At 57.9% G+C, this 230,686-nt stretch carries 198 protein-coding genes and 1 tRNA gene (1 of these 199 running past the window's edge); 90 read left to right on the top strand and 109 right to left on the bottom strand.

The features are described from left to right. From AC5S26_RS21235 to AC5S26_RS21210, 6 genes are all read left to right on the top strand, one after another. Positions 1 to 1,249 carry the 3' portion of a glycoside hydrolase gene (locus AC5S26_RS21235; RefSeq protein WP_494186943.1) on the top strand. It extends 662 nt beyond the left edge of the window, so 1,249 of the gene's 1,911 nt are visible here — the last part of the coding sequence; its start codon lies beyond the left edge, outside the window; it ends in the stop codon at positions 1,247 to 1,249. Between the two features lie 20 nt (positions 1,250 to 1,269). Continuing rightward, a complete protein-coding gene (locus AC5S26_RS21230) occupies positions 1,270 to 3,354 on the top strand; it encodes a hypothetical protein (protein ID WP_494186942.1) in 2,085 nt (694 codons plus the stop codon). Between the two features lie 198 nt (positions 3,355 to 3,552). Next, positions 3,553 to 6,855: a TonB-dependent receptor gene (locus AC5S26_RS21225; protein ID WP_494186941.1), complete on the top strand. Its 3,303-nt coding sequence runs from the start codon at positions 3,553 to 3,555 to the stop codon at positions 6,853 to 6,855. A 191-nt stretch (positions 6,856 to 7,046) separates the two neighbouring features. Further along, on the top strand, positions 7,047 to 8,738 hold the full coding sequence (locus tag AC5S26_RS21220) for an MGH1-like glycoside hydrolase domain-containing protein (protein WP_494186940.1): 1,692 nt from the start codon (positions 7,047 to 7,049) through the stop codon (positions 8,736 to 8,738). 14 nt (positions 8,739 to 8,752) lie between these two features. Next, positions 8,753 to 11,188 carry an SUMF1/EgtB/PvdO family nonheme iron enzyme gene (locus AC5S26_RS21215; RefSeq protein ID WP_494186939.1) on the top strand — a complete coding sequence of 812 codons (2,436 nt, stop codon included), beginning with the start codon at positions 8,753 to 8,755 and terminating at the stop codon, positions 11,186 to 11,188. 161 nt (positions 11,189 to 11,349) lie between these two features. Further along, positions 11,350 to 12,324: a glycoside hydrolase family 43 protein gene (locus AC5S26_RS21210; RefSeq protein WP_494186938.1), complete on the top strand. Its 975-nt coding sequence runs from the start codon at positions 11,350 to 11,352 to the stop codon at positions 12,322 to 12,324. Between the two features lie 127 nt (positions 12,325 to 12,451). On the opposite strand, the gene AC5S26_RS21205 is transcribed toward AC5S26_RS21210, so the two are convergent. Continuing rightward, entirely contained in the window at positions 12,452 to 13,156 is a 705-nt protein-coding gene (locus AC5S26_RS21205; RefSeq protein WP_494186937.1) for an alpha/beta hydrolase, read from the bottom strand. Positions 13,157 to 13,291: 135 nt separating this feature from the next. Between AC5S26_RS21205 and AC5S26_RS21200 the strand changes: the two genes are divergently transcribed. After that, positions 13,292 to 14,260, top strand: coding sequence for a LysR family transcriptional regulator (locus tag AC5S26_RS21200; protein ID WP_494186936.1), 969 nt, complete (start codon positions 13,292 to 13,294; stop codon positions 14,258 to 14,260). A 186-nt stretch (positions 14,261 to 14,446) separates the two neighbouring features. On the opposite strand, the gene AC5S26_RS21195 is transcribed toward AC5S26_RS21200, so the two are convergent. After that, the gene (locus AC5S26_RS21195) at positions 14,447 to 17,194 is read right to left on the bottom strand and encodes a hypothetical protein (protein ID WP_494186935.1); all 2,748 of its coding nucleotides are present in this window, start codon (positions 17,192 to 17,194) and stop codon (positions 14,447 to 14,449) included. A 2-nt stretch (positions 17,195 to 17,196) separates the two neighbouring features. After that, positions 17,197 to 18,792, bottom strand: coding sequence for a DUF5060 domain-containing protein (locus tag AC5S26_RS21190; protein WP_494186934.1), 1,596 nt, complete (start codon positions 18,790 to 18,792; stop codon positions 17,197 to 17,199). A gap of 224 nt (positions 18,793 to 19,016) precedes the next feature. On the opposite strand from AC5S26_RS21190, the gene AC5S26_RS21185 reads away from it, so the two are divergent. Next, complete coding sequence (locus AC5S26_RS21185; protein ID WP_494186933.1) at positions 19,017 to 19,865, top strand: IclR family transcriptional regulator; 849 nt, start codon at positions 19,017 to 19,019, stop codon at positions 19,863 to 19,865. Positions 19,866 to 19,918: 53 nt separating this feature from the next. Here the strand turns inward: AC5S26_RS21185 and AC5S26_RS21180 are convergent, their stop codons facing one another. After that, positions 19,919 to 20,926, bottom strand: coding sequence for a zinc-binding alcohol dehydrogenase family protein (locus tag AC5S26_RS21180; protein ID WP_494186932.1), 1,008 nt, complete (start codon positions 20,924 to 20,926; stop codon positions 19,919 to 19,921). Between the two features lie 141 nt (positions 20,927 to 21,067). On the opposite strand from AC5S26_RS21180, the gene AC5S26_RS21175 reads away from it, so the two are divergent. Further along, positions 21,068 to 22,474: a hypothetical protein gene (locus AC5S26_RS21175; protein WP_494186931.1), complete on the top strand. Its 1,407-nt coding sequence runs from the start codon at positions 21,068 to 21,070 to the stop codon at positions 22,472 to 22,474. A 110-nt stretch (positions 22,475 to 22,584) separates the two neighbouring features. On the opposite strand, the gene sdhB is transcribed toward AC5S26_RS21175, so the two are convergent. The 11 genes from sdhB to AC5S26_RS21120 form a co-directional block, all read right to left on the bottom strand. Continuing rightward, a complete protein-coding gene (sdhB, locus tag AC5S26_RS21170; RefSeq protein WP_494186930.1) occupies positions 22,585 to 23,346 on the bottom strand; it encodes a succinate dehydrogenase iron-sulfur subunit in 762 nt (253 codons plus the stop codon). A gap of 12 nt (positions 23,347 to 23,358) precedes the next feature. Further along, the gene (locus AC5S26_RS21165) at positions 23,359 to 24,354 is read right to left on the bottom strand and encodes an acyltransferase family protein (protein WP_494186929.1); all 996 of its coding nucleotides are present in this window, start codon (positions 24,352 to 24,354) and stop codon (positions 23,359 to 23,361) included. Positions 24,355 to 24,454: 100 nt separating this feature from the next. Further along, a complete protein-coding gene (locus AC5S26_RS21160; protein WP_494186928.1) occupies positions 24,455 to 24,667 on the bottom strand; it encodes a hypothetical protein in 213 nt (70 codons plus the stop codon). A gap of 94 nt (positions 24,668 to 24,761) precedes the next feature. Next, positions 24,762 to 26,537 carry a succinate dehydrogenase flavoprotein subunit gene (sdhA, locus tag AC5S26_RS21155; RefSeq protein WP_494186927.1) on the bottom strand — a complete coding sequence of 592 codons (1,776 nt, stop codon included), beginning with the start codon at positions 26,535 to 26,537 and terminating at the stop codon, positions 24,762 to 24,764. A gap of 66 nt (positions 26,538 to 26,603) precedes the next feature. Then, complete coding sequence (locus AC5S26_RS21150) at positions 26,604 to 27,401, bottom strand: succinate dehydrogenase/fumarate reductase transmembrane subunit (RefSeq protein ID WP_494186926.1); 798 nt, start codon at positions 27,399 to 27,401, stop codon at positions 26,604 to 26,606. 183 nt (positions 27,402 to 27,584) lie between these two features. Next, positions 27,585 to 28,202, bottom strand: coding sequence for a non-canonical purine NTP pyrophosphatase (locus tag AC5S26_RS21145; RefSeq protein ID WP_494186925.1), 618 nt, complete (start codon positions 28,200 to 28,202; stop codon positions 27,585 to 27,587). A 28-nt stretch (positions 28,203 to 28,230) separates the two neighbouring features. Further along, complete coding sequence (locus tag AC5S26_RS21140; protein WP_494186924.1) at positions 28,231 to 29,580, bottom strand: hypothetical protein; 1,350 nt, start codon at positions 29,578 to 29,580, stop codon at positions 28,231 to 28,233. Positions 29,581 to 29,756: 176 nt separating this feature from the next. Next, positions 29,757 to 30,125 (bottom strand): hypothetical protein, encoded by a 369-nt coding sequence (locus tag AC5S26_RS21135; RefSeq protein ID WP_494186923.1) that lies wholly within the window; start codon positions 30,123 to 30,125, stop codon positions 29,757 to 29,759. A gap of 67 nt (positions 30,126 to 30,192) precedes the next feature. Continuing rightward, the gene (gene fliS, locus AC5S26_RS21130; protein ID WP_494186922.1) at positions 30,193 to 30,663 is read right to left on the bottom strand and encodes a flagellar export chaperone FliS; all 471 of its coding nucleotides are present in this window, start codon (positions 30,661 to 30,663) and stop codon (positions 30,193 to 30,195) included. An 18-nt stretch (positions 30,664 to 30,681) separates the two neighbouring features. After that, positions 30,682 to 32,049: a flagellar filament capping protein FliD gene (fliD, locus tag AC5S26_RS21125; RefSeq protein ID WP_494186921.1), complete on the bottom strand. Its 1,368-nt coding sequence runs from the start codon at positions 32,047 to 32,049 to the stop codon at positions 30,682 to 30,684. 170 nt (positions 32,050 to 32,219) lie between these two features. Then, entirely contained in the window at positions 32,220 to 33,062 is an 843-nt protein-coding gene (locus tag AC5S26_RS21120) for a flagellin (protein WP_494186920.1), read from the bottom strand. Positions 33,063 to 33,306: 244 nt separating this feature from the next. On the opposite strand from AC5S26_RS21120, the gene AC5S26_RS21115 reads away from it, so the two are divergent. The 3 genes from AC5S26_RS21115 to AC5S26_RS21105 are packed head-to-tail and all read left to right on the top strand — an operon-like array spanning position 33,307 to position 35,140. After that, entirely contained in the window at positions 33,307 to 33,579 is a 273-nt protein-coding gene (locus tag AC5S26_RS21115) for a flagellar FlbD family protein (RefSeq protein WP_494186919.1), read from the top strand. A gap of 32 nt (positions 33,580 to 33,611) precedes the next feature. After that, the gene (locus tag AC5S26_RS21110) at positions 33,612 to 34,391 is read left to right on the top strand and encodes a flagellar motor protein (protein WP_494186918.1); all 780 of its coding nucleotides are present in this window, start codon (positions 33,612 to 33,614) and stop codon (positions 34,389 to 34,391) included. Beyond that, positions 34,388 to 35,140, top strand: coding sequence for a flagellar motor protein MotB (locus AC5S26_RS21105; protein WP_494186917.1), 753 nt, complete (start codon positions 34,388 to 34,390; stop codon positions 35,138 to 35,140). The genes AC5S26_RS21110 and AC5S26_RS21105 overlap by 4 nt, the downstream gene beginning before the upstream one ends. On the opposite strand, the gene AC5S26_RS21100 is transcribed toward AC5S26_RS21105, so the two are convergent. Beyond that, positions 35,106 to 35,537 (bottom strand): secondary thiamine-phosphate synthase enzyme YjbQ, encoded by a 432-nt coding sequence (locus AC5S26_RS21100; RefSeq protein ID WP_494186916.1) that lies wholly within the window; start codon positions 35,535 to 35,537, stop codon positions 35,106 to 35,108. The genes AC5S26_RS21105 and AC5S26_RS21100 overlap by 35 nt on opposite strands. Here AC5S26_RS21100 and AC5S26_RS21095 point away from each other — a divergent pair. Together AC5S26_RS21095 and recO are read left to right on the top strand one after the other, a co-directional pair. After that, positions 35,536 to 35,997, top strand: a complete 462-nt coding sequence (locus AC5S26_RS21095; protein WP_494186915.1) for a 4Fe-4S dicluster domain-containing protein — start codon at positions 35,536 to 35,538, stop codon at positions 35,995 to 35,997. The genes AC5S26_RS21100 and AC5S26_RS21095 overlap by 2 nt on opposite strands. An 80-nt stretch (positions 35,998 to 36,077) precedes the next feature. Next, a complete protein-coding gene (gene recO / locus AC5S26_RS21090; RefSeq protein ID WP_494186914.1) occupies positions 36,078 to 36,815 on the top strand; it encodes a DNA repair protein RecO in 738 nt (245 codons plus the stop codon). A 13-nt stretch (positions 36,816 to 36,828) separates the two neighbouring features. Here the strand turns inward: recO and AC5S26_RS21085 are convergent, their stop codons facing one another. The 10 genes from AC5S26_RS21085 to AC5S26_RS21040 all read right to left on the bottom strand — a co-directional run bounded on the left by AC5S26_RS21085 (position 36,829) and on the right by AC5S26_RS21040 (position 54,157). Continuing rightward, positions 36,829 to 37,110, bottom strand: coding sequence for a 4a-hydroxytetrahydrobiopterin dehydratase (locus AC5S26_RS21085; RefSeq protein ID WP_494186913.1), 282 nt, complete (start codon positions 37,108 to 37,110; stop codon positions 36,829 to 36,831). A gap of 87 nt (positions 37,111 to 37,197) precedes the next feature. Beyond that, positions 37,198 to 38,277, bottom strand: coding sequence for an HD domain-containing phosphohydrolase (locus AC5S26_RS21080; RefSeq protein WP_494186912.1), 1,080 nt, complete (start codon positions 38,275 to 38,277; stop codon positions 37,198 to 37,200). Between the two features lie 147 nt (positions 38,278 to 38,424). Next, entirely contained in the window at positions 38,425 to 39,837 is a 1,413-nt protein-coding gene (gene glmU / locus AC5S26_RS21075; RefSeq protein ID WP_494186911.1) for a bifunctional UDP-N-acetylglucosamine diphosphorylase/glucosamine-1-phosphate N-acetyltransferase GlmU, read from the bottom strand. A 238-nt stretch (positions 39,838 to 40,075) separates the two neighbouring features. Then, positions 40,076 to 40,798 (bottom strand): cohesin domain-containing protein, encoded by a 723-nt coding sequence (locus AC5S26_RS21070; RefSeq protein ID WP_494186910.1) that lies wholly within the window; start codon positions 40,796 to 40,798, stop codon positions 40,076 to 40,078. Between the two features lie 41 nt (positions 40,799 to 40,839). Beyond that, complete coding sequence (locus tag AC5S26_RS21065) at positions 40,840 to 42,294, bottom strand: dockerin type I domain-containing protein (protein ID WP_494186909.1); 1,455 nt, start codon at positions 42,292 to 42,294, stop codon at positions 40,840 to 40,842. A 228-nt stretch (positions 42,295 to 42,522) separates the two neighbouring features. Beyond that, complete coding sequence (locus AC5S26_RS21060) at positions 42,523 to 44,415, bottom strand: sulfatase-like hydrolase/transferase (protein ID WP_494186908.1); 1,893 nt, start codon at positions 44,413 to 44,415, stop codon at positions 42,523 to 42,525. A gap of 410 nt (positions 44,416 to 44,825) precedes the next feature. Then, positions 44,826 to 46,328, bottom strand: coding sequence for a M16 family metallopeptidase (locus AC5S26_RS21055; protein ID WP_494186907.1), 1,503 nt, complete (start codon positions 46,326 to 46,328; stop codon positions 44,826 to 44,828). Between the two features lie 8 nt (positions 46,329 to 46,336). After that, positions 46,337 to 47,866 carry a M16 family metallopeptidase gene (locus tag AC5S26_RS21050; RefSeq protein ID WP_494186906.1) on the bottom strand — a complete coding sequence of 510 codons (1,530 nt, stop codon included), beginning with the start codon at positions 47,864 to 47,866 and terminating at the stop codon, positions 46,337 to 46,339. A 160-nt stretch (positions 47,867 to 48,026) separates the two neighbouring features. Then, the gene (locus AC5S26_RS21045; protein WP_494186905.1) at positions 48,027 to 51,440 is read right to left on the bottom strand and encodes a TonB-dependent receptor; all 3,414 of its coding nucleotides are present in this window, start codon (positions 51,438 to 51,440) and stop codon (positions 48,027 to 48,029) included. A gap of 194 nt (positions 51,441 to 51,634) precedes the next feature. Then, positions 51,635 to 54,157: a glycoside hydrolase family 2 protein gene (locus tag AC5S26_RS21040; protein ID WP_494186904.1), complete on the bottom strand. Its 2,523-nt coding sequence runs from the start codon at positions 54,155 to 54,157 to the stop codon at positions 51,635 to 51,637. A gap of 245 nt (positions 54,158 to 54,402) precedes the next feature. Here AC5S26_RS21040 and AC5S26_RS21035 point away from each other — a divergent pair, with 245 nt between their 5' ends. Next, positions 54,403 to 55,572 carry an ROK family protein gene (locus AC5S26_RS21035; RefSeq protein WP_494186903.1) on the top strand — a complete coding sequence of 390 codons (1,170 nt, stop codon included), beginning with the start codon at positions 54,403 to 54,405 and terminating at the stop codon, positions 55,570 to 55,572. Between the two features lie 24 nt (positions 55,573 to 55,596). Then, complete coding sequence (locus AC5S26_RS21030) at positions 55,597 to 56,841, top strand: glycoside hydrolase family 88/105 protein (protein WP_494186902.1); 1,245 nt, start codon at positions 55,597 to 55,599, stop codon at positions 56,839 to 56,841. A 67-nt stretch (positions 56,842 to 56,908) separates the two neighbouring features. Here the strand turns inward: AC5S26_RS21030 and AC5S26_RS21025 are convergent, their stop codons facing one another. Together AC5S26_RS21025 and AC5S26_RS21020 are read right to left on the bottom strand one after the other, a co-directional pair. Next, the gene (locus tag AC5S26_RS21025) at positions 56,909 to 58,102 is read right to left on the bottom strand and encodes an alginate lyase family protein (RefSeq protein WP_494186901.1); all 1,194 of its coding nucleotides are present in this window, start codon (positions 58,100 to 58,102) and stop codon (positions 56,909 to 56,911) included. 63 nt (positions 58,103 to 58,165) lie between these two features. Then, entirely contained in the window at positions 58,166 to 58,384 is a 219-nt protein-coding gene (locus AC5S26_RS21020; RefSeq protein WP_494186900.1) for a DUF3311 domain-containing protein, read from the bottom strand. 69 nt (positions 58,385 to 58,453) lie between these two features. Between AC5S26_RS21020 and mazG the strand changes: the two genes are divergently transcribed. The 3 genes from mazG to menC all read left to right on the top strand — a co-directional run bounded on the left by mazG (position 58,454) and on the right by menC (position 61,300). Next, positions 58,454 to 59,281, top strand: coding sequence for a nucleoside triphosphate pyrophosphohydrolase (gene mazG / locus AC5S26_RS21015; protein WP_494186899.1), 828 nt, complete (start codon positions 58,454 to 58,456; stop codon positions 59,279 to 59,281). A 27-nt stretch (positions 59,282 to 59,308) separates the two neighbouring features. Continuing rightward, positions 59,309 to 60,106: a GNAT family N-acetyltransferase gene (locus AC5S26_RS21010; protein ID WP_494186898.1), complete on the top strand. Its 798-nt coding sequence runs from the start codon at positions 59,309 to 59,311 to the stop codon at positions 60,104 to 60,106. A gap of 63 nt (positions 60,107 to 60,169) precedes the next feature. After that, positions 60,170 to 61,300, top strand: a complete 1,131-nt coding sequence (gene menC / locus AC5S26_RS21005) for an o-succinylbenzoate synthase (protein ID WP_494186897.1) — start codon at positions 60,170 to 60,172, stop codon at positions 61,298 to 61,300. Positions 61,301 to 61,313: 13 nt separating this feature from the next. Here the strand turns inward: menC and AC5S26_RS21000 are convergent, their stop codons facing one another. Next, the gene (locus tag AC5S26_RS21000; protein ID WP_494186896.1) at positions 61,314 to 62,270 is read right to left on the bottom strand and encodes a hypothetical protein; all 957 of its coding nucleotides are present in this window, start codon (positions 62,268 to 62,270) and stop codon (positions 61,314 to 61,316) included. 185 nt (positions 62,271 to 62,455) lie between these two features. Here AC5S26_RS21000 and AC5S26_RS20995 point away from each other — a divergent pair, with 185 nt between their 5' ends. Continuing rightward, the gene (locus AC5S26_RS20995; RefSeq protein WP_494186895.1) at positions 62,456 to 62,860 is read left to right on the top strand and encodes a bactofilin family protein; all 405 of its coding nucleotides are present in this window, start codon (positions 62,456 to 62,458) and stop codon (positions 62,858 to 62,860) included. A 17-nt stretch (positions 62,861 to 62,877) separates the two neighbouring features. Next, positions 62,878 to 63,513, top strand: a complete 636-nt coding sequence (locus AC5S26_RS20990) for a methyltransferase domain-containing protein (protein ID WP_494186894.1) — start codon at positions 62,878 to 62,880, stop codon at positions 63,511 to 63,513. Positions 63,514 to 63,604: 91 nt separating this feature from the next. Here AC5S26_RS20990 and AC5S26_RS20985 read toward each other — a convergent pair whose 3' ends face one another. The 3 genes from AC5S26_RS20985 to AC5S26_RS20975 form a co-directional block, all read right to left on the bottom strand. Beyond that, positions 63,605 to 63,850 carry a hypothetical protein gene (locus AC5S26_RS20985; RefSeq protein ID WP_494186893.1) on the bottom strand — a complete coding sequence of 82 codons (246 nt, stop codon included), beginning with the start codon at positions 63,848 to 63,850 and terminating at the stop codon, positions 63,605 to 63,607. 135 nt (positions 63,851 to 63,985) lie between these two features. Continuing rightward, on the bottom strand, positions 63,986 to 66,358 hold the full coding sequence (locus AC5S26_RS20980) for an APC family permease (RefSeq protein WP_494186892.1): 2,373 nt from the start codon (positions 66,356 to 66,358) through the stop codon (positions 63,986 to 63,988). A 142-nt stretch (positions 66,359 to 66,500) separates the two neighbouring features. Next, complete coding sequence (locus AC5S26_RS20975; RefSeq protein WP_494186891.1) at positions 66,501 to 66,644, bottom strand: hypothetical protein; 144 nt, start codon at positions 66,642 to 66,644, stop codon at positions 66,501 to 66,503. A gap of 46 nt (positions 66,645 to 66,690) precedes the next feature. Between AC5S26_RS20975 and lnt the strand changes: the two genes are divergently transcribed. The 8 genes from lnt to AC5S26_RS20935 all read left to right on the top strand — a co-directional run bounded on the left by lnt (position 66,691) and on the right by AC5S26_RS20935 (position 74,510). After that, positions 66,691 to 68,331: an apolipoprotein N-acyltransferase gene (lnt, locus tag AC5S26_RS20970; protein ID WP_494186890.1), complete on the top strand. Its 1,641-nt coding sequence runs from the start codon at positions 66,691 to 66,693 to the stop codon at positions 68,329 to 68,331. Positions 68,332 to 68,335: 4 nt separating this feature from the next. Beyond that, positions 68,336 to 69,467, top strand: a protein-coding gene (prfB, locus tag AC5S26_RS20965) for a peptide chain release factor 2 (RefSeq protein ID WP_494186889.1) whose coding sequence is annotated in 2 segments (ribosomal slippage) — positions 68,336 to 68,404 and positions 68,406 to 69,467 — 1,131 coding nt in all. Because the reading frame shifts where the segments join, the coding sequence is not laid out codon by codon here. Between the two features lie 79 nt (positions 69,468 to 69,546). Then, the gene (locus AC5S26_RS20960) at positions 69,547 to 70,299 is read left to right on the top strand and encodes a class I SAM-dependent methyltransferase (RefSeq protein WP_494186888.1); all 753 of its coding nucleotides are present in this window, start codon (positions 69,547 to 69,549) and stop codon (positions 70,297 to 70,299) included. Between the two features lie 56 nt (positions 70,300 to 70,355). Beyond that, entirely contained in the window at positions 70,356 to 70,856 is a 501-nt protein-coding gene (locus AC5S26_RS20955) for a DinB family protein (protein WP_494186887.1), read from the top strand. A 30-nt stretch (positions 70,857 to 70,886) separates the two neighbouring features. After that, a complete protein-coding gene (locus AC5S26_RS20950) occupies positions 70,887 to 71,306 on the top strand; it encodes a CoA-binding protein (RefSeq protein WP_494186886.1) in 420 nt (139 codons plus the stop codon). A gap of 50 nt (positions 71,307 to 71,356) precedes the next feature. After that, positions 71,357 to 73,453 carry a protein-disulfide reductase DsbD family protein gene (locus AC5S26_RS20945; RefSeq protein ID WP_494186885.1) on the top strand — a complete coding sequence of 699 codons (2,097 nt, stop codon included), beginning with the start codon at positions 71,357 to 71,359 and terminating at the stop codon, positions 73,451 to 73,453. Then, entirely contained in the window at positions 73,450 to 73,842 is a 393-nt protein-coding gene (locus AC5S26_RS20940) for a YybH family protein (RefSeq protein ID WP_494186884.1), read from the top strand. Before AC5S26_RS20945 ends, AC5S26_RS20940 begins: the two co-directional genes overlap by 4 nt. A gap of 68 nt (positions 73,843 to 73,910) precedes the next feature. After that, positions 73,911 to 74,510: a thioredoxin family protein gene (locus AC5S26_RS20935; RefSeq protein ID WP_494186883.1), complete on the top strand. Its 600-nt coding sequence runs from the start codon at positions 73,911 to 73,913 to the stop codon at positions 74,508 to 74,510. Positions 74,511 to 74,521: 11 nt separating this feature from the next. Here AC5S26_RS20935 and AC5S26_RS20930 read toward each other — a convergent pair whose 3' ends face one another. Then, positions 74,522 to 75,859, bottom strand: a complete 1,338-nt coding sequence (locus AC5S26_RS20930; RefSeq protein ID WP_494186882.1) for a replication-associated recombination protein A — start codon at positions 75,857 to 75,859, stop codon at positions 74,522 to 74,524. Then, complete coding sequence (locus AC5S26_RS20925; RefSeq protein WP_494186881.1) at positions 75,856 to 76,734, bottom strand: TrmH family RNA methyltransferase; 879 nt, start codon at positions 76,732 to 76,734, stop codon at positions 75,856 to 75,858. The genes AC5S26_RS20930 and AC5S26_RS20925 overlap by 4 nt, the downstream gene beginning before the upstream one ends. A 112-nt stretch (positions 76,735 to 76,846) precedes the next feature. On the opposite strand from AC5S26_RS20925, the gene AC5S26_RS20920 reads away from it, so the two are divergent. Together AC5S26_RS20920 and AC5S26_RS20915 are read left to right on the top strand one after the other, a co-directional pair. Then, the gene (locus AC5S26_RS20920) at positions 76,847 to 77,491 is read left to right on the top strand and encodes an L-threonylcarbamoyladenylate synthase (protein WP_494186880.1); all 645 of its coding nucleotides are present in this window, start codon (positions 76,847 to 76,849) and stop codon (positions 77,489 to 77,491) included. 56 nt (positions 77,492 to 77,547) lie between these two features. Further along, entirely contained in the window at positions 77,548 to 78,225 is a 678-nt protein-coding gene (locus AC5S26_RS20915; RefSeq protein WP_494186879.1) for a YdcF family protein, read from the top strand. Positions 78,226 to 78,317: 92 nt separating this feature from the next. On the opposite strand, the gene AC5S26_RS20910 is transcribed toward AC5S26_RS20915, so the two are convergent. Further along, entirely contained in the window at positions 78,318 to 79,187 is an 870-nt protein-coding gene (locus AC5S26_RS20910) for a DUF92 domain-containing protein (RefSeq protein ID WP_494186878.1), read from the bottom strand. 58 nt (positions 79,188 to 79,245) lie between these two features. On the opposite strand from AC5S26_RS20910, the gene AC5S26_RS20905 reads away from it, so the two are divergent. Beyond that, the gene (locus tag AC5S26_RS20905) at positions 79,246 to 80,619 is read left to right on the top strand and encodes a YncE family protein (RefSeq protein WP_494186877.1); all 1,374 of its coding nucleotides are present in this window, start codon (positions 79,246 to 79,248) and stop codon (positions 80,617 to 80,619) included. Between the two features lie 61 nt (positions 80,620 to 80,680). Here AC5S26_RS20905 and AC5S26_RS20900 read toward each other — a convergent pair whose 3' ends face one another. Further along, complete coding sequence (locus AC5S26_RS20900; RefSeq protein WP_494186876.1) at positions 80,681 to 81,619, bottom strand: anti-sigma factor domain-containing protein; 939 nt, start codon at positions 81,617 to 81,619, stop codon at positions 80,681 to 80,683. Then, entirely contained in the window at positions 81,616 to 82,167 is a 552-nt protein-coding gene (locus tag AC5S26_RS20895) for a sigma-70 family RNA polymerase sigma factor (RefSeq protein ID WP_494186875.1), read from the bottom strand. Before AC5S26_RS20895 ends, AC5S26_RS20900 begins: the two co-directional genes overlap by 4 nt. A gap of 141 nt (positions 82,168 to 82,308) precedes the next feature. Between AC5S26_RS20895 and AC5S26_RS20890 the strand changes: the two genes are divergently transcribed. After that, a complete protein-coding gene (locus AC5S26_RS20890; RefSeq protein WP_494186874.1) occupies positions 82,309 to 83,073 on the top strand; it encodes a TlyA family RNA methyltransferase in 765 nt (254 codons plus the stop codon). 30 nt (positions 83,074 to 83,103) lie between these two features. Next, positions 83,104 to 83,964: an NAD(+)/NADH kinase gene (locus AC5S26_RS20885; protein ID WP_494186873.1), complete on the top strand. Its 861-nt coding sequence runs from the start codon at positions 83,104 to 83,106 to the stop codon at positions 83,962 to 83,964. A 4-nt stretch (positions 83,965 to 83,968) separates the two neighbouring features. Here AC5S26_RS20885 and coaA read toward each other — a convergent pair whose 3' ends face one another. The 6 genes from coaA to AC5S26_RS20855 form a co-directional block, all read right to left on the bottom strand. After that, the gene (gene coaA / locus AC5S26_RS20880; protein WP_494186872.1) at positions 83,969 to 84,889 is read right to left on the bottom strand and encodes a type I pantothenate kinase; all 921 of its coding nucleotides are present in this window, start codon (positions 84,887 to 84,889) and stop codon (positions 83,969 to 83,971) included. Positions 84,890 to 84,910: 21 nt separating this feature from the next. Beyond that, entirely contained in the window at positions 84,911 to 85,669 is a 759-nt protein-coding gene (locus AC5S26_RS20875; RefSeq protein ID WP_494186871.1) for an ABC transporter ATP-binding protein, read from the bottom strand. Then, a complete protein-coding gene (locus AC5S26_RS20870) occupies positions 85,669 to 86,778 on the bottom strand; it encodes an ABC transporter permease (RefSeq protein ID WP_494186870.1) in 1,110 nt (369 codons plus the stop codon). Before AC5S26_RS20870 ends, AC5S26_RS20875 begins: the two co-directional genes overlap by 1 nt. Further along, positions 86,775 to 88,100, bottom strand: coding sequence for an ABC transporter permease (locus tag AC5S26_RS20865; RefSeq protein ID WP_494186869.1), 1,326 nt, complete (start codon positions 88,098 to 88,100; stop codon positions 86,775 to 86,777). Before AC5S26_RS20865 ends, AC5S26_RS20870 begins: the two co-directional genes overlap by 4 nt. Positions 88,101 to 88,107: 7 nt before the next feature. Beyond that, complete coding sequence (locus AC5S26_RS20860) at positions 88,108 to 89,385, bottom strand: Fe-S-containing protein (protein WP_494186868.1); 1,278 nt, start codon at positions 89,383 to 89,385, stop codon at positions 88,108 to 88,110. 217 nt (positions 89,386 to 89,602) lie between these two features. Further along, the gene (locus AC5S26_RS20855) at positions 89,603 to 90,118 is read right to left on the bottom strand and encodes a hypothetical protein (protein ID WP_494186867.1); all 516 of its coding nucleotides are present in this window, start codon (positions 90,116 to 90,118) and stop codon (positions 89,603 to 89,605) included. 178 nt (positions 90,119 to 90,296) lie between these two features. On the opposite strand from AC5S26_RS20855, the gene queF reads away from it, so the two are divergent. Next, entirely contained in the window at positions 90,297 to 90,737 is a 441-nt protein-coding gene (queF, locus tag AC5S26_RS20850; protein WP_494186866.1) for a preQ(1) synthase, read from the top strand. 165 nt (positions 90,738 to 90,902) lie between these two features. Here queF and AC5S26_RS20845 read toward each other — a convergent pair whose 3' ends face one another. After that, the gene (locus AC5S26_RS20845; protein ID WP_494186865.1) at positions 90,903 to 91,988 is read right to left on the bottom strand and encodes a LacI family DNA-binding transcriptional regulator; all 1,086 of its coding nucleotides are present in this window, start codon (positions 91,986 to 91,988) and stop codon (positions 90,903 to 90,905) included. Positions 91,989 to 92,313: 325 nt separating this feature from the next. On the opposite strand from AC5S26_RS20845, the gene AC5S26_RS20840 reads away from it, so the two are divergent. The 3 genes from AC5S26_RS20840 (at position 92,314) to AC5S26_RS20830 (ending at position 95,718) form a co-directional block, all read left to right on the top strand. Continuing rightward, entirely contained in the window at positions 92,314 to 93,729 is a 1,416-nt protein-coding gene (locus tag AC5S26_RS20840) for a glycoside hydrolase family 28 protein (protein ID WP_494186864.1), read from the top strand. Between the two features lie 68 nt (positions 93,730 to 93,797). Continuing rightward, the gene (locus AC5S26_RS20835) at positions 93,798 to 94,574 is read left to right on the top strand and encodes an SDR family NAD(P)-dependent oxidoreductase (RefSeq protein ID WP_494186863.1); all 777 of its coding nucleotides are present in this window, start codon (positions 93,798 to 93,800) and stop codon (positions 94,572 to 94,574) included. Positions 94,575 to 94,668: 94 nt separating this feature from the next. Beyond that, positions 94,669 to 95,718, top strand: coding sequence for a hypothetical protein (locus AC5S26_RS20830; protein ID WP_494186862.1), 1,050 nt, complete (start codon positions 94,669 to 94,671; stop codon positions 95,716 to 95,718). 138 nt (positions 95,719 to 95,856) lie between these two features. On the opposite strand, the gene AC5S26_RS20825 is transcribed toward AC5S26_RS20830, so the two are convergent. The 9 genes from AC5S26_RS20825 to cdd all read right to left on the bottom strand — a co-directional run bounded on the left by AC5S26_RS20825 (position 95,857) and on the right by cdd (position 105,681). After that, entirely contained in the window at positions 95,857 to 97,188 is a 1,332-nt protein-coding gene (locus AC5S26_RS20825) for an FG-GAP repeat domain-containing protein (RefSeq protein ID WP_494186861.1), read from the bottom strand. Positions 97,189 to 97,194: 6 nt separating this feature from the next. After that, positions 97,195 to 98,322, bottom strand: a complete 1,128-nt coding sequence (locus tag AC5S26_RS20820) for a Gfo/Idh/MocA family protein (RefSeq protein WP_494186860.1) — start codon at positions 98,320 to 98,322, stop codon at positions 97,195 to 97,197. A 22-nt stretch (positions 98,323 to 98,344) separates the two neighbouring features. Next, entirely contained in the window at positions 98,345 to 99,697 is a 1,353-nt protein-coding gene (locus tag AC5S26_RS20815) for a Gfo/Idh/MocA family protein (protein ID WP_494186859.1), read from the bottom strand. A 285-nt stretch (positions 99,698 to 99,982) separates the two neighbouring features. Beyond that, the gene (locus AC5S26_RS20810; RefSeq protein WP_494186858.1) at positions 99,983 to 100,327 is read right to left on the bottom strand and encodes a hypothetical protein; all 345 of its coding nucleotides are present in this window, start codon (positions 100,325 to 100,327) and stop codon (positions 99,983 to 99,985) included. Between the two features lie 104 nt (positions 100,328 to 100,431). Further along, on the bottom strand, positions 100,432 to 101,670 hold the full coding sequence (locus tag AC5S26_RS20805; protein WP_494186857.1) for a NupC/NupG family nucleoside CNT transporter: 1,239 nt from the start codon (positions 101,668 to 101,670) through the stop codon (positions 100,432 to 100,434). An 81-nt stretch (positions 101,671 to 101,751) separates the two neighbouring features. Continuing rightward, positions 101,752 to 103,062 (bottom strand): diguanylate cyclase domain-containing protein, encoded by a 1,311-nt coding sequence (locus AC5S26_RS20800; RefSeq protein ID WP_494186856.1) that lies wholly within the window; start codon positions 103,060 to 103,062, stop codon positions 101,752 to 101,754. Positions 103,063 to 103,207: 145 nt separating this feature from the next. Then, positions 103,208 to 103,765 carry a sugar O-acetyltransferase gene (locus AC5S26_RS20795; protein ID WP_494186855.1) on the bottom strand — a complete coding sequence of 186 codons (558 nt, stop codon included), beginning with the start codon at positions 103,763 to 103,765 and terminating at the stop codon, positions 103,208 to 103,210. A gap of 78 nt (positions 103,766 to 103,843) precedes the next feature. Next, positions 103,844 to 105,220 (bottom strand): thymidine phosphorylase, encoded by a 1,377-nt coding sequence (locus tag AC5S26_RS20790; protein ID WP_494186854.1) that lies wholly within the window; start codon positions 105,218 to 105,220, stop codon positions 103,844 to 103,846. 26 nt (positions 105,221 to 105,246) lie between these two features. Next, entirely contained in the window at positions 105,247 to 105,681 is a 435-nt protein-coding gene (cdd, locus tag AC5S26_RS20785) for a cytidine deaminase (protein ID WP_494186853.1), read from the bottom strand. Between the two features lie 81 nt (positions 105,682 to 105,762). Here cdd and AC5S26_RS20780 point away from each other — a divergent pair, with 81 nt between their 5' ends. The 6 genes from AC5S26_RS20780 to AC5S26_RS20755 all read left to right on the top strand — a co-directional run bounded on the left by AC5S26_RS20780 (position 105,763) and on the right by AC5S26_RS20755 (position 115,683). After that, the gene (locus AC5S26_RS20780) at positions 105,763 to 107,913 is read left to right on the top strand and encodes a chemotaxis protein CheA (protein WP_494186852.1); all 2,151 of its coding nucleotides are present in this window, start codon (positions 105,763 to 105,765) and stop codon (positions 107,911 to 107,913) included. Beyond that, on the top strand, positions 107,910 to 108,425 hold the full coding sequence (locus AC5S26_RS20775; RefSeq protein WP_494186851.1) for a chemotaxis protein CheW: 516 nt from the start codon (positions 107,910 to 107,912) through the stop codon (positions 108,423 to 108,425). The genes AC5S26_RS20780 and AC5S26_RS20775 overlap by 4 nt, the downstream gene beginning before the upstream one ends. Then, positions 108,422 to 108,790, top strand: a complete 369-nt coding sequence (locus AC5S26_RS20770) for a response regulator (RefSeq protein ID WP_494186850.1) — start codon at positions 108,422 to 108,424, stop codon at positions 108,788 to 108,790. The genes AC5S26_RS20775 and AC5S26_RS20770 overlap by 4 nt, the downstream gene beginning before the upstream one ends. 59 nt (positions 108,791 to 108,849) lie before the next feature. Continuing rightward, positions 108,850 to 110,070 carry a chemotaxis-specific protein-glutamate methyltransferase CheB gene (cheB, locus tag AC5S26_RS20765; protein ID WP_494186849.1) on the top strand — a complete coding sequence of 407 codons (1,221 nt, stop codon included), beginning with the start codon at positions 108,850 to 108,852 and terminating at the stop codon, positions 110,068 to 110,070. After that, positions 110,057 to 110,884 carry a CheR family methyltransferase gene (locus tag AC5S26_RS20760; RefSeq protein WP_494186848.1) on the top strand — a complete coding sequence of 276 codons (828 nt, stop codon included), beginning with the start codon at positions 110,057 to 110,059 and terminating at the stop codon, positions 110,882 to 110,884. Before cheB ends, AC5S26_RS20760 begins: the two co-directional genes overlap by 14 nt. Before the next feature lie 83 nt (positions 110,885 to 110,967). Further along, complete coding sequence (locus AC5S26_RS20755; protein ID WP_494186847.1) at positions 110,968 to 115,683, top strand: DNA glycosylase AlkZ-like family protein; 4,716 nt, start codon at positions 110,968 to 110,970, stop codon at positions 115,681 to 115,683. Positions 115,684 to 115,720: 37 nt separating this feature from the next. Here the strand turns inward: AC5S26_RS20755 and AC5S26_RS20750 are convergent, their stop codons facing one another. The 4 genes from AC5S26_RS20750 to AC5S26_RS20735 are packed head-to-tail and all read right to left on the bottom strand — an operon-like array spanning position 115,721 to position 121,736. Next, positions 115,721 to 118,336: a transglycosylase domain-containing protein gene (locus AC5S26_RS20750; RefSeq protein WP_494186846.1), complete on the bottom strand. Its 2,616-nt coding sequence runs from the start codon at positions 118,334 to 118,336 to the stop codon at positions 115,721 to 115,723. A gap of 12 nt (positions 118,337 to 118,348) precedes the next feature. Continuing rightward, complete coding sequence (locus AC5S26_RS20745) at positions 118,349 to 120,157, bottom strand: proline--tRNA ligase (RefSeq protein ID WP_494186845.1); 1,809 nt, start codon at positions 120,155 to 120,157, stop codon at positions 118,349 to 118,351. A gap of 54 nt (positions 120,158 to 120,211) precedes the next feature. After that, entirely contained in the window at positions 120,212 to 120,703 is a 492-nt protein-coding gene (locus AC5S26_RS20740; RefSeq protein ID WP_494186844.1) for a GNAT family N-acetyltransferase, read from the bottom strand. A gap of 28 nt (positions 120,704 to 120,731) precedes the next feature. After that, a complete protein-coding gene (locus tag AC5S26_RS20735; protein WP_494186843.1) occupies positions 120,732 to 121,736 on the bottom strand; it encodes a KpsF/GutQ family sugar-phosphate isomerase in 1,005 nt (334 codons plus the stop codon). 98 nt (positions 121,737 to 121,834) lie between these two features. Between AC5S26_RS20735 and AC5S26_RS20730 the strand changes: the two genes are divergently transcribed. The 6 genes from AC5S26_RS20730 (at position 121,835) to AC5S26_RS20705 (ending at position 127,292) form a co-directional block, all read left to right on the top strand. Further along, a complete protein-coding gene (locus AC5S26_RS20730; RefSeq protein ID WP_494186842.1) occupies positions 121,835 to 122,524 on the top strand; it encodes a TlpA family protein disulfide reductase in 690 nt (229 codons plus the stop codon). Further along, positions 122,524 to 123,018, top strand: a complete 495-nt coding sequence (locus tag AC5S26_RS20725; RefSeq protein ID WP_494187170.1) for a protein-disulfide reductase DsbD N-terminal domain-containing protein — start codon at positions 122,524 to 122,526, stop codon at positions 123,016 to 123,018. Before AC5S26_RS20730 ends, AC5S26_RS20725 begins: the two co-directional genes overlap by 1 nt. A gap of 82 nt (positions 123,019 to 123,100) precedes the next feature. Next, positions 123,101 to 124,282, top strand: a complete 1,182-nt coding sequence (gene alaC, locus AC5S26_RS20720) for an alanine transaminase (RefSeq protein ID WP_494186841.1) — start codon at positions 123,101 to 123,103, stop codon at positions 124,280 to 124,282. 418 nt (positions 124,283 to 124,700) lie between these two features. Further along, positions 124,701 to 125,675 (top strand): glycosyltransferase family 2 protein, encoded by a 975-nt coding sequence (locus tag AC5S26_RS20715; protein ID WP_494186840.1) that lies wholly within the window; start codon positions 124,701 to 124,703, stop codon positions 125,673 to 125,675. Between the two features lie 164 nt (positions 125,676 to 125,839). Further along, positions 125,840 to 126,175 (top strand): YegP family protein, encoded by a 336-nt coding sequence (locus AC5S26_RS20710; RefSeq protein WP_494186839.1) that lies wholly within the window; start codon positions 125,840 to 125,842, stop codon positions 126,173 to 126,175. Between the two features lie 145 nt (positions 126,176 to 126,320). Then, positions 126,321 to 127,292, top strand: coding sequence for a quinone oxidoreductase family protein (locus AC5S26_RS20705; protein WP_494186838.1), 972 nt, complete (start codon positions 126,321 to 126,323; stop codon positions 127,290 to 127,292). 45 nt (positions 127,293 to 127,337) lie between these two features. Here AC5S26_RS20705 and AC5S26_RS20700 read toward each other — a convergent pair whose 3' ends face one another. Then, on the bottom strand, positions 127,338 to 128,021 hold the full coding sequence (locus AC5S26_RS20700; RefSeq protein WP_494186837.1) for a ribonuclease T2 family protein: 684 nt from the start codon (positions 128,019 to 128,021) through the stop codon (positions 127,338 to 127,340). A gap of 22 nt (positions 128,022 to 128,043) precedes the next feature. On the opposite strand from AC5S26_RS20700, the gene AC5S26_RS20695 reads away from it, so the two are divergent. Beyond that, positions 128,044 to 128,628 (top strand): cupin domain-containing protein, encoded by a 585-nt coding sequence (locus AC5S26_RS20695; RefSeq protein WP_494186836.1) that lies wholly within the window; start codon positions 128,044 to 128,046, stop codon positions 128,626 to 128,628. Positions 128,629 to 128,772: 144 nt separating this feature from the next. Continuing rightward, positions 128,773 to 130,185, top strand: a complete 1,413-nt coding sequence (locus AC5S26_RS20690) for an esterase-like activity of phytase family protein (RefSeq protein ID WP_494186835.1) — start codon at positions 128,773 to 128,775, stop codon at positions 130,183 to 130,185. A gap of 43 nt (positions 130,186 to 130,228) precedes the next feature. On the opposite strand, the gene AC5S26_RS20685 is transcribed toward AC5S26_RS20690, so the two are convergent. After that, entirely contained in the window at positions 130,229 to 131,695 is a 1,467-nt protein-coding gene (locus AC5S26_RS20685; RefSeq protein WP_494186834.1) for a serine hydrolase, read from the bottom strand. A gap of 52 nt (positions 131,696 to 131,747) precedes the next feature. Between AC5S26_RS20685 and priA the strand changes: the two genes are divergently transcribed. Further along, positions 131,748 to 134,240 (top strand): replication restart helicase PriA, encoded by a 2,493-nt coding sequence (gene priA, locus AC5S26_RS20680; RefSeq protein ID WP_494186833.1) that lies wholly within the window; start codon positions 131,748 to 131,750, stop codon positions 134,238 to 134,240. A 150-nt stretch (positions 134,241 to 134,390) separates the two neighbouring features. On the opposite strand, the gene AC5S26_RS20675 is transcribed toward priA, so the two are convergent. Further along, entirely contained in the window at positions 134,391 to 134,660 is a 270-nt protein-coding gene (locus AC5S26_RS20675; RefSeq protein ID WP_022844174.1) for an HU family DNA-binding protein, read from the bottom strand. 249 nt (positions 134,661 to 134,909) lie between these two features. Between AC5S26_RS20675 and dcd the strand changes: the two genes are divergently transcribed. The 8 genes from dcd (at position 134,910) to AC5S26_RS20635 (ending at position 142,211) form a co-directional block, all read left to right on the top strand. Further along, entirely contained in the window at positions 134,910 to 135,464 is a 555-nt protein-coding gene (gene dcd, locus AC5S26_RS20670) for a dCTP deaminase (RefSeq protein ID WP_494186832.1), read from the top strand. 90 nt (positions 135,465 to 135,554) lie between these two features. After that, positions 135,555 to 136,199 (top strand): response regulator transcription factor, encoded by a 645-nt coding sequence (locus AC5S26_RS20665; RefSeq protein ID WP_494186831.1) that lies wholly within the window; start codon positions 135,555 to 135,557, stop codon positions 136,197 to 136,199. 293 nt (positions 136,200 to 136,492) lie between these two features. Then, positions 136,493 to 137,194 carry a lipid-binding SYLF domain-containing protein gene (locus AC5S26_RS20660; protein WP_494186830.1) on the top strand — a complete coding sequence of 234 codons (702 nt, stop codon included), beginning with the start codon at positions 136,493 to 136,495 and terminating at the stop codon, positions 137,192 to 137,194. A 184-nt stretch (positions 137,195 to 137,378) separates the two neighbouring features. Next, entirely contained in the window at positions 137,379 to 137,876 is a 498-nt protein-coding gene (locus tag AC5S26_RS20655) for a TlpA family protein disulfide reductase (RefSeq protein ID WP_494186829.1), read from the top strand. Positions 137,877 to 138,273: 397 nt separating this feature from the next. Beyond that, complete coding sequence (locus AC5S26_RS20650) at positions 138,274 to 139,215, top strand: lysophospholipid acyltransferase family protein (protein ID WP_494186828.1); 942 nt, start codon at positions 138,274 to 138,276, stop codon at positions 139,213 to 139,215. Between the two features lies 1 nt (position 139,216). Further along, positions 139,217 to 140,170 (top strand): UDP-3-O-(3-hydroxymyristoyl)glucosamine N-acyltransferase, encoded by a 954-nt coding sequence (gene lpxD / locus AC5S26_RS20645; RefSeq protein WP_494186827.1) that lies wholly within the window; start codon positions 139,217 to 139,219, stop codon positions 140,168 to 140,170. Positions 140,171 to 140,183: 13 nt separating this feature from the next. Then, the gene (locus AC5S26_RS20640; protein ID WP_494186826.1) at positions 140,184 to 140,804 is read left to right on the top strand and encodes a hypothetical protein; all 621 of its coding nucleotides are present in this window, start codon (positions 140,184 to 140,186) and stop codon (positions 140,802 to 140,804) included. A 180-nt stretch (positions 140,805 to 140,984) separates the two neighbouring features. Beyond that, on the top strand, positions 140,985 to 142,211 hold the full coding sequence (locus AC5S26_RS20635; protein WP_494186825.1) for a GGDEF domain-containing protein: 1,227 nt from the start codon (positions 140,985 to 140,987) through the stop codon (positions 142,209 to 142,211). Positions 142,212 to 142,234: 23 nt separating this feature from the next. On the opposite strand, the gene bshB1 is transcribed toward AC5S26_RS20635, so the two are convergent. Together bshB1 and AC5S26_RS20625 are read right to left on the bottom strand one after the other, a co-directional pair. Beyond that, positions 142,235 to 142,945 carry a bacillithiol biosynthesis deacetylase BshB1 gene (bshB1, locus tag AC5S26_RS20630; RefSeq protein ID WP_494186824.1) on the bottom strand — a complete coding sequence of 237 codons (711 nt, stop codon included), beginning with the start codon at positions 142,943 to 142,945 and terminating at the stop codon, positions 142,235 to 142,237. Between the two features lie 85 nt (positions 142,946 to 143,030). Continuing rightward, positions 143,031 to 144,548, bottom strand: coding sequence for a hypothetical protein (locus tag AC5S26_RS20625; protein WP_494186823.1), 1,518 nt, complete (start codon positions 144,546 to 144,548; stop codon positions 143,031 to 143,033). Positions 144,549 to 144,703: 155 nt separating this feature from the next. On the opposite strand from AC5S26_RS20625, the gene AC5S26_RS20620 reads away from it, so the two are divergent. After that, positions 144,704 to 146,626 carry a bifunctional homocysteine S-methyltransferase/methylenetetrahydrofolate reductase gene (locus AC5S26_RS20620; protein ID WP_494186822.1) on the top strand — a complete coding sequence of 641 codons (1,923 nt, stop codon included), beginning with the start codon at positions 144,704 to 144,706 and terminating at the stop codon, positions 146,624 to 146,626. Continuing rightward, the gene (gene xseB / locus AC5S26_RS20615) at positions 146,627 to 146,884 is read left to right on the top strand and encodes an exodeoxyribonuclease VII small subunit (RefSeq protein WP_494186821.1); all 258 of its coding nucleotides are present in this window, start codon (positions 146,627 to 146,629) and stop codon (positions 146,882 to 146,884) included. 3 nt (positions 146,885 to 146,887) lie between these two features. Here the strand turns inward: xseB and AC5S26_RS20610 are convergent, their stop codons facing one another. From AC5S26_RS20610 to AC5S26_RS20595, 4 genes are all read right to left on the bottom strand, one after another. Further along, entirely contained in the window at positions 146,888 to 147,907 is a 1,020-nt protein-coding gene (locus AC5S26_RS20610) for a VWA domain-containing protein (protein WP_494186820.1), read from the bottom strand. A 27-nt stretch (positions 147,908 to 147,934) separates the two neighbouring features. Continuing rightward, positions 147,935 to 148,936, bottom strand: a complete 1,002-nt coding sequence (locus tag AC5S26_RS20605) for a polyprenyl synthetase family protein (protein WP_494186819.1) — start codon at positions 148,934 to 148,936, stop codon at positions 147,935 to 147,937. 183 nt (positions 148,937 to 149,119) lie between these two features. Continuing rightward, the gene (locus AC5S26_RS20600) at positions 149,120 to 149,620 is read right to left on the bottom strand and encodes a YajQ family cyclic di-GMP-binding protein (protein ID WP_494186818.1); all 501 of its coding nucleotides are present in this window, start codon (positions 149,618 to 149,620) and stop codon (positions 149,120 to 149,122) included. A gap of 38 nt (positions 149,621 to 149,658) precedes the next feature. Beyond that, positions 149,659 to 150,567, bottom strand: a complete 909-nt coding sequence (locus AC5S26_RS20595; protein ID WP_494186817.1) for a TatD family hydrolase — start codon at positions 150,565 to 150,567, stop codon at positions 149,659 to 149,661. A gap of 397 nt (positions 150,568 to 150,964) precedes the next feature. Here AC5S26_RS20595 and AC5S26_RS20590 point away from each other — a divergent pair, with 397 nt between their 5' ends. The 4 genes from AC5S26_RS20590 to AC5S26_RS20575 all read left to right on the top strand — a co-directional run bounded on the left by AC5S26_RS20590 (position 150,965) and on the right by AC5S26_RS20575 (position 157,059). Next, positions 150,965 to 151,576: a dihydrofolate reductase family protein gene (locus AC5S26_RS20590; protein WP_494186816.1), complete on the top strand. Its 612-nt coding sequence runs from the start codon at positions 150,965 to 150,967 to the stop codon at positions 151,574 to 151,576. 276 nt (positions 151,577 to 151,852) lie between these two features. Further along, a complete protein-coding gene (locus AC5S26_RS20585) occupies positions 151,853 to 154,114 on the top strand; it encodes a prolyl oligopeptidase family serine peptidase (RefSeq protein WP_494186815.1) in 2,262 nt (753 codons plus the stop codon). Positions 154,115 to 154,430: 316 nt separating this feature from the next. Beyond that, a complete protein-coding gene (locus AC5S26_RS20580) occupies positions 154,431 to 155,888 on the top strand; it encodes a DUF7125 family protein (protein WP_494186814.1) in 1,458 nt (485 codons plus the stop codon). Positions 155,889 to 155,931: 43 nt separating this feature from the next. Further along, a complete protein-coding gene (locus AC5S26_RS20575) occupies positions 155,932 to 157,059 on the top strand; it encodes a sensor histidine kinase (RefSeq protein ID WP_494186813.1) in 1,128 nt (375 codons plus the stop codon). Positions 157,060 to 157,137: 78 nt separating this feature from the next. On the opposite strand, the gene AC5S26_RS20570 is transcribed toward AC5S26_RS20575, so the two are convergent. From AC5S26_RS20570 to AC5S26_RS20545, 6 genes are all read right to left on the bottom strand, one after another. Then, complete coding sequence (locus AC5S26_RS20570) at positions 157,138 to 157,596, bottom strand: VOC family protein (protein WP_494186812.1); 459 nt, start codon at positions 157,594 to 157,596, stop codon at positions 157,138 to 157,140. 57 nt (positions 157,597 to 157,653) lie between these two features. Beyond that, positions 157,654 to 158,649 carry a 3-keto-disaccharide hydrolase gene (locus AC5S26_RS20565; RefSeq protein ID WP_494186811.1) on the bottom strand — a complete coding sequence of 332 codons (996 nt, stop codon included), beginning with the start codon at positions 158,647 to 158,649 and terminating at the stop codon, positions 157,654 to 157,656. Positions 158,650 to 158,726: 77 nt separating this feature from the next. Next, entirely contained in the window at positions 158,727 to 159,299 is a 573-nt protein-coding gene (locus tag AC5S26_RS20560; RefSeq protein ID WP_494186810.1) for a hypothetical protein, read from the bottom strand. 72 nt (positions 159,300 to 159,371) lie between these two features. Continuing rightward, a complete protein-coding gene (locus AC5S26_RS20555) occupies positions 159,372 to 159,920 on the bottom strand; it encodes a TetR/AcrR family transcriptional regulator (protein ID WP_494187169.1) in 549 nt (182 codons plus the stop codon). Between the two features lie 179 nt (positions 159,921 to 160,099). After that, positions 160,100 to 161,461, bottom strand: coding sequence for a M56 family metallopeptidase (locus AC5S26_RS20550; RefSeq protein ID WP_494186809.1), 1,362 nt, complete (start codon positions 161,459 to 161,461; stop codon positions 160,100 to 160,102). Continuing rightward, positions 161,458 to 161,853 (bottom strand): BlaI/MecI/CopY family transcriptional regulator, encoded by a 396-nt coding sequence (locus tag AC5S26_RS20545; RefSeq protein WP_494186808.1) that lies wholly within the window; start codon positions 161,851 to 161,853, stop codon positions 161,458 to 161,460. Before AC5S26_RS20545 ends, AC5S26_RS20550 begins: the two co-directional genes overlap by 4 nt. 202 nt (positions 161,854 to 162,055) lie before the next feature. Between AC5S26_RS20545 and AC5S26_RS20540 the strand changes: the two genes are divergently transcribed. Next, entirely contained in the window at positions 162,056 to 162,535 is a 480-nt protein-coding gene (locus AC5S26_RS20540) for a cupin domain-containing protein (protein ID WP_494186807.1), read from the top strand. Positions 162,536 to 162,649: 114 nt separating this feature from the next. On the opposite strand, the gene AC5S26_RS20535 is transcribed toward AC5S26_RS20540, so the two are convergent. From AC5S26_RS20535 to AC5S26_RS20520, 4 genes are all read right to left on the bottom strand, one after another. Beyond that, positions 162,650 to 163,234: a PEP-CTERM sorting domain-containing protein gene (locus tag AC5S26_RS20535; protein ID WP_494186806.1), complete on the bottom strand. Its 585-nt coding sequence runs from the start codon at positions 163,232 to 163,234 to the stop codon at positions 162,650 to 162,652. A 225-nt stretch (positions 163,235 to 163,459) separates the two neighbouring features. Continuing rightward, entirely contained in the window at positions 163,460 to 164,059 is a 600-nt protein-coding gene (locus tag AC5S26_RS20530; protein ID WP_494186805.1) for a PEP-CTERM sorting domain-containing protein, read from the bottom strand. A 28-nt stretch (positions 164,060 to 164,087) separates the two neighbouring features. Then, positions 164,088 to 164,681 (bottom strand): PEP-CTERM sorting domain-containing protein, encoded by a 594-nt coding sequence (locus AC5S26_RS20525; protein ID WP_494186804.1) that lies wholly within the window; start codon positions 164,679 to 164,681, stop codon positions 164,088 to 164,090. Between the two features lie 87 nt (positions 164,682 to 164,768). Beyond that, entirely contained in the window at positions 164,769 to 165,782 is a 1,014-nt protein-coding gene (locus AC5S26_RS20520; protein ID WP_494186803.1) for a zinc-dependent alcohol dehydrogenase family protein, read from the bottom strand. A 104-nt stretch (positions 165,783 to 165,886) separates the two neighbouring features. Between AC5S26_RS20520 and AC5S26_RS20515 the strand changes: the two genes are divergently transcribed. After that, a complete protein-coding gene (locus tag AC5S26_RS20515) occupies positions 165,887 to 166,189 on the top strand; it encodes an ArsR/SmtB family transcription factor (RefSeq protein ID WP_494186802.1) in 303 nt (100 codons plus the stop codon). Between the two features lie 161 nt (positions 166,190 to 166,350). Here AC5S26_RS20515 and metG read toward each other — a convergent pair whose 3' ends face one another. From metG to AC5S26_RS20500, 3 genes are all read right to left on the bottom strand, one after another. Further along, on the bottom strand, positions 166,351 to 168,693 hold the full coding sequence (gene metG, locus AC5S26_RS20510) for a methionine--tRNA ligase subunit beta (RefSeq protein ID WP_494187168.1): 2,343 nt from the start codon (positions 168,691 to 168,693) through the stop codon (positions 166,351 to 166,353). A gap of 114 nt (positions 168,694 to 168,807) precedes the next feature. Beyond that, positions 168,808 to 169,161, bottom strand: a complete 354-nt coding sequence (locus AC5S26_RS20505; protein ID WP_494186801.1) for a VOC family protein — start codon at positions 169,159 to 169,161, stop codon at positions 168,808 to 168,810. A gap of 196 nt (positions 169,162 to 169,357) precedes the next feature. After that, the gene (locus tag AC5S26_RS20500) at positions 169,358 to 170,119 is read right to left on the bottom strand and encodes a FadR/GntR family transcriptional regulator (protein ID WP_494186800.1); all 762 of its coding nucleotides are present in this window, start codon (positions 170,117 to 170,119) and stop codon (positions 169,358 to 169,360) included. A 316-nt stretch (positions 170,120 to 170,435) separates the two neighbouring features. Between AC5S26_RS20500 and AC5S26_RS20495 the strand changes: the two genes are divergently transcribed. The 4 genes from AC5S26_RS20495 to AC5S26_RS20480 all read left to right on the top strand — a co-directional run bounded on the left by AC5S26_RS20495 (position 170,436) and on the right by AC5S26_RS20480 (position 173,861). Then, positions 170,436 to 171,473 (top strand): hypothetical protein, encoded by a 1,038-nt coding sequence (locus AC5S26_RS20495; RefSeq protein WP_494186799.1) that lies wholly within the window; start codon positions 170,436 to 170,438, stop codon positions 171,471 to 171,473. A gap of 293 nt (positions 171,474 to 171,766) precedes the next feature. Continuing rightward, on the top strand, positions 171,767 to 172,414 hold the full coding sequence (locus AC5S26_RS20490; protein ID WP_494186798.1) for a nitroreductase family protein: 648 nt from the start codon (positions 171,767 to 171,769) through the stop codon (positions 172,412 to 172,414). Positions 172,415 to 172,416: 2 nt separating this feature from the next. Further along, positions 172,417 to 172,890 (top strand): NUDIX hydrolase, encoded by a 474-nt coding sequence (locus AC5S26_RS20485; RefSeq protein WP_494186797.1) that lies wholly within the window; start codon positions 172,417 to 172,419, stop codon positions 172,888 to 172,890. Further along, on the top strand, positions 172,887 to 173,861 hold the full coding sequence (locus AC5S26_RS20480; protein WP_494186796.1) for an alpha/beta fold hydrolase: 975 nt from the start codon (positions 172,887 to 172,889) through the stop codon (positions 173,859 to 173,861). Before AC5S26_RS20485 ends, AC5S26_RS20480 begins: the two co-directional genes overlap by 4 nt. A 125-nt stretch (positions 173,862 to 173,986) precedes the next feature. Here the strand turns inward: AC5S26_RS20480 and AC5S26_RS20475 are convergent, their stop codons facing one another. Next, on the bottom strand, positions 173,987 to 174,604 hold the full coding sequence (locus AC5S26_RS20475) for a UbiX family flavin prenyltransferase (protein ID WP_494186795.1): 618 nt from the start codon (positions 174,602 to 174,604) through the stop codon (positions 173,987 to 173,989). A 106-nt stretch (positions 174,605 to 174,710) separates the two neighbouring features. Here AC5S26_RS20475 and AC5S26_RS20470 point away from each other — a divergent pair, with 106 nt between their 5' ends. Continuing rightward, positions 174,711 to 175,727, top strand: coding sequence for a hypothetical protein (locus AC5S26_RS20470; protein ID WP_494186794.1), 1,017 nt, complete (start codon positions 174,711 to 174,713; stop codon positions 175,725 to 175,727). Positions 175,728 to 175,732: 5 nt separating this feature from the next. Here the strand turns inward: AC5S26_RS20470 and AC5S26_RS20465 are convergent, their stop codons facing one another. Then, the gene (locus AC5S26_RS20465) at positions 175,733 to 176,338 is read right to left on the bottom strand and encodes a YkgJ family cysteine cluster protein (protein ID WP_494186793.1); all 606 of its coding nucleotides are present in this window, start codon (positions 176,336 to 176,338) and stop codon (positions 175,733 to 175,735) included. A 148-nt stretch (positions 176,339 to 176,486) separates the two neighbouring features. Between AC5S26_RS20465 and AC5S26_RS20460 the strand changes: the two genes are divergently transcribed. Beyond that, complete coding sequence (locus AC5S26_RS20460) at positions 176,487 to 178,538, top strand: glycoside hydrolase family 127 protein (protein WP_494186792.1); 2,052 nt, start codon at positions 176,487 to 176,489, stop codon at positions 178,536 to 178,538. On the opposite strand, the gene purB is transcribed toward AC5S26_RS20460, so the two are convergent. From purB to AC5S26_RS20430, 6 genes are all read right to left on the bottom strand, one after another. Continuing rightward, a complete protein-coding gene (gene purB, locus AC5S26_RS20455; RefSeq protein WP_494186791.1) occupies positions 178,535 to 179,839 on the bottom strand; it encodes an adenylosuccinate lyase in 1,305 nt (434 codons plus the stop codon). The two genes, AC5S26_RS20460 and purB, sit on opposite strands and share 4 nt — an antisense overlap. A 182-nt stretch (positions 179,840 to 180,021) precedes the next feature. Then, on the bottom strand, positions 180,022 to 180,279 hold the full coding sequence (locus AC5S26_RS20450; protein ID WP_494186790.1) for a glutaredoxin family protein: 258 nt from the start codon (positions 180,277 to 180,279) through the stop codon (positions 180,022 to 180,024). A 24-nt stretch (positions 180,280 to 180,303) separates the two neighbouring features. Next, entirely contained in the window at positions 180,304 to 181,077 is a 774-nt protein-coding gene (locus AC5S26_RS20445; protein ID WP_494186789.1) for an SDR family NAD(P)-dependent oxidoreductase, read from the bottom strand. 49 nt (positions 181,078 to 181,126) lie between these two features. Further along, a complete protein-coding gene (gene tadA / locus AC5S26_RS20440; protein WP_494186788.1) occupies positions 181,127 to 181,702 on the bottom strand; it encodes a tRNA adenosine(34) deaminase TadA in 576 nt (191 codons plus the stop codon). A 24-nt stretch (positions 181,703 to 181,726) separates the two neighbouring features. Then, positions 181,727 to 183,079 (bottom strand): amidohydrolase family protein, encoded by a 1,353-nt coding sequence (locus AC5S26_RS20435; RefSeq protein ID WP_494186787.1) that lies wholly within the window; start codon positions 183,077 to 183,079, stop codon positions 181,727 to 181,729. Between the two features lie 70 nt (positions 183,080 to 183,149). Further along, the gene (locus tag AC5S26_RS20430; RefSeq protein ID WP_494186786.1) at positions 183,150 to 184,214 is read right to left on the bottom strand and encodes an agmatine deiminase family protein; all 1,065 of its coding nucleotides are present in this window, start codon (positions 184,212 to 184,214) and stop codon (positions 183,150 to 183,152) included. A gap of 530 nt (positions 184,215 to 184,744) precedes the next feature. Here AC5S26_RS20430 and AC5S26_RS20425 point away from each other — a divergent pair. After that, positions 184,745 to 186,070 carry a sugar MFS transporter gene (locus tag AC5S26_RS20425; protein WP_494186785.1) on the top strand — a complete coding sequence of 442 codons (1,326 nt, stop codon included), beginning with the start codon at positions 184,745 to 184,747 and terminating at the stop codon, positions 186,068 to 186,070. 352 nt (positions 186,071 to 186,422) lie between these two features. On the opposite strand, the gene AC5S26_RS20420 is transcribed toward AC5S26_RS20425, so the two are convergent. The 7 genes from AC5S26_RS20420 to AC5S26_RS20390 form a co-directional block, all read right to left on the bottom strand. Next, the gene (locus tag AC5S26_RS20420) at positions 186,423 to 189,815 is read right to left on the bottom strand and encodes a TonB-dependent receptor (RefSeq protein WP_494186784.1); all 3,393 of its coding nucleotides are present in this window, start codon (positions 189,813 to 189,815) and stop codon (positions 186,423 to 186,425) included. Positions 189,816 to 189,953: 138 nt separating this feature from the next. Next, entirely contained in the window at positions 189,954 to 191,477 is a 1,524-nt protein-coding gene (locus AC5S26_RS20415) for a glycosyltransferase family 39 protein (RefSeq protein WP_494186783.1), read from the bottom strand. A 248-nt stretch (positions 191,478 to 191,725) separates the two neighbouring features. Beyond that, positions 191,726 to 193,207, bottom strand: coding sequence for a serine hydrolase domain-containing protein (locus tag AC5S26_RS20410; RefSeq protein ID WP_494186782.1), 1,482 nt, complete (start codon positions 193,205 to 193,207; stop codon positions 191,726 to 191,728). A gap of 342 nt (positions 193,208 to 193,549) precedes the next feature. Then, positions 193,550 to 194,017 (bottom strand): cupin domain-containing protein, encoded by a 468-nt coding sequence (locus AC5S26_RS20405; protein WP_494186781.1) that lies wholly within the window; start codon positions 194,015 to 194,017, stop codon positions 193,550 to 193,552. A gap of 269 nt (positions 194,018 to 194,286) precedes the next feature. After that, entirely contained in the window at positions 194,287 to 194,784 is a 498-nt protein-coding gene (locus tag AC5S26_RS20400; protein ID WP_494186780.1) for a hypothetical protein, read from the bottom strand. A gap of 18 nt (positions 194,785 to 194,802) precedes the next feature. Beyond that, positions 194,803 to 195,774: a carbon-nitrogen hydrolase gene (locus AC5S26_RS20395; protein ID WP_494186779.1), complete on the bottom strand. Its 972-nt coding sequence runs from the start codon at positions 195,772 to 195,774 to the stop codon at positions 194,803 to 194,805. A 269-nt stretch (positions 195,775 to 196,043) separates the two neighbouring features. Further along, the gene (locus AC5S26_RS20390) at positions 196,044 to 197,105 is read right to left on the bottom strand and encodes an aldo/keto reductase (RefSeq protein WP_494186778.1); all 1,062 of its coding nucleotides are present in this window, start codon (positions 197,103 to 197,105) and stop codon (positions 196,044 to 196,046) included. Between the two features lie 414 nt (positions 197,106 to 197,519). On the opposite strand from AC5S26_RS20390, the gene AC5S26_RS20385 reads away from it, so the two are divergent. The 4 genes from AC5S26_RS20385 (at position 197,520) to mdh (ending at position 202,742) form a co-directional block, all read left to right on the top strand. Then, positions 197,520 to 198,947, top strand: coding sequence for a glutamine synthetase family protein (locus AC5S26_RS20385; protein WP_494186777.1), 1,428 nt, complete (start codon positions 197,520 to 197,522; stop codon positions 198,945 to 198,947). Between the two features lie 128 nt (positions 198,948 to 199,075). Next, positions 199,076 to 199,855 (top strand): SIMPL domain-containing protein, encoded by a 780-nt coding sequence (locus AC5S26_RS20380; protein WP_494186776.1) that lies wholly within the window; start codon positions 199,076 to 199,078, stop codon positions 199,853 to 199,855. Between the two features lie 275 nt (positions 199,856 to 200,130). Continuing rightward, entirely contained in the window at positions 200,131 to 201,534 is a 1,404-nt protein-coding gene (locus tag AC5S26_RS20375; protein WP_494186775.1) for an NADP-dependent isocitrate dehydrogenase, read from the top strand. A 278-nt stretch (positions 201,535 to 201,812) separates the two neighbouring features. After that, positions 201,813 to 202,742 (top strand): malate dehydrogenase, encoded by a 930-nt coding sequence (mdh, locus tag AC5S26_RS20370; RefSeq protein WP_494186774.1) that lies wholly within the window; start codon positions 201,813 to 201,815, stop codon positions 202,740 to 202,742. Positions 202,743 to 202,790: 48 nt separating this feature from the next. Here the strand turns inward: mdh and AC5S26_RS20365 are convergent, their stop codons facing one another. From AC5S26_RS20365 to AC5S26_RS20350, 4 genes are all read right to left on the bottom strand, one after another. After that, positions 202,791 to 203,096 carry an SRPBCC domain-containing protein gene (locus AC5S26_RS20365; RefSeq protein WP_494187167.1) on the bottom strand — a complete coding sequence of 102 codons (306 nt, stop codon included), beginning with the start codon at positions 203,094 to 203,096 and terminating at the stop codon, positions 202,791 to 202,793. Positions 203,097 to 203,355: 259 nt separating this feature from the next. Next, a complete protein-coding gene (locus AC5S26_RS20360) occupies positions 203,356 to 203,877 on the bottom strand; it encodes a peptidylprolyl isomerase (RefSeq protein ID WP_494186773.1) in 522 nt (173 codons plus the stop codon). Positions 203,878 to 203,944: 67 nt separating this feature from the next. Then, positions 203,945 to 204,733 (bottom strand): peptidylprolyl isomerase, encoded by a 789-nt coding sequence (locus tag AC5S26_RS20355; RefSeq protein WP_494186772.1) that lies wholly within the window; start codon positions 204,731 to 204,733, stop codon positions 203,945 to 203,947. A 61-nt stretch (positions 204,734 to 204,794) separates the two neighbouring features. Beyond that, on the bottom strand, positions 204,795 to 205,370 hold the full coding sequence (locus tag AC5S26_RS20350; protein WP_494186771.1) for a DUF1440 domain-containing protein: 576 nt from the start codon (positions 205,368 to 205,370) through the stop codon (positions 204,795 to 204,797). Between the two features lie 116 nt (positions 205,371 to 205,486). Between AC5S26_RS20350 and AC5S26_RS20345 the strand changes: the two genes are divergently transcribed. Beyond that, positions 205,487 to 205,786, top strand: coding sequence for a putative quinol monooxygenase (locus AC5S26_RS20345; RefSeq protein WP_494186770.1), 300 nt, complete (start codon positions 205,487 to 205,489; stop codon positions 205,784 to 205,786). Between the two features lie 33 nt (positions 205,787 to 205,819). On the opposite strand, the gene AC5S26_RS20340 is transcribed toward AC5S26_RS20345, so the two are convergent. After that, positions 205,820 to 207,001 carry a dipeptidase gene (locus tag AC5S26_RS20340; RefSeq protein ID WP_494186769.1) on the bottom strand — a complete coding sequence of 394 codons (1,182 nt, stop codon included), beginning with the start codon at positions 206,999 to 207,001 and terminating at the stop codon, positions 205,820 to 205,822. A 223-nt stretch (positions 207,002 to 207,224) separates the two neighbouring features. Here AC5S26_RS20340 and AC5S26_RS20335 point away from each other — a divergent pair, with 223 nt between their 5' ends. Further along, on the top strand, positions 207,225 to 207,425 hold the full coding sequence (locus tag AC5S26_RS20335) for a hypothetical protein (protein ID WP_494186768.1): 201 nt from the start codon (positions 207,225 to 207,227) through the stop codon (positions 207,423 to 207,425). 90 nt (positions 207,426 to 207,515) lie between these two features. On the opposite strand, the gene AC5S26_RS20330 is transcribed toward AC5S26_RS20335, so the two are convergent. The 3 genes from AC5S26_RS20330 to AC5S26_RS20320 form a co-directional block, all read right to left on the bottom strand. After that, on the bottom strand, positions 207,516 to 207,932 hold the full coding sequence (locus AC5S26_RS20330; protein WP_494186767.1) for a GlcG/HbpS family heme-binding protein: 417 nt from the start codon (positions 207,930 to 207,932) through the stop codon (positions 207,516 to 207,518). Positions 207,933 to 207,998: 66 nt separating this feature from the next. Continuing rightward, on the bottom strand, positions 207,999 to 208,223 hold the full coding sequence (locus tag AC5S26_RS20325) for a beta-sandwich domain-containing protein (RefSeq protein ID WP_494187166.1): 225 nt from the start codon (positions 208,221 to 208,223) through the stop codon (positions 207,999 to 208,001). A 152-nt stretch (positions 208,224 to 208,375) separates the two neighbouring features. Beyond that, the gene (locus tag AC5S26_RS20320; RefSeq protein WP_494186766.1) at positions 208,376 to 211,834 is read right to left on the bottom strand and encodes a carboxypeptidase-like regulatory domain-containing protein; all 3,459 of its coding nucleotides are present in this window, start codon (positions 211,832 to 211,834) and stop codon (positions 208,376 to 208,378) included. Between the two features lie 188 nt (positions 211,835 to 212,022). Here AC5S26_RS20320 and AC5S26_RS20315 point away from each other — a divergent pair, with 188 nt between their 5' ends. Together AC5S26_RS20315 and AC5S26_RS20310 are read left to right on the top strand one after the other, a co-directional pair. Then, entirely contained in the window at positions 212,023 to 213,060 is a 1,038-nt protein-coding gene (locus AC5S26_RS20315) for a LacI family DNA-binding transcriptional regulator (RefSeq protein WP_494186765.1), read from the top strand. Between the two features lie 76 nt (positions 213,061 to 213,136). Next, positions 213,137 to 215,455 carry a GH92 family glycosyl hydrolase gene (locus tag AC5S26_RS20310; protein ID WP_494186764.1) on the top strand — a complete coding sequence of 773 codons (2,319 nt, stop codon included), beginning with the start codon at positions 213,137 to 213,139 and terminating at the stop codon, positions 215,453 to 215,455. 51 nt (positions 215,456 to 215,506) lie between these two features. On the opposite strand, the gene AC5S26_RS20305 is transcribed toward AC5S26_RS20310, so the two are convergent. Beyond that, a complete protein-coding gene (locus AC5S26_RS20305) occupies positions 215,507 to 216,802 on the bottom strand; it encodes a beta propeller repeat protein (RefSeq protein ID WP_494186763.1) in 1,296 nt (431 codons plus the stop codon). 137 nt (positions 216,803 to 216,939) lie between these two features. Here AC5S26_RS20305 and cax point away from each other — a divergent pair, with 137 nt between their 5' ends. After that, positions 216,940 to 218,094: a calcium/proton exchanger gene (gene cax, locus AC5S26_RS20300; protein ID WP_494186762.1), complete on the top strand. Its 1,155-nt coding sequence runs from the start codon at positions 216,940 to 216,942 to the stop codon at positions 218,092 to 218,094. A 41-nt stretch (positions 218,095 to 218,135) separates the two neighbouring features. On the opposite strand, the gene AC5S26_RS20295 is transcribed toward cax, so the two are convergent. Both AC5S26_RS20295 and AC5S26_RS20290 read right to left on the bottom strand, forming a co-directional pair. Beyond that, positions 218,136 to 219,620 (bottom strand): hypothetical protein, encoded by a 1,485-nt coding sequence (locus tag AC5S26_RS20295; RefSeq protein ID WP_494186761.1) that lies wholly within the window; start codon positions 219,618 to 219,620, stop codon positions 218,136 to 218,138. After that, on the bottom strand, positions 219,617 to 219,934 hold the full coding sequence (locus AC5S26_RS20290; RefSeq protein ID WP_494186760.1) for a PadR family transcriptional regulator: 318 nt from the start codon (positions 219,932 to 219,934) through the stop codon (positions 219,617 to 219,619). Before AC5S26_RS20290 ends, AC5S26_RS20295 begins: the two co-directional genes overlap by 4 nt. A 79-nt stretch (positions 219,935 to 220,013) precedes the next feature. Here AC5S26_RS20290 and AC5S26_RS20285 point away from each other — a divergent pair, with 79 nt between their 5' ends. Both AC5S26_RS20285 and AC5S26_RS20280 read left to right on the top strand, forming a co-directional pair. Beyond that, the gene (locus AC5S26_RS20285) at positions 220,014 to 220,787 is read left to right on the top strand and encodes an ABC transporter ATP-binding protein (protein ID WP_494186759.1); all 774 of its coding nucleotides are present in this window, start codon (positions 220,014 to 220,016) and stop codon (positions 220,785 to 220,787) included. Then, the gene (locus AC5S26_RS20280) at positions 220,780 to 222,561 is read left to right on the top strand and encodes a hypothetical protein (protein WP_494186758.1); all 1,782 of its coding nucleotides are present in this window, start codon (positions 220,780 to 220,782) and stop codon (positions 222,559 to 222,561) included. Before AC5S26_RS20285 ends, AC5S26_RS20280 begins: the two co-directional genes overlap by 8 nt. 355 nt (positions 222,562 to 222,916) lie before the next feature. Here the strand turns inward: AC5S26_RS20280 and AC5S26_RS20275 are convergent, their stop codons facing one another. Beyond that, positions 222,917 to 223,060: a hypothetical protein gene (locus AC5S26_RS20275; RefSeq protein WP_494186757.1), complete on the bottom strand. Its 144-nt coding sequence runs from the start codon at positions 223,058 to 223,060 to the stop codon at positions 222,917 to 222,919. Positions 223,061 to 223,177: 117 nt separating this feature from the next. Then, positions 223,178 to 223,269 (bottom strand) — tRNA-Ser (locus AC5S26_RS20270). 58 nt (positions 223,270 to 223,327) lie between these two features. On the opposite strand from AC5S26_RS20270, the gene queG reads away from it, so the two are divergent. Genes queG through AC5S26_RS20255 form a run of 3 tightly spaced genes read left to right on the top strand, consistent with a single transcriptional unit; the run spans position 223,328 to position 227,787 of the window. Beyond that, a complete protein-coding gene (queG, locus tag AC5S26_RS20265; RefSeq protein ID WP_494186756.1) occupies positions 223,328 to 224,467 on the top strand; it encodes a tRNA epoxyqueuosine(34) reductase QueG in 1,140 nt (379 codons plus the stop codon). Then, entirely contained in the window at positions 224,439 to 225,632 is a 1,194-nt protein-coding gene (locus tag AC5S26_RS20260) for a YihY/virulence factor BrkB family protein (protein ID WP_494186755.1), read from the top strand. The genes queG and AC5S26_RS20260 overlap by 29 nt, the downstream gene beginning before the upstream one ends. Then, entirely contained in the window at positions 225,619 to 227,787 is a 2,169-nt protein-coding gene (locus tag AC5S26_RS20255; protein WP_494186754.1) for a PP2C family protein-serine/threonine phosphatase, read from the top strand. The genes AC5S26_RS20260 and AC5S26_RS20255 overlap by 14 nt, the downstream gene beginning before the upstream one ends. Positions 227,788 to 228,300: 513 nt before the next feature. Here AC5S26_RS20255 and AC5S26_RS20250 read toward each other — a convergent pair. After that, the gene (locus AC5S26_RS20250) at positions 228,301 to 229,566 is read right to left on the bottom strand and encodes a YncE family protein (RefSeq protein WP_494186753.1); all 1,266 of its coding nucleotides are present in this window, start codon (positions 229,564 to 229,566) and stop codon (positions 228,301 to 228,303) included. 427 nt (positions 229,567 to 229,993) lie between these two features. Beyond that, positions 229,994 to 230,596, bottom strand: coding sequence for a YceI family protein (locus tag AC5S26_RS20245; RefSeq protein ID WP_494186752.1), 603 nt, complete (start codon positions 230,594 to 230,596; stop codon positions 229,994 to 229,996). Positions 230,597 to 230,686: the final 90 nt, after the last annotated feature.

Here is a 230,686-nt window from a genome sequence, read left to right as displayed (position 1 = left end):
AAGCCCGAGCATACCGGCTTACGCGCAGCTGAGCGCGGAAGGAAAACAGCAGTACTGGGACCTGTTGCGGCGTTACAACCTTCTGATCGATCGAGAGTATCCGATGGGGACGCAGATGAAGCAGGATCTGTCGAACGTGGAGGATCTTCGCGAAGCCACGCCGCACTACTACGGTGACAACTTTCCGAATGGAGAGGTCTCCGACTTTGACTACAGCCGGCATATCCGCGAGCTAGGCGGAGAGGTGTTGTACGAGATGTGGGCGCTTCCCCACTGGGCTGTAGAAGCGTATACGCCGCAAGGCAAACCTATCCTCGATGCGTGGGGCAAGCCCGTGCGCACGGCAGCGAAACCCGATGCTTATGCGCATATCGTTGTTGAATTCTGCAAACGAGCCAAAGAGCGGTCGGGGGCAGCTCCTGAGATCGTCGGCATTCAGAACGAGGTTGAGCAGGCCCCCGAGATCTACGCCGCGATGACAGTCGCGCTGCGCAAGGCCCTGGATGCGGCAGGATTTCAGCAGACGAAGATCCAGATGGCGGATGCTCCTTACGTCTGGATGGCCACGGGACGCATCCACGATCTGAAGCGCTTTGCGGAAGCATGGAAGGCTACGAATTACACGGCTACGCACCAGTACGATTACCAGGAGTTTCTCGCGAATCCCGATCTTTACGATGCGCGCCTACGGGAGATGCGCGAAGCCAGCGATGGCAAGCCCTTTCTCGCAACAGAGATCTGCCTGAATGATCCGCACTTTCAGGAGGCGTCCTATCGATTGGCCCTGCAGGTGGGTCAGCTCTACCAGAAAAATCTGACCGAAGCCGATGCCGAGATGCTGCTGTATTGCTGGCTTCTGCTGGATATCGAGCAACCCACCTTTGGCGGATCGCGTTCCTTGCTGGTTCCTGATCGTGCCCGCGGCGAAGTTCCCATCGCTTCAAGCTTTCAGCTTCGCGTGCTTGGTGCCTTCAGTCGTCACGTGTTGAAGGGAATGCGTCGTGTAGAGACTCGGGCCTCCAACCCCAACCTGATGACTGCGGCCTTTACAGATGGTGAGCGCAGCAGTCTGATCGTGTTGAACCGTTCTACTTCCAGCCAGCACCTCAGGATCGATTGGACGGGGGCTCACTGGACGCAGATGGAACACACCAGCTTCTATGCGGAAAATGAGGAGCTGCAGCCGCCTTCAGAGATCGTCATCGCACCCGGAGAGATTTTGACGCTCTCAAACTTCAGCGCGAAGTAGCCAGAAAGAGATCTCGGTCAATGACGTTAAAGCGCAAGAGTGCACTCCTCTCGTTGATGCTCGCTACTGTACTGCATGTGGCGTTGGCTGCTCCGAAGCCCGCAAAGGATGCCATCGTGATCGCAGTCTCTCCCAATGGTGACGACCGCGCAGCAGGAACAACGGTAAGCCCGTTTCGATCTCTTGAGCGCGCGCAACAGGCAGTGCGCCTTTTGAATGGCGATCACGATGTCATCGTGCAACTCTCCGACGGTATCTATCGCCTGGGCCAGCCACTGCGATTCACCGAGCAGGACGGCGGACGCAACGGCCATACTGTCACATGGCAAGCTGCCGATGCAGCGCATCCGGTGTTGAGTGGAGCGGTTCGGGTGACAGGGTGGCGCTTATGGGATCGCTCTAAAAACATCTACGTGGCCGATACGCCCCCCGGCGCGGAGGCGCGGCAACTCTGGGTCAACGATCAGCTTGCTCCAATCGCGTCGACGGAGATTCAGCGCAGCGATTATCTCTTCACCCGAGAGGGCATGACTCCAAAGCCCGGTACGGCCGTCCTGAAAGAGCTCGACGAATCGAAGCATCTGGAACTGCGCGCAACCGGCTTCTTCACCGAGCGAGTCTCTCCGATTGCGAGCGTGAATCAGGGCAGGCTCATCATGCAACAACCGGCCTGGGACAACAACCTCTGGGGATACGACACGATTGAGAAGCCATTTCATCCAGAGTCATCCCATCTTTATCTCGTAAATTCGCTCGGTCTGCTGACGAAGTCTGGACAATGGTATCTCGACCCCGACCAGGGAAAGCTGTATCTGCGGCCCGCTGCCGACGTCGATCTTTCCAAGGCAGACGTTGAGCTGCCCCGGCTCACGGTTCTGCTCTCTGTCGGGAACAATCTTGATGAGCCCGTACGCGACCTGACATTCCGCCATCTTCGTTTCTCGTACACCACATGGCTGGGCCCGTCGGGGCCGGAAGGCTATGCCAGCCAGCAGAGCGGATCGTATCTGGCCGGCCATGCCCTTGCGTTTCCAGCCGATCCCATCACGGTCTGCCCCCAGGGCTGCCCCGCGTTCGAGAGCGTACGCAACGAGTGGAAGCAGATGCCCGCCTCCGTGCAGGTCAGTGCGGCAGAGCGCATCACCTTTGACGGGGACGTCTTTGCGCACCTCGGCCAGTATGCCTTGGGCATCGGCAACGATGCAGATGCCATGCTCTCGGGAACAGGTCTCGGAACCGGAGACATTACCGTGACCGCGAATGTGTTCACGGATTGTGCCGGCGGAGCCATCCTCGCCGGTGGCGTGCAACGCGATGCCCATCATCCCCACGATCCGCGCCAGATCAATCGCCAGCTGATCGTGCGCAATAATCGCATTCGCTCCGTCAGCAAGGACTTCTTCGACAACGCCGCGATCCTCAGCACCTACGTCGAAGGAGCGGTCATCCTCCACAACGACATCTCCGATGTCCCCTACGATGCCATCGACATCGGCTATGGATGGGGAATGCAGGATCCCAATGGCAATCCGAACTACCGTGTGCGGATGCACGGATACGACTGGCCGCAGAACCTGGTGTATCGAACGCCAACCACGCATCGCGATGTCGTCGTCGCCGCAAATCGCATCCATGACGCAAAAAAACTCTTTCACGACGGAGGGGCTATCTACAACCTCTCTGCCAGCCCCGGGACCCTCATCACCGAAAACTACATCTTCGACAACCACGCCCTCATCGCGCTCTATCTCGACGAAGGCTCTCGCTACATCACCGTGCGCAAGAACGTCGTGCAGGACCCCGGCGGCGAATGGCTGAACATCAACACGGTCCATGCAGCCTATCCGTTGCGCATATCTCCGGACAACACCGCCATCGACAACTGGCACGATGGAACCAGAGTCGGCGGCATGTGGACGAACTATCAAAACGACCTGATCCTCGACGACCACCTCATCACAGACGGTAACTGGCCCCCGGAAGCAAAAGAGATCATGAAGAACTCCGGCATTGAGCCAAACGCCGGTCCGGTAGTCTACGGCGCAGCAAAGCCCACGGAGGAAGAGAGCGCGAGAAAACCTGCTGCGACCGTGCCGTCGAATTGAGTTTCATGAAAATGAAAGTTAACTAGTCTTATAAAAATAATCTATTGACAATGGAAGACTGCGTCATCTAGTGTTCCGTCGTTGTGTGGTGCATCTCTTTATTCCCTATATAGGTTTTTCGGAGCCTGGTATGAGCCGCATGTGCGCCAGGTGCGCCGCGGTCGAACTCGTACATGGCTCCGCTCTCAGGAGGATGGAATGTCGTTCAAAAAACTGCTGCATGCCAGTGGTCTGGCGGGCGTGCTTCTTATTGCCGGTTTGGCGCAGGCGCAGTTCTCGGGCAGCCTGCAAGGATCGATTCAGGATCCCACCGGTGCTGCCGTGCCCGGATCTTCCCTTACGTTGACGAACACCGCGACAGGTGTCACGCAGACCGTTCAGTCCGATCCCAAAGGAGACTATCGATTTCTAAGTCTCGCTCCCGGCAACTACGTTGTCTCGGCAACCGCAAACGGATTCGGAACCACCAAGGTTCCCTTTACGCTCACGACTGCGCAGCTGATGAACGTTCCTATCACTCTGGCAGTGGCAGCCTCGCAGCAGGTTGTGGAGGTCTCCGACCGCGCACCGGTGCTGGATACCGCTGAGTCTCGCACGCAGCTGACCATCGACACGGAAGCGCTCGACTCGCTTCCACTCCCCGGCCGCAACCAGCTCGGCCTGGTCACACTTGCGCCGGGCGTAACCGGGCTCGGCGTTCAGGGAAGCGGCGGCAACGGCCAATCGACAGATAATTACGGCTCTGAAACCCAGGTTACCGCGAGCGCAAACGGACGCAGCAGCGTCGGCAACATGTACGTCGTGGACGGTCTCGACATCACCAGCAACATCACTCCGGGCGTGCTCAATCTCGTTCCCAATCCGGACACGATTCAGGAAGCCACCGTCCAGGTGAATACCTTCGATGTCGAGTACGGGCGAAGCAGCTCCATCGTCGAGGTGATGACGACGCGCTCGGGAGCCAATCGCTATCACTTTCTCGCCAGCCAGTACTACACCGCCAACTGGCTGACGGCTCGAACCCAGTTCCAGCCCAGCGAGACCTTCAAGATGCTGCCGTTTCACTCCAGCAACATCTCGGCTACCCTGAGCGGTCCTGTTCCTTTTCTCAAGAACACGTTTTTCTTTACTGGATGGGAACCGCTGCTTTCTTCCACGCAATCCAGCTCGCAGGTCACCTATGAGGACACGCAGTTCATCGCCTGGGCGAAGACAAACTGGCCGAATTCAGTTGGAGTCAAGCTGCTCGATCAGTTTCCCGCCACAAACGCAACCACCACAGGGGTCGCGCAGACAGGCGCTACGCTCTTCAAAAGCACCTGCGGTACTGCGGCAGCAGCCAATATTCCCTGTTCGCTTCCGGTTGTCGACAGCGGAGTTCTTGCCGCAACCAACTACCGCGATGCCTTGCAGTGGAACGCCCGTGTCGACAAGGTCTTCACCAAAGATCGTATCTACGGAAACTACTACCAGACCCGCCTCGATATCGGCGGCCCTTCAGTGCGTGTGGGACACGACTCTCCACAGCACTACATCGTCCGCTCTGTTCAAGGCAACGAAACTCATACCTTCAACTCCAGCACCGTTAACGAAGCTGCATTCGGCTGGCTTCGCATGGAAGGTTTGATCAATGCCACCGGGCCGTTCCATCTGCCGATCATCTCCCTTACCTCCGGATGGGGAACCCAGCTCGGAGTCGGCAAGGCCGATGAGAATTACGTGCAGCATCATGCGGTCTGGAAAGACACCGTATCCCACATCTTCGGAGCGCATAACGTTCGCGTTGGGTACGAGGGATTCTGGGGAGACAACCTGACCTTCTTCGGTCCCTGGAACTCGCAACCGGCCTACTCGTTTCAAACCGTGGCGGACTTTGTGCAGGACAAGATCTTCACCGAATCAGGAGTTTCCTTCGATCTGCTCACCGGGCAACAGGCTGGCCTGCGCGGTGGCAGCTTCCAGTTCGACGGCAACATGACCGGACTCTTCGCGCAGGATACCTGGAAGCTCAATAAGCGAATCACCCTCACCTACGGCCTTCGCTGGGACGACTTCGGCAATCCCTCACCGCAGAAGGGAACCGTCGCCTCAAACTTCTTCTACGGTCCGGGCGCAACCATTCCCGACCAGGTAGCCAATGGCTACGTAAAACAAATCTCGAACGGCTTCAACCACTCCATTATGGCGTGGAGCCCACGTGCAGGAGTTGCATGGGACCTTACAGGACAAGGCAAATGGCTGGTTCGTGGTGGCTTCGGTCTCTATCACGACTGGGTTACGCTCGGGAATGTACAGAACGAGTTCCAGAATCCTCCCGCTCCCGCCTCGGTCTCGTTCCAAAGCAATACCGATGGTCCTCAGCCCGTCTACAGCGTAGGAACCAGCGATACTTATCCCTTCGGCTTTACCTATCCCGATTTCAAGGGCTACACCCTGAACGACCACGGCGGTATTGCGGGGCTTCAGGTCAATGTCGGCGGAAACGATCCCAACCTCAAGGCCTCCAACACGCTCAACTACACCGTCACGCTTGAGCGAGGAATCACCAACGATTACTCGGTCGCGGTCGGCTACTCGGGATCGCACTCGAACAATCTCTTTACCGGTTTTGCTTCCCGTACCACCAACGCAAATTACGGAGTCGACGTAAACAATTTTCCCGGCAGCCTGATTGTGAATAAAGGAAAGTTCGTTCGCCTGAGCAACAACTTCGGATCCATCCGCTATACCGTCAACGGTCCCACGTCTTCCTACAACGCATTTATCGCGTCCTTCAAAGGACGGGTCATGCATCACGGTTTCATCAACGCCTCCTACACGCGTTCCAACTCTTACGACGATGCAGGCACCTATCCTACGGTTCAATCCAACACCCTGAACTACAAGCAGTATTGGGCTCCTTCCAACTGGGATGCACCCAACCGTCTTTCTCTGGCGGTCGCGTATGAGCTGCCAAACCTCAAGGCCGGGCCAGGATTTCTGCACTACCTGACCAACAGCTGGAAGCCCAGCGCGATCACCATTCTCCAGAGCGGATCTCCGTTTACCGTTCTACAGACAGCGTCTTATTCCGCCGGTGGCGATTACAACGCCGACGGCAACAACAGCGATCTGCCCAATATTCCCAGCTACGGATACAGCATTCCCACGGACCGCAATCACCAGCTGGGTCGAAACGCAGATGCAACGCCGAACAAGAGCGTCGCTGGTGTCTTCGGCGCGGCCAGCGACTTCACTCCTCCAGCCGATCGTCCTTCGGAAGGCAATCAGGTCATCAACGGCTACAGGAATCCCGGCTATGCCAACACCGATTTCGCATTGTTGAAGAACAATCGCATCCGGGAGTTCGCAAACCTGCAGCTGCGCCTCGAAATCTTCAACCTGTTCAATCGAGCCAGCCTCACTGGAATCTCTTCCACCCTCACCAGCTCCACCTTCGGGAAAGCAACAGGCCAGTATCCCGCCCGCTTCCTCCAACTTGGTGCACGACTTGAATTCTGATCCTCAACCCACGTCATCTCGACCGGAGGCGCGCAGCTCTATCGCGCGTCGGAGTGGAGAGATCCCTGTATTTCGCCTTGTCGCTTCCCGGAAGGGATCCCAGTTGCTCACTTCCGATTTAATTTGAAATTACTTTCGAAATATAAATTAACTTCCATTATTGTTGCGAATCACGTGGTCCATCCAATATAGTGATCTCGTTCACGGAGATCTTCACCGTCTTTACCGACACACATTTGCCCCTCTCTGCCCCAATCCGGCTCCTGCTTCCGCCTCTTCTGCTCGCGACCTCTGTCCTTGCGCAGGGCATAGAACAGCGCTCTCTCCTGCATCCCGATGACTACCGCCACTACGTGCAGACCTTCGAGACGGACGAGCAAGTCGCCACAGGAAAGCTCTACAACGGCGAGCCCGCTGCTGCTGGCCAGCTGCCGGAATCTGCGTGGTCCTGGATGGAGCGCGAGATCCCCTGGTTCGACTCCTCCGACAAATCTTTCGAGGAGATGTACTACTTCCGCTGGTGTGCGTGGAAGAAGCATCTCGTGCACACGCCCACGGGATACATCATCACCGAATGGCTGCCCAAGCCGGACTTCAAGGACGGCAGCTTCGGCGCGCTTCCCGACGCCGTGCCCTTCCATCTCGGCGAGGCTCGCTGGCTGCACGATCGCTCCATCGCCGAAGACGATGCCCGCTACTGGTATCGTCCCGACGTCGATAGCCGCAAATATTCCGACGCCATGGCGACCGCCGCTCGCGACGTCTCCCTCGCCAACGGAGACACACCCTTCGCCACCAGCCTGCTTCCCGAGATGACCCGCGTCTATCACGACTGGGAGACCACCCAGCAGGACGCGAACGGTCTCTTCTGGTCCATCGATACCCGCGACGCCATGGAGAAGAGCATCAGCGGAGACGGCTATCGCCCCACGCTGAACAGCTACATGGTCTCCGACGCCCGCGCCATCGCTGCGACAGCGCGCGCTGCTGGCAACACCACTCTCGCAGCGGAATACGATGCCAAAGCCGACAAGCTGAACCGCCTCATCGAAACCATTCTCTGGAATCCGAAAGATCAGTTCTACGAAGTCGTCTCGCCGGCGAAGGACTCCGGCATTCGCGCACAAAAGAAGTTCATCGATCCGGGCACCACCATGCAGCTCTCCGGCGTTCGCGAGCTCATCGGTTACAACCCGTGGTTCTTCAGCTCGCCCGCGCCGGATCACGACGCCGCGTGGAAGCAGCTCTTCGATCCCCAGGGCTTCGATGGCAAGTACGGAGCCACTACCGCAGAGCGACGCAACCCACGCTTCCGCTTCGCCAGCTCCGACCAGTGCACATGGAACGGCCCCGCGTGGCCCTTTGCGATGACCCAGACCCTCAACGCGCTTGCAGCCTACCAGAACACTCCCGGCCCTCACACCACAGGCCCCGAAGATTTCTACAAGCTCTTCAGCCGTTACGTTCTCGCGCAGCATATCAAGCTCGCCGACGGCCGCCTGATCGACTGGATCGACGAAGACTACGACGCCGACACCAATGAATGGATCGCCAAGCGCATGCTGATCGAAAAGAACAAGCAGATCGGCCGCGGCAACTACTACAACCACTCAGGCTTCGTAGACCCGCTCATCACGGGGCTCATCGGCCTTCGCCCTCAATCTGGCAATCGTCTCGTCGTGCATCCGCTCGTCTCCGCAAAGCAGTGGAGCTACTTCGCCATCGACGAGCTCCCATATCACGGTCATCGCCTCACCATCGCCTGGGACAGCACTGGCCAGCGCTACAAACGCGGCAAGGGAATGTGGATCGCAGTCGATGGCCGCGTCGTAGCAAAACGAAATGAGCTTGGCCCGCTCGACGCCGATCTGCTGAGCAAATAACACAGGAGGAAAGTGTGAGACATCGTAGAGGGATCTCTTTGGCGGCAGGATTGGCGCTGGCATGCGTTCTGGTACATCCCGCCCTGGCGCAGAAGGATGGTGTCCTCGCCCGCATGCCGGGCGAAGCGCCTCCCATCTCCGCGAACGGAGTTCCCGCAACCGCACACATCGCTCCCGGCGAGTTCCTCATGGGTGCCGACGCCGCTGCGCTCACACCTTCGATCACCAAGGGCTTCGGAGTCATGTCCTCCCGGCCCAAGCATGGCGACTTCGACGAAGTTCCCGCGCATCGCGTTCGCATCACCAAAGATTTTCAGATCGGCATCACCCAGGTCTCGCCCGAGGAGTTCGCAAAGTTCGATCCCTCCTATAAAGCCCTCTCCGCTACACCTGCCTATGCCGCAGGTGTCAGCTGGGATCAGGCCATGGCCTACTGCCGCTGGCTTACAAAGAAGACCGGCAAGCCCTGGCGCCTGCCCACCGAAGCCGAGTGGGAGTACGTCGCCCGCGCCGGAGGCAAGCATCTGTATGGCGCTTCAGACACCCCACTCTCCGTCGATCAGGCCAATGCCTTCGGCGTTAAAAACATGGAGCTCGGCCGTCCCGAGTGGACCCTCGACTGGTATGGTCCCTATCAACCCACCGGGCAGACGGATCCCACCGGAGCCTCCTCTGGCATGACGCGCGTCATTCGTGGTGGAGGCCTAGACTGGCGTCACACCGCGACCAAGACCTCCGCCGATCTCAATGTTCCCGCAACCTCGCCGTACTTCACGCGCCCTTCCAACCGCGCCAGCTTGCCTCCGTCGTATGCATCGCATACCGGCAACGTTGGCTTTCGCGTTGCGCAGGCTCCCATGCCGACAGGCGCACATACTCCTGCATGGCAGTACTTCTTTCAGACTGCGATCAAACAGCATTCCATTCTCGACGGCCCCGCGCTCAGCAAAGCCATCGATACGCCCGACATGAGCCGCCCGCTTTATCGCACGCATGAGCTCTTCGCCAATGTCGGCGATAAAAACATGCGCGGCATCGGCTGGAAACTCGGCTTGGCTCCCGGCCTCGGCATCAACTATCACAACTCCGCCATCCAGGTGCTTCCCAACGGTGATCTTCTCGCTGCTTACTACAACACGCCGGATCAGGAAGACGATCCCGACCAGACCGTCATGACGCTCCGTCGCCGCGCTGGTTCCAACCAATGGGACATGCCTGAGCCCTGGCCCGTCTTCGGAGACGCCGGGCTCGCCGCGCCCGTCATCTGGAACGACCCCGTCCACCAGGCCCAGCCCGGCGGCAAAACATGGTTCTTCTGGGGCTTCGCACGCCTCATCGGAGCTCCGCCTTTCGCCTGGGCCACTTCGAATGACAGCGGGGCCACCTGGTCGCCCGCTCACTTTCCCGTCTTTCCCCAGCCCATCGGGCGCTATGTCTCGCAGCCCATCAACAGCATCGTGCGTGGACCCAACGGTGCGATCTACATTCCCACCGACTCCACGGGCCGCGACCCCGATGGCAACGGCTCCATCAGTGCCGTCTGGAAGACCGCCGACGAAGGTAAGACCTGGTCCGACACCGGTGGCCGCACCGCTGGCCGTCACACCACCATCGTCTTCGCAAAGAATGGAGACCTTCTCGGCATCGGCGGCAAGAACTCCGAGATCAACGGCCACATGCCGATGGCGACCTCACGCGATGACGGCAAGATCTGGACCAAGTCCGAGACGCCCTTCGACGAGCTGATGAGCGGCGAGCGTCCCAGCGTCATTCGCCTGAAGAGCGGCCGCTTGTTCTTCGTCTCCGATTTCAATCCGACACATCAGAAGCATCTCCACAAAGACGGAAGCTACGTCGCTCTTTCGAACGACGACGCAAAGACCTGGACGATCAAGCGGCTTCCCGCGAACGTCCTGACCGTCGGTTACACCACCGCCACACAAGGGCCCGATGGCGTCATCCACGTCGTCACATCGAAGAATAAAGTCAACTACGAGATCGAGCTCAACGAGGCGTGGATTCTCGACAAGTCCGCAGGAGATACGCAAACTCGAGCCGGTGACCTCACCCACGTCCAGCCTTTCACCGAGCGTTATCCCAACGGCAAGACCAAAGCCACATGGAGCGCCGGCCGCGCCGCCGATGGCCGCGTTCTGCTTGAGGGAACCGAACACTTCTTCTATCCCAGCGGCAAGCCCATGTGGACCGTCAGCTTTCACGCCGGTGAGAAGACCGGAGAAGAACGCTATCAGCGCGAAGACGGCACACCCATCTGGGTGAAGACCTACACCGCCGACGGAACCTGGACCTGGGACAACTTCGACGCGCAAGGCAAGCGCACTGCAACCTCACACTGGCGCGGCAAGACGCTCCTGTCCAGCGATGTTCCTGATGGCCCATTCGATAAAATCCCCGGAGCCGACAAGCTTCCGCCGCCTCCAGGCGAGTAAGCCATCTCAAAGTCATCAAAGACCGCTGAAGGAACCGCATTCTGAGCGAACCTTCGACAATCGTCATTCTGAGCGAAGCGCAGCGAAGTCGAAGAATCCCTGTATTTCGCTCGCGTCGCCACAGAACTTCAGCCGACGGATACACATTGACCCTGGTGAACATGAGACGAAGCATCCTGAAATCCCTGCTCCTCTTTAGCCTCGCTGCGGCAGGCCTCCACCTTGAAGCCCAGACCAAACCGACAGACCCGTGGGTCTTCGCCTACTTCAAGGAGCCCGGCTCGCAGGGCATCTACCTCGCGCTCAGCCGCGATGGCTACACCTTCACGCCACTTAATGACGGTCAGCCCTGGCTCAAACCCAGCGAGCCCGGCGAGATCATGCGCGACGTCTTCCTCACGCGCAATTCGAATGATCACGGCTTCCGTATGGTCTGGACCTGGGGCTGGCGCGGCAACTCCATAGGAACTTCCAACTCCGAAGACCTGCTCACCTGGACGCCGCAGCGCAAGGTCGAGATCATGGGAGCCTTTCCCAACGTCCACAACACCTGGGCACCGGAGACCTACTGGGACAAGGATAAAAAACAATGGCTCATCCTCTGGTCCAGCGCCTTCGATCCCGTCGCCGGACAAACAGAAGGGGAAGGCCTTCGTCTCTGGGCCTCGCGCACGAAGGATTGGCAGAGCTTCTCGAAGCCGGAGAAGTTCTTCGACCGCGGCTTTCCCGTGATCGACGCCACGCTCTTCCACCGCAGCTTCGCAGGCAAAAAAGATGTGGTGATGGTGCTCAAGGATCAAACCCCTGACCCGCTTCGCTACAACGAGCGCTGGACCTCCGGTCCCACGGTGGAGGGTCCCTGGGGCCCACTCTCCGCTCCCATCAACGCGAGCTGGTCCGAGGGACCAAGTGTCATTCAGGCAGGCGATAAATTCATCGTCTACTACGACCACTATCGCCCGCCGAATCCCCGCTTTGAAACAGCCGAAACCACCGACTGGATTCATTGGACAAGCGCCGACGACAAGATCCACCTGCCCGCAGCCTGCAAGCACGGAAGCTTCTTTCAAGTCACCGAAGCGGAGGCGAAACGCCTCCTCTCCCGTCAAGACTCACCCGCTTCCATAACGCGATAGGTTTTAACCGGCTTCCAGATTGCCGTATACAAGGAATCAAGACCGCGCCTGAAATTCGTACGACCTTTTATAAAAAAAGACAGACCGCCTGACGACGGTCTGTCGAAGATTAGAAATCGCAGCCTAGCTAGGCTGTCGTGTTTCCTTGGATTGCTTTGGCAGCTTTACGGATCACGTCGATGACAACGTCAGGTTGAGAGAGCATGGGAACGTGGCTGCTCTCCACCTCAACCACAGTCGCTCCCATACGCTTCGAGACCCACCGCTGGAGATCGGGATGCACAGTGTGGTCTTGCTTGGTCAAGATGTACCAGCTCGGTTTTGATTTCCACGGTGTGCTCTTGATCTTTTGCTGCTGGAACAAATCAGCCACAGGCGCAATATGCGTGGCCCAGACGAGCTTCTGTTCCTCCTCCGAAAGGTCTCCCGCGAAAAACTCAGTCCCATTCGGAAGCATCCAGGCGCGCCCGTCCGCGACCTCAACGCGAGAGAAGATATCCGACGGATATTTGTCGAGTTGCTGCTGTACAGTCTCGCCGACATCCGGCGCGACCGCTCCAATGTAGACGAGGCCGGCCACGCGATCATCTACGCCCGAGGCGGTAATGGTAGCGCCGCCGTAGGAATGGCCCACGAGGAGGACAGGGCTACCGACGCGGTTGAGCGTGCGCTTTACCGTAGCCACGTCCTCTTCAAACGAGTCGAGACCATATTGGACTGCAATCACCTCATGCCCGTCCGCCTGCAACGCCGGGATGAGCTTGCTGAAGCAAGAGCCATCGGCCCAAATGCCGTGGCAGAACACGATGGTTGGTTTGCGTTGTGATGACATACTGATACTCCTGAGATTTGAATTTCGGACAACATGAGCGTTATCCGTTGGCAATAGGTTCCTCCGCATCAGGCGCTTGCACAAATACTTTGACTGCGTGATCTATGCTTATGAAGCATAGATAGCGAGGTAAAAATGGAACTTCGTCATCTCCGGTATTTCATTGCGGTCGCCGAGGAAGGCAGCCTTCTGCACGCTGCCGAGCGGCGACTCCACACTGCACAGCCTTCGCTAAGCCGCCAGATCCGCGATCTCGAAATGGAACTCGGCGTGAAGCTGCTGGAGCGAAAAGCGCGAGGCATCGAGCTCACTGCGGCTGGGCGGGTATTCCTCGATCATGCACGACTGGCGCTGATGCAGATTGAGGTAGCGTGCGAAGCTGCACGAAACACCGAGCGGCCTCACAAACCCGGTTTTGGACTGGGCTTCCTGCCGGGACAGGAAGTGATCTGGTTGTCAGCGGCTTTGAAAATCCTGCGCGAGGAGGCGGCTGATGTCGACGTTACGATCACGACGAAATCCTCGCCCGAACTCGCCAATGCCTTGATGCAGGGAGAGATCGATGTGGCTCTGCTGAGACGCGAGACGCGGACCGCTGGTCTGGACTTCAAATTTCTCGTCAAGGAGCCTCTGGTCGCGGTCCTGCCTTCTCGCCACCGCCTGGCTCGGCATAAAGCAATACGGCCGGAGGATATCTGTCGCGAGGACTTTATCAGCACAGCCCGTGCCGCGCCCGTGCTCAAGACCGTGATCGAAGAGTACGCGGCGAAGATTGGCATCAAACTGAAGCAGATCTACGATGCCGAAACTCTATCGGGTGGAATGTCGCTGGTCGCGTCTACAGGAGGCTTTACCTTATTGCCAACCTACGTACAAAATGCGCTGATTCCTTCTGTAGTCGCCCGGCCTTTGCGCGGCGAGGTTCCGACCATCGATCTCGTGATGGGATACAACAAATCGAATACCTCTCCGTTGCTCAAGAAGTTTTTGCTTCGGGCAGATGAGCTGACCCTCGTCCGGGCCGGGAAAGCGCTGTCAAGCGCAAATTCGCCTAAGTTGAACAAAGCAAGCGGACGAATCTTGCCGATTCGTTCCCGTCGTTGACTTAGAATTAAAAGAGAAAAGCCCCGGGTCCCATCCCGGGGTTTTTCTTTTAAGCCAAACTTCATGGCTCTAAACGCAATATTCCCAATACTTTGCGAGTAAACCATGCATTATCAGTATTTTGCAAACTTAGTCCGAAGCTATGTCCCAAGGAATGAAGACTTTGCGCAATTTCCGTAGGGGGGCCTAGTCCTCGAACATCCAATCCAGATTGGGTGGTTCCTTGCTGTTCGGATCGAAGCTTACATGCGGCGTCACATGCGTCGTCTCCGGGATAAAGCCGAGGACCACATAAGCTCCTTTGCCGAGATCGAGATCGTTCTCCCCCGCAGGCAGTGGCTTAGCCCACACGCTGATCGGTAGTCCCTTCGTCTGGGAGATGGCATTCGGCAGCACGATGTTCCACTGCTCGGTATCCGGCGATACATTCATCGCCTTGCGCGACTCCGACTTGAAGAAGCCCACCAGAATCTGCGCCGGCTTATCCAGCGTGAAGCGGATCGGAGTCCCCTGCCGCGTGGAGACGCGGATGCCGTGCAGCCCATCCAGCTCCGGTGCAACCGAAGTGATCGGAGCCTCCTGGTTGGAGTAGAGGCTCGCCCCCTTAGCCACAGTAAACGCCTGGCCATCGTCTGATCGCAGTTTGAAGCCGATCTCCGGCAGACGCTCCACATGATCTGCAGAGGGTTGGGAAGCGCCTCCGGCCTTCAGCTTCGTCAGCCGTCTGTCGAAGACCGCAAGCTCCTTCTGATACACCGGTAAAAGATCGCGCCAGTGGTTGGTCTGTGGACCTCCACGCACCGGGATCTGCCGCTGCGAGGTTTGCATGCCAGCTGCGTTGCGATAGGTGGTGTCTGTCAGTTGCGTCAGCGTCGCGAAGTCCTGAACGCTCTCGGCCAGCAGAGAGCGTGCTTCGGCAAGGTGACTCGCATCGTGATCGTAGCCGTAGCGCATAACCAAGGCCGCGGCCTGCACTTTAGAATTGTAGAACGCCATCAAGGCAGCGATCGCGCGCATGTCGTTCAGCACGCGCTCGTACTCGGGCTTCGCATCCGCCGCGATTCCAGGCGCTGCCGCCTCGGCCTCGCGCACGGACTCTGCGGACTTCTGCATCGCGTCGTTAGCCACACCCAGCGGATTTTCGCCATGATGCTTGCCGTGGTTGACCTCATTGGCCACCCACTCATCCAGCCTCTCGCCATCCGGAGCATCCCCTGTCCACAGCGTCTGCGCCGGGTTGAAACGAGCGGCATCGATCAGCTGCGGCATGGTCATTCCCAACGACAGCACTTGCCGGTTGCCCTCGGTAATTCCCAAGCGGCGAATCACCTCCGGCTCAGTGACGCCGGAGAGCTCATACGCCGCCAGCAGATGCGCTCCAGCCTGCATCTGTGCGGGGGTAAGGTTATGCTTCTGGTCTGCGAAAACATCGACGCTCTCGGCACCCACCACCAGCGGACTGTGCCCCGCGGAGTCCAGGTTGCCCGGAACCGCAAAGCGCCGCGCGAACTGCTCGGTCCAGTACGTCTGCTCCAGCTTTGGATCGCGCTCGGGGTTCCACGCATAACGCGCCCAGCTTGCGAACCAGATCCAATCACGATCGGTTTGCTGCAACAGCGGCTCGGTCTTATCTGCCGAGTTCGGCCAATCCCAGTAGCGCAGCGGATAGACGTGCACTCCGCCGATTCCGATCCGCACAAAACTCCGCGTCGTCTCGCGGACGAAGTCGGGGTTCCCCCAGCGAAACGGCTCGAAGTTCGACATCAGGTGCAAGTTTACAATCGTGTTGTTCGAGCCCTTCACCAGCGTCTCGAAGCGCTGTTTCACTGGCCCGCGAATATTCGTCCACGTAAACGACTCGCCGTTCCACTTCCACATCGTGTCGATGTTGGAGTAGAGCGCGGTAGCTGCAGGCATCGCCTTCTCGATGTCGGTCGCATGCGCCCGCACCACGATCGGAGGCTGAGGAACGGGATGACCCACCGCCTTCTCCTGCTCGGCAAGACCGTCGAGCACGCCCGGGATGATGGTCTTCGTCAGCCACTCCGGCCCGTAGTGCGGACCCATCGCTTCGCCCAGCGTCATGAAGATTCCGACGTTCGGATACTCGCGAATGAACTCCGAGATGCAGTACCGCGTGTACGCGCTCGAAAGCTCCGAGGGTGCCGACAGGTGAAACGGCAGGTTGTGAGCGCGGGCGAAGTTGTGCGAAAGATGAATATTGTAGAACCCCTGCAACACCCATATCCCGCGCTTATCCGCCTCTGCGGTCAGCCAGCGAAACATCTCGATGTTCTGCTCCAGCTGCGCGGATGGCAGCTCCTGGGCCTCAGGATACTTCGGCAGCTTCAGCAGGGAAGTGAATGGATGCCCGTTCCATAAAAACAGAGCATTGGTCCGCTGCTGGACCAGAGCGTCCAGATACTTCGTCCACTCCGCCTTGTCGTAGAACCAGGAAAAATCTTTCTGGGTGTATGGGTAGTCGTACTCCGCGTTTTCGTAGGTCAGCTCCGGCTTCTGTAATCCGATCACCGCTCCGCGAATCTTCAACTGCGGGTGATCGATAAAGTCCAGTTTCTCCGGCAGCGAACCTGTCGCACGAATGCGATCCGCTAGCTCCTCCGCGCCGTAGAGCACGCCAGATGGATCAGATCCTTCGACAACGATGGTGTTATCGATTCGTTTCAGTGCGAATGCTTCTTTTGCATTGGGCCATAGCTCGGGGACCTTCGCGCCAAACTTCTCCAGCAGGGGATCATGCTGGGTTGCCAGCAGAATGCGCTCGTTGCCGGAAAGCTTCGCAACTGCCACGCGCAGCCGCTCTGCCGCAAACTTCTCTCTTGGAGTTGCCCTGGTAGAGACCTCAACGCGTGGAACCGCGAAAGCGGAAATCGAGCTACACCACAAAGCTGCAACCGCCAGAGTCTTAATCATGTCTAGTCCAGAACCTCTGCTGTCGGTGCTTTGCCCGTTGGCTTTCCTGTTACATCGGAGACCTTCCGAAAAACGATCGCCTGAAACGGTCTGTTCGGAAGCTTTACTCGCGATTTTCCTGAGAAGGTTCCGGGAAGTTTCGTTTCTTTCATTTCGAAGGGGTCAATCAGAGATGCTTCAAAGTTCGAGGTATTCGGGAGCGGAAACTCATATCGAGCGGGCCGGTGATAGTCGAAGTACCAGAGGTAGAGCTCGTTTGGTGTTCCGGCGGACAGATAGTACGACCCTTCGAACTCGTTGAGTCCGATCTTGGTGTATTTCCGCACAACATCATGCAGGAAGGCGATGCGATGAGCCGATTCCCCGCGGAGACGTCCGGCATCGGACCAGCTGGATTCATGCGCATGCGGTCCGGTTTCGTCGGAGATGAAGACCTCGCCGTGCGAGGCGTAGCTTCCGCGGATGGTCGCGAGCCAGAACCTCCGCGTCATCTCTTCGGCGGACAGGTTCCCCCATCGCCGCTCGACATCACCCTCGTACTGGATCTCGTCGTAGACAATCGGCTTGTTCCAGGCCAGACGCCGCTCTGCGGACTTCTCGAAATCGTAGCTTTGCAGGCTGGCATGGGTGCACCAGGGCTTGGAGTGGTCATAGATCACGCCGGAGTGATGGATCGAGCGCAGGTGACCGTATGGATCTTCCGCCTGCACGATGCGAAAGAAGCGGTCCCAGTCCGACATCGTCTTCGCTTTCACGAGGTCATATTCGTTTGCAATAGCCCACCACACATTCCGATAGGCGGAAAGCCGCGCCACAGCATATCGCAGATAGAAGTCGTCTACCTCATTCGGCATCGCCTTATATCCCCAGGCATCGTAGGGATGAAAGAGGATGCAGTCGGCTTCGATGTCCGCAGCCTGCAGTTCCAGAATGCGCTTCTCGACCAGGTGGAAATACTCCGGGTTGAAGCGTGTGTAGTCGTTGGTGCCGCCGCGTCCCTGTGGAGATGCGTCCGTATTCGGAAACGGGAGGATCTGCGGCCCTTGTCCGATAGGCTTGGGAAGCACGCAGACGCGGCTTTTGTTGAATACACCCTTCATCCCGGCCAGCGAGTTTGCCGCGTTCTCTTCCCCGGTAAAGAGAAACGCATACGTCGTGGTTCCGAAGGGAAAATATGGAGTGCCGTCGGCGTGGACGAAATGAAAACGATGCGCTGTGGTTACAGGACCATGGTTGCTGGTGCTTGCAGGCGTACAGGTAAACCTGCCGCTATGGCCCTTCAGTTCCGCAGTCTGGCTTATTGTCGTGTAGGTCCAGATGCCGGTCGTATCCGGCATAAATCGGATACGGTAAGTTCCCTCGCCATCGTAGAAGCCCTTCACCTGAACTGAGCGGTGTTCATGCATGAACTCCGCGGTTAGCACAACTTCCTGGAAGGGGTTTCCTGAGGAGGGACCTTTCAAAACAACTTCGAAGACACCCCACTGTTCTACTCGTTCAGCGCTAGTTTGTTCGGAGGCGATTTCGGCCACGGCCCCTGGCTGCAGTGAGCCGGCTAGTGTGGCCGCGCTCATCTTCAGCATGTCTCTGCGATTCATTTTGGCCCCTTCCGGTGGGTTTCACAGGTTTGCATACTGCTTCATGAGTCAAAAATTGCAACTAAGTCGTTCTAACCAGCCATTTGCAGGGCTATCAATGACATATTTGAAAGTTATTTCAAATAAACTAAAATTATAATCTCGATGGCCATTTACAATGACGCTGACGATAAATCGATTTTTAGTGGATGTTTCATCTTTACGGAATCTTTCTGAGAGTGCGCATGAAAAAATCCAAAACGGTTTCTGCACCAGCGGCACCCAAGGTATCCGTTCGCCGGCGCCTTCCCAAGTGGGCGCTTGAAAATAATGGCGAGCCTTCCTCGAACGATGAGGTTTACTATCTTCGATCGATCGGCCGGGCGCTCGAGGTCCTGAATTGTTTTGATGGCCAGACTCCGCTGTCGCTCAAAGAGATCAGCGGACAGATGAAGCTTCCGGAATCCTCCCTGTTCCGTGTCCTCAGGACGCTGGAGCACCATGAATACCTGCAGCAACATCGCGACGGCACCTATCAGCTTGCACCACGACTGATCTTCGGGTGGCTGGTTCGCGCCGCGGAGCATGTGCGCGAGACCGCCCGTCCTGAGATGGAAAAGCTGGTCAACGCCTTTAACGAAACCGCGAGCCTCGCGTATCTCTTCGACGACCGCATCCACGTGCTCGATTGTCTGGAGACATTTCACGAGATCCGCATGACCAACAAGATCGGGCGAGTGCTCCCGCCGCACTGCTCTGCCATGGGTAAGGCGATTACGGCCTTCCAGGATCGTTCGCTGGCGGATCGCATGCTTGAGGTCTATGGCCTGATGCCGCGCACGGAGCACACCATCACCGATCGGAAGAAGCTGCTTGCGGAGTTCACTGAGATTCGCAAGACCAGCATCGCCTCGGACCGTGAAGAGTCGATTCGCGGCGGAATCTGTTTCAGCGCCCCCATCCGGATGGAAGGGGACAGAGTCGTTGCAGCCATCAGTCTTTCTACTCCGACGATCCGTATGGACGCCAAGCATGAAGCCGAGATTCAAGCCGCCCTGCTGGAATCAGCCCGGGCTATCGCGAAGCGGCTGTAGATCGGATTGCGTATAAAGAGCTATGAGAACAAGCCGCTGGGAGGACCAGCGGTTTATCTGCCGACCTGAACCATGATCTTGGTGAAGTCTGCCGGGGCGGAGGACCACTTCGCGAGGATGGCGGGTGTCTCCTCCATGCTTACGATTGCCGAGATCGCGCGCTCGACGGGAAAGTGCCCACGTTCAAGCATCGCAATCACCTCGCGGAAGTCCTGTGGCAACGCATTACGCGATCCCATGATATCCAGTTCCTTCTGCACGAAAAGCTTGGTCTCATAAGCAATTGGTTCCTTTGCGTAGCCGATGTACACCACTCGGCCTGTGAAGGCGACCTCCTCGACTGCCGCGCGAAAGGTCTCCGGCAGACCGATTGCTTCGATGACGACGTCGGGGCCACGGCCTTTGGTGACCTCGCGCAGGCGCGCTCGAAAGTCTTCGCGCGCCGAGTGAATCAGGTCGGTTGCACCGGCTGCGCGCGCGGTCTCCAGTTTTGTGTCGTCGAGGTCGACGGCAATCGTGCGGGCTCCGCGGAAGGCAGCGCCAGCGATCGCTCCGAGTCCTACGCCGCCGCATCCAAAGACCACGACCACATCTTCAGCGGTGACACGGCCGCGAGCCACTGCATGAACGCCCACGGTAAGAGGCTCAACCAGACAGAGCTCCTTCAACGAAAGCGAGGAAGGGTATACCTTCTCCTCGGGGACGGCGATCCATTCGGTCAATGCGCCATCGCGCTGCACGCCAAAGGTCTGGTTGCCTTGGCAGGCGTTGAATCTCCCTCGAAGACAGGAAGCGCAGCTTCCGCAACTTGTATAAGGCGATACTGTCACGTGCGTTCCCGGAGGAGTTGCGGAAGAGCCTTCGATTACGGTGGCGGCAATCTCGTGGCCGATGATTCGCGGATAGACCACTAACGGATTCTTACCGCGGAAGCTATTGAGATCCGTTCCGCAAAGCCCCACCATCTCCACTTTTAGCAGCAGGTCTCCAGCGGTTTTCCGCGGTTCAGGCGTCTCTACGACACGGGCCTCTCCGGCTCCGAGTAGTGATACAGCTTTCATCTCTCATCCTCTGTTTTGGAGCGTGCTGTCATAAACAAGCATTTATTTTCATTTACAGAATAGACTCTTTTTTATGGCCCTAGTGTATGCAGGCTTCAGCAGCGCGCACAAATACGATCTTCCAGTGAGAGCGAGATAGGCATGGATCGCCGCGATTTTCTGGGAGCGCTTGCCGCTTCGGTTTTGGTCTCCCGCACTGGGGCAGGCCAGATGCAGCAAGCCGCCAATCCTTCTCTCACGATCGGTGACGTCGTCACGAATCCGGTCGCGAAAGACTTTGTTGGCCTTTCGTACGAAAGCGCGCAACTGGCGAACCTGGATTTCTTTTCCGCGAAAAACGAGCAGCTCGTCGGGCTCTTTCGCGAGCTTGCCCCCCACGGCAACCTGCGTCTTGGTGGCGGCTCCAGCGAGTTCACCACATATTCTGAAGAGTCGCCTGCTGGCTCGCCTCCCTTTGAGGTCTTCGGACCGGATACTTCAAAGACTGTAAAGAATGGGACCGTGACATCTGCATTGGCTTTGCGCAACCTTCGCAGCTTTCTTGAAGCGACGAATTGGAATTGTCTTTACGGTCTCAACCTGGGGCAGGGGAGCATTGAGAATGCCGGGCGTGAGGCTGCAGCCGTACAGAAGATTCTTGGATCCCGCCTGGTCGCCTTTCAAATAGGCAATGAGCCGGACAGCTTTCGCAATCGATATCGACCTGCCAGTTATATGCCGGCTGATTACATCGCAGAGTGGACCCGGTTTCGCGAAGCGATTGTGAAGACTACTCCTCAAGCTCGTTTTGCTGGGCCGGACATCTCGAACAAGCTCGCTTACCTTACTGCCTTCGCTGACGAAGCTGCAAAGCATCCTGATGTGATTCTGCTAACGAGTCACTACTATGCCATGGGTCCAGCCGGCAATCCTCAGGCTACGCTCGAGAATCTGCTGTCCGCCGAGCCGAAGCTGACGACTCTGAAATCTCGCGATCTTCCCTTGATTGAAGCGGCGCAGAAGCAGACGCATCTTCCCTATCGCATGTCGGAGGGGAACTCGTGTTGGGATGGAGGCAAGGCCGGGGTGTCCGATACCTTCGCGTCGGCACTGTGGTGTGTCGGATACATGCTTGCCTGTATGAGCCGCGGCTGGGCCGGGGTGAATCTGCATGGAGGTGGGAATGGCTACTACACACCCATCGCCGGAGCTCCTTCGACGGGTCTCACGCGGCGGCCGGAGTTCTTCGGGATTCGATTTGCGCAGCGTTTCGTCGGCTCGAAGTTGGTAAACGCGACTCTTCGCGATGCCGATCCGCGGGTCGAAGCCTTTGTCTTTGACAGGGCTGGGAAGCGTGAGCTCGTGCTGATCAATAAGACGTCGGAGTCGGTAACCTGTTCGATGCCCGCAGGAGGCAGTGCAGTTTCTGTTCTCACTTTGCAGGCACCCGCAATCGACGCGAAGGACGGAGTGGAGATTTCGGCCTCACCTCTGCGGGCTCAGAAGGTCGCTGTAGCGCCTGCCTATACGGCAACCGTATTTCGGCTGACAGGCCATCCTCACTCTTAAGGCATCGATGGCTGGATGCGGTACTTCGAAAGAAAAAGGGAGAGCCGAAGCTCTCCCTTTCCTAACGCGCGGCTGTGTGATCGTCTCTCAGAGACAAACTTGTTGCCGGTCTAGCGGGTAAAGAGATCCTTGACCTGTTGCACAAAGACATCGCGTCCCATGTCACTGATGGCTTCGGTAAGAGGGAGCTCCTTGGGGCAGGCCTGAACGCAGTTCTGAGCGAAGCCGCACTCCTGGATTCCGCCATCGCCGGCGAGGGCGCGGAGGCGGTCCTGGGAGAGAACTGCGCCGGATGGGTCCATATTGAACAGCTTTGCCTGGGCGATGGTCGCGGCGCCGACGAAGTTGGTGACATCGTTGAACTGAGGGCAGACCTCCATGCAGCAGCAGCAGGAGATGCAATTGGAGAGCGGATAACGCTGCTCCTGCACCTGTGGGAACTGTCGTGGGCCGGCGCCGAGGTCGTAGGTTCCATCGATGGGAACCCAGGCCTTGACCTTCTTGAGGTTCTCGAACAGGACGGAACGGTCGACCGCGAGGTCGCGTACGATGGGGAACTTCGAGAGAGGCGCAAGCGTAATGGGCTGGGCCATGTCGGAGCCCATAAGCTTATCGACCAGGGCGGAGCAGGCCATGCGTGCCTTGCCGTTGATCAGCATGGCGCAGGAGCCGCAGATCTCCTCAAGACAGTTCGAATCGTAGGTGACCGGCGTGGTCGGTTTGCCGGCTACGTCGACGGGATTGAGCGCAATTTCGCCGAGAAGCGAGGTGATGTTCATCCCGGGACGATAGGGGATCTCAAACTTCTCGGTGATGGCTGCGGCCTCGGGGCTGGCTTGCCGCTTGATCTCGACTTTGATTGTGCTGGGCATGGGTCTGTTTCCTTAACTAGGGGTAACGGCGGGATAGCGAGTCTTGATCCGTCGTGAATGTGCAAGTGCCAGAGACGGTTTTTCTACAAGGAACCAGGAGAGAACCGCGCCGATGGCGACGGTCACGAGAGTAAGAGCGAGCGCGACCCAGGGGCGGGTCCGATAGAGGCCTATGGCTACGAAGATTTGGATGACGGGCCAGTGCTGCACGTAGATGCCATAGGAGAAGTCTCCCCAGCGAGTGGGTCCCTTGATGACAGGGAAGAGAAGCGATGCGCTGAGAGTAAGGGTAGCAATAGCTGCGGGGCGGAAGAGGAACCATCCGGTAGCAACATGCGCCAGGTAGAGCAGAACAGCGCCGAGGGTGAGCCAGCGGCCGTGCGCTTCAAACCACTGAACGTGGTAATGGATGAGCGCACCGATCATGAAGAAAGAGAGCTGGCCGGGAAGCTGGAGCGCAAACGTGTTGTGATCGGCCATGAGAACGCGATACACGATGGAGAGGACAAAGAGTGACCAGAGCACGGCGTCGCGATTGAGACGGCGGCATAGCCAGACGATGATGGGCACGGCGATGTAAAACATCACCTCGATCTTGATGGTCCACAGGGCTCCATTCATGCCAGTCATCGGATTCGAATCAAAGACACCTGGAATAGAGCCAGCGAGAAAGTTTGCAAAGGTGAGATTCGCCAGAAGGAAGGGGATGACGTGGAAGCTGCCGTAAAAGAAGGCGATCGCGAGGCAAAAAGCCGCAGCCAGCCAATAGCCGGGAAGAATGCGGGCAGCGCGCTTGATGAAGTAGTCCTGCAAGGAAGAGCAACGCTCGTAACTGGCGAAGATCAGAAAGCCGGAGATTGCGAAGAAGCCTTCGACAGCGAGATGTCCGCTGAAGTAACGCGGAATATTCTCAAAGACGGGTGCTCCGCTGATGGAGCCGACGTGAAAGAAGACGACGACGATAGCCAGCAGCAGGCGGATGATGTCGAAGTTGTTCTCTCGCCTCATGAAGAGCACACTCGGCGTAAGAAGAATTTGTAAGAGAGTGAGTGCTGATCAGAAGCAGAACTTTCCCACGTCCTGGAGGCGAATGGGCTGGCGACGAAATCTAGAAGATGCTGCCGGTATGTCCGGCGTGTTCCTTCTCGAGCGTCGCGAGAGAGATACCCTCTTCCTCGCAGGTAAGGTGTCTTCCGGAGGCTTCGATCTGTCTGACTCTCTTGCGAATACTTCTGTTGTAGAGAATCACGTAACTCCAGACCGCAATGAAGATTACCGGAAGAACGATGAACACGAAATAGTTCGAGATCATCTCCGTCATGACCGGTTAGATGGCGCGAGCGGGTTGGAGGGATAATCGGTACCATCGAAATTTTTCCTGCGTTCCCGTTTCGGGAGGGAGGTACGACCTCCCTTCAGGCCGTGGCGTCGTAACGACGTGGGCGCGGCGTGATGTGGCTGATGTCTACATCCTCAAACTCAAATTTAGGCGCATCGTTAACGAAGCTTGCCTTGGTGGTCTTCAGGAACTTCTCATCGTTTCGCTCGGGGAAATCAGGCTTGTAGTGGGCTCCGCGCGATTCATCACGAAGCTTGGCGCCCTGCACGATGACCCTGGCGAGCTCAAGCATGTTGTAGAGCTGCCGGGCGAAGGCGAAGCTGGTGTTGGCCCACTGGCTCTTGTCCGAGAGATTGATGTTGCGGTAGCGCTGCTGCAGCTCGACGATCTTGGCGTCGGCTTCCTCCAGCCCAGCGTTGTAGCGGATGATGGTGGCGTGCTTGGTCATGGTTTCACCAAGCTCGCGCCAGAGCTTGAACGGGTTCTCGGTGCCGGGATTGTTGAGAAGGACGTTGTTGTTCTCCTTCTGTCGCTGCAGCTCGGCTGCGTGGCCGCCGTCTCCCTCTGGAGACGCCAGTGACTTTGCGTAGTGCAAGGCCTGGGGGCCGGCGACGAAGCCCCCGTAGATGCAGGAGAGGAGGGAGTTAGCGCCAAGGCGATTGGCTCCGTGGATGGAGTAGTCTGCCTCTCCCGCAGCGAAGACACCGGGGATGTTGGTCTGCTGGTTGAAGTCCACCCATAGGCCGCCCATGGTGTAGTGCATACCGGGGAAGATCTTCATGGGAACTTTGCGAGGATCGTCTCCAACGAACTTCTCGTAGATCTCAAGGATGCCTTCCAGCTTGTTCTGGCGCTCCGGCGCGAGGTGGGAGACGTCGAGGTAGACCATCGGCTGACCGTCGATGCCCATGCCGTGCTCGTAGACGACCTTGAAGATGGCGCGGGTGGCGACGTCGCGCGGGACGAGGTTGCCGTACTTGGGGTACCACTCTTCGAGGAAGTACCAGCGATCGCTCTCGGGGATGGATTGCGCCGCGCGCTTATCGTTCTTGTCCTTGGGGACCCAGACGCGGCCACCTTCGCCGCGGGCCGATTCGGACATGAGGCGGAGCTTGTCTTCGCCGGGGATGGCGGTGGGATGGACTTGGATGAACTCGCCGTTCGCGTAATAGGCCCCCTGCTGGTAAAGGGCTGATTGAGCTGATCCGGTGCAAACGACTGAATTGGTGGACTTTCCGAAGATGGCTCCGTTGCCGCCGGTGCAGACGATGATGGCGTCGGCCGGGAAGGTGCGCAGCTCCATGGTGCGGAGATCCATGGCGGTAATTCCGCGGGCGGCACCCTTGGAGTCGAGCACAGCGGAGAGGAACTCCCAGCCTTCATATTTCTTGACCTTGCCCTCGGCCTCGTAGCGGCGAACCTGCTCGTCGAGCGCGTAGAGGAGCTGCTGCCCAGTGGTGGCGCCTGCAAACGCCGTCCGGTGAAATAATGTCCCACCGAAGCGACGGAAGTCCAACAAGCCTTCGGGAGTGCGATTGAAGGGGACTCCCATGCGGTCGAGAAGGTCGATGATGGCCGGACCCTGCTCGCACATGTGCTTGACGGGGGTCTGATTGGCGAGGAAGTCGCCACCGTAAACCGTGTCGTCGAAGTGAGCCCAGGTGCTATCGCCTTCGCCCTTGAGGTTCTTTGCGGAGTTGATGCCGCCCTGAGCGCAGACGGAGTGGGAGCGCTTGACCGGAACGATGGAGAAGAGATCCACGTTGCCGCCCGCCTCGGCGATCTTGATGACGGCTGCTAGACCTGCGAGGCCTCCGCCTACGACGATGATTCTGGGAGTTGCTGCTGCCATTCTTAGTCCCTCAGGAGCTTCGCGAGCTCCTCTTTTATCTACAGGTGCGGCGTTTCTACAGCCGAATTACTTTTGTGAGACGACGGCGACGGTATTTGGGGGCGCTGGAACCGAGGCTGTTGGAGCCGGCTCGGAGACCTCGGGCATCACATCCTCGGGCGCGTTCTTGTACTTGTCGATGCCGACGAAGGCGTACATGCTGGCGAGTCCCATAAGGCAGAGCGCGATGCCGGCGACGGCGCAGACATAACCGAGACGCTTGCGCGCTTTATCGCCGGGAGTGATACCCCACTTGGCGGCGAAGAGCCAGACGCCGTAGGCGAAGTGCCAGGTGGTGGCGATCATCGCGACGACGTAGATGGCAAGCATCCAGGGGTTCGAGAGCTCGTGCTGGACCTTGGCGAAGGCCGCGCCGGGGTGCTCGGGCAACATGACTCCGGTAAACCGCTGTCGCCAGAGGTGCTGCACTATATAGAGCAACGCGATGATGCCAGTAACGCGCTGAGTGAGATACATCCAATTACCCGCCCAGGGGTAGACATTGACGTTCGAGCGGCCACGGACGGCGATGAAGACACCGTAGAGGGCATGATAGGCGAGCGGGATGAAGATCAGTCCCCACTCGAGTACACGGACTAGGGGTAGTGAGTTGAGGAACTTTACCTGCTGGGCGTAGGCGAGCGGGCCGTTAAGGGCCTCGAAGTTCGAGACGATGTGCTCGATGAGGAAGGCGCCGATGGGCACGATGCCGGTGAGAGAGTGCAGCCTGCGCCAGAAGAAGGAGTGCCCTTCGCCAGCGCGAAGCGGTTGCACGCCGCGAAGAGGCGGAGTGGCAGGTGGGGCTGGCGGTGCGGCGGTTGCCATGGCGAAACTCCTTGAGATTCGTTGGGAGTGCTGCTGCGCGTAGATTTTCGGCAGCAGGCTGATTATTCCGCTCCGGTTAAGACAGAGTCAAGGAATCAAGGGGTTTTGGTGCGATTACCGACAGGTTTGTGCGATTAAGTAGACGGCGCGAAATTGCGAGTCTTTGGGTCCGATATCGCTTTCCTATGAGAGTTTCTGTAAAAGCTCCCGGAGCGCGCGTCCGCGATGGCTGAAAGAGAGCTTTGCGGCGGGTTCAAGCTCGGCCATCGTTTTCCCCAATTCCGGAAGGAAGAACAGAGGATCGTACCCGAAACCCAATGTCCCACGTGCGGCCTCAAGGATAGTTCCTTCCACGGTGCCGTCTCCGGTCGCGATGACTTCACCGTCGCGCGCGGCTGCGAGGACACAGCGGTAGCGCCCGCGGCGATCTGCTTCGGAGGTGCCGTTGAGCGATTCGAGAAGGACCTGGTTATTACGCTCGTCGACAGGAAGACCTTCGGCTGGAGCGAAGCCTGTATCTTCGGCGTAACGCGCGGAGCGCACACCAGGCGCGCCTCCCAGAGCATCGACTTCAAGCCCGGAGTCATCTGCCACGACAATCAGGCCTGGAGATTGAAGCGAGTAGTAGATCGCCTTGGCGCAGGCGTTGCCTGAGAAGGTCGGCTCGTCTTCGGGAGGCGCCGGGATCGTAGAGAGGCCGGGCAGAGTCTCAAGCTTGACGTTTGTGCCCGCGACCTCTGCCGCTGCAGCAGAGAAGTCGCGGAGCTTGCCTGGGTTCGAGGTGGCGACGTAGAGGTCCATTCCTCTATTCAAGCATCGACACGATTGCTTAGCGTGCGATTCTGAAGCGTACAAAGGCTGCTACCCCCCAGGGATGATCGCCGTACATGGACCGGAGGGCATCAGGAGTGGTGTAGGTGGTGAACTGCGCGCCCGGTGCGGCGGTGAGATGCCGGCTTAGCCGGAAGTCGCGATCGTAGCCGAAGCTGTAGGCCTGAACGTGTCCTATGGGATCCTCTTCAAATCCGTCAGGAAGAGAATTTCCTGGGGCGATGAGCAGCTCGCTGGTGCGGCCGGCATTCTCGATGCGAGTCCAGACGTAGTTGCGGCGCGCGAACTTGAAGAGCGATTCCGCAAGATAGCTGTTGACTTTGTGCTCGTCATGACCGCTGGTGATGGATCGAGTGCGGCCCCAAATGAGGGTGTTCGACCAGTTGCCGACAGTGAGGCCATTCGCGTCGCGGTCACCGAAGGGACGGTTGTACATGATGGATGCAGTCTGGCGGAGTTGGTCTTCGTGGGGGTAGAGCGCTTCGGGGCTGGTGATGCGAGCGATGGAGTATTGTCCAGTCAGGTTTGCTGTGGGCGATATGGTTAGCCGGGTTGAGTAGCTGTCGATGGCGAGACCGTTCGACGAGGGCTGGAACTGCCAGCGGCCTTCGGACGGTTCGCCACCGTGGAAGCCCGAGCCTTCGATACGGAACCATCGCCATGTAAGGCCCGTGGTCAGGACGTTGTAGGCGATGTGGGTGGAGTCCTCCTGGTGATGGCCCAGCGCGGCGATGGGATTTTCAGAAGCAGACATACGATGAGGGTAGGCGGAGGGGCCGATAGCGGGATCGCCAATGGGAGCAGCATAGAAGCTCAAAAGCACGCGTTCGCTGAGGCGAATGTCATAGAGCGCGGCTACTTCCATGAAGAAGTTGTGGGGATGCTGGCCGTCGATGATGGGTTTGCCGAAGGCGGTCTCACCCTGCTGGAAGAGGAGCGGGTACTGACGATCCGTGATGGTAGCTGGCTCGAGCGAGAACATCGTACGCAAAGTAAGCTGACCGGGGCCGAGACGACGCATCGCCATGGGCATGATCCAGTTGGCGGAGAAGAGCTTGTCGCCGCCACGACGGCCCTCAGGCGTCTGCGCGGCCTGTTGCTGTATATCGGTGACGAAGGCTTCGCCGTGCAGCATCCACATCCATGCTCCATGGCGTCCCATCATCATGTACATAGGCGTTGATGCCGGTTCCACGGTCGTGCCGGAAGAGAGATGATTCAGCTGAGCTTGAATGAGATTCGTAGGCTGCATCATCATGCCGGGCATCTGCGGCATGGGGGCCATACCTTGTTGCTGGTCCATCCGAGGCATTGGCATGTCGGGCATCGCGGACGGCTGTTGAGCCATTATGGCGAGGCTCGAGAACAGAAAAACGGGTGCTAAAGAACGTAGCAAACTACGTGGAATACGCGGGGTCACGACTCTATTTCTCCTGAGGGATAAGGCGAAAATGATGTCTGCTGGAAACGCATACAACTGACGCGTTTTACGGACGCAGGCAGGCCTTCAGGGAAGAGTGGAAATCAGATGCGGAGGGCAATTAGAGGCGGGTACTGCTGAGGTGCGGTTCTCACGCTCGAAGAAACATTCGCTGTCGAGCGGATCGGTGCTGGAAGTGTAAAGGCAGCGAGAGCGGGGAGACCTTGTTGCTGCGACTCGAAGGTGGAGGTGGCCGAGGCGGGTTGATGATGCACAGTGCAGCACGCGCTCGATACCTGCCCATCGGCAGGAGTGTGAGTCGGACAGCAGGCATGCATGGCTCCGCTCATGCTGTGCGTGTGCATTTCGTTCGCGCTTTGCACGGCTAACGGCGCAACGAGGCAGGCTGCGGAGCTGACGAAGAATGCCAGCAGGCAGAGAATCGCGACGAAGTTCGAGAGCGTGTGCTTCATGCTGTCTCTGTTAAGACGGATTCACGAGGAAACCGTTACCTCAACAGAATCAGTTTAGCAGCCGGCGCTATGCGGACCAACGGGAGGGTGCAGCTTCTTCGTTGAATGATGAGGTTGGAGGCGGCGCAAAGAATAATTCTTCTTTCGTGCGCAGGTCGCGGGGCAGCATACGGCCTGCGTCCGGATTGCGGGCTACGACGATCCATGCATCGCGAACATTGCGGATCGATGCGATGACTTCATGGAACTGTTCGACCGATTCGTAATGCGAGGCCTCGAGCGCCATGGTGAACATGGCAGCGTAGAAGTCGGAGAGCGCCTGCGCCGTGCTGGCGCCCAGGTCAGGACGAAGCCGTGCCTGCAGATACATCAGGATATCGAGCGCTCGGCTGACGGCGATGCGACGGCCTCGCACGTCCTGCTCTTCGATACACTGCGCTGCCCGGTAGAGGAAGCGAATGGCCCCATCATAGAGGGCAAGTATCAGTTCCATGCCGGTTGCGCCAATGAGTGCCTGCTGTTGATAGTTCGATTCCATTCGCTCTCCTCCTCTTCGTTACTGGCCGGTGTTGTAACCGGTGATTGCGCTGTAGAGCTGGTTGATGGAGTTCAATTGATCGGGAAGCGATTGCAGAATTTGGTTGGCAGTGTTCAGCTGGGCGGTTAGACGGCTTTTGTCATCGGCGATGCGGGCTTCCTGGTCGCTGATGCTCTCATTCAGCGCGTCTTCCTGGGCGGAGTTCTGCTTGAGCGCGAGAGTGATTGCGCCTTTGGTCGAGGTGCTGCTCAGGCCGTCTAGAGTCGAGGTGAAGTTCTGCCCGAAGCTGTTTGCGTTCTGAAAAAATCCCTGTATGTCGGCGAAGTTCGAATTGAGCGCATCGTCCAGCGTTCCTCCATCGATGTTCAGATGGCCGAGCTTATCCACTGAAACGCCGAACTGGGACAGGCTTTTGATGGCGCCGCTGGCTGCACCCGACAGCAGACCCTGGGTGAGCTGATTCTGAATCAGGGTGACAGTGGGGTCACCATAGAGAGGCTCCGGGTTTCCATTTGAGTCCTTGCCCTCTTGGCTCTTGATGTCGTCGGCAACTGCGTTGTAGGCACTCACAAAGCTGGCCATTGCCTGCTCGATGGAGCTGTTGTCGTTGGTGATCTGCACCTGTACAGGATTGGTACTAGAGGAGACGGAGAGAATCTGAAAGGTGACGCCGGGAATGAGGCCGGTGACTGTGTTCGATGCGCTCGTTGTGTCAAGGCCATCGACAGTGAGGCTGGCATCGAGACCATGCATGCCTACTTGAAACCCGATGGGATTTCCGGTGGCATCATCGTTCAGAGAGGAGGTGTTCATCGTAATCTCTCCGGCCGCTCCGCTGGTTCTGCTGACCAGCGAGAGACGCGATCCGGTCGTATCGGTTACGACAGAGGCGGAGACCCCCATGGAGGCTCCGTTGATCGAAGCCGCGAGCTGGGAGAGCGTCAAGCCGTTGACGTTGAGGCTCTGGGACTGCCCACTACCGATGGTGATGGTGAGAGATCCGGTCAAGGTATCGCTTGCGTTTGTGATCTTGTCGGAGTACTGCGACGAGGTTTGAGCTAGATTTTTGACGACGATGGTATGGCTTCCGGCCACGGCAAGATTGCTGGCCGAGGTGAGCGCCACGACACTGGTATCCGAGCTCGAACCCTGCTTCGAGACGAAGACGCCGCTGAAATCGGTAAGCGACTGAAGTGCCGTAGAGAGGGACGAAAGGTCCGAGCCGAACTTGCTGAGTGCGGTGTCCTGCGCCTGAAGGTTGGCAAGCTGGGTCTTCCACGGACCTTCGACGGCCTGTTCGGCTGCGAGAATCTGGGTTACCGCTGAAGCGACGTCGAAGCCCTGGCCGCTATTGATTGGACCAAAGTTGATTCCAACTGTACCCATCTCGTTCTCCTGAGGCGCAGCCTGCGATGCTGATACTTGCAACTGGAAGGCCTAATCTCTTGTTCGTGAATTAGGCAGTCCTAACAAGAAATTCTGGGTTGTGCGAATCCGCGAAGACGAACAGGGGCGGCAAACAGCTTCCGCTGTCTGCCGCTGACCTGTTCAAGGGTTTACTGGAGCAGCTTGAGAACGTCCTGCTGAACGGCGTTGGCCTGGGAAAGCGCCGCAATGCCGGTCTCGCTGAGGATCTTGTACTTGGCCATGTCGCTGGTCGCCTGGCCGTAGTTGGTGGCGCGGATGTTGTTCTCCGCCGAGGACAGGTTTACCGACTGCGTGTTTGCCACGTTCGCGGCCGCATTGAGCTGGTTGACGTTGGCGCCGAGGGTGCCGCGCTGGTATGCGACGTCCTGAACGGCGGCGGTCAGCGTTTGCAGAACAGTCCCAGGAGTAGTTGTAAGAGCAGTTCCCGTAAGGCTTTGGCCAGTGCCGGCAGAGCCGGTTCCGACAGTTGCAACGGCGAGCGCACCCACGGTCTCTGCGAACGTGCTTGCGCCCGTTGCAGTTCCATCGCTGACGAATACGTTGACGGCGGTCGCGGAAAAGACATTGTTGCCGTTGTAGTTGGTTGTCTTTCCAATGTTGTCGATCTCGGTCAGGATGTTTTGATACTCCTGATCGGCGGAGCCGACCTGGCTGGTGTTCAGGGTGCCGTTCGCCGCCTCTGTAGCCAGCGTAATGGCGCGGGTCAGCAGGTTGGTGACTTGAGCGAGAGCTCCGTCCGCGGTCTGCAGCATGCCGACGCCGGCGCTCGCGTTCTGGGCGGACTGGGTGAGAGCGGCGACGTTGGCATGGAGGCCGTCGGCCAGAGCCAGGCCGGCCGCGTCATCGGCGCCGCTGTTGATGCGCGAACCCGAGGAGAGCTGCGTGAGGGTGTTCTGCAGGCTCGCCTGGGTCTGGTTGAGGTTGTTCTGCGCGTAGATTGCTGAAATGTTGTTCAAGACACCCAAAGACATGGGGGAACGCTCCTGTTCATCACTCGATTGAGTTACCGCACTGCCCGTCCCGGGTGATCCGGATCCGAAGAGAAGCTCTGATCCAGCTGACCTTACGAAAGGCTTTGCGTTCCCCCACCTCATCGGCCCGGGGTGCGTGGACTTGAGCTGCTTCTTTCCAGGACGGGCTCGAACACGTTACGAGTGGGTTGCTCTATTGCATCTGTCTCCATTCGCCGATGAGGGAATTGAGAGGAAGTGTCCCATGATCGAACTGACTCGCCTGAACGGCAGTCGTCTCAGCATTAATTGTGACCTTATAAAGTATGCGGATTCCGCTCCCGATACGGTTCTGACGCTGGTGACGGGAGAGAAGCTGGTGGTTCTGGAGCCACGCGCCGAGGTGATGCGCAGGACGATGGATTATCGTGCCTCCGTGCTTCGCTCGGCGTGGCCGGATGCGGATATGGCACTATCCGCCAAGAGCGCCCGCGACGTGCAGGATCTTGTCTCTGACAAAGACAAATCGACGAGCTGAACCGCAGAAGGATCTCCTGGAAGAGGACGTTTATGGACATCGCCAGCATTGGTGGCATCGTAGTCGCGATTCTCGGCATTCTGGCCGGCATGATGATCGAGGGCGGAAGCATTAGCCAGATCACACAGCCTACTGCGGCCCTGATCGTGATCGGGGGAACGACGGGAGCTGTAATGCTTCAGTTTCCGTTGAAGATCTTTCTCGCCGCGATCAGGCAGATGATGAAGATCTTTGTTTCGGGAGGGGCAGACAGCGAAGAGGTACTCAAGCAACTGGTTCAGTTTGCCAACAAGGCCCGCAAGAGTGGGATCGTATCGCTCGACCAGGACCTTGAGTCGATCAAAGATCCTTTCTTTCGCCAGGCGCTGATGCTGGCGATTGATGGAACGGAGCCGACCGAGGTCCGCAAGATCATGCAGATGGAGTTGGACAACAAGTCGGAGATGGAGGAGAAGATCCCCCAGGTTTTTGAGGCGGCGGGCGGCTACTCCCCGACCGTGGGCATCATCGGTGCCGTGCTTGGCCTGATTCAGGTGATGCAGCATCTGGACAACATCACCGAGGTAGGGAGGGGAATTGCGGTCGCCTTCGTTGCAACCATTTATGGAGTTGCGCTCGCGAACCTTGTCTTTCTTCCCGCAGCAGGAAAACTGAAGATTCGCCATCGTGAGGAGCAGATGGCCAAGGAGATGGTGCTTGAAGGTGTGATCTCGATCCTGGAAGGCATGAACCCGCGCATGATGGAGACGAAGCTGCGCACCTTCCTGGCGGACGGCAAGGCGATTGAGCACACGGCGGAGGCTGCAGCGTGAGCCGAAAGAAGAAGCATGAGCATGTGAATCATGAGCGTTGGCTGGTCTCTTACGCTGACTTCATAACTCTGTTGTTTGCGTTCTTCGTAGTGTTGTTTGCCTCAAGCCAAACGGACAAGAAGAAGCAGATGGAGGTAGCCGCGGCGATGCAGACTGCGTTCACCCCGCTGGGTAGCTTCGACGCGCATGCGAAGACACCTCCACTGGAAAAGACGCCAAGCGCTTCGGCTGTGACGCGGCCTGCGGCGTTGGCAATGCCGTTTCCTCAGGCAGAGCAATTGAAACGCGAAGAAGAGATGAAGGCCCGATTGGGCCGACTGATCGAGGAGAACGGCGGAAAGCTTCCTGCCGGCAGCGTAACTATGCGGTTGGTGCCCGAGGGGCTGGTTATCTCACTCCATGAGATCGGATTCTTTGCTTCGGGCTCGGCGGAGGTTCGTCCAGATTCGGTTCCCGTACTTGCATTGCTGGCTGCTACGATTCCCGATGCTCCGCTGCGCGTGGAAGGGCACACGGATAATGTGCCGATCCATACACAGCGATTTATCTCGAACTGGGAGCTCTCCTCATCGCGGGCGAGTGCGATTGCCCGGCTGCTGTTGGAACGAGGATCCATGCATCCGGCAAATGTCTCCGCGGCAGGCTACGCGGAGTTTCACCCCGTGGCCTCCAACGCAACCGAAGAGGGACGCGGGCAGAACCGGCGAGTGGACATCATTCTTTTGCGAGACCGAGCAGCTTCACAATGACCCGCTTGGAGCGCTGCCCGTCGAACTCGGCGTAAAAGATGCGTTGCCAGGTTCCGAGATCGAGACGCCCTCCTGTAACAGGAAGCGTCGTCTCGTGGTGCAGGAGCAGGGCCTTAAGGTGCGCGTCGGCATTGTCTTCTCCCGTGCGGTGATGCTTGTAGCCGGGCCAACGCGGAGCAAGCTTTTCAAGCCATGCGCCAATATCTTCGATGAGGCCGTCTTCATGGTCGTTCACATAGATTGCAGCTGTGATGTGCATGGGCGAGACGAAACAGAGTCCGTCGTCAATACCGCTGCGGCGCACGATCTCCTCGACCTGGGGTGTGATGTGAACCATCTCGTAACGCTCGCGAGTGTTGAAGGTAAGGTATTCGGTGTGGGCTTTGGTCTGTGGCATGGATTCGGCTCCCAAAAAGAGATCTTGTTTTAAAGAGGAGAACACCTTCGAGCCGGAAGAGCGGGCAACCAATATCGGCCTAAAAGAGTCGTATTTTCACGCCCGATTCTCGTTATGGAATGAGCGGAACTTGCTGCTAAAATCGAGCAAACGCCCACAACTGACATTTTCAGACGCGGCTAAGGGAGAGATTAGAGAGATGGCTTATGTGATTGCAGAACCCTGCATCGGGACCAAGGATACGGCATGTGTGGACGCCTGCCCGGTCGATTGTATCCACCCGAAGAAGGACGAATCGGGACACGGCGATGCGGAACAGCTGTTCATCGACCCGGTCGAGTGCATCGATTGCGGCGCGTGCGTTCCCGTGTGTCCGGTCTCGGCGATCTACGCCGGTGACGATCTGCCGGAGAAATGGGCAGATTTCCAGCAGAAGAATGCCGGTCATTTCGGACGCTAGCTTGAGCGAAGTTTTCGAACGCGCAGCCTGTGGGCTGCGCGTTTTGCTTTTTCGGCGAGATGTCAGGTGGGTTGTGAGGGATGACGCAACGGCAAAGTGAAGCAATTGTGCTGCGAACCTGGCCGTTCGAAGAGGCTGATCTGCTCGTCAGCCTGCTGACGCGGGAGCAGGGTCGCATCAAGGGTGTTGCACGTCATGCGATGCGGTCGCGGCGGCGGTTTGGAGGAGCGTTGGAGCCAATGACCCACGTTCGAGCGATCTATGCCGAAAAGCCGAAACAGGAGCTGGTAAGGCTGGATTCATTCGAGATCCTATGGTCTCCCCTGGCTGAGCCGGTGGACTATGCGAGGACTGCGGCTCTGGAGTTCGTCGCGGAGGTGCTGGAGGAGGCGTTACCGGAGCAAGCTCCCGAGGATGCAGTTTTCCGGCTGACATTGGCAACGATCGCAGAGATGAAGATGGGGCGAGTCTGGATGCCGGTAACCTACTTTGCGCTGTGGATAAGTCGCCTGATGGGCTGGATGCCTTCGCTGGGTTATTGCACAGCCTGCGGGCTGGATCTACGCGGTCGAAGGGCATGGTATTCCATTGCTGCCGATGGTGTGACCTGCGAAGAGGACCGGCGTGGCGACAGCGAGCTGTTGTCGGCAGAATCCGCCATGGAGGCGCAGAGAATCTTTCGCTCGACAGTGGGGGAGCTCGTGAAAGAGGAATGGACGAAAAGACGCGCCGCCGATCTGAGGCGGTTCGCTGTGTCCTTGCTGGAAAGGCATCTCGAACGAAGAATCAAAAGCGCACGCGCCTTGGAGCGGGCGTGAGAAGTCATTCGGCTCAGCCGAATTGACGGTTGAGATAAGAGACCATCTTGGCGTCCCGGGCTGTGATTCCTCCCGCGTCGTGAGAGATCAGGCCAAGGCGGACCTTGTTATAACGAATATCGATATCCGGGTGGTGTCCGACGCTTTCGGCCAAAGCCGCGACGCGGTTGACGAAAGCCATTGCCTGTTCGAAGTTATCGAAAGCCCAGTCGCGGACAACTTTTCCGGATTCGAGCTTCCAGCTTGGATTTTCCTTCAGAACCGCATCGATCTCCGACTGGTTGAGAATCGCCATCGCCGCCTCCGTGAGCAAGGGATCTGCTCTCCGCATGCTAGAGCGTACCGGAGACTGGAGCAACTAGCCTGATTTCAAGTCAGGGGGTTAGAGAGTGGTGAGGGCGTCGAAGCCGGGCTGTTCGGATCTGTCGCGAATTTTGGTCCAGTGGTCGTCCGGAATCCTGAGGAAAACCTCCACGATCGCCGGATCGAACTGCGTTCCGGAGCAGCGAATGATCTCTTCTCGAGCGGTAGCGATCGTAGTTCCTTTGCGATAGGGGCGATCGGAAGTCATAGCGTCCAGGGTATCGGCGATGGCAAAAATGCGTGCACCGAGGGGGATATCCATGCCTTTGAGGCCGCGCGGATAACCGGTTCCATCGAAACTCTCCTGATGGGCATAGACGATCTCGGCGGCGTCGCAAAGAAAGGGGATCTTGCGCAGCATCTCGTATCCGCGTTGACAGTGTTCGCGCATGATCGTCACCTCGGACTCGTCAAGACGCCCGGGTTTGAGCAAAATGGCGTCAGGCGTCGCGATTTTGCCGATGTCGTGAAGGAATGCGCCGCGGGCGATGGTACGTAATTCGTCCGGGCCGACACCGAAGGCCCGCGCGAGCTCGATGGTATAGGCGGTCACGCGCTTGGAGTGACCTTCAGTCTCCTGATCGCGAAGGTCGAGGGCATCTCCCATCGCTCCGATGGTGATGTCGTAGCTTCGCTCCAGGTCCTGCATGATGGCGCGAAGACGGCTTGTGCGGGTAGAGATAACCTCTTCCAGATGCTGGCGATAGGCGATGTTCTGGCGGAGATGCCTGCGGTGTTCGGCGGCGCGCGCGACGACGTTTTCGAGCTGTTTCCGCTCGAACGGCTTGATGAGATAGTCGAATGCGCCTCGTCGAAATGCATTGGTGGCGACCTGGATATCGCGCACGGCGGAGAACATGATGACGGGGAGTTCCGGGTGATCGATGGAGATGCGATCGAGGAGCGCGAGGCCATCCGTGCCGGGCATCATGATGTCGGAGAGGACAAGGGAGTAGTTGGGATCCTGGCCGAGCAAATCGATGGCTTCATTGGCTCCGGAAGCCGTCACGGGAAGATAACCGCCGCGCTCAAGCAAGGTGGCGACGATGCCGCGGATTGGTTCCTCGTCATCGACGACCAGTATTTTTTCCTGCGGCATCAGTGGTGCAGCTCCCTTGTTGTCGCGCTCTTCCAGGTATCGGCTGAATCTCTACGAGCTTTATCGCGATATTTTACGACGGACCTTAAAATTTGTTATTACCACGGAAGGGGCAGACGTCTGACGACGCACGAATCGAAGAGAAGTTCAGCTGTTTGTCGCACGCTTCTTCTTCCTAACCCAGTCCGGTTTGGTGACCTGGCGGGAGCGGCCCAGAGCAAGGGCTCCGGAGGGCACGTTCTCGGTGATACAACTTCCGGCGGCGATATAGGAGCCGGACTCGAGAGTTACGGGCGCCACGAGGGTAGAGTCCGAGCCCACGAAGACGTTGTCGCCAATTATGGTCTGGTGCTTATGGACGCCATCGTAGTTGCAGGTAATCACTCCAGCTCCGACATTGACACCGGCCCCGATGACGGCGTCGCCAAGATAGTTGAGGTGATTGGCCTTCGAGCCGGCGCCGAGAGAGACCTTTTTGGTTTCGACGAAGTTTCCGACGTGCGCACCTGTGCCGATCCGGCTGTCCGGGCGGAGATGAGCGTAGGGGCCGAGAATAGCGGAGTCGGAGATGGTGGCAGAGTCCATAATGCAGCCATTGCGAACGGTGACGTTGTTGCCGATTGCCGTGTCCTGGATGACCGAGTAAGAGCGTATGCGGCAGTCGGAGCCGACCGTGGTGGCTCCGAGAAGCTGGACGTAAGGCTCAATGACGGTATCCGGGCCGACGCTTACCTCAGAGTCGATCACCGTGGTGTCGGGCCGGAAGATGGTGACTCCGGAGGCCATAAGGCGGCGAGCTGTGACCAGGCGCATGGCGGCATCGAGATGCATCATCTCGGCGATGGTATTGGCTCCGAGGACCTCATCGACGCTCTCGGCCTGGATTGCGACTACGCGCTGGCCGCCGTCGACGAGCATGGAAGCGACGTCGGTGAGGTAGAACTCGCCGTGAGGATTGCTGGTGTCGAGCAGGTCGAGCTTCTCGAACAGGGCGGTGGTGCGGAAACAGTAGATTCCGGAGTTGATCTCAGGGGTTGCGAGTTGGTCGGGCGTGAGCGATTTCTGCTCGATGATGGCGGTGACCTCCGGCCGGCCCGGCACCGCGCGCAGAACCCTGCCGTAGCCGGTGGGGTTGGATGGGACTGCGGTGAGGATGGTCATCGCCGCCTGTTCCCGAAGGTGGATCTCGTAGATCGAGTCGATGGTCTCGGGGCGGATGAGGGGCACGTCGCCGGAGAGGACCAGGAGGCTCTCTGGGAGGGGAGCGCCAGAGAGAGCGAAGAAGGCCTTGAGCATCTGCAGGGCGTGGCCGGTGCCGCGCTGCTCGGGTTGCAGGACGAACTGGACGCCGGTGGACTCGACGGTGGCGCGGACGCGATCGGCCTCGTGGCCGATGATGCAGTAGATGTGCTCTGCGGGTACGATCTGCTTCGCCGCGGCGATGACGTGGAGCAAGAGGGCTCGGCCGCCGATTTCGTGAAGAACTTTGGGGCGCTTACTCTTGAGCCGCGTGCCTTTACCGGCGGCCATGATGGCGATGGCGAATCCTGATGTGTCCATGTGAGGCTAGTTTCTCATGCAGGTCCCCCTCCCGGGTAAAAGTGTGCAAAGTATTCAAAGTACATACTTTAGCTTCGGACTTCGAGAAGAGGGGTAAAAATGTAGAAGCCCGGCGAAAAAGGCCGGGCTTCCTTTTATTTCCTTAACTTAAGGATAGCAGAGGGTGTCAAGGGGGAGGTTGTGAATATTCCGGGCGGGGTCGTCCCAGTCCCAAAACATTCTTTGTCCAAGTTACGAGCTAACGGTGCAGCGGGGAAGGCATACGGCGTCCGACGGAGAAGGCAATGAGGGTGATGAAACCTCCCAGAAAGAGAAGCTGAAAGGAAGTCGGCTCCGGAACAGGAGCTACCGTTACCGACGTTGACAGGTACTGATTGGTAGGAAAGGTCTGCTTGTCGGGAGAGGTCGTGACCGAATCGGAGATGACGATGGGGTTGAAGTTGGAGTCATAAAACTGCAGGTCGCTGTTGGCCAGGATGGCGATGCTGGTGGTGCCAGCCTGCAGCGCCTGGAAGGTGATATCGACGAGATATCCGCTTCCGGTTACTCCGGACAGGCCAACATCCGCGATGTTGGAGATGGTTCCGGCGGCGTTGTCGATCGTACCTGGTTCAAAGAAGGTGGCATTGGTTCCACCGTTGGTGAGAAAACCGCCTTCGGTTACGGACAGGGCGCTGAGGATGCTTTGCCCGGGCTGGCAACTCGTGGAGTTGCCTCCGCTGACGGAGCAGTTGAAGGCAAGGTCAAACTGAAACGAGGAGAGGTCGTCGACGTCGGAGGGGATGGTTTGCCCGTTGTGGCTGATGGTGGGTCCGGTGACATAGACGCCTACGGTAAACTGCTGGCCCGCTGTAACCGAGCCAGAGAAGGGAACTACGGATAGCACAGCGTCCGCGTGTGCGGCAGCGCCCGTAAACAGAGCGAGAGCTGCCAGGAGCAGGGAATAGCCTGTTTGCTTCATGAATAACTCCTCTTAGAGAACGAATGGGAAGTGTCTGTTGTCTACTGGCAAGTCGTACCAGCGGGAAGGTGCTGAGCGACAAATTGCAGGTCGAGGACATTGACGAGACCGTCGCCATTGAAGTCGGCGCCTGGGTTATAGCCGGCCTGATTGATGTTCTTTCCAAAGGCGGTGCGGACAGCGGTGATGTCACTGCAATCGACCGTACCGTTGCCGTTGACATCACCCGGAGTTCCGGAGATGACGAGCGGCAGCGATGTGACGTGAGAACGGTAACCATCGGCGCTGAGACCGTTAACCACCAAGGCATAGCTGCCGGGTGGGGTAGAGGAGGTGGTAGCGATGGTGAGGACGGTTGAGCCGGATCCACCTGCTACGACAGGTGAGCTGAAGTGCGCGGTTGCAGCTGCGGGAAGCCCTGTAAGGTTTGTGGCACCAGGAACCGCGGTTGAACCGGGGACGACGTTCGATCCAGCGAGGCTGACGCTGACATTCTGTGTGAAGCCGTTAAGCTGCGCGAGATTCAGGGTGTAGGAGATGCTTCCTCCCGGAGCTACTGCGGTGTTGGTGACCTCTGGTGTAAGAGAGAAGTCCGGCAAAGTAGAGTCGCTGGGGCAGTCGTCACTTCCTTTTGCAAGGCAGAAGCTGTTGAAGCGGACCTGCTCATCGCGAAGCTGCTGCGCGTTCGCCAGACTGCGGTAGATACCCCACTTCGGACGGACGACGGTGGTTCCGACGCGCCACATGTCGATGTTGTCGCTCGAATAGGAGAAGAGGGTCGTGTTGTCTCTGAGCCGGTTGATAACGATGGAATAACGACCGGGAGTGGTTGCACCCTCTTCGAGAGTGTGGCCGTAGGTGATCTTTTCGTAGGCTTCCACCCACTCGCCAATGAACGGAGCTAAAGGCGCCTGAGTGAGCGTGATGGTCTGTGCCGGAGGATTGGCGATGGTCGAGGTGATGAGCAGCAACTGTATCGAGTTTGGGTTGCCGAAACGCGGTGTGAGTGTGATGAGCGGGGCTCCGCTATCACCGTCGTATGCCTTGATCTGATGGATGTGAGTGAAGCTGTTGGACGGCTGAAAGCCCTGTGGAAGCTGAAATCTCCACCGGTGAGTTACGGTCTCTCCGAGATGGCCGACGATGTAATCCTGATAGGGAGTGGGATTGCTGCCGTGACCTTCGGTTTTGATCTCGAGGCGCTGGCGGTCGGTTGCAGAGCAGCGATCGTTATCTGGAACGACGTGCATGTTGAAGACAAAGACGTAGCTTCCGAGAGTGCTGTCGGGAGACTGGGTCAGGTGAGGGCCGAAGTTGAGGTGGCTGCAGTCGGGAGTCTCCGGGGATGCCTGGAGGAGCTTTCCGACATAGGTTTCAGGTTGAGTAATCCCGTCGGCTCTTACATGAACGGGGGTCTGAGTCTGTGCACTCAGGAAGGCCGTTCCAGAAAGAGCCATAAACGCAATGCAAAGTTTACTGGCTTGGAATTCGCGCATTTCTTATTTCCTTGTTTTGGGGATGTGTGAAGGTGCCGGATATTGCGCGACAGCCAATCTAAGGTATATGAAAGTATATTTTCAAGAGAAAAAATTAACTAAACTTTGCTGGGCCAAGATTTACAGCAATTTGTGGGCCTTTTAAATGCCTGACGGGTGACTTAAAAGAGAAGACCCGGGATGATCCCGGGCCTTCTGTGAGAGAGTGCTGCCTGTGTTTTTACGGATTTAGAAGGGACCTCCATAACCCAGCATCGTCATCAGGCCGCCGTTTTGCCAGACGCTTTCCGGAACGTTTTTGATGATGTCCCGGAAGACGAGATGCGCGATCTCCGATTTGATCTGTTCGGACCTTAACGAGTTGGGATCGAGCGGTGATCCGGGGAGAGGTTGTGCCAGCTCATTGGGAATGAGGTTCTGCACTAATTGCTCGTATCCCTGCTCTGCCCGGGGATCGTTCGGCCTGTTGTTCAGCTCCAATTCACCGAGCCTTGTTGCGTGATCGTAAAACTCTTTTTGAACGCTTGAGGGTTCGATGGTTGTGCTGGCGGGTTTCCAGTTTGAATAGATGCCCAGCTTGGTGTCATCGGTCTTCAGGCCAATGATGTTGGTGGGAGCGCTATTGAAGTTGAAGAAGTCTGGGGCAATCTCATCCGTAGAGAAGAGAACGTAGTCACGTCCGGAAGCCCAGCGCGACTTGAGCATGGAATACATGTCGTGGCGATTGCCGTAGATCTGGCCGTTGATGCCCTGCAGCCAGGTTGTGTCGCCCTTGTAGCCGAGGGTGACGAACATTCGCAGAAGATCGACCGAGGAGCATAGACCTTTGCGAATGACGTTGGTGTCGCCGGTGAAGCGCCCGCTGGGATCCATGACGATGAGTGGGATGTGCATGCACTCTTCGTACACGGTGCCTAGCTTTCCCTGGAGCAGGCCATGGGCTCCGCTGTATTCGCCATGATCTGAGGCGAAGATGACGATGGTGTTATCGATGACGCTCTGTGGAGCTTTGCTGAGTTGATCGAGAACAGCGCCGACCTGGTCGTCGAGAACCTTGGTGATCTGGGCGTAACTGTCGAGTCCTCGCTGCCAGTAATAGAAAGGAGCTCTGCCGATCCCGTAACCGGTGTCGTTGTTGCCGTAGGGCACGACACGGAAGCCGAGCTGAAGAGTATTGTCTGTCGTGCCTCCCCAGACCAACTGCTGGAAGTCACGAATGAAGGTTTGTGTGGTGGGTTTCTTCTGGGCCTTCCAGATTGCCGGTGTCTCCCAGTTGGGCGGGAGGAAGGGGAATCCAAAAGAGGGCGGAGACTTCAGCTTGTCCTGGTCCCAGGGGACTTGAGGCCCGCTGACGGAGTAATCGACGTTTTGTTTCAGACCCTGCGGGTTGAGGCGTGGGTTGGCGAAGACGTTGGTCATGGTCTGGAATTCGGTTCCGGCGGGGAAGAACTCGCGATCATGAGGATTGACGAATCCCACGGTGAGACACCAGGGAGCATCGTTTGGCTTGACCGTCTTGAGATAGTTGACGGCCTGATTCGCAGTGTAGGCGTCGTTGTGATAAGGCGGAGTTGCGCTGTCGTCGCCGTAGGTTCCCTGCAGGTTACTGCCGGTGGGATCGGGGTAGCTGTTCCATTGAAAGCCATACTGGGCGAGGTTATCCGTGTTGGTGGGAACAGAGACATGCCACTTGCCGAAGTAGGGCGTCTTGTATCCGGCCACCTGTAAGAGTTTTCCGTAAGTTGGGAAGGCGGGATTGAGTACGGGCACATTCGGGGTGTTGAGGATGGTGGTGACCATCCAGTTCTGATGGGTGTAGAGACCAGAGATGATAGTGCTGCGGGCTGGTGTGCAGGCGTCGGCAGCTGTGTAGTATCCGCCGAACTTGACACCTTTCTTCCAGATGCCCTTATAGAGGTTGGGCATGAATCGCTTGAAGTATCCTTCGGCATTATTGATTCCCTTGGGGAAGACCGAGGGCCAGCGCAGCTCGTCGACGAGGATGAAGAGGATATTGGGTTGAGGGCCCGGCTCGGCCACATTTTTGGCAAAGCCGAGTCGGCTGGCCATGCTGGCACCAGCAACGGCGGCAGTAGATTTCAAGAAGTCTCTGCGTTTCATCGTCTGTTCTCCAGGAAAATTTGATTGGCACACGAAACCACTCGGCATCTAGGAGAAGATCCGTGTGTACAACACCTGAGTTTGGGCCGCACGAATACCTGAGAGGGTTTCGGTGTGATTCAGGCGCCGACGGGAAAGCTCAAAAGGGCACGAAGGCGTCAAGACTGATTCTGGTCAGTGTCGGCGCATCGCAATGCGACGATCACCCAAAACGGGGCCTATTACGTCGGGTGTAGGAGGTCTTGTGGCCGAAGAAAGAACTGGACCCTGAGCCTGAGGGCCTGCCGCTAAAGACACGGGTCTCATCGCGGGGATATTCGGCGCAATCGTATGCCCTGCGTAGGGTGCCGTCAATTCAAACTTTCAAAAAAAGACGGCTTTGGCTACAACGTCCGAAGAAGAGAGGGCTGTTATTCCGTTCCTTTGTCCGGAGGCGGAGGGATCGTGATATCGATTGGGGTAACCGATTCACCGAGTGCGTTGAGGGGTGGCTTGATCTCGGATGGGTTGCCTACGACAACGATGCCGAGCTTGGACTGATCGACATATTTGTTGGCGACGCGGGAGATGTCAGCGGAGGTGACCTTTTCGATGCCGGTCTTGTACTTCTCGAGGAAGTCCGAAGGGTAGCCGTAAAAGGCGAGGTTGACCTGTTCTCCGAGGATCTTCTCAGGCGAGTCGTAGTGGAAGATGAAGGAGTTCAGGAGCTGGTCCTTCGCTTTCGCCAGCTCGGAGGCTGTTGGAGGGACCGTCTTGAGGCGTTCTACCTCGTCGAGCATGGCCTTTGTAGCGGCAACGGTGGATGCGCTCTTGGTGCCTGCGATGACGTAGAAGATTCCAGGATGGTCATAGGAGGCTCCGAAGCTGCCGTCGACCGAGTAAGCGAGGCCGAGTTTGGTGCGGACGTTCTGGACGACGCGCGAGCCGAAGCCCCCGGAGAAGATCTCGTTCATGACGCTGAGGGCGTAATAGTCGGGGTTGGAGCGTTCGGTCCCGAGGCCGACGATGAGGACGTTGGATTGGTTGACATCCTCTTTTTCAGCAAAACGGACACCGGGTTTGGGATCGGTGAAGGTGAACTTTTCCTGGGCCATGACCTGGCCGCGGGGGAGCGGCTCGAAGGCAGCGCGTAGCTTGCGTTCCATGTCGGCGGAGTTGAAGTCGCCGGAGACGGAGACGATCATGCCGTTGGGCGTGACTGTGCGGTCATGCCAGGCTTTCAAGTCGTCGAGGGTGACGGCGGCGACAGTAGCGTATTCGGGCTGGCGCGCGAAGGGACTCTCGGGGCCATAGACCAGCTTGACGGCCTCGCGAATGGCAATGCCGCTTGCGTCGTCGTTGCGCCGGGAGATGCCGGTATCGATCTGACGCTTGGCGAGAGCGAGCTTGTCAGCTTTAAAGGCGGGATGAAGGAGAAGGTCGATTGCCGAGGCGAAGACGGAGTCGAAGTCTCCCTTGAGGCTGGACCAGCGAAGCGAGGTGTTGGCGCTGCCGCCTGAGGTTTCGATGCGGGCAGCTTTGGATTCCAGCTGATCGTCGAGCTTGTCGCCATCCACGGTTGCGGTGCCGCTGGTGCGCCAGGCCTGGCCATATTGGGAGACGAGACTGACTTTATCGGCGGGCTCGTCCCGACTCCCTCCGCGGATGAGAATGCTGCCATTGATGAAGGGAAGCTCGTGGTCTTCCTGGAGAAAGATAACGAGACCGTTGGCGAGCTCGATGCGTTTCGGCTGCTGAGGCTTGAACTCGTGAAGCGGCGGGATGGGGATCTTCTTCCATGCCTGCGCGGGTGCGGCGGTGGAGGTGGCGGGCTTTGTCGGGGTAGCAGTCGCCTGAGCGTGTGAGTGGGACGGCAGAAGCGTGGTGGCGAGAATGGTGGCGGTGGCTGCCAGCGTCAAGCGATATTGGTTCATAGAACTCTTCACTCCCCACCTTCCTGGGTCTTTACGGGTTTCTTTGGCGCAACGAACTCGATACGCGTACTGGTGCGGTTGCTATCGACGAAGATTTTATTGGAGACGCGGCGGATGTCGGCCTTGGTGACGGCGTTGATCTTGTCGAGCTCGCGGAAGAGCTGACGCCAGTCTCCGTAGCGAATCTGGTATTCGGCGAGCTGGTGGGCGAGACCGTCATTGTCGGCCAGCCCGCGGAGAAGATCGGCTCGGGCGCGGGTCTTAAAGCGCTCGAGTTCCTCGTCGGAGACGTCTTCGGTCTTCAGGCGGTCGAGCTCCTTGTGAATGGCTGTTCGCATCTCTTCGGGCGTGTGACCGGGAAGGGGAACGGCATAGACGGCGAAGAGGCCGGGGAACTTGTAGCCGGGAAAGCCGGAGAAGCCTTCGCCTTCGGCAGCGATCTTCTGATCGCGAACGAGGGAACGATACAGCCGCGCGGTGCGACCGTTGGAAAAGATGTCGGTGATGGCGTCGTAAACGGAATCGTCAGGATCGCGGTAGTCGGGACGGTGATAGCCCTCGAGGTAGAAGGGTTGGGTGGCTTCGCGGATGACTACGGATTTTTCGGCGAACTGCGGCGGCTCGATCGTGGTCATCGGAGTTGGCTTGGGACCGGCAGGAATCTTCGAGAAGTAGCGCTCGAGGACAGGCATGACCTGGGATGTCTTGAGGTCGCCTACGACGGCAATGACCATATTGGAAGGGACGTAGTATTTCTTGTGGAAGGCTTCGGCCTCGGTGGCGGTGACCTGTGAGATCTCGCTCTCCCAGCCGACGCCGCTGCGCCCGTAAGAATGGGCCACGTAAGCGGTGGCGAGGAACTGTTCGACCATGCGGCCGATGGGACTGGAGTCGATGCGCATGCGGCGCTCTTCCTGAACGACGTCTCGCTCTTTGTAGAACTCGCGCTGGACGGGATGTCCGATGCGCTGGCTCTCAAGATAAGCCCAGAGCTCGAGGCGATTGGAGGGCATGGACCAGAAGTATTGGGTGGAGTCCTCGGCGGTGGAGGCGTTGATGCCGACGGCGCCATTTTGCTCGGCGATTTCGGAGAACTGATTGGGGATGACGTACTTCTGCGCCGCGTCCTGGGCGTCTTCGAAGGCTTTCTTGAGCTGCGCGAGCTTTGCCGCATCCTGGCCTACGCGCTTGCGGTATTCGTCATCGTAGGCGGCGTAGGCAGTTTCGACCTTTGCGAGGGCGGCTTTTTCGGCGGGATAGTTGGAGGTGCCGATCTCGGTGGAGCCCTTGAAGGCCATGTGCTCGAACATGTGCGCGAGGCCGCTTGCGCCCTGAGGATCGTCGGCGGAGCCCGCATCGACGAGGGTGTAGAAGCTGAAGACGGGCGCTTCGGGACGTTCGCAGACGATGAGAGTAAGGCCATTGGGCAGCACCTTGACGGTGGTGCGCTTCTCGAAGCTGGCGAGATCCTGCGAGCGCGCGACGCCAAGGAGAGCGAAGCCGAGGGTAAACGTTGTGAGCACACGCCGAACAGACACGCGAACTACCTCCAAACTACAGCCGAAAGTCTTACTATACCGAAGCCCTTGGGGCGGGTCTTTCGTTGGACGCAGAGAAACAGAGATGGTTCGGGGGTCCGGGTTAAAAAGAAAACTCCCGGGAGCGAGTTTCTTCGCTCCCGGGAGAGGTGGGGATGGGTTAGAAGAGGATGCGAGCGCCTACCTGAAGCTGGCGCATGGGAAACAAGGAACTGTTCGTGGTGATTGTTCCTGCCGTCGCATTGTTAAGTGAGACATTTGCGCCAGGATCGCCGCCGATTCTCAGGTTGGCAATATTCAAGACATTTGTTGCTTCGACTCTGCCTTGCAGTTGAATGCCCTCCCAGAGCTTGAAGTTGCGGAAGACGGCTGCATTGAGATTCTTAGCGCCAGGTCCTGAGTAGTTATTCCGTTTGGTGTTGCCATCCGACCCGCCAGGTCCTATTCCAAGGCAGGAGCCTGCCGAGTAGCCGCAGAATGCTGCGGTGTTGAAGTACTTCGAACCCAAGTCGTGAGTAAAGGGGGCGGTTCTGAAGGGTTGGCCCGGGACGATGCTTGAACGGTCGTTCGTCTGCCCGTCGAAGTTGTTATCCGTGCCGGTCTGAATCGTGAATGGGGTACCGCTTTGGAAGACCACAATTCCCGAGACGGTCCAGCCATTCAAGAGAGACCGCGTCAGCAATCCATGATTGGCGAAGTAATTCGGCTGCCACACGATCGAAGTCTGCGAACGATGCCGGATGTCCGTGTCGCTCCGACCGTATTCCTGCCCAAGTTGGTTGAAGTCCTGTGCGCCCGTTGTGACGGATCCACTGTTATTGACCTGGGCGCTGCTCATCGTCCTTGACCAGACGTAGAATCCTTTGACGCTTACACCATGTCCCATGCGCTTTTCGAAGTCCACCTGGAGACCGTGATAGTTAGCTGTCTGCTTCGACTGGATCTGATTTACCGTTGTCAACGTTTGTGGGTCTGTGCCGCCTTGTGGGCCAAAGGGCCGTCGCGTGTTCTGATCGCCTGATTTTGCAGTTGGCGACCAGATGGGGTAGTTAATGTCGGGAGCAAACGGCGCATTGTGGGTTAGCGTACTGACGTAGCTGACCGTCATGGCAAAGTCACGTGTGAACTGCTGCTGGACCGACAGGTTGAACTGGTAGGTGTAGGGCCACTGGTAATTCGGATCGATGCCTTCGAGTGCAGCAGAGGGAAGGAATCGGGCATTACTTGGGCTGTAGACGTAGGGGTAAGGATTACCGCTGGGGAAGCTGCGTTTGTCCGAGTAGATATCTGTCAGCGAAGTAATGTTCGAGTAGCTGTTGCGTACGGCAAAGGGCAGGAAGTTCGACATGCCGTTCCACTCATTGCCGGCTACGCTGCCGTAGAAGATACCCGCAGCACCGCGAATCGCAGTGTGACCATCGCCATAGGGATCCCATGCAAAACCAACGCGTGGGGAGACATGATGATAACGGGTCGCAACGATGCCACGCGGCAAGGTTCCTCCGTTGTAGGCGTCCCCAGGGAAGAGCAGTCCGGTCGGGGCGCTGGGGATGAAAGTGGATTTAGCTCCGGGAATGAACGTAGCCACACGGTTCTGGGGATCTGTCGGAGTCGGCTGCACGTCCCAGCGAATCCCCGCATTCAAGGTAAAGTTTGGCTTGACTTTGAAGTCGTCCTGGAGAAAGAAGCCATAGAACCACATGTTGTCGATTGCGGTTACAGGTGCATCTTGATTCATCGATCGCGGGAGACCCAGAATAAAGTCCACCAGGCCATTCTGCACGCTGGTCGGCGCTCCGCTTCCGGCGATGGCACGTGAACCGTCGAAGCTGAAGACGCCGTAGTTATTGAGCAAAGTCTGCTGGATGTCCTTATTGAGCGAGGCTTCCGCGCCGAATGATACAGCGTGCTTGCCCTTATTCCAGCTATACACGTCACGCAACGAGTAAAAGTTCGTTCCAGCCTTTGGTCCTGCAATCGACTGGCTCGCAGTGAAATAACCGCTGACAGTGATCTGAGGAAGAGAAGGTGTGCCCTGTGCCGCGAACGATGAACCTAAGTCACCCAGAGAGGTGCCAGGTGTATTCAGGCGGCCAGCCAGCATTCGCGTGTAGTTAACCCAGATTTGATTGATCTTCGTGGGGCTGATTGTCCAGGTATGGCTTACGTTCGCATTCTGCTGCCGCCAGTTATAGTTCTGTTGCGACCAGAGGATGTTGCCTCCCGGGCTCTGCTGCTGGATGCCGCTGGTATTGAAATACGCTGCTGTAATCCGCTGATTTTCCGTGAGGTTGTGGTCGATTTTGACGAGGAATTCATCCGTGTTCATCACGGAAGGAGAGTACCCAGACCAGCGGTTGAACTGACCCGTCGATTGGTTTGTGGTGTTGGGAAGGGGGATGTATTGTTTGAGGATGTTTTGAACTGTGGGGTCCAGCGGGGTGTTAATGACGTTGTTGGCGAAAGGCTTCTTCGTTACCGGGTTGCACGCGATGAACCTGCCCGCTGCCTTGTCCGCTGCTGAGATCGTCGCTCCGCATCCATAATTGGCGGGAAGATTCGAGGGTAAATCCGCGCTAAAGTCACCCGTGCGTTCCGCTGCTGTGGCAACAGTGGCGCCATTCAGGAACGAGGGTGTCGATTGACGGAGCCCGGCATAGGTTCCGAAGAAGAAGGTTTTATCGTGAAGGATTGGACCGCCTAAGGTGGCTCCAAACTGATTGCGATGGTAAGAACTCTTCGACGTTGCGTTCCAGGGTTTGGCGTTCAGGCGATCGTTGCGAAGAAATTCAAAGACCGATCCATGCACTCTATTCGTACCCGATTTGGTAACTACGTTCACCAATCCAGCGGACATACGCCCATAAAGAGCGTTGTAGTTGTTGGTTTGAACATTGAACTCCTGAAGAGCGTCGGGGTTCGGCAGGATGTTTCCTGTGTTCCGCAGACTGGTCATGTTCAGTCCGCCATCCAAGTAATAGCTCACGGAGCCGACGAAGTTGTCTGTGCCGCCATTGATATACACAACCTGCTGCGGATAGCCGAGTACATTGGCGTTTGTGTTGGACTGAACGCCAGCTGTCAGGCTGAGCAATTGATAAACGTCCCGGTTTACCAGAGGCAGATTATCCACCTCGGTGTTGTCAATTACGCGTCCAAGGCTGGACGCGCTGGATTGAACCAGGCTTGGCTGATCGGTTACGGTGACGGTCTCAGTAGCGTCGCCGAGCGAGAGGGTGATGTCGTTGGTGAGCTGATCATTCAGATTCAGCGTGATGTTGGTCTGCGAATAGGCTTTGAAGCCTTGCGCATCGACCTTGAGTTCATAGTGTCCGATGGGAAGAAACTCAAGCCGATACGTTCCATCCGCGTTGGTTGAACTCGAGCGGGTAAAGTGGGTTTCAACATTTGTCGTGGTGACACGCGCTCCAGGGATAACCGCTCCCGTGGAATCAGACACAGCGCCGAGGATGGTTGCTGTGGTCAGTTGTGCGGATGCGCTCGGGATCAGGAAAATCACCGCCGAGGCGACCAACAGCAGCTTCTGACCAAGAGAATTCAGGCGTTCGTACATGGATGAGCCTCCAAAAATGGTCCAAATCAATCGTTTGTCTTATGCCAATGCATTTGTAAGAGCTATTTTTTTGAGGGACCGGCTGAAAGATAGTTCGTGGAGTGAACAATTGTCAATGGTCTTCTCTCCCATAAAGAGAAAAGTCTTGAATCAGGGGACCAAATTGGAACTGAAGGAGCCGGGTTTCTTCCTTCTCAACCGATCAGGCAGAAGGCATCCGCGATGCCCTTGGAACTGACTCCTACGGTGGTCTGACCTGCTTTCGCGCGCCTCAGGCTGATCTCGGCGCGGCCGATGCAGAGCTCGACGACACGGGAGCCTGTCGGAGTGCCCAGGTTGTCAATCAGCACGTCGTTCCCAGCTGCGGTGAACCTTACGCGGTTGCGGGCATCGAGGCAGAGGACGCCCTGAGCGTCATACAGTTTTGCCTCGACGGTGACCTTATCTGCGTCACGCCGCGATTCCGTGAGCTTCAGGGTCGCCGGAGCTCCCCAGGTTTTGGTCTGGTAAAGGAATTCGATCTCATCGTTAGCGGTTACGGAATTTTTGTGGGCGACGACGCGGAGTTTGTTCGTGCCTTCGACAAATGGGACCATCCAGCGCAGACCCGCGGCGGGAAAGTTCTGGCTGTTGCGTTTACGGATTCCGACGGAGACGCCATTGAGGAAGAGCTCGGCGGTGTCGCAGTTGGAGTAGACCTTAACCATCTTCTGTTCTCCTGCGGCTCCCCAGCGGACCGGCCAGGAATGACCGTAGATATGCACCATTGGGAGGTCAGTCCAGTACGACTGGAAGACGTAGTAGGCCTCTTTCTTCTGCATGTCGCGGGTGATGAGTCCCTTCTGATTGACCCGGGGAACGGGATTTTCCACGCGAAGCGGTGTCGTGAAGTCTTTGAAGACCCACTGGGCGGAGCCAGTGAACCAGGGCAGGGTCTCCTGCACCTTCAGGTGCCAGTCGAAGAGGTTGCAGGCATAGGTCTCCGACCAGTCTCCGTCCTTGGAGACGCGGGCTTCGCCGCCTGCGTTGAGGTAGGCGAGACCGCGCTCGTCGGTTCCACGGCCGGTGGCGATCTGGGCGAGGGCCTTGTCGGGATTTTCGGAGTGACGGCCGGAATGGCTGTCGGCTCCCCATTCGGCGTGGAAGAGATGCTTGACGCGCTCGCGCTGGGTCTCGAGGGATTTCTGGTACTCGGGATAGGTTCCGCTGTACCAGCCTGCCCAGATGGAGGGCGAGTAGACGTCGGGAATGTCGCGGGCGAAGTCGCATCGGCGAATGGTGGTCATGCGCGAGGGATCGAGCTGGTGGGAGAGGTCGCGAAGCTCGGTCAGGTAGGCGCGGATCTTCTGCTGGTCGACCTCGGGATATTCCGTAGGCCAGTCGTTTTCATTGCCGAGTCCCCAGAGCAGGATGCTTGGGTGGTTGTAGTGCTGCGCGACCATGTTGCGCAGAGTACGGCGGCCCATCTCCTGGAAGACTTCGTTGCCGATGCCGCCGCGGCACCAGGGAATCTCTTCCCAGACGAGGATGCCGAGGTGATCGCAGAGCTCGAGGACGCGCCGCGACTGCTGGTAATGGGCGAGGCGAATGAAGTTCGCACCCATCTCTTTAATGAGGCGCATCTCCTGCTCGATGAGATCGTCGGGCATGGCTGCGGCGTAACCAGCGTGATCTTCGTGACGATGCGTTCCGCGGAGAAGGAGGCGTTCTCCGTTGAGCTTGAAGGGGCCGTGATCGACCCATTCGGTGTGGCGAATCCCAAAGGTCTCGTTCGCCGTGTACTCTCCGCTGGAAGTGGTAAACGTGATGCGGCACTGGTAGAGAGCCGGGCTGGCGGGACTCCAGAGCTGGGGGGTACGCAGGGTAAAGCTGGTCAGCGGCTTGGCTTCCGTCCATGGTGGGAGAGCCTGTTTTTTCTGGTAGACAGAGGCGCCTTTTGCGTCGCGAACGTCAATTGCCAGAGTGACGGGATCGTTGGTATTGGAAGGATTGTAGAGCGAGGCTGCGATCTCGATCTGTGCGGGAGATTCTGGTGTGTTTATGCTGGTCTTTACGTGGACGGTCTCGAGTGAGACGGCGGGAACGTAGACGAGATTGACGTGCCGGTACAGGCCTCCATAGAGCGTGAAGTCGCTAAGATCCGAGGGCATCCGGTCCAGGTCGCGCGAGTTGTCGCAGAGGATAGCAATGGGAACTCCACTCGGTTGTTTTTCCTTGCTTCCGGCATCCGCGGGAGGGGGCGAAGGAAGCTTGCGGATGGCATCGGTGATGTCGAAAACAAACTCATCGTAGCCACCGGTATGCCTGCCGACGAGGGTGTCTCCTACATAGACAGCAGTTGTTTGACCGGCTCCTTCAAAGTGGAGCAGGGTGCGACCGTTCGGGTAAGGATTTGCAAGGACAACGTGGGTGCGATACCAGCCATTGCCTCGGTACGCGGGCGTGTCAGGGTCGCAGCCGTCATAGGCATTGAAGCAATGTGGCATCGCAATCGATTGCCAGGTGGCGATCTCTTTGCTGTGCCAGACCTCCCATAGCCCCCCAAGCGGCTCGCGAACGAACTCCCATCCGGAGGAGAGGCGCACGGAGGTTGGTGATGGAACATCGGAGACACCTGCCAGGCGAGCGAGGGAGGCTCCAAGCGCGGAGTTAGAAAGAAGCGAGAGAGATGCAGCGGTAGACGCGCTGGTTTTCAGAAACTGTCGGCGGGTCGGCATGGTTAAACGTTCACTCCAGCGCATGTGTTTACATCACTTCCAAGCAGGGAGGGCCTGGACGGGAAGCATCGTTTGAAACATATAATTCAAACTATCTACAAAATGTCGCGCTGTCAGTGATATAAAGACTCGTCGCTCGAGATGTCAAGAGAAGCGAAGCGAGACGAAAAAAGAAGCAATTTGAGCTTGCGAAAATATTTACCTGCACAGTTGCAGTTCTTCGTGTTTTTAATGAGAAAGCCCAGATGCCGACACCTCCGACACATTCGTTCACCTTCACACGAAAACAGAGCGCATCGAACAAGACACCGCGCCAGATCAATCGCAATCTTGTTTTCAACCTTATCCGCACACGGCAGCCGATCTCGCGTGCTGACCTGGCCCGAGTCTCCGGCCTACAGCGAAGCACTATCTCTCTTATCGTGGAAGACCTGATTCGGGAGCGCTGGGTGCTTGAGGGATCAACGGGAAGGCTCCCTCGAGGACGTCGTCCGACGTTTCTGGAATTGAATCATCAGCGAGCCGTGATCGCGTTGGATATTCATCCTTCCCAAACAACGGTCGCGGTTACGGACCTGGGAGGAAGGATCGTCGCGCAGAATGTGGTCGCTCTGCCGAGCGATCCGAATAAAGCGATCGCTCCGATTGTTGCCGCCATACGAAAGCTGATGACCGATCATGCGGACAAGTCGTTTGATGGAATCGGCATCAGTCTCCCCGGGCGCGCAGATCCGCAGTTGAAAAAACCGATCTTCGCTCCGAATGTGAGATGGTCGATGCAGAGTATTCAGTCGAAGATCCATCGCGCGACCGGCCTGCGCGTGGAGATGGAAAATGTTGCGAATGCCTGCGCGCTCTCGGAGGTATGGTTTGGCGACAGTGATGGATTGAATGATCTGGTCGTCGTGAACGTATCGGAAGGCATCGGGACAGGCATCTTCTCCAACGGCCGTCTGCTTCGCGGAGCGAACGGGATGGCCGGTGAGTTCGGGCATGTCGAGATGGAGCATGACGGCCATCCGTGCGGGTGCGGAGGCCGTGGATGCTGGGAGACTGTCGCCTCCAACCGTGCCGGCCTGCGCTACTATCACGAGATCAGCGGTCGAAACGCATCCAGCTTTTCGGCTTTGGTAAAGATGGCGCAGACCGATGATCGCAATGCCATCAAGGCCCTGGAAAAGATGTCGGGCTTCCTTGGCCGCGGGTTACGAATGATCGCTTCAGCACTAGCTCCAAGCGAGATTATTATCGTCGGCGACATCACAAGCGCCTGGCATCTGTTTGGCCCTAAGATCGAAGCCGAGCTCAGGCAAAATGCCTTCTCCAAAGCCCCCAAGCTACGTCCCTCGTTTGAGGGGAACACCGCCCGGTTACGCAGTGCAGTCGCACTTGTGATGAACCAGGGTCTCAACTGAACTGAAAGGAAATCTGTCTCTCTTATGTCGATTGCTGAACTTCGATCGTCGCGTCCATCCTGGTTTGATTTGTCTGTCGCCCGTCGGGCCGGTGCTATTGGCCTGATTGCTTTGAGCGCGTTGGCCACCACTAGCACCTGTAGCTTCGCACAGGCTGCGCCCGCTGCTGCCAGCAAGCCCGTGCCGGATTCCAAGGCTTCAGGCGATGCTCCGGACGATCCCGGGCCACTGGCCACGGATCTCTCTTCCGAGTTGAAGCCAAAAGCAATTCAGGCTGTTGCCGAAAAGGTCGCAGCCTGGCAGGTAAAAGCCGCCGAGCCGACGTTCAACCGGCTGTGGACCTATGCGGCACTCTATGACGGGCTGCTGGCCGCGTCAAAGACCACCGGCGATCCGGCATTTCGTAACGCCGTTCTCAAGTACTCCGAGGAGGAGAAGTGGCAGCTGATCGATAACCGCTTTCCGCACGCCGACGATCAGGCCCTCGGTAAGGCTTACATGGATCTCTATCTCGGCGATCCGAAGAATGCCCGCAAGCCGGAGCGCATGGCAAACACAAAAGAGATCATGGATCGTCTGGTGGTTCGCCCCGACGATCCTGCCAAGCTGCTGTGGTGGTGGTGCGATGCGCTGTATATGGCTCCTCCGGTCTTATCGCGGATGTATCTTGCGACGGGCGATAAGAAGTACCTCGATTACATGGATCATGAGTGGTGGCTTACCTCGAAGACCCTCTACAACCAACAGGATCATCTTTACTTCCGCGACGAACGTTACCTTACGCAGAAGCAGGCCAACGGTAAAAATCTCTACTGGTCGCGTGGCAACGGGTGGGTGATGGGCGGTCTGGTGAAGGTGCTTGAGATTATGCCGAAGAACTATCCGGCACGAGCGAAGTACGTCGAGCAGTTCCGGCAGATGGCGGAAGAGGTGAAATCGATCCAGGGCAAAGATGGCCTGTGGCGCTCGGGCCTGCTCGACCCGGATGCATATGACCTGCCCGAGGTCTCGGGATCAGCGTTCTTCACGTATGCCATTGCCTATGGAATCAACGAACATATCCTCGATCGCAAGACCTATTTTCCAGTCGTCGAAAAATCGTGGAAGGGAATGCTCGAACACGTCTATGCCGATGGCCGGCTGGGGTCGATCCAACCTGTCGATGGACAGCCGGGCAAGTTCAAACCCTCATCCAGCCATGTATACGGCGTGGGAGGATTTCTGATGGCGGCTTACGAGATGAATCGTCTCGCGGGCGGCAAGCACTAGATAAGCGCTTCTTCTCGTATGTACACCGCCGCTGGAAGATCTCAGCGGCGGTGTACTTTTTAATTCACTAAGCTTGCGAGACCCAGAGCAGGGGCTGGCGGATTGGGAAGTTGCGAATCACCTCAGGCACGGCGGGGTCAGGATTCAGCCGCCTCCATACGGTGATGTAATCCGGCTTGTCGTAGGCCAGGCCGGAGAAGAGCAGGGCTGGATTACGTACCGGGAAGTCGTCCCAATGTTCGACATCATGCGCGTAGGGCCATTTCGTCTTGTCGTCGATGAAAGGGAACATGAACTCCATCATCTTCTGGAGGCCCCGTCCGTCTGGCGTAGAGAATGTCCAGAGGTTGTCCTGAGTGCTGGAGATGCTCTGGGCCAGTCCGCAGAGGACGTCCATGTTGAAGAGAGAGTAGCTATACGGCTTGGTGCGAGCTAACTCCAGGGGAAGGCTTCCATCCGGAGCGATCTGGTGGGGAACGAGGGTTGTGCGGAAGCGATCCCGACACCATTGCATGACTTCGAGGTTACCGGTGAAGCGGGCGAACTCACCGGCCTGCAGGACCCAGCAGGTTCCATGGTTGTTGTCGGCGTCGCGCTCCTCCTGGCCGTTCTTTGAGGTGCGCATCCATTCGAGGTAGTCGGTGAACCAACGGCGAATCTCGCCTCCGGATCGTAGCGCGCTGGCTTTATCCAGCAAGGTGGCAGCCCGAGCCACCTCAACCAGGTGCAGCGTGTCGATGACACCAATGCCGCGCCCTTTGTTTACGCCAAAGATAGCCTGGGCATACTGCAGGTTCGGGCTCATCTTTGTCGCGGGATTTACGAACCACGCATCCAGATGGCGCGCCGCATGATCAGAGTATTTCTTCTGCCGGCTGAGCAGCCATGCCGCAGTCAGAGCGGGAACAATGAGGCTGAGCCGCACCATCGCTTCACGATGCGCATTGAAGTTTTCGGGGTTGCTGAATCCATCGCGACGAATATAGGGGCCGCCCGGGTTCTTCGGGTCGGGCCACCAATAGTCTCCTTCGGAGTAAAAATCGTTTGGACCGCCAGGGCTGCGATCGGAGTGGGACGCCGTTACTGTTATGGGTTTTTCGGAGAGATATCGGTTGGCCGCTGCGAGAATTCGCTCGTGATCTGTTGCTCCGACCAGCGAGTAGCCTCCTTTCATAGGAGCAGACCAGAGGTTTCGGCTGGAAGCTCCGGCAATGACGCTCCCGGTTAGTACGCAGAACTCTCTTCTTGAAAGTCTCTTCATCTTCACAATCCCATGGCTTTTTAGGGGCGTAAGCAACCTCCTGCCGGGAGGTCGCGCTTCTCGCTAATCTTTCAGTGCCCGATAGATCAGCCCCAGAAGCAGCGATGTAAGGACTACCCACGCGAACTGGTACCAGTAAAAGAACGGAAAGCCCCACAATACCGGTGTACTACGCGCGTAAAGCTGCGGAAAGCAAAGCGCAAGGTAGGGTATTGCCAGAAGAATCCATAGAATAGGGCTTTTCTTTTTCCCTGAAGCGGAACTATTGCCGGAATTGTGCATGGTTATCTCTTCGTCAGGATGCTATCACGTAAGATGCGCTCGTTCAGGCGATTCGGGTAAAGTGGAGCTATGGGATCCGCTGAAGACGAAGAGATTGCACGAAACCTGCTTGAGGCTGTGCAGATTATGGCAAGGCTTCGTGGACCCGACGGGTGTCCCTGGGACAGGGAGCAGACTTTCGATACGATCAAGCGTTACACGCTCGAGGAAACCTACGAGGTTTTCGACGCAATTGAGAGGAGAGCGTGGCCGGATCTGAAAGACGAACTTGGCGATCTGCTTCTACAGGTGCTGTTCTATTCGCAGATGGCGGCTGAAACCGGCTATTTCACCATCAACGATGTCGCTGCAAATCTGAATGAAAAGCTGATTCGACGCCATCCGCACATCTTTGGCGATGTTAAGGCCGAGGATGCAGCGGCCGTGTTGAAAAACTGGGAAGAGATCAAGCGAGAGGAAAAGCGCACTTCGGGAGCTCAGGTCGAGACGTCGCTGCTGGGTGAGATTCCGCGTTCGATGCCTGCCTTGATCGAGGCGGAGAAATTAGGGTCGCGCGCTGCCAAGGTGGGATTTGACTGGCCCAATATGGAAGGCCTCTTCGCGAAGCTGGATGAGGAGATCGCGGAACTTCGCGCTGAGGTGTACTCCGAAGAACCCAGTAAAGAGGTGAACTCCATCGCCATTGAAGAAGAGTTGGGAGACCTGATGTTTACTGTCGTGAATCTTGCACGGCATCTGAAGGTCAATCCCGAGTCGGCGCTGCGCAGATCGAACGCAAAGTTTCGCCACCGCTTTACCGCAATGGAGCGTAAGGCAAAGGGAGGCGAAGGCCTCGCGGCACTCGATTCGGAGAAGCTTGATTCGCTTTGGAGAGAGGCGAAGCAATCTCAAAGATAGTTCGACGCGCTATCTCGAAATTCATGGATGGAAAGAACTGTTGGAATGATGAGCACGGGAAAACAAGACAAGATCGAGATTCGGCCACTGACCACGCTGGAACAGTTTGAGCGTTGTATCGTCCTGCAGATTGAAGTCTGGGGATACAGCGATGGGGACCTGATCCCCCGGCGCGTCTTTCTAGTGGCCCAGCGAATCGGCGGGCAGGTACTTGGAGCCTTCGACGGAGACACCATTGTCGGTTTCGCGATGTCCTTGCCGGGGTATCGCAACGGTCATGCCTACCTCCATTCCCATATGCTGGCAGTGCTTTCAAATTACCGGAACGCCGGCCTTGGCCGCAGACTCAAGCTCGCGCAGAGGGACGACGCCATCGCCCGTGGCTTCGATCTGATGGAATGGACCTTCGATCCACTCGAGATTAAGAACGCTCATCTGAATATCGCGCGGCTTGGCGCAATTTCGCGGCGTTACAGGGCGGATTTCTACGGTCCCTCATCTTCACCCTTGCAGGGCGGACTTCCTACGGATAGGCTATACGCGGAATGGTGGCTGAAATCCCCGAGAGTCACAAACATGTTGAATGGGGAGACGCCAACCATCCAGATTGTCGAACGCATCCTTGTCCCGCACGCCATCTACCAGTGGAAGCAGGATTCCCAGAACAGATCCTTGGCGCAGCAGCTGCAGACGTCGAATCGGGAGAAACTCCAGTCGGCGTTTGATCGTGGTCTCAGCGTCGTAGGTTATGAGCGAAATGTTGAAGGCGATGGAACTTTTCTGCTTGGTGCATGGAACGATAAAGCGCAGGGTGCCTGGAGCTGAACATTAGAAAAGAAAATCTTCCTGCTGCCATCTGAAAAATTTCTCGTAAGGACGGGATTCAAAATGCTAAACATCGATGCAATTCACATGCGCGAGATCAATATGCCGCTGGCTCATCCCTTTGAGACCAGCTTCGGCCTGACGACGGCACGCCGCATCCTCCTCATTGAGCTCGAGAGCGAAGGACTGACCGCATGGGGAGAGTGTGTGGCCGGCGAGCATCCCTACTTCAGCGACGAGATGATCGACACCGCCTGGATTATTACTGAGACGGAGCTTGCCCCAAGGTTGCTGGATACGGACCTGCAGGGCGGAGGAGATGTCCCAGACCTCCTGAAGCAAATACGCGGTCATCGCATGGCCAAAGCTGCGCTTGAGAATGCGGTGTGGGACCTGGAAGCGCAGAGTAAGAAGATCTCGCTCGCTCAGCTGCTGGGGGGGACCCGCGAGGTGATTCCCTGCGGCGTTTCCATCGGAATTCAGCCCTCCCTGGAAAAGCTGCTCGAAAAGGTTGAGACAGAGGTTTCGGCGGGGTATCAGCGAATCAAGCTGAAGTGCAAACCGGGCTGGGATCTCGAGATCTTCGAAGCCGTCCGCAATCGCTGGCCCGAGATCCTGTTGAGCTGCGACGCCAACTCCGCTTACCGCATGAAGGACTTCGATCACATCGCATCATGGGATAAGTTCAACCTGCTGATGATCGAGCAGCCCCTATGGTACGACGACTTCTACTTTCACTCGATGTTGCAGAAGCGGATCGAAACAGCGGTCTGCCTCGATGAATCCATCCGCAACCGCCGTGATGCGCTGGCAGCTATCGACATGGAGTCCTGTCAGATCCTCAACATCAAGGTGGGGCGCGTAGGCGGTTTCAGCGAAGCGATCGCCGTGCACAACGCTGCCGAAGAACGCGGAGTTCCAGTCTGGTGCGGAGGCATGTTGGAGACGGGCATCGGGCGCGTGCACAACATTGCGCTCTCATCGCTGCCGAACTTCTCGCTGCCAGGGGATGTGTCTGCCTCAGCACGTTACTGGGCCCAGGACATCATTGAACCCGAGGTAACCGTCAGCAAAGCCGGGGAAATCGCCGTCCCCACCGGCGTGGGATCCGGCTATGCCGTGTTGCGGGACAGAATCGACGAATTGACTGTCCGCAAGCAGACATTGCGTGCGAAGGCACGTGTAACCGCATAGGCTACGCGGCAGCCTAGTGCGTCGGCAGTGGCGTGTTTAGTAGTTGATGAATGGCATCCTGATAGCTCATTGCAGCAACAGGACGAAACTCTGAGGCATCGATATCTGCTTGGATATTCAGGGTCTTCACCATCAGGGCTCGGACCGAGATTCGCTCCATGAAGTGGGTGAAGATCCACCGTCCATTGCCGGCATCGGCTTGCTCGAGCACCAGGCGGCCTCCCGGATAGATGTGAGCCAGCATACCCCACCCGAAATTCACTCCACGGAAGACGGTTCCCTCCATTCGGACTGTCTCTTTCGTCTTTGCGTCGATCCAGGCACGACCTCGAAGACCCGTGAGCGCCTCAGCCGTCGTTGTGGGCGGATGAAACTTCGGGTTCGGCTCGTAGTCGATCACCACTTCCGTCATGCCGGGATGTTTTCCGGTCTGCGGCTGGCCTGGGACGTAGGTATAGATCATGGCGTCCGGCATTAGGCGAATCAGTTGATCGGCAACTTTTTTCCCTGATTCGCTGTCTTTGACGTGCTTCGCGAAGGCATTGGGATCCTTCAGCATGTCGTTGAGCCGCTGCCGCTCTGCCTTGTCCTGCTCTTCCGTCAGCGGCTTGCCATCGCGAAGGATCAGGCGCGCCACCGACCCGTCTCTGCTTTCGATAACGTCTCGTACCTGATCGCCTTTCGCGTTGACCATATGCATGCGATAGCGGAGAAAAGAACTTTTGTTGTGGAGCGCTTCCAGCTCTCTGGCGGCGGTGTCGACTACCCAGCTGCGCGGTGGAATGGCAAGCAGGGAGGCAGATACCGGTGGAGCGGTCGCAGAGGCTGTTTGCGCACGCGCCGGGATGGAAAGGATCGAAAAAAGAATGGGGAAGCAGAGAACGGCGGACAGGCGTCGAGCCTTCACGGAGGCAAAGAGGGACGTGCGCGAAGTGGGCTGGTTGCCTTGCGTGCAATCTTTCAACCTCACTCAACCTCATTTCCATACCCGTTGGCATGCTTGAACACAGTCTTGACTATCTTACGTATGACGTAACGATAGCTTGCAAAGTTTTCCGCTTTGCTTTCCTCGGTTTGCCTAGCAGCAGGCCGTTGGGTATAGTTCGGGCAAGGTGCAGAATGTCGGCAGCATCCACTTAGGAGAGATGAAAAGGAATGAAGCCAGCGGAAGGATCCACTGTCATCGGCAAGTCAGTCACCATTCGGGGTGAGCTGTCCGGAAATGAAGACCTCTACATGGACGGCGATATGGAGGGAACCGTTACACTGTCCGACCATGCTTTGACGATCGGTCCGAATGCCCGGGTATTGGCCGATGTCCATGCTAAAGATCTCGTGATCTTTGGGAACCTGACCGGAAATCTTCATGCGACCGGTCGCATCGAGATCCGAAGCTCAGCGGTGGTCTATGGCGACATCCTCGGTGGGCGTCTATCGATCGAAGAGAACGCGACGTTCAAGGGCAAGGTGACCCCAGGAGGGAGTGAATCCGGATCGGGCGCCCCATCCGCAATCGCAAACTCGGGGCAGGCGAATCTTCAGCTTGAACCCAAAGCTTAGCGGGAGGAAAGCGAGCAATGCGCAATCTCTTCGGCGGCGGCGAAGGCGCGGGTACGTCCCGCGGATCGGATGCAAAGGTTCCGCGGCACTCCAGCGGCTGGAAGGAACTTCAGAAGCATCTGAAGGGCCAGGAGTCGCTGCGTGTGTTGGATATCGGTCCTACGTCTTCGACGAATATCAATTACATCACCAGCCTTGGCCACAGCATTTATATGGCAAACCTTGTAGAAGAGGCAGCCAAGGCGGAGTGGATGATTCAGGGAGAAGCGGGGGAAGAGCCGCGTTATGACGTCGAGCGATTCTTTGAAACTAACCTCAACTTCTCCGGCCGTAATTTCGATGTCGTCATCTTGTGGGACACCGTGGATTTTCTACCGGAGGCGCTGGTAGAACCCGTCTTCGCCAAGTTACATGAGGTGATAGCTCCAGGTGGGCTTATGCTGGCCTTCTTCCATGCGAACAGCGATCCCGGGACGGCTTTCTGCCGATATCATCTCAGCGATACTGAAGTCGTGGAGATTCAAAAAGCGGGAAATTATCCCTTGCGGAACACCTATAGCAATCGCAAGGTCGAAAATCTGCTTCGAGACTTCAGCAGCTACAGGTTTTTCCTGGCGAAGGATAGCCTCCGCGAAGTCATTGTCACTCGATGATTCTTCTTTGGCTGCATTAAAGAGTGAAAGGCGCAATGGGCCTGAGTTCTGGCCGATTGCGCCTTTTTCCAATTTCGAAGGAAAACCAAATTTACTTTCCGGAGGTCTGCTTTCTCCGTTCCGCCCAACGCTTTTTCATGGCATCGGCAATGCGCTTGCGACCCTCAGGAGTCAGTTTGCGTTTCCGCTTGCCGCTGGCTGCCGTCCCAGCCGAACTCACCTTGGGGCGGCCTCGACCAGCACGAACGGGCTTGGGCACATCCGCAAGCAAAGCGCGTGCCTGCTGCAGCTTCTGAATCTGTGCGTCGATCTCAGCAATAATTCGAGTAACTTCCACGGAAGGTCTCCTAAGTAGGGGAGTAATGATAGCAAGCCCGCTTATTCTTTAACTCGGAACCAGATATCGAAAACCTAAGAGGTACGATACAGAAGTCAGTCGTCTCTCGCAAACGAAGCGACGCTAGCCGTCTCGTTATTTTGGCGTCGTTTCTACTTTTTCTTTATCTGGCTGAACTTCGGAGTGAGTTCGAATGGCATACCCTGGGCCTGACTTATCCATCTCTTCGTGGTAAAGATTGCCAAGTCTGCGGTGTTGCACCGATCGTTGCATGTAGCGTTGTAACTCGAGCAGAGTGCCTTCTTTGTCGCGATTGAACTCAGATGCCATGCGTGTGAGCGCATAAGTTATGATGTCGCTGTGATGCAGGTCGCGCATGCCGGGATCTCGCCTCAGATTAAGCCAGAGACGATGGACAAGCTGCACTTCATCTGGCTGAATCGTAGGGGCATGCGGACCGATGTGGAAGCTGAGCGCCTCACCATCGGGCTTAATAATGTAGAAGGTGAACTGGCGTTTCGGTTCGGGAAGCGCCTCCCACGCCTGGCCTACATGATAAGCCTGTTCCTCCGCGGTCAACTTGCTCGAAAGCCCGGAGATCACGGCTGCCGCATCCAGTGAGTTCGCGGTCCGCACCAGCGCTGCGAAGATGTCACCTGCAGGAACGACAAGGAGCGAGATATGTTTTCCGAAGCTCTCCGCAACCGATACTGCCTTCGTAAACAACATCTGCTCATGTTCACTGAATAGCTGTTCGGACGCTTCCACGTACTCTGGGCCGCCTACTCCCATCATGCGGGCCGCGAGGACGACAATGTCCTGCTCTTCGGTGTTTGTGTGGGTAAGAGCCCACTTGAGCGCGAACGGAGCAGCGGAGTCGCGCATGGTGACGATCACCGCGCCTGGACGAATATCCAGCGAAGCGCTGCCGATCGTGTCCTGATGCTCGAGCTGGAAGTGCTCCCGCATCTGGCGGCTGGTCAGATCATGACGGCGTTTATTGGTTCTCTCCGAGAGCGAGAAGATGACGAAGAAGGCCGCGGCGAAGATCACTCCGCTTACCGTGGCGACTGATTTCGTGAAGAGATTGACTACCGCTGTTGTCGAAAGAACCAGGAAGACCGAAATCAATCCGATAGGAATTTCGGTCTTGCCGATGCGAACATTCAGCGGAACCTTCCAGCCGCGTTCGCCATGGTACTTCCAGCGCAGAATCAGCATCGCGAGAGCATTGAAGGTGAAGCTCCAGATGACTCCAAATGCATAAGCTTCACCGATCACAACTACATTGCCGTGGGTCAGCGCGATGACCAGCAGCTGCATTCCCGCGACAAGATTGACGATGCGATAGCTTGTGCCGTACTTCTTCTGTGGCTTGCGGAACCATTCGGTCAGGACTCCATCTTCCGCAATCCGCATGAGCACGCCGGTCGAGCCGACGATTGCGGTGTTCACCGCCCCCCCAAGGATCAGGAAGCCGACCAGCACAACGAAGCACCGGAAGATGATACGGAGGACTTCGGGGCCGACCATATACATGGCCATTCCAGCGATAAGGTTGTCGCGATAGACGTGAACGCGAACGCCGTCGGGAATGATCATGACGGCCAGCAGCGAGCACAGGCCGGTGAAGAAGAAGCTGTAAGTTGCGATGACGAGCGCGGCACGCTTCAGGTTCTTCAGTTTGGGATGCTCGATCTCGCGATTGACCTGTGCCAGTGACTCTTCGCCGCTCATGGCGAGTACGGAATGGCCGAACGCCATCAGCACGCCAAAGAGGCCAAGTGTGGTCGCGAATTTCGTCCCCTTTAAAAAGCCCAGCGCATCAGAGCTGAAGTGGAGGTTGGACGGAACGGGAAGCGGAGGAAGCTGCGCTCCACGATGGAGAACCGTGAAGATTCCCCAGAACAAAAGAATCACCACCATGACGGTGGTGATCTTCATGATATCGAGGGCACGCTGGCTGGATTCTTCTATTCCTTTTGTGTTCTGCCACCAGAAGTACAGCGTGATCGCTGCGGCGATGACGGCTGAGGCAATATCCGGTCTCAGGTGAGGAACGGTCGCCCAGTGAAATCTGGCACCTGCGAAGGTGAACAGGTCATTCAGCAGGCCGGTGATGTAGTGTCCAGCGGATACCCCCGAAATGGGGCCCGTCAGGACGTAATCGAACATCAATGCCGAGACGCTCACCTTGGCGAAGGTGCTGCCAAGAGCTTCCTTGACGATGCGATAGACCCCACCCCGCGTAAACATGGAGCAGCTTTCCACGTACACGGAGCGCACAGCATAGGCGAAGAAGACGACAGCCAGGATCAGCCAGGGGGCGGATTTGCCAACGGCCTCTTCAGCAAGACCACCCGCGTAAAACGCCGACGAGCCTAAATCATTGAGAACAATGGCAGCCGCTCGCCAGAAAGAGATGAATGTAAGCATGACCGAGGACGCCACGACGAGGCGTACCCGATTGGATTGCGGCAGAACGACAGTATTTTTTGCTGAAGCCATTGAGTGTTAGGACGCGTTCGAGGCTCTCACTGCGTCCGGAAAACTATCGTCCGGAAGCTAGTTTAAGAGCGGCCCCGCTCATCGTCAATTGGTCGGTCCTCGTTTTCTCGCGGATTCTTCGGTAAAGGAGCTCGCTAAAGGTCTACGGCTCTTCCTCTTCGTCACTCGTGAAGATCTCCTGCAAATCGCGCAGCACCGTGAACAGGACGACAAGCATGGACCCTGCCATCCCGATAAAGAAGAGTGGCACGAGGACAGCGCTGAGCAGATGGAGCAGATGGTCCATAGCTGCTCATTATAGAACCTAGTTTCGGATGATAGACTCAACCGCGATGCGACTTATCCCCGGACGGCTTTGGGCCATGGCCGCCCTCTCCGGCGTCCTGCAGGTTGTGCCTTTTCCGGTCGCGGGGCCCGTTCCTGCCTGGCGCGCGGCATTCTGCTGGGCGGCGCTCACGCCTCTCTTGTGGGCACTCTCTCGCGACGACAGGAAGGGCGGTCACCTGACCGCATGGCAGAGCGCCGCGCTGGGATATCTGTGCGGGTTTATCTGGTATTTGGGCAATTGTTACTGGATCTACCAGACCATGTATCTCTACGGCGGGCTCGACAAGCCCATCGCCGCGGGCATCCTTATCCTCTTCTGCCTCTATCTGGGGCTTTATCACGCGCTCTTTGGCGGCCTCTTCGGTGTGATCCGATCTCGTTTCGGAGCCCAGACCGCCTTATGGCTCAGCCCTTTTGCGTGGGTTGCCGTAGAACTGGCGCGGGCTCGCATCACCGGCTTGCCATGGGATCTCCTGGGAATCTCTCAGGTCGACAATGCCGCGCTGACCAGGCTGGCGCCGATCACCGGAGCCTACGGCCTCTCCTTCGTCATCGCCCTGATCAACGCCCTGTGGCTGATACGAATTGAGATCCGCGAGCGCCGGCACACCCGCCTCATCCTGACTGCAGTCGGTGTTGTTCTTGTCGTGGGATATGTTGTGGGCGTGCGCCGGGTTGCCAGGCTGCGAAGACATCCCGCGACTGCGACGGCCACGCTGGTGCAGCAAAATCTCGAGGTAGGCGCGGCAGCTCAAGGGCCCGAGCCCCCGGCCGGGCAGTTGCTGGAGTCCTTCGCTTACCTCAGCCGTCACCCCGGAGACCGGATGTATCTCGGGATACCGGAACGGAAGGGAACTCCGATCCTTCAGTTCGTTCCAACACCAGGGCCGCGCGATTCAGACCTGATCGTCTGGCCGGAGTCCCCGGCTCCTTTCCAGCAGGACGACCCTGAGTTCCGCTCTGCCATTTCGGCGCTGGCGAAGCAGGCACACGCCCCGGTGATCGTGGGTAACGTTGCCATCGATCGCACGACCTCCAACGCACGCGGGTACTTTCTGTTTAACTCCGCTTCCTTTGTCACGCCACAGGGAGACTTTGCAGGTCGCTACGACAAGATGCACCTCGTTCCCTTTGGGGAGTATGTGCCGTTCAAAAGTCTCTTCTTCTTCGCGCAGAACCTTCTGCACGAGGCCGGCACGTTCGATGCGGGCGCAACGCGCAGCCTGTTTTCTGTGAATGGTCATCGTTACGGAACCTTCATCTGCTACGAATCGATCTTCGCCGACGAGGTTCGCCAGTTCGTCCGAGATGGAGCCGACGTGCTTATCAACATCTCCAACGATGGCTGGTACGGAGACACCAGCGCGCCCTGGCAGCATCTCAACATGGTGCGGATGCGTGCGATCGAAAATCATCGCTGGGTACTACGCGCGACCAATACTGGGGTTACCAGCTCCATCGACCCTGACGGCCATGTCGTAGCGGCTGCCCCGCGACACGTCCGGACCAGCATTCGCGTCGGTTTCGGCTACGAACATGACATCACCTTCTACGCCGCTCATGGCGACTGGTTCGCCTGGCTCTGCGCCGTCATCACAGCTGCAGCCCTCGGCCTGAGCCTTCGATCCCGCTTTGCCGTAGACTAGAACGATGCTGAGTGATCTGGAATACACGTACTCCCCGGTGCGCGAAAAGATTCGCGATCTGCGGGAGTATCTTTGACTCGCCTCGCCTTCGCCGTGAACTAGCTGTCATCGAAGAAAAAACCTCTGACCCCGCCGTCTGGGCAGATCCTGCTCGCTCGCAGCCGCTGATGCGCGAACGCAAGCGTATCGAGAACCTGCTTGCCGACGACGCCGAGCTCGCTCGCCGTTCCGACGATATCGAGGCTTACTTCGAGCTCGCTCGCGAGGGCGAAGACACCGAGGCGGATCTCGCCCGCGAGATCCCGGCGTTGGTCAACTTCGCCGACCAGCTCGAATCGAAGACCATGCTCTCCGGAGAGACCGACCCGCTCAACGCCGTCGTCGTCGTGCATCCTGGCGCAGGCGGCACCGAGTCCCAGGACTGGGCCGAGATGCTCATGCGCATGTACATCCGCTGGGGTGAGCGTCAGAGCTTCAAGGTGGAGATCAACGAAGTCCAGGACGGTGACGAGGCCGGCATCAAATCTGCGACCTTCACCATCTCCGGTGACTTCGCTTTCGGCCTGCTCTCCGGCGAGACCGGCGTGCATCGCCTCGTGCGAATCTCGCCGTACGACTCCGCCAAGCGCAGGCACACCAGCTTCGCCTCCGTATTCGTCTCGCCCGAGATCGATGACACCATCGTCATCGATATCAAGCCCGAAGATCTGCGCATCGATACCTACCGGTCTGGAGGAAAAGGCGGTCAGCACGTCAACACCACCGACTCTGCCGTACGTATCACGCACCTTCCCACTGGCCTCGTCGCCGGATGTCAGAACGAGCGCTCGCAGCACAAGAATAAGGAAAAGGCGATGAAGCTTCTTCGTTCGCGCCTCTATGAGTACGAGCTCGACAAGAAGAAGGCCGTCAGCAAGAAGCTTGAAGACTCCAAGCTCGACATTAAATTCGGCTCGCAGATCCGCAACTACGTTCTCCAGCCCTACCGCATGGCGAAAGATCTTCGCACCCGCGTAGAAGTAGGCGATGTCGACAAAGTGCTTGATGGCGACCTCGAGCCCTTTATCCGCGGTTATCTCAAAATGCGTCGCGAGGGCGGGATTCCAGCTGCAGTTGCAGCCGACGACGATCTATGACAGTAGCTGTCAACTGACATCGCGGTGCGAATCAGAAATCGCTGGTACGCACCGCAAGCCGCATGGATACTCGGTAACCATGAATGCTTCAGCTACGACCTCCGCAACGACCAGGCCCGACTACGGTATCGACGCGCCTGCGGTTCTTCGCAATCTCTTTCTCTTCGGCGGGCTCTGCCTTCTGCTGGGAGTCTTCCTTCCATCTCCTCTCAATCTTGGCCCCATCAAGCTAATCTCGGCGTCCTTCCTGTGGCCCGCAGGCTTTCTCCTCGTCCAGGCCTTCCTCTATCTCCTCTACGTCAAGGTAGGAAAGTTTCATCACCGCGACTTCATGCTGTCGCTCTACGACTGGCGCGGCGACGAACGAGTCCTGGACGTCGGTTGCGGCAAAGGTCTGCTGCTCGCTGGAGCCGCAAAACGGCTGAACGCTAATGGGCACGCCACGGGTATCGATATATGGTCGACCGTTGATCTCTCCGGGAACGCGGAGGCAGCCACCCGCCACAATCTCGATCTGGAGGGAGTTGCAGCCCGTTGCACCCTGGTCAGCCAGTCTGCCGCCGAGATGCCTTTCCCCGGCGCCTCCTTCGATCTCGTCGTCTCCAATCTCTGCCTGCACAATATCTACGATCGCCCGACTCGGCTCGCGGCACTTCATCACATCGCACGTGTCCTCAAGCCCGGAGGAGTGGCTATCCTCTCCGACATGAAACTCACCGGCGAGTATGCGCAGGAGCTCCGCAAACTAGGCTTCGAGGTAAAGAGGCGGTGGGGAGGTGTCTGGACCAGTTTTCCGCCCCTCATTGTTGTTGTCGCGCGCAAACCTCTGTGACCGGCGGGGACCGGCACGCATCCAAACTGTCAGGCGTTCAGACGTGGAGGTTGTGAATGGCAAAGGCAGCAGAGAGCGGGAATGACGAGCTTCGCAAACAGCTATTGGCTTTGCTCAACGGCGGACAGGCGCACGCCACCTTGGATGACGCCATAAAAGATTTCCCGGCTAAACATCGCGGCACAGTGCCAGAGGGTTTGCCCTACTCCGCCTGGCAGTTGCTCGAACACATTCGTATTACCCAGCGGGACATCCTCGAGTTCAGCGCGCCTCCCACAGGAGGCTATCAACCCCTTGAGTGGCCCGCAGGCTATTGGCCGAAGTCTCCGGAGCCGTCCTCTCCTCACGCATGGGACGCTTCGATCGCCGCCATTCATAAGGATCGTGAGGCCTTTGAGAAGCTGATCTCTAAACCCGATGCCGACCTCTATAAGCCATTCCGCTGGGGCGACGGACAGAATCTTTTGCGCGAAGCTCTGTTGATCGCGGATCATAATGCCTATCACATCGGGGAGCTCATTCTGCTGCGTCGTCTACTTGGCATCTGGGGCAAGTAGACTATTCCCGGCGCAAAGGACGCCGTGACCATGAACGAGCCTCAGGTAATTCGTGCGATGCTGGGTCACCCGCCCTCGGAGCCACGCACCATCGCGGTCGTGGGGCTCTCGGGAAATCCGGATAAGCCCAGCCATTACGTCCCTGCGTACATGCAGCAGCATGGATATCGCATTCTGCCCGTCAATCCATTGGTGGAATCGGTTTTGGGGGAGCGTGCCTATCCTGCGCTGGCCGACCTTCCCAGCAAGCCGGACATCGTAAATGTCTTTCGATTGCCAAAGTTTATTCCAGCAATTGTCGAGCAGATGCTCGATCTGGGCTTTAAAAATCTGTGGGTGCAGCAGGGAATCATCCATCATGAAGCGGCTGCGGCGGCGGAAGCAGGCGGAATCTGGGTCGTGATGGACCGTTGCATCATGGTCGAGCACCGCTTCGCGGGTCTCTCTTAGAAGGCCCATTGTTGTCCTCTGGTCGAACGGACAGCCTACAATAAAGAATAATGAACATCCGCCTCTATCTAGGTTCGCTCCTGCTCCTGGTTTGCGCCCTGTTTACGACGCCCCCCGCGCAGGCGCAGATTCAGGTCGTTGGTGATGGCGGTCCCGGACCGGTTAAGGCCCAGCACCTCACGGTCGAGATGGTTTCGCTGGCTCCGGCAGTCGCGCCCGGCGGAACGGTCGATGTCGGCCTTGTAATTACGCTGGAAGAAAAATGGCACGTTTACTGGATCAACGCAGGAGACTCCGGCGAGCCTCCCAAAATCAAGTGGACCCTGCCCCACGGAATCACCGCTGGGCCTATGCTGTTTCCCATCCCCAGCAGACTTCCTCTAGGTCCTTTGATGGACTTCGGTTATGAGGATGAGGTCGCCTTTCCGGTAAAACTCACTGCGGCGAAGAATCTTAAGCCTGGGCCGGTCCACCTCGATGCCAGGGTCGACTGGCTTGTCTGCCGCGAGGTCTGCATTCCAGGCAAGGCACATCTCGGCCTGAACCTGACTGTCGATCCTAAAGCGACTGCTCCCGCACAGCCTGTCGGGGCTCTGGGCGAAGCTCTGGGACTGCTTCCCAAGCCTCTCGATCCGGACATGAAGCTGACCATCACCGGTGGCAAGAATGAGTTTGTTCTCGATCTGATTACAGGTGAGCGTACAACCGATGCCGAGTTCTACCCCTTCGACCAGGAGCAGATCGCAAACGCCGGTGACCAGGATGTAGAGCCTCTGGCCAATGGGGTTCGCCTCCGGGTGCCGCGGGCTCCCGAACTTACCAAGCTCCCCGCGAAGCTTCATGGCGTCGTCAAGCTGGATGACGAGACGGCTTACGAAATCACCGCCCCCATCGTCGCAGGAGAAGTTCCCAGACGAGCTGGCAGCCGTGCGACTCCCGCAGCAGCGGGCGATCTCACGACGTTGACTGCTCTGGGGCTCGCCTTTCTCGGTGGCGTCATTCTGAACCTGATGCCCTGTGTCTTTCCCGTGCTCTTTCTCAAGGGCCTTGCACTGGTGCAGTCGTCCAACGAAGAACGTGGCCGGCTGCGAAAGCATGGGGTGGTCTATACGCTCGGCATTCTGGTCTCCTTCTGGATCATCGTTGCCGCATTGCTCGTGCTTCGGGCCGGAGGCAACGAGGCTGGATGGGGCTTCCAGCTTCAGTCTCCAGTATTTGTCGCAGCCCTCGCGGCGGGAATCTTCTTCTTTGCGCTCTCCCTCGCAGGCCAGTTTGAATTTGGTCTTTCGCTGACAAGCGTCGGCGGCGAGCTCGCGCAGAAACAGGGCTATGCGGGCAGCTTCTTTACCGGTGTTCTGGCCACCATTGTCGCGACTCCGTGCACAGCGCCTTTGATGGGAGCGGCAATCGGCTTTGCCCTGGCACAGCCACCGCTCATCACGTTTGCCATCTTTACGGCGCTCGCCCTTGGCCTCGCCGTTCCTTACCTTGTGCTCAGCTTTCAGCCTGCATGGACCAAACTCCTGCCCCGCCCTGGAGCCTGGATGGAAGTGCTGAAACAGCTCACAGCGGTCCCGCTCTTTGCGACGGTGATCTGGCTGGTCTGGGTCTATGGACATCTCTTCGGGACCCAGGGCGTCGACCGCGTGGCATGGCTGCTGCTGAGCCTCCTTATGATCGCGATAGCGGGATGGGTACTGGGCAAATGGCCTGCGCGCTGGCTCAGCTCGATTGCCGCAGTGCTGATCGTGGTCGTAGCCCTCGTTGTTGCCCTGCGTCAGCCGAAAGATACGACGCTTACCTGGCAGCCATTCTCCGAGCAAACCCTGTCCCAGGCCCGCGCGGAGGGCAAGCCGATCTTTATCGACTTCACCGCGGCATGGTGCCTCAGCTGCCAGGTGAATGAACGCCTGGTGCTCCGTTCGGACGAAGTGCAGCACGAATTCGCCAACAATAAGGTCGTCCTCATCAAGGCGGACTGGACCAAATACGACCCTGAGATCACCAAGGAGCTCGCTTCCGTGGGCCGCAGCGGCGTGCCAACCTATGTGATCTATCCGATCGGCAAGGGCGCAGCCGATGTGCTCCCAGAGCTGCTAACGAAAGACATTGTTTTGACCGCTCTCAAGAAAGATACGAGGCCATGAGCCAGACGGACGAGCAGCAGATTCGAGACGTAATCGAGACCTGGGTGAAGGCCTCGCGCGAAGGCGATCTGGCCACCGTTATGAATCTGATGACCGAAGACGTCGTCTTCCTCACACCCGGAAACCCACCCATGCGGCGGGACGACTTCGAGGCCGGATCGAAGTCGATAACCGGTAAAATGCGGATAGATGGTTACCCTGAAATTCAGGAGATTACCGTGATCGGCGACACGGCCATCTGCTGGAACAAGCTCGAGATCACCATGACACCGCTTAGCGGAGGCACATCCATGAAGCGATCCGGCAGCACCCTCTCTGTCTTTCGCCGCGGAGGGGATGGTCAGTGGCGGATCTGGCGTGATGCCAACATGTTAGGCCCCGCCGCCTAAGCCCTTTGGTTGCGCGAGGCTCGGCGGCAGTCGCACAATAATGCCAATGCATGTGTGGAGGTGACCTAATGCCCCATCGTCTTCTCTCGCTTGTCCTCGGTCTTGCGGCCCTTCCGGTTTTTGCAATCACCCCTGGATCGCAGGCTCCCGACTTCAAGGGCACCGACTCCAACGGTGTCAGCCACTCCCTCTCACAATATCGCGGCAAATATGTCGTTCTGGAATGGGCGAATCAGGGATGTCCTTACGATCAGAAGCACTATCTCAGTGGCAACATGGAGTCTCTGCAACGTCAATGGACAGATAAGGGAGTCGTCTGGCTCTCGGTGCTCTCCTCCGCGCCGGGCGAGCAGGGCAATGTGAGCCCCGCTGAGGAAAATCAATACCTCAAAAAGATGAAGGCTGCTCCTACGGCGGCCCTCCTCGATCCCGAAGGCAGGATTGGACGCCTCTACGAGGCCAAGACGACACCGCATATCTTCGTGATCGATCCCAAGGGCAAGTTGATCTACCAGGGCGCCATCGACGATAAGCCGACCACCAATCACGCCGATATCAAAACTGCGCACAACTATCTAAACGATGCACTCGACTCGGCCATGGCAGGCAAGGCTGTACCCGTGGCGACTACGCGTCCCTATGGCTGCTCTGTAAAATACAGGGATTAGAGAGACGAGCGTTATCCGCGTTTTTCTTCTTTGACGCGCGCGATTTCCTCCATGCGTTGCGCCAGCAACTTCTCGCGACCCTCGTTTGTAGGCAAGTAATAGCGATGGCCAGCGAGCGAAGGCGGAAGACACTCCATGTCAGCCACACGGCCTTCGACGTCATGGGCGTACTGATAGCCCTTCCCGTAATCGAGTTCTTTCATCAGCTTCGTCGGAGCGTTGCGTAAGTGAAGGGGCACAGGTTCCGCTGCGGTCGCTTGAATATCGCCGCGAACTGCGTTGTAGGCCGTGTAGACGGCGTTCGATTTCGGCGCCAAAGCGAGATACACCACAGCCTGCGCCAGTGCCAGCTCGCCTTCAGGATGACCGAGAAAGTGCATCGCGTCCTTGGCCGACAGACAAAGATTCAGGGCTTCCGGAGCTGCCAAGCCAATGTCTTCCACCGCCATACGGACCACGCGCCGCGCCACGTACATGGGGTCCTCGCCCGCCTCCAGCATTCTTCCCAACCAGTAAAGCGCGGCATCGGGGTCGGAGTTTCTCACGCTCTTATGCAGCGCGGAGATGATGTCGTAATGCTGCTCGCCCTTCTTGTCGTACAGCAGAACGCGCCGCTGCATCGCTTCCGCGGCGATGGCCTTCGTGAGCAGATGCTCCTTCCGGCCCTGTGCCAAACGCACCGCAACATCGAGAGCATTTAAAGCGTTTCTCGCATCTCCGCTCGAGTAAGAGGCGATCGTCGCCAGGGCTTCATCCTCTGCCGTAACGCTCGTGGATCCCAGCCCACGCTCGGGATCGGCGAGGGCGCGCCGCAGCAGTGCGACCACCTGTTCCTCCGTAAGGCCAACCAGAGTGTAGACCCGGCAGCGGGAGAGCAACGCCGCAATAATCTCGAATGAGGGATTCTCCGTCGTCGCGCCGATCAGCCGGATGGTTCCGCGCTCGACGTATGGCAGAAAGGCATCCTGCTGTGCCTTATTGAAGCGGTGAATCTCGTCAACAAAGAGGATTGTGCGCGAGCCGAGATGCGACGCCTTCTCCGCATCCGCCATGACCTGCTTGATCTCCTTGATGCCGCTGAGGACGGCGGAGAACTCGATGAATGTCGATTGGGTCCTCAGCGCAATGATCTTCGCGAGCGTAGTCTTGCCTGTCCCAGGAGGTCCCCAGAAGATCATCGACGTAGCGTCATCGTTCTCAATCGCTACGCGCAGGGGCTTGCCGGGGCCGAGCAGATGCTCCTGTCCTACATACTCTTCGAGTGTGCGCGGCCGCATTCGTTCGGCCAGCGGAGCCTGCCTGGAGGGCAGAGAAGAAGCCGCAAGCGGGGTGGTGTCGAACAGACTCATCGATTCGCTCCCGTTGGACGCCGCCGCAGGGGGCCGGGAATCCGGGGGGCTGCGACCGGCTGCTCACTCAGAATCCTCGCATTCAAACGTTGCCGTGATGCTTCGTAAAGCAGCAGGGAAGCCGCGATCGCGGCATTCAGGCTCTCAACCGGCCCAGGGCAGGGAATCGTGATTCTCTCTGCCGCCAGCTCAAGCCACTCCGGCGCAAGCCCGGCTCCTTCATTGCCGATGAGGAAGCCGTGTGGTTGCTGAAGGTCCACATCCTGTGCGGCGCGGACCCCCTCCTCCGTAGCGCTGGTCGCCGCAAACAGGCGAATACCATGCTTTGCCTGCAGCGCAGCGATCTCGTTTCGAGTGGTGGCGACAACGGGTATGCGAAAGACGCTTCCCACACTGGCTCGCAAGGCCTTCTGATTCCAGGGGCTCACCGTGCCCGGCGTCGTAAGCACACCGCTTGCGCCAAAGGCCTCGGCCGATCGAAGAATGGTTCCCATGTTTCCGGGATCCTGGAGTCCCGCGGCGACAATCAATAGAGGCAAAGCCTGCCCTTCGAGGAGATCCGATATCCGGTATACAGGCCGCTCGATCAGCGCAGCGATCCCCTGAGGGGATTGCGTCTCCACCGCACTCGCGAAGACGCTCGATGTCAGGTGTACAACCTCTACTTCGTGAGGCATTCTTGCCGGGAGATATTGCCCTTCCACAAGGAAGATGGTGCGAAGAATGACGCCGCTGCGGAGCGCCTCTTCAACAAGGTGCTCGCCTTCAATTGCAAGCAGGCCCTCCGACAGGCGTTCCTGCCCGGCGAAAGCCGCTCGCAGCTGTTTTACACGCGCGTTTGTACGACTGGAGATCGCGTTTGCCGTCGCTGCCATTCTAAAAAGTCTACGCCGTCTTCGGACCTCATCGCGAGGCTTTGCTTTGAGTCGAGCCCGGGGGTGTGCTATGTTCCGAGATGGCCGCACGCGGCATAGGAGCTCCACCATTTTGACGGCCGAGACCCTTCGCATCCATCCAGACGAGCCCGAGCCAGAGCTCGTCTCGCGGGTCGCTGCCCGCCTGCACTCCGGCCAGGTGGTTGCGTTGCCCACCGATACCTTCTATGGCCTCGCCGTCGATCCGGTGAACCTGCAAGCTGTCGATCGAATCTACGAGCTCAAGTCTCGTGCGCGGCATAAGCCGCTGTCGCTGCTCATCCATGAGGTCGCCCAGGCCTACGAACTCGCGCGCGGGCTCGACACGGCCTTCGACCGCCTCACCGAGCGCTTCTGGCCTGGTCCGCTCACCCTTGTGGTGAGAGCGGGATCGAAGCTGCCCCTGCGCGTGACTGCAAATACCGGCAATGTTGCTCTGCGCGTGCCCGAGGCGGCTATTCCGAGAGCCATCGCTGCAAGTCTTGGGCTTCCTATCACGGCAACCTCGGCGAATCTTTTCGGAATGCCCGAGTGCACCTATGCGAACGGAGTTCGCGAACAGCTTGGCGACAAGATCCCGCTCATCGTCGATGGCGGTCCCACCACGCGTTCGGTCGCGACCACGATCGTCGATCTTTCCGGCGGCGGCAAGTCGTGGATGATCCTTCGCGAGGGGGCCATCCCCACCCACGAAATCGCCCTCGCGCTTCATCACTAACACATCGGCGTTCACTGTTTCCAAGATGATGCCGTACACTCGAAGTCTCACGGGCCATGATCGTCTCCAATACCAATCTGCGCGGTAAGCGGCCGTTGATGGGCGGAGCCCTGATACGCGGCTTGTTTGCGATCTTTCTGTTGGGAGCGGCTGTCTGGTGCATCTATGTCGTGCGGCAGATCTCCTCAGTCGCCGACCAGGATGAAGCACAACAGGCCGATGCCATTGCGGTCTTCGGTGCCGCCGAATATGCCGGGCGTCCCTCGCCCACGCTACACTTCCGCCTCGACCATGCGGTCGACCTCTACCGTAAGAAGATCGCGCCCGTCGTCATTACCCTCGGTGGAGGCAGCGATAAAGATTCTGGTAATACCGAAGGCGGGGTCGGACGGGATTATCTGCTGGCTCATGGGATCCCGCTTGGCAACATCATCGCCGAGACTCGTTCCACCGATACGGAGCAGCAGGTTCACCGGCTCGCTTCGATCGCCCGGGAGTTCAACCTGCACAACATCGTCGTTGTCTCCGATGGCACTCACCTATTCCGCATTCGGGAGCTCTGCCAGGACGTTGGCCTCGACGTCTATACCTCGCCGCGCGCAACCGTAGGGCATATTGGCTGGTGGGACCTCTCGATGCGCTATCTCCATGAAATCCTCAGCTATACAGCGTGGAAGCTGCATCTCGACATAGGCTGGCTGCGGAGCGGTTTTTCCGGCGACGACGACTACTGAAGCATACCGACGATCAATTTCTCACAGATTGTGACCGGGCTATCTGTCTCGACATAAGCTCCGGAGGGAGGATTCGAGCCAGGCTTAGTCACTCACCTCAGCACACTCCCCAACCATGCGGCAAACAAGGTGGAGGTGAAGTTCACAAGATCGTTCCCCATCCAGCCTCTGCGCTCTACCGTAGCTCCCAGCAGGCTGTCGAGAAATAGCCCTCCCGCGGCGGCCATCCACGTGATTCCCTGTTCCGGCCAAAAACGATGATGCAGTGCTCCGATCGCGACGACGACTCCGGCGGCGGCAAGCCCTGCAGCGGTGCCGGCGAGGGTAACGCCTCCATCCGTTCCGGCGGCAACCACGCGCCCGGTGGTTATCAGGCGGGCGGGATGGCCTGTCGCCTGACCGATCTCGGACGAGACGGTATCCGCCGCTGCCTCCGCCAGTGCTGCGATACAGCCGTCGAATCGGCCTGTCGCGGCAAACAATCCCGCCACACCAAGGTTCGCCACGATCTGCGAGGCGCGTCGTCCGTGCCTCGACTCCGAGAGCCCACGACTCTCCTTCTTTGCCCGACCGTATCGGGTCGCCGCGAAGGTAAGTACGAAGACGGCGGCTAAAGCTGCCAGCAACGGATGATTTACCGGATCGGAGGTGTAGCGGCGCCATTCCCCGGGGGCTTGCACGAGGAGAAAGCAGACAAGGAACCCGATTGCCGAAGCAGCAGGTGTCGCCGCCCGGAGCGCCAGCACGATCGCGACAAATATAGCGCTCGAGAGCAGTGCGCTGCCTATAGGCCACAGGGGAAGAGAGAGCCTGGCTGCTGCAATCCGGGGAACCACAGCTCCCCACAGCAGCAACGCACCCACGATCCAGGTTAGAGCCTTCGATTGAGCCCTGTCCCGCGTCTCCGGGATGGCCTTTCGCCATCCCGGCATTTCCTTGTTCGTGCCAGGTTTTTGAGCCATGGTGATTTACAATCTCACCTAGAGCATAGCCAACACCAGCCACACCGCGGGAGCAGTTTTGGATTTAGCAAGAATTGAAACAAAAGGAACCCCTGAGGTTCGTATCGACCGGCGATCGAAGCGGTCTCGTATCCAGGCCATCTCCACCTTTGCCCTCGCAACGCTGTCGCTTGGAGCAATCGCAGGTTGCGGCAACACTTATCGCCCGGTTGTCACCAGTATTAATCCCGTCGGACCTCCCGCTCAGCCGCCAAGGTTTGCCGTGGTTATCTCCAGTCCGTCACCGACTCTACCCGGTATTGTCACTATCGTCGACTTTTCCGGCGATTCCGTTCTGATCACTGCCAACATCGGTGTGGCGCCTTACTTCCTGATGCTTAACGCGAGTGGTACGACAGGCTACACGCTGAACGGCGATAAAACCCTCACCAGTTTCGATATCTCCACGTCCCTGCAGACGAGGGACGTAGTTCAGACCACGCTGCTTGAGAACACCGTGCCGAACGGCATCTTGCCGAACAGCATCTTCTCGGATGTGACTGCCCTCTTCGTCACCGAACCGGGCCGGACGGCCGTTGCCCAACTCAAGGAATCGCCTCCGCCTCCATCCCTCACCCAGGAGTTTCTGGTCAATCAGGGTTATTCCCCGGTCTATATCGCCGGATTCTCTGGCTCACCCCGCGCCTACATCATCAGCCAGAATACGAATGGCGGCCCCGGACAGGTTGCCTCTATCGAGATGTCGAGCAGCACGGTAACCACTCCCATTCCGGTCGGCGTCAGCCCCGTTTACGGCGTCATGACCTCTGATGGCAAACGGGCTTTCATCATGAACAAGGGTGATGGGACCGTTTCGGTCATCAATTCGCAAGCCAACCAGGCGGATGCGGTTCCCGCCCCAGCGGTGAATCCCATTCCTGTCGGGACCTCGCCGATTTGGGCCGATCTTGCACCTACGCGCAATGAGCTTGTCGTCGCCAACGAAGGCGATGGAACTTCTAAGGGCTCGGTCAGCATCATCAATATTCCCCTCTGCTCCGCGGCGGCCCTTCCCGGAAATCCGAATTGCGACGTCAATAATCCCATCGACGCGAACGGCTTCGGCCAGGTCTTGGCCACAGTTCCCGTCGGGGTCGATCCTCAGATGGTCGCTGTCCTCCAGGATGGATCGCGAGCTTACGTGATCAATAAGGCAGACAGCACTGTCTCGGTCGTCAATCTGACCACGAACACGGTTACCGCCACTATCCCGGTTCCGGCAACGCCTCATCCTACATTCCTTGCAGTCATCAATGGCACGCCTACTGGTAAGGTCTACGTCACCTCACCGGAGTCGGACCAGATGTCGATCATCCGCACCGATACAGATATCGTCGAGACGACGGTTCCCCTGCAAGGCAAAGGCATCATGGTTCGGGCGCAGCTTCCCTGATGATTCTGTGAAGATGACAAGGATATAGATCGGCGGTCTCTCTTTCCCGGAAAGAGGACCGCTAGCTTCCCGCAAGCACAATCGGCATCGTCGGCGTCTGTGATCCGTTTCCATCTTCTACAGTCACGCCAAATGCCTTCGCATGGATCGCCCTCGGCAACGGAGGAAGAATCACGCTTCCGTTCCCCCTGGTATCCGGATGAAAGATTCCTGCTGGGATAGGATCCTGTCCATTCTCTGGAATCAGCCACAATTCGTATACTTTGTCCTGCTGAATCGGACCGAGATTATTGGCCAAGAAAATCAACGCGCTCTTGTCGGCAGCATAGATAACCCGTCCTTCAGACGGTGTGCCGTCTAAACCGGGCGAAGTTCCCGACAGTAAAATCTGCTGCGCGGTGGAATCCGTCATCGTATCCAAAAGCCGCCGCGAACTCCCTGCATCGGCCCGCAACTGGTCGGCCTGGCCAGTCTGTGCGCGGAGTCGCACCCGGAGGTCCTCGCTGCTCTGATAAAGCCTCACGCCTGCTACACCGAACCCTACCGCTGTCGCCCAACCCAGCCACAAGAACAGATTTCCGAGAATACGACTGTCGGAACGCTTCTCAAGCCGATCTTCCCGATCTTCCTGAACGCGCTCCCGAACGGACTCCGCCACGGGGCGTTGACTCCGTGTCCTGAATTCGAGCGTGGGCTCCTCGAAATGCTCAGCCCGCTCGAGGTGCTCTTTCCTTGCGAAACGCTCGACTTGTTCGATTGGGACTGCCTTCTTCTCTCGCGCCACCTGCCTCATCACGCGTTCTCGAACAGCAATGGGAGGAGACTGCATCTCGATCCCATAGGCACACGCCGCAAGATCACCCTGCATTCGCGCCAATTCCTGACGACAGAAAGCGCAGTCTCTTACATGGCCTGCTACGGCGCTGTGCGCATCGGTATCCAACAGCTGCATCGCAAACATCGCCAGATCGGATACTTCGTAATGGAGGGCCGCGCTCATATCAGAGATACCTTTCTCAGGGAGAGCAGGGTATCGCGAATTTTCAGCTTCACGATAGCCGGCGACTCCCCGATAATCTCGGCAATCTCCGCATGAGTCAGGCCGTCGAAGAATGCCATTCCGAAGGCCCTTCTTTGCTCGACGGGCAGCTTTGCCACCTCCGCTCTCGTTTTCTCCGCCAGCGCCGTACGCTCCATTTCGTTGGAAAGGTCGTATATCGAAGCCATTGAGATCTCTGCGACCGTCTCCCTGGACGGCCTCCGTCGCAGAGCATTGATGGCCCTGTTTCGCGTGACCACGGCAAGCCATGCGCCCAGGCTCCCGCGGACGTCGAGAAACTCCTCCGGTCTGCGCCAGATCTCGACGAACATCTCTTCGAGAATCTCCTCGGCGGACGAGGAATGATGTAGTACGCGAAGTGCGACAGCGTAGACGACCGCAGCGTAGCGGTCATAGAGCGACGCTATCGCAGCTTCGTCTCCACGGCGGACCTGTGTCAGCAGCGTCGCATCGTCGCGCAGTTCGTATGCCGTATGGGGTATTTCCATCACTCTAGCGCTCAAAATGCACCTGTTTTATTGAGGGGAAGTCTCTTCTTTTTCACCTTGTGCTTAGCCACTCTAACTCAGGCCAGCCACAATGTACCTTAATGAGTAGCGGCTCCTGTGCCATTTTGGGAACTTACCTCTATGAAGAATCGGCTCGATAAACTGCTCGTCGATCAAGGCCATGCGGCTTCGCGCGAACGCGCGCAGGCGCTCATTCTTGCCGGCCGCGTTCTGGTCAATGAGCAAAAAATAGACAAGCCAGGTCTTAGCGTCCCTGCGGACGCATCCATACGCCTTCTTGGCTCGGATTTAAAGTATGTCAGCCGCGGCGGCCTCAAACTCGAACATGCTCTTGCTCATTGGAATATTTCTCTTGTTGGACTCCACACCATCGATATAGGAGCCTCCACCGGAGGGTTTACCGATTGCATGCTTCAGGCTGAAGCGGCAACCGTTCTCGCTGTGGATACGGGCTATGGGCAAATCGCACAAAAACTGCGCGATGATCCCCGGGTGATTCTGCGCGAGCGCACGAACGCCCGCAAGCTGGAACCCGGTGAGCTTCTACTTCCTGAGCTTCCGACCCCAAAATTCGTCGCCATGGATGTCTCCTTTATCTCGGCGACGCTTGTGCTACCGGCCGTTCTCGGAGCATTAGGTAGCGATGCAGGCGGGTGGCAGGGAACCGCCGTTGTACTGATCAAGCCCCAGTTTGAAGCCGGCCGTCATAATGTTGGTAAAGGAGGGATTGTGCGCGATCCCGAAGCGCGTCGCCAGGCCATAGAACGCGTTTGCGATTGTGTCATCGAGCTGGGAGGGACACGGCTTGACGTCATCGACTCCCCGATTCACGGGATGGAGGGCAATCATGAGTATCTTCTTCGCGCCGTTTTTGGAGAAGAATGATTCGCCCGGCAAACCATTACACTAACAACAATGTTCAAGGCAGCCATTATTTCCAAACCGCAGAAGCCCGAGCTGGCCTCGGTTCTCGGAGAGCTTGTTGCATGGCTTGTGTCGCACGGCTACGTGCCACTCTTCGATTCACACAGCGCTGCCTATCTTGACTATGCCGTTCCCTCCATCCCGCGGGAGGAGATGCCCCAGCACCACCCTCATCTCGTCATCGTTCTAGGGGGTGACGGCACGCTGCTAGCCGCCGCACGTGCCTTCGCCCATTCGCCCACCCCTATCCTCGGAATCAACCTCGGCTCGCTTGGCTTCCTCACCGAGGTCCCGCTGTCCGATCTCTACACCTCTCTCGAGGCCTGGTGCGACAACTGCTCCAGCATCGAGGTACGCGACATGATGCACACGGAGCTCATCCGCGACGGCAAAGTCCTGAAACATTGGGATGCTCTGAACGATATTGTTGTCTCCAAGGGCGCTATCGCCAGGATGTCCGAGTTTACGGTTGAGATCGACAAACAGTTTGTCGCCACCATGCGCGCGGATGGGATCATCATCTGTACTCCAACCGGATCCACCGCCTACAATCTCGCAGCTGCAGGCCCTATCGTTATGCCCTCCGTCAGCGCGCTAGTGGTTACACCTATCTGTCCCCATCTGCTCACGATTCGTCCTATCGTGGTTCCGGGAGACGCAGAGGTCAACATTCGCGTAGAAGGCGTACCCAGCCTCAGCTATCTCACCGTCGACGGCCAGGAGGCGGTAGAGCTTCAATTGGGGGACGAGGTCCACTGCCGCCGCTCCCAGCATAGCGTCCGACTCCTCCGTCCGCGTCGGAACGGTCTGTTCAGCGTGCTTCGCAATAAGTTGAAGTGGGGAGAGCGCTGACGATCTACCTGCGGAGCCATACCGACTCAATCCGATGTTCCGAGCCTTTGTGCAGAATCAGGTCGGCCCGCTGCCGCGTCGGCTGGATATTCTCCGTCAGGTTAGGAAGGTTGATCTCGCGCCAGATCTGCTGCGCGGTCTGTACCGCTTCCTGACGTTCGAGTGTGCGATACCGGTAAAAATACGACGAAGGATTCTGAAATGCCGTGCGTTGCAGCGCCAGGAAGCGTTCTACATACCACTGCTCCAAATCGTCCTTGTCGGCATCCAGAAAGATAGAGAAATCGAAGTAATCTGACGCGATCACCGATGCTCCATGCGGCGCCTGCAATACGTTTAAGCCTTCGAAGATCAGGATATCCGGGCGCCGGATCACCTGCTCCTTGCCTGGAATCACATCGTAGCTGAGGTGCGAATAAACCGGAGCCTCGATCTCTTCCATCCCCGACTTCACCGCATGCAGAAAGCCCAGCAGCCGCGGAAGGTCATAGCTCTCAGGGAAACCCTTTCTCCGCATCAGTCCCTTCTCTTCCAACACCGCGTTGGGATAGAGAAAGCCGTCTGTCGTGATCAGGGAAACATTGGGCTGATCCTGCCATCGCGTCAGCAAAGCCTGCAGGGTGCGGGCGAAGGTGCTCTTGCCTACCGCAACGCTTCCGCTTATCGCGATTACAAACGCCGAACGATCATTCTCCCGGCCTAAGAATGCATTCTGCGCGAGAAACAGCTCCCGTCCAGCCTCGAAGCGAAGCTTCAAGAGCCGGGACAGAGGAAGGTACATTCGGCTTACCTCGGTTAGCGACAAGCGGTCGCACAGTCCCCGTAGAGCCGAGATATCCTCGTCGGTTAGAGGAAGGGGCGTATCTGCGCTCAGGGCGGTCCATTCTTGTCGGCTGAAGCGCTGGAAGGGGCTGGATAGGGTCATGAGAGGACAGATCGAAAAATCCTACTTCCGCAGCGAAATCATCGGCCCGCCGACCGGGTGACAGAAGACCTTGCCATGGCTCAGCGCAATCTTCCTCTGAGCCAGCGCCGCCATCTCCGGGTCGTGCGTAACCATCACAATTGTATGACCGTGAGCGTGGAGGTCTTGCAGAAGCTCGGCAACAATCTTCTGGTTGGCGGCGTCCAGGTTTCCGGTAGGCTCGTCCGCCAGAAGGATTGGAGGATTGTTGATCAGGGCGCGCGCGATGCAAACCCGCTGCTGCTCGCCACCGGAGAGCTCGCTTGGCAGATGCTCGGCTCTCTGGCCCAGCCCCACCCTCTCCAGGGCGGAACGGGCTTCCTTCTCGTCTGTCATCGAGTGGAAGTACTGCGCCAGCATCACGTTTTCCAACGCCGAAAGATAGGGGATCAGGTGAAACTGCTGGAAGATGAACCCGATCTTGTCTGCGCGAAACCGGTCAAGCTCCGTCGCGGACATCGTCGCCACGTCTACGCCGTCGATATGCAGCTCACCATCCGTTGGCCGGTCCAGACACCCGATGAGATTGACCAAGGTGCTCTTGCCTGAGCCCGAAGGCCCTGTAATCGCAACCCATTCCCCGGCGACGATTGAAAAGGACGCATGATCAAGTGCGCGAACCGTTCCGGCGTGACCGGCGTACTCCCGCGTCACTTTGTTCAGTGCGATGACTGCGCAGTCGGGCCGCGTCTCCAGATCGGTGGGATTCTCCATTGCCAGACTCTGTTTTACCACCTTCATCACTCGCCCTTCAGCAGAGCCGCCGGTTCCAGCCGCCGCAGGACCCGCACGGGAAAGAAGGCGGCGAAGGCAGCGATCAGGACATTCAGCAGCAACACCAGCGGAACTACGCCGAGATGAGGCAGTGTCGCGGTGTGGAAGTTCAACTGGCTGATCGCCCAGGCGGCGGCCGACCCGATCACGAACCCTGCAGCAACGCCTCCCAGCGCCAGCGCCAGCGCCTCCAGCAGAAACATTGCCATCAAGGTGGATTGCGACCCGCCCAGCGCTTTCATCAACGCAAAATCGCGTCTGCGTTCGAGCACGCTCGCCGAAAGCGTCGCCAGCACGCTTACCGCGACCGTCAATGCGATCAGCAGGACCGTGCTGTACATCAGCGCATGCGTCTTATCCACGATCCTGCTCTCGCCTTCGACAAGTTGCCGCACCGGCGCCACCTTGACTCCAGGTACGGTCTGTCGTAGTCGCGCAATCGTAGCCTCTACCTGTGTGGAGCCTCCTGGAACCTGGACTTCAATGAGGCTGGGCGGTGCGCCGGTCCACGTCCGGAATACCGCCATCGGCATATAAATGCGGCTGTCCTCATCCCCGCCGGTGTGCAGCCTGCCGACGCCGTGCAAAACAATAGGACGATCCGCGAAGGTGAGTTGAACCGTGCGCTCGTCGGCGACGAACTCCGCGGCGCGCTGACCCAGCAAGGCGGAATTCGGGTCGACCGATGAGGGCCACTGGTCCACCTTCCACCATGAGTTGAGCTTCTGCACTGCGGAAAAGTCTGTCCCGGAGACGACCACAGGCGTTCCCCGATCCGTTGTTGCTACCGCATAGCCGAACTCCGCTGCCTGGGCATCCGGCCCAGCCGAAGCACGAACCTGCTCCAGAGCATCGGCGGCCAGCCCCTTGCCGCTATCGCCAGCAGTCACGATGATATTTGCGCCGAAGCTTCGGAACTCGCGATGCAACTTCGAATCGAGATCGGCATACAGGGTTAGCAGGGCCGTTGCCACCGCAGCCGAAACTGTGAGTGCGATCAATGCGGATAGACTCCGCGACCGCCGATGTACTAATGACCGCCGCAGAATCGCGGTCATGCTCAAACGGCCGCTCATGCGTTGCCTCTCAAGACGGAGGAAGGATCGTTTGTCAGCGCCCTCCGTATGGCTGGGGTACTACCTGCGATCGCCACCACAAGCGCGAGCGTTACAACCACAGGGAAGAGGACCGGAATCAGCAGCGAGCCGATCGAAGCAGGCGCATCCCCGGCAAAGATCCGCGCTCCCAGCCATGCTGCCAGACCCGATCCTGCAAGGTAGCCGAGGCCGCCCGCGAAAACTGCCAGCAGCCCGGCCTCCGCATAGAACAGCATCGCGACGGTAGCCTTGCTCGCCCCCAGCGACCGCATCAGTCCAATCTCAGCCTGACGCTCCATGATCGCCGTTGCCATTGCCGCGCTCACTGCAAATCCGGCTGCCAGCAGCGCTGCCGCGCTGATCAGCCACATGAGCCCGCTGATGCGCTTCAAAACCGTGCCCTCGCTCTGCTCCACTCGTCGCACCTGCTCCGCGCGCGCTCCGGGAATCGCCTCACGGATCTGGTAAGAGATCGAGTTCGCATAAGGGCGGCAGTACCAGATCTCTCGCTGCTTCGGCGAAAGGGAATCCGGGTTTTTGCGTGCAAAAGCGTCCTCGGGCTTCGTGCGTGCACTCACCTCCACGCGCCGCACTGCGCCAGGTGTCCCCGCAATACGCTGAGCAGCATTCAATGGCAGCAGCAGTTGATCGTCCGACGCATCTCCCGTCGAGACAACTCCCGTGACACGCAGCGTCATCGCCTGCGAAGCATCTCCGGGATGCGCTGTTGTCCGGATCACATCCCCTGTCTTGACGCTCAGACGCTGGGCTAGTGACGCACCGATTACAGCTTCTGTCCCATCTGCGCTCGTCGCCTGCTCCAGGGGCCACGCACCCTCAATCTTCCACCATGGGTGCATTTGCACCGCTCCCGTTTTCAGTGGCGCGCCTCCATTGCTCAGAGCATGATCGAACCAAAGCCCCGTCGCAGCCACATCGACATCGCTGCCGGTTCCCGTCTTACCGAGCACATGCACCGGAAGCTCCGGGCTTACCCCCGTGATGTTGTTTGCCCAGAAGATGGCACGCAGCTTTGCCAGATCTGCTTCGTGGAGATACGCCCCGCCTGATACCGGCTTCACATCGACCCCACCAACCTTCACCTCGAGCTGATCGGCTGCCGGGTAGACGACGATGTTTGCACCGTATGCTGCCAATTCCCTGTGGATTCGGTCCCCGATGGTCGTCGCCAGCGCCAGCATTGCTGTCACCGCAGTCGTTCCCAGCAGGATCGCCAGGCCAGCCAGCGCTTTGCGCCGTCTCTGCCGGCGGAAACTCTCCATCAGAAGCCGAAAGAACATCTCTCTCCTAGCGCTCGAAGACCGGGATCAGGGTCTTGAGGTCCGCGGCGGCAATCACCACCTGCCCGCCGGTAACACTGCTCTTCAGAGGAATGGGGTTGCAGCCGCCTTCCATTCCCATCGAGGATGGATTCAGCGGCGAAGCACACATCTTGCATGTAATCCCCTGACCGCCCATGTAAAAACCTACCGGGCCGCAGATTCGGCAGGCATCGCCCACCGAGACGATATTGCCGTCGGGCTTCTTGAACAACAGGAAGCGAATCTGCACATTCCCACCCTTGCCGTCATCCAGATTCACACCGTAGCGGTGAAGCTGATCGTCGTTGATGTCCGCAGCAGGAACTGTCACCTGGCTTCCTACCAGCGTCACCGCCGAGGTCGGCGACAGGGCAGTTGAGCTCTTCGCATAGATGAATTCCGCGGTAGACAGGAAGATGAACAGGAAACTGGTCCCCACTACCGCGTTCATCCACATCTTCTCTCGTCTCTGGCTCCACGCCGCCCGCCGCCTGTCAGCTGGAGTCGCATTCTCAGTCAGTTTTATAGGGGCTCTCCGCCGATACTCCATCAAGATCATCAAGCCTGCCAGCGCCAGCATCGTCACGAAGAAGAACAGGTCGTTGCGAACGATCGGCCCAATCAGCCTCATCTCCGCCTGGCTCGAGGGCAGTACGCCGTTTTCGCTCAATTCATGCAGGCCGCTTACGATCAGCTGAAACGCGACGAAATAAAGAATCACCGTCGTGACCCGGAAGAAGCGCTGCAGATTGATCTTGACGCTTCCGCGAATGAAGAGAATGCCGAAGACAACCGCAACCGCAATTCCCAATAACGTTCCGGTAAAGCTCAGCAACTCCGTTGAGTTCAGCGTGACCGCCGAGAGAATCAATACCGTTTCTACGCCTTCGCGAAGCACCAGCAGAAACACGAAGAAGAACAGCCCTATCTTCGAGACTCCAGCGTTCTCAGTTGTATATTGGGCGATCTTGTGTTCGATATCCCCCTTCATCGTCCGCGCTGTCTTGTGCATGAACCAGATCATGCTGATTACAAAGACCGCGGCAGCCAGCATTACCCATCCCTCGAAGACGTCGCTGTTGAGCTGGGTCCGAGCCAGTACCAAGGCCCCGACCACGCTCGCCGCGATCGCAGCACCCAGCGCCCAGAAGACGGTGCGCTTCAACTCTGCCCGGCCAATCTTGGTCAGGTACGCGAAGACGATCCCGACGATCAGTGAAGCCTCGACGCCCTCGCGGAGGGTGATGATAAATGCCTGCAACATAAGGTGGTTCTCTCCCTCAAAGGCCCCACCGCGATGCACTTCGATGCGAACCCCGACCATCTACCCAAGCGATCCCAGGGACTCACTTGGGCTTATCTTCTAGTCTAAAGAGGACCAATTTGGTCGTCAATCAAGGGAGGGTTCTTTTTGGTCCCTAAAAATACGAAAAATGCATAGGGGCAAAATCAGATTGCTCTTCCAAACGCAAAATCGATCCTCAGAACGGATGAAGGGGCCTTTTCTCGATAATTTCTTCCACTTCCTTGTACCCGTCGGGGTAGGCGAAGTTATAGCGAGCAGGCAAGGCGAACACATACCGTGAGTTTCGACCCAGTTCCGAAGGCCCGATCGGGGCCGCGCTTACGACGAGGTCTTGCTTCCATTGCTGCAGCGTGAAGATCATGATCGGAATGTCCTGCCGCGGTTGTGACTTTGTCCATCGTGGGTCGCGGATCAGGATTCGTGGGCCGTATTCCTTACGTCGCGGCTCATCCTGTGTCGTGCCATCCCATCGTTGCATCAGGATGCGATAGCCTTTCCAATCCTCGGGAAGATCGAACCGGAAACCATATTGGCGATTCACATAGACAAGAGCAGCGGATCTCTCCGGATCAGCCGGCGCGCTCACCCTTGCCAATGGATGCGTGGCCTGCGCACGAACAAAGAAGGGAAGAGCGAAACTCATCATGATGCCTATACCCGCACATAGCCGTCTGTGAAACGATCTCGTCATGCTTTCCCCGTAACTCAAGCTTCCCAGGCTTTGTGCCTCATTCGTTTCTTAGATTCGAAATGAATGCGACCTTTGCCAGTTCTCTCGCGCTTAGGATATCGAACCCCCTGAAGTCAGACGCAGGTCCTCCGTTGCTAAGCGATTAAGGGCCCGTTCACAAACCCGATAAAATATCCGTATGAGCAAGAAGAACGAAGTGTTGAAGAAGAAGACAACCGGTTACACCGACGATCATGCAGCATCCGGTCTCGATACTAAATTTCCCGACATTGAAACCTGGCCGAACCAGTTCAAGGCATACGAGATCCTCATCGACGATCCCGAGTTCACCTCCGTCTGCCCTAAAACCGGCCTTCCCGATTTCGGCCGCCTCACCATCCGCTACATGCCCCGCAAACGCTGCATGGAGCTCAAGTCGCTCAAGGAGTATCTCTTTACCTACCGCAACCTCGGTATCTTCCAGGAAAACATCGTCAATCAAGTTCTTGATGACGTGGTCAAAGCCACTGATCCGGTTTGGGCCAAAGTCGTCGGCGACTTCCGACCCCGCGGAGGAATTTCCACGATTGTCGAAGCTTTCTATCCCCGCCCTGAAAACTCCAAAGGCCCACGAGGCTGATCCACGGCCACTTATGCGATCAAGCAGGAGCGGTGTAGGAGACAGTCCCCTTCGATTGATGGTTGTTCCAGGACTCAGTTCCCGAGCCTCGTGGTTTATCTTTTTTTGCGGGGCGTGCAGGATTTGACTCTCTTAAGATGGCAGAAGACAGAATCTAGAGTGTTGTTAAATCGTTCTTTGCTTCTTTGGCCGCTTCTGCAAGGTCAGATCCGACAGACTGCCCTGAGGGATGGCAGTGGACTGACGAACGATCAGGTTTGTCTGGATGTCGGACGGCACGACGGTCGGAGGAGCATCCGATGCGACGGCATCCCTTAACGCCAACACGGCACTGGCGGCGATCTCACGACCGGACATGCGGACTGTCGTCAGCGGGGGAAGTAAAAACTGTGCGAACTTGATATCGTCAAAACCGATCAACGAAAGGTCTTCGGGGATTCGAAAGCCTTTGCGTAGTGCCGCATGCATGACGCCAATCGCGGTCATGTCGTTGGAGCACAAAATGGCAGTCGGAGGTTCTTTCAGGGACAAGAGCGTTTCGGCCCCGATGGAGCCCATCTCCGTAGTGTGATTTCCGACGAAGATGTACTCAGGAGGGACGCGAAGCCCGATGCTTTTTGCCGCCTGCTGAAACGCTTCGACACGCGCAGTTGCTGAATGCAGGCGGAGAGGGCCTCGGAGAAATGCTATGCGGCGATGGCCCAGGACCGCGAGATGTTGCACTGCTTCGAAGAGACCTTTTCGATAATCCACTTTGATTGCCGAGATAGGAGCATCGGGAGCCGCTACGTCTACGAAGACCATGGGAATGCGTTGCGATGTGAGGCGTTCAAGCAAAGGTTCTTCGATGCCGAAGGTCATGACGGCTACGCCTTCAACCTTTCTTTCGAGCATGCGCTGGACGCAGAGCTCCATCTTCCGCAGATCGTAGTTGGTAGACCCGATCAACGTTTCATAGCCAACCTCCACGGCTTTGTCTTCAAAACCCTGGATCAGTTCCGGGAAGAATGGATTGGTGATGTCTGAGATGATAAGTCCGAAGAGTTTGCTCTTTCCCGATACCAATGCACGCGCCTGGGTGTTGGGAATGTAGCCGAGCTGGCTGACCGCATTCCAGACTCGTTTGCTTAATTTAGGGTCGACGGACTGCACGTTGTTAATGACGCGGGATACAGTGGCTACAGAGACACCTGCAGTCTGAGCAACGGTGCGAATATCCAGCCGAAGAGGCTTTGCTTTCTTTCGATTCATTTGGGCGACTTCACGCGAGAGGCTTTTAGGGTGTCGTTGAAAGACAACTGCTACGGAATCATACTCACAGATCAAGTTTCTTGGAACGAATAGCGCATTGACAGTGTGCGGGAGTAACCGTTATTTATCTTATCGTCCGAGTTTTCCTCCACTTTCCTCCACAAAGAACAGCGAATGCTTCACACGGACGGTGGGACAGTATTCAGATTTCCTCCTATACGTGCATCAGCTTTGACTCGCGGGAGCCAGGGCGACTTTCTCGGGCAAATAGTTGTTCCCTAGACGGCTCTCGATCACGTTCACCACGCTTTGGAAAGGCCAATGAATGACGCACCCCGAATGGGGCCGGCGCAAATTTCTTAAATCCGCCGGTCAAGGCATAGCCTCTTTGCCTCTGGTCTCCTATCTTCCCGCGGCTCTTGAAGCACAGACTCATGCCAAGCATGGACCAAAGGCACCCACAGCGTCTCCTCGCCCAAAGTCTGCCGTCAAGCTCAACATCCGTGATTTCGGGGCTCAAGGCGATGGCAAGACCAAAGATACCCTGACGGTGCAACAGGCTCTTGATCGGTGCAGCGTACTTGGTGGCGGCGAGGTTCTCGTACCGGAAGGCATCTACCTCACCGGCGCGTTAATCCTGCGGTCCAATACTCTTTTACGTCTCGAAGAGGGCTCGACTCTTCAAGGCTCGCCTGACCTTGAAGACTATCCGCTCACTCAGGTTCGCTGGGAAGGCCGGTGGATCAAGGGATACAATGGCTATCTCTCCGCGACGGACTCCAACAAGATCAGCATCATCGGCAAAGGCAGGATCATCGGGAATACTGCCATCAAGGGACGCGTTGACCGCCAGACGCAGATTCGTCATCCCGCCCTTATCGAGTTCACCAACTGCAAGGACATCCACTTCGAGGACTGCTTCACTCAGCAAAACGACATGTGGTCGATCCATCCAACTTACTGCGAGAACATTACCTTTAAGAACATGACGGTTAATGGCGGCGCAGACGGCATCGACATCGATTCCTGCCAGCATGTTGTCATCGATGGCTGCACCTTCGCGACCGCCGATGACTGCATCTCTTTGAAGTCCGGTCGTGGTGCGGAAGGCTATGCCATTCTGAACACAACCGAAGACGTTCGCATCTCTAACTGCACTTTCCATGACCTCCACTGGGCCTGTATCGGGATCGGCAGCGAGACCTCAGGCGGAATCCGCAACGTCCACGTCGATCATTGCAAGTGCCTCAGTGCGCGGACATTTGCAATCTACATCAAAAGCCGTCCTGGGCGGGGAGCATTTATCGAAGATATCTACATGAACGATCTTGAAATATCCGGTGCGAAGGCAGGATTTCTCCGCTTCAATATCCTGGATAGCGGGAAGCAGGATGAGTTTCCGGTTCCGGGAGATGAAGGCATTCCGACGATCCGAAACTTCCACTTTAATAACATCCGTGTCACCGACGTTCCCACCCTCGTGGATGGTGTCGGAATCCATCCTCATAAGCCGTTGGAGGGTTTTTCGCTCACAAATGTGACCGGAACCTGCGGCAAAGGAATCTATCTCTCGAATATCAAGCATGCTGAACTGCGCAATATTCATGTCACTGGATTCAGCGGCGCTTTGCTGAACACGCATAATGTAACCGGCACTGGCCTTACTGGTGCCGTTCCTCTCGAACCGCCAAAACTGCCCGATCCGATTCCAGAACCAGAACAACCCTACAGTCTGCACTAAGAGTGCTGTTCGGAAGGTAGGAGAGGCGATATTCGTTTGTCATCGCAACGTCGCCGTAAACTGCTCTCATGTCCTTCGAACCACAAAACTCCAGGGTTGCCATTGTCACGGGCGCGGCGCAAGGCATCGGCCGTCGCACCGCCGAACTTCTCGCTCAAGCTGGCTACTCTCTCGCCCTCCTCGACCGTCAACCCTGCACCTCCGTTGTTCCTGACGCCGACAAGGAAGATCTCATCGGCGACCTTGCCGACGAAGCCTTCCTCAATCGCACAGTCGAAGCTGTCCGGGACCGATGGAGACGGGCGGATGTTCTCGTCAATAACGCTGGAATCAGCTTCATCGCTCCGGCTGAGAGTGTTAGCTCCGATGCTTTTCGCCGCGTTCTGGAGATCAATCTCGTCGCCCCGTTCCTGCTGGCTCAGGGCTTTGGAACGCTGATGCTTCAGCAGCGCCTCGGCAGCATTGTCAACATTGCTTCTATCGCGGGGCTTACCGGGATTGCTGATCGCAGCGCTTACAACGCCTCCAAACACGGTCTTATTGGCTTGACCCGCACTCTCGCCGCCGAATGGGGAGCCAGGGGTGTCCGCACCAATGCCGTTTGCCCCGGCTGGGTTAAGACTGAGATGGATCACGTCGATCAGGCTGGAGCTGCCTACACCGATGAAGACATCATCGGCCGCGTTCCCATGGCTCGGTTTGCGACTCCCGATGATATCGCCCGCGCCGTTCTTTTCCTTGCCGACCCAGCGCAGAGCGGCTTTATCAACGGTCACACCCTCACTGTTGACGGCGGCTGGACCGCAGACGGTTCCTGGCAATCTCTTCGCCTCAGCCATCGCTGATGGTGGTCTTCCAGTAAGACAAAATGCTGTATCTGCAGGAGGCAGAATCTATGCATGATTGGACATCCTCTTCGCAGGGCCAGCACAATGAGTCATGGGCCAAGCTATTCTTGCCGCGATCCTATGGTGCACGGCAACTCTGCTGGTGGCGCAATCGACGAAACCGGTTCTTTTACAAGATAGTGACGGGGATGGTCTGAGCGACCATCTGGAGGATGAACTCCTGAAGCAATTCCAGCCAACCTGGATGATCGGCAAGGAAGATTGTTCAGTAAAACCTGCCAAGTTTGCCTCAGGAGTTTCCACGCCGACAGCTGTGGCGGATGATGGCACCATCTATGGCCAGGCCTTTCCTTACCGTGGTCATCGAGATGAGATTGAACTGCATTTTTACCATCTGTGGCGGCAGGATTGCGGGCAAATGGGGCATGCCCTGGATGCCGAGCACGTCGCGGTACTGGTGCGGAGCCAGAAGACCGAGGGAGACGCGAAACCAAAGTGGCGAGCCCTGTATTGGTATGCGGCGGCGCATGAGGATACGGTGTGCGATGCCAGTCAGATCACACGCTCCACTACCATCCATGCGGAAGACAGCGGGGCGACGGTATGGATCTCGCCCGGTAAGCATGCTTCCTTCTTGAACGAAGAACTCTGTGCGTACGGTTGCGGAGGCGACAAATGCACCGCGATGGACCGGATGAAGAATCGTGATGTCGTCAATATGGGTGAGCTGTCGCGGCCGGTTGATGGTGCGGTGTGGGTGGCTTCGTCGCAGTGGCCTCTGGCTGACAAGATGCGCCGCAGCGATTTTCCCGAGGCAAGACTTACAAGGCTGGAACGTCTCCCGGAGTCGGATGTGGCGTGGGCGAATCCGGCGAAACGACCGGCTCAGGCGGCAATCTATGGAGGCAATTCCGCTGTGAACGGCATCGCGGCAGGTGGCCGCAGCACGGACACGGCACTCGTGCTTGCGAACGGCAATACCGGAAGAGCCCTGGGTAAAGCGCAGCGCAATACAGGAAACGCACTAAGCAGGAGCTACAAAAATGTAGTGAAAGCAGTAGGTGGCGCTGCTACCAGCACGGGGAAGGCCCTCGGAGTAGAAGCGGAGAAGTCACATGCTGACAAGAGTACGGTCCCATGATTAGTGGCTAAAGTCACAATCTCATAGTTCTTCGGGATTCACAGGTTCGCGCTAATGAGATGGAGCCGGAGTATTACTCCGTATTTTCTCAATCCTTTTTCAACCTGCGCTAAACAGACGCGAGTTGGATCGCATCGCTTAAGGCTTAGGCCCGTTCTCCTGTGGAACCTGCTGGCCCTCGCCGTGGAAGGGCCATTGGCGGTCCAGCGGCCACTGTTGTGATTCCCGAGTGGCTTTTGGAACCTTGTTGATGGTTAGGTTTTCAAGAAAGTGAACGCCGCTCTTGCCCGCGACTGCGATGTCCATATCGCCATCACGATCGAGATCGGCAGTAAGGATCTGGGTGCCTACTCCAGCGCTGCCATTGGTGACGATGGGAATGCGGGCGAAGCTCGTTGTAGATTCGGCCTTCGATCCGCTCCCAGCACGAATGCGGTAGGCATAGATGACGATTGGATCGTAAGAGCCTGGATCATTACCGGAGTGTCCGCGATAACGCTTGCCGGTGATGAGATAGGTGGAACCATTGCCGTCGAGATCTGAGAGCAGAAGCGCGTGGGATTGCGAGAACGACTCGTCGATTGTGTGACGGGTCCATGTACGTTGCGCTGATGTCCCACCTTGCTCGAGCCAGTAGAGGCCGTAGCTGTGGCCCTGGCCGAAGATGATGTCCTGCTTGCCGTCGTGGTTGACGTCATAGCCCACGATGGGAAAGCCGGTATCTCCCAGATGCCAGTCCTGGTGCCATTGCCACTTGTCGTTGTTGGCGTCGATGTTCTGAAACCAGCCGTACGGCGTAAGTAGATCTGCTTTGCCATCGCCATCCATATCAGCGAGACCAATCCCGTGGCCGTCCTGCTCTTTGGTGCCCACGTGATGGACGCGGGGCTGAGGACCGGAGAAGTCCGTCCAGAGAATACCGGAATGGTTGTAGTGAGCCAGGGCAAGATCGGGTTTGCCATCGCCGTTGATGTCGGCAAAGGCCCCGCCTTCTGTGTCGAAGGAGTCGGAGATCAGATGTTTCTCCCACATTGCATCGGATGCGGCTGATTTGCCGGGATTCTGATACCACCACAGCCCGTTGGAGATCCAGCCGGTAGTAACGAGGTCGGGAAAACCATCGTGATTGACATCGACGATCCACTCACCGCAATCGGAGACGAACTCGTCGTGGAGGTCAACGGTGCGGAACTGATGACGCGCCCAATCTCCACCATGGGCACCAGGATTCTGATACCAGTAAGCCCCGCTGAGGATGTCGGTAAAACCGTCCCCATTCATGTCGAGCAGCGAGATGCCCTCGGCATGATCGGTGCCGAGGCGATGCACGAGGAAGGTTGGCTGTGAGAGACCATCGGGGCCGGGGCCAGGAGTCGGCTTGCGGAACTCAGTGGCGTGGGAAGGGTCTTGTGCGAAAATCGCCCCGGCAGTAAAGACTGCCAGGGCGGGGAGTTTGAGAAGAAAGTTCATAGCTGTCTATTGAGGAAGCGGTTTGAGATCGACGGTGCGACCGGTTTTGGCTGAGGTTCGGGCAGCGTCAAGAATTTGCATGACAACGAGATTGGTGTCGAGTGAGGAGAGGTCACCCTCGGGCTTAATCTTTCCGTGAAGCACGGCGGCGAGATAAGCAAGGGAGTCGTGCTGGTCGGCAGGCAAGGGCGGCGCGGCCTTTTGCGATTCGGTCTTCTCGCCCTGGTAACGGGTGCGAAGACCGTCGGGTCCGACAGTAATGACGTAGCCGGTAGCTCCGTAAACCTCCATATCTTTACGGGCGAAGGGCCAATTCCAGGAAGGCATCAGTACGGTCTGGGTGCCGGGATAGTGAAGGATGACGGTAGCATCGTCATCGACCTTGGGATAAATTCCGGGCTTGTCGGTCTGTACGGCAGCCGTAACAGATGCAGGAGCCTTGCCGTGCATCAGCACCGTCATCAAATCGGCTCCATAGCAGCCGAAGTCGAAGAGGGCACCGGCGCCGTTCTGTACCGGATCGGTAAGCCAGGGGAGCCACTCGGGACCAACGCCGATCTCTTTCGGGCCTTCGTGGCCGTCGTGAACGACGACCTTGCGGAGAGTGCCCAGCTTTCCGGATTCAGCTTCGTGAATTGCTTCGGTGTTGGAGGTGTACCAGGTGGTCTCGTAGTTAACCAGAACATTGACGTGATGCTCTCGCGCGGCGCGACGGATTGCCAGAGCGTCCTCCATGGTGGTCGAAAGAGGCTTTTCAACCATGGAGCTGATGTTGTGGCGTGCGGCCGCTTCAATGACGCGACGGTGATCCTGGATGGTGGTGTAGACAAGAACGGCATCGGGCTTTTTGGTGGTGAGGGTGCTCTCCAGATTGGTGGAGAAGAGGGATGGATCCAGGTGGTACTTGGTGGCATACTGCTTTGCCAGTTCGGTGTTGGGTTCCACGATGCCGACCAACTGAGCTGCAGGATTTTTGGGAAGTACAGAGAGAAACCCTTTGACGTGTCCGTGTACCAGCCCGACGATGACGACGCGAATCGGCTTTTCCGATGCAGTTTGTGCAGTTGCGGGAAAGGCCGTGGCGATGGCTGCGACTGCAACGAGAGTGTTTTTGAAGAAGGTGTGCTTCGACATTCGTTTCCTTTATTTTTGCGAATCAGGCGAGCTTCATGGTTTCGGGATTCCATTTGACCACGGCGCCGCGTTCATTGCTGAGATTGCTCAGCAACGCGGCTCCTGCGGCGCGGAAGCCGAAGGTGGCGTCTTCCACGGGTTGTTTGCGCGTGCGGACGGAGGAGAAGAAGTTGCGGAAGTGATCGACGCTGTCAGAGTAGCCCTTGGGAGCGGAGAACTTCTCGACAGCCGTGTAAGTGGAGCCTTCGGGAGCAGTTGTGGGGTACTTCTGATGATATTTCTCGAGGTACTCTTTCTGCATCGCGTTTGAGAAAGTGGAGACGGTATAGCCGGGTTCCTTCTCGCGCGGCACACGTGAGACGGTGACGGTCTGACCTGCGATCTCCATCGTTCCTTCCGAACCGGTGAAGAGGAATCCCTCGCTTTCTTCTCCTCCATTGACGAAGTTGACTCGAAGGCTGAGATTGAAGCCCTGAGGATAGTCAAAGAGCGCCAGAAGCACATCGGGAGCATTGCGCCCGTCTTTCCAGTAACGGATGCCTCCGGTGGCAATGGCGCGCGTGGGCCCCAGAGAGCCGGTGATGAAGTGCGTTCCGCTGAAGAGGTGGACGAAGAGGTCGCCTGCAACACCGGAGCCGTAGGCATTCCACTTGCGCCACTGGAAGAAGTGTTCGGGATTCCACGGGATCTTGGGCGCTGAGCCAAGAAAGCGCGGCCAGTCGCAGGTCTCGGTGCTGGCATCGAGGGGGATGGAGTAGTTCCAGGCTCCGATGGAGGAGTTACGATCCCAGCGGGCGGAGATCATGTTGAGTTCACCGATGGCTCCGGAGGCAAGAAGCTCCTTAGCCTTGGCGTAGATGACGGAGCTGACACGCTGGCTGCCGACCTGCAGGATGCGATTGGTGGATTTTGCAGTGGAGATGATCTCTGGGCCGTCGGGATAGACATGGATCATTGGCTTTTCGAGGTAGACGTCTTTGCCGGCTTTCATGGCGTCGACGGCTGCCTGCTTGTGCCAATGGTCGGGGGTGGCGATGAGGACGGCATCGACATCGGAGCGACTGAGGATCTCGCGATAGTCGCGAGTCGTGAAGAGATCGACATTATTGGCAGTACCTGTGCCCCAGAGCTCTTTGGAGTGCGTGAGCCGGCCGTCATAGCAGTCGGCGACGGCGACGAGCTTGACGCCGGGAACCTGGAGCGCGGCATGGGTGTCGCCCTGTCCCTGAATGCCGGCGCCGATGAGTGCGAGCTGAATGGCATCATTAGCAGATTTCGGTGCAGGGGCCTGCTCAGGTTCGGCGAGGACGTTGAGGCTGGTGGCTGCTGCTGCGAGGCTGCCGACTTTAAGGAAGGTTCTGCGGTTCAGGCTCATGCTAATGCGTCTCGTTTCAGCGAAGTAAAAACCGATTTAGCTTTCGAAGGGAAGGGTAGGGGATTTGCATGACGGTGTAAAGGCAAGTGCCTCTAAAAATCATATCGTACCGAGATTAAGGCATGGGTGATCCGACAACGGCAAAAGCTCTTCGATGCTCGCGCCGAGGTTAGGGTCGATGGAGAACTGGTGGCAGAGTCCGATGCCGTGCCCTATGCGGTGCCATCCGTGGGCTAGGGGCACAAATGCGTGTGAGAAGCTGGGTAGCCTCTCACACGATAGAAGCTACCTTCGATAGAAGCCCCGGTCATAACCCTGGAGGTAAGCGCTGCGAAAGGCATCGCGATACGCCCCATAGGGTCCGAGTCCGGGATCATATCCGGGAGTATCGTGAAAGGCTCTGTCGCGCCTGGGTTGATAGCCGAAGCCATGATAGGCATCTCGCACTCCAGCATCGGACCCAATGCGAAAGCCTTCGTGATTGGCGCGTTCAATGAGGGGAGGGACGCTGGCATAAGCCGGCGGAGGTGGAGGAGGCGGTGGTGCATAAGCGTAGTAATGATGGGAGGCGCAGCCGGCCGAAAGAAGCAGGGGCACGGCGAGGAAGAATGCGACGCGGGGAGATTTCATAGTTGCCCTCACAACACGCTTTCGCCATCCGTACTCTGCGAAGCGTTCAAGGAGGTAAACTCGCCCCGGATGAAAATGTTGTTATCAGATAAGGTTGCCTGCACTCAGCGAATTAGCATGGAAACGATAGAAGCGGACATGAGATTGGCCATGGTTCCAGCTAGCATGGCGCGAAGACCAAGCTGGGCAAGATCATTGCGGCGGTTGGGAACGAGCGCGCCGATGCCGCCAATCTGCATTCCGATAGAGCCGATGTTGGCGAAGCCACAAAGAGCGAAGGTAGCGATGGAGAAGGTTCGCGGCGTCAGCTGCGACTTCTGAAGGCCGAGTTGGGTGTAGGCGACGAACTCGTTGAGCACGGCGCGGGTGCCCAGCAGGTTGCCAATAGCAGGTGCCTCACGCCATGGGATACCGATGAGCCATGCAACGGGTGCGCCGATGACTCCGAGGACAGAATTGAGGGAGTGCGGGAAGGGGATATGGCCGTGCGCCCAGAGGAAGTTTGAGGTGCCAAGCATGATGGCGTTCAAAAGGCCGACGAGGGCGAGAAAGCTGATGAGCATAATGGCGACGTTGAAGGCGAGCTTGCCACCGTCGATGGTGCCGCGGGCGATGGCAGCGATGAAATTGTCATTGCGGTGTTCTTCATTCGGCGGCATCCGGACCGTTCCTGCGGTGGCAGGCTGCTCTGTCTCCGGAACCAGCATCTTTGCGACGAGGATCGTGCCGGGCGCGGTCATGATAACGGCCGAGAGCAGATCCTGGGCATTGATGCCGAAGCTGATATAGGCTGCCATGATTCCACCGGAGACGTGTGCCATGCCGGAGGTCATGATCGTCATCAACTCGGAGCGGGTGGCTCCACCGAGAAATGGCCGGATGGTGAGAGGAGCTTCGGTTTGGCCCATGAAGATGGAGGCTGCAACATTGGTGGATTCAGCGCCGCTGGTTCCCATGGTGCGCTGCATGACCCAGGCGACGAGGCGAATGACCTGTTGCATGAAACCGATGTGATAGAGGAGAGCAAAAAAGGCGGAGATGAAGATGATGGTGGGCAGCACGGCAAAGGCGAAGATGGCCAATGGATGACCCGGCGTCCCGAGAGGGCCGAAGACCATTGCAGAGCCGTCGACGGCATGGGAGAGAAGGGCAGTGACTGCATTGCTTCCAGCGTGAAGAAGCGTCTGACCGTAGGTCCACTTGATGACGAGGATGGCAAAAAGAACCTGCAGGCCGAGGCCCCAGGCGACGGTGCGCCAGCGAATGGCGCGACGGTTGGTGGAGAAGATGTAGGCGAGTCCGAGAAAGACGAGCAGTCCGAGAAGTCCGACGAATCGATGCAAAGAGTTGGCTCTCCTACACATGCGGCGATGAGTGTGTGGGATGAGTGTAACGGGTTGGGAAGGCCGAAAACCAGTGGTTTTCTAGAAGCGTCCTGAGGCCGCCCTGCTGCGAAACCGTCCGCTGGCGGTGAGGGATGGCACGCTGTCCAGTCGAATATGGCGCAGGGGAGTCCGTGCCTGTTTGAGCGAATACATGCGCAGATCGGCGATACGGAGCAGACGAGTGGCATCGTCGGCGTCGTCGGGGTAGAGCGCAATGCCGATGGAAGCCGAGACGCTTAGGCTGTGGCCGTCGAAGAGAAAGGGCAGCTCAGTTGCCTCGCGAATGATGTCACGAAGCTGTTCGATCGATCGGACGTGGATGGGATCGCAAGCCAGAAGGGTAAACTCGTCGCCTCCGAGCCGTGCAATGGAGGTAAAGCCCTTTGCCTGCTCGCGCAGATTGTTTGCGACATGACGAAGAAGTTGATCGCCCGCGTGATGCCCGTGGGTGTCGTTAACCTGCTTGAAGCCGTCAAGGTCAAGCATAAAGAGCGCAAGTGTTGAGTGGGCGCGCCGGCAGCGTTCCAGTGCTGTCGCGAGATGATCCTCGAAAGAGCGGCGATTGGACAGGCCTGTAAGCTCATCGTGCAGCGCAAGCCAGCGGTTGCAGGAGACTTGCTCTTCGAGCATGACGAGGATCATGCCGATGGAGATGAGCGATTTCTGCAGGTTCCAGATGTGAGAGGCAATATCCGCATAAGCGCGGTAGGTGACGATGAAGGGGTGAAGGAAGAAGAAGAATGCCCAGATAGAAAAGCCAGTAATAATCGCGAGCCGTCCCGTACTGGGCCGCGGCAGCTTGCGATAGAAATTGGCCGTGGCAACCGCGTAAACCACACCCAGGCTCCAATAAACCGCGTTACGATACCTGCCTTGCGAGGCCAGCAATCCCATCGTCAGCCAGCCTGAGGCGAACAGCAGAGCGATCAGGAGGCTGCGGCGCAGGTAGAGCGAAGAGGCAATACCGAGTACTAGGCCGAGGGTGATCCAGGGCAGGAAGGCCGTCTTTGAAAAGAGGTGCAGACCATAGGTTATGCAGAGAGCCAGGAGAGGAACGGAATTTATCAGAAGAAAGGAAAAGTTCCTGGTGTCGGTGGACTTGTAATCTCCGGAGGCCCAGACAAAGACAAGTCCGGCGAAAAGATAGCAGACGATCACAATCGTGTGGAGGAGCGTGCTGGGCAGTCCGGCCGGGGCATAGAAGATGTGAGCTGAGGACTCGATGAAAGTGAAAAAAAGCCCAAGAAGCCAGAGATTCGTTTGCCGTTGCTGATGATGGCGCCGAAGCAGCAGCAGGATGACGATAAGAATCGTCAAGGCGGAGAGATCGGGAAGAAAAGCGTAGTTCATCAGGTGTGCTTTCTGGCGCAGGCTTCTTTTTGCAAAGAGGGGCCCAGTGAGCCTGCTGATGGAAATTGCTTTCTTAGCACTGATTATCGAACAAATGCAACCTGAAGCGACGAAGAATTTGTCTTGATGGTGTAAAGAAACCTATTTAGCGCTTGATTCGCGCAGGGTTTCCGACAACTGTCGCTCCTGCAGGGACATCGCGGGTCACGACAGAACCCGCCCCGACGATCGCATCGTCGCCGATGGTAACTCCTGGAAGGATCACGGCGCCTCCTCCGATCCAGACGTTCGCGCCGATGCGAATAGGGCGCCCATTTTCAAGATTTGCCAGTCGAACTGCCGGGTCACGAGGATGGTCGGCAGCATAGATCTGGACGGCAGGCCCAATCTGGGTGCGGTCACCGATGGTGATAGAAGTAACGTCCAGAAGCACGCAGTTGAAGTTGAGGAAGACGCCCTTGCCGAGGTGGATGTTGTATCCATAATCGACGAAGAAGGGGGGACGTATGACGCAGCGGTCGCCGACCGAACCGAGGAGCTCCTTCAGCTGGATCAGGTGAGTGACGGGATGGTGTGGCGTTGAGTTGTACTTATGCAGAAGCGCAGCGGTGTGAAGGCGGTCCGCAACAAGGATAGGGTCTTCGGCGTTGTACAACTCGCCCGCGATCATCTTTTCTTTTTCGGATTTGCCGAAGGACTGCAAAGCGGGCTCTCTCTTTCTGAATAGTAACCGCTTCGGTTGTCCGGAAAGATGCTGGCGGGGTTCAGATGGTCTCCGGCCTCATTGTGCCCGGACGATTTCGCGAATCAGGGGGCTGGGCTGAATGGGAGACCGTGAGATTTTCAATGTTTCGCGAAGCATCTGTTCTGGCTGTTCGAGCAGCGCTTCGTCCTCGCTGAAGAGGGTGAAGATGGGCTGGCCACGTTCGATACGGTCGCCAAGTTTTGCGTGGCATTCGATTCCTGCATGCGCGCTGACCGGATCGCCGGGTTCGGCTCTGCCTGCTCCCAACCGCTGCACCGCCCAACCCACTTGCTTGCAATCCATTGAAGCGAGATAGCCTTCTTCCTCGGCTTTCAATACGCGCGTAGCGCTTGGCTTATGGTACGCAGCAGGATCCTCGAAGACTGAGAGGTCTCCGCCTTGCGCCTCAATGATCTTCAACCAGGCCCTATAAGCATCCCCGGATTTGAGGATTTGATCGGCTAGCTCTGCTCCCTCAGCGGGCGTAGGGGCGCGTCCTGCGAGATGAAGCATCCACCCGGAGAGAGTGTTGGAGAGTTGAATCAGGTCGGTAGACATAGGATGGCGTTCGCCGCGCAGGATGTCCACGCACTCCCAAACCTCGACCCAGTTTCCGGAGAAGCGTCCGAGAGGCTCATCCATCGTTGTGAGAAGGGCAACGGTACGGGTTCCTGAGGACTCGCCAGTTTGAACCATGAGTTCAGCCAGATACTTTGATTTTTCATAGCTGGGCATAAAGGCGCCACAGCCGACCTTGACGTCGAGTACAAGCGCATTGAGGGATTCCGCCAGTTTTTTGCTCATGATGCTGGCCGTGATCAGGAAAGGAGATTCGACGGTGCCCGTATGATCGCGCAGAGCGTAGAGGATTCGGTCGGCGGGAACGATGCGTGGAGTCTGCCCGATGAGCGCGGCGCCACATTGCTTCAACGTATCGGCGAGTTCCTGCAGGTTGAGTTGCGTGTTAAAACCGGGGATCGTCTCGAGCTTATCCAGCGTGCCTCCGGTGTGGCCGAGGGAACGGCCGCTGATCATGGGGACGCAGATGCCAGGAGTCCCTGACTTGGAGGGATGAGCAAGGCCCGCAGCGGCGAGGATCGGAGCAATCAGCAGAGAGGTTTTGTCGCCAACGCCGCCGGTGGAGTGCTTGTCGATCGTAAATGTATTCAGGGGAGCGGCATCGAACGTATCGCCGGAGAAGCGCATGGCCGAAGTGAGGGTAGCGAGTTCACGAGCGTCCAGGCCGCGCAGGAAGACAGCCATCAAGAAAGCGGCGATCTGGGCGTCCGTGACGAGGTGCTTCTCAGCTGTACGCTCGACGATGGCGTGGATAAAGGCCTGAATCTCCTCGTCGCTGAGGGACAGGCCGTCGCGCTTGTGGAGGATGATGTCGATGGGATGGATATGGCTCATAAATAAGTAGGTTACCGGCTGAAGTTTTAGTACTCGTTGAGGAGAAAAGCGTGGGGCAACAGATCGGCAATGATGGATCGGGTGAGGGAACCGTCGGCTGCAGGAAAGAAGACTTCTGTATTAACCGAACTGAATTCATGAATACTCTGGCGGCAGCCTCCGCAGGGCTGGCTGGCGGTCCCGTTGAGATTCGCGATTACGATGGCGCGAATGCGGATGGTTGGCCCGTGCAGTGCGACAGCGGAGGCGATGGCTGCCTGCTCAGCGCAGGTGGTTAGCCGGTAAGAGGCGTTCTCGACGTTGCATCCGGTCACGATCCCGCCGTCCTCGAGCAGTACAGCAGCGCCGACCCGGAAGCGGCTGTAAGGAGCATAGGCGTTCTCTGCAATGGCGCGTGCGAGACGATAGAGTTCTTCGATCTGTGTGGGGTTGATGCCGGCCGTTGCTTCATTTTGAGACATGGGGTGAGGCTACCGGGTGCTGTTGTTGCTGACAAGTCACCCAGGGCTAATGCTTTGTCCGTGACTCCCGATAAGAGAGATGTGGACGACCTGACCCAAGAATTTATCGCAGAAAGCCAGGATGGTCTGGACCGCATGGAGCGGTGCCTGACCGAGCTCGAAACCCGGCCGCAAGATAGCCAGCTATTGGTAGCGGAGATCTTCCGGGCTGTGCACACCATCAAGGGGACGACCGGATTTTTGGGATTCAACCGGCTGGAGAAGCTGGCCCATGCTGGCGAACACCTGCTGGGCTCGTTGCGTGAGGGACGGCTTGCGGTCACGGAAGAACTGATCAGCGGACTGTTGCGGCTTCTCGATGGCCTGCGCGCGATTCTCATCCTGATCGAAGAGACCGGCGGCGAGGGCACCCGTGCAAGTGATGAAGACAGCGAATTGATTGCGGAGCTGGCCGAACTGAATGGCGAAGCTCCTCAGACTCCATCGAGCGAGAAATCTAGGCCCGTCGTCTCGATCAAGGCAAAGGAAGAGATCGCACAGCCCGCACCCACAGAGGCCACGTCCACCGTAAACTCGGCACAGGGCTCTGGCTCCGCAAGCGGCGACAAGACGCTACGGATCGATGTCGAGGTTCTGAACCGGATGATGAACCTCGTAGGCGAGTTGGTTCTGACCCGCAACCAGATGCTGCAGAGCGGCGTGGAGGCAACGAACTTCCCGGAATTGGCTCGACGCCTGGATAGTGTGACAGCCGATCTGCGCGAGACGGTGATGCAGGCGCGCATGCAGCCGGTGGGAAATCTCTTCGGCAAGTTCCCAAGGATGGTTCGCGATCTCGCGAGGACCTGCGGTCGCGACGTAAGGATCGAGTTCTCCGGCCAGGAGACGGGACTGGATAAGAGTCTGCTGGAGGCCATCAAAGATCCTCTTACCCATGCGGTTCGCAACGCTGTGGACCATGGCATCGAGTCTCCCGCAGACCGCGTGCTTGCAGGCAAGCCCGCCGAAGGATGTCTTCGCCTCAGGGCGTTTCATCAGAGCGGATCGGTCGTGATCGAAGTCGCCGATGACGGCGCGGGCATCGCGTTGGAGCGGGTTCTGGCCAAGGCGATCGAACGCGGCTTAGTAACGCCTGAGCAGGCCAAGGAGATGACGGAGCGCGAGGCGCTGCAGCTGATCTTCCTGCCGGGCTTCTCAACCGCGGCCGCGGTAACGACCGTATCGGGTCGCGGCGTCGGCATGGATGTAGTGCGCGCAAATGTGGAGAAGGTAGGCGGAAGTGTCGAGCTGGAGTCGAAGGTGGGGTTAGGCACTACGCTGCGCCTGCGTGTCCCGCTGACGTTGGCCATCGTTCCCGCGCTTGTGGTGCGCAGCGGAGGCCAGAGCTTTGCTCTCCCGCAGACTGCGCTCGTAGAGCTGGTTTATATTCCGGCCCGGGATGCGGCGCAGGTTGTCGAGCGCGTAGGGGCTTCGGAGGTCTATCGCCTGCGCGAACGGCTGTTGCCGATGATCTGGCTCGATCGCCTGCTCGGACTCAAGAGCAAGGCGGAGTCGCATGGGTTTTACATGGCAGTGCTGGAGGCAGAGGGATGCCGGTACGGCCTGGTGGTGGACGACCTGTTGGCCCCGGAAGAGATCGTGGTGAAGCCTCTGTCGGCCGTGTTGCGCGAGATCGGATTATTCTCAGGCGCGACTGTATTGGGCAACGGCACTCTGGCGCTGATTCTGGACATCGCAGCAACGGCGGCCCGCGCTGGTGTAAAGCCTGTGATGGACGAACAGGAGGAGCAGGCTGTCGAAGTCAGACAGGACGAGGCGTCATTCCTGGTCTTCGAGGATCGCGCACGCGAGAGAACGGCACTGCCGCTGGGGGTCGTGGAGCGCATCGAAAGTGTTCCCTTTAGCCGCATCGAGTATGCGAATGGACGTGCGCTGCTGCAGTATCGCGGTGAACTGCTGCAGCTGCGGGATGACGGTCGCGTGTTGGATGAGTTCGAGACGCTGCAGGATGAGGAGGCCTCGGCAACCATACTGATCTGCGGGGATCCGCAGACGACCTCTTCGAGGATGGGAATCGTCGTGCGCAAGGTGCTCGATGTCTCGGATGGAACGTTGCTTGAGAAGGAAGCGGCGAACGGAGAGATGGACCTCGCTCTGGTGAAGGAGCGGTTGACGACAATCTTCCGCGGCTTTGGCGCAACGGCAGGGAAGAGATGGAGGGAGGTCGCATGAAGATCGTCGGACAGGATGCCGAGCAGATACAGGAAGAAGCGGAGAGTGCGTCCTTGTGCTCGATGTTTGCCGGAGAGGAGAGCTTCGGCATCGATACGGCCAAGATTCGCGAAGTTCTGGGACGGCGCGAACTGGAGCGGGTTCCGATGGCTCCGGCCTTCGTGGCGGGAGTCGTTCCGTACCGCGGTGACGTTCTAACTACAGTAAGTTTTCGCGCGCTGCTGGGACTGCCGGAGAACACCGAAGCAGGCTGTGTCCTCGTGCTGGACGATGACGGGGGCCACGAGCGATTTGGCCTGGTGGTCGATGCGGTCGGAGGCGTGGTGACGGTGCAGCGCAAGATGTTGGAAGCGAATCCCTGCACGCTGGATGCGAAGTGCAAGTGGCTCTTTGACGGAGCCTACAAGATGGAAAGCGGTTTGATGGTACAGCTGGACCCGCAGAAGCTGAGACCCTCGAGGCTGGCTGAGACGGGAATGTTCCGACAGGGAGGCACGGGAGAGAGCCTATGAAGGCGTTGATCGTGGATGATTCGAGCTTTATTCGGGAGTATCTTCGCCACCTGCTCGATCGAATGGGTGTGGTCTGCGCGGAGGCAGTGGACGGAAGCGATGCGCTCGCGGTGCTGGAGGCGCAGGCAGACTTCGACCTGATGCTGTTGGATCTTAATATGCCGGTGATGAATGGACTCGAATGCGTGAAGGCTCTCCGTAAGGCAAAGCTGCATCCCGCGATGAAGGTAATGATGGTCACGACCGAAGCGGACAACTCCTTTATCTTAAAGGCGCTGGATAACGGCGCCGACGAGTTTCTGATGAAGCCGTTTACTCCCGAAAGTCTGCGCGAAAAGATGATGCTTCTGGGATTTGCCGCATAAGCACACCGAATAGCAGGAACGACCGAGACGCTTGTTACGGAAGAAGAGGACACAGGAACATGAGCATCTTTGCGACGCGGCCCCTCCGCGTCCTTGCGGCCGACGACTCTGCGGTAATGCGTGGGATCATGCGGACGCTGTTTCAGCGTCACGCGGAAGACAACCGCAGCGATCTACCGAGGATGGAACTGGTCGGTGTGTCTCGTGATGGAGTGGAGTGCCTGCAGGAGGTAACTAGACTCGCTCCGGACGTGCTGGTGCTTGACCTTGAGATGCCGCGGATGAACGGCCTGGATGTTCTGGACCGTCTTCGTCATACGAAGCCGAAGCTGCCTGTGATCATGTGCAGCTCGCATACGGAACAGGGTGCCCGGGCAACGCTCGATGCCTTGGCGCGTGGCGCGGCGGACTACGTGATGAAGCCGGCCGGGCAGCGGAATCTTGAGAGCGCGCTTGCTTCGCTTGCGGCGCAACTGCTGCCGAGGATTGCGGCCTTCGCGGTCGAGCGAAGCAGACTCGAGGTTTCTACATCGCGTTCATCTGCTGTCGGGCCTCAGGGATTGCCGACAGGGCCAAAGGAACAAGCCGGGGCGGCAGTTGCGCCGATCGAGGTTGTGGTGATTGGAGTTTCGACCGGTGGGCCGACTGCGCTGGAACATCTCCTGCCGGGGCTTGCGGCCGATCTACCCGTTCCGGTGTTAATTGTGCAGCATATGCCCAAAGTCTTTACCAACGTGCTGGCGGAACGCCTTGACCGCTGTTGCCCTCTTCGGGTTGCAGAGGCTTATCACGGAGCACCCTTGCAACCCGGAGCCGTGTGGTTAGCTCCAGGCGACGCGCACATGGAGATCTCTTCTCCTCCGGCGAGACAGGACAAGGGAGGGTCCGGTGCGCAGATTAAGCTGCATTATCAGGAGCCCCTGAATCATTGTCGGCCTTCGGTCGATTATCTGTTTTTCTCTGCCGCGCGTATGTACGGAGCCGGAACGCTGGCACTGATTTTGACCGGCATGGGCTCTGACGGTCTCGACGGAGCTCGTGCGGTGCACGATCGAGGCGGCATCGTACTTGCGCAGGACGAAACGACATCGGTCGTTTGGGGAATGCCAGGACGAGTTGCGGAGTCGGGCATCGCCACCGCTGTACTTCCACTGGATGTAATGGCGCGTGAAATCAACTTGAAAATAAGCGCGGGACGACCACGGAGGTTGGATGCGGCGACGCAGCCGGCTCCGGTACCCGGCACGCGACAAGGAGAGATGGCGCATGGCCTGTACTGACTCCGATTACGCCTACCTGCGCGAGGTAGTACAGGCGCAGTCTGCTAATCTGATCGACCCCTCGCGCAATGCGCTCTTCGATGTCAAGCTAGCCCCGATTGCGAAGATGGCCGGAGTCGCGAGCCTCAAAGACTTCGTACGCTTGCTGAGGATCGATCGTCCCATTCATTTGCATCGCGCCGTGGCTGAGGCTATGACAGTGAACGAGACCAGTTTCTTTCGTGATGTAAAGACCTTCGATCTGCTACGCAACACCATCCTGCCGGAGTTGGTGGATTGCAGGAGAACGAAGCGAAAGCTGCGGATATGGAGCGCAGCCAGCTCGACCGGACAGGAAGCCTACAGCCTCGCAATGCTGCTGCTGGAGCATCTACCGGAGACGGCGTACTGGGACGTCAAGATCCTGGGGACCGATATCTCTCATAGGGTTGTCGAATATGCGCAGACGGGCCGATATCGGAGGCTTGAGGTGAATCGTGGCCTTCCTGCGCGGATGCTTCTCAAGTACATGACACGCGATGAAGAAGAGTGGGAGGTCAGCCCGCGTCTGCGAGCCATCTGTGAGTTTCAGCAGATCAATCTCTGTTCTCCGCTTCCCCCGCTCCCCGTCTTCGATCTCGTCCTGTTGCGAAATGTGCTCCTCTACTTCTCTCAGCGAGACCGGAGCCATGTCTTTGCGTCGATGCACTCCCATATGGCGGACGATAGCTTCCTGTTGCTGGGAAATGCTGAGCAGGCGGAAGAGTCGACCCATCTGTTTGAAGCGGAATTCGCCGCCGAGTCATTTTTTTATCGGCCACTGGTACAAGTCTGAAAGGCATCTTGTAACGAAGGAGTCCTGCGTTGCATCGTATGGGGTGGCGGCAGGTATGCTGCTCACGAGTATCCTGACAGCCCATGCCGCGTGGAACGACCAACTCGAAGAAGTCTGACTCAGGGAAGACATCAGGGCGAAAGCCTTCGATCGATGCTCTGGAATTGTTTCATCCGGTGACGGCGCAGTGGTTTCGTGAGGCTCTCGGAGAACCGACAGCACCACAGTTGGAGGGGTGGCCCGCGATTGCACGCGGAGAATCGACCCTGATCCTTGCCCCAACCGGAACCGGAAAGACTCTCACCGCGTTTTTATGGTGCCTGGACAAGCTGATGTTCCACACTTCCGTGGACGACGTTCGCGGCTCAAGAGTCATTTACATCTCCCCCCTTAAGGCCCTGGCTGTGGATGTGGAACGTAACCTGCAACGTCCGCTTGAGGGAATCGCGCAGTTGGCAAAACAGCAGAACGTGAGCGTACACGTGCCGGAGATCAGCGTGAGAACCGGCGATACGCCGCAGCGCGACCGGGCGCGGTTCCGACGGCATCCGGGTGAGATCGTCATTACTACACCCGAGAGCCTGTACCTCATGCTGACCTCGGGGGCGGGTGAGGCTCTTCGAAGCGTTGAGACGGTCATCATCGACGAGATCCATGCCCTGGTCCCAACCAAACGCGGAGCGCACCTGGCTGTTTCGCTCGAGCGATTGGAAGCGTTGTGCGGTAGAAATCTCCAGCGAATTGGACTCTCCGCAACCCAGAGACCCCTGGAAGAGGTAGCACGCTTTCTAGGCGGAGCGAATTCGCAGATCCCTACAGCACCGCAAGAGCCAGACGAGCCCACAGACAATGGGACGATTCGTGTACTAGCCGATGTGGCCCAAGAAGATTACGCATCCGCTCCTCGGTTTCGACCTGTGACCGTCGTTAACGCTGGAGCCCGGAAGGCGCTCGATCTCCGCGTGGAGATTCCGGTGGAAGATATGGCGCGGCTCGAAACTGGTCGCGATCTTGCCGCGCCGAGTCGAAAACGCGGATCGAAACCGGAGGTCCTGAAGCGAACTTCACTCTGGCAATCGATCTATCCCTCAGTGCTTGAGATCGTCCGCGCGCATCGTTCAACGCTGATCTTCGTGAATGCGCGGCGCATCGCAGAAAGAATGGCGAGCGCGTTGAACGATCTTGCCGGAGAGCCTCTGGCCCGCGCGCATCACGGTTCCCTGGCGGCTGCGCAGCGCAGCGAGATAGAAACGCTGCTGAAAGCAGGAGAGATTCGTGCGCTGGTCGCGACCTCTTCGCTCGAACTCGGAATCGATATGGGAGCAATCGAGCAGGTAATTCAGATTGAATCTCCTCCGTCCGTCGCCAGTGGTATGCAGCGAATAGGACGCGCCGGGCATCAGGTCGGAGCGCCATCGAGCGGCGTAATCTTCCCCAAGTTCCGCGCCGACCTGATCGCCTGTGCAGCGGTTACGAGGGCAATGCACGAAGGACAGGTGGAGTCGACACGATTTCTCCGTAACCCGCTGGACGTGCTGGCTCAGCAGATCGTGGCGGTGGTGGCGCATCCTCCCATGACTCCAGATGAGATGGAACGCTCGACACGATGGGCAGCAGAGGAGGAAGGGCCAGGCATCGGATACGATGCGCTGTTTGCTCTTATGAGAATGTCCGCGTCATTTGCCGGTCTTAGTCGTAATGGCTTCAATGGCGTACTCGACATGCTTGCGGGCAGGTATCCTTCCGACGAGTTTGCCGAGCTTCGCCCTCGCATCACCTGGGATCGCACCAAGAACTGGATTACCCCACGCACCGGCGTCAAACGGATTGCGATTCTGAATGCGGGGACCATTCCTGACCGAGGACTCTACGGTGTCTTTCTTGCCGGCGAACGCGACAAGCCGGTTCGCGTAGGTGAGTTGGATGAAGAGATGGTTTTCGAGAGCAGACCGGGCGAGGTCTTCGTGTTGGGAGCCTCAGCCTGGAGGATCGAGGAGATCCTCCAGGATAGAGTCCTCGTAACGCCCGCTCCGGGCGAGCCCGGAAAGACGCCCTTCTGGCACGGAGACAGGCCAGGAAGGCCGCTCGAGTTTGGCAAAAGAATCGGAGCCCTGGTGCGGGAGATCCGCGAGATGCCGCGGCCTGCGGCAGTCGCAAGGCTGGTGGAGGCTCACGATCTCGATCCCGCCGCGGCAGAGAATGTGCTGCGATATCTCTCCGATCAGGAACTTGCTACAACGCTTGTTCCGGATGACCGTACCATCCTGATCGAGCGGGTACGCGATGAGCTGGGCTTCTGGCGGGTGTGTCTGCTAACACCCTTCGGAAGTCGCGTGCATGCTCCCTGGGCGATGGCGGCCACTGCAAAGGTACGATCCCTCGGTGGTCCTGATGTAGAAACAATGTGGAGCGAGGATGGCTTTGTGCTTCGTTTCCCCGAAACCGACGATCCTCCTTCCGTCGAGCCGTTCCTGTTGGCTCCGGAAGAGGCTGTCTCGCTCGTCATCGAAAATCTTGGATCGACAGCGATGTTCGCTGCAAAGTTCCGCGAGAGCGCATCGCGGGCTCTCCTGTTGCCTCGCCGACGCGCCGACGGCAGAACGCCTCTATGGCAACAGAGAAAACGCGCTTACGATCTGCTGCGCGTGGCCAGCCGTTACACAGAGTTTCCGATGATCCTCGAGGCCTATCGGGAGTGCTTGCGTGATGTCTTCGATATGCCCGCTCTGACAGAGACATTGCGAAGCATAGCGAACAGCGGGCTCAAGGTTCATGTGGTCGACTCGCGCACGCCCAGTCCATTCGCTTCAACTCTGCTGTTTAGTTATGTCGCGAACTATATCTATGATGGCGACGCCCCGCTGGCCGAGCGAAGAGTACAGACTTTATCCATCGATCTGGAACAGCTCCGCGATCTGATGGGAGACGCAGACCTGCGCGAGCTGCTGGATGCAGACGCGATCAAGGAAACCGAGGCACAGCTGCAATCGCTGGCCGACAGCTTCAAGGCCCGGACGATGGATGGTGTGCACGACCTCCTGTTGCGTCTCGGTGATCTCTCGCGCGAAGAGCTCACGCTTCGATGCGCAAACGAACAGGTCGCATCGACGATTACAGCCCTGCTGCAGGCGAAGCGGGCCGTTGAGGTGAAGATCGTCGGGCAGCGAAGACTGATCGCAGTTGAGGATGCCGCTCGCTACAGAGATGCTCTCCAAGTGGAGATTTCCGCAGATCTTCCCGCTGTTTTTCTTGAGCCGCGAAAAGATGCGCTCGTCGACCTCATCCGGCGCTATGGGCGTACTCACGGTCCTTTCACTGCCGCAGAGGCTGTGTCGCGATTCGGAATCGAGGTGCGGCGCGCCGAGACTGTGCTCGAGAGTCTGGTGCAAATCGGCCGCTTTGTCGAAGGCGGATTCCGCCCCGAGGGAGTGCATCGCGAGTGGTGTGACGACGAGGTGTTGCGCACGATTCGGCGCAAGAGCCTGGCGCGGCTGCGTAAGGAGATCGAACCTGTTGAGCAGACCGTCCTGGTGCGAATGCAAAGCCGATGGCAGGGAGTGGCTCAACCCAGAAAGGGTCTGGATGCACTGTTGGATGCTATCGAAAATCTTGCGGGAGCGCCGTTGCCGGCCTCGATCCTGGAGACAGAGATTCTTCCTGCGCGAATCGCCGGTTACAAGCCTAGCGATCTGGATACGCTGATCGCCGCCGGTGAGGTGGTTTGGGTGGGACTGGAGCCGTTAGGTGATCGCGATGGAAGGATCGGGCTCTTTCTTGCTGAAAGACTGGAGGAGTTGTGGCCCATAGTAAACGGCAAAGATATCGCAAACGAACGGGAAGAAGCCATCGTCTCCTACCTTCGAATGCGGGGAGCCTCCTTCTTTCAGGACCTGCACGAAGGCATCGGCGGAGGATATCCGGGAGAGACCCTGGATGCTTTGTGGAGTCTCGTCTGGAAGGGCATGGTGACTAACGATGGCATGGCCGCGCTCCGCGCATACTGCCGTCCGCAGACGACCTCGCGCAAACCCACACGGCGCGTGCATCTGCAAGGAACGCAGGGAACAGCCTTCCGTTCACGGCGAACCACTCCTCCTGCCGCACAAGGGCGATGGGCGTTGCAAGTGGCGGCATTCGCTGAAGGTCGGTCGGCTACCGAGTGGAGCCACGCCATCGCGCAACAGTTGCTATCGCGCTATGGTGTCATCTTTCGCGAGACCGCCCACGCGGAGAATCTTCCGGGAGGATTTTCTGCTGTCTATGACGTGCTGAAGGCAATGGAGGAGAGCGGAAGACTCCGCCGAGGATACTTCGTCGCGGATCTCGGAGCGACACAATTCGCACTGCCCGCCGCTGTAGAAATGCTGCGCTCGCTTCGCATGCGTCAGAACGACGGAAAAGTGGAGATCGTCGAGTTGGCCGCGACCGATCCCGCCAATCCTTACGGAGCACTGTTACGCTGGCCCGCGGCTGAGGCCGGTGGGCTGCTCTCGCGAAGCGTCGGCGCCAGGGTGATCCTCGCTGATGGTGCGCTGACCGCATACCTGCGTCGTGGAAACCCTAACCTGCAGGTATTTTTGCCAGAGGATGAGCCGCAACGTTCACGAATCTCGCAGGCGCTTGCAGAATCGTTGGTGCGAAGGGTGGAGGAACGGGCCGAGGAGGGTGATCCTCGAGCCGGAATGTTGATCGAAACCATCAATGGCGTGGCTGCTTCAGAACATCAGCTCGCAGGTTTCCTGGGTGAGGCAGGATTTTCAACGGGAGCCACAGGGCTCTATGTCAGAAAGAAGGCATAAAGAACATCAGGCCCACAAAGATTGTGGGCCTTGATTTTTATTGAGGCGGCTGGGCTGGCTGCGGTTGCTTATTGTCTTTCTCTCCACCGCCGCCAAAGATTTTCTGGAAGATATTCTTCTTCTTCTTTTGCGGCTCTGGCTGTGTGACCGGTTGCGAAGAAGCACCGTTCACAGGGCTGCCTGGCGCGGGATTCGACGGCGATACCGCGCCCCCTGGCGAATTTGCCGCAGGCGGTGCATAGGGCGTCACCCCGCTCGGGTGCCCCCCTAATCCAAAGATCTTTTGGAAGAAGCTTTGGGGGTTGTCGTTCATCTGCGAGCAGCTTCCCGTGGGAACCGTGCCGTCGAGGAACGCTACATTCCACGGATGTGCAGCGCAGGATGGGTCGGCGAGCAGACCCGTATCACGATCGATGCTGGCCACGGTGATGCCCTCGGGTGGCGAAAACGACTTCACATCGGAGTACTGCGGTAGCTTGATTGCCCGCTTCATGAACTCGGCCCAGATTGGCGCTGCGGCGTAAGCGCCTTGGAGCTGGACGGGTAATGTGGTGTAGTCGTCATTGCCGACCCAGACGATACAGATAAGATTGGATGTGTATCCGGCGAACCAGGCGTCATGGCTGGTCCCGGTCTTTCCCGCAGCCGGAGCACTGAATCCACGACCCCGGACACCCGCGGCGGTTCCATAGTTCATGACGTCTTCCAACAGCGATTGCGTAAGGTAGGCAGCGCGAGGATCCATCACCTGCTTTGCTTCGGGAGAATAATCCGAGACGATATCTCCATTGGCGTTACGGACAGAGGCGAGCATCCAGGGAGTAAGGTGAACTCCGCCATTGGCGAAGACGGTGTACGCTCCGGCCATGTCAACCGGGGTTGCACTGTAGGTGCCAATGGCGACGGATGGAGTCCCGCGAGCGCTGGTGATGCCTGAGGCGCGTGCCAGGGCGGCTACGTTGCCGAAACCAACCATCTGCGCAAGCTGGATGGTTGCGGCGTTGAGCGAGTGGGCGAGAGCGTAGGCCGCGATTACGTTCCCCCTGTAGCCGCTGATGAGGTTTCGCGGAGTATAGGTTCCCCCAGCGCCGTCGGAGTAGTCTGCGGCTTCATCGTTCAGATGCGTAGCCGCGGTGAAGACACCGGATTCGCCCAGCGAAGTTCCATTCAGGCTGCTGTTATACGCCGTAGCATAGACGAAGGGCTTGAAGATGGACCCGGTAGGGCGTTTGGCAACGGCGTGATCAAGCTGTGAGGCGGAGTAGTTACGCCCGCCCACCAGGGCAAGAATCTGACCCGTATGGGGATTCAGCGCAACCAGTGCTACCTGCGGGTGAGTATAGGGGGTCGCGCTCTTCGCATGCAGCTTGCGGAGGATCTCATCGACGTTCTTCATGCCGATATCGACCGCCTCTGAGGCCGCGCTCTGAAGGTCAGGATCCAATGAGGTATAGATGCGAAGGCTCTGGTGCGCCAGGTCCTGGTCGCTGATGCGCTGCACCAGCTGATCATGAACCAGATCAACAAAGTAAGGTGCTTCGCTGGCATCGACATCGGCATCGGAGAGACGCAGTGGCTCAGCCTTGGCGCGGGTAGCAGCGCTCGCGGAGATTGCGCCGGTCTCTACCATCGAATCCAGCACAACGTTGCGGCGGGCGATAGCCCGCTCCGGGTGGCGATAGGGATTCAGACGGCTTGGACTCTGATACATGCCAGCTAACAGAGCGCACTCAGCGGTATCCAGCTGTTTCAGGTTCTTGCCAAAGAAGGCTTGAGACGCCTCGCCCAGTCCGTTGATGTCGTAGCTTCCGCGGTGCCCCAGGTTCATCTGGTTGGCGTACATCTCGAAGATCTGCTGCTTCGAGAAGCGCGACTCAAGTTGGAAGGTGATTAGAATCTCGATAAATTTGCGCTTGAACCGCTTCTCCGGCGAAAGGAAAAAGCCCCTCGCCAGCTGCATCGTAATCGTCGATCCGCCGCAGCGTTTGCGTCCGCTGGTCAGGTCCTGAATGCCGCACTTCACGATTCGCAAGAAGTTCACACCGCTGTGCTCGAAGAAGTTGCGGTCTTCGATCGAGGTAATGGCGCGCACCATCTCCGGCGGAATGTCCTTGTACGTGACCATGCGGCGCTTGGTGCGGCTGTTCTCTTCCGAAAGCGCTGTAATCAGTTGCGGTTCCAACTCGTAAGAACTCAGTGCGGCGCCATTCTCCGCCGTGATCTTCTGGACCACGCCGTCAGGGGCAGAGATTGTGGCGCCGTCCGTGGTGTGGTAGCTCTCAGGACCAGGCTTGATGAAGATGCTGTCGTCGTTGAGCTGGAAGGTTCCAAGCTGCGGGTTATTGTTGTAGCCTGCCCGGCGCAGGTCTGCCCCGATCTGCGATGCCGAAAGTTTCTGCCCGTTGCGGATCTCGCGCGGGGCGGCATAGATCTGCGAGACACTCGCGAACATGGGGCCCTTGGCCAGCCGATCGTTCACAACGTGTTCGTATTTGAAGTAGTAAAAGCCGAGAACTGCAAGAAATACAGCCAGGCAGCCGAGGATCGCCACGAGACCGTACCGCACAAAGCGGTTGTCCAGATGGAGCCGATCGACGATGCTTGCTTGCTTGCCGTTCGATTTATTGCTGCCGTATTTGAGTTTGACTGGCAAAGTGCTCTTTTCTTAAGACGCTTTGACGGCAGAAGCAGGGAGCAAGGGTTGCAAAACGGATGTTATCTGATCGGCTACCGTGGAGGCGACCTGCTCAAGTGCAACCTCTTGCACATGCCGGTTCAACCTGTCGACGAACTCGACCTTTCCTTCCGCGACTCCGCGCCCGATATTAATCCGATACGGAATGCCGATAAGATCGGCATCCTTGAACTTCACTCCCGCGCGCTCGTCGCGGTCGTCCACCAGAACGTCGACGCCGGCGCTGGTAAGTTCGGCGGCGATCTTTTCCCCGGCTGCCTGTAGCGCGGGATCGGCCGTATTGGTAATCGTCACAACCACCTGGAACGGTGCAATTGCGGGATGCAGCGCAAACGCAGCGCCGTCGTTGGCTGCAGCAGAGCTCTCGATAGCCGCGGTAAGAATGCGCTCGATGCCGATGCCGTAGCTTCCCATGATCAGCGTAACTTCTTTGCCATCGCGGTTGAGGACGGAAGCGCCCATGGACTTCGAATACTTGTAGCCGAGCTTGAAGATGTGGCCGATCTCCACAGCTTTGCCGATCCGCAGTGGCGAACCGTCGATCGGGCAGCCCTCACCCTCGGAGACGTTGCGCACATCTGCCACCAGTGTCGACTTGAGGTCGCGCGTTGGAGTCACATTGCGAAGGTGATACTCCTCCTTGTTCGCTCCGGCGATCAGGTTCGTCCGACCCTCCAGAGCCTTGTCGAGAATCACCAGCGTTCCCGGTTTCTTCGGATGCGGAGCAGCTTCTACCCCAATAGGGCCAAGATAGCCGGCGGGAGCCTTGAAGACCTCGACAATCTCTTCCGGGGTCATAGGCCGTAGCTCGCCGCCAGTGATGCCGGAGAGCTTCGCCTCATTCAGGCTGTGATCGCCGCGAAGGAATACTACGACCGGCCGCAGAGCGCCCAGTTTGGCATGATCGGCCTCAGGTAGAGCGGCCATATAAGCCATCGTCTTCATTTGATGCTGCGGCTGAACCTTAAGGAATGATCCGACCTCTTCAATCGTCCGTTGGTCCGGCGTATGCACCAGCTCCGGCTGTCCATCGCCTGTCGGGGCGAGATCCTGCACCGGCTCCAGGCGGCTGGTCGCCTTCTCGATGTTTGCTGCGTACCCTGAAGCTGAGCTGGCGATCAGGTCTTCGCCTGCGTCGGTGTAAACCATGAACTCCTGCGAGGCTGTACCCCCCATCGCTCCAGAGTCCGCTTCGGCGGAGACGAACTCTAGCCCGCAGCGGTTGAAGATGGCGCGGTACGCCTTGTCATGCTTGTTGAAGCTCTCGTCCAGTCCGGCCTCGTCGATATCGAAGGAGTAGGCATCCTTCATGATGAACTGGCGCACTCGAAGCAGGCCTGCCTTGGGACGCGGTTCGTCGCGAAACTTGGTCTGAATCTGATACCAGATCTGCGGGAGCTGCTTATAGCTGCGCAGCTCATTTCGCGCAATTGAGGTCATTACCTCTTCGTGCGTCATGCCCAGGCACAAATCGGCTCCCTTGCGGTCCTTCAGGCGGAACATGTTGTCCCCCATCACCGTCCACCGTCCCGACTCCTCCCAGATCTCACGTGGATTCAACGCGGGCAGCAGAAATTCCTGGCCGATCCGGTCCATCTCCTCGCGCACGATCCCAATGATCTTGTTGATCGACCGGTTGCCCAGGAAAAGGTAGCTGTAAATCCCGGCGCCGAGCTGGCGAATGTAGCCGGAGCGGAGAAGCAGCTTGTGACTGGCGACCTCAGCGTCTGCGGGGGCTTCACGAAGGGTGGGGATAAAGACTTGTGACCAGCGGTGCATGCGTTCTGAATGACCTTCCCATCAGGACGTCGCTCCCGATGTGTTTCCTGTATTTTACCGTCCACAGGCGGTAAACGCAGAAAGCTGGTGATTTGCAGGACTTGAACCAGTGGAGAGCCGATAGCGGCATTTCCGGAGATGTCCGTTGCGATGAATAATGCAGTCCTCCGGTACATCGACGATTTCGACAAACTCCGCTCCGGCCAGCTCCAGGGTTCGCCGCGAGGCCAGGTTTTCCGGATCGCATGTGATCCAGAGCGGGTTGAGCCCTGCCTTATGAGCAAAAGGAAGCACCAGGCGAACCGCTCGTGCGGCGTAATGATGGCCCCGATGTTCGGGTAGAACTCCATAGCCAATGTGCCCGGCGTAGCGTTCGAGATGAGGTGTGGACCCGAGACTAAGGCGAAGGTTGCCCAGTACCTCGCGAGTCTCGCTGTGGACCATGTGGAACTGGTACGTTGGCACTCTATGTGCAGCATGCAGCTCGAACCTGAGCAATTCAAGCGTGAGCTCTTCATCTCGCTGAAGCTCTGGAACAACAGGCATCGGCAATAAGTTCGACTCACACACAGGCTCAGATTAGCTCGAGAGTCCACAGGTCGTGAAGATGCAGAACGCCTGCAGCCAGACCATCGGAAGCAGTGACGATCAACGAGGTGATCTTCTTCTCCTCCATCAACGCCAACGCCGACGACGCGAACGCTCCCGTCTCGATGGTGACCGGGTGCGTGTTCATGATCACGCCCGCGGTGTGATCGAGCGCCCGCCCGCCATCTCGTTCCAGCAACCGGCGCAGGTCGCCATCGGAGATCATTCCCAGCAGGCTTCCGCCTTCGTCCAGCACTGTAGTCATTCCTAGCTTCTTACGCGACATCTCGTAGATCACCTGAGGCATCGGCGTCGACGGGAGCACGCGTGGCAGGGAATCGCCGGAATGCATCAGCTCCCCAACGCGAGCCAGCCGTTTGCCCAGTCTCCCTCCCGGATGCAGTTCCGCGAAGTCTTCTGGCTTCCATCCGCGCCGTCGGCTCACCTCAAGCGCAAGCGCATCACCCAGCGCGAGCATCACCGTTGTAGATGCCGTCGGTGCAAGGTTATGAGGACAGGCCTCTGCCGAGACGCTGGTATCCAGAACCACGTCGCTGGCCCCGGCCAGGGTTGAAGTGAGATTTCCAGAGAATGTGATCAGCTTGTCGGCCAGGCGCTTCAGCAGCGGAAGCAGGCGCAGCAACTCCTCGGTTTCTCCACTTGCTGAAAGAGCAATGACAGTGTCTCCGCGAGAGAGCATGCCCAGATCGCCGTGAACCGCCTCTGCCGGGTGCATATAGTGCGCCGGGGTTCCGGTCGAACACAAGGTCGCGGCGATCTTGCGGGCGATGAGGCCGCTCTTCCCAATCCCCGTCACGATAATGCGATTCTGCCGGGCGAGAGCCTCAAGCAGCAGGTCTGCTGCCTGGGTGAAAGCGGGCAGCATCGGGCCGTCAAGCCTCAGCGAGAGCTCCAGCAGCGCGCGCGCCTCGATGCGGACAAACTCCGAAGGGAGTGTATGGTCTGCTGGGGTGAGGGGAGAGTCTGACATGTCCTTAGGCCTTCCCGATGCTAGCAGAGACCCTCTTTGTCTTCTCTGTGACCGGGCCACCCTGCTTTCCGTCTAAACTAAAGAGACAGTCCCGGCGCTTGGCAGAACTCGGCTCTGCGCATGGCAACGGGCGAAAGGAAGTTCAGGGCGTGATGCGTCGAGCGTTAGTTCTTGGTGTGATGGTGGTGGGAGTGGCCCTGCTGCTCTGGGCGGGATGGCATAACCTGCGCGAGCGGAAGCTGGCGATGCAGAAAGCCCGGGAGAATCAAGTCGTTCTGCTTCCTGAGAAGCAAGGTCAGGCCGGTTCCGAGGAGGGCGACGAACTTGCCCCCAAGATGCGCGGCAAGAAGGCGCCTGCATTTGTCCTGACCAGTCTCGACGGCAAGAAGGTATCGCTCGCCGACTATAAAGGGCGTCCTGTCCTGGTGAACTTCTGGGCCACGTGGTGCGGTCCCTGCAAGGTGGAGATGCCCTGGTTCGAACAGTTCCGCAAACAGTATGCGGCGCAAGGGTTTGAGATTCTCGGCCTTACGGACGACGCGGATGCGGGCAAGGATGCCATCACGAAGGTGGCACAGAAGTCCGGCGTAACCTATCCCATCCTGCTGACGGATGGAAAAGTTCAGACTGCCTATGGCGGACTCGATGTTCTGCCCATGTCGTTCTACGTGGACCGCAACGGAGTCATCGTCGAGCAGACCGCCGGTCTGGGGCCGAAGGACCAGATCGAGGCAAATATTAAGAAGACGATTGCCTCCGGCGGAGTTTCGCAGGCGGGCGGCCAGTGATGCAGAGTCTCGTACGGGCTGGAATGATCCTTCTGTCCGGAATCGTCTCCGGGCCGGTTATGGCCCAGCAGGTCAATCTGGCTGCGCCGCCGGTGAAAACCAAGCAATACATCGTCTACGCGGCCGAAGAGCAGAATCTTGCGGCGGGAAAGAAGAGCGTCGTCGAACTGCGATTCCATGTCGTCGATGGCTTTCATGTGAACTCGCATACGCCGAAGTCAGAGCTCCTGATTCCGACAAACCTGAAGCTGGATCCCGCTGCAGGCGTGAAGGCCGCTGCCGTCGAGTACCCGGCGGGAGAGGCTTACAGCTTCAGCTTTGAGCCGAACGAGAAGCTCGATGTCTACACGGGCGCCTTCACCGTGAAGGTTCCTGTGGTGGCGGAGGCAGGTTCGCACACGATCAATGGCGTGCTGCACTACCAGGCCTGTGACAAGGCGGCGTGCTATCCGCCGAAGAGTCTCCCGGTGCAGATGGTGGTTACTGCAAAGTAGCGCGTGAGGATTTCCTCAGGCCGATTGGTTTTGCAGTTCTGTTGCAATGGCATGATGGATCGAGAGGGCAAGCGGTAAGGCAATGGAAGAGTTTAGAAGACTGACCAGGCTCCCGGCGTATGTTTTCAACATCACCAGCGAACTGAAGGCAGCGGCACGCAAGCGCGGCGAAGACATCATCGACTTCGGGATGGGAAATCCCGATGGAGCGACTCCGAAGAACATCGTCGACAAGCTGATTGAGGCGGCCCAGAAGACCCAGACTCACCGCTACTCGCTTTCGCGCGGCATTCCCCGGCTGCGGCGGGCGATCTCCAACTGGTACAGAACACGCTACAACGTCGAGATTGACCCCGAGACGGAGGCCATCGTCACCATCGGCTCCAAAGAGGGCATCGCGCATCTCTGCCTGGCCGTGCTGGACGATGCTGATACGGTCGCCGTGCCGAACCCCAGCTACCCGATCCACATCTTCGGCCCCGTCATCGCGGGGTCAAGGGTGCAGAGCATTCCCGTCGCCGACGCGACCGCTGAAGAGGTTCTCGCGCGTCTTGAATACGAGCTTCCTCGCATGGAGCCAAGGCCAAAGATCCTCATCCTTAACTTTCCTTCGAATCCAACGGCGCAGTGCGTAGACCTCTCCTTCTTCGAGCGCGTCGTCGCGCTCTGTCGCGAGCTTGGCATCTACATCGTCCACGACCTTGCTTACGCGGATATTGTCTTCGACGGCTACCGTGCGCCGAGCATCCTCGAGGTTCCGGGAGCGAAGGAGATTGCGGTCGAGTTCTTTACCCTCTCGAAGAGCTACAACATGCCCGGCTGGCGCGTAGGCTTCATGGTCGGCAACAAAAAGCTGGTCGCCGCTCTCGGACGCATTAAGAGCTACTTCGACTACGGAACCTTCACGCCGATCCAGGTCGCCTCCATCGCCGCTCTCGAAGGCCCGCAGGACTGCGTCAAAGAGATCTGCGACAACTACAAGGCTCGCCGCGATGTCCTGGTTCCGGGGCTCAACAAACTAGGCTGGCCGGTCGAACTGCCGAAGGCGACGATGTTTGCCTGGGCGAAGATTCCCGAGCAGTACCGCGCGCTCGGCTCGATCGAGTTCTCGAAGAAGCTTCTCAACGAGGCGAAGGTCGCGGTCAGCCCCGGTGTCGGCTTTGGAGACCATGGCGACGGGCATGTCCGGTTCTCGCTCATCGAAAATGAGGAGCGCACCCGGCAGGCGCTGCGCGGCATCCGGCAAATGTTCCGCAACGGCTGACCCCTTACCCCACCCTTATTTCATCTAAAGTCTTCCATCCATGGGACTTAGAGGTGGACTTGCAGGGTAAAATATTGTATTTGCAGGGCTTGCAGGCAAAGTCTTGATTCGCAATGGATTAGCTTCGGAGAAGTTGGGAGTTGCCTCCACCTGATTTGTATTTTGCCCTGCTTCGTCTGCTGTCTCTATTTTATTCAATCATCCCAAACTGATCGGCACCTTTATTTGGTTTGGTTTAGATGATTTCGGGACTTGACGGGGCTGCGGAGACCCAGCGTGATGGCTTCGCTGTCATCGCAAGCGATGAGGGGGCTCAGAGTCCGAATGGTGTAATCCATCCGGGTTCAATCCACATCTGGGTTCCATCTAATCGTTACTATCTCGTCACTATGGTGTCATTGGGGAGTATTATCATAATGTGCCGAAATATTCGATCGTGGTTCCATTTCACAACGAAGAAGACAATGTCACCACGCTCTATGACCGCTTGAAGGCGGTGATGGAGCATATCGGCGAGAGCTTTGAGCTCGTCTTTGTCGACGACGGTTCGCGTGATCGCACCTATCGCCTGCTTGAAGAGATCGCCGCAGTCGATTCGCGCGTTCTGGTCATCAAGCTTCGCCGCAACTTCGGTCAGACTTCGGCACTGGCTGCCGGTTTCGACCACGCGCAAGGCGACTTCATTCTGGCCATGGACGGCGACCTTCAACACTCTCCCGACGAGATTCCGAACTTCCTCGCCAAACTCGAGGAGGGCTACGACGTCGTCAGTGGATGGCGTTCTCAGCGCGGCGATAACTTCATCATGCGCCGCATTCCATCGCGGGCGGCCAATTGGTTGATGGCCACCCTGAGCGGCGTCAATATCCATGACTTCGGCACTACCTTCAAGGCGTATCGCCGCGAAGTGATCCACAATATTCCGCTCTACGGCGAGATGCACCGCTTCATTCCCGCGCTGGCCTCCTGGTATGGCGCCAGCATCTGCGAGATCCCGATTTCCAATCCCAAACGCGAGTTTGGGAAGAGCCACTATGGCATCTCGCGGACCTTCCGTGTCTTCTTCGATCTGCTCACGATCCGCTTCCTGTTGAAGTACATGACGCGGCCGCTGCACTTCTTCGGAACCATCGGTGCTCTCAGCGCCTTTTCCGGTTCCGCGCTCGCCATCTGGCTCCTGATCCTCAAGGTGATCACCGGACAGCACGTTATGGATATGCACGGACCGCTCTTCGTTGTAGCGGGAGTGCTGATCCTCGCAGGCGTTCAGATGATCGGCATTGGCCTGTTGGGCGAGCTGCAGGTGCGGCACTTCCACACTGCATCGCATCGCGCGCCTTACGCCGTCGATCGCATTCTTCGGCTCCGGTCGGAAGAGAGCCTGCTGCAATAAGAGCGGGACTGTTGCAGTAAAGCGGCGTGTTCCTTTTTTGCTCCAGCTTTCTTTACTCTCGTTACCAACGAGCGCATGACTTCATGTAAAGTGAGGGGCGAATGCGGCCGGTTGGTTTTCCGCGAGCCCCGGCGCGGCATTCAAGCCGAAGCATGGAGGCATCAATGGCAGCCCACTACGAGTTAAAGTCCGCAGCGAATAGCCATTTCATCTTCAATCTCAAGGCCCCCAATGGAGAGGTGATCCTGAGCAGCGAGCTCTATACCTCCAAGAACGCCGCACTCAATGGCATTGAGTCGGTAAAGACAAACTCCCCCCACGATGAGCAGTTCGAGCGCAAGACCTCCACCTCCTCGCAGCCTTACTTTGCGCTCAAGGCTAAAAATCACGAGATCATCGGCAAAAGCGAGATGTACACCTCTGAAGGGGCCAGGGAAAAGGGAATCGAATCGGTCAAGAAGAACGGGCCGATCGCGACTACCAACGACCTGACCACTTAGATCCAGCGGCAATCCGCTTTCTTCCTCGCCGGGTTAATTCTTTTGCGGGAAGAGGCTTTCCGTGTGTCCTCTTCCAGGCCACGCTTTCTTCACATGGCTGATATCCTCTCTGAGACGAACCGCGATACGAGGCACCGAATCAAACATGCAGGCAATCCAAATACTTCAACCCGGCGGTTCTGAAGCACTTCAGCTCGTTGATCTTCCCACGCCGTCTCCCGGACCGAAGCAGGCTCTCATCCGTATTGAAGCTTCGGGGATCAACTTCATCGACGTCTATCTGCGCGAAGGTCGTTATCCCGCTCCGCTGCCCTACACCCTCGGGCAGGAGGCAGCCGGAATCATCATCGCTCTGGGCGACGACACCGCCTCCAGCGGCTTCAAGGTAGGCGATCGTGTCGCCTGGACGCAGTTTCCCGGAACCTATGCGCAACTCGCGGTCGCCCCAGTCGGCCTTCTGGTGCACGTTCCTGAATCCATCACCTCGCAGCAGGCGGCGGCCGCTATGCTGCAGGGGATGACCGCGCACTACCTCGCGCATTCCACCTATTCGATCCGCTCCGGTGATGAAGTCCTGATTCATGCGGGCGCAGGCGGAGTCGGCCTCCTGCTGACGCAGATGGCCAAGACACTCGGCGCACGCGTTCTGACTACGGTCTCCAACGAGGAGAAGGCCGAGCTCTCCCGCTCCGCTGGAGCCGACGAGGTGATCCTCTATACGCAGGAGGATTTTGCCGTTGCCGCGAAGAAACTCGCGCCGGCGGGCCTGCACGTTGTTTACGACTCAGTCGGCAAAACCACCTTCGAGAAGTCGCTCTCGCTGCTTCGCACGCGCGGGACCATGGTTCTTTTCGGGGCTTCCAGCGGAGCGGTTCCCCCCTTCGACCTCATTCGTCTGTCGCAGATGGGCTCGCTTTACGTCACCCGTCCCACGATCAAGGACTACATCGCGACTCGCGAAGATCTCGAGCAGCGCGCGGGTGCCGTTCTTAATGCAGTTGCAAGCGGAGAGCTTAAACTCCGCATCGAGCACATCTATCCGCTCACCGACGCAGCGCATGCCCACCAGGATCTGGAAGGCCGCAAAACCACCGGTAAGCTGCTCCTTATTCCCTAACCTTTCTCTTCCAGCTTGAGGCGATCGAAGACGATTGCCTCAAGCCTATTGCGGTGGAGGAATGCGGACGCTATTGGCTCGGCAAGAGCGAATCTTGCCGCAGGCGATGGGGTGCGCCTGTTTGTCGAGACAGACTTCGACGGCGGTGAGGTAGTTGCTTCCGCAGCTCATGGCGAGGCTGGACGAGGTGAGAGACGGGTTGGCAGAGGTGAAGAGACCGAGGATCTTTGCGGGCGGCAGGGAGATTTGTTTGTCCAGTGTGGTGAAGGTTGGCGGAATGAGAACGGAGTGGAAGGCAGTGCGGGCGAGCTGGAAGAAGGCGTCGGGAGAGAGCCCGGAGCAGGTGCCGTGGGTCTTCCATTCATGCTGGAGCAGACCGGCGTCGGGGTAGATGTCGCTGTACTGCGAGGGGTCTGCAGGGCCAGGGGCGTTGCTGCAGTTTTCAGGGTAGGTTCCGTCGTTGTTCTCGGGCCAGAGGCCGTGCAGGACGAAGGTGGAGTGCTGAGCGCACTGGATGTCGCTGGGGTGCGAGTGGCAGTACTCGGGCGACCAGGAGAGATTGAGCAGGTAGTAGTCGAAGGGCTGTGAGGTCGCTGCTGCAGGCGCGGACGTTCGTGGCGCCGCGGGCGTTGCCGGGGTGGCGGAGGACTGCTCTTGTGCGGGTTGCGTCTTGCAGGCGGTGAGTGAGAGCAGAAGTGCAAGTGTGAGAAGGAGGTTCTGCTTCTTCATGCGGGAAGGATAGCAGGCTCTGATGAAGAGGTCTGCTTATCCGACTAGCGCGTTTATGGTGGATTGTGATTCACTTTTGGGCATGGCTAACAAACAGACTCGCCGCAATTTTTTGCTGACGGCCCCGATTGCCGCAGCGGTCGCCTCTCCTTTTGCCGAAACGATGCTTCGCGCTTCGACTGCAGGTTCCGCTATGGGACAAGCCGACGGAGCGCCGGCAGTGAAGGTGTTCACTGCCTCAGAGATGGAGGGCGAGCTGAAGGGTGTGACGGCAAATCATAGTACGAAGAACCTGCTGACGACGCCGGGAACGCTGATGATCCTCAACGAGGAGACAAAGAAGGCGGGCAAGGAGTTCGAATGGCATGCGACGCGGGACCATGTCTTCCAGGTACTAGATGGCGAGACGAAGTATGAGCTGGGGGGCACGCCGAAGGGGGCGCACGAGACGAAGCCGGGCGAGTGGCTGGCTCCGGAGAGCGAGGGCGCGAAGACGGTGATGCTGAAGAAGGGCGATTATCTGTTTGTGCCAAGGATGACTCCGCACAAGAGGATTACGGATGGCAGCGTGAGCCTGCTGCTGATCTCTTCGCAGACGCCTGCGTAAAAGCGGAAGCGGATACAAAGAGCTGCGTCGGGTGCGCAGCTCTTTTGCATTTAATGCAAATTCATCGTGTGTTTATACAGGGGAGCTGCGGCGTCTTTAGTCTCGGCGAGACCGCTAAAGGCGGCTTTCAGGAGAACCGACCGTATGAAATACACGTTTTTGCGAACGGCTTTTATCGCATTGATATGTGGAGGCGTGGTGGCATCGTCTGCACAGGCGCAAGTGTCACTGATTGCGAAGGGAACATTGACCGGGTCGGCCGCAGGGCCGAACGAGGATTTGTCGGGCCTGAAGGGAACGCTGGAGAATGGTGTGCCTGCCAATCTGTTGGGCGGGCTGGGCTCGGGCATTGCACATGTTTCCGGCGATACGTTTCTGGCGGTTCCGGATCGTGGCCCGAATGCGGTCAGCTTTAATTCGCTGGTGGATGACACGGTTACCTGGATTCCGCGCGTGCACACGGTTCGGATGAATCTGGAGTCCAATCGCGGTTCGGGATTGCCCTATACGATTTCGCCCAAGCTGGTGGATACGACGCTGCTCTCGAGTCTGCTGCCGCTGGTTTATGGAACGGGCGACGGACTGAATATCGGTCCGGGCAAGCCGAAGCAGAACACCTTCTTCCGAAACTACTTCTCGGGGCGCTCGGACAACTTCGATGCGAATTCCAATTCGGGCGATCTGCGGGATGCGCGTTTCGATCCGGAGAGCATCCGCCTGTCGAACGACGGGCTGACCTTCTTCATCTCGGATGAGTACGGACCGTATATTCACCAGTTCCTGCGCACGGGTGAGCGGATTCGGAGCTACAGGCTTCCGGATGAGTTTTATGTAGCGCACCCTGCTCCGACGACCGATCAGGAGATCTCGATGAACTCGAGCGGAAGGATCGCGAACAAGGGCATGGAAGGGCTTGCGATTACTCCAGACGGGCGGAAGCTGGTCGGGATTCTGCAGACGGCGACGATTCAAGACACGGCTGAGGGTGGCGACGCAGCCAATCTGCTGCGAATGGCCTTGGTGGATGTTCTTTCGGGCAAGGTGCTGCATGAGTATGGCTATCTGCTGACGACCGGCAGCGGCGTGAGCGACATCGTGGCGCTGAACGATCACGAGCTGCTGGTGGATGAGCGTGACGGCAAGGGCCTGGGAGACGGCAGCAAGGCGAAGGTGAAACAGATCTTCAAGATCGACCTGAACAATGCCACCGATATCCAGGGCATGGACGGCACGGCTGCAGCGAAGGTGCCTGTGAGCAAGACGCTGTTTCTCGACGTCGTGGATGTTCTGAAGGCCAATGGGATGACGGCGGATCAGATTCCAGCGAAGATCGAAGGGCTGGCCTTCGGACCTGATGTGAAGGAGAAGGGAAAGACCCTTCACACGCTGTGGGTTGCGAACGATAACGACTTTCTGCAGGACTACGATGGCGTTGTCGGATCCAATCCGAACCAGTTCTTCGTGTTTGGATTTACGGACGCAGACCTGGCGGGATCGAAGTATGTTCCGCAGGGCCATAGCAATGGCGGTCTGTTCGGGAACGGCGGCTGGTTTTAGCTGATTCTTTTTGCACGCTCAAAAAGCGGCGGTTCACTGAGCTTCAGTGAGCCGCTTCTTTTTGGGGTGAGCCGGACTGAAGTTTTGCGAGGGCCGCTTTCGTGTCTTCTTGGGTGGGGTCGAGCGCGAGCGCCTTCTGGTAGTTCTTTACGGCGAGGTTTGTGTTCCCCATACTCGCGTACGTATCGCCGAGATTGTTGTACGCATAAAAGGAATCCGGATGTAGTTGAAGGGTGCGATTGAAGATTGCGATGGCATCGTCATACTTCTTCTGCTGGGAGAGGAAGTATCCAGCGGAGTTGAGGGTTTCCTTCGAGATCGTGCCGTCATTCAGTTGTTGTGCATAGGTCGTAAGGGTCTCGGCACCCTTGTGGATGCTGTCGTGAATAAAGCGCATGGAGACGGAATCGTAGGGGTCGTATTTGATCCAGCCAAAGGCAGGGTGATCGCCGCCGATGGCCTCGTGAACGATTGCGGGTGCGATGGAGAGGCCGTTCTCGCTGTTGGCAAAGAAGACGACAGCATTGCGGCGATGCAGATCGATGAGGACGAAGGCCTTGAAGGCACCATTATCTCCCCAGTGCCATAGGTATTTCCCAGTCGAGGTCTGCTCGATTCCCCAGCCGAGCCCCCAGAAGAGGTCCGTGGAGAGCTTCTGAGGTGTGTGATTCGTGCAGTTGGTGCAGGTGGGGTCGACGGCGATCTGCGGCATCTCCATCTGGCGAAGCGTGGCGGACTTGAGCCGTCGCCCACTGAGGATGGCCTCGAGGAAGAGAGCATAGTCATGAGCGTTTGTGAGAAGACTTGAGGCGGCGTTGCCGTCAAGAGCCTTGATGGGGTTTCGCGGCTTGAGGGCAGGAGTGTAGCCGAGGGTGATTCCGGGGCCCGCCTGCGAGAAGTAGGTTGAACGGGTCATGCCGAGGGGAGCGAAGACGAGCTGCTGCACGATCTGGTTGAGGGGCTTGCCTTCGATGTGTTCGACGGTGTGCTGCAGGTAGACGAAGCCCTCACCGGAGTAGCTGAATCTCGATCCGGGATCAAAGAAGATCCTGAGGCCGTTTCCCTGGCGCCAGTTCGGGAAGCCGGTGCGATGACTGAGGACGATGCGGGCGGTGATCTTGTCGAGGCGCGAGTCATCCTGCGGATCGACGACACGCTCAGGCCAGTAGTGAGTAAGAGGAGTATCGAGATCGAGTTTGCCCTGATCCACCAGTTGGAGGACCGCATAGGCGAAGACGGTTTTGCTGAGCGAAGCCGCGCTAAAGAGAGTCTGGTCGGTGACGGCTTGGAGAGTGGCAGGATCGACCGTGCCGAAGCTGCCGACCCAAGCTGTATGACCATGGTTGACAAGCACGATGGAAAGGCCAGGAATATCGGCCTGCTGCATGAGGATGGGGATATCCCGTTTGAGAGTGACGATGGTCTCGTTTGCGTCCGGTTGTTGAGCGCTTGCCTGAGAGGCCAGAGACAGGGAGGTGACGAGGACGAGTGTGGAAAACAGGCGGAGCATGCGATCTCCTGGTGATATCCGATGTGCAGGGGGCAATTTATCCTGATTCTTAGTGTCTCGTTACGCCGATATCGCGCTTCCGGTTCCGTTGGACCGGACATTTACCTATCAGGTGAATGACGTTGTCCCGCATGTAGGGGCGCGGGTGTTGGTGCCGTTCAGCGGTCAGCGATTGATGGGCGTTGTGATGCGGGTCCATGAGGACGCGCCCACGGAAGAGTTCGAGATTAAGCCGATCCAGCAGGTTCTGGACGATGCCGCTATCCTGCCGATGGAACTGATGGAGCTGGCCCGGTGGATTGCACAGTATTATGTGGCTCCGCTGGGCGAGGTGCTGCGAGGAATGCTTCCGCTGGGAGCTGAGGTAAAGCGTCATTTCGTTTATCGAATTACGGAGACCGGCCGCAAGGTGCTCTATGAAGGGGCGGCGAAGGGAGCTTCGAGAAGATCCAAGCTGTCGCCTGAGGAACAGAACCGCGAGTATGCGGTGCTGAATTATCTGGAGAGTGGCGACGAGGCGAAGCTGTCGACGTTGCGATCGGCGACCGGTGCGAACAAGGGGTTGCTCGAGGGAATGGTTCGCAAGAAGTGGCTGCTGCGGGAAGCTTTGGCTGAGGAGCGTGACGCTCGGCGGATGGAGAAGGTAGCCGTGCTGGTGGACAATGCACGCCTTCCGAAGCTGAATGCAAACCAGACCGCGATCCTGGCGGAACTGGCAGCCGTTGGTGGAAGGATGCGTCTTCGTGATCTGAAGGAGACGTTGGGGCGTGCTGGGGTTCCGGAGTCCACACTGGGAACTTTGGTGAAGCGGGAACTGGTACGGATGGAGGAGGCCGCTGAGGCGTTTCACTTTGGTGGCGTGGGTTCGCATGGCAAGAAGCATGCGCATGAACATGCTCTGAACGAGACCCAGATGGAGGCACTGGGAACCATTGCGGCGGCGATGACGAAGGGAGGCTTCGCCCCGCATCTGCTGTACGGCGTAACCGGCAGCGGCAAGACGGCAGTGTACTTTGCGGCGATGCGGAGAACTTTGGATGCGGGGAAGAGTGCGCTGCTGATGGTTCCTGAGATTGGGCTGACCCCCGCGATGACAGGTCAGCTTGTCGCTGCGTTTGGGGATGAGGTGGCGCTGTTGCACTCGCAGCTTACGCCGGATGAGCGTGCGGAGCAGTGGCACAGGATTCGGCGCGGCGAGGCGCGTGTGGTTGTGGGAACGCGGTCATCGGTGTTCGCTCCTGTGAAGGACCTCGGCCTGATCATCGTCGACGAGGAACATGACGGCAGCTACAAGCAGGAGGAGACCCCGCGCTATCACGGGCGCGACGTGGCGGTGATGCGGGCCAAGCTGAACGATGCTGTCGTGATCCTGGGCTCGGCGACGCCTTCGCTTGAGAGCTGGTCGAATGCCGAGAAGGGACGTTACGCACGGATTGAGATGCGCACGCGCGTGGCGAACCGGCCGCTGCCCGCGGTCGAGCTGGTCGATATGCGAAATGAGTTTCGAGAGACCGGACAGGAGCAGATCTTCTCGCGACGATTGATCGAGGAGACCGAGTCGACGATTGCACGCGGCGAGCAGGCGATTATTCTGCTGAATCGGCGCGGCTATTCGTTCGTCGTGATGTGCCGAAGTTGCGGAGAGAAGATCGAGTGCGAGAACTGCGCGATCTCGATGACGTATCACAAGCCGGTGAGCGGCAACGACGCCATCGCCCAGCCGGGACAGAGGCTGGAGTGCCACTACTGCGGTTTTCGCAGAGGGGTTCCGAAGGAGTGTCCGAAGTGCCAGAGCGAGCATCTGTACTTTCTAGGTGCCGGTTCGCAACAGGGCGAGGAGCGGTTGCAGGAGATCTTTCCGCATGCGCGGATCGGAAGAATGGACCGCGACACGGTGCGCGGACGCAGCGACATGGAGCGGCTGCTGGCGCGGCTGCACGCGGGCGAGATCAACCTGCTGGTGGGCACGCAGATGATCGCCAAGGGGCATGACATTCATGGAGTAACGCTGGTTGGCGTGGTGGGCGCAGACTTCGCGTTGGGCCTTCCGGACTTTCGAGCGGCTGAGCGTGTGTTTCAGCTGCTGACGCAGGTGTCGGGACGCGCGGGGCGAGGGGAGCTGCCGGGAAAGGTTCTGGTGCAGACCTATCACCCGGATCACTATGCCGTGAAGTTTGCGGCGGAGCATGATTATCCCGGATTCGTCGCCAAGGAGGTGCAGTATCGCCGATGGATGCACTACCCGCCGTATGGGGTGTTGGCGAACGTGATTCTCCAGAGCGAACGGCTGGAGGAGGCGACCGGCTGGTCCTCGGAAGTGGGCCGTTGGTTTTCTGCGACACGGCTTGAAAAGGTAAGGGTACTGGGGCCGGCAGCGGCGCCGATCTCGCGGCTGAAGCGGATTTACCGCTTTCACTTTGTGGTGAAGGGTGAGAGCAGAAAGGCGCTAAGCGACGCCCTGAGAGCAATGCTCAGGTTTGCCGAGACACAGGGCATCCCGCGCCGAAACCTGATTGTGGATGTAGACGCGCTTCACCTGATGTAAACGGTGCTGCAGGCGTAGAAGAAGCGTCTGATTCGTCGCTGTGTTTTTAACGGCGACGAATCACAGGTTCCGCGCACGGACACACGGGGTTTGCAATCTTCGAGGCTTGGGCTCTTTCGTTGCGCAGCGGTGCCAGAGACCTAGGCAGTGTTAGTTCAGCAGATGCAGTTCTTTTCCTGGTTTGAAACGAACCGCCTTGCCGGGTGCAATGGTGACTTCGGCTCCGGTCCGCGGATTGCGGCCGATGCCCGTCTTTCTCGGTTTGACGGTAAATACGCCAAATCCGCGAAGTTCGATGCGGTCGCCAGCGACCAACGTCTGCTTCATACTCTCGAAAATAGCATCCACCGCAGCCTCTGCTTTTGTGCGTGGCAGGCCGGTGCGTTCAACAACCCTCTGTATTAAATCCTGCTTTATCATTATGGGCCGCCGTCCTTTGTTGGGCTGTAGATTTAAAAAAAACTGAAATCAGTGTCGACCTGGTTTAGTACCGTGATAGTAGAAATTCGAAACCATGTTGTCAACGGCAGACCTCTGCCGTAAGATGAAGAATCTAATGAAGCAATCCCGTGCCTGCGGAGTGCCGGGCCTTATTTTGCCACAAGCAGAGCCGCGTTCGCGATAAATTTATTAGACGGACGATTCGTTTAAGAAGGGAAGCAGAGCCGAGTGGCTATTAAAAGTGACCGTTGGATTCGCGAACAGGCGACGAAAAACGGAATGATCTCCCCATTCAGTGAAAAACAGGTTCGCGAGGGCGTGATCTCGTACGGCTTGTCGTCATATGGGTATGATCTGCGCGTTTCCGATGAATTCAAGATCTTTACCAATGTAAACAGCGCTATCATCGACCCTAAAGCGTTTGACGAGCGGTCTTTTGTCACGGTGGTCGCCGACAGCGTCATCGTTCCGCCAAACTCGTTTGCGCTGGCGCGCTCGATCGAATACTTCAAGATTCCGCGCGATGTCCTGACAATCTGCGTGGGCAAATCGACCTATGCACGATGTGGGATTATCGTGAACGTAACTCCTTTCGAGCCGGAATGGGAAGGGTTTGTCACGCTGGAGATCTCGAATACAACACCTTTGCCTGCCCGGGTGTATGCCAATGAAGGACTTTGCCAGATCCTGTTCTTCCAGTCCGACGAGTCCTGTGAGATCAGCTATGCGGACCGCAAGGGCAAATATCAAAACCAGCAGGGAATTGTTCTTCCAAAACTTTAGCTGCCAACCGGGCCCCGTACAAAGAAGCACGTTTTCTAAGGGTGACTGCACCTCGTTCACCCTGACTATCTCCCCGAGTCGTTCGAGGCCATGACAGAGATAAAGCAGGAAGAGCCGTTTCATATCGGCCTGATCGCCACCGATCCGCTGCGCGTGATGGGATTGCAGACCATCATCGCCGAAGGTGGCTCAGCTGAGGTGATCTCTGTGACCGACCCCGGTGCGTTGGATGCGTCGGGAGTTTCTCTGATTTTGATTGATGCGGCATGTACGGATCACTTGTTCGAGCTGCTGGAGACCTTTCGGCGGTCGAGACCTCATCTGCGGCTGGTTGTCATCGGCCTCGAAGAAGATCACGAGCACATCCAGAAAGTGATCGGTGCGGGAGCGAAGGGATACCTGGCACACACGGCAAGAGAAAACGAGATCCGGCTTGCGATCGAGATCGTTCGGGACGGTTCAGTATGGGCTCCCCGTAAGGTGCTTGCCCGTTTGCTGGAAGCCTCAGCGGGAGAGCGACGCAATGTAACGCCGGAGCCCAAATTCACAGAGCGTGAGGCCCAGGTTTTACAGCTGCTTGTGGCCGGAAGGCCGAACCGCGAGATCGCAGAGGCGTTGGGAATCGATGCAGCAACGGTAAAGGCTCATGTGGGGCGTTTGATGAGAAAGATGGGCGTTGACAACCGGATTGCACTCAGTGTGCAGGCCGTAAATCGAAACCTCGTAGCGAAGTAACTCTGCCTCGAGATTACGGGCGCGAAGGTCTACATACCTCCGTACCGTTGTAGATAACAGGCACCTCAGGCAATCTCTTTTTAAGCAACACAGACCTGGGAGAGGGGTTGTAGAGAGCGCGCCTGGTAATCCAGGCACTTCTCTACAACCCCCATTTTTTGTTTTGTGGGGATGGTAGAGTCTAGAGAAGCAACGCGTTTCTCGATTCAGCCATCCAATATGTTGTTGGAAACAGGCTAGTTAATAACTTCCCCCTCGACGAAAAACGAAAGGTTTTGCAAATGGAAAGATGGATGAAGCGTTTGTCTGTGATTGTGTGTGGTGTTTCGATGACCGCCAGTGCGACAGCTGCACTTGGAGCGACCGATAAGCCGAAGTTGGTAGAGAGACTGCAGGATGCACAGGCTGTAGTGACCCAGATTATGGCAGCGCCGGATAAAGGAATTCCCTCAAGCATCCTGTCTGGAGCAACCTGCCTGGCGGTGATTCCGAGCTTCAAGAAAGCAGCCTTTGTCGTCGGAGCTCAATATGGGCAGGGCGTTGCAACCTGCCGGACAGAGCGGGGCTGGAGCGCCCCTGTCTTCGTACAGCTCGCTGGCGGCAGCTTCGGATTTCAGATTGGCGGCCAGGCGACAGACCTGATCATTGTGGCGATGAACCAACAGGGCCTGCAGGACATGTTGAAGAACAAGTTCAAGATCGGGGCTGATGCGGCGGCTTCGGCCGGGCCCGTCGGACGCAATGCGCAGGCCGGCACAGACTGGAAGATGAATGCGGAGCTGCTGACCTATTCGCGAAGCAAGGGGTTGTTTGCAGGAATCGACCTGGACGGAACCGTCTTGTCGCAGAACGAAGCTGACACCCGGGTCGTCTATGGCACTGCAATTCCATTTGAGACGATCCTGAAGGGGAATCAGGCGACTCCTGAAGAAGCGCGTCCTTTCGTACGAACGGTCGCGAAGTACTTTGTCGAAGCAAAGGCTGAGAACAAATAGCGTAGACAAGCAACGATAAAAAATTTTAGGAGGGGAAACGAATGTTTCCCCTCTTTTATTTTAAAATTCTTAGTCAGTCAAAATTTGGCTTGACATTTTGGTTGAGGTGAAAGATAACTTCTGGAACCTGAACACGAGGCGAAAACGCTCCTAAGACGATTAGATCCTTCTTCAAGGACAATGCATGAGTCGTTGGGCCCGCCGTATTGAAATCACGAGCAACATCGCGATACTTTTCGTTGCTATCGCGATCGGTGCAGTGCTTGTAAGAGATCATGGGTTTAGCGGTCCTAGACTTCCTCCAGGTCTAAGGAAAGGCGATAAGCTCGCTATAAAGTTACCCCAACCTTCTACTCCCAAAACATTAGTCCTTGCTCTCAGTACGACTTGTCATTTTTGCAGCCAAAACGCGCCTTTTTATCAAAGCCTCTCCCACACTATCAATCCGAGTAGGGTTCACCTTATTGCCTTGTTTCCCCAAGAGGAACAAGAATCCCGATCTTATCTAAGAGAAAAAAACATAGCGATTGAGGATGTTCATCACCAGGAATTCCGGGATATATCAGTGGATGGAACGCCAACCCTTATCTTGTTAGATGACTCTGGCAAGGTGTTGAAGAGTTGGATCGGAGTTCTTGATAAAAAGGCCGAGGAATCGGTTATCCAGTTATTGAAGAGTTGACCTCAGGAGAGATTTACATGAAAAGTTTCTTCGGAGTGACATATTGCTTTTACCGAATAGCCATTCTTGCATTCTTATCTGGAGTGCTAGCGCTCCTTCTTGAAAAGCCAAAACCGGTATTGGCGTCTCGAACGTGCGATGAATGCGCTTACGTTTTTGGCGCTCCTTCCAACTGCTGGACTCTATCTAACGATCCACCCGAAAGATGGAGAGATAGCTGTATCATCTGTTGGACGACTTGCCACCCATCTGCAGATGACTGCAGCCCAAACGATCCGCAGAACTGCTACTATCCACCATAAAATTTGAATAAAACCAAGTTTTATTCAAAAGGGACTGCGATGCAGTCCCTTAGCTTTGTAGACAAATAACTTCCTGTACAAACTAAACTGAAAGCTTGAGTGACTCAGCCGAGAAATTAGCATCTGTAAAGCCAAGCGTCCGCGAGAGGCTGGAGTTTGCCGCCGTATGGGGATTGGTTCGTTTTCTGGGAGTGCTGCCCCGAGGCCTAGCTCGTGGCTTGGGGGCGGGGATTGGCGAGATCGCTTACCTAGGTCTGTCGCGGCTTCGGCGAGTCGGAATGCGGAACCTGGAGCTCGCCTTTCCTGAGTCGAGCACGGATTCCTTGGAACAGATCCTGAAGCAGGTCTACCGCAACCTCGGGTATCTGCTGGCTGAGTTCTGCCTGATGTCGAGCTACACGCCCGAGACAGCAAGCCGGTTTATTCGCTATGAAGGACTGGAAAATTACCTGAGAGCTCGCGATCGAGGCAAGGGAGTGCTGGTGCTGACCGGGCATCTTGGGGCATGGGAGCTGTCGAGCTTCTACCACTCCCTGATGGGCTACCCAATGGGAATGGTGATCCGTCGCCTGGATAATCCCCTGGTCGATCGTTTTGTGAACGATGTACGCTGCCAGCATGGCAATCGGGTGATCCATAAGGACGACTTCGCCCGCGGATTGATTGCATCGATGCGAGCGGGCGAGACCGTAGGAATCCTGATGGACACCAATATGACGCCTCCTCAGGGAGTCTTTGTGCCTTTCTTTGGGGTAGAGGCGTGTACTGCCAGTGGTATGGCGCGAGTGGCCGCAAAGACAGAAGCTGCCGTGGTTCCGGGATTTCTACTATGGGAGAACACGGAGCAGCGCTACGTTCTGCACTTCGGGGAAGAGTTGCCGATGGTCTGCACGGACGATGCCGAAGCGGACGCCCTTAGGAACACGGCATCATTTACGGCGGTGATCGAATCGTACATACGGCGCTATCCTGAGCAGTGGCTATGGATGCACCGGCGATGGAAGACCAGGCCAGAGGGCGAAGAAGGGATCTACTGACGTGGCGAAGGTGAACGAGGTTGCGGCCTGGCTGGGAGACTCAGGGGAGGCCCACCGGTGGCCGGATATGGATATCTCTCGCGTCTCTGGGATCGAGGATGCGGGCAGCGACGCCGCGGTCTTCGCTGTGGACGAAGTGACCATGAGAATGGCGATCGCGTCGGGCGCTGGAGTGATTCTGGCGAATGCGAAGCTGAAGCGTGCTGACGAAGCGTCACCTGATCCGCGAATCGTCTGGGTCCGCGATGCCCGGCACGGGTTTTCAGTGGTTGCACGCAGGCTGACGAAAAAGAGGGCTGAGACGGATGTGCACCCTACTGCCATCGTGGGGGAAGGTGCCCTGATTGGGCAAGGAACCTCGGTGGGGCCAGGGGTGGTGTTGGGCGAAGGCGTGAAGATTGGAAGAGATTGCAGGATCGATGCGCGAGTCACGATCTATCCAGGAGCGCGGTTAGGGGATGAGGTCATCGTGCAGGCAGGCTCAGTGTTAGGGGCCGCGGGCTTTGGTTATGCGCGCGACCCTGAGTCAGGAGAGTACGTGCTGTTCCCGCAGCAGGGGCGGCTGGTGATCGAGGACCGGGTGGAGATAGGGGCGAATACGACCATCGACCGGGGCGCCCTGGGGGAGACCCGGATCGGTTGTGGGACCAAGATCGACAACCTGGTGCACATTGGGCACAACTGTGTGATTGGGAAGAATGTCGTGATTGCAGCGCAGACGGGAATTTCAGGTTCAAGCATCGTGGAAGATGGCGCTGTACTGGGTGGTCAGGTTGGGATCGGCGAACATGCCACGGTGGGTGAAGGCGTGATCCTTGGAGGAGGCGCCGGGGTGCTAAGTGGCAAAAAGATGCATGGTAAGGGAGAGGTCTTCTGGGGGCGCCCGGCCCGGCCCTTAAAGGAATATCTACGTGACCTCGCGCGATTGAAGCGCGGTGGTGGGGAACGACGCTAGCGGAAGGTGCGGTATGGCGATTGTGGTCGTCGGTGGACATTCGCGGAACATAGGCAAGACAAGCGTGATGGAGGGCCTGATCCGAGGCCTGCCAGAGATGCAGTGGACAGCCTTCAAGGTGACGCAGTTCGGTCACGGAATGTGTTCGGCTAATGGGGAGCCGTGTGACTGTGAGACCGCCGAGCATACAGTTGCGGTAAGTGTGGAAAAGGATGCAGATTCGGGAACAGACTCGTCACGATACCTGGCGGCCGGAGCGAAGCGGTCGTTGTGGGTAAGGACGAGAACGGGTGATCTGGCGGAGGCCATGCCGCGAATCCGCAAGGAGCTTGCCGTTGCCGAAAACGCGTTGATTGAGTCCAACAGCATTCTTCGGTTCCTACGCCCGGATCTCTATCTGAGTGTTCTGGATCCGGAGGTGGAGGACTTCAAGGATTCAGCGCGGCTTTATCTGGATAGGGCCGATGCGATCCTGGTTCCGGAAGGGGTGTTGGGCAGGCCTGAATGGAAGGGGATCTCTCTGAAGCTGATCGAGGGAGCCCGGGTACTCCCCATGAGGTCGCCCGGCTACGTGACACCTGAGGTGCTCGAGTTTGTCAGGTGGCGACTTTCGGCTGATCCGGAACAAAAATAAAAACGATGCTTTGGATTTATGAGCTTCTAGGTATATGCTTCTGCGTTCAGTCACTTGAAACATAATTCGCCTGGGCGAAAGTGGAGTTCGGCAGACAGGTGAACCGGGTCATGATCTTGGAATTGCGTATTGTGTAGCGCAGGAGAAGGTTCCGGAAGATCTCCGGAGTTGGCGAGCGCGATGGATACGACGACACTGGTTCTTGCGAATGTCCTGCTGTTTGCGCTATGCGCGGGCGTTATGCTGGTCAACGCCAGAATGGTGGGCGGGATGCGCGGGGCCGTATGGTTTGCGGGCGCGAACCTCTGCCGGGGCACCTCTATGCTGGTGGCCGGCATAAGCTGGCTGCACCTGGAGCCTTCGCGATACGGGGACGCCATCAGCGGTGTTCTGGCCATGATGGGAGTGTTGCTGCTTCATCAGAGTTTTGCAGAATTACTGGAACGAAAAGCTATTCTGCGAGCTGCACAGTTCGGCCTTACAGGAGTTCTGACTGTCATCCTGATCTATTTCATGGTGTTTCCGACTGAGTCTCCGTTGCCGGGAGCGGCCCTGTGCGCAACGCTGGGAGTTCTTCATACCTTGGTCGCGGTGTTGGTCTTCCGTTTCTCAGATGAAGAGGTGGGACCCGTAGGCTGGCTTACCGCACTGGTACTGGGAAGCTATGCCTTTATTTTTTTTGTGCGAGCAGTGGCGCGCGCCGATCTCAGATGGTCCGGGCATCTTGCCGAGATGGCGCGAGCCGCTCCTGTATGGCTGATGGCGTGTCTGGTCACCACTGCCGCGACGGCGTTTGGTTTTATGTCGTTGTCCACAGCAAGATTGAGAATTGAGCTGTTATGGAGAGCTCAGGTCGATGATCTGACCGGGCTGCTGAATCGATGGGCGCTGAAGCGGACAGCCCTACGCGAAATTCAGCACTGCCGGCGAATGAATTACTCGATGACCGTCATCATGATGGATCTCGACGGATTGAAATTTGTGAACGACACCAAGGGCCACAGCTGTGGCGATGTGGTTCTGCAGTCCGTGGCGGGCGTGTTGCAGGGGACGATCCGATCGCGCGATTCTGTGGCGCGTATGGGTGGGGATGAGTTTTGCGTTCTGCTGCCGGAGAGTTCCATGGAAGAAGCGATGCACGTCGCCGAACGGCTGAGGGAAGAGATCTCAGATCTGGTCATCCGCTATCGTGGAGAGACGGTGCGAACACGAGCAAGCCTGGGTGTGGCCTCATCCGATATCTCGGGTCTGCAATGGCAAACTTTGATGGACGACAGCGATGCGGCGTTATACCAGGCCAAGCGCAAGGGGAAGGACAGGGTCATTGCAGCGTTGCCGAATTTCCCCGAGATGCTTCAAGAACAATTTTCGGCCGAACAGGCGAAGGAATCTTCCGGTCCCGGATGAACTCCCTGAGATGAAACGCAAAATTAGAGAGACTGGACTGGCAGCAACATGAGGTCTTCGACCAGGCCGACCTCTTTCTGCACAAATGGCTCCGCATAACGGACTCCCGCGAGCAGGCCGTAATGGCGCGCGGTTGAGAAAGTTCGCTCACGAATCTCGTCTTCAGGAACGAAGAGACCAGCGCCGGAAGACTGATTTGCGTATTGCGAGCGATAGGCAAGAAGCGATTGCAGTCGCTGTTCGACATGGGGCGTGATGTCGACCACAAAGGAGGGGCGTACGTCTGCGTAAAGCGAGGCGTAGAGAATTTTGTAAGGACGATGGGGTGTGCTTCCGGGAATCTCAAGCTTGCTGAGACCGCTGACGAAGCAAGCCTCATAACCAAGCGTGGCGGTTGTGTAGTGATCTGGGTGGCGTCCTTGCCAGTAGGGAAGAATAACGATGCGAGGGCGAAGCCGGCGCAGGACTCCAGCGATCTTGATGCGGTTCGGCTGCGTATTTTCGACGTTGCCATCCGGCAGATCGAGTGCCTCGCGATGCGACACCTGGAGAATTCGTGCAGCGGCTTCGGCCTCGAGGCGGCGCTCCTCGGCAGTGCCGCGGGTTCCGGATTCGCCCTGCGTCAGGTCGAGGATGCCGGTTTTCCAGCCGCGGGCATTCATGGCGAGCAGCGTTCCGCCGCAGGTCTGTTCTACGTCGTCACGGTGCGCGGCAATAGCAAGGATATCGAGCATAGATTTGTAGGCTGAGCCAGAAACGAGTTGTGGGAGATCGTAGAAGATCTCCCACAAGGGTAATTCAGTTGAGATTTACAAAAGACTAATTTGCCGCATTTGTCGCCGCGTCCATAAAGGCGACGTCAAGGGCGGTTCCCTGAATCGTGATCTGGGCGTTGTTGATCTCTGAGCCATCCGCTGTTTTGAAGGCATGAACCTGCCCACCGTACGCGGTGTACATCTTGTTCAAGCCCTGCACCCAGCACAGACCTGTGAGATCGCCATAGTAGAACTGGTTCTCGTTGGCGTTAGGGTAGGGGACGGGAACAGCAGCAGTTGTACTTCCAGAGGGAACCTGCGTGACGGCAGGCACGACGGTTGCTGTGAGAGCACTGCGGTCGAAACGGGTGAGGCAATTGTAGTTGGCGCTTTGGTCGGTGGGTTGGTTCGCTGCGAGCTGGCTTACAGCTCGGGCTGCGCGCTCACCTGTGGCGCAGCTCTGGGAGCCGATCCAGAGAGTGTTGTTGTCTCCGAAGAGCATCTTGCTGTGATAGCCGTCCGAAATGGAGTACTGTCCGGTAATTTTGTTGGAGCTAAGATCCATCGTCGAAAGATATCCCGTAAAGAGGCCGTCCGGTTGCAATTGTTGTCCGGCGATATAGAGCGTAGTCCCGTCGGCAACTACGGCAGTTGCGCCTCCAGGCACCGGAACGCTTCCGGTAACCGGGGAAGGATAGGGTGCGGAGGTGGGATAGTTATCGACTCTCAGCGGATCCTGGGGCATCATCGTGATGCTGGCAGTATTGCCGCCGCACTCGCGGCCACAGTTAATGACATAGGCCGTTGTGCCGTCGAGTGAGAAGTAAGCTCCTACCGGGCGATCCAGACTCGGGTTACCCGCGCTGTCCGGTACCGGAACCACGCACCACACCGGAACATTGAAGGGCTGGCAATCGATTGAGCCCGGTACCGCGGGCTGGTTCTGGTTCAACCGCAGCAGGCGGTAAAGTGTGTTCGAGTTGCGCACCATGGCCAGGACAACAGAGTCACCCTGATTGACTGCGACACGATAGACGTTCGGAAGATTGAGGGCGTAGGTCCCCCCGTTCGTATTATCGATAACGATGAGCTGACCTGTCGTAGAGGAGGCGGCATAGAAATGTCTGAACCCCGGGGGAACGGCAGTGGAGTCGGAGTTGATCGCCACCTTGCTGGTCGCGGTGCCTACGGCTTCTTTGCTGTAGTCAATCTGGGTGAGGCTTCCATCTGAGCTGGAGTAGACATAACCAGACACCTGCTCAGGAAAGTTGAAGATCGTCCTCGGATATCCAGACGAATAGCCTGAGATGGGAAAGGTCGAGTTGGGATTAAAGATGTTGTTCCGAATATCCCGCTGAGCGTCAAGCATCTGCAACGCACCCTGGCTTCCGTTGACGGTCAGGCTCACCATAACGCGGGTACTGAGCCTGCTGGGCGGAACCGGCCGGTTGGCGAAGTTGAACTGGGGAAAGTCGTAGTAACGCCTGTCGCAAGACGTCAGGCCGAGGGTGACAAAAGCGATAAAGAGGCCGCAGAACAACTGGGCGCAGAACGAATGGGAAAAGGGACTTCTATTCTTCAACGGTGACTGACTCCGAACTGCGCTCCAAGCGTGGATTGACGGCCACGACTCTACGCCAAAGTATAACAAAGCGAAGCCGGTCAGGCAGGGGTATGCGAGATTTGGAGTGCTGCTAGTGCGTAGCCTAAGATAGACGCAGCAGGCCGGAGACCAGAATGAAACAGGGGATAGAGGGCGTAAGCCGCGGCTCGGCAGCGGTGAGACGATTGTTTGACGGAACACCGGTGCTTTGTGATGGAGCCATGGGCACGATGCTCTATGCGCGTGGCGTATTCATCAACCGGTCGTATGACGAGCTGAACCTGTCACAACCCGAGTTGGTGCGGGAAATTCACACAGAATATCTTCAGGCCGGCGCCGAGGTCATCGAAACCAATACCTTCGGAGCCAATATTTTTCGCCTGGAACACTTCGGGCTTCACGACAAGATTCGCGAGATCAATCTCGCCGGCGTGCGGTTGGCTCGTGAAGCCGTCAAGCAAATCCTGGATAAACAGGCGACAGAAGCGTTTGTCGCTGGAGCGATCGGTCCTCTCGGCGTGAGACTGGAACCTTTGGGCAAAGTCGGCCTCGATGAGGCAAGAGAGGCATTTTCCGAGCAGATCGCGGCCTTGACTGAAGGTGGGCCGGGCGTAGGCGTGGACCTTTTGTCGATCGAGACGATGACGTCGCTGGCCGAGACGGAACAGGCTGTCGCTGCTGCGCGTGCGGTTGCTCCTGACGTTCCGGTGATCGTGATGGTCACGGTCGATGAAGAAGGCAACTGTCTCGACGGAACTTCGGCGGAGATCGCTGTGCGCAGGCTCGAAGCAACGGGAGCTGATGCAATCGGCTGCAACTGCAGCGCTGGACCGGCGACGGTACTGAGCGTGATCGAGCGGATGCGCCCGCTTACGAATCTTCCGCTGGCAGCGATGCCGAACGCCGGAATTCCCCGCGCGGTCGAGGGACGGACGATTTACCTTACTTCGCCGGAGTATATGGCGAGCTTTACCCGCAAGCTGGTAAAGGCTGGAGCGTCGCTGGTGGGAGGCTGTTGTGGAACGACCCCGAGCTACACTCGCGCGATGCGGAGTGCGTTGCGGGCGATGGATGCGATGGATACGGGCGCACAGGTGATGGAGAACCGAATCGAGTCTCCATCCGCCCCGAAAGTAGCTCCTCCGCCGCTGGCCCAGCGTTCGAAGATTGGATCGATGATTGCCGCGGGCGAATTTGTCTCGATGGTGGAGATCGTTCCACCGAAGGGAATTGACTGCTCGAAGGAGATCAACGGTGCAGCGCAGCTGCATCAACTTGGCGTCGATGCGATCAACGTGCCGGATTCTCCTCGAGCGAGCGCACGAATGAGCGCGCAGAGTCTCTGTGTCCAGATTCAGCAGCACGTCGGAATCGAGACGATCCTTCACTACACCTGCCGCGATCGCAATGTATTGAGCATCCAGAGCGATCTGCTGGGAGCCTCTTCCATCGGCCTCAAAAATATTCTGTGTCTCACAGGCGATCCGCCCAAGCTGGGGAACTACCCGGATGCGACGGCGGTCTTCGACGTTGACGCGATCGGTCTCGTAAACATCGTGCGCAATCTGAACTGCGGGCTGGATATCGGTAAAAACTCCATCGGAGAATCGACGGGCTTTACGATCTCGGTGGCGGCGAATCCGGGAGTTCCGGATATCGATCAGGAAGTGCGTCGCTTTGCCTACAAGGTGGAGGCTGGTGCGGAGTTTGCGATTACGCAGCCCGTCTTTGACCTGCGCGTGCTGGAAGAATTTCTGCGGCGCATCGAAGGTTTTCGGATTCCGGTGATTGCGGGGATTTGGCCTTTGACGAGCCTGCGGAATGCTGAGTTCATGAAGAACGATCTGCGCCTCGCTGTGCCCGATGGGGTGATGACGCGGATGGCTCAGGCAAGCTCTCCAGAAGCTGCACGCGCAGAGGGGGTTCTCATTGCCCAGGAGATGCTGGCCGAGGCAAGACCGATGGTGCAGGGTGTGCAGGTCAGTGCACCGTTCGGGAAAGACAAGTATGTGGCGGCGGCGCAGGTGCTGGGGCTCAGAGAAGGCGTGGGTGTGTAGATGGCGGACTTCGAGCGCAAGCTGACAGACCTGGAGGCAGTCGTCGAGCGATTGGAGGAAGGCGATCTGTCGCTCGAAGAGTCTGTGCGCCTGTTTGAAGAAGGTATGAAGCTTTCGGAGAGCTGCAAGCAGGAGCTGGAGGCCGCGGAAGGCAGAATCCAGGTATTGATGGAGCAGGGTGGCGGCAAATTGAAGGCGCGCGATCTTGCGGTAGAGACGGAGACCGAGGGATCTGAAGAGCTGGAAGAAGACGAATAGTTCCTACTGCTTTGGCGGAGCGCTGCCAGGATCGCTTAGCCAATAGTTGGTTCTGGCTGACACGACCAGTTCAGGATGACTCGGAAGTCGCACCTGAATCGGATGCAGCCCAGGCTCTGCCGACGTCGGAGTAAAGCTGAGCGTGTAGCGGTTGCGTATGTGGCTGTTCAGCGTTGCTAATCCATCGTCGAGCTGATGTTGATTTTCAAAGGCGGCTGCCTCGCCTCCCGAAAGCGAAGCCATCTCGGCGGCAACATTCTTTCGCATCGCTGCGAGGACAATCCCCAGTGGCTGGCTCAGGTTGAAGTAAGCAACATAGTCTCCGTTGCCGAGGTGGATCGGCGGATTGGAGTGGACCTCGTTGAGGGAGTCCTTTAACTGGGTCATCTGCGGGGAAAAGGTGAGGGTGTAGATTGCAGTATTGGTCTCGCCCGAGATGCGTAGAATCTCCTTCGCCGTTGTCTTGCTTCCTACATCTGTCGGTTGAGAGATCAGCAGAATCGCGCGGCGGTTTGCCGGCGGTTGTTTGGCAAGCAGATCCAATGAAAATTTCAGGCCGTCCATGATGGCGGCTCCGCTGTCGCCCGAATCGGGATGGTTGATGGCGTCAGTCCACTGCGCGATGTCGGACGTGAAGGGGGAAGCAGTTTCAGGCCGGCTGTCGAAGTTGACGATGGAGACCTGGTTGGGTGCTTCTCCGAGAATCGGGGCCAGCATGGTCTCGAGGTTGCGATACTTCTCGAACTCGTGGACTGCTGCGCCTCCGGTCTGCATCAGCACAACCAGCGAGAGCGGTTGATGGGCTTCGTCGTCGATCCTGATCTTTTGGGGAACACCTTTGTCGGTGAGCAGGAAGTCTTCGGCGTGAAGCGAGTACACGACTTCGTTGGCGGGCGTCTGGACCAGCGTCGGGACGACGACCAGTCGCGTCGTACTCTGAATTGTGTCAGGTGGGCTGTTCTGCGCGCAGAGAATTCCTGTGGTCGCAAAAAACAGGGCGGTCATGAGAAGCCCGCGCGTCATGCGCCTATTCTACCCAGATCTTCAGGTTTAGCGGTCGCGGCTGGTGACGAATCCGGGAACCCAGAGCAGGGCTCGCTTCGCGTCCGAGGGCGGGAGGTCGGCGATGGACTGCCGGGCGGCCTCGGCGTAGGCGCAGGCCGTGTCCATCGCGTACTCGATAGAGCCGTGCCGGTGGAGGATCTCGAGGATCTGCGGATGGGACACGTGGGCGAAACTGCGGTCGGCGAGGACGGTGCGGATGGCTTCTCTGTCGGCTCCGGTTCCGCGCTCCAGGGCATGGATGACGGCGAGCGTTGCCTTGCCCTCGCGAAGATCGCTGGCGACGGGTTTGCCGAGGACGTCTTCGGCGGCGGTCAGGTCGAGCACGTCGTCGACGATCTGGAAGGCCAGGCCGAGATTGCGGCCATACTCGCCGAGCTGCGACTCAATCACAGCAGCGTCGCCAAAGTTGTGGGGCGTGATGGCCGCGCCGAGCTGCATGGAGACTTTGAAGAGGCAGGCGGTCTTGCGGTAGATGAGGTCGAAGTACTCTTCCTCGTTGATGAGGTGGCCGAGCTTCTCGATCTGGAGCAGTTCGCCTTCGACCATCTGCTGGGTGAGCGAGATGAGCAGATCGAGGACGTGGAAGCTGCGTTCCTCGAGCGCGGCGGAAAAGGCCTGCATGTAGAGCCAGTCCCCGGCGAGAACGCACTTGGAGTTGCCCCAGGTGGTGTTCGAGGAGGGACGGCCGCGGCGGGTATCGGCCTCGTCGATGATGTCGTCGTGGACCAGGGTCGCGGTGTGAAGCATCTCGACGACGGCGCCGAGGCGGATGCGGCTGTGACCGGTCGAGCCGAGCGATTTGGCAGCGAGCAGCAGGAGCAGCGGACGGATGCGTTTGCCTCCGCCTGCGATGAGGTACTGGGCGATGTCGGTGATGACGGCGACGTTCGAGGCGGATTGCCGGGAAAACTCCTGCTCGATGGCGGCGAGGTCTTCGCGTAGAAGATCGAAGACTTCGGCGGCGGTCGCGATGGAGAGGGTACTCACTCTGGAATCAGAGTAACAGGATGTTTATCGAACGGTCTGACCGGCTCGAAAATCGCACGGAAGATTTTCGAGCCGGACGGGCGGTGACGAGTATGGGGTTCCTCGCTTTTCGGATGAGACCGCAGGTCCTTCGACTACGCTCCCGTTGGTCGCTCCGCTCAGGATGACACCATAGGGCGCCTTCTAGTTGGAGCGGTAGTTGGTGAACTGGAGCTCGACGCCGTAGTCGCCGGTGCGGAGCTTATTCATGATCTGCTGGAGGATATCGCGGTCTTTGGAGACGACGCGGACGGTATCTCCCTGGATGCTGGCCTGGGCCTTGAGCTTGGAGTCCTTGATCGCGGCGACGATCTTCTTGGCATTCTCGGAGGCAATGCCCTGTTTGAGCTTGATCTTCTGCCGGACCGAAGAGTTCGCAGCAGGCTCAAGCTTCTCGTACTCGAGGTTTTTGAGCGAGATGCCGCGCTTGACGAGCTTCTGGGAGAGGATCTCCTTGACGGCCTCGAGCTTGTACTCATCCTGCGAGGCGAGCTGGATGGTCTCGGTGCCCTCGAGCTCGATTTTGGATTTGGAGTCTTTCAGGTCGAAGCGCGCGCCTACCTCTTTCGAGGCCTGATCGATCGCGTTCTTGACTTCCTGAATCTCTACTTTGCTGACTACGTCGAAGCTGTTATCCGATGCCATATGTTTTTCCTTCTCTAGTTTGGTCGGGTTCTATTATGTCAGGACTGCCGGGGTTCGCAAGTTGAAGGGAAGAGGCGATGGAAGTTTTCCGTGGTGATCTTCGCCAGTTCTTCCGTTGAGATGCCGCGCAACTCGGCGAGGGCTGCCGCGGTATGGGCGACATAGGCAGGCTCGTTGCGCTGGCCGCGAAGGGGAATGGGAGCGAGAAAGGGCGCGTCGGTTTCGACCAGGATGCGGTCGGCGGGGGCGAAGGCGGCGGCCTCGCGGATTCCCTGGGCCTTCGGGTAGGTGAGATTTCCGGCGAAGGAGAGGTAGAAGCCGAGGTCGAGCGAGCGGCGGGCGTCTTCTACGTTGCCGGAGAAGCAGTGCATGATTCCGGGCAGCCCGGAGGGCTGGAAGTGCTCGGTGATGAGCGTGAGGGTGTCGGCCCAGGCGTCCGCGGAGCCATATTTTTCTTTGGCTTTCGGGGTGGCCAGCTCGGAGGTGCGGCAGTGGATGATGATGGGCTTGCGGACCTCGGCGGCGATCTTCATCTGAGCGTGGAAGGCCTGTTGCTGGATGGGGATATCGGGGTTTTCGAGGTGGTAGTAGTCGAGGCCGATCTCCCCGACGGCGACGCAGTGGGAGTGGGAGGCGAGGCGGCCGAGCTCGGCGAGGGCCGCCGCGGTGGCGTTGTGGGCCTGTTCGGGGTGGATTCCGGCGCTGGCGTAGATCTGCGGCTGATGGTCGCCGGTGACGCTGGTGGCCAGATCAAGCGCGAGGTGCATCTGGGATGGGTCCTCACCGATACCGATGGCGAGAATGGTCTTTACGCCTGCCTCCCAGGCGCGGCCGAGGACCTCGTCGCGGTCGGTGGGGTGCGTGGTGTAGAAGTCGAGATGTGCGTGGGAGTCGATGAGCATAAACGCTTCGGCGTGGGGCCCCATCCCCGTAGTAATTTTGTGCAAAATCTTCGAAAGAAGCAACTTAGGTCCGGACTTCAGTGGTGCGTCGGGCGAAAAGTCCCATATTTCGTGTCCTGTTCCGGCAAAATATTCTAACAAAAGGAGTTGTTTCGCTGCGGAGGTTCAACAGCCAAGCGTTTCCTCTATCTCTAGTGTATCGGAAGCGATGGGGTGAATCGGCAGTGGAGATGTGGTTTGTTTTGATAAAGATAGATGGTTTCAGGGGTTGACATGAGTTGTCCGGGGTACTTTCTTAGAACTCAAAATTGTGACGCTGAGTTATAAGAACGACAAGCCTCTTCGAAACCCCTTTCAAATCGATGGGATGAAGCCGGCCTCGTAGTGCTCACCTTCGGGGACCGCTCTTCCTCGACGTGCCCAGACGGCGCACGAGTGTATATTGGCGGACGACGGAATGGTCAAAACGATTCCTCCTGCTCACGTTATGCGACCCCTTCGGTATTCCATCAACGTCACATTGGACGGGTGCTGCGATCATCGTGCAATTCCTGCGGACGAAGAGTTGCATCGTCACGCAGTCGAGAACCTCGACCAGGCCGATGCGCTACTTTTTGGCCGCGTGACCTACGAGATGATGGAGGAAGCGTTTCGGCCGCCGGCGGGGACGGGAGCGAGGCCTGAATGGATGGAACCCTTCGCCCGAACGATCGACGCGGCAAAGAAGTACGTCGTATCGAGCACCCTGGACCGGGTCGACTGGAACGCGGAGCTCGTGCGCGGAGATTTGGGAAAGGCCGTTGAGGAGCTCAAGCGGGAACTGGGTAAGGGGCTGTTTGTGGGAGGCGTAAAGCTTCCACTGGCGTTGGCGGAGCTGGGATTGATCGATGAGTATGAGTTCGTAGTGCATCCCAGGGTGGCAGGCCACGGGCCGACGTTGTTCGCGGGGCTATCGAAGCATGTCGAACTGAAGCTGGTGAGCCGGATGGAGCTCAGCTCGGGGGCAGTGGCGATGCGGTATGAGCCGAGAAGGCCGAGCGTCAACCGCACCTGAATTCAGGCTTGCTCTGTCCGACCTCGATAAGATACCTTTCAGGATCGCGGATGCAGCAGCATGTCTTGCCGTACTTCTCCAACGGCCCCGTGTTGAACCCGGCTCCTCGACTTTCCACAATTCATAGCATGCCTGAAGATCCGCAACGAAGATGCCTGCGGCATTTTTCTGCTGCGCCGATCTTATCGATACGGATCGGGGGATCATGTCGGTGCCTTTTCCGGGCTCAGGGTTTTTTGCAATTAAGCGCGTTGTTTTTGTCCATGGAGGCAAACCATGCTGAAAGTATTCTTGCAATCTGCCTTTGCCTGTCTTCCTCTGTTTCTCGGCGTTTCCGCTTATTCACAGTCAGAAAAGCCCCCGGTGGCGCCTGTGAGACCAGTGGTCAATGAATACTTTGGCCAGAAGGTTACGGATCCCTACCAGTACATGGAAGATTTGAAGAGTCGCGAGGTACAACAATGGCTCCAGGAACAGGCAGATTATGCAAGGGCTGTGTTGGATTCCATTCCTGGCCGAAAGAAGATGTTGGCGGACGTCACAAAATATGGAACGGCTCCAGTGGCCAAGGTAACGAAGCTTGCGACGGTCAATGGCTTTTTGTTCTACCAGAAGATTTTGCCGACCGACAATCTTCCAAAGCTCTACGTACGGCGAGGCATCAGTGGCGCCGAGCGCATGCTTCTTGACCCGGGAAAGTTAGGGACCGACAAAGCGCACGTGGGGATCAGTTATGTGACGCCTTCATGGGATGGAAAATATATTGCTGTCGCTCTCTCGCAGGGAGGCTCAGAGATGGCGACAATCCATGTTTACGAAGTGGCAACGATGCGAGAGACAGGCCCGGGTATCGATCGTATCGCTGGCGACCCTCCAAGCGTTGCGTGGCTGCCTGGCCAGGATGCTTTCTATTACACCCGTTTGCAGAAGCTGGCTGCCGATGCGCCGGCAACGGAGCTCTATCAGAAAGCGCATGTCTATCTGCATTGGATTGGTAAAGACCCTGCGCAGGATAGCGATGTGTTTGGCCAGGGTGTGAACGCACAGATCCAGATCGATCCGTTGTTGACGCCAGTGCTGATCACGGCTCCGACGAGCCACTATACAGTGGCGCAGGTTGTTACTACGAACGGCGGTGCGGCTCAAGTTTATGTTGCGCCAATCCAAAACAATGGAGTTCCGGGAGCATGGCAGCGCGTAGCGGACCTTGTGGATGATGTCTGGGATGCGTTGCCTGCGGGAGATGTCGTCTATCTCGTCTCAGCCAAGAATGCTCCCCGGTTTCAGGTGCTGGAAGTAAACGCCACTCATCCCGTGCTCAGTGAGGCAAGGGTACTTCTTCCCCCGGGTAAGGACGTAGTTACGGGGGCTGACCTCCCTGGTCTGAATGCCCTCCTGCCAGCTAAAGACTCTCTCTATGTGAAGGTCTTCGATGGTGCTTCGGCAGCACTTGTTCGTATTCCCTATGGAACTAGCTCTAAAGCGGTACGGATTTCAGCACCATGGCCAGCCGCGATCATCGATGCGACAAGTGATATACGCGAGCCAGGAGCCTATGTATCTATGGGCGGATGGACTCATGGATCAAACTACTACCGGGTCATGGCAGGTTCGTCTGCCTTTACCAGGACCGACCTTGTCCCACCTGGTCCCTACACCGATGTTGCCGGGCTGGTTGCGAAAGATGTTGAAGTCCGCGCAGCAGACGGAACCATGATCCCGCTCTCACTCATCTATAAGCAGGGCATGGTTCAAGACGGTAAGAATCCTACGTTCCTCTCGGGTTATGGGGCATATGGCATCTCGTACCCGCCTTATTTCAGTCCGATGCTGTTGCCGTGGTTCGATCATGGAGGGATCTACGCGGTTGCCCATGTGCGTGGCGGTGGCGAATTGGGAGAGGAATGGCACAAGGCAGGAATGATGTTGACCAAGCCCAACACATGGAATGATGCGATAGCCTGCGCTGAGTACCTGATCGCACAGAGATACACTTCTTCCGAAAAGCTGGCCCTTGGAGGCGGAAGCGCGGGAGGCATTTTGGCGGGCATGGCTCTTACTGAGCGACCTGATTTGTTTGCTGCCGTGTTAGACATGGTTGCTATGTCGGACACGCTCCGCGGCGAACTGACTGCAAATGGCCCGAATAACATTTCGGAATATGGATCGGTCAAGACGAGTGACGGTTTTCGTGGTCTCTATGCGATGAGTCCGTATGTCCATGTGAAAGACGGTGTGCACTATCCAGCGGTTCTGCTAACGACTGGTATTAACGATCCGCGCGTCGACCCATGGCAACCTGCAAAGATGGCGGCAAGGCTGCAGGCAGCAAACGGAGGCGCCAAGCCTATCCTCTTTCGTGTCGATTATGATGCCGGACATGGAATGGATAGTACGAGAAAGCAGGTATTCGAGGAGTGGACCGACTACTGGACCTTTCTTCTATGGCAGATGGGTGAGGCCGATTTTCAACCAACTGCAGCGAAAACGACCTCGCCTCTGAGCCCTTCGTCGGAATTCAAAAACAGATCGAATTGATCTCAAGACGAGTAAAGAGAGATGCGCTTCTCGTCAGCTGTTCGTTGCTTTCGAGAAGGCGACTCCCAGATACCGTTGCGCCGCTGTCTAAGAGGCACTTTGTCCATGGAACGAACTAGATGATGAAGGTGGGCAACCGGCCCCAAAAGAGCCTCATCCTATAGTAGCCTCGGGATTTACCGGGAAACCTGTTGGGGTATTCCATCTAGCTCATTTTTCGGACGAACAATTCATGGGTGAAAATAATTCTTTTTCCAAAGTCACAACCTCGCCGGACTCTTTCAGGGCGCCGTTCAAATCAGAAGAGGGCGGTACGGTGATCGAAGAACGTCTACGCACTGGGGTCGGAGGGTTGGACGATATCCTTAGCGGGGGTCTTCCAAAGGGTCATCTTTATTTAATTGAAGGCGATCCCGGGACGGGTAAGACGACGCTCGCCTTGCAGTTTCTTCTTGAAGGCATTGCGAACGGGCAGCGGGGAATGTATGTGACGCTCTCGGAATCGAAACAAGAGCTTCAACAGGTCGCGGCGTCTCACGGTTGGTCGACAGACTCTTTCACCATTTACGAGATGGTTCCACCCGACGAAGATCTGGGTGCTGAGGCACAATACACCGTCTTTCACCCGTCAGAGGTTGAATTAGCAGACACCATCACAGCGATTGTCAAAGAGGTCGCAGCGGTAAATCCGGAGCGGGTTGTGTTCGACTCGCTTTCTGAGTTCCGTATGCTTGCGCGCGATCCTCTACGGTATCGTCGACAGATCCTGGCCTTGAAACGGCATTTTGCCGGGCTCAACTGCACGGTCTTGTTACTTGACGATCGCACGGCCGAAGGCGGGACGAATGATCTGCAACTCCAGAGCATTGCCCATGGTGTGATTAAGCTCCAGAGTCTGGAGCGTGATTTTGGGATCAAACGCAGGCGGATGGAGGTTCATAAACTTCGTGGCTCGCGTTTTCGCGAGGGGTTCCATGACTACTCGATCGAAACTGGCGGTGTCGCGGTTTACCCCCGCCTGATCGCTTCGGAGCATGTTCCCGGATTTCGCAGGGCGCCTGTGCAGAGCGGTATCGTTGAGCTTGACTCTCTATTCCGCGGCGGCGTCGATACGGGCACAAGCACGCTTCTTATGGGACCGGCGGGATGCGGCAAATCCACGATCGCTCTGCGATATGCCGTTTCCGCAGCTGACCGCGGAGAGAAGGCAATTATCTTTACCTTCGACGAGTCCCTCGCGACTCTCACGGAGAGAGCCAAAGGCCTGGGAATGGACGTCAGCAAGCACAGGGACAGCGGGATGCTTGAGATTGAGCAGATTGACCCCGCCGAATTGTCGCCCGGAGAGTTCGTCTCGCGGATTCGGCGGCTTGTCGACGAGCAGAATCTCAAGGTTCTGGTCATTGATAGCTTGAATGGGTTTCTGAACGCGATGCCGCACGAGCAGTTTCTTTCCATGCAGCTCCATGAGCTGCTGTCGTACCTGGGCCAGCAGGGGATCGCGACCTTCCTTACGATGGCACAGCACGGATTTTTCGGAGTGACGGAGTCACCCATCGACGTAAGCTATCTTGCAGACACTGTCCTGCTTATCCGTTATTTCGAGCGATCCGGTGAGGTACGTCGAGCACTCTCGGTCGTCAAGAAACGCAGCGGACCTCACGAGCGGACGATCCGGGAGCTTATCTTTGACGATGGTGAAATTCGAGTGGGACAGGCATTGAAGGAATTCGACGGCGTTCTTACTGGAAATCCTCGCTACACAGATGATTGAAAAGGAGAGATTTCTGGGCCCGGCATCGGAACAGCCAAACGAAATGCGAACGATCGTTTTTGCTCCTACAGGCAGGGATGCTGAACTTATGTCCAGCTTTATCTCCCGCCTGGAGAAGCCATGCCAGATCGTACGCTCCATTTCGCAGTTGTGTTTTGCGATTGCTGAGGGCGCGGGCGCGGCAATCGTTGCGGAAGAAGCCTTGCGTGGCGATGCAATCCAACAACTTGAACCGGTGCTGGCAGATCAGCCGCCGTGGTCAGACTTCCCGCTCATTCTCCTGATTGCTGGTGGCCGCGTAACCGCCGAAAGCGAGCGCCTCCGCGCACTCCGCAAACCTCTAGGAAACATCCTCCTGGTAGAGAGGCCCGCGAGACCCGAGACACTATCCAGCACTCTTGAAACGGCGTTGCGGGGCCGGTCTCGTCAGTATCAAATTCGGGACCAAATCCTTCAGGCGGCCCGAGCGCAGGAAGCACTCTTACGAACGGAAAAGCTTGCGGTCACAGGAAGGCTTGCGGCGAGCATCGCACATGAGATCAATAACCCGCTTGAGAGCGTCATCAATCTTCTTTATCTCATGCGATCTGAGAGTTCGATCGATGAGATTAGACTCTATGTTTCACAAGCAGAGCAGGAACTTGCCCGAGTTGCCGAGATCACGAAACACACACTCCGGTTTTATAAAGAGCCTACCGATCCGGTGAGTTTTAACGTATTCGCCGTCGTGGAATCTGTTCTCAATCTGTTTCAATCCCGGCTCGCAGCCGCCAGCGTCCACGTCAATGTCGAGGCACCACGATCTCCGGTGTTGATCCATGCCAACCCGGGAGAGTTGCGGCAGATCCTGGTCAATCTGGTTAGTAATTCCCTGGACGCGATGCGTCTAGGGGGCAAGCTTCACATCCGGGTGTCGGCTGACAGCATCGAGGCAACAAAAGGCAATCGTGTGCGCTTGACAGTCGCGGACACAGGCGCGGGGATTCCGGTTGATCTGCGGACTAGAATCTTTGAGCCTTTTGTGACCTCAAAAGGCGAGACGGGTACGGGGCTTGGTCTGTGGGTGACCGGCGAGCTCGCCAAGAAGAATGGATGGACGATCAGGGTTCGCAGCGGGTCAGGTAAATTCGGCTGTGGAACGGTCTTCTCTATTGTGATGGCGGCTGCGTGAAGCGCATGAGGGACCATCCTGAGGTCCAAGTTCCAAAGTTCAGCAAAGGTTCTGACTGGAAATGGCTAGAGAAGGCTCTCAGCTCTCTCGCGCGGCGGCTTCCAACGCGGCCAGGTCCAGCTTGATCATGCCCATCATGGCTTCCATGGCTTTGGGATGATTGACCAGCTCGCCGATATTGCGTGGCACGATCTGCCAGCAAAGGCCGAAGCGGTCGGTGAGCCAGCTGCAGGCCATAGGTTTGCCACCGCCTTCCATCAACTTGTCCCAGTAGCTGTCGATCTCCTGTTGGGAGTCGCAGCGGACGAAGAATGAGATGGCGGGATTGAGCTGATGCGAGGGACCGCCGTTGAGAAAGACCATCTCCTGGCCTTCCAGCTCGATCGTGATGGTGGCAATCTTGCCTACCGGCCACGGGCCGACGCCCTTGGAGCGGACCTCCTCGAGCTTGCGCGCGTGAGGGAAGACGCTCAGGTAAAATTCGGCGGCTTCTTCAGCGTTGTCATTGAACCAGAGGAATGGCGCAAGTTTATTCATGGCTGGCATGGTAGCAGACAGGAGGTGACCTCCTGTCTGCCGGTTCAGAAAAGAACCTTACTTTTTCGGAACGGAAATGGTGATGTTGCGGTAAGCGATGACGCCGTGGTGATCTCCCTGCAGATAGAAGGGGCCTGGCTCGGCCTCATTGCTATCAAGAGCACCTCCGGTGGGGCCAGGAATCTCAACATTGTCGTGGTACATCTTGCCATCGCGCAGAACCGTTACGTGTCTGCCGACCAAGGTGACGTCGTAGGTCGTCCATTTTCCGAGGCCAAGTTCTGAACCAGCTGGCGGCGGATACCAGCTATAGATCGCGCCCATCTCATGCGACGGGAGCTTACCGCCTTCGGTTCCCACCTGCAACTCATAACGGCCGCGTAGGTAGATGCCGCTGTTTCCACCTTCCGGGCAGTTCACTTCAATATGCAGTTTGAAGTCCTGGAACTTTTCTGTGGTCATGATGTTGGCAGCCCCGCGGGTTTTTTGACCGGGGACTTCGGGATTGTCATTCACCAACTCGCCATTGCGCGCCACCCATTTGTTGTTGTCGACGTTTCCGATCGGCTCCCAGCCTTTAAGGTCTTTGCCGTCGAAAATAGGCCTGGGCTTGGTCCAATTCTTCGGCATTGGCCGATCGAGTGAAGGCGCCTTCACGCCAGCGAGCGTGGGGCCGCTGGCGTCGCCGTGCTTCTCGATGCCGGTAAGCTTGCCTGCGCTGGGAGACGTGAGCTCCCAGATGACCGGCGTGCCGGGGTTTGCTGCCCCGACAGGCACGATCAGTTTGCCCGACTCGATGTGGGCACCTGTAATCGGATGCCATGCGCCACCCCTCGGCTGAATGCGACCTTCAATGTTGCCGCCGTTATCCGTAAGCTCTATCCATTGCGGATACGGTTTGCCGGTGGCGGGGGTAACCGTCATGTCCCAACGGCCGAGAAACTCTTTGATGTCTTGCGCGGAGACTGTCGAGGCTAGCGCGGTCGCCAGGATAGGTGCAAACCAAATTTTCATCTTCACGCGTTTGAGTGTAACGTTTTTGGGCCCAGGCATGTCTTCAACTCTCGTTGAAACCCTTCAACGAAATGCTTTCCCGGAAAAAACTCTACCTTGCATGCCTGGGCTGAGTTTCAAGCAGTGTGAGCAACGGAAGAGATCTGAGCGAGTTTTCGACTGAGCAGGATGCCGCCGATCAAGAAGTAAATCGCGCCGAATATGGCGTAGCCGCCGAGATCTTTCGCGTGGAATTTCCCGCTGAGACCGCCAAGGACAAAGGCTATTCCCGCAGCCGATGATTGTGCACCGCTAAGAATCATCGGCCATTGCCCTCCCAACTCGCTGCGTCGGATGAGGCCGGCAGCAAGTTGAAGCAGGCCGGCTCCGAGGGCCCAGGAACCGAATGCTGCGACGGCATACGCCGGCCGGTTGAAGGCTGTGAGCGCGATGCCGAGTGCTGCGGCGATTCCCAAGGCTGCGTTCAGGATTTGCGATGTTTTTGCACTGCCCGAATGTCTTGTTGCTTTGAGGTCGTAGAGCGTGCAAGCTACGTCCCAAAGCGGGTACACGATGAGCAGGATTGCGGCGAGCTCTGGCTGCGTGAGCGCAGTGGAGAGGACGCCTGCCGCCCAAATCAGCTGGAAGAAGGTTCGAACGAAGTAGAGATTGCGCAGCGAACGGGTGGATGGTGTTACGAGAGTTTGCATGGAGTGCCTCACGATCTACTAGTAGGTAGGTTATGTATCGATACAAGGGCCCATTCATGAGGGCCCCTGGTTTCAGTGCCTTGCTGCGGTAATCCGCTTCAAGGCGGCATGGGTGACGATGTGGAAGACCTCGGGGGTTTCGGTTGCGCGTGCAGAGAGCATTGCGCCGTGCACGACGGCCATTAAGACCTGAGCTTCCATTGCTGCTGATCCTTGAAGTTTGATCACGCGCTTCTTCACGCCTGTCTTCAAGGTCTTTTCAAGCCATCCGCTCAACGCGGTGAAATATTGCCGGACCTCCGCTTGTACTTCTTCCGGCAACGTGGGGAGCTCTGCGCCCAGCATGGCCGCAACACAGAATGGAACCGTACGGTCACGGATACACCCTTCCCAATACTGGATGTAGGCCCGAAGGCGCGCGAAAGGGTCTTCGATCTGTCGATCGAGTGATTCTGTCGCTTCCAAAAGCGCTTGCCGGTGAGCTTTGAGGACAGCCGCTGCGAGGCCTGCCTTGGTGGGAAAATGGTGATGGATACTTGCTTTTCGAATCTCGACAGCTTCCGAGATGTCGGCATAGCTGAACGCAGAATAGCCCCGCTCCACCATCAGTGCCTTTGCCACCTTCAAGATTCGTTCTGCTGTATCTCCTTGCATGACCTATGAGACTACCAACTAGTAGGTTCGGTTACAAAAATATTATTTTCGACCCTGCCTTCTCCGCAGCCTCTCGAAAGAATGGCCGCTTCCGAATTCCTCGAAAGCGGCCATCCTCATAGCAACCTCTCCACTGTGCCCGGAACTTACTGAACCTTCTCGGCCGGTATCGGTTTCATGTTCGCCGGGGCACCGACGGGAACTATTTCAGCGTGTGTATCGTCCTTCAACGTCACCAGAAACTCTCCCCATCCCCCGACGGTGAGGTGCAGCGTACTCCCTTCCATCACAGTCTTTGTGATCGGTGCTGGTGCACTGTCATCGGTGGGATCGGCCTTGCTTAGATATCCCTGGTCGTCCAGGGCAATTTGTGACCCCGTAATAGATCCGCTGAAGCCGTTATCGCCCGGGGTCAGAATCATCGTGCCGAAGCTTCGGCCCTTGAACATCCAGTGCCAGGTTCCGGCGAATGCCTGCGTGCCGTTGGAGTGGTTGGAGTCTGCATGCATGCTCGTTGCATGCGCGAGCATTGCGCCCGTGCCGAATGTGAGACTGGCTGCCAATATCAATGCAGCCAGACCCACGCGTGATAGCGGATTTCCTTTCTCAGTCAATTTCATGATTCGATCCTCCAGGTTGTCACCATCGAAGATGCTTAGCCCCATTGCGTTTCCGTCACAAGGACGCAAACACAATGACGCCAGTCGTAAGAGTGTTCGCGCATACAGATGCCGCTTTCCAAGTCGGACAGCAGCGTATTCATCGCAGGCAAGCTCACGCGTCTGCGAGATCTTCGATCTCAGGTAGCGAATGCCCGGATGCCAGAACACAGGCAGGGTAAAAACTTCACACAGGACGTGAACCAGAAAATCTTTCCGCTGGATATGGGCGTATTCGTGTGCAATGACAGCCGAGAGGTCCTGTTCGCCAAGGCCCGGTATCAGATTGCTCGGCAACACGATTGCGGGACGAAAGGCGCCTATAGTGACGGGAACGTCGATCGTTGTGGATTCAAGAAGGGGCACCTGATGCGAAGCCGAGTTTAGCCACGCGGGTATCGCAGCTTGAGCAGCGGGCGAAAGAGGCGAAGCCTCTTTGCGCAATCGATGAACGCGATAGCTGCCGCGGCCAAGGTGGATCAACTGATAAAGAACAAGCAATCCCCATATCGCAACCATCGCGATTTGCACGCCGGGGCCGAACTCGAGCGAGTTCTGCGTACTGGATCTCCCCTCCCAGTCCCAGAAGCTATGGTTTGGCGATCCTGTCTGCCGCAGGGTTTCTTGCGGAGAATTCTTTGTGATCACGGATGGGGGCGTGCGCCAGAACGTATTCGTCACCGGTGCAGCCAGGCACAGGATCAGGACGCCGAGATAGAAGGAATGTTGAACCTTCGCTTTTGCTTTCTTAACGAATGGAGAGAGGGCTGCCGCGACAATAGCAAACAGTCCGGCCTGCAGGATTGCATTGAACAACAAACTGAATAGGACTTCCCGGATCGCGCTCATTCCGGGTCCTCCTCTCCGTTCCCATTTGCCTCGAGTTTTGCCTGCAACTCCGCGAGCTTCTGCGCATCGAGATGCTTGCTCCGCACCAAAGTGAGGAGTAAGTCATCCACCGAGCCGCGAAACACCTTCTGCAGGACATCTTTAATGGCGTGCGAGTCCGCGGCTTCCTGGGAAACAACGGCGCTATATTCAAATGCTCGCCCAATGAGTTTTCTTTTTACTTTGCCTTTGCGCTGCAGAACATTGAGGGTCGTCTGCACGGTCGTGTAGGCAAGTTGAGGTTCCCCGGTCAGACCTTGCACAACCTTCTGGACATTCCCAGGCCCCTCGTCCCAGAGCACACGCATGATACGTCGCTCGAGTGGAGTCAAGACTTTTATCGCTTTGGCCATCGTTATCTCCTATACGCATAGGAGACTATGCCCGGTGCGTTGAATCTGTCAACTATATTTATAGGAGATAATTTGATCGATTGAAGGCTGACCCGTATTTGTTGGGACTAGTCTGCTGAGGTCGCGCCAATCCCGATGAACGCTCTTCCTGGAAAAAGCTCTCCCTTTCGCACCGCGTCTGAGTTCGGTTAGGATGGCGGGCATGAATAATTTCAATCGTCGTGAACTTTGTATAGCTCTTTCGGCGCTGGCAACGGTAGGAGGCCTTTCGCTGGATGGGGAGGCACAGGCGCGGTCGAATGATGTGTTGTCGAAGTCCCATACGTTTCCCTTCGACTCGTTGCCGGTGAAGCATAGCGCGAATGGTGGAGCGAGCCGGGCGGTGGTGCAGGGGGTGCTGGCGACTGGTGAGGCCGTAGAGGTGCATGAGACGACGCTGCCTCCGGGACAGATGCCGCATCCGGCGCACAAGCATCGGCATTCGGAGTTCATGTTTATCCGTGAGGGCGACCTGGAGTTCGACAACGACGGCACGAAGGAGAAGGTGGGGCCAGGCGGGGTGATCTTTGCGGCCTCGGAGGTGATGCACGGGTTGAAGAATGTGGGTACGACTCCGGCGAATTATTTTGTGATTGCGATTGGGCGGGAGTCGGGGGTTACTCCTGTGGGAGCGGCGAAGTAGCTGTAGATGTTTTTGCTCGGACGGGATCTGGTGGTTGAGACGCAGATCCCTCCGCTGCGGCCAGGCGGCCTCCGGTCGGGGCGACGATGGTGTATGTGAGAAAAGGACAGACTTCTAGGAAGTCAGCTTTATGCGGCCGTGCCTGATTGCGGCGAATCCGAGGAGACCGAAGACGCCTGTAGCGAGGAGGGCCACACTGGAGGGTTCTGGAGTGGCGGCAGTTGCCGTCTGCGGAGTGATGGTCAAGGTGTAGGGAAGTTCGGGACCTGGCAGCGTACCAGGAAGCATTCCCTCTCCTATCAGAGAATAGGTGCCGGGGATGAAGGTTGCCTCAATATTAAACGGATTGAATGGATCGTCTGAAGGTACGTAAACGGAGTTGAGGATCTGGGGACCCTGGAACATTATCGTTTGATATCCGAAGATCGCTTCGGGGACGAAGAGTTGGAGGATACCAACTGGAGCGGGGATGGAGGCGTAGCCCTGCTGTAGGAGATAGCCTGGGACGCCGTCGATGGTGCCGATGGCGGACGCGTATAAGAACTCGAAGTTGGGAAAGACGTTGGTGGCTGGAAGCGAGTAGGAGATGGTATGGCCCCCACCAGTGATAACGAGGTCATCGATTGTGTCGGCGTGGGCGGCGAGAGGAAGAACCAGCACTGAGGCAAGGGCAGCGAGGCCGAAGAGGGATCGATACATGAGGGATTTCTCCTGTTGAGTACGCTTGAAAAGCGTGGAGCTTTGCAGGATATGCGTCAATCAACTGGTTCCTGCAAAGGCGACTGGAAGTTGAGATGCAATCTTCGGCGAAGTTGGGAATGCGCGGCGGAGACGCAGAGCGAGGCCCAGTCTGCGCTCCTCCACTGCGGCCTGACGGCCTCCGGTCGGGATGACGATGATGGTGTAGGAGAAAAGGACGGACTTCTAGGAAGTCAGCCTAATGCGGCCGTGCCTGATTGCGGCGAATCCGAGGAGACCAAAGACGCCAGTAGCGAGCAGGGCCAGACTGGAGGGCTCTGGAGCTGCGGCAGTTGCCGTCTCCGGAGTGATGGTCATTGTGTAGGGGAGGAGAGGTCCTTCAGGGTCATCATTAGGAAACTGAGGCACTCCCACTCCCAAGAGCGAATAGGTACCGGGGGTGAAGGTTGTCTCGAGATTAAACGGATAGAACGGATCGAATGGATCTTTAGGTACGAGGACGGTGCTGAGGAGCTGGGGACCCCGTAACTGAAGCGTTGGATATCCGAAGATCTCTTCGGGCACGGAGAGCAGAAGTGTAATAAATGGGTTGGTGTTGGAGTTGTAAGTTGCCCCCAGGGAATAGCCTGGGACGCCGTCGATGGTGGCCAAGGCGCCTGTGGATAGGTACTCGACCTTCATAAAGGTGTTGGTGGCGGGATACGAATAGGAGATGGTATGGCCTCCGCCGGTGAGGACGAAGTCGTCGATGGTGTCGGCGTGGGCGGCGAGAGGGAGAGTCAACATGGAGGCGAAGACAGCGAGGCCGAAGAGGGACCGATGCATGAGGGGAGTTCTCCTGTCGAATACGCTTCTAGTAAGTCAGTTCTACGCGGCCACGTCTGATTGCCGCGAATCCGGCGAGACCGAGGATACCTGTGCCCAGCAGGGCCAGGGGGGAGGGTTCTGGAGTTACGGCAGTTGCCGTCTGTGGTGCGATGGTCAGGGTGTAGGGAACGTCAGGACCTGAATCCGGGGGGGAGGAGTATCCATTCCCTATCAAAGAATAGGTGCCGGGGATAAAGGTGGAAGCGAGATTAAAGGGATTGAATGGATCGTCTGAAGGTACCGTAATGGTGCTGGTGAGCTGGGGGCCCTGGAAGAGAATCGTCGAATATCCGAAGATCGCCTGGGGGACGAAGAGCTGCATCGTGCCAATTGGAGAGATGATGGCGTCGTAGCCTCCCAATAAGGAATAGCCTGAGACGCCGTCGATAGAGCCGGTGCCGGTAGCGTAAAAGAACTCGATGCTGGGGCCATCGGGAAAGATGGTTGTGGCGGGAAGCGAGTAGGAGATGGTATGGCCTCCACCGGTGAGGAGGAAGTCATCGATTGTGTCAGCGTGGGCGGCGAGAGGAAGGGTCAGGATTGAGGCAAGGGCAGCGAAACCGAAGAGGGGCCGATGCATGAGGGGAGTTTCTCCTGTCGAGTGCGCTCGGAGAGCGTAGAGCCTTGCAGGATAGGTGTCAATCCCCCGCAAGGCTCATAGAAGGCGCTAGAGGTCGCGGACGCGGATGACGATTTTACCAAAGGCTCCTTCTTCGAGGCGGTCGAAAGCCTTGCGGGCGTCGGCGAAGGAGTAGACCGAGTCGAGGACGGGGTGGAGTTTGATCTCATCGAATTTACGCAGCATGTCTTCCAGGGCGCGGCGAGGGCCTACAGAGATGCCGCGAAGGATACCGTGCTTCTGGATGAGACCGAAGAGCGGGATGGTGGCGTCGACGCCGTCGATGATGCCGATGATGGAGATCTGGCCCTGGGGCTTGATGGCCTTGATGGAGCGGGTGACGTTGGGACCGCCTACGACCTCGAGGATTTGATCGACACCCTGCTTGTTGGTGAGGGCGAGGGCCTCATTTTCCCAATCGGGTGATTTGTTGTAGTTGATGGTGTGGGTGGCCCCGAGGGCTTTGGCGCGCTCGAGCTTTTCGTCGCTGGATGAGGTGACGATGGTGGTGGCTCCGAGGGCAGAGGCGATCTGGAGGCCGAAGAGAGAGACTCCACCGGTGCCCTGAAGGAGGACGGTGTGCGCTGGAGTGAGGCCACCTTTTTCGACGAGGGAGTACCAGGCTGTAAGAGCGGCACAGGGCAGGGCGGCGGCTTCGTCGTTGGTGAGATAGACGGGGGCGAGGGCGAGGGCTTGTTCGGTGAGGACGAGATACTCGGCGAGAGCGCCGGGCATGACGTTGCCGAGGGAGTAGAGGGTTTCCTTGCCGGTGGGCTGGCCGTCGATCCAGCGGGTGCAGTAGCTGGTGACGACGCGGTCACCGATTTTGAAGCGCGTCGTGTCAGCGCCGAGGGCGACGATCTCGCCGACGGCATCGGCGACCTGGGTCATGGGGAACTCGAGGTGAGGGTTGTAGTTGCCGTCGTAGAGGAGCTTGTCGCGGTAGTTGAGCGAGACCGACGAGATGCGGATGAGTGCCTCGCCGGGGCCGGGTGTGGGCTGAGGGATGTCGTTGAGAACGAGGTTTTCGCGGCCGAAGGCCTGAAGCTGCCATGCTTTCATTTTAAGATTCCTCTCCAGGAAAAACAGTTCGAATAAATACGAACTGTCGTACAATCGAACTATGGATGAGACCGTGGGCCTTTGTCAAATCATGGGAGAGTAGGATGCCGATTTTTCTACCGAAGGAGCCATCGAGAAAAGAGCTGCTGATGACGGCAGTTCTGTATGCGCTGAGTGATGAGATTCGGCTGGGGATTGTGCGTCAGCTTGCGGCAAAGGGGGAGCAGCCGTGCGGCGTATTTGAGGTGGATCGGCCGAAGTCGTCGCTGTCGCATCACTTCAGGGTGTTGCGCGAGTCGGGACTGGTGGCGACGCGGAAGGATGGGAAGCTGCTGATGAATACGCTGCGGCGGGGGGATCTGGATGCGCAGTTTCCGGGGTTATTGAAGGCTGTGCTGAAGGGGTAGGGGCGGATGCACTCGGCAGTGGCAGAGAAGCGGATCTCTCCACTCCGCGGCTTTGCCGCTCCGGTCGAGATGACAAACTCGTGGAATCGTTCGCATGATGCGTGAATGCCCACCTTAGCAGCTGCGAGCGCCTAAGGTGGGCATTCAATCTCTAAGCGATCTTACTTGAGGCGAGAGCCCAGCTCGATCTCTTCGGATTCGGCGAAGGTGGCGAGGATGGGTTTGCCGTCTTCGCCGTGCGAGGCGGCGAGGAGCATGCCGTGGGACTCGAGGCCGCGCATCTTGCGGGGCGCGAGGTTGGCGACGATGATGATGCGGCGTCCGATGAGGTCTTCAGGGGCATACCACTGGGCGATGCCGGAGAGGATCTGGCGCTTTTCGTAGCCGAGGTCGACCTCCAGGCGGAGGAGCTTGTCGGCTTTGGGGATGCGCTCGGCCACGAGGACCTTCGCCACGCGGAGGTCGATCTTGATGAAATCGTCGATGGCGATCTGTTGGGTGCCGGAGGCTGCCGAACCGGCGAAGATGCCGGAGGCTGGGGCTTCGGTGTGGGGTGCGGGGGGACGGGCCAGATCGGGGACGGGAGCGGAGGAGGCTCCGACCTGCGAGGCGGGATCGTGGTGGGGAAGGATGCTGGTGCGGGGGGCCGCTCCGGGATGGGTGGGGTCGGAGGGCGCGGGGGTGGTGTGGGTGGTCTTCTCGTCGACGAACTTCGAGGGCGTGGGCGGGACGGGATTCTGTTCTGCGTCGGTCATGATCTGGATGAGTCCTTTGTCGGCGCGAGGGAAGATGGGGCCGAGGGGGCCGAGTTTTGTTCCAGGCTTGAGGCCGCCCCAGGCGAGGTCGTGGAGCTGGTCGGATTTTGCGGCTGCTTCGATGTCGCCCAGGCCCAGCTGCTCCCACACCTTTGCGGTCGAGTAGGGAAGGATGGGGTAGAGGAGCGCGGTGACGATACGGATGGCTTCGGCGGTGATGGCAAGAACGGCGCGGAAGTCTTCCTTCGCGGAGGGCTCTTCGGATTTGGCGAGCTTCCATGGCGCGCTGAGGGAGAAGAAGCCGTCGACCTCGGTGATAAAAGAGGCGATGTTGGTGAGGACCCGAGTGAAGCGCGCGTCGGAGAAGTCGGCGCTGAGGTTCTCGACGAGAGTTGCGGCGGAAGACTCAAGGGCCTTTGCTGCTTCAGCAAGTGCTGCAGTAGAGGGCAGCGCCAAAGCAGGATGATTGCCATCAAGATTCTTCTCAATCATTGACAGCGTGCGGCTGACTAGGTTGCCGTAACCGTTCGCGAGGTCGGAGTTGTAGCGCTGGACGAGGGCGTCGAAGGAGAAGGAGCCGTCCTGGCCGAAGGGGATCTCGCGGAGGAGGAAGTAGCGGAGGACGTCGGAGCCGAAGAGATCCTGCTCGTGCTTCCAGTATTGGTCGGAGAGCGGGGCGCCGGGCCAGTCGATGGGCTTGGGCTTGAGTCCACCGAAGGCATCGAGGATGGTTTCGGTTCGGACGATATTGCCGCGTGATTTGGACATCTTCGATTCTTCGAAGAGGAGCCAGCCGTGCGCCTGGACCTTTTTGGGGAGCGGGAGACCGGCGGCGAGAAGGAAGGCGGGCCAGTAGACGCAGTGGAAGCGGATGATCTCCTTACCGACGAGGTGGAGGTCGGCGGGCCAGAACTTTTCGAACTGGGCTTGTTGCGCGGGATCGTCGCTGCCATAGCCGATGGCGGTCATGTAGTTGGTGAGGGCATCGAGCCAGACGTAAACGACGTGTTTCTTCTGCGTGGTGCTGGCGGCGGGCTCGGGGACGGGGATGCCCCAGTCGAAGGAGCTGCGGGAGATGGAGAGGTCTTTGAGGGCTCCAGCGACGTAGGGAGTGCCTTTGGCGGAAAGCTTTGTCTCGGTCCCATTGTTCACATCGCCGCGGAGGAAGCTGAGGACTTCGTTGCGTCGGGCTTCGGGTTCTATGCAGAACTCACCGGATTCGATGAGGTCGATGACCTGGGCTTGGAAGGCGGAGAGGCGGAAGTAGAAGTTTTCTTCGGTGACGGTCTCCGTGGGCTTGCCGTCAGGGCCGATGGTTCCCGGGGGGCCTTCGACGAACATCTCCTCGCCGACGGAGTACTGGCCGGTGTAGGTATCGAGGTAGATGTGGCCGCGCGAGTAGAGCTCGGAGAAGAGCTTCTGGACGCCCTGGGTGTGGCGGGGCTCGGTGGTGCGGATGTAGTCGTTGTAGGTGATGCCCATGCGCTGCCAGAGCCCGCGGAACTGCTCGGAGACCTCATCGGTGAAGCGCTGCGGCGGGATTCCGGCGGCTTCGGCGGAGCGCTGGATCTTCTGGCCGTGCTCGTCGGTTCCGGTGAGGAACCAGACGTTCTCTGTGCCTAGAAGGAGGCGCTGGCGGCGGGCGATGACGTCGGCCGCAATGGTGGTGTAGGCGTGGCCGATGTGGGGACGCGCGTTGACGTAGTAGATCGGGGTGGTGAGGTAGAACTTTTTCTGTGTGTCAGGCATGGGTGCAGTAAGGGCCAGTTTAGCAGGGTGGCAGAGCTTCGCTGGAATGCCCACTCATGCTTCTTCACCAGCCGGGCACCCGTTTGCTTGAATGAGTACCCGGCGGTTTCTGACTTATTCTGACCAGACGGCTAAATGGTTGCCATCGGGATCAAGAAAATGGAAACGTCGTCCTCCAGGAAAGGCAAAGATATCCTTGTGAATCACGCCGCCTGCAGTTTTCACTGAAGTCGATGTAGCTTCCAGATCGTGGCTGTAGAGGATCACCCGGGCACCCCCGGGATGGACAGACTCCGCTGTAGTAAAGCCGCCTTCAAGGCTCCCATCACTGAATGAGATGTAATCCTCTCCCCAGTCTTGAAAGTTCCATCCAAAGACTTTGGAGTAAAAGCTTTTAATGGCTTCGGGATTCTTGCAAGGAAATTCAATGTAATTGATGGCGTTGTGCTTGCGATGTTCAGACATCATGGACTCCTTCGGCTAAGAGGCGATTTTGGGCACAGATTTACCGTGCCCGCATAGCCTCCGTTCACAGCGCCGCTGGTGGAAGCCGTGAGTAGAGTCTCCTGACTGGAACCTGAACCGTGAAAGCGGGCGGAGGACTGCCGAGGTACGATCACAGGCTATATGGATGCTCTGCGTCGGCGCAATAGGAGCTGCAGGTCTAGTCCCTCACGGCCTCGACGGAGTCGGGGTCAGAGTCGGGTTCGGATTGAGGTTGTTCGGTTTCGGCGGCCTGGGCGGTTCGGGCGAGGTTGAGGTGCTTCTCCATGGTCTGGCGGGCGAGCGCGGGGTTGCGCAATCGGATGGCGCGGAAGATCTCACGGTGCATCTCGGCGGATTCCTTGAGGTCCTGGGCGTTCTGGACGGTCTTGGAGCGAAGCTCGTAGAGGTTGGCAGTGATGGTCTCCATCAGGGCGCCGAGGATGGGATTGCCGGCGGCGCGGGCAATGGTGCGATGGAAACGGACGTCGTGGATGAGATATTCCTGGGGGTCGGTGAGGGAGGCGTACATCTCGGCGACCTCTTCCGCGAGTTCGGCGACGTGTTCGTCGGTGGCGCGCTCGGCGGCCAGGGCGGCGATGGAGGACTCGAGGACGAGGCGGGCCTCGAACATCTGCCAGGGGAGGAAGCCGTGAAGGGCTCCGAGGACGGAAAGGGAACTGGAGTCGAGAGCGGGAGGACCGCTGGAGACGAAGGTTCCTGCGCCGTGGCGGCTTTTGAGCACGCCCATGGCGGAGAGGAAGCCGATTCCGGCGCGGAGGCTGGAACGGCTGATCTTGAGCTCGCGTGCCAGTTCGCGTTCAGGAGGAAGGCGATCGCCGGGTTTGACCTCTCCAGAGGCGATGAGGGAGCGAACATGTTCGACGACCTGCATGGTCAGCTGGCTGTGCGGGGTTGCGTCGGTGACGGCCTCTTTTTTCACTGCGAAACGGACTCCTGCCTCGGGAAGTGGGAGAAGGGTAACACGGAGGGCGGGGGGACAGCCAAGGCGCAGAATATTGCGGAGACCGTTCGACTACGCTCGGGGCAGGCTCTGAAGCGTTGCCCTAAAGGTGTACTATCCATTGGCATCCATCGCGATGAGGTTGTTATAGATGCGACATCCGGTGGGGAACAGTACGGAGAGGCTGTTTTTGGATTGGATGACCGAACCGGGCGAATCGGCGTCGAAGGATATGGCGGGTATGTGCGAAGTGGTCGTGTACTAGACTTGAGTTCGTTGCGAGGAGGACAAAAGAGTGCGGAGGCTTTGTAGCATTCCGGGAGCTGTGCGTTGGAGCGTGATGATGCTCGCGATGGGGCTGGCGTGCGGCGTGGCTCGCGGCGAGACCTGCACGACGCAGTCGGCGATGACGGACTCCGATCGCAATGCATTGGCAAATGCGGCGCGAGGGATGGCGGAGAAGGTTCAGGCCGATGACGCTGCGGGGTTGCAGGCGGTGACGATCGCAGAGTATGCAAAGAACTTTGGAGCGATCCAGGGAGCGGTGGGGAATGCTTCGGCGAAGGTAAAGGGAGCGGCGCTGGCAGTGGAGCAGGTTTATCTGCTGGATGCGAGCGAACTGAAGCCGGGACCGGATGGCAAGCCGGGAAATGCTCAGTTCCTGTGCACGCTGAACCGGTCGATCGCGGAGGCCGATTTTTCGATTCCTGCGCTTCCGGCAGGAAAATATGGCTTCGCTATTGTTGAGGCGCGGGGAACCGCGACCCCGTGGCGGCTGTCGTTTTTGATGCAGCAGGTGCAAGGGCAGTGGCAGATGGCAGGCTTCTATCCCGGGGCGATGACGGCGGCGGGACATGATGGGTTGTGGTACTGGACCTCGGCGCGGACGATGGCGAAGAGCAAGGAGCCGTGGAACGCCTGGCTCTACTACCAGCAGGCAGAGGTGCTGTTGAATCCCTCGGGACTGATTCTGAGCACGCATCTGGAGAAGCTGCGCAATGAGCAGGGCACGGCGGCTCCGCCTGCCTTATCGGGGGGGATCAGCGCGGAGTCACCGCTGGTGGTGAAGGGAGCGGACGGAGCGGAGTATCACTTTATCGGATTGGGAGTGGACGATTCGCTGGCGAAGGACAAGATCGATGTGATGGCGCGACTGAAGGTGGATCAGATTGGCGACGCCGTGGCGGCGAGAAAGCGTAATACCGATGCGATGAGCGCTCTGGTTGCGGCGTATCCAGAGCTTCGCAAGGGATTTCATGGAGTGTGGATTCTGTCGGAGGTACCAGGACAGAGTCCGTACGCGACGGAGCTCGCGATGAATGAGATCCATTGAGGATGCTGTGAAGTGTTGGAACTGGTGGTAAAGCGGATCCCTCCGCTTCGACCGGGACAGTTTTGCGGAAGTGTCTGGGTGTGATTCTGTCGGAGGATGGAACGCCCGCCGTTTTGCCTTACGCCCGAGTTACACGTTTGCAGAGAAGGCAACCCTGAGGTCGAGATTTTACCGGGGCGAGATTCAGAGCCTGCAGCGAAGTGCTATCTTGAAGACGCCTTTGTCTTTGCGCAACGGGGGCAGCAAGCCCTGTCCGTGAAGATGACATCCTAGTAAAGAGAATATAGAGGACGATGGCAGCTACCAGGAAGACATTGACCCAGGCAATTGCGGAGCGGCGGGCTACGCCGAGCTTTGACGGGACGCCGATTCCACGGGAGGATCTGAAGCAGATCCTTGATGCGGGTCTCCATGCGCCGAGCGGATACAACATGCAGCCGTGGCGGTTTGTGGTGGTGCAGTCGCCGGAGCAGAAGAAGAAGCTACGCGCGGCGAGCTACAACCAGGCCAAGGTGGAGGAAGCCTCCGCGGTGATTGTGGCCTGTGGGGATGCCGATGGATGGCGTAAGGATCTCGACCTGATGCTGCAGAAGGGCCGCGAAGGCGGGATGCCGGAGAGCTACGCGTCGCAGGCCGGTGCCAGCGTCACCAACTTTCTCTCCGGATTCAGCAGGGAGCAGATGCACGGATGGCTGAATAAGCACGTGATGATCGCGTTTACCCACATGCTGCTGATGGCCGAGACGATGGGATACGACACGGCTCCGATGGAAGGCTTCGAGCAGGACAAGGTGCACGAGGTACTTCGTCTTCCGATGAGCTACTGGGTTGTGGCCCTGCTGGGTATCGGACATTTGAAGGGGCCGGACAAGTACAACGGCGGACGGTTCGAGATGGGTCACACTGTATTTGGCGAAGAGTTCGGCAAGCCGCTGAAGTGAGCATGGGAGAAGAAGCGGCCAGAAGCGGGCGCGAGTACCCACAGGTTCCGATTGTGGGAGTTGCCGCAGTTGTGGTGCGCGGCGCGGAGATCCTGCTGATCCGGCGTGGGCGTGAGCCGCTGCTGGGCGCATGGTCGTTGCCGGGCGGCGCTCTGGAGCTGGGGGAGACGACTGCGGAGGGAATCGCTCGCGAGGTCTTCGAGGAGACGGGAGTGCGGGTGCGCCCCGTTGAAATTGTCGCAACGATCGATCGCATCGTGCGGGATGAAGACGGCACAGTACGTTTTCACTATGTTCTGGTGGAGTGGCTCTGTTTTGGGGACGACGAGGCTCTGGCGCTTGCCTGTGGCGACGATGCAGCCGAAGCCCGGTGGGTGCCGCGTGGCGAGGTCTCTTTAGAGAGTTACAATCTGGGCGCGGCTACATTAGACGTGATTCAACGAGCCCTGAAGGCCGCGGAGATGACAGCGCGATGAAGGTTGTGTTGCGTGCTTTGCTGATGCTGGCACTTGTTGCTGTGGCGGGAGGCCTGTTCTTCTACTTCAACCCGCTGTGGGTGGCCGACCAGCAAGTCCGATTTCAGCTTCGACGTGAAGGTGTGAGGAGTGAGTACGTCGATGCCGGCGGCTATCGCCTGCATTATTTTGAAGCGCAGCCGGCGGGTGGCGGTGGCGAGCCGCTGTTGCTGATTCACGGGCTTGGAGCCAGGGGCGAGGACTGGTCGAAGATGATTCCGGCCATGGCTGCGCATGGATTTCATGTGTATGTTCCGGACCTTCCGGGGTATGGAAGATCGTCGCAGCCGAAGGAGTCGGATTACTCGATCACGACGGAAGAGGCCGCGGTGGTTTCGTTCGCGCAGGCGGTCCATCTTCCGCATGCGTTTGTCGGCGGATGGTCGATGGGCGGATGGATTGCGATGAAGCTGGCACTGGACCATCCGGAGATGGTGGACCGGCTGGTGGTCTATGACGCGGCGGGAATCTACTTTCCAGCGAACTTCGGCTCGGAGCTGTTTGTCCCATCGAATGCCCCGGGACTCTCCCGCCTGGCGACGGTGCTTTCGCCAGATCCGCATCCGAACCCGCACCCCTTGCCCGATTTCGTGGTGCGGGCGGTGCTCGATAAGATCGCACGGGATGCATGGGTCGTGGAGCGCAGTATGGCGTCGATGACGAGCGGGCGCGACCTGCTGGATTTTCGGCTGCATGCGATTCGACAGCCGACGCTGGTGGTGTGGGGAGCGCAGGACCAGTTGATTCCGCTGGCGGTGGGAAGGCGGATGCATGAGGAGATTCCGAACTCTACGCTCAGCGTCCTTGAAGGGTGCGGACATCTGGCGCCACTGGAGTGCTGGCAGCCGGCGGCAGAGACGACGGAGATGTTTTTGCGCTCACAGCCTCCGCTTCAGGGCGGTGAGAGAAGCTTTGCTGCTTCTGTGAAGTAGGAGTTTTTTGATTTCTATTTTTTTAAGTATGGGCTGCCCGGACGAAATACAGGGATTCCCATTCGACTTCGCTCAGGGCAGGCTTCGACTTCGCTGCGCTCCGCTCAGAATGACGACCTTTATATCTAGTCTTCGTCGCCGCGCCACTGGTAGGCGTTGGGCTGAGGAAGCTGGATGTGCGCGAGCACGCGATCGACGAACTGGCGCGCCATCTCCGTGGTGCTTTGGGGATGATTGTAGAGGGCTGGAATTGCCGGAAAGATTGTGGCGCCTGCCTCGGCGGCGAGTTGCATATTGCGCAAGTGGATGCGGTTGAACGGAGTCTCGCGGACGCACAGGATGAGGGGGCGGCGCTCCTTGAGGCAGACATCGGCGGCGCGATGGATGAGATTCGAGGCCAGGCCGTTGGCGATAGCAGCGAGGGTTCCCATGGAGCAGGGAAGCACGATCATGGCGCTGGAGGGATAGCTTCCGCTGGCAATGCTGGCACCGATGTCGGCATCCGCATGCTGGCGGAGCTTTGTGCAGGGAGCGCCGAGAAGTTTTTCAGCGAGGCCAGAGCGTCCGCTAAAGCCAAGCTCTTCTGCGAAGACGCGCAGCGAGCTTTCTGACGCGACGAAGTGAATGCGGGAGACGCGCTCGTCGGCGGCCAGGGCACGCAGCATCTCGATGGCATAGACGCTGCCGCTCGCCCCGGTGACGGCGAGGGTCAAGTTGCGCGTGGCTGGAAGGGTTTCAGGCACTGGAATGATTATCGCCTAGGAGCAAATCAAACGCCGCGGAGACGGGTTTTCATATGATAAAGAACATAGGCCGGTTCACGGCTTGCGGCGAGAGGGAAGAGGTCGGATGAAGAGGCAACTCAGCGTTGTTGCAGTATTTTGTGCGGTTGTACTTTCCCCGGTGATGAGCAGGAGGGCGGAGGCTTCGGTTGCGCTTTTGATGGAGGAGCCGTATGGCGCGTTCGGCGCGTTCAATCCGACCGGACATGCGGCGATGTATTTGAATCGCGTCTGTGCCGAGAGCCCCACGGAGCTGCGGATGTGCCACGACGGCGAGTATGGCGTCGTGATCAGCCGCTATCACAAGATTGACGGATACGACTGGATCGCAGTTCCACTGATTCCTTATCTGTATGCGGTGAACTCCATGGATCAGATACCGGCGACGATCGATAAAGCCGGTGTCGCAGAGGTGAGGGATGCGTATCGGCGAACGTACCTGGAGCAGCTGGCTCCGGATACAGCGGCAGGTACGGCTCCGAAGGGCGAGTGGGTGCAGCTGGTAGGGGCCTCCTACGACCGCACGATTCACGGGTTCCAGGTGGAGACCACGCGCGAGCAGGATGAACGATTTATCGCGTATGTGAACGACAAGAAGAATGTCGGACACTTCAACCTGTTTGTGCATAACTGCGCCGATTTTTCGCGCGTTGCGCTGGATATGTACTTCCCGCATGCGATTCATAGAAATTACATAGCGGATGCCGGACTGACGACTCCGAAACAGGTGGCGCGTTCGCTTGTGAGTTATGGGAAAAAACATCCGGAGCTGAAGATGACCGCGTTTGTCATTCCGCAGGTTCCGGGAAATATGCCGCGAAGCCACAACGTGGATGGCGTTACGGAATCGCTGGTGAAGAGTAAGAAGTACATCATTCCGCTGGTCGCGCTGAACCCGGAGGTCTCGGGAGCAATTGTGGTGGCGTACCTTGTCGATGGGCGCTTGAAGATGCCGAAGGATGCCACAGTCTTTCAGATTAATGACGCAGAGGTTACGGATGCTCCTGCGGTTGAAAATCCCGCACCGAGCGGGCGAACCCCTCTGCCAGTGGGGTCAGCGGGAACTCGCGTTCCGCACCCCTGAGTGCATTATCTGCGAAGGGCATAGGCGATGATGGTTTCGCCATGGACGTTGTGCTTGGCGTTGAAGGCTTCGTTGCTTGCGGTCTCTCGCGCGGGCACGGTGGGATCGAGCTCACCGGCCGCGATCTCTTCGGTGGAGGCAGTGATGAAGCAGAGCTCGCAGGTGGCGAGGTGGCCTTCGGGAGTGCGCATGGGTGGCCCGAAGGTGCGGCAGACGATGGGTCGATTCTCGTAGAGATCGCAGGTTCCGGTGGTGGGATCGAGGACGGGGCACGGTTCGGTGTCGCCGATGCTGTCTTCGGATTCGTCCGCGAAGAGTTGTGAGTCTTCGTAGTCTTCGTCGAGGATGCCGGTGGCGCGATCTCCGGGAAAGAGCGGACCGAGGCGGGCGAGAGATTCGTTGACCCGCGTGCGGATGCGGTCCGCTCGTTGCGGGTCCCGCTGCTGTAACACGTGGAGGCCACTGCGGAGACGGTGGGCGTCCTGTTGCGAGATGGGAAAGACGCCGTGGCAGCATTGGGTGCAGCCAGGACGGCAGACGAGGTGATGGCCGCTGCGTTCAACTGCGGAGGCCAGGGCGGCGTCTACGATCTGGATGAGGGAGTGCGTCATGATGAATGGCGGCGGAGCCTTGCGTGCCGCGGTGCGGACTTCATGTCTCGATTCTTCTCGACGAAGAAGATAGAGGCTTTATAAGATGCGGAGTCGGAGCTTTCCGCGTTCTTCGTCATTTTAGCTGGAACGGGAAGAGACAGCCTTGATGGGAATTGAGGAGATGATGATGTCTGAACTGGTTTCACGCCGGAATTTTCTTGCTTCTACAAGTTTAGCTGCAGCAGCTGTCCTGATCGATCCTCGCAGAGCCTATGGAATCGAGGATGAGGCGACGAAGCCACTCCCCGACTGGAAGATGAAACCTCCAATGGATTTCTCCCAGTCCCCTCATGCCAAGTTGCGACAGGTTCCGGTGGGAGCGGTTACGGTGACCGGCTATTGGGCGAGCCGGAGGAAGACCAATGTGGAGATCAGCATTCCGAGCATGCGGGAAGAGCTGGTGCAGCACGGGCGGATGACCAATTTTGAACGCATGCAGGGGAAGTCGAATGAGCCGCAGAAGGGACCGGTGTACTCGGATTCGGATATGTACAAGTGGACGGAGGCGGTCGGGTTCGCCCTGCAGTCCGGCCCGAATCCTTCGCTGCAAAAGGTGACGGACGCGCAGATTCAGGAGATCATCGCGGTCCAGGAGCCGAGCGGGTATCTGAACACGTATTACATCGAAGACCGCAAGCCTCTGCGAATGCAGCAGCACACGCAGGAGGTAGGGCACGAGTTGTACAACATGGGGCATTATCTGCAGGGCGCGATTGCCTACTACCGCGCGACGGGCGATCCCACCATGCTGAATGCGGGGATACGGTTTGTCGATGGTTTTCTGCTGCCGAACTATGGCCCGGGACCGGAGCAGAAACCGATTGTGTCCGGACATCCCGAGATCGAGATGTCGCTGATCGAGCTGTATCGTACGACGGGAAACAAAAAGTATCTGGACCTTGCCGGATACATCCTGCATGGCGATACGAGATGGAAGCTTTCGCAGCGGACGATTACGTACACATTCTGCGGAATTCCTTTTCCGGAGCGAACGAAGCTGGAAGGGCATGCGGTTCGCGCGATGTACGCCTGCTGCGGCGCGACGGACTACTACCTGGAGACTGGCGATCCGGCGTACTGGAAGACGCTTGAGGTTCTATGGCAGGACCTCGTCTCGCATCAGCTTTACGTTACGGGAGGTGTGGGGGCTCGTGCAGAAGGCGAGTCGTTCGGCGATGCGTACGAGCTGCCGAATGCGCGCGCCTACGGCGAGAGCTGCGCCGCGATCGGCAACATGATGTGGAACGCGCGCATGCTGGCGGCAAGCGGTGAGGCGAGATTTACCGACGTGATGGAGCGGGCGCTGTACAACGGGATCAACTCCGGAATGTCGTTGGATGGAAAGATGTATTGCTACCGCAATCCGCTGGCGTTCGAGCCGGCGACGGGAGATGTGATCCGCAACCCGTGGTACGACACGACGTGTTGTCCCCCGAATATTGAGCGTACGTTCGCATCGCTGCCGGGATATTTCTATAGCACCAGCAAGGACGGTATCTATGTTCACTTCTACGACGCCTCTGAGATGGACTGGCACCTGGAAGATGGTACAGGCTTGAAGATCGCGCAGAAGACGGAGTATCCGTGGAGGGGCGATGTGGAGCTGACGGTCTCGCCCGCGAAATCGCATGAGTTCACGGTCTATCTGCGGATTCCTGGCTGGTCGGAGAAGACGTCTGTTCGTGTTAACGGAAAAACTGTCGAAGGAGCGAAAGCTGGAGAGTATCTGGCGGTTTGGCGAACCTGGAATGCGGGCGACAAGATCGAGCTGGCCATGGACATGACGCCACGCATGCTGCAGGCCAATGCAGCTGTGATGGAGGATGTTGGCAAGGCGGCGATGCAAAGAGGGCCGGTGGTGTTCTGCATGGAAGGCTTGGATCAGAAAGTACAGAGTCACGATCTAAATCTTTCGAATCTGCGCGCTTCTCTCAAGGGCGAGACCAAAGTGCGGTTCGAGCCGGAGATGTTGGGCGGTATCGCGGTGCTCGAGCATCCGGGGCAGGTTGTGGCTAGCGGGTCTACGGATCTTTACAGGGCCGGGGCTTCGGAGAATAAGCAAGGCACAGCTACAACTCTTATGCTGATTCCTTACTATGCATGGGCGAACCGGGCGCCTTCGCCCATGCAGGTCTGGATTCCACATACAGATGTTTAGCGCGGTTTGAGAACGCGATCGAAGATTGCATCCACGTTGGCCAACTGGCGGTTGTAGTCGAAGGCCCGGGCGAGTTTTTCCGGGCTGAGGCGTGCGGTGATCTCAGGGACCTTGGCAATCTCGTCGCGGAAGACAAGTTCGTTCTTCCAGGAGTTCATGGCGTGGCCCTGCACGAGGCGGTAGGCGTCTTCGCGGCTCATGCCGGACTCGGCAAGATCGAGCAGCAGCTGGCCGGAGAAGATGAGGCCGCCGGTGGACTCAAGGTTCTTCAACATGCGTGCCGGGTAGACGAGCAGCTTGTCGATGAGGTTGGTCGTCTTCGCCAGCAGATAATCGGCCAGGATGGTGGAGTCGGGGAAGATGACGCGCTCGGCGGAGGAGTGCGAGATGTCGCGCTCGTGCCAGAGGGCGACGTTCTCAAGCGCGGTCTGGGCGTTGGAGCGCATGACGCGGGCGAGCCCGGAGATCTGCTCCGAGGTGATGGGGTTTCGCTTGTGCGGCATCGCGCTTGAGCCCTTCTGCTTTTCAGAGAAAAATTCCTCGGCTTCACGAACTTCGGTGCGCTGCAGGTGGCGGACCTCGGTGGCGATCTTGTCGAGTGAGCTGGCGAGCACGGCGAGCGTGGAGATGTAAGCGGCGTGACGGTCGCGCTGCAGGACCTGGGTAGCAATGTCGGCGGGCTTGAGGCCGAGTTCTTCGCAGATGGCCTCTTCGTGCTCGGGCTTGAGGTGGCCGAAGGTGCCTACGGCTCCGGAGAGCTTGCCTATGCGAAGGTCCTCAGCGGCGGCGTCGAAGCGGGTGAGGTTGCGCTGCATCTCGGCGTACCAGAGGAGCAGCTTGAGCCCGAAGGTCGAGGGCTCGGCATGGATGCCGTGGGTGCGGCCGATGATGGGTGTGTTCTTGAACTCCAAGGCACGGCGCTTGAGGACGTCGGACAGGGCAACGATGCCGGCGCGGATCATGGTGGAGGCTTCGCGGATCTGCAGCGCCTGCGCGGTATCGACGACGTCGGTAGAAGTGAGGCCGTAGTGGAGCCAGCGCGAGTGCTCAGGATTGGCGATGTGCTCGGCCACCGTGGTGGTGAAGGCGATGACATCGTGCTTCACCTCGGCCTCGATGGCGTTGATGCGTTCGACGGTGAAGTCACTCTTGTCGCGGATGGCGTCTGCGGCCTCCTGCGGGACGAGACCGAAGCGAGCGAGCGCCTGCGAAGCGGCGGCTTCAACCTTCAGCCAGCAGCGATACTTGTTCTCGTCTGACCAGATACGGCCCATAGCAGGGCGGGTATAGCGGGGGATCATAAATAGTTTCCTGACTTGGCTTTCGGGAGGGTTCTTCCTTCATTTTACTGCGGATGTGAAGAAGCCGCGGGTACGACATGGGGGTTATATCGTTATGCGATGCAAATAGGGATGCTAGATCGATTATGACCTTGACCAAAACCCAGGTCGCGGAGCCTGTCCATGAGCATTTAGAAATAAGATCAGGCGTTGCTGACCCCGAAGAGCTCGGCCATCTCGTCGTGGAGAAACCCATAGCCGGGGCGATAGGGTTGAACCCATCTTCCGTCGATCACGAACTGCGGAATTGCACGCTTTCCTACATTGGCGAGGACGAGATCCGCGGCACCCGGGGTAATCTCGATGTCGACTTCGCGGTAGGGAATGTTATGCGAGGCGAGAAAGCGCTTCGCCTCGCGGCAGTCGCGGCACCATGCCGCAGTGTAGACAGTCAGCTCCATAGGCATATTTTACGTGACCTTTTTTCATTGCTCGTGATAGTTGACGATGAGGCCGCCATCGATGATGTAGGTACTGCCGGTGATATACGAGGCTTCGTCTGAGGCGAGAAAGGCCGCGAGTCCTGCAACCTCTCCGGATTTGCCGAGGCGGCCGAGCGGGATGTTTTTGAGCAGGGCCTCGAGCTTGGGCTTGTCGTCGAGCAGGGATTGATTGATGGGGGTCATGATGGCGCCGGGGGCGATGTTGTTGATGGTGATACCGAGCGGGCCAAGTTCGACGGCGAGGTTTCGCGTGAGCATGCGCATGGCACCCTTCGAGGCACAGTAGGTGGAGAAGTGCGGGAAGGCCATGTCCTCGTGCACAGAGCTGATGTTGATGATGCGGCCCGGGCGCTTTGCCTCGCGCAGGCGGCGGACGAAGGCCTGGGTGAGGAAGAAGGCTCCCTTGAGATTGACGTTGAGGACCTCGTCGTAGTCCTTCTCGGTTACGTCCCAGAAGTCGGCGCCTTTTTCGATACCGGCGTTGTTGACGAGGATGTCGCAGGAGCCGAGCTGCTGCCATGCCTGGTCCACGAGCTTTTGCGTGTCGTCGAGCCTGGAGACGTCGGCCTGCAGGATCATGGCCTTGCTGCCCGCGGCTTCGATCTGCTTTTGGGTCTCGTCGGCTCCTTCGGGATGACTGCGGTAGTCGACGACGATGCTGGCTCCTTCCGTGGCGAGGCGCACGGCGGTGGCCTGGCCGATGCCTGAGGAAGATCCAGTGACGATGGCGACTTTGCCCGAAAGACGGCCTGGCATGAGAATCCTTTCGTGTGCGATGAATTTAGAGCGAAGCTAGGCTGCCTTCTTAACCTTCGCGGACCACTTTTTCTTCGTCGTCATCGCTGCCTCCGAGGAGGGCTTCCTCTGAATCTATAGGATGCGGGTCGGCTCGTTTCTTTCCACGGCGCTTGAGGAAAAAATCGCTCAGCATCAGGCTGCACTCTTCTGCGAGGACTCCGGCGCGGAGATCGGTGCGGTGGTTGAGCTGGGGATGGTTCAGGACGGCGAGCACGCTGCCGCAGGCTCCGGCCTTGGGGTCGTCGGAGGCGTAGACGAGACGTGCGATGCGTGCGTGCAGGATCGCGCTGGCGCACATGGCGCAGGGCTCGAGGGTGACGTAGAGAGTGCAGCCGCCTTCGCTGGTGAGAAGGCGATAGTTGGAGAGCGCGCGGCCTGCCTCGCGTATGGCGACGATCTCGGCGTGGGCGGTGGGGTCGCTGTCGCGGAGGACGCGGTTCTGACCGCGGCCGACGATGGTCTCGCCGTCGGGCGCGAGAACGATGGCTCCGACGGGAACCTCACCAGCGGTTTCGGCGGCGAGCGCCTCAGCGATGGCGAGGCGCATCATGCGCTCGTCGAAGGCGTCAGAGTGTTCGTGCAATTCCATCTGATTCAGTGTAGCGGTCTAGTTCTGCGGTGGAGTGTTGGGGACCAGGACACCGTGATGGTAGACGGCATCCATGTGGCGGGTGTTGCGGACGTCCATCAAGGGATCGGCAGAGAGGATGATCAGATCGGCGGAGTAGCCTTCCTTGACGAGTCCGACAGTGACCTTCGGGTTGATTTCATGCAGCAGACGGCCGTTCTCGCCAGTCGCCAGCGTGATGGCCTGCAGGGGCGTGAGGCCGGCAGCGACGAGGTCTTCGAGCTCGCGATGCTCGGTGAAGCCTGGGATGCGGCCTGGAACGGCGCCGGAGTCGGTTCCAAAGGCGATATTCACTCCGGCATCGCGGAGGGCCTTGAGATTTTTCATGGCCATCTCATGATCTTTCTTTGCCTGTTCGGTCTGGGGTGCGGCCAGGGTCTTTTCGGCGTAGTCAGGGGCCTGTAGCTTCGCGAGCAGCTGAGGGCCGGCTGCCTGCTGGAAGAAGGACGACTTCATGACATCGGGATCGGAGGCGTAGAGGTAGAAGGCCTCGTCGAGTGTGAGAGTGGGGATGTACCAGATCTTGTGATCGATGAGAGAGGTAGCGAAGGCGGAGTCGACGGCCTGATCGCGGACGGAGTGGGCGAAGATGTCGACGTTGGCGTTGACCAGGCTCTTCGCGTCGGCGAAGGCGTAGACGTGTGCCGCAACCTTCAGGTGGCGTTTGTGCGCTTCTTCGATAACGGCGGTGTAGACGGCAGGATCCATGGGAGGAAGCTTGCCGTGGCCGCTGTCGAGCCACATCTTGACGAGGTCGGCATGATGCCCGGCGAGCTCATCGACGACTTTGCGCGCCTCGTCCGCATTGGCGGGGCGGTAGATCTGGTCGGGCGCTACGTCGAGGCCGGGTGCTCCGTTGGGAACACCGATGCCGCGACCTGCGGTAAGGATGGTGGCTCCGCCAAGTTTGCCTGCACGCTGCTGGTCGCGAAGCTCGTAGACGAGATCGCGGTTGAGGCCGAGAGAGACGATGGTGGTGACGCCGTACCGCTCGAACTGGTTGAGGGCAGCGGTGACGTTCTCGGTGGTGTATGCGTTTGCCGAAGGAGTGGCATTGTCGAGCAGGATGCCGAGGTGCGAGTGCGCGCTGATGAGCCCGGGAATGATGGTCTTGCCGGCGCATTCAACGATGTCGACACCTTTCGGCGCATCTTTTTTGTAGGTGGACTTGACGCTCTCGATGTAGCCCTTATGGAGGGTGATGTCGACGTGCGGGCGGACCTGAGCGCCGGTGCCGTCCACGAGGGCGGCGTCGTGCAGGAGGATGGGCTTCTGCTGGGCCGCTGCGACGATGGCAGCAGAGAACATTAGGGCGCAAGGGATGATTCGCATCAGGTCTCCGAAATTTAATTACGAAACGTAACAGTAAAGCATGTTTGGATGCCCGCGAAGGAGAATCGGTTTACGCGGGCTCCTGTTGCGTCATGCAGTGTAGCGCGCCGAGACCCCAGATGAGATCGATGCAGTGGATTCCGGTGACGCGGCGGTCAGGGAAGCAGTCCGCGATGAGGTTGAGGGCATGGCGGTCGTTGGGGTCGTTGAAGGTGGGAACCAGGACGAGGTCGTTGCCGATGTAGAAGTTGGCGTAGCTGGCGGGGAGGCGCTGGTTGTCGAAGACGACGGGGGCGGGCATGGGCAGCTCGACGATGCGGAAGGGCTTGCCGTCGAGATTGCGGGCGGAGCGGAGGCGGTCGAGGTTTTCGGCCAGCGGAAGGTGATTTTCGTCGTGGGTGCTGGGCTCGACGCAGGTGAGGATGGTGTCTTCGGCGACGAAGCGGGTGATGTCGTCGATGTGGCCGTGAGTGTCGTCGCCGGCGGTTCCGCGGTTGAGCCAGAGGGTCTGGTCGATGCCGAGGTAGTCGTGGAAGGCTTGCTCGAGCTGCTCTTTCGAGACGCCGGGGTTGCGCTGCTGGATCTCGGAGAGGAGGCACTCTTCGGTGGTGAGGAGGACGCCGGCTCCGTTGGTGTCGATGGAGCCGCCTTCGAGGACGAGGCGGTGCTCTTTGCCGTCTTCGCCGGTGACCTTCGGCTGAAACTCTTCGAGGCCGTAGAGCTTGGCGATGTGGTGCGGAATCTGGTCGTCGCGCCGCCAGTTATCGTATTTAGCCCAGGCGTTGAAGCGCCAGTTGTTGAGGGCGAGCTCGCTCTTGGGGTTTTTTACGAAGATGGGGCCGGAGTCGCGGAGCCAGACGCGGTCGGTCTGCCAGGGGTGGAAGTGGAGGCGGGCCATGTTGGCTCCGCCGCGGAGGAGGATGTGGCGGGCGCGCTTCTCGGAAGCTTCGTCGTTGACGAGGATGTGGACGTCTTCGCAGCAGGAGAGGTTGCGGACGATCTCGGCGTAGACCCAGGGGATGGGCTGGAATTTTCCGGGCCAGTCTTCGGCGTTATGGGGCCAGGCGATCCAGGTGGCGGTGTGAGGGTCCCATTCGGCGGGCATGCGGAAGTTCCGGTCGCGAGGTGTGGTCATCTGGCTCTCTGTCCTGGTCGTTCTGAGGGGGGACCCCCTATCTTAATTGCGCAAAGTCTTCCAGAGATGGAACTTAAGTCCGGACTTCGGATTGAGTCCCTTCTTTTGGGGCTCGATTCAATCTCCTGTTTTAAGTATAGCGAGGCGGAGGGAACTCATCGGCACTGAGGATGTGACTGACGGGTTAAGGTTTAGGGGTGAGTAGGGGTTGACAGGGGTTGTACGGGGGCCTTGTTCGGCACTGATGACGGATACGGATCGCGCTACGCGATTGGGGCACCACGGTGTTCCTGGCGGTACAGGCGAAATACAGGGATTCCTCGGCTTCGCTCGGAATGACGGTTTAGAGGTGGTCTGGTTTGGAATGACGGCTTAGACGTGGCTGCGCTCGGGATGACGGCTTCTGAGGTGGCTGCGCCCGGGATGACGGCTTCTGAGGTGGGTTCAAGTGGTCTTTCTCTAATGCGTATTAGGATGGGATGTGGTGCAAGTCTTTTAACAATTTCGTAATGCAGTAGGGGATCAAAGAGATGGCCATTAGCGTCAGTACAGCAACCAGCACGCAACACTCCGGAGCTCGCAAGACTGACGTTCGGGCCATGAGCATCGCGACGATGCTCTTTTTCATGTGGGGATTTCTGACGTGTCTGAATGACATCCTGATCCCGCATCTGAAGGGAATCTTTGAACTGAACTACGGGCAGGCGATGCTGGTGCAGTTCTGCTTCTTCTCGTCCTACTTCATCTTTGCCCTGCCTTCGGGGAAGCTGGTGGAGTGGAGGGGATACAAGGGCACGATGGTGATCGGGCTTCTGGTGATGGCAGCGGGAGCCTTCCTGTTTCTTCCAGCTTCGACAGCGGCCTCGTTCGGGCTGTTTCTTTCGGCGCTGGTGATTCTGGCGGCAGGGATCACGAGTTTGCAGGTGGCGGCGAACCCTTATGTGGCGAATCTGGGACCTCCGGAGACTGCGGCGTCACGGTTGAACCTTTCGCAGGCGTTCAACTCGTTCGGGACCTTTGTAGCTCCATTTTTTGGAGGAGCGCTGATCCTGGCTTCGGCTCCGCTTGCGCCGGAGAAGCTGAAGTCGTTTTCGGCGGCGGCTCTGCAGGCGTATCGCTCGGAGCAGGCTTCGTCGGTGCGGCTCCCTTATATGGGAATCGGATTAATGCTGGTTCTGCTGGCGATTGCGCTGGCGCTGGTGAAGCTGCCGACGATGGACTTTACGCGCGACATCCGGCCAGGTGAGATGGATGCGGACACGACGGGGGACAGCATCTGGAAGCATCCGGTGCTGCTGGCCGGAGCGCTGGGTATTTTTGTGTACGTGGGGGCGGAGGTCTCGATCGGGAGCTTCCTGGTGAACTACTTCGGCCTGTCGGACATTGCGGGGCTGCCGGAGCACGTAGCGGCGCGGTATGTCGCGTTGTACTGGGGCGGCGCGATGGTGGGAAGGTTTATCGGATCGTGGCTGCTGACGAAGGTACGGACCAGCCTAGTGCTGGGAACAGCGGCGGTGTTGGCCGGCGCGCTGGTGGTGATGTCGATCCTGACGCATGGGCACACGGCGATGTGGGCGATCCTGGCGGTGGGGCTGTTCAACTCGGTGATGTTTCCGAGCATCTTTACGGTGGGGCTGACGGGGCTGGGACCGCTGACGTCGAAGGGGTCGAGCCTGATGGTGGCGGCGATTGTGGGCGGAGCGCTGATTCCACTGGCCGAGGGACATCTGGCGGATGTGGTTGGAGTACAGCACGCGTTTGTGATCCCGGCGGTCTGCTATATCTACATCGCGCTGTTTGGGTACCTGGGCGGAAGACGGGCGGAGCGCGAGGTTGGGATCGTCAAGCCGGTTTAAGGGTGTGGGCCGATCCGGAAACATTCTGGATCGGCCTTAGATCGAAAACAGGCAACGGCAAGAACAAAGACTAAATACAGGGATCTCTCCACTGCGCCGCGCGGTGAAGCTGCGCGGCTTCGGTCGAGATGACGTGGTTTTTGTTTGAAGCTGCTTGGCTTCTGTTTGAGATGGCGATGGTTGGTAGATGTTGCCGAGTGACTTGTCTTTTGAGTGTGCTCAAGTGCGTGGGTGTGCTCTTGAGCGATGCAACCGCAGGTGCTTCGACCTGCGCTCCCTGCGGTCGCTTCGCTCAGGATGACAAATTCAATGGTACGAATTTGTCATCCATTCTTCTAGAGCGAGATGCGGGTTAGAACGAGATGCGGCCACTGAATCTGAGGGTTCGATTGCTGGTGGAGATCACGCTGGTGATCTGCCCGAATCCGGAGTCGTTGACGTTTGCGGTTGGATTGCTCCACTGAGGCGTATTGGTTACGTCGAAGGATTCAGCTTTGAGGACGATGGCCATCTCGTGGTAGATGGGGATGTTTCGCGTGAGGCCGACGTCGAGGTTGAAGTATCCGGGGCCGCGAATCGAGTTGCGGCCGACGTTTCCGTTGGCGGCGCTCGAAGGTAGCTTGACGATGTTGCCCTGGTTGACGAAGTAATACGGAAATGTTGTCGAGCCGCCGGTGTATTTCGTTCCATTCAGTTTCAAATTGCTGACCTGGTTGGGAACAACTGTGTCTCCGTTTCCATTTTGCGATGTGTCCGTAATCTGGAAGGGGCGCCCGCTGTAGTAGGTCGTGATGGTGTTCAGGTCGACTCCACCGATGATGCGCCCGAGGATTCCGTGATTAAGAAACTGGCGTCCGGGGCCGAAGGGCATCTGGTAGACCGTCCACAGGGCATTGAGGTGGGTGCGGTCGAACTGCGAGTTGGCAAAGTTTCGCTTGAGCTGAGAGGGCACATTGAAGGTCAAGGCCGCCAGTGTGCTGTCCGTGTCGAAGTTGTTCATGGAGTGCGACCAGGTGTAGCTGTAGCCAAACTGTAAGGACTTGAGCTGGCGATCGCTGATCTGGAGCTGCATTCCGGAGTACTCCACGTCTCCAAATGGGAGCACGTTGAGGATCTGGCCGGTGTAACGCCGCGCTCCGCCAGGAGCATTCGCGTTGCTGAAGAGTGGCCGGCTTGCCGCGCCGAGCGGACTCACTCCTCCCGCGTTGATGTCCAGTCCAGCCACCTGGCGAACGTGGTGGGTCCCGACATAACCGATGTTCACGACAACATCCTTAACGATGTCGCGGTCGATGAACAGATTCCATGTCTCGAGATATCCGCGTCGCCACTTCTGGGGAGCAGTCTGGGTGGTGTAGTTGTAGGGCAGCGGGACGACGCCTGAGGAGATATCGGGAATGCCGACGGTCGGGATTCCCGCGGTGAGAGTTCCGCTGGGAAGAGTGGTTGCCCCTTCCGAGGTTAGCGCGCCTGCGGGAATGTAGTTGTTGGCTCCCGTGTTGTTGAGGGTGATTAGCGCGGGGTAGGAGTCGCGGAAGAAGCGATAGTTTTCCGGGTCGACGGTGAGGCCGGCGCCTGCGCGAATGACGGTCTTGTCGTTGATGCGATAGTTGATGCCGAGGCGAGGAACCAGCTGACCGTGGCCTACGTCCTCACCTGTGTTGGTGGGTGTGTTGCCGCGTCCACCGATCAGGACATTGCTGGTAGCAGGATCGAAGCGGAAGACGCCGGTATGGTCTCGATTCGCGAAGGGGTAGTACTCGTAACGAATTCCATAGTTGACGGTGAGGTTGGGAGTGGCCTTCCAGGTGTCCTGCGCATAGAAGCCAAATGAAGAGAAGCGCGGACCGTTGGGCTGGAAGAGCTGAACCGTCTTGCCGATGGCTTGAGGCAGACCGAGGAGAAGGTCGGCGACGGAGCGGTAGTAGTTTGGACCGTCTGCCGCGACACTGCTGTTATTTCCGGTGACGCCTCCGGTGAAGGTGAACTGACCTCTGGGGCCTGCGTTGTTGGCCTGAAGGTGATTGATGGCGGAGTGAACGTATTCGCCTCCGAACCGGAAGGCGTGCTTGCCGCGAATCCAGGTAGCGTTGGCATTGCCGACGTACTGCATGTCGCGAAACTGAAATGGATTGGACTGGATGTAGTTTCCGAAACTTGACAGGTTCGAGGGGATGAAGCCGGGGGTACCGGATTGGAACGGAGTTGAACCGTTGGTTCCGGAGATTCCGAGTGTGTCGAGCCCGACGTTTTGGCCGTAGTCGGGGGCATGGGAGGCAAGATTGATTCGAACAAAGCCCGCATTCGCATCCAACAGAAAGTTGGGAGTAAATGCGTGCGTGGTGCCGAGGCCGATGTTCTGAATGGTGCCGGGCGCAGAGCCTGGCTGACCGCCATCCCAGGTGTTGCCGATGGCGCCTCCCAGGGCGGGAGGATCCACGATCAGCGATCGTTGCACTGAATACCTTCCGAAGAAGGTTGTTCGCGACGTGGGGTTGTAGCTTACCTTGGCGTCGTAAGAGGACCGATCGTACTGCAGGACGGCGCCGCCGGGATAGTTTCCAGAGGTGGCATTGATCTTTTCTGTCGGCAGAAGCGCGAGGATCTTCTGCGTGGCGGGGCTGAGACGCGAGGCTGGAATTTTATTGTTCGGAAAGGGGCTGCGACCTGAGCCGTCGGCATTTCCTGTTGCCGGATCGTAGATGGGCGTGTTGATGGCTGAGAAATCGCCGCCGCGCAACGCGGCAAGAGGCACGTTCATTGCTGAACCGGTTTTGAACTGACGCAGGGAGACGCGGTTGTATCCAAAGAAGAAGAAGAGCTTGTCTTTGAGGATAGGACCACCGACGTTGCCGCCAAATTCGTTGTAGATGTTCTTGGGGGCGATTGGTGTGGTCGAGGTGCGGACGAAGTATTGTCTGGCGTTGAACTGGGAGATGGAGTTGTACTCCCATGCGCTCCCATGAAAGTGATTGGTGCCGCTTTTCACGATCAGGTTTGCGGCGATTCCGCCGGCCGCGCCCTGCTCTGCGTTGAAGCTGTTGGTGACGATGTTGGCGGATTCGATGGAATCGGTGGGCGGGATGTACGCGACGATGGACTGCAGCCACGGATAGCCTACGGCCGCGCCGTCGATCTTGGTGGAGTTGATCGTGTTGGAGACTCCGTTGGCTGTTACGGCTTGCGTGCGGCCTGGATTTCCGGCTTGCGAGTTGTTTTCTGTTGGCGGCGGGATTCCGGGAATGAGGCGATAGAGGCCCTGGAAATTACGACCGGCGGTCGATGTCGTGGGCAGCTCTTTAACCTGGGTGGGGCTGATCTCGTAATTGACATCGGCACGATCGGTCTGCAGAGCCGGAGGCGCAGTGCTGACCTCGACACTTTCGTTCACAGCTCCAGCCGTCATCGTTGTATCGATGCGTCTGGTCTGGTTCGCGCTGATGGGCACACCTTTGCTGACGCTTTGGCCGAAGCTGGTTGCGGAAAAAGTGATGTTGTAAACGCCCGGCGGTAGATCTGTGAATTGATAGCTTCCCGAGGAATCCGTCGTCGCAGTGCGGGAGAAGCCGGTAGAGGGATTAGCGGCGGTGACCTGCGCTCCGGGAACCACCGATCCGCTGGGATCGGTCACAACACCTGTGAGGCCTCCGTAGAGTGTCTGAGCAGATAGGGGCCCGGTAAAACATAAAAAACTCGCAAAAAGGGCGAGACAGTAGATGAACTGTCTTCGAAATCGAATGAGCACTCGGTCTCCAAAATGTATGGATTATCGTTCATGAAATCGGAATGACTATAGAGAGCGTGAAAATTGCTTGTCAAACCTCAGGCTGTGTCGAAGCTGAACGATTCGAGACGCGACGATGCGAAGAACCTTTGTGCCGAATCAGCGTTGCCGTAGATACAGTCTGTAGCTGTTCGACGGAACGCTTGTGCTGGCCCAGTGAATGGGGTCGGGCGGGTGAACTTCTTTGTAGAGCCTGTAATTGCTGGTGATGAGGCTCGCGAGTTCGGGCCAGCGATTTATCTTGTCGTAGTTGTTTGGGCGGCCGCAATCCTGATTACTCAGGATGAGCACATCGGGTGTGTGAGCGGTCAGAGTCTTCCAGAATTCTTTGCGGTACTGGCGCACGACCGAGTTGTCTTCCGGTTGGAAGAGGTAGCAGTCGTAGAGGAAGCCGGTGCTTTGCTCGAGCTGCATTCGATACAGGGTAGTTATGCATCCGGAGGTGAAGTCGATGCATTGAACCTTTCGGTCCAGCGTGGGGCCTCCGAGTGTCAGCAGGTTTTTTTGCAAGAGCTGGCTGAAGTCGTTAGGGCTGGAGCGCAGAGGAAAGGTTTTTAGAAGGCACTGGGGAGCAAGGATGAGAGAGGTGAAGAGGAGTCCTGCGGCTGCGATGGTGTTGAGAGTCTTTATGGGCGGGCGCTGCTCGAGAGCTCGAGAGAAGCCGAGACAGGCAAGAAGAATAAAAAATGCGTCTGCGGGATAACGGTGGTAGGGCAGGGCCTTTCTTTGCAGGTAAAACGAGGCGAGGCCGGCGAGAAATGCGATGGCTACCAGCTTCTCGGTTGTGCTGAACAGGTCGAGATTTTTCTTATAGCGGATTGCGAGGACAGCCAGCCAGAGGAGAAGCAGAGGGAGAAGAGATGAGGGAAGCGGATGAAAGAGAAAGTAGCTGGTTGGCAGGCGGAGTAACTGGTTGTGGAGTGGGATGAGTCCCGTGGCTGTTTGCCAGAAGAAGTTGAGCGCGTGGATGCGGAGCAGGAAACATACGGCGATTGCCGGAGCGATGAGAAAGGATAGAACGCTGCCGAGGAGGGCTTGTGCTCTCGTCCCTGTTGTCTTCGCACGAAAGTAGATGACGTATGCCAGCATGGCGATCCAGAAAAGAACCGCTGTGGGTTTTATGGTGAACGCGATTCCGGAGCAGAGGCTAGCGAGGACGAGGGGAGATAAGCGATCTCTGCGAAGCGCAGAAGCAAAGAAAGCAGCCGATGCAAGAAGCAGTACGGTCATGACGAGGTCTCGTTGACCGAGCTCGTTCATTCCGTCGCGCCCGTGAATGAGAATGAAGACGGCTCCTGCGAGAACACCGGCGAGGCGGTCATAGGGCCACGCGAGTAGGGTCATTTCAGCGGCGGCGATGAGGCCCAACGCGATGTCGAAGAGGCGCCATGCGAGAGAACCGCCTCCGAAGAGATGAATCACGATCCATTCCACGGCGTAGGTGCCGGGCAAGTTGACATCGACGATGTCGCGGTAGGGGACTCTGCCCCGGTCGATGAGGAAGGTGATGTAGTGGATCAGCGACGCGTCGCCGACCAGGAGCCAGTGAATGGAGGTTATGGAGAAGATAGCGACGCAGAGGATTGCGGCGGATGCACTCAAGCGACGGAGGAACGGGACCATGGGCCTGCTTCTGGGGCGAGCTTCTTTCTTTGAAGAGTATTGTATGGGCGTAGATGCTCTGCTTTTTAGCGGATGTTGGCCATTTTGTGGAGAGCGTACGCCAGGGGCTAAAGCCCCCTATTCTTGCGGGTCAGCTAGAGAGGGCCAAGCCTGAAGGCTTGGCGTACCTAGAAGCTTGTTCGCGCTTTTGCGCGAATGATCCCACACATGCCTGCGGCATGTATGGGGCACCCGGCGTGATACAGCGTTTAGGCGCTGGATGGAGCGTTGAAACGTACGTACTGCGCTCCATTCAGCAGAAGCAGGTGGGCGATACCCTGGATGATGCCATCGAAGGCGACGCGATCCGGCGCATTTGGTATTGAAGCCAGGTAGAACGATCCATCCGTAGCTTGAACGAGAGGCGTTCCGTTCAGATGCAGGACAGAGTCTATTTCGGTGATCCTGATTGCTCCCTTCCAAGGATCGTCGTTGACGTAAAGTCCCCCGTACTTCGAAGACACGGATGCGGGAGTCGAAGTCGTAGCTGGAGTCCTGGGCTTCTCTGCCGCAGGTGGGGGGATCGGGCCGGGAGACGCGGCTCCGGCTATCCGGGCGGCTAGAGCCTGCGTGGCAAATTGGGCAACCGGCATCGGACGGTATCCCAGTTGCGCGTTGATGGATGCGAATGCGGCCACACCGCGGGAAAGATTGAGGTAGATGGCTGACATGAAGCTGACCATGCCACCGGTATGCATCGCGATGTGGTCGCCGTCTGTGATATCAACACCGATGCCGTAGCCGTATCCAGCGTGCGGACCCCACTCTTCGGTGTCGATGTGATGGGCCGTCATGGTCTCAAAGCTCTCTTTGGAGAGGATGCGCGTGCCACTGTCGGTGACGCCGCCGCGCAGCAAGCAGCGAAGATACTTCGCCATGTCGGCGGGTGTGGAGGCGACACAACCGGCGCTGGTGTCCTCGTGGAAGGACGGCGCCTGACGCAACGGATCGAAACGCCGGTAAGGGGTGTCGACGGCGGCGGAGATGTAGCTGATCGATTGCAAGGCCCACTCCGGCCCGCCGAGTGCGGAGCGTGAGGCTGTCATTCCGACGGGACGAAAGATGCGCGCGACGAGAGACTCCTGGTAGGGGCGGCTATCGCACATCTCGACCAGCCGGCCGACCGCATTGAAGGCCATGTTGGAGTAGAAGTACTGTTTGCCTGGAGCATAGCGCTGCTCGTGCGTCCAGAAATTCCGCGGAAAGAAGAGCGATCCACCGTTGGGCATGCCGCTTGAGTGGGTGAGGATGTGATCGAGTGTGACGGGACCGAAGGAGGTCTTCCATGGAAGCCAGGGAAGGTATTCGAGGACGGGGCGATGGAGATCGAGCTTGCCCTCTTCGACCAGTTGCAATACGGCAATTGTCCCCATCGATTTTGAGATGGAACCGATCTGAAACAGGCGATTGGGCTGGAGAGGCTTCTGTTCTTCGAGATTGTCGTAACCGTAGCTGGCCAGATATTCCTGGCCATGCAGATCGGTTAGTGCGAACTGCAGGCCGGGAGCGGCGTTGCGCTGCATGTAGGTCTGGATCTCGCTGTCGAGGCGCGTTCGTAGGGCTGGTGGGATGGTGGAGTGTTCTCTGATGGGGGCGGGATTTTTGGAGGGTGGCCCGGCGGCTGGCAGAGTCTCCGAAGTCCAGAGAAGCGGGGCGGCTCCTGCTGCCTGAAGAAATTTTCTGCGATTCATGAATCAGCCTCCGGCGCTCGCTGGTGTTGTGCGAGTTTTTGATTGCTTGGAGTGGTGCGTGTTAACCGCAGGTCCCGTTCGGCTTCGCTCAGGGCAGGTTCTTCAACTGCGTCTTTGGTTCGCAAAGACTTCGCTCAGGATGACACTTTTTGTGGAGGAAGTGTAGAGATAGTTCGAGGCGGTTCGCGCTTTGCGCGAATGTCCCACTCATGCGATGAAGCTGCATGAATGAGGCACCCGGCGATGGATCAGTTGAATCATCGTCCTGTTTCTGAGGAACGTCCGAGATACTTCTTTCTGCGAGGTCTATTGCAGGGGCCAATTCTTCGTGCCTAGCTGCTTCTACTTTTCTTTGAAGACAAAGTAGGTCGTTGTTGTTCCGGGTGCGACTTTGACCCAGTGCGGTACCCCGGCTGGGATGTGAACAGTGTCGCCGGTGTGGAGAACGATCTCTTTACCACCTTCCATCGAGGGGCCGCGAGTTTCGCCGGGCTGATTGGGGAGACCGTGGCCGCCCTGGATGTTACCCCCGGTGACGAGAATGACGCTTCCTTTGGTGATGACCATCTGGTCGGCCCAACCTTCGTGGAGTTCGGCATCGCCGGTGTGGACGCGGACGATGTAGAGAGTGCGGGCGGAGCCGAAGTCGTCGATTGTATCCATGCTGAAGCCGGTGGGGCCGGCTTTGGCGGCGGTGGTAAGTTTCGCTTCGAGCTTGGCGAGATCAGCGGCGGAGTGGAGTGTGGGGCCGGATTGCGCCAGGAGTGGGGTGGTGAGTGAGGCGAGAAGCAGGAGTCTGGCGAGATGCATGGATTTTCCTCTGGAGTCAGGATGGAGGAATTGTACTGTGAGTGCTTCAGGGGCTAAAGCCCCTCTTCTTCCAATGCTTGAGGGGCTAAGCCTGAAGGCTTGGCGTACCTAGAAGCATGTTCGAGCTTTACTCGCATGTCCCACTCAGGCGATGAGACCGCATGAACGGGGCACCCGGCATGCTTGCGGTATGTATGGGCCACCCGATACCTCGGCTCGAATGTACTATCCAGCGACGATGCGAAGATGGGCCCTCGATTTCGGTGATATCAGCGAGCGGCGATTTGTTTCTGCATCGCGGCAAGGTATTCGCGTTCGAGGCGCAGGTTGCTGGGGCGGGATTCGGGATCGCCGTCGACGGGCATGATGACGATGAACTGCGCTCCATACCAGCTGTAGTTGAAGAGGAGGCTCGCCTGACATGAGTCGCCAGTGGCCTTAAGAGTTAGACGGGCAACTGTGTCCATGCTTGAGTGGGCGTACCAGACGATCGGGTTGGACTTGCGTGTGGTGGGCTCCATATAGGTATGCATGGCGCGACTGGTGGAGACCTTCTTATTGACGGCGTCGTGCAGATCAGAGGTCTTCCCGATGAAGCAGCCCTGACAGTCAGATTGGGGTATGAGGACGATGGATCGTGCGGCGAAAAAGGGTAATGCCGCGTGCTCGACGATGGAGCACGCGGCGGGGAATGTCTGGGTGGCTGGCGTTTCGGCGTGCAGCGCGGAGACGGAGAGCAGTATCGCGAAGGCACCACGGAATCTCATAGTGAGATTTTATTTTTACTAATCCAAGAAGCGTTTGGCGATGCCTTCGTAGGCGTCGATGCGGCGGTCGCGTAGGAAGGGCCAGTGCTGGCGGGTGATCTCGATGAGTTTGGGGTCAAGGTCGGCGATGAGGATTTCCTCTTTGTCGTGGCTGGCCTGCGCGAGGATGCGACCGAAGGGGTCGGCGATGAAGCTTCCGCCCCAGAACTGGAGGCCGGATTGTGGGGTGTGGTCGCCGGGGCCGTGGAGCTCGACTGTGGCGGGGTTGCCGTCGGCTGCTTCTACCTTGAACTTGACGTCGCCGTGCTCGTGGCCTACTCGGTTGACGGCGCAGACGAAGACACCGTTGGCGATGGCGTGGGCGCGCTGGGCGGTCTGCCAGGCGGAGTATTGAGCGTCGCCGAACTCTTCCTTCTCAGAGGGGTGCCAGCCGATGGCGGTGGGGAAGAAGAGGACTTCGGCGCCTTTGAGCGAGGTGAGGCGAGCGCCTTCGGGGTACCACTGATCCCAGCAGACGAGGGTGCCAATGGGGCCGGAGGTGGTTTTGGTGGCTTTGAAGCCGAGGTCGCCGGGGGTGAAGTAGAACTTCTCGTAATAGAGGGGGTCGTCGGGGATGTGCATCTTGCGATACATGTCGGCGATGCGGCCATCCTTTTCGATGGTGACGGCGGTGTTGTGGTAGAGGCCGGGGGCGCGGCGCTCGAAGAGGGAGGCGACGAGGACGACGCCGGTCTCCTGGCAGACGCGGGTGAGGACGTCGGTGGAGGGGCCGGGGATGGACTCGGCGAGGCCGAAGAGGCCGTGGTCTTCGCGCTGGCAGAAGTACTGGGCGCGGAAGAGCTCTGGCAGGCAGACGAGAGTGGCTCCCTGGCGGGCAGCTTCGTAGACGCGTTCGGCGGCCCTGTCGAGGTTGACCTTGGTGTCGGGGTCCATGGACATCTGGATGAGGGCGACGCGCCGGGTGTTTGCGGTTTTGTTGTTCGTGGTCATGGCTGTTCTTTCAAGTTTATAGGCGTTCTTTCGTGGCGTGGACTGCAGGGAGCCAGTGAGGCCGCTTATTTTGCGTGAGGTTAATGTTGGCTGCATGGCCGGGGATACCGACGGGATGACGATGTTCTGCTGCGAAGGTCGAAGGACCTGCGGTTTGCGTTTGTAAATCCCGCATCCCGCAAGGGGACGCAGATCCTTCGACTTCGGCTGCGCCTTCGCTCAGGATGACACTCTATTTGATATCGCGGGCTCTATCAGGACTCAGAGCACTAGTTTTTGTCGGACATGCGCGGTACGGGGCGGGCTACCGGCTCGAGGCGGTTGGCGCTTTGGAAGGGAAGCATCCAGCCGGGATATTCAGGCGGGAGTGCGCTGACTTCGTCGAGCTGCTTGAGCTCGTCCGGCGTGAGCTTCAGGTCGACGGCGGCGATGTTGTCCTCGAGCTGGTCGAGGCGTTTGGCTCCGATGATGATGGAGGTGACGAAGGGTTTCGCCAGGACATAGGCGAGAGAGATGCGCGCGGGGCTGCAGTTATGTGCCTTGGCGATAGGCGCCATGACGTCGAGGATGCGCCAGGCGCGCTCCTTGTCGACGAGGGGAAAGTCGAATTCGGAGCGGCGGGAGTCGGCGGGCTTCTGGTTTTCGCGAGAGAACTTGCCGGAGAGGAGGCCGCCGGCGAGGGGACTCCAGACGAGGAGGCCGGTCTTTTCGGCTTCGAGGAGAGGGACGAAATCGCGTTCGAGGTCCCGGCCAGCGATGGAGTAGTAGGCCTGGAGGGTATCGAAGCGGGCGAGGTTTTTGAACTGGGAGATGCCGAGAGCTTTTGCGATCTTCCATGCCTGCCAGTTGGAGACGCCGATGTAGCGGACTTTGCCGTGCTGGACGAGGGTGTCGAGGGCGCGGAGGGTCTCCTCGATGGGAGTGATGATGTCGTTGCCGTGGATCTGGTAGAGGTCGATGTGGTCGGTCTGGAGGCGGCGGAGGCTGGCTTCGACAGCGTCCATGATGTGGCCGCGGGAGGCTCCAACGTCGTTACGACCGGGGCCGGTGCGGCCGAAGGCCTTGGTGGCGATAACGACGTCGCTGCGAGTGATGTTGAGGTTTTTGAGGGACTGGCCGAGGGTCTTTTCGCTCTCGCCCTCGGAGTAGACATCGGCGGTGTCGAAGAAGTTGATGCCTGCGTCGATGGATGCCTTGACGAGCTCGTCGGCCCCGGCCTGGTCGACGGTGCCGATGGCTCGGAAGAGGCCGGTGCCGCCGTGGAAGGTCATGGTGCCGAAACAGAGAGTCGAGACGAGGAGGCCGGTGTCTCCAAGGGTCTTGTATTGCATGGGGAAGTTCCTTAGGCCGAGAGAGTCGGCAGATGTTGGGTTAGATGGTGTGAGACGAGGAATTGATACATGCGAGCGGCCAGAGACTTGCGGGGTCAATTTTCAGGGAAATGTTTGTCGGTGAATGAGATTTGTACTTTGCGGCAGAGATTGTTTTTCCGCGATTGGAGTCTGCGGCTGGCTTGTGGTTTCGCGAGGCAAACGGAGGCGGAAATGGATGCTGGCGTAGGATGCAGGCCTTAAATCCTGCCATGAAAGGGAAGAGATGTCTTTTTCCCTGTGTAAAATTCTGATACGTTGAACATAGGGTCTTCTGCCCACGACGCCAGCGGATCCATCTCTCATAACCCCCAAAACGATCCTGTCAGCCGACCACGCCAGTCGTGTATCTCATTGCAGAAGGAGCAAAAGACGTTGAGCGAATTTCGTGATTTCCTGGAACTTTCTTACTCAGAACTCGAGGATCTGAACCTGCAGGCCAAGGAGCAGCGCCGGAAGCGCGTTGCTGCCGATGTCATCCAGGAAGAACGACTCAAGTACCTGACCGATGAGCGCCGCATTAAGGCGGTTACGGTGCTGTTCAGCGACCTCGAAGGCCGTCTGCACATGCTGGACTACGACAAGAAGTTCCTGGTGAAGAGCTACGACAACCTTACGTTCGACGGATCGTCGATCCGGGGCTTTACGGCACAGCGCGAGAGCGATCTGCGCCTGGGAATCGATTGGAGCGCGTTCTACTGGGCTCCCGCCGACGTGTTCGGACCGGGCAAAGTCCTGGTGTTCGGCGAGGTGATCGACAAGAACGGCGAAACTTACTCGGCCGATATTCGCGGCGTGCTGAAAGAGTTCTCGAATGAGCTCTTCAACGAGCAGGGTTACACGCTGAATGCGGCCAACGAGATTGAAGGCTTCCTGTTCGAGGGCATCGATGCGGAGCGGAAGTTCCACGAGACGGGCGTGTTTGAGTACGTCAACAAGGGTGGCTACTATCACTCGCTGCCGGGCGACCCGCTGCGTGAGTTTATCGATACGACCGCTGAAGTTCAGCGCGCGATGGGCTTCGAGAATGAGAAGGACCATCCCGAGGTTGCTCCCTCACAGTTTGAGATCAACTACACCTACGGCGAAGTTGTCGCAGCAGCCGACCAGATTCAGCTGTACAAGCTGATCTGCCGCCAGATTGCGACCCAGATGGGTATGACGGCCAGCTTCCTGCCGAAGCCGGTGGTGGGCGTGAACGGATCGGGCATGCACACGAACGTATCGATCACGAAGAACGGCAAGAACCTGTTCTGGGATCCGAAGGGCGAGGAGAAGATCTCCAAGCTGGCGTGGCAGTTCACGGACCGCATTCTGACGCACGGCAACGATATCTGCCTGCTGCTGAATGCGAGCGTAAATGCGTACCGCAGGCTGGACCCGCACTTCGAAGCCCCGAACCAGATCAAGGCTTCGGCGACGGATCGTGGCTCGATGGTCCGGATTCCGATCGGCAACGAAAAGTCGGCTCGCGTTGAGGTTCGCTCGGTAGGACCGGATGCGAATCCCTACCTGGTGCTGTACTCGATCTTCAAGAGCGGCTTGCATGGGGACACCTCGAAGATCAAGAATCTTCGCCAGGCGGAGCGCTACCTTCCGGACAACGTCTACACGGCGCTTGAGCACTTCCGTGGGGCAGACTGGACGACGAAGATGCTGGGAGCCGATGTGAAGGGTCGCTATGCGGACCTGAAGCAGGCTTCGGCTGATCGTTGCGCCCGGTTGCTGGGCACAATTGTGAAGGCTCCTGAAGTGCAGTTCCATCACGATGTTTACAATCAGCTGCTTTGGAACCAGTTCTAAGCTGATTCTGTAATGCAGAAAGAAAAGCCCCGGTCTTGTGCCGGGGCTTTCTTCGTTATGTAGAGTGCGCAGCGTTTGACAAGCTGCCGTGCCTATTGCAATCTGCTCGTGTTATCTGGAGGCATGATTTGGAGACGACACGTGAGAATGCATGGTTGACGCCAGCGGCGGTGTTGGGTGGGTGCCTGTTTCTGGGTCTGGTGCTTGGCGGGTGGTTATTGGGGACGGAGATTAAAGAAACGCGGCTTGCGGATCGTTATGTAACGGTGAAGGGGCTGGTGGAGCGGACGGTGAAGTCTGACAGCGCGGTGTGGCCGGTGACCTTCAAGGAGACAGGAAACGATCTGCAGCAGGTCTATGCGAAGAGCGAGGAGGATCGCGGCGCGGTGCTGAAGTTCTTTACCGCACAGGGTATCGGCGCGCAGGAGATCTCGGTGGGACAGATCCAGGTGACGGATAAGCAGGCCAATGAATATGGCGGCAATAACCAGGGTGGACCGCGGTACATCGTGCAGCAGACGGTGACGGTGAGCTCGAGCGACGTCGATAAGATTTCGAAGGCGGGGCAGAAGACGGCACAGCTGTTACAGGCGGGGATCATTGTGGTTGGAGGGTACGGGCAAGGAATCCGCTACGTGTTCAACGGGCTGAATGCGTTGAAGCCGGACATGATTACGGAGGCGACGAAGAATGCGCGCGCCTCGGCGGACCGGTTTGCGGCGGATTCCGGGAGCGAGGTGGGCTCGATTCGGTCGGCGAATCAGGGAGTGTTTTCGATCTCGGCGGCGGATGCGGGGAGCGGCGGCGGGCCAGGGGAAGAGGGCGGTGGCGGCGGCACGAGCCCTGACGCAAGCATTATGAAGAAGGTCAGGGTGGTGGCTACGGTGGATTATTACCTGGTGAAGTAAAGGGCTTAATTGAGGATTGCGGTTCCAGCTCCGCTCGAGTGTGCCACCTTGGCACGATAAAACTGCCGTGAAGATTGGGCACACGGCACGCTCTTCGACTTCGGCTACGCCTTCGCTCAGGATGACACTTCTTTTTTCTGGCAGCGACACCCGGGTTTTCGAACGGATGTTCCGGCCTAGGTGCGATTATCGTTTTCATCGTGCGAATATTGCCAGAGCTTCTTGGTGAATGATAGTTTGGTTTTCTCATCACCTATATGGGGGACGATTTATTTATGCAGGAAAGCTACAACGGGATTGCGGTGCCCACGGATGGCGCGCCGATTCAGTACGCTAACGGAAAATACACCATTCCTGATAACCCGATTATCCCTTTTATCGAAGGAGATGGCACGGGACGCGACATCTGGAAGGCCTCGCAGCGCGTGTTCGACGCAGCGGTGGAGAAGGCTTATGGCGGCAAGCGCTCGGTGAAGTGGTTTGAGGTGCTGGCCGGCGAGAAGGCATATCGCCAGACGCAAAACTGGCTGCCCGATGACACGGTGAAGGCGACGGTGGACTATCGCGTGTCGATCAAGGGACCCCTGACGACGCCCGTGGGCGGAGGCATTCGTTCGCTGAACGTTGCGCTGCGGCAGTTGATGGATCTGTACCAGTGCGTGCGTCCGGTGAAGTACTATGCGGGCGTGCCGAGCCCGGTGAAACATCCGGAGAAGCTGGACGTGGTGATCTTCCGTGAGAACACCGAAGACATCTATGCCGGTATCGAGTTCCGCGAGGGAACGCCCGAGGCTGCGAAGTTCATCAGCTTTGTGAACGACGAGATGTTGAAGGGCGGCAAGAAAAAGATTCGCACGGATTCGGGCGTGGGCGTGAAGCCGATCTCGATCACGGGCTCGAAGCGGCTGGTGCGTGCGGCCATTCAGTATGCGCTGGATAATAACCGCAAGACGGTGACGCTGGTGCACAAGGGTAACATTCAGAAGTTTACCGAGGGCGCGTTCCGGGAGTGGGGCTACGAGGTTGCGTCCCAGGAGTTCCGTGAGCAGACGGTGACGGAGCGCGAGAGCTGGATTCTGGGGAACCTTGAGACGAATCCGAAGCTGACACCAGAGGAGAATGCTGCACTGATCGAGCCGGGAATCGAGTTTGCCGCGAAGGAGTTTGGCGAAGGAGTTGTAGCCGAGGTGAAGCAGGTGATCGCTTCGATTGGCGCTTCGCATGGCGACGGCAAGTGGAAGAAGAAGATCCTGGTCAATGACCGGATTGCTGACTCGATCTTCCAGCAGATTATTCTGCGGCCGGAGGACTACAGCGTTCTGGCGACGACGAATCTGAATGGCGATTACATCTCGGATGCTGCTGCGGCCCAGGTGGGCGGACTTGGAATTGCTCCGGGCGGAAACATCGGCGATGGATATGCCGTGTTCGAAGCGACGCATGGGACAGCTCCTAAGTATGCGGACAAGGATGTGATCAATCCGGGTTCGGTGATTCTGTCAGGCGTGATGCTGTTCGACTTCATGGGATGGACGGAGGCTGCGCGTCTGATCGAGAAGTCGATGGAGACGACGATCGCACAGAAGTTCGTCACGTACGACTTCGAGCGCGGGATGCAGGGTGCGACGAAGGCGAAGACGAGCGAGTTTGCCAGCCGCATGATCGAGAACATGGGCTAGCCACCGTCGTTCGAACACTGAGTGACTGCAAGGACCTGCGAGTTCTAAAAACCGCAGGTCCCGTTCGACTTCGCTCAGGGCAGGCTCTTCGACTTTGGGCGATGAGACGTTTCTAGAAATATCGCGGGTATCCCCTCGTAAATCGATATCCGCACGGAAATGACGAATATCGTGCCAGCCGTTGTTGGGGCAAAGTATCATGGATGGCAAAGATGCATGGTCTTTTGACTGCATCTCGAAGGCGACACACGCCAAATTTTCTGGAGAGTTCACCCATCATGCGGAAGAAAGTTACTATCGTCGGAGCCGGCAATGTCGGCGCTACAGCAGCTCATTGGATCGCTTCGAAGGAGCTTGCGGATGTTGTGTTGATCGATGTTGTCGAAGGCGTGCCGCAGGGTAAGGGGCTGGACCTGTTGGAGGCACTCCCGATTGAGAAGCGCGATGTATCTGTGATCGGAACAAACGACTACGCGGATACGGCGAATTCGGACATCGTGGTGATCACCGCCGGTATCGCTCGCAAGCCGGGCATGAGCCGCGATGACTTGTTGAACACGAACTTCAACATCATGAGCGATGTTGCCGGTAAGGCCCTTGCGGCTTCGCCGAATGCGATCTTCATCATCGTCTCAAACCCTCTGGATGCGATGGCGCAGACCGCGTTCAAGAAGCTGGGGATTCCGCGTGAACGCGTGATCGGCATGGCCGGTGTGCTGGATTCGGCCCGCTTCCGGACGTTTATCGCGGAGGAGCTGAAGGTCTCGGTAGAGAACGTGACGGCGTTTGTACTGGGCGGACACGGTGACACCATGGTTCCGCTGTCTCGCTACTCGACGGTTGCGGGAATTCCGATTACGGAGCTGATCGAGCCTGCGCGCTTGAAGGAGCTTGAGACGCGCACAGCCAATGGTGGTGCGGAGATCGTGAAGCACCTGAAGACGGGTTCGGCGTACTATGCTCCGTCGGCTGCTGCGGTGGAGATGGTCGAGGCGATCCTGAAGGACAAGAAGAAGATTCTTCCGTGCGCCGCTTATCTTGAGGGCGAATATGGCATCAAGGGGCTGTATGTCGGCGTACCCTGCAAGCTCGGATCGAAGGGGCTGGAACAGATTATCGAGATCAAGCTGACCGCCGATGAGCAGGCTGCGCTGAACAAGAGCGCGGATGCGGTGAAGGAGCTTTGCACTGTGATCGGCGTGGCGTAAGAGGCTGCAGCTACAAATCGAAAAGGTCCGCTCACTGAGCGGGCCTTTTTAGTGTCCCTCTATAAAGCTCTTCAATATTTCGAGTGTGGCGTTCCAATAGAAGACTGAATGCTTATAAATGGCTTCCGTTGGAAAATTGCTCAATGTGAATGCGAGGATTGTCCGATCTTCTACGGATGTCAATTTAAACTCAAGCACAGAATAGTTGGAAGGTTGATCGGGCAGTCGAGATAGCGAACTCAAATGGCTGTACTGGAGCATCTTTTCAGGCGTGAACTGTAGAACTGCGCCGGTGTTTTCAAAAGAAGTGCCATGCAGGGAGTGGATGTCAGAAACAGAACTGAATGTGATCACAGACTGGAAGGTCGGAAATTTCAATACTCATCTCTGGGAACCCTTCATTCGTTCAGGACGGGTGAGAGCATCCCAGACCTTTGAAGGCGCAGATTTAATCAAGATTTCCTTGTGAAATACTTTGGGTGTTTGTGTTTCCTGATTGATCATTCGATCGCCGTCTTCGATACTGCGAATATTCCTGCCAATCATGGGAAGCTTCGAGATATCAAGAAAGAGCCCGCCAGTGTAGGCGGGCTCTTTTCGGTTCAAAGCTGAACTAAGCTACGCGCTCGATGGTGACGGACTCGAGGACGACGGGAGTCTTGGGGCGATCCATGCCGTCGCGGGAGACCTTGGAGATCTTCTCGACGATGTCGTAGCCTTCGACGACTTCACCGAAGATGGTGTGCTTGCCGGTGAGCCAGCCTGTAGGAGCGACGGTGATGAAGAACTGCGAGCCGTTGGTGTTGGGGCCGGCGTTGGCCATGGCGAGCTTACCCTTCTCCTGGAAGCCATGCTTGGAGCCACGGGTCTCGTCGGCGAACTTGTAGCCGGGGCCGCCCATGCCGGTTCCTTCGGGGTCGCCGCCCTGGATCATGAACTCAGGAATGACGCGATGGAAGACGGTTCCGTCGTAGAGCTTGTCGCCCTTCTTGCTGCGGCTCTCCCACTGCTTGGTTCCCTCGGCGAGGCCGATGAAGTTCGCGACAGTCTCGGGAGCGTCCTTCTCGAAGAGCTCGGTGACGATGGTGCCCTCGGACGTCTTGAATGTTGCGTAGGTGCCTGGCTTTCTTGCCATGTTTTTCTCCTTTAAAGAATCGGACGTTGTGATTGAGGCCCTTCGAAGAGGATGAAGGGACAAAGAATTATTGAGGTGGTGCGGCTGGGGCAGCGGGGGCCGGAGGGAGTGCTGGCTCCGGAGGCATGGGCTGACCGTCGCGAACGATGGTGATCTTGTTGATGACGACGGGGGTGTTCGGCTTGTCGTTCTCGTCGCGTGGCACGCGGGCAATGGAAGAGACGAGCAGAACGGTGTGTGAGTCGCACTGACCGAAGATGGTGTGCTTGCCGTCGAGCTGCTGGACGGGAGCTTCGGTGATGAAGAACTGCGAGCCGTTGGTGCTGGGGCCGGAGTTGGCCATGGCAAGGCGTCCGGGCTCGTCGAAGGTGAGGGTGGGGTCGAACTCGTCTTTGAAGAGATAGCCGGGGTCGCCTCGGCCGTCGCCCAGCTTGTCGCCACCCTGAATCATGAAGCCGGGAATGACACGATGGAAGGTGGTGCCGTTGTAGAAGGGCTGGCCGTGAACCTTCTGAAGAGTCTTCGGGTCGGTCCAGTCCTTGGAGCCATCGGAGAGGCCGATGAAGTTAGCTACCGTTACAGGAGCCTGGGTGTCGTAGAGCTTGCAGGTAAGGCGCCCCATGGTGGTGTCGATGACGGCGGTGGGGCCGGTGGGGGTGACAGGAGCTTTTGCCTGGCTGGCGGCGCTGGGGGCATCGGGAAGGGCATCGGATGCCGGGGTGGATGGGGTTTGCGGGGGGGCGGGCGGTGTCGACGGTGACGGGGCCGCCGGCGGTTGAGGCGGCGCTGGCTGAGATTGAGCCAGGGCCGAACCGCTGCCAAGGGCCAGGGTAAGTACCAGAAGACGAAGCGTCATGCGTAGCTTAACTCCATAGAACAGGCTATCTCAGACGCTCTGTTGGAGCAATTCGCGAAGATCACATAAGGCGGCGCAGCAGGCTGCGAACGAGCTCGAGCGAGCCGCCATAGACAACGTGCGCGGCCCAATGCTGGAGGTGGTCGGTACCGGGAGTTTCGGCCGGCGAAGGAGCCAGCTGGAAGGCAGGGACGGCGACTTCGTCGGCGCAGAGGAAAAGAAGAGTGCCATAGGCAGTTCCGCCGCCGGTGGTGACTTCCGGCACGAGCTCGGCAGCGACACCATAAACGGCTCCCATGAGAGTCCCGAAGGCGTAGTGAACAGCCTGCCCGGCTTTTTTCTTATCGTGCTCTGCAAGATCTTTTCCGGTGGCTTCGGCAATCTTGCGAGCTACTTTTTCGGTAGAATCCTCGTGCTGTGCCGCTTCCTCGGCCTTCTGCTGCTGGTCGCGTTCGATGGCTTCTTTGGATTCATGGTGCGCGAGCCGGTACTGTTTCTCGGCGGCCTTCTGGCCAGCTGAGGTGAGCTTCTGGAACTGGTCCATGATGAGGGTTGCGGCAATTCCCGCAGCGATACCAGTAACCACTCCGCGAACTACGTTGGGATGATGCCTGCGCCGGAACCATTTTTTAACCAATCTGCACCTCGCTTCGTGAAGTTTGCGAAATCTTTACAAGAGTGTGATGCCGATTCGGGGAAAGGCGCGTGACCAGAGAAGAGGTATAGCATCCAACCACTAAGGAGAATCGACCGATGCCGAAGTTTGCACTTTACGTCCCGCTCAAAGCGAAGCCGGGGAAAGAGACGGAGCTGAAAGAGTTTTTGAAACAGGGAGCGCAGATGGCGGCTCAGGAGCCCGGCACCTCGACCTGGTACGCCCTGGATGAGGGAGACGGCCGATTCAGCATCTTCGATACGTTCGAGGACGAGGCTGGCCGAGACGCCCATCTGAACGGACCGATCGCGAAGGCGCTGATGGACAAGGCGGGCGAGCTGCTTGCGGATCCGCCGCAGATCAATAAGATCGGCGTACTGGCGACGAAGGGAAACTGACTTTTTAAAGTGGGTGGACTGCAGGGACGGGGCCTACTGGCCCTGTCCCGGTGCAATGACAGGAGGTTTCTGCTGTGCGGCCTGGACGGCGCGGAAGACGCGCAGAAGGTTGCCGCCCAGAAGTTTGTGCATATCCTCGGCGGTGTAGCCCCGCGCCATCAGGGCCGTGGTGACTTTCGGCAGGTCGGCGGCGGAGTCGATTCCTTCGGGTGGGACGGGGATGCCGTCGAAGTCGGTGCCGATGCCGATATGGTCGATTCCGGCGACTTTGATGACGTGGTCGAAGTGATCGATGAGCGAATTGAAGGGTGCACGGCCGATACGGGTGGCGTACTTGCGATCGATTTTGTCCGAGGCCTCAAAAGGCACAGGCAGACCTTTAGCTTTGTATTCAGCTTCCAAGGCATCCTGTTCTTTCTGGCGCTCAGGCTTAGAGGCGTTCCAGGCGGCGCGCCATTGCTCGTCGATAAAGGCAGGGAAGAAGTTGACCATGACGACGCCATTGTTCTTCGCAACGGCGCGGAGCATGTCGTCGGTCATGTTGCGAGGAGCCTGGGTCAGCGCACGGGCGGAGGAGTGTGAGGCGATGATGGGAGCCTTAGTGATCTCGATGACATCCCAGAAAGTCTTGTCGGAGACGTGGGAGATGTCGACGATCATGCCGAGGCGGTTCATCTCGGCGACGACCTGCTTGCCGAAGGGCGTGAGGCCGTTGTGATGGGTGATGGTGGCGTCGTCGATGTCGCCGGAGGAGTCGGCCCAGTCGTTGGTGTTGGACCAGGTGAGAGTCATGTAGCGGACACCGAGGCGGTAGTAATCGCGAAGTACGCCGAGTGAGTTCTCGATGGAGTGGCCGCCTTCGATTCCCATCAAGACAGCAAATTTTCCTTGCTTGTGCGCGGCGATGATCTGGTCGGCGGTGACGCAGAGGGTGAGTTTGTCGGGGGCGCGGCGAACCTGCTCGAGAGTTCCATCGATAAGATCGAGGGTGCGGCGAGCAGAGGCATTCGCGGGATATTGACCGGGGTCAACCCAGATGGAGAAGAACTGCGCGTCGAGATTGCCCTTCTTTGCGCTGTCGTAGTTCAGCATTCCGCCGTTCAGAGGATCGGTGAAGTTCCAGTGCTCATCGACGAAGCGTTGCGGAGTGTCGGCGTGGGTATCGATGACGATGGAGGAGTTGTGAACGGCGAGGGGATTCTGAGATGCGCTCATTGCTTCCTTGTGTGGCCGGGCGGTTGCCTGGGCATATGAAAAAGGTCCGCCGCTCAAAAGAAACGTGCAGGCAGAGAGCGCAACTGCGCGCATAAATCGCTGCTTTTCATTCATTTGAGGGGGAACGTGAAAGCTCATACGGTATGAGCGATTGTAGCAACACCGGAGCAAGGCAACCGGATTCCGAGGACGAATCATCTCTTCATGCAGAGAGGTGGAAATCATGGCACAAGGACTGAACTCGACCAAAACAGGAGCACGGCCGGCACACGAAGCGATTGAACAGAACGCCAGCGCGACCGAGGTCGGCAAGACAGCCCAACAGAAAGCGGATGATGCCGCGATGCAGAGCGCAAAGCGGGCGCAGAATCGCATTCACAATAACGAGAACACGACGCCAGCAAACACGATGTTTACGAAGTAAGGATTTCCTGTGCGATCCGATTTCAAGGAATCAAAGAATAGGCCCTCTGCATGAGGGCCCATTCTTTTTGAGACTAACCATTCGTTGCGACTAAAGAGCTTTGGCACCCGCTTCAGCGACACTATGATCCTGTTCTCCGCTACCACCGCTGACGCCAATAGCACCAACAACTTTGTCGCCCCTTTTAAGAGGGATGCCGCCGGCGAAGATCATGACCTTGCAGTCATTGGATACGTGAATACCAAAGAACTGATCGCCGGACTGGGAATGTTTCGCAAGGTCCTGGGTGGCGATATCGAAGGCTCTGGAGGTCCATGCCTTTTTTATAGAGATATCGATGGAGCCTAACCAGGCATTGGCCATTCGCTCGAAGGCGAGAAGGTTTCCTCCCTCATCGACGACTGCGACATTCATGGGTTGACCGATCTCTTCGGCTTTTTTCTGCGCGGCAGCGATGATGCGGCGAGCGTCTGCTAATGCGATAGGCTGGGTTGTAGCTGCGGACATAAAAACAATCTCCTGGGCGGATGCGCCCCAAACGTTTGATGCGGTCTCAGGATAAAGGGCAAAGGACTAATCTGCCGAATTTGTGGACACGCTCTTCGTTGCGGCACGGCTAAGATCGTCGTACAAAGGCTGGGCGGGAGTCAGTTCCGGATTTTCGTCTGCCACAGAGATTGCGAGGATACGAATTTTTTCGTTGTTGGGTAGCTTGAGAGTCTTTGCGCCCTCTTTCGCGATCTCGATCGGGCAAGCGAAGAGATCGCTGTATTGGTAAGGTTGGTTGAATCCTTCGATCAGGCCATAGTTTTCGTTTTCAGTGGAAGAAAAAAAGATCCCGCAGCATTGGAGCAGCTGCGGGATCTCTCAGGGTTCGTTTTATTAATCCATCTCGGACGACTGTAGCTGAGCTGGATGGAGGATGCTCTGCTGCACAGCTACAAGTTCTCCTAGAAGGCGTACCGGAGGCTGAACTGGAACTGGCGCTCCGAAGCGTAGGTCGTGCCCTTGTTGGTCACTTTTCCAAACGTGGCGCTGGTTGGACTTACGTCCGGATTATCCCAGTTGGGATGGTTAAGGTAGTTGAAAGCCTCAGCCTTGAAGATGAGTTGATGATTCTCATGGTTCGGGATGACGTGGAAGCCCTTCTGCAGTGCCGCATTGAAGCTGCTGAAGCCGGGGCCATAAACACTGTTGCGAGTGCCGCGACCGGCAAAAGTACCGGGGGCCGCTGCCCGGAAGACGCAAGTTGTGTTGACGATCGTACCGCAACCTGTTCCGACTTCAAAATACTGACCTGCGGAGCCGAACTGATGTGGCAGGTTGGGGCTGCGGGTTTTGACGTAATACTGGTTGCCCGAACCGGGCCCTACTCCAGCCTGGTCAAGGTTCCGAGAGATTCCGTTGCTGGGTGGACGGCCGGATTGCGCCTGGATGGTTCCGGAGAACTGCCAGCTACCCAACAGCGTGCGCTCGAAAAAGTTCGTGGAATGGGTTGCGAAGGGGAGATCCCAGACGTAGTTGGCCACCATCACATGACGCGTGTCGAAGTCGCTGGGTCCGAACATGATGCTGTTGTCGAAGGCGTTGACAATGTTGGTTCCATTTGAAGAGCCGTAGTCAAGGCTCTTGGACCAGGTATAGGCCACACCAAAGAGGATGCCCTTGGTCAGGCGCCGCTTCAGGTTGGCCTGCATGGCGTGATAGAACGATCCGCCAACGTTCTCGGCTTCGATAATGGTCGCAAAGCCTTTATACGGACGGAGTGCATCTGGGGATCTGACGGTGGGGTTTGCCTGAATCGTTCCCGGCTGGAGAGCGTTGATGTTTGCCAGCTGCTCGAGGTGATAGCCACGGCGGCCGACATAGCTGAGCGTGAAGGTCCCGACGTCGGAAAACTCATGCTCAACCGTCATATTCCATGCCCATGCCTCGGGGCTGGGGTAAGTGAAGGAGTGTGAGGTGAAGGCGAGCGGAGGGGTGTTCACGCCGATACCGCCAGGGTTGTCCACACTGCCCTGGCTTACTCCGGCTGCCGGCTGGAAGGGAGCGTTGCCGCCGACGTGCACCGCATCGCTAATGCCGAGACGCTGGATGTAGCGGCCCACTCCGGCGCGGATGACCGTACCAGGATCGACCTGATAGGCGAAACCGAACCGTGGCTGGATATTGCTGTAGACGGTTGGAGAGTAACCGCTGCCATAGCCACGGAAGAGGCGCTGATAGTTGCCGTTCAAGATGTTGTCCGGAACGTGTCCTTGGGCTGCGCTGGGAAACCCGCTGCCGGGAATAACAACGCCGTTATATGGGTCTCCACCCGTTAGAAAGCCAGTCGTTGGATTAACCGTAGGGGCAAGCGACGGGTTGTAGTCCTTCGGACTGAAGAAGGCCTGGTTCCCCCAGAGCGAGTGGTACGGCATCATGATGCTGTAGCGGATGCCGTACTCGAGCACCAGCTTGGAGTTGACGCGCCACTGGTCCTGGCCAAACATCTCATACATGTTGCCGCGGAAAGGCGTGTAAGAGCGCTGGCCGATTTCGCCGTAGGTGTCGAATAAGCCCAGGGCGGCATTCGCTACGCCAGCCTTTGAAGTTGCGCCACCGCCGCGGTTATCGGTAAAGACAAACAGACCGTTCTGGTTGTTGGTCGTGCCGGGGCGGGTATTGTCGACGCTGATCTGGTCGTAGTTATTCTCGCCGGCATACTCCCACACGAAGCCGAACTTGAGAGTGTGATTGCCCCAGACCTTGGTGAGGGTATCGCCGAGGTCATAGACCATGCCGCCGGAGCGAGACGGATATGGGCCGCCGTCGAGCGTGCCAAAGGCGTTGAGCTGAATTGTGGGAATCTTGTCGGGAACCACCTTGGTGGCGGAGCCGAATAAGTACGGATAGTTGATGCCGTACCTGGTACGGTCGGACAGGCCCGACGATGTGTCGATATTGATATCGACGTGGTCGGCCGCGGCAGATACAAAAGCATCGTTGACTATAGTGGGGCTGACGGTCCAGGTGTAGTGGAAGACGCCGATCTGGTTGGGCCGATGGAAGATGCGTGGATTGGTATTGAAGTTGCCGAAGTGCGGCTCGTAGTCGTCGTAGTTGTAGTTCAGGAGGCTGAAGCGGAAGTGGTGCGCATCGGCTGGAACGAAGTCGACGATAACCGAATCCTTTCGCTGACTTTCGGTATAGAGCGCCGTATCGGTCCAGTTACTGGAAGGATTACCGGAGAGATTGGGCAGTGGATATGCATTGAGCAGTCCTATGCCGTTGGGGCTGAGCTGACCGCTGGGTATCACGTTTCCTGGATAGGGAAGGCCGGTCGTGGGGTTCACGATCTGTACCGGGGAACTGTAGAAGATGTTCGGTCCGAGCAACTCACTAAAGTTGCCCTGTCGCATAAGGGGTGTAGGCACTTTCAGCGTGGCGCTAGAGGTGTCGGCATGGTTGTACTTCACCCACTCCTGTCCAACCAGGAAGAAGAGCTTCCTGCGATCTTTGTTGAAATGGCCAGGAATGTAGACCGGACCATTCAAATTCCAGCCGAACTGGTTGTAGCGGAAGGCTCCTCGGCCCAATCCGCTATTGTTGCGTTGCCAGGTGTTGGCATTCAGCGCGTTATTGCGGAAGTACTCGAAGGCGCTGCCGTGGAAGTCGCTCGAACCACTCTTGGGGACCAGGCGAATGAGACCGCCTGATGTGCGGCCATACTCTGCAGGGTAGTTTGAGCTCAGAACCTGGATCTGTGAGGTAGAGTCCACGTCGGCCACACCCGTGCTGGTGCCGTTGGAGCGGGTACGCACCATTGGTGCGCCGTCGAAGGTCTGCATGCTCTCCTGGCTGCGCGCACCGTTTACGTTGAGCGGGTTATCCAGGCTAAAACCAAGGGCAGCCATCGAGTTGTTGCGTACGACGCCGGGTTCCATCTGCGCGAGGTAGAGCGGGTTGCGTCCGTTGAGTTGGATGTTCTTGACCTGCTCCTGTGTGATGAGCTGGCCGACAGAGCCGCTCTCCGTCTGCACAGCCATAGCACCGGCTTCGACGGTGATGGAAGTTGCCGTATCGCCAACCTTCATCGTGACATCCACGCGGCGCCCAATGTTCGGATCGAGCTGAAGATCGCTCAGCTCCGTCGTCTGAAAGCCGGCGGCCTCGGCGCGCAAAGTGTACACGCCTGAAGGCAGGTTCGTGATTGTGAAGGAGCCGCCCTCATTGGAGATCGCATGGACCTCCGCGCGAGTTGCATTGTTGCGAAGGGTGATATTTGCTTTGGCGACCAAAGCTCCGGATGAGTCCGCGATCGTTCCCGACAACGATGACGAATCTTGAGCCTGAAGTGGAATTGCGTAGATAAAGAGACAAACCAGTACTAACAGAAGCGTGCGAATACGCTGCAGATGATTTTTCACTGAAACCTCCTCGAAAATGAAACAAAGTTGCGTTTATGATTGCGCTATCACAGCGTCACCTGTTTACGCGGTTCAATGTGTGATTGTCAATATAAAGAAGCTGAATTTATCGGGAACTTTACCGTGAACTATGAAATCTCAGATTATTTGCAACCGTGTGATAGCCCTCTCATAAAGGAAGCCTTGGCGTGCGTAATTCTTCTTCTAAAAAACGGGCGACGCTGCAGGATGTAGCCCGGGCGGCAGGCGTGGGTCCCATGACGGTCTCTCGCACCATCAATGGTCATCCTTACGTGGCTGAAGAGACAGCAAGAAAAGTTCATGAGGCAATCCGACGGCTCGGCTACCGTCCAAATCACGCAGCACGAATGCTTACGGGCAAACTTTCACGTTCCATCGGATTGATTGTTCCTGATATTTCGGACACTTTTTTCTCTGTGGTCAGCCACGCAGTCCAGGAGACTGCGCGAGCCAGCGGCTATCTCGTCTGGCTGGCCGCCTCCGATGACGATCCTACGATCGAAGCTGCGCAGGTAGAGATGATGCTGCATCATCCTGTGGACGGTATTCTGCTCGTTCCCGTCGACAGCCGGAGCCGTTATCTCGAAAAGATCGCGGGAGGAACGACTCCCATCGTTGCCATCGACCGTCCCGTGGAGGTTGCCTCGACGGACTCCGTCGGAGTCGAGAACCGGTCGGGGGCACGTATGGCGGTCGAGCACTTGATTCAACATGGATACAGAAGAATCGCCTGTATCGCTGCCAATGTTCATTTGCATCCCATCAAAGAGCGCATTGCCGGATACAAGGAATCCATGCGGCGCGCCGAGCTGCCCTGCTACGACGAATTGGCTCTGTCCAATCCGATTTCAGCGAAGGCCGCTCTATCCAAGCTGTTCCGTTCACGTAATCGCCCTGATGCGCTTTTTACCGCGAACAATGCATCGACAATCTGGGTCATCGAAGCCCTAAAAGCGATGAACCTTGAAATGGGGAAGGATGTCGCGCTGGTGGGCTTCGATGATGTCGGCTTCTTTACCTTGATCACTCCACCGGTAACAGCGGTTCGCCAACCCGCAGCCGAGCTGGGGAGCCTCTCGACTCAGGTGCTTTTGCAAAGAATCAGGCGCGAGCTCGAGACCGCCAGCATCAGGGCCGTCCTTCCCGTTACGCTGACGATTCGCGAATCCTGTGGCTGCAAGGCAAATGATCCGAAAAAAAATTGAGCCAATTGATCCGGCCGAGGCTCGACGTCCGTGTGGTTTGTGGCGAAGAGCGAGGCGGCTATCGTACCTTGATAGCATGCACAAACGCCTTTGCCTCGCTCTGCTCGTTGGCGGCTCCGTCGCCATCGCGCAAGCTCCCGATCCGCTGAAGCTCGTCGATCCATTGATTGGCACAGGGCCAGAGGGGCATACCTTTCCGGGAGCAGCTGCACCTTTTGGCATGGTGCAGCTTTCTCCCGATACTCAGATTCGCCCCTTCAAGCAGAGTTACAAGTGGGCGGCAGGGTATCGGTATGAAGACGCGACGATTCTTGGTTTTTCGCACACCCATTTCTCGGGCGCGGGCCATAGCGACCTCGGCGACGTGCTGCTGACACCGATCAGCGGTGAGGATGTGCGGTTGGAGCCAGGCGATCCAGAGGGCACGCATCCCGGGTATCGCTCGCGATTTTCACACAAGAGCGAACACGCGGAGCCCGGTTATTACACGGTCTTGCTCGAGGACTCGAAGGTCCGGGCGGAGCTGACGGCGAGCGAGCGCGTAGGCGTGCACCGCTACACGTTTCCTGAGGGCGTTACGCGCCATCTCCTGATGGACCTGCGCAGCAGCATTTACAACTATCCCGGGAAAGTACTGTGGTCGCGCGTGCGTATTCGAAAGGATGGCACTGTCACCGGCATGCGAGAGACTCGCGGCTGGGCTCCAGGAAGACAGCTGTATTTCGCAATTCGTTTTTCTGCTGGGACGTCGGGGCATGCGCTCTATAACCGGGAAGAGGATCCGCCACTGTACCGCGGGTTCAAGACTCCGGGAACCTCGCCAGAGGATACCCAAAGCGTGGAAGGGCGAGGACTGGAGGCTGTCTTTGACTTCGCTTCTTCTCGGGATCCGTTGATTGTGAAGGTTGCGCTTTCCCCGGTGAGTGAAGAAAACGCAATCGCCAACATGGATGCCGAGACGCCCGGTTTCAACTTCGATGGCGTGCGCGCGGCAACGCAGAAGTCTTGGCGGGCGGAGTTGGGCCGGGTGGAGTTTCATGCTTCGCCTGCGATGGAGAAATCGCTCTACACCGCGCTCTATCACACGATGCTGGCTCCCAGCACAAGCATGGACGTGAACGGAGAGTATCGCGGACCTGACAATCAGGTCCATCGCGCGGAGGGATTCCGCTTTGTGTCGTCGCTGTCCTTATGGGATACGTATCGCGCCGAGCAGCCGCTGATGACGCTGATTGAGCCGGAACAGCGCACGAATGACCTGGTCCGCTCGCTGATCGCTTCGCAGCAGGAGAGTCCATTCGGGATCCTGCCGGTCTGGCAGTTTGCCGGACTGGAGACATGGTGCATGATCGGCTATCACGCTGTGCCAATCATCGCGGATGCCTACATGAAAGGGATTCGCGGTTACGACACGGAGGCCGCGTTGGATGCGATGGTCGCCAGCGCGACCTATGCGCCTTATGGAAATCTTGGCGCTTACATGAAGCTTGGCTACGTGCCCGTGGACGACGATAATGAGGCGGCCTCAAAGACGGTCGAGTATGCCTTCGACGACTGGACCCTTTCGCGGATGGCCAAGGCGATGGGTAAGGATGCGGTAGCCTCAACCTTTCAGAGGAGGGCGGGGTTCTGGAGGAACAACTTTAATGTGCCCGATGGATTTGTGGAGCCGCGCCTGGCCAACGGCGACTATCGCAGACCCTTCGACCCGGCCAGGGCCGGCTCGGCAAGCGGCTTTACGGAAGGCAATGCCTGGCAGTACTCGTGGTATCAGCCGCAGGACGAGCAGGGACTGATCGAACTGTTGGGCGGCAAGGAAAAGCTGATTGCGAAGCTCGACGCGATGTTCGATCAGAAGGTCGACATGGCGCGATACGCGGATGTGGAAGATATCTCCGGGATGATCGGCCAGTATATTCACGGCAATGAGCCGAGCCACCATTTGCCGTATCTCTACATGTATGCAGAGGCTCCCGTGAAGACGCAGGCGCGCCTGAAGCAGATTGTGGACTCGCAGTACAAGCCTGCACCGGATGGCTTAGTGGGCAACGACGATCTGGGACAGATGTCGGCATGGCTGGTGTTTACCTCGCTGGGCTTTTATCCGGTCGCACCCGCTTCCAACCAATATGTTCTTGGCCGCCCATTCGTAGACAAGGCCATCCTGCACTTGCCGAATGGGAAGTCCATGACGGTCTCCAGTGTAGGCATGAGCGAGGCACATGGCTTTTTGAAAGATGTGTTGTTGAATGGCCGGTCTCTTGATCGAAGCTATCTTACGCACGAGGACCTGATGCAGGGGGGAGAGCTGAAATTCGTCTTCAGTAACGAAGCGGATGCGGCATGGTCTCGTCGGAGCCTTCGTGCGCCTTACTCCGATACGACCAGCCATTAGCTGTTGTTTATTTTAACGATCGATTGCGCGCGGAGCCGCCCTTGAGACAAGCTATTTGCCTCGAGTTTTAAGACGGGGAATGCAAGTCTCAGAAAATGGATTGACCAGAAATGTGCCAGGCATTCCGGAGACAAGAATGGTTCCGTCGGAATTGAAATGAGCGAGGCGATACTCTCCTTCTGGAAGGTCATTGAGCCTTCTCCACGTTTCGCCCTTGTCCTGGCTCGTATACACACCTGTGATTGAGGTAACGACCTCCCGGTTGGTTCTTCGCGGGTCGACTTCTATGCTGTAGGCGCGCAGGTTGGGACCCGCTTCATCGGAGGTTCGATGCAAAAGAAACTTTGCCTCGGTCACTCGCCTTACGATGCCGGGACCCGCCGGATTGTAGATTCCCCAGCAGGCTGCCAGATGCAGACCCCCAACAACGCTCATTCCATGGATGGCAGAGTCTGGCCCCACTCCATGGATGCGGCTCCATTCGCCGGTCCTGCGATTGAGAAGGTAGACCTGATCGCCGGTTCCAACGTAGAGATAACCGGGATTTGGGTTTCTAGGATTGTCAAACTCGATGGAGAGAAGATCCATATCGGTTGGAGGTCGAGGCAGGAATTGGTCCTCAATCCATGAGCCGTTGCCGTCTCTGGAATAGGTGAGGATCTTGGGATCGCGATCGAAGTAGCCATAGCCGATGATGAGCTGCTTTCCATCCCCTGTCATCTCGACGATATTGGCTCGTACAGGATCTCCTGGTTTCTTCGTAATGGGCATTTTGGGGGGCGTAGTCGGAACACGCGGGCCAACGATTGATTTAATGGACGGTTCAGACGTCCCCTGTTGGGGAAAGACCTGAAAGGCTCCTCGTTGCGTCGTGAGCACAAAATAAGTTGCTCCGGGAGAGACGATGAATCCGTTTCGCAGTCCCTCCCCGATCTCCGCATCGAAGTACCTGGAATCGATGCGCGCAACCTGGGCCCATGTCGCGCCGCCATCCGTTGATTTTGAGATGTACATGGCTCGATTCTGAGCGGGAATCTGAGTGTTGGTATCCGTGGTGAGTCCCCATATCTTATCGGGATCATTGGCGTTGGGATCGCTGGCTACGGCCTCGATAAATTCACTGGGAAATTTGTGGCTTCCCGGAAGGCTCGTTATCTGGTGTATGCGACAGCTATCCATATCCTCTTTCGCCTGTTCCTCTCTGAGTTGAGAGGACGACGACGAATCCGCGGTGAGGAGACGATTCGGAAGCACAGACTGGGATTGTGCGGTCTGCCATGCAGCTACAGGCGCTGCCACGAGCAGAAAGCAGCTGAGAGCGGATCGACAGGTGCGTGTCTGGGCCATGATCGGGACACCTTCAACGTGCTCAAATCCACCCCTCCAATTTACCGCGATCGAGAGTAAACGCAAGCCGAGTTCGGGACAGGCAGCTTTCAGTGGAAGGGAAGCCGTTGTGAGCGAAGTTTCCAGAAGGAGAGATTTTGACATCTCTTTCGTGGAGCGAGGGGTTGCGAACGATCGGAAGGCAGGCTATTTTGGCAGTACAACCTATGCTCAAATGGCTGCTGATCTTTGTACCCATTGCGATTGGGCTTGAATTTCTCAGGCCTGATGCGCACACCTACATCTTTATCGCAGCCTGTCTCTCCATCGTGCCGTTGGCAGGCATCCTCGGACATGCGACCGAGCAGGTGGCGCATCATGCTGGAGAGGGAGTGGGCGGCCTGCTCAATGCCACCTTCGGCAATGCGGCCGAGCTGATCATCGCGATTGCTGCTCTGCAAAGGGGATTCTACGATGTCGTCAAGGCATCGCTTACCGGATCCATCATCGGTAATATTCTGCTGGTCTTCGGCGCCTCCGCCGTCGCCGGAGGCTTTCGCTACAAGACGCAAAAATTTAATGCAACTGCTGCCAGCGCTCAAGCTATTCTCCTCACCCTCGCCGCCGTCGGCCTGATCATTCCTGCCGCCTTCCACTACCTTCAGGGCTCGGGCAACGCGGCTCCGGAGAACGCCCTGGGGCTTGATATTGCCATCGTCCTGCTTTGCGCTTATGCTGCCCATCTCCTGTTTTCTCTCTATACACACAAGACTCTTTTTCAGGGCAAGCCTGTTTCCTCGGAGGAAGAGCAGCAGGCAGCGTGGAGCCTAGGCAAAGCTGTTCTTATCCTGGCAATTGCCACGGCCTTTATCGCATGGATTAGCGAGATCCTCGTGGGTTCTGTTCACGAAGCCGCCAAGGCCTTTGGCATGACAGAGATCTTTGTCGGCGTCATCGTGGTTGCCATCATCGGAAATGCCGCCGAGCATAGTACGGCAATCCTTGCTGCCATGAAGGATCGTATGGAGCTCTCCTTCGGCATCGCTGTCGGAAGCAGCTTGCAGATTGCGCTTCTGGTTGCGCCGCTTCTGGTGATTTTGAGTCATTTCATCGGGCCACGCCCGATGGATCTCGCCTTCTCCCCTGCGGAGGTTCTGGCGATCTTCCTCTCCGTTTTGATCATGGGCCAGGTTGCCGCAGATGGGGAGACCAACTGGCTCGAGGGCACGCAGCTCCTGGCCGTCTACATCATTCTGGCCATCGTCTTCTACTTCCTGCCCGACGCCTCGGCCTTTCACACGGTCGGGCGTTAAGGAGACAGTGCTGCCCACGGCGTCGCATTGTTCAATTCACGCTAGACACTGCTGATGAAGACACTGCTCCAGGATGAATCAAGATAGAGCCAGCGCTGCGTGGCGAACCAGCTGGTTGGAAGCTCGGGGACGTGCAGAAGCCCATGGCCATCGGTACAGATGAGCTCGGTCCCATTCCAGCCAAGGAAGCTGCGGGAGGGCTCTCCGACTCGCGCTGGATTGGTGAGAGTTGAGAGGCAGACAGGGCAACGGCGTCGTTGATCCTTGAGCGCCCAGCGAAAGCTGAAGAGAGCCATCAGAAACGATGCGACGATCTGGATGTACTGCGCCCCGGACGTAGAAACAGAGAAGGAATAGGCGAGGTCCAGTGAACCGAAGTAGATGCTGGGAAGCAGGAGGCTGAACTTGATGCCGAGGAACATCCAACGCCGGAGCCGCAGTGCCCAGGAGATATGTTCGGAGCCAAGGGGATATTCGCCCAGCGGAATGGACGTGGTTGCAGGAAGCGCCAGCAGCGCCAGAAATATTGTGAAGAGATAAATCCTTACGGGAGTGCTTTCCATGGAAGAAAGGGAGATGCACTCATAATTTCCGAGATCACCGTCAGGCTCGGGCGCAGCCATGTTCCACCGTCCGCCGAGTTTCTCGTTTTCTTCCGAAGAGATACGGTGCGCAAGAATGTAGCCGCGCGCAGTATCGGGGATAGCAGACGTATCGGAGCCGGATTCAATCAGCCATGCATCGAAGCTGCCGGGAAGTTGCCACTGGCCATCCGGGAGTATCCCTCCGAAGATCGCCTTCCGTATTCCAATCTTGATGGCGGTGCCAGGGGTAACGGATTCGTCATGAAATTGACGTTGCCAGGTGGCCGGGCTCACTAGAAGAATCGGCAGCTGTGTTGTGGCGGCAGGCGAGGAACTCTGAATGCCGAGCATGGGAAAGAGGTTGGGGCTGACGCGAGCGATGCGAAGCTCAGACGTGTGATGCGACACAGTGCGAACCTGTTTGACGATAGGGCCATAGAACGCAATCTCAGAGAACATGCGGGTTGCGCGGTCGCGCCAGAAACGGAGATGGCGCATACGCATCAACGGAGTTTCGCGATTCATGGTTCCCTGTGGGGAGATGAGCACGAGATTGCGCGTATCTCGATATGGCGACGGACGCAGAACGGACCGCACGCCCGGCACCAGGAATGCTGCGACGAAGCTGAGTACGGCAAGGACAAAGAGGGCGGCGGTCGTGCGGAGTGCCGATCGTGAGGGGCGGACGGTTCGAGCGATCAGGGCCTTGCGCTCGCAGCGCAGATACCAAGCGTCATGAAAGGCTCCGAGGCAGAAGGTTGCCGCCTGGTGCTCACGTGTGAAGAAAGGAATGTTTTCGGTAAGGCTGGAGTGGTTGACGTACCACAGCTCGGAACGCCATTCCTGCAGCCAGGAGGAGCGTTGACCGGAGGGTACAAGCAGGCTGGCAGACCGCAGCAGGGTCCCCGAGACGAGGCTGAACGGTGTGTACGAAAGGCTCATACGTGTTCTTTCTCGGGTGAGGCGAAGAGTTTGGCGAGCAGGGGATAGCGCCGCTGCGAAGCCTCGAGGGTGACATGGCCCGCCCTGGTGAGGTGGTAGTACTTGCGGGGCGGACGAAGCTCCTTGTCGGCGACGGACTGCTTCTCCCACTCGGAGCGGATAAGGCTGTCGCGCTCGAGCCTGCGCAGCGCGGGGTAGACGGTTCCGCTGGGAAGGCCGGTCTTCTCCATCACGCTAAAGCCATAGATGGATCCTGCATGTATTGCATGGAGGATCATCGCGGCAGTGTGGGAGAGCTTTGCCTCGGCAGCCATGGATGGGATTCTACCTATGTAGCAGACTACTTGACAATGGCAAGAGTAGTTTGCTACATAGGGTGGCAGGAGAGCACGCATGCTCGAAGTTCAGAATCTTTCCAAGCGCTATCGCGGTATCCCGGCAGTGAACGATGTCAGCTTTCGGATCGCACCGGGTGAGGTGGTCGGCTACCTGGGGCCCAATGGATCAGGCAAGTCGACCACGGTGAAGATCATTACCGGCATCCTGGAGCCGAGTGCAGGCCATGTGCTGTTTGAAGGCAAGGACATCCAGGATGACCTGCCGAGATTCCGCGAAGCCCTGGGCTATGTTCCCGAAGAGGCGCATGTCTACACGCATCTTTCGGGTTTGGAGTATTTGCAACTGGTGGGACGGCTGCGCGGGATCGAGGAGAGGCTACTGGAAGAACGAGCGAGTCGTCTGCTGGAGCTGCTCTGGCTGCGGTCGTCGCGGCATTCTCCGATCTCTTCCTATTCGAAGGGAATGAAGCAGAGGGTGTTGCTGGCTGCCGCGCTGCTGCATAATCCGCGACTTCTTGTCTTCGATGAGCCGCTTTCAGGGCTGGATGTGGTTTCGGCACGGTTGTTCAAGGATCTGCTGTGTGAGCTGGCTGGCGAAGGCAAGGCGATTCTTTACATCTCCCATGTGCTTGAAGTGGTCGAACAGGTGTGCAACCGCGTAATCGTGTTGTCGCAGGGAAAGATTCTGGCGGACGCTCCTCCCTCGGAGCTGACTTCGCTGATGCAGCTCGGAAGTCTTGAACATGTCTTTGCGCAACTGGTACAGCAGCAGGACACGCGATCGATCGCACGCAAGATGGTCGATGCGATCCAGGTGTCTCATGTTTAGTCTGCGTCGCGTCTTACGCGGGCCGGACGCCAGCGTGCGCTCGCTTGCAGTCCAGGCGAACGAACCCGTGGAGGCACGGCAGAGCACGGTCTTCGAGATCCTGACACGCCACCTTCTCTACCGGCTGGTTCACAACGAGGCTCTTGGGGAGGAGATTCCCACGCGAATGACGCAGGTGGCATACATGCTGGCGTTGCCGGGGGTTCTGATGGCGCTCTATCTCTTCGCGGCGTATCACCAGCCAAAGGCGATCGGGCCCCGGCCGTACTGGAACCAGATCTCAGACCACTACGTGTACACCGTCTACGCCTTCGTGGTGATGGGAATCGTAACGGTATTTGAATGGGAGCTTCTGTTTCCCGATCTGCTCGACGTCTTCGTATTGACGACCCTTCCTATCCCCAAGCGAGTGCTTCTACTGGCACGACTGATGGCACTGGCAATCTTTCTGGGGCTGGCGCTGGTAGGGATCAATTTTCTGGGCACGCTCTTCTTTCCTGCTGTGGCGGATCTTCACGGAATGTGGTGGCGACATCTGACCGTTCACGCGATGGCAGTTGCGATGGCGGGAACCTTTTCGGCAGCATTGTTTATCGCTCTGCAGGGTGGACTGCTCTGCCTGTTGGGGCGGCGAATCTTTGGATGGGTTTCGCCGCTGGTACAGGCGCTTTCCATGGTTGCGCTTCTGACTGTTCTATTTCTGACGCCACTTATCTCTACTCACCTGCAGCCGCTGCTTTACTCAGGAAGTGCGGCAGTCCGCTTTTTCCCGCCGTTCTGGTTTCTTGGAGTCTATGAGTTTCTACTGAGAGGATCCGCCGCTTTGCCGATCTACCTGCCGCTTGCCAAGATGGCAGCAGCCGCCACTGCGGGAGCACTGATCCTTGCCATGGCGAGTTATCCGCTGGCGTATGCGCGCCGGGTTCGCCAGATGGTGGAGGGAGTGGCCTCCACGCACAAGAGAAGTGTCATCGCCGGGATGGGTCGGCGCCTGCTGCATGTGACACTGCTGCGTCGCCCTCAGCTGCGGGCGATTTATCACTTCATCAGCCAGACCATGCTGCGCATTCCCCGGCTGCGGCTTTATCTCACGATTTATTCGGGAGTGGGGTTGTCGCTGGCAATCTCAGGGATCCTATTGCTGGACATCCACGAAGGCCATATAGGCTTTCGCTGCTCCGAGTGGGGCGTCCGGTCAGCCGTACCTCTCCTCGCGTTTCTGCTTGTTCTGGGAATGAGGACGGCGATGGATGCGCCGGTCGGATTGCAGGGCAGCTGGGTCTTCGTAGTCATTCACGGACGTCCGCTCCCCGAACATCTGCGCGCTGTCTTTCTATGGGTATCGGTTTGCATCAGCGCGGCGATGATAGCGTCGATGGCAGTCCTTCATCTCTTCGCGCCGGCGGTCCAGCGAGGTCTGCTTGCGGTTGCGGCCCAGATTGTCGTGGCGATTGGTCTAACGGTCCTATTGGCGAGAACCTTCCTTCTGCGCATACGCGAGATTCCGTTTACGGCGATACGCGTACCGGCAACATCCGATCTCCCGATAAGTTTTGTTCGCTACTCTGTGATCTTTCCTGCCTTCGTTCTCTTCGTGATCGAGCATGAGCCATGGATCGAAGCAAGTGCGGTTCACCTGTTCGAGACCACGCTATTATTTTTTGCAGCGTATGCATTCCTGGGCTACTTACGCGGACTCTACCTAAAGAAGCGCGAGTCGGATTCTCCTTCAGGCGATGCAGTACTAGTTCATCGGTTGGGCTTGCAGGAATAGAAGGGGCGAACCTGATTGCACGCGATCGAAAACGGTCGAGGTGGACTGTCCCTCAACCTCAAGAAGAGCAATACTTAGGCTCAGGAAAGGCAGATAGGCTGTGCGCGAATCGTTCACTCTGACTGCATATTCGATGAGTCGGGCGACCCCTTAACTTTCCTCCGGCATCTAATTTTGCACGGAGGGTGTCGTACTGCCTGAAGACCCGGGAAAAGACAGCCGAACTCTCCCGCGCTATTTTCCTCTGTCCTATGGATGTGGGACGTGCGCAAAACGTTCCGCTGAGATTCGATATCGAAGGGAAGGGCGCATGCTGGGCGGGTTCGCGGGGAGGCGAACCCCCAGCTTTTCTGAACTAGTAGAAGGCAGATCGCAAGCGGTCGTTAGGAAACCGTGAGAAGAATTTGACCTTGGTCTGTGCCGTCGCGGTGAGTGTGGATAGCGTCAGGGCCAGGGCGGCAATGAGGGCGGGGAATCCGTGATATTGCGAATCCGCCATGATATTGTTTTTGGCCTATCAAGGCTAAAAGGGCGGAACTCCCGAAATATACGGAATGCAGCTCACTTGCTGTATTTTCCTTACTTAGTCGATTCTTGAGATTGTTGAGGGGGTTGATGGCGGAGAGTGAGGGATTCGAACCCCCGATAGCCTTGCGACTATGTCTGATTTCGAGTCAGGTGCATTCAACCGGGCTCTGCCAACTCTCCGTTGATTTCAGTTTACCCTGAATCTTGCGCTGGACGAAAGTGTCCGAAGGAGTGGGAATTGTCTGTCGCGTGGACTTCAGAGCTTATGGGCTGGCTCGAAGAACAGGCTCTCGGAGTCGGTTTCGATGCCGTTGGGGTGGCTCAGGTTCCCGAAGCCGAAGACCCCATCGCGCAGCGCGAGGCTGATCGCTTTTCGACATGGGTCGAGGCAGGCCGCGCCGGCGAGATGGAATATCTGAAACGTCGCAGCGAAGGCGGAGTTCTATTGCGCAGCGGGGTTCAGGCGGCAATTCCCTGGGCGCGCTCCGTCATCGTCTGCGCGTTCAACTACAACGCGGATGCGGTGACTTCGATCGCACCTGCTCCGGCAGGTACAGGATGGATCGCGCGCTATGCCTGGAGCGGCCGTACGCTCGACGACGGAGAAGTAAGGCCGACGGATTATCACGAAGAGCTCCTCGGACGACTCCGCAGGCTTGAGGCTGCAGTCAAGGAGCGTGTGCAGGGTGAGACGCGGTGTTACGTCGATACCGGCCCCCTTGTAGAGCGATCCATGGCTGCTCAATCCGGGCTCGGATGGATCGGAAAGAATACCTGCGTCCTTCATCCGCAATTGGGCTCGTGGCTGCTGCTTGGCGTTATTATTACTTCCATTCCTGTTGCCTCGGATGCAGTGGCGGAGTTGGCGCCAGATCGCTGTGGAAGCTGTACGCGATGCATCGACGCCTGTCCGACCCAGGCTCTGGTGGCTCCCCGTGAGATGGATGCCTCTCGCTGCATCGCCTATCTGACTATAGAGAAAAAGGGGACCATTCCTGAGGAGCTGCGGGAGCCGATGGGAAGACAGGTTTTTGGCTGCGACATCTGCCAGGATGTCTGTCCGTGGAACCGGAGAGCGCCGATCGCCGTAAAGAAGGGCATGGAGCCACGGCCGGAGCTGGTGAATCCCTCCCTGGCTTGGCTGGCTAGTCTCGATACGGTTGGTTTCAGCAAGAGCTTCAAGGGTTCGCCCCTCGAACGAACGAGACGCAAACGGTTGCATCGCAATGTCGCTATCGCCATGGGGAACAGCCATGACCGCAGTTTTCTACCTCAGCTTCAAGCATGGGCCTTTAGCGAGGACGAGATCCTGGTTGAAAGCGCTCGCTGGGCTATCCGGAAGATCATGGATGGCCAAAGCGAAGGCGTGGAGTCCTAAGCTCCTCTCCCGCAAGGTCCTCCCTCAGGGATGCACTGCGAGTTGTGTCACTCTGCTAGCATCGAAGCTGGATTACGGAGGGACGCTGGCATCGGAGACGATGTCACTCCTCGATCCTTCCTGTATCTCTATGTTCTCGATCCGGCAGCCCAAAGCAGACGCAGTCCAAGACCCTGAAGGCACTGTTGCGCAGACCTCCGCTCATCCGGAGACGAAAGAGCCAGTTCCAAATCTTCCCATCGAACAGGTTCGCTCCGCCGTCGGGGGCTCGGGCTTCTGGTCGCAGGTGAATGCACTGCTGCATTACATGGCCCGTACGGAAGTCCACACATATGCGTTCAGCGTGGCAGCGAACGCCATCCTGTCGCTCTTTCCGTTCATCGTCCTGCTGCTGACTCTTTGCAGGCGTGTATTCCATTCCCGCGCGATGGAGCAGGTCGTAGGCGACATGATGCACGGCTTCCTTCCGGTGGGGCAGGATTTCGTGATGCGGAATATGCAGTTGCTGGCGCATCCGCGCAAAGGCGTGCAGGTCTTTTCCGTGGTGATGCTTCTGGTCAGCTCGACGGGCGTCTTCCTGCCGCTGGAAGTGGCGCTGAACAGCGTCTGGGGCGTGACCCAGAATCGTAGCTATCTGCGCAACCAGTTTGTCTCGCTGGGGCTGGCCTTTGCGGTCGGTGTGCTGGCGCTCGTCTCTGTTGCTTCCACCTCGGGCTCAAAGACGCTGTTGACCATTCTTTTCTTCGGCCACACGCAGAACGTTGCTTACGATCTGGCTGCGCAGTGGTTCATGAAGATCTGTGGCATTGGCCTCAGCATTCTGCTGTTCTTTCTGATCTACTGGATTCTTCCCAATCGTAAGGTTCCAGCCCGGGCCGTGATTCCGACGGCGCTCATGGTGGGGCTAGCGTGGGAGTTGGCGAAGTATCTTTATATACGAGCTTTACCCTGGCTGGATTTTCAATCTGTTTACGGGCCGTTCTATATCTCGGTAGGACTGATGATGTGGGCATTCCTTTCAGGTCTGCTGGTCCTGGCGGGCGCACATGTCTCGGCGACGCGATACACGCTGCGGCTCGCGCGGGAGGCCAAGAGGGAAGAGCGTCTGGCAGCGCTCGAAGAGAAGAAGAAAGAGGCGAAGAAAGAGGAAGATGAAGACCGCTAAGGAAAGTCGAAGACCGGAATTGATGGGCATAAAGCTTCCCATAGGGCTTCCCGGTGCCGTCTTCTGGCTAGCCGTCTGGTTCTGTCTCCTCTTCCTTTTACGAATGATTCCAGGATCGTTCGGCACCTTCTTCACCGTGGTGCAGGTGCTGGTTGGCATCGCGCTGGCTGCAACCGGCATTCCGTTGCTGGTACGAATCGTCCGGCAACGAATGTTGTGGAGTCTTCGGAACAAGCTGGTTATTACCTATCTGCTTATCGGACTGGCTCCAGTAGTCCTTTTTCTAACGCTGGTTCTGATCTCGGGCTACGTTGCGGCTGGCCAGTTCGCCATCCATCTGGCGGATTCGCGCATTCAGGAAGAGCTGGCGCAGATGAGCAGCGATAATGCCCATCGCGTCGAGCTGGTCGCTCAGCTCCTGCAGGGAAACCAGCCTCCGCCAGCGGCCATGGGGGGCGTGGAGTTGAGCGGGGGAATGGATATGGTGCGGAGAAAGCTGCACCGCGAGAGTGCAGCGTATCTCAACGGAGCTCCCGTGGCCCTGGGAACGACTCATGGCCAGACACCGCTGGGGCTGCCTCCCTGGGCAGCGGAACTCAAGGGCGGCCAGTTCGATGGACTGGTGCTGGACGGCGGCGATCTCTACCTTACGGTGATCAACCAGCAGCGCATGAACGACGGCCGTCTGCTGAGCCTGGTGACAAGCCTCGTTGTCGACAGTCAGGTGATGGACATGATCGCTCGCGGCCTTGGCCGGGCGCAATTCCTCCCGGAACGATTGAGCGGGAACGAGCCGGACGAGGCTAGTTCGAAGTTTTCGTCAGCCCCGAAAGTCAGGGAGCGGATCCGAAAGCGTCGCGAGGGCGCGGTTGCAGGTGGGGTGCAGGCTCCTGCCGTGAACCTCGCCGACATCCAGGTCAGTTTTGTCTCGACCGTCGACATGACCGACTGGGGGACCGGCGAACGCGACAGCGTACCGATTGGAGTCAGGTCGCGACCGTCTCAACTTTACAACCAGCTCTTCGGCGCCTCGCTTCGCAGCCGGTTTACGAATGCCTACCGGTTCGGCCTCATCGCGCTTTGCGTTCTTTTTGCTCTCATCGAACTGCTCGCGCTGGTGATGGCCATCCGGCTCAGCAAGACGATGACGACCTCGGTCGCCGATTTGTACGACGCCACCCAAAAGATCGATCGGGGTGAGTTAAGCCATCGCATCGGCGTTACGCGCGAAGATCAGCTTGCTGAGCTGAGCCGGTCGTTCAACAAGATGACTGGTTCTCTGCAACGCCTTCTGGAAGAGCAGAAGGAGAAGGAACGGCTGCAGAACGAGCTCTCGATCGCCCAGGAGGTGCAGGCGAACCTGTTTCCTCGGCAGGTTACGAGCCTGCCTTCGCTGGAGCTGCATGGCGTCTGCCGTCCGGCTCGCTCCGTGAGCGGCGACTACTACGACTTCCTCGTCTTCCACGACGCGGCTCACAACGGGCACGCCGGCGGAACGGAGACCGGCGTCGGAATTGCCATCGGCGACATCAGCGGAAAAGGAATCTCCGCAGCGCTGCTGATGGCGACGTTGCACTCGGCGGTTCGCGCCTACCGATTCGCCAGCGAAGAGCTGGTCTACAGCGAGTCGGCGGTTGCGGGCTTGCTGGCCAGCCGCGACGAGCTTGGAAACGACTGCGACGAGCTGTTCCAATCGCCGGGGAGAATCCTGTCGCTGCTGAATCGTCACCTCTACCGCAGCACGCAGCCGGAGAAGTACGCGACCTTGTTCCTGGCGCATTACGATGCGCAGTCGGCGATGCTGACTTACTCGAACGCCGGTCAGCTTCCTCCGCTGGTGCTGGGTCGCGATGGTGTGGTGCGAAGGCTCGATCGCGGAGGCACCGTCGTGGGACTGATGGACGGGATGCAGTATGAAGAGGATCGTTTCCAGATGCGCTCGGGAGACATCTTCGTCGGCTACTCGGACGGAGTCACGGAACCTGAGAACGACTTTGGAGAGTTCGGCGAGGAGCGCCTGATGGAGGTGGTTCGCAGATACTGCGACCAGCCGCTCCATGTGATCTCAAGCCAGGTGATGCAGGCGCTCGATGCCTGGATCGGGGCCGAGGAGCAGCCGGACGACATTACGCTGGTTCTGGCACGACAGGTATAGGGCCCCCCCGTACTTTTTTGCGCAAAGTCTTGGGAACCTTGATTTTAGGTCCGGACTTGTATTTGCAGCCGATCTTTCAGAGCCGGTTTTGTCGCTATTTCCATTTTAGTTGATGGAGAACAGTAAATCGGCACATGTAAGTTATTGGTAATGGATTGTTTAGGTGGTTGTGGGGCTTGACAGGGTTTAAAGCGGTTCGCGCCTTTGCGCGAATGAAATCCACATCTCAGAATCGAGATGTGGGAACCGACACCCGTGGTAGAGAAGCAGATTCCTCGGCTTCGCTCGGAATGACAAAGTCGGAGGCGAGATCGGACTTTGGCTAACCCTACCGGTCTGTGGGTGGCGGTTGATCTAAATGCAGATTTCTCGGCTTCGCTCGGAATGACAAAGTCGGAGGCGAGAGTGGACTTTGGCTAACCCTACCGGGCTGTGGGTGGCGGTTTGATCTAAATGCGGGGTCCTTGCGTCGCTCGGGATGACAAATTTATGGCAACGATTCAGCTCACAACATTAGGGCGCGGCGTGGATCGCTTTTACAGCTATGGCGTTGGGTGAGGAGCCTGCGGGCAGGATGGTAAATAGCGCGGCCCCCTGTTTGCCCTGGGTCCGGATAACAGCTATGTCTCCGGAGCGTGCATCGGCGGCGAGGAGAAGGTGTTCGTCCGCGGAGAAGGCCAGTGCATCGGGGGAAGATCCGGTGTGGACGGTCGTGACGAGCTGCCCGTCTTCGATGCTGTAGACGCTGATGAGGTCAGAGCCGAAGTCCGCGACCCAAAGCGTGGAACCGTCCCGGGTGATGATGCCATGCACAGGCTTGTTGCCAATCATGTAGGTTCCGAGGACCTGATTGTTCCAGGTATCGATCTCGGAGATGGAGTCGGAGCCGAAGTTGGAGACGAAGACCTCTCCTCCATCAGGTTTGAGGGCCAGGTGGACGGGAGTCTTGCCCACGTCGAGCAGGGTGAGCAGGTGATCGGAGGTTGCGGCGGGGTCCTGGCGCGCGGGCCAGGAGCCGGGGGCGGCGGCAAGCGAGATAGCCATGACCTGATGGCCACCCGAGCAAGCGATGAAGGCCTTCGAGGAGTCTGGCAGGATGGCGATATCGGTTGCGCCGGGACAGCCCGGGTAGGCAACGCGGAGTTTGAGGGGCGGTCCGGAGGTCTCCTGCGGTCCTGGCTGGGGAGTCTCCGGGGAGTCCTGCTGTGGGGCCTGGGGCTGCGCATAGGCGGCAGCACTATAGATGGACACGCTGCCGGATTTGCGATTGGAGACGACAACGGAGCGCATGTCGGGGGAGACGCGAGCGAGTCCCGGCTCCTCGCCTGCGCCGACGACGGCGATCTCGCGGCGGCGGTTGAGGTCGATGACGCTGACAGAGTTGGAGCCTGAATTGGCGACGTAAGCGCGCTCCCCTGCGGGGTCGATGCTGATGAAATAAGGCTGGCGGTGGACGCCGATGGTGGCGGCGATGGTGTTTGTGGCCGCGTCGATGACGGTAATGGTCCCGGAGTTGGTGTTGACAGCATACACCTCATTCCTCCGGGGATTGGCGGCGATCCCGGTAGGATTGTCACCGACTCGGAGGGTGCGGTCGGAACGCAGGTTTACCAGGTCCAGAACGCTGACGGTATTGGAGTTGCCGTTGGTTACATAGGCAAATTCGCGATAGCCGGGAGGAACGTCGGGAAAGCTGCTGCGGCGGCACCCAAGAGGGAGAAGAGCGAGCAGAAACAGTGCGAGAAGTCTGGCTCGCGGTCGATGACGGGATGTTGACACTAAAGCGAGTTTATCGGTCGATATTGTGGGGTCGCAAGTTGCGGAGCGATCTCCAATAAAAAAAGATTTTTATAAATTTGCGAAACCTTTCGTTCAGAAATGGTGTCTACGAGATTGATGCGAGGAGTTGCCAGATGGGGAGCTCTTGCATCGTCTGTAAATCCTTCTCGGACAACGAAGCTACCTCGTGTAGCTTCGTTGCTTTTTTTTAAATTGGCGAGATTATGGGAATTGGAATTTTCTGTTGATTCGGAAAATTTCCCTCTGGGTAGTCAAAGTGCCTATAACCCCGTTTTTATGGCGCGCTACTCGAACCATTTGTCCGATATGCGGACTAGCAACCGCGACGGAGCTTCTCAAAATCAGGGCAACACAATCGAAGGCCATTGTCCCCACAATGGTGCCTGAGCGCGTCCCCTGCCTTACGCTATTTCTTTAAGCTTATCTGGGGACCGCTGACTCGCTTGCCAACAAGGTCGACATCCACCTCAACGCGGTCGGCGATCTTGATGAAGGGGATGCCACTGTTCATTCCGAAGTCTTTCCGGTCAAACGCCATTACCCCCTTAACCTCGCCTTCGCCTGTCCCGATTCCGGAAACCGTCAGCGACAGTGTCTCGGGTTTGGAGACTCCGCGTATCGTAAAGGTCCCGGGTATGTCAAAGCTGTTCGGACCGGTCTGAACAACCTTAGATGAATGGAAGGTGATCAACGGATCGTGTTCGGCGTCGAAGAAGTCCTTGCCCTTCAGCTTACCGTCCTTCATGCCACTGCCGGTATTCACGCTGGCCGCTTGGGCCTTGATGTCCAAAACGCCCGTCGTGACATCCGTAGAAGTTAACGTCATCTTGGCATCCCACTTGTCGAATTTACCGGCTATAGCGACAGAGGCTTTCACATTGAACCCAATCGAGCTTTTTGCCTTGTCGAATTCGAAAACAGGAACTCCCGCGGGCGCCTGCGGCCGCGCCGTTGTAGTCGTGAAGACGAACACCATAGTAAGGCCCACAAACCAATTGGCTTTCTTCATGGTTTTCTCCGTAACAGGAATCCGCTGCGGGTTCAGGAATCTTGCGCAACACGTCACTCAGGCCGCGATAGCAATCGCTTGGTGGACTAT

The organism is Edaphobacter sp. FHG110511_03 (genome assembly GCF_059115365.1).
This window is presented reverse-complemented; position numbering and strand designations above follow the sequence as displayed.

Coding starts and splice junctions, on each gene's coding strand:
- AC5S26_RS21230 (WP_494186942.1), top strand. CDS start 1,270: ATGACGTTAAAGCGCAAGAGTGCACTCCTCTCGTTGATGCTCGCTACT.
- AC5S26_RS21225 (WP_494186941.1), top strand. CDS start 3,553: ATGTCGTTCAAAAAACTGCTGCATGCCAGTGGTCTGGCGGGCGTGCTT.
- AC5S26_RS21210 (WP_494186938.1), top strand. CDS start 11,350: ATGAGACGAAGCATCCTGAAATCCCTGCTCCTCTTTAGCCTCGCTGCG.
- AC5S26_RS21205 (WP_494186937.1), bottom strand. CDS start 13,156: ATGTCATCACAACGCAAACCAACCATCGTGTTCTGCCACGGCATTTGG.
- AC5S26_RS21200 (WP_494186936.1), top strand. CDS start 13,292: ATGGAACTTCGTCATCTCCGGTATTTCATTGCGGTCGCCGAGGAAGGC.
- AC5S26_RS21195 (WP_494186935.1), bottom strand. CDS start 17,194: ATGATTAAGACTCTGGCGGTTGCAGCTTTGTGGTGTAGCTCGATTTCC.
- AC5S26_RS21190 (WP_494186934.1), bottom strand. CDS start 18,792: ATGAATCGCAGAGACATGCTGAAGATGAGCGCGGCCACACTAGCCGGC.
- AC5S26_RS21185 (WP_494186933.1), top strand. CDS start 19,017: ATGAAAAAATCCAAAACGGTTTCTGCACCAGCGGCACCCAAGGTATCC.
- AC5S26_RS21180 (WP_494186932.1), bottom strand. CDS start 20,926: ATGAAAGCTGTATCACTACTCGGAGCCGGAGAGGCCCGTGTCGTAGAG.
- AC5S26_RS21175 (WP_494186931.1), top strand. CDS start 21,068: ATGGATCGCCGCGATTTTCTGGGAGCGCTTGCCGCTTCGGTTTTGGTC.
- sdhB (WP_494186930.1), bottom strand. CDS start 23,346: ATGCCCAGCACAATCAAAGTCGAGATCAAGCGGCAAGCCAGCCCCGAG.
- AC5S26_RS21165 (WP_494186929.1), bottom strand. CDS start 24,354: ATGAGGCGAGAGAACAACTTCGACATCATCCGCCTGCTGCTGGCTATC.
- AC5S26_RS21160 (WP_494186928.1), bottom strand. CDS start 24,667: ATGACGGAGATGATCTCGAACTATTTCGTGTTCATCGTTCTTCCGGTA.
- sdhA (WP_494186927.1), bottom strand. CDS start 26,537: ATGGCAGCAGCAACTCCCAGAATCATCGTCGTAGGCGGAGGCCTCGCA.
- AC5S26_RS21150 (WP_494186926.1), bottom strand. CDS start 27,401: ATGGCAACCGCCGCACCGCCAGCCCCACCTGCCACTCCGCCTCTTCGC.
- AC5S26_RS21145 (WP_494186925.1), bottom strand. CDS start 28,202: ATGGACCTCTACGTCGCCACCTCGAACCCAGGCAAGCTCCGCGACTTC.
- AC5S26_RS21140 (WP_494186924.1), bottom strand. CDS start 29,580: ATGGCTCAACAGCCGTCCGCGATGCCCGACATGCCAATGCCTCGGATG.
- AC5S26_RS21135 (WP_494186923.1), bottom strand. CDS start 30,125: ATGAAGCACACGCTCTCGAACTTCGTCGCGATTCTCTGCCTGCTGGCA.
- fliS (WP_494186922.1), bottom strand. CDS start 30,663: ATGGAATCGAACTATCAACAGCAGGCACTCATTGGCGCAACCGGCATG.
- fliD (WP_494186921.1), bottom strand. CDS start 32,049: ATGGGTACAGTTGGAATCAACTTTGGTCCAATCAATAGCGGCCAGGGC.
- AC5S26_RS21120 (WP_494186920.1), bottom strand. CDS start 33,062: ATGTCTTTGGGTGTCTTGAACAACATTTCAGCAATCTACGCGCAGAAC.
- AC5S26_RS21115 (WP_494186919.1), top strand. CDS start 33,307: ATGATCGAACTGACTCGCCTGAACGGCAGTCGTCTCAGCATTAATTGT.
- AC5S26_RS21110 (WP_494186918.1), top strand. CDS start 33,612: ATGGACATCGCCAGCATTGGTGGCATCGTAGTCGCGATTCTCGGCATT.
- AC5S26_RS21095 (WP_494186915.1), top strand. CDS start 35,536: ATGGATTCGGCTCCCAAAAAGAGATCTTGTTTTAAAGAGGAGAACACC.
- AC5S26_RS21100 (WP_494186916.1), bottom strand. CDS start 35,537: ATGCCACAGACCAAAGCCCACACCGAATACCTTACCTTCAACACTCGC.
- recO (WP_494186914.1), top strand. CDS start 36,078: ATGACGCAACGGCAAAGTGAAGCAATTGTGCTGCGAACCTGGCCGTTC.
- AC5S26_RS21085 (WP_494186913.1), bottom strand. CDS start 37,110: ATGGCGATTCTCAACCAGTCGGAGATCGATGCGGTTCTGAAGGAAAAT.
- AC5S26_RS21080 (WP_494186912.1), bottom strand. CDS start 38,277: ATGCCGCAGGAAAAAATACTGGTCGTCGATGACGAGGAACCAATCCGC.
- glmU (WP_494186911.1), bottom strand. CDS start 39,837: ATGGACACATCAGGATTCGCCATCGCCATCATGGCCGCCGGTAAAGGC.
- AC5S26_RS21070 (WP_494186910.1), bottom strand. CDS start 40,798: ATGAAGCAAACAGGCTATTCCCTGCTCCTGGCAGCTCTCGCTCTGTTT.
- AC5S26_RS21065 (WP_494186909.1), bottom strand. CDS start 42,294: ATGCGCGAATTCCAAGCCAGTAAACTTTGCATTGCGTTTATGGCTCTT.
- AC5S26_RS21060 (WP_494186908.1), bottom strand. CDS start 44,415: ATGAAACGCAGAGACTTCTTGAAATCTACTGCCGCCGTTGCTGGTGCC.
- AC5S26_RS21055 (WP_494186907.1), bottom strand. CDS start 46,328: ATGAACCAATATCGCTTGACGCTGGCAGCCACCGCCACCATTCTCGCC.
- AC5S26_RS21045 (WP_494186905.1), bottom strand. CDS start 51,440: ATGTACGAACGCCTGAATTCTCTTGGTCAGAAGCTGCTGTTGGTCGCC.
- AC5S26_RS21040 (WP_494186904.1), bottom strand. CDS start 54,157: ATGCCGACCCGCCGACAGTTTCTGAAAACCAGCGCGTCTACCGCTGCA.
- AC5S26_RS21035 (WP_494186903.1), top strand. CDS start 54,403: ATGCCGACACCTCCGACACATTCGTTCACCTTCACACGAAAACAGAGC.
- AC5S26_RS21030 (WP_494186902.1), top strand. CDS start 55,597: ATGTCGATTGCTGAACTTCGATCGTCGCGTCCATCCTGGTTTGATTTG.
- AC5S26_RS21025 (WP_494186901.1), bottom strand. CDS start 58,102: ATGAAGAGACTTTCAAGAAGAGAGTTCTGCGTACTAACCGGGAGCGTC.
- AC5S26_RS21020 (WP_494186900.1), bottom strand. CDS start 58,384: ATGCACAATTCCGGCAATAGTTCCGCTTCAGGGAAAAAGAAAAGCCCT.
- mazG (WP_494186899.1), top strand. CDS start 58,454: ATGGGATCCGCTGAAGACGAAGAGATTGCACGAAACCTGCTTGAGGCT.
- AC5S26_RS21010 (WP_494186898.1), top strand. CDS start 59,309: ATGGAAAGAACTGTTGGAATGATGAGCACGGGAAAACAAGACAAGATC.
- menC (WP_494186897.1), top strand. CDS start 60,170: ATGCTAAACATCGATGCAATTCACATGCGCGAGATCAATATGCCGCTG.
- AC5S26_RS20995 (WP_494186895.1), top strand. CDS start 62,456: ATGAAGCCAGCGGAAGGATCCACTGTCATCGGCAAGTCAGTCACCATT.
- AC5S26_RS20990 (WP_494186894.1), top strand. CDS start 62,878: ATGCGCAATCTCTTCGGCGGCGGCGAAGGCGCGGGTACGTCCCGCGGA.
- AC5S26_RS20980 (WP_494186892.1), bottom strand. CDS start 66,358: ATGGCTTCAGCAAAAAATACTGTCGTTCTGCCGCAATCCAATCGGGTA.
- AC5S26_RS20975 (WP_494186891.1), bottom strand. CDS start 66,644: ATGGACCATCTGCTCCATCTGCTCAGCGCTGTCCTCGTGCCACTCTTC.
- lnt (WP_494186890.1), top strand. CDS start 66,691: ATGCGACTTATCCCCGGACGGCTTTGGGCCATGGCCGCCCTCTCCGGC.
- AC5S26_RS20960 (WP_494186888.1), top strand. CDS start 69,547: ATGAATGCTTCAGCTACGACCTCCGCAACGACCAGGCCCGACTACGGT.
- AC5S26_RS20955 (WP_494186887.1), top strand. CDS start 70,356: ATGGCAAAGGCAGCAGAGAGCGGGAATGACGAGCTTCGCAAACAGCTA.
- AC5S26_RS20950 (WP_494186886.1), top strand. CDS start 70,887: ATGAACGAGCCTCAGGTAATTCGTGCGATGCTGGGTCACCCGCCCTCG.
- AC5S26_RS20945 (WP_494186885.1), top strand. CDS start 71,357: ATGAACATCCGCCTCTATCTAGGTTCGCTCCTGCTCCTGGTTTGCGCC.
- AC5S26_RS20940 (WP_494186884.1), top strand. CDS start 73,450: ATGAGCCAGACGGACGAGCAGCAGATTCGAGACGTAATCGAGACCTGG.
- AC5S26_RS20935 (WP_494186883.1), top strand. CDS start 73,911: ATGCCCCATCGTCTTCTCTCGCTTGTCCTCGGTCTTGCGGCCCTTCCG.
- AC5S26_RS20930 (WP_494186882.1), bottom strand. CDS start 75,859: ATGAGTCTGTTCGACACCACCCCGCTTGCGGCTTCTTCTCTGCCCTCC.
- AC5S26_RS20925 (WP_494186881.1), bottom strand. CDS start 76,734: ATGGCAGCGACGGCAAACGCGATCTCCAGTCGTACAAACGCGCGTGTA.
- AC5S26_RS20915 (WP_494186879.1), top strand. CDS start 77,548: ATGATCGTCTCCAATACCAATCTGCGCGGTAAGCGGCCGTTGATGGGC.
- AC5S26_RS20910 (WP_494186878.1), bottom strand. CDS start 79,187: ATGGCTCAAAAACCTGGCACGAACAAGGAAATGCCGGGATGGCGAAAG.
- AC5S26_RS20900 (WP_494186876.1), bottom strand. CDS start 81,619: ATGAGCGCGGCCCTCCATTACGAAGTATCCGATCTGGCGATGTTTGCG.
- AC5S26_RS20895 (WP_494186875.1), bottom strand. CDS start 82,167: ATGGAAATACCCCATACGGCATACGAACTGCGCGACGATGCGACGCTG.
- AC5S26_RS20890 (WP_494186874.1), top strand. CDS start 82,309: ATGAAGAATCGGCTCGATAAACTGCTCGTCGATCAAGGCCATGCGGCT.
- AC5S26_RS20885 (WP_494186873.1), top strand. CDS start 83,104: ATGTTCAAGGCAGCCATTATTTCCAAACCGCAGAAGCCCGAGCTGGCC.
- coaA (WP_494186872.1), bottom strand. CDS start 84,889: ATGACCCTATCCAGCCCCTTCCAGCGCTTCAGCCGACAAGAATGGACC.
- AC5S26_RS20875 (WP_494186871.1), bottom strand. CDS start 85,669: ATGAAGGTGGTAAAACAGAGTCTGGCAATGGAGAATCCCACCGATCTG.
- AC5S26_RS20870 (WP_494186870.1), bottom strand. CDS start 86,778: ATGAGCGGCCGTTTGAGCATGACCGCGATTCTGCGGCGGTCATTAGTA.
- AC5S26_RS20865 (WP_494186869.1), bottom strand. CDS start 88,100: ATGTTCTTTCGGCTTCTGATGGAGAGTTTCCGCCGGCAGAGACGGCGC.
- AC5S26_RS20860 (WP_494186868.1), bottom strand. CDS start 89,385: ATGTTGCAGGCATTTATCATCACCCTCCGCGAGGGCGTCGAGGCTTCA.
- AC5S26_RS20855 (WP_494186867.1), bottom strand. CDS start 90,118: ATGACGAGATCGTTTCACAGACGGCTATGTGCGGGTATAGGCATCATG.
- queF (WP_494186866.1), top strand. CDS start 90,297: ATGAGCAAGAAGAACGAAGTGTTGAAGAAGAAGACAACCGGTTACACC.
- AC5S26_RS20845 (WP_494186865.1), bottom strand. CDS start 91,988: ATGAATCGAAAGAAAGCAAAGCCTCTTCGGCTGGATATTCGCACCGTT.
- AC5S26_RS20840 (WP_494186864.1), top strand. CDS start 92,314: ATGACGCACCCCGAATGGGGCCGGCGCAAATTTCTTAAATCCGCCGGT.
- AC5S26_RS20835 (WP_494186863.1), top strand. CDS start 93,798: ATGTCCTTCGAACCACAAAACTCCAGGGTTGCCATTGTCACGGGCGCG.
- AC5S26_RS20830 (WP_494186862.1), top strand. CDS start 94,669: ATGGGCCAAGCTATTCTTGCCGCGATCCTATGGTGCACGGCAACTCTG.
- AC5S26_RS20825 (WP_494186861.1), bottom strand. CDS start 97,188: ATGAACTTTCTTCTCAAACTCCCCGCCCTGGCAGTCTTTACTGCCGGG.
- AC5S26_RS20820 (WP_494186860.1), bottom strand. CDS start 98,322: ATGTCGAAGCACACCTTCTTCAAAAACACTCTCGTTGCAGTCGCAGCC.
- AC5S26_RS20815 (WP_494186859.1), bottom strand. CDS start 99,697: ATGAGCCTGAACCGCAGAACCTTCCTTAAAGTCGGCAGCCTCGCAGCA.
- AC5S26_RS20810 (WP_494186858.1), bottom strand. CDS start 100,327: ATGAAATCTCCCCGCGTCGCATTCTTCCTCGCCGTGCCCCTGCTTCTT.
- AC5S26_RS20800 (WP_494186856.1), bottom strand. CDS start 103,062: ATGAACTACGCTTTTCTTCCCGATCTCTCCGCCTTGACGATTCTTATC.
- AC5S26_RS20790 (WP_494186854.1), bottom strand. CDS start 105,220: ATGAGCCATATCCATCCCATCGACATCATCCTCCACAAGCGCGACGGC.
- cdd (WP_494186853.1), bottom strand. CDS start 105,681: ATGTCTCAAAATGAAGCAACGGCCGGCATCAACCCCACACAGATCGAA.
- AC5S26_RS20775 (WP_494186851.1), top strand. CDS start 107,910: ATGAAGATCGTCGGACAGGATGCCGAGCAGATACAGGAAGAAGCGGAG.
- AC5S26_RS20770 (WP_494186850.1), top strand. CDS start 108,422: ATGAAGGCGTTGATCGTGGATGATTCGAGCTTTATTCGGGAGTATCTT.
- cheB (WP_494186849.1), top strand. CDS start 108,850: ATGAGCATCTTTGCGACGCGGCCCCTCCGCGTCCTTGCGGCCGACGAC.
- AC5S26_RS20760 (WP_494186848.1), top strand. CDS start 110,057: ATGGCCTGTACTGACTCCGATTACGCCTACCTGCGCGAGGTAGTACAG.
- AC5S26_RS20755 (WP_494186847.1), top strand. CDS start 110,968: ATGCCGCGTGGAACGACCAACTCGAAGAAGTCTGACTCAGGGAAGACA.
- AC5S26_RS20745 (WP_494186845.1), bottom strand. CDS start 120,157: ATGCACCGCTGGTCACAAGTCTTTATCCCCACCCTTCGTGAAGCCCCC.
- AC5S26_RS20740 (WP_494186844.1), bottom strand. CDS start 120,703: ATGCCTGTTGTTCCAGAGCTTCAGCGAGATGAAGAGCTCACGCTTGAA.
- AC5S26_RS20735 (WP_494186843.1), bottom strand. CDS start 121,736: ATGTCAGACTCTCCCCTCACCCCAGCAGACCATACACTCCCTTCGGAG.
- AC5S26_RS20725 (WP_494187170.1), top strand. CDS start 122,524: ATGCAGAGTCTCGTACGGGCTGGAATGATCCTTCTGTCCGGAATCGTC.
- alaC (WP_494186841.1), top strand. CDS start 123,101: ATGGAAGAGTTTAGAAGACTGACCAGGCTCCCGGCGTATGTTTTCAAC.
- AC5S26_RS20710 (WP_494186839.1), top strand. CDS start 125,840: ATGGCAGCCCACTACGAGTTAAAGTCCGCAGCGAATAGCCATTTCATC.
- AC5S26_RS20705 (WP_494186838.1), top strand. CDS start 126,321: ATGCAGGCAATCCAAATACTTCAACCCGGCGGTTCTGAAGCACTTCAG.
- AC5S26_RS20700 (WP_494186837.1), bottom strand. CDS start 128,021: ATGAAGAAGCAGAACCTCCTTCTCACACTTGCACTTCTGCTCTCACTC.
- AC5S26_RS20695 (WP_494186836.1), top strand. CDS start 128,044: ATGAAGAGGTCTGCTTATCCGACTAGCGCGTTTATGGTGGATTGTGAT.
- AC5S26_RS20690 (WP_494186835.1), top strand. CDS start 128,773: ATGAAATACACGTTTTTGCGAACGGCTTTTATCGCATTGATATGTGGA.
- AC5S26_RS20685 (WP_494186834.1), bottom strand. CDS start 131,695: ATGCTCCGCCTGTTTTCCACACTCGTCCTCGTCACCTCCCTGTCTCTG.
- AC5S26_RS20675 (WP_022844174.1), bottom strand. CDS start 134,660: ATGATAAAGCAGGATTTAATACAGAGGGTTGTTGAACGCACCGGCCTG.
- AC5S26_RS20665 (WP_494186831.1), top strand. CDS start 135,555: ATGACAGAGATAAAGCAGGAAGAGCCGTTTCATATCGGCCTGATCGCC.
- AC5S26_RS20660 (WP_494186830.1), top strand. CDS start 136,493: ATGAAGCGTTTGTCTGTGATTGTGTGTGGTGTTTCGATGACCGCCAGT.
- AC5S26_RS20655 (WP_494186829.1), top strand. CDS start 137,379: ATGAGTCGTTGGGCCCGCCGTATTGAAATCACGAGCAACATCGCGATA.
- AC5S26_RS20640 (WP_494186826.1), top strand. CDS start 140,184: ATGGCGATTGTGGTCGTCGGTGGACATTCGCGGAACATAGGCAAGACA.
- AC5S26_RS20635 (WP_494186825.1), top strand. CDS start 140,985: ATGGATACGACGACACTGGTTCTTGCGAATGTCCTGCTGTTTGCGCTA.
- bshB1 (WP_494186824.1), bottom strand. CDS start 142,945: ATGCTCGATATCCTTGCTATTGCCGCGCACCGTGACGACGTAGAACAG.
- AC5S26_RS20620 (WP_494186822.1), top strand. CDS start 144,704: ATGAAACAGGGGATAGAGGGCGTAAGCCGCGGCTCGGCAGCGGTGAGA.
- xseB (WP_494186821.1), top strand. CDS start 146,627: ATGGCGGACTTCGAGCGCAAGCTGACAGACCTGGAGGCAGTCGTCGAG.
- AC5S26_RS20610 (WP_494186820.1), bottom strand. CDS start 147,907: ATGACGCGCGGGCTTCTCATGACCGCCCTGTTTTTTGCGACCACAGGA.
- AC5S26_RS20600 (WP_494186818.1), bottom strand. CDS start 149,620: ATGGCATCGGATAACAGCTTCGACGTAGTCAGCAAAGTAGAGATTCAG.
- AC5S26_RS20585 (WP_494186815.1), top strand. CDS start 151,853: ATGCTGAAAGTATTCTTGCAATCTGCCTTTGCCTGTCTTCCTCTGTTT.
- AC5S26_RS20575 (WP_494186813.1), top strand. CDS start 155,932: ATGCGAACGATCGTTTTTGCTCCTACAGGCAGGGATGCTGAACTTATG.
- AC5S26_RS20570 (WP_494186812.1), bottom strand. CDS start 157,596: ATGAATAAACTTGCGCCATTCCTCTGGTTCAATGACAACGCTGAAGAA.
- AC5S26_RS20565 (WP_494186811.1), bottom strand. CDS start 158,649: ATGCCTGGGCCCAAAAACGTTACACTCAAACGCGTGAAGATGAAAATT.
- AC5S26_RS20560 (WP_494186810.1), bottom strand. CDS start 159,299: ATGCAAACTCTCGTAACACCATCCACCCGTTCGCTGCGCAATCTCTAC.
- AC5S26_RS20550 (WP_494186809.1), bottom strand. CDS start 161,461: ATGAGCGCGATCCGGGAAGTCCTATTCAGTTTGTTGTTCAATGCAATC.
- AC5S26_RS20545 (WP_494186808.1), bottom strand. CDS start 161,853: ATGGCCAAAGCGATAAAAGTCTTGACTCCACTCGAGCGACGTATCATG.
- AC5S26_RS20540 (WP_494186807.1), top strand. CDS start 162,056: ATGAATAATTTCAATCGTCGTGAACTTTGTATAGCTCTTTCGGCGCTG.
- AC5S26_RS20535 (WP_494186806.1), bottom strand. CDS start 163,234: ATGTATCGATCCCTCTTCGGCCTCGCTGCCCTTGCCTCAGTGCTGGTT.
- AC5S26_RS20530 (WP_494186805.1), bottom strand. CDS start 164,059: ATGCATCGGTCCCTCTTCGGCCTCGCTGTCTTCGCCTCCATGTTGACT.
- AC5S26_RS20525 (WP_494186804.1), bottom strand. CDS start 164,681: ATGCATCGGCCCCTCTTCGGTTTCGCTGCCCTTGCCTCAATCCTGACC.
- AC5S26_RS20520 (WP_494186803.1), bottom strand. CDS start 165,782: ATGAAAGCATGGCAGCTTCAGGCCTTCGGCCGCGAAAACCTCGTTCTC.
- AC5S26_RS20515 (WP_494186802.1), top strand. CDS start 165,887: ATGCCGATTTTTCTACCGAAGGAGCCATCGAGAAAAGAGCTGCTGATG.
- metG (WP_494187168.1), bottom strand. CDS start 168,693: ATGCCTGACACACAGAAAAAGTTCTACCTCACCACCCCGATCTACTAC.
- AC5S26_RS20505 (WP_494186801.1), bottom strand. CDS start 169,161: ATGATGTCTGAACATCGCAAGCACAACGCCATCAATTACATTGAATTT.
- AC5S26_RS20490 (WP_494186798.1), top strand. CDS start 171,767: ATGGCAGCTACCAGGAAGACATTGACCCAGGCAATTGCGGAGCGGCGG.
- AC5S26_RS20485 (WP_494186797.1), top strand. CDS start 172,417: ATGGGAGAAGAAGCGGCCAGAAGCGGGCGCGAGTACCCACAGGTTCCG.
- AC5S26_RS20480 (WP_494186796.1), top strand. CDS start 172,887: ATGAAGGTTGTGTTGCGTGCTTTGCTGATGCTGGCACTTGTTGCTGTG.
- AC5S26_RS20470 (WP_494186794.1), top strand. CDS start 174,711: ATGAAGAGGCAACTCAGCGTTGTTGCAGTATTTTGTGCGGTTGTACTT.
- AC5S26_RS20465 (WP_494186793.1), bottom strand. CDS start 176,338: ATGACGCACTCCCTCATCCAGATCGTAGACGCCGCCCTGGCCTCCGCA.
- AC5S26_RS20460 (WP_494186792.1), top strand. CDS start 176,487: ATGGGAATTGAGGAGATGATGATGTCTGAACTGGTTTCACGCCGGAAT.
- purB (WP_494186791.1), bottom strand. CDS start 179,839: ATGATCCCCCGCTATACCCGCCCTGCTATGGGCCGTATCTGGTCAGAC.
- AC5S26_RS20450 (WP_494186790.1), bottom strand. CDS start 180,279: ATGGAGCTGACTGTCTACACTGCGGCATGGTGCCGCGACTGCCGCGAG.
- AC5S26_RS20445 (WP_494186789.1), bottom strand. CDS start 181,077: ATGCCAGGCCGTCTTTCGGGCAAAGTCGCCATCGTCACTGGATCTTCC.
- AC5S26_RS20435 (WP_494186787.1), bottom strand. CDS start 183,079: ATGCGAATCATCCCTTGCGCCCTAATGTTCTCTGCTGCCATCGTCGCA.
- AC5S26_RS20430 (WP_494186786.1), bottom strand. CDS start 184,214: ATGACCACACCTCGCGACCGGAACTTCCGCATGCCCGCCGAATGGGAC.
- AC5S26_RS20425 (WP_494186785.1), top strand. CDS start 184,745: ATGGCCATTAGCGTCAGTACAGCAACCAGCACGCAACACTCCGGAGCT.
- AC5S26_RS20415 (WP_494186783.1), bottom strand. CDS start 191,477: ATGGTCCCGTTCCTCCGTCGCTTGAGTGCATCCGCCGCAATCCTCTGC.
- AC5S26_RS20410 (WP_494186782.1), bottom strand. CDS start 193,207: ATGAATCGCAGAAAATTTCTTCAGGCAGCAGGAGCCGCCCCGCTTCTC.
- AC5S26_RS20405 (WP_494186781.1), bottom strand. CDS start 194,017: ATGCATCTCGCCAGACTCCTGCTTCTCGCCTCACTCACCACCCCACTC.
- AC5S26_RS20400 (WP_494186780.1), bottom strand. CDS start 194,784: ATGAGATTCCGTGGTGCCTTCGCGATACTGCTCTCCGTCTCCGCGCTG.
- AC5S26_RS20395 (WP_494186779.1), bottom strand. CDS start 195,774: ATGACCACGAACAACAAAACCGCAAACACCCGGCGCGTCGCCCTCATC.
- AC5S26_RS20390 (WP_494186778.1), bottom strand. CDS start 197,105: ATGCAATACAAGACCCTTGGAGACACCGGCCTCCTCGTCTCGACTCTC.
- AC5S26_RS20375 (WP_494186775.1), top strand. CDS start 200,131: ATGCAGGAAAGCTACAACGGGATTGCGGTGCCCACGGATGGCGCGCCG.
- mdh (WP_494186774.1), top strand. CDS start 201,813: ATGCGGAAGAAAGTTACTATCGTCGGAGCCGGCAATGTCGGCGCTACA.
- AC5S26_RS20360 (WP_494186773.1), bottom strand. CDS start 203,877: ATGGCAAGAAAGCCAGGCACCTACGCAACATTCAAGACGTCCGAGGGC.
- AC5S26_RS20355 (WP_494186772.1), bottom strand. CDS start 204,733: ATGACGCTTCGTCTTCTGGTACTTACCCTGGCCCTTGGCAGCGGTTCG.
- AC5S26_RS20345 (WP_494186770.1), top strand. CDS start 205,487: ATGCCGAAGTTTGCACTTTACGTCCCGCTCAAAGCGAAGCCGGGGAAA.
- AC5S26_RS20340 (WP_494186769.1), bottom strand. CDS start 207,001: ATGAGCGCATCTCAGAATCCCCTCGCCGTTCACAACTCCTCCATCGTC.
- AC5S26_RS20335 (WP_494186768.1), top strand. CDS start 207,225: ATGGCACAAGGACTGAACTCGACCAAAACAGGAGCACGGCCGGCACAC.
- AC5S26_RS20330 (WP_494186767.1), bottom strand. CDS start 207,932: ATGTCCGCAGCTACAACCCAGCCTATCGCATTAGCAGACGCTCGCCGC.
- AC5S26_RS20310 (WP_494186764.1), top strand. CDS start 213,137: ATGCACAAACGCCTTTGCCTCGCTCTGCTCGTTGGCGGCTCCGTCGCC.
- AC5S26_RS20305 (WP_494186763.1), bottom strand. CDS start 216,802: ATGGCCCAGACACGCACCTGTCGATCCGCTCTCAGCTGCTTTCTGCTC.
- AC5S26_RS20295 (WP_494186761.1), bottom strand. CDS start 219,620: ATGAGCCTTTCGTACACACCGTTCAGCCTCGTCTCGGGGACCCTGCTG.
- AC5S26_RS20290 (WP_494186760.1), bottom strand. CDS start 219,934: ATGGCTGCCGAGGCAAAGCTCTCCCACACTGCCGCGATGATCCTCCAT.
- AC5S26_RS20285 (WP_494186759.1), top strand. CDS start 220,014: ATGCTCGAAGTTCAGAATCTTTCCAAGCGCTATCGCGGTATCCCGGCA.
- AC5S26_RS20280 (WP_494186758.1), top strand. CDS start 220,780: ATGTTTAGTCTGCGTCGCGTCTTACGCGGGCCGGACGCCAGCGTGCGC.
- AC5S26_RS20275 (WP_494186757.1), bottom strand. CDS start 223,060: ATGGCGGATTCGCAATATCACGGATTCCCCGCCCTCATTGCCGCCCTG.
- AC5S26_RS20260 (WP_494186755.1), top strand. CDS start 224,439: ATGGCCAAAGCGAAGGCGTGGAGTCCTAAGCTCCTCTCCCGCAAGGTC.
- AC5S26_RS20255 (WP_494186754.1), top strand. CDS start 225,619: ATGAAGACCGCTAAGGAAAGTCGAAGACCGGAATTGATGGGCATAAAG.
- AC5S26_RS20245 (WP_494186752.1), bottom strand. CDS start 230,596: ATGAAGAAAGCCAATTGGTTTGTGGGCCTTACTATGGTGTTCGTCTTC.